The organism is Spiroplasma endosymbiont of Lasioglossum malachurum (assembly GCF_964020065.1).
GTDB lineage: Bacteria > Bacillota_I > Bacilli_A > Mycoplasmatales > VBWQ01 > Spiroplasma_E.
Genome location: NZ_OZ026534.1, coordinates 1,038,087 through 1,268,772 on the forward strand (window position 1 = coordinate 1,038,087; position 230,686 = coordinate 1,268,772).

A 230,686-nucleotide genomic window follows, 5' to 3' on the forward strand; every position below is an offset into this window, starting at 1 on the left:
ACAACCAAATCATGATGTAAAATGAGATGGTATATATATTCATGGGGTAATGTTTAGTAATCTGTGTAACTTACAAAAATAACTATGTTTAATTAATTCTAGTAAATATAATTAAATGACTAGAAAGAGTGAGTTACAGATGGCTAAAAAAGATAACTTTAATAATAATGATCCAATATCAAAAGCAGTAGATTTATTATTAGAAAATACTGAAGATTTAACAACAGTTTTTAAAGAAGGGGGTTTATATAAAGAATTAACAAAACGTTTAGTTGAAAAAATGTTGAATTCTGAGATGCAAAATTATTTAGGATATGAAAAAAATCAACATAGTAATAGTGACAATGCTCGTAATGGTATAAGTTCAAAAAAATTAATAACTCAACAAGGTAAAATTGAGATTGATGTACCACGAGATCGTAATAGTAATTTTACTCCTGTAATAGTGCCAAAAAGACAGAGAAGATTTGATGGTTTTGATCAACAAGTTCTTTCCTTATATGCAAAAGCTATGACATTATCAAATATTAGAATGCAGTTACAAGAGTTATATCATGGTGCTGATATTAGTGAAAGTGTTATTAGTCAAATTACTGATGATGTGATTGATGATGTCAAAGCATGACAAAATAGACCATTAGAAGACATTTATCCCATTGTTTATTATTGTATAGTAGTTAAAGTACGACAAGATAAACGCATTATTAACAAATCAGTTTATATAGCTTTAGATGTTGATTTAGAAGGTAAAAAAGATGTTTTAGGTTTATGAATTAGTGAAAATGAAGGCACTAAATTTTGATTAGCAAATTTCACAGAAATGAAAAATCGTGGCTTAAATGATATTCTTATTGCTTGTAGTGACAACTTAACAGACATGTCAGAAGCAATACAATCAGTTTATCCTAAAACTGAACATCAATTATGTATAGTTCATCAAATCAGAAATAGTTTAAAATATGTTTCATATAAACATCGAAAATCACTAGTTACAGATTTAAAGCCAATTTATAATGCATGTAGTGAAGAACAAGCAATGCAAGCTTTAGAATCATTTGAAAGTAAATGAAATAAACACTATCCTCAAATTGCTAAATCTTGATATGCTGAATTATACTTGTAAGTGCAAGTAAATAAAATTGCAAAAAATTCTCATATAAAAATTTCATAATGCTAAATTTAGTTTAGAAAAAAGTAAGGAGTTTTTATATGAGTTATAAACATCTTGGCATAGATGAAAGGATTTATATTGAGAATCAATTGAAATTTAAATTTAAAATTAGTGAAATAGCTAAAAATCTTAATCGAAGTATTAGTACTATTATTCGAGAAATTAATAGAAATAAAGATAATAATCATTATTTTTCATTAATTGCACAAAATAAAGCTGAAAATTGAAAACAATCACATATTAGTTTTCATAAGTTTAAAAATAAGAATTTAGTAAAATATGTACAACAAAAATTACTATTAGGTTGATCACCTGAACAAATTTATGGCAGAATTAAAAATTTTCATAAAGAGTGAGTTATTAGTTTTAAAACAATTTATACTTGAATTTATTTTGGAATGCTTGATAAAGTTACTAGTAAAAATTTAAGAAGAAAAGGTAAAAAACGAAAATCTAAAGAAAATCGTGGCAAGTTTAATGGTAAATCAATTAAAGAACGAGATATAAATGTTAATGATCGTATAACACTTGGTCATTGAGAAGGAGATACTATAGTATCATCAAGAGGCAAAAGCAAATCATGTTTAATAACTTTAGTTGAAAGAGTATCACGATTTACTTTAGCAATATTAGTTAAAAACAGAACTACTAAAGTTATTAATAAAAATGTCAGTTATTATTTATCAATTCTTCCTAAAAACATTGTTAAAACTATTACTTTTGATCGTGGCAAAGAATTTTCAAATTGACAACAACTTGAAAAAAATTTAAATGTAAAAATTTATTTTGCCAATCCATATTCACCTTGACAAAGAGGTACTAATGAAAATACTAATGGTTTAATTAGAGAAAAATTTCCTAAAAAATTTATTTTTTCAAAAACTAATAAAAATGAAGTTCATAAATTTATATTGTCTTTAAATCAAAGACCGAGAAAAATATTAAATTATCTTTCACCAATCGAATATTTGGATAGAAAAATAATTTAGTTGCACTTACCTTTACAATTTAGCAATGGCACATTGGCAAAATAAATGCCGCAATTTATAATATTCTGCATTTAATAAACCTCATTTTCTAAAGTTTTAATAATACTTTTACTATAAACAAACTTAATTACCATAAAAGAGTAAATTTGACCTTAAACTTAATACTTTTAAATTATAATGATATAAATTTTAAAATGTTTTTAATTATTAGTCTGTATAAATTTTGGTTTAAGGGTAAGTGGGAATATTAATTTATGAAATTGGAATAGATATTAAATTGAGTTTTTAAACTAAATTAAAGACTCATATCAATAAATTAAAATACAAAACCCTTACATGAAAATTACTCATATAAGGGCATAAAGCCAAATTTACAATTTTAAATTAATTAAACTGATGTTTTGTCCTAAAGTTTTAGGACAAATATAATAATAACAAATTTAAACCAAATTACAATAGAATCTCATACTGTATATAATATATTTTGATTAATCATTATTATAAATTATTATTAATGCTTTAATTAATTTTATAATATAAATATTATTTATTTTATTATAATTATTTTATTTTAAAAAACAAAAAAATAAATAAAAGTAGTACTTAAGTACTACTTTTATAATATAATTTCTCTAATTAAGTTAAAAAAATAATATTTTAAACTATAAATTAAAATTCATGCAAATTTAACTTTAAACTAGTAGTAAAATAACCTCTCACAAACTGAGTATCTTTTTCATTATTTGCTGTAACCGTTTCAACAGTAACAAATTTAAAAATAAATGCTTTTTGATTTCAATCATAATCGTAACTAACTGTTTGCTGAACTTTATTCATATTTCCTTCATGTGAAATACTATTATCAATAAACTTTGTATCACTAGATACAATAACTGAATTCTTACTTTGATCATTATAATAATAATCTTTTCCATTTATATGAAAATCGACATGACTTTTTATATCAGTTAATTCTATATATTTTAATTTTGAAGGATCACTAAAAAGAACAATAACATTTTTTTCAAAAGTTTTAACTGTAGTTTCTCCATTATCAGCAAAAATAGGGTATTCAACAATATCAATTGGTTGTATTACATCATGTAAATTATCAACATTTATTAAATTGGAATTTTTTACATATGAATTTAATATCGAAGAAGTTGAAAATATTGATGCTGCTGATAATGCTATTGTTGTTAACATTGATAAATATTTTTTCATAAATAACACCTCTTTTTTAATAACTTCTTAAAATCTTAAGAAGTTGGATACATCATAAACCTTTCTTTTAAAGAAAACAATAAAAAAACATTTATAATAAATAAATGTTTTTTAATAATTTTTACGATTAAAATAAAAAATGAAATTCATTATTAGCGATTTTTTTGATAATTATATACTAACTTAAGTACTATTTTTAAAGGTAATATTCTAATAATAGTTCTTGTAATTTTATTAGAAATTCCTGTAATAATAACACTTTTTCTTTTTGTTTTTAAGGCTGTTTGTAAAGACTTTTTAGCATAAGTTTCAGTATCTAAAACTGGTAATAATGAACTATAATGTTCTTTATTTCCTTTACCATTACTACTACGATTTCAAAATTCAGTTTTTAATGGACCTGGACAAATTGTAATTACTCTTACTTTACTTTTTGCTCTTTTTAATTCATAATTAACTGCAACACCTAAACTTCAAACATATGATTTAGAAGCATAATAACTAGCAAAAACAGGACCTGGACTAAAAGCTGCCATACTTCCAATATTAATAACACGACCATAATTATTTTTACTAAAACGTTGAACAAATAACTTTGTTAAAATATGTAAACAAGAAATATTTAAATTAATCATATTTAATTCTTGTTCTAACATACTATCTGCAAATGTTCCTCAAACACCATAACCAGCATTATTAATAACTACTGTTACATTTAATTCTTTTGATAACTCAAATAATTTATAAATATTTTTTAAATCAGATAAATCTAAATCATAATTTTTAACTTGTAAGTGTGGATACTTATCTGCTAATTCTAATATTTTTTTACTATCACGTGATACCCCTAATACGTGATAACCTTGTGCTAATAATGCTCGACAGTAATAATATCCCAATCCTTTAGACGCTCCTGTAACTACTGCTCACTGATTCAAAACAATTACTTTATTTATCATTTATATTAATACTCCTTTTATTTTTAGATATTAAACAATTTTTTACTATTTGAACTAATATAATTATAAGCACTAAAAATACTTAATACTGTAGCAACGTACATTGGTATCATTACTAATTGATTAATTAAACCATATTGATCATTATTACTATGACCATTAACACTACCATTTAAAAATCGTCAATTAATAAAAAATAAAATTGTAATTCCTAACATTTGTAATGCTGCCTTTATTCTACCATATTTATCAGCAGCCATTACTGTACCTTTAGTAGCCAAAATTTGACGAACTACATCAATAATAAAATCACGTAATACCAAAATAATTACCATTCAAACCGGAATTATAGTAGCACATGCCATTACAATTAAAACACCATTAGTTAAAAGTTTATCTGCAATTGAATCAAAAAATTTACCAAAAGTTGTTACCTGATTAAATTTTCTTGCTCAACATCCATCAATAAAATCACTAATGGCAGCAATAATAAATAAAATTGCTGCTATTAACCAACTAATCGGTAAACTATAACTATTAATATTAATACTTGTTATTCAAAGATGATAAAAATTATCATTATCTATTGGACCAATAATCATTAAACTAACAATAATTGGGACTAATATTAATCTTATTAAAGAAATAATATTGGGAACATTCATATTTAAAATCCTTTCATATAAGTTTATTTATAATATTTAACATTATTATGTACTTACCTTTTTTAGCATAATTTATAAAAAGTAAAACTTATATTTTTGATCTATTCATGAAATAAGTATATCGTTATTTTCTATATCTATCAATAATATACATTTATATATTAAAATAAATATTCTTTTATATACAATTTCTTAACTATTGTTTGTTTTTTATTTTTCTGATTTTTCTCTTTCGGCAGCAGCTTGTGGATTTTTTCTTTTCTCAATATAATAGAATAAACCAATATAACTTAAATAATAATCTTTATTAAAATCAATTAAACGTGAAGCATTTGTAACAGTTGCTTGTCCTGCCGGTTTACTTCCTCATTCATAAAACGGAATTAAACGTGTTTTTGCTGGATTATGTTTTGCTAAAAAAATAACAGCAGTATCAAAATCTAATTTCATTAACTCACTACCTATAATTAATTTTTTACCTTGTAATGATGAATTAATATTATCAGCTTTTTTATCTTTATTACCAGAATGGCTATAATTAATAATTGTTTTTTCACCGAACATATCTGAATATTTATTAGCGGTTTGTAAATCCATAGTTTGCAAAAAAGTATGCAAAATACAGTTATTAAAAATAGTTTCTGCTGTTTCTTTACCATATTTTTGTGTTAATTGTTGTAAATCTTGCATAATCATCATGAAAAAAATATTACGACTTCGTGCAACAGTAATCATTTGTGCCATACTAGCAATCGTTGGTATATTACCAAACTCATCAAATAAAAAGTATAAAGGACGTGGTAATTTAATATCAGGTAAAGTACTTGCATAACGAATTGTATTTTTATATAACTGTGCAATAAACATTGATACAAAAGCATTACGTTCATTACTTTCATCAGGAACAACTAAGAAAACAGCACTTGGTTTTTTTACAATTTCATCTAAATTTATATCATTACTACAACTAATATTTCGCGTCACTGGATCAGTAAATAAACGTAATCCATTAGCAACCATTTGACTAATTGATCCCGCAGTTTCTTCAGCACCTTCTAATGCACCTAAACCAATTTGACGAGCTAAACTATGAGTTGGCATTTTTTTTAGAATTTCAACATATCGTTGACGATTAGTAGCAACAATAGCAGCATTTGACATACTAAAGTATTTTAAAGGAACATCAGGTTGATCTTCAAGTTGTTCTAGCATAAATAACATAATTGATTTAACAACTTGCATCGCTGATTGATTTCAAAATTTTTGTTTTGGATCTGATTCAGGAAATAAAGCTTCAACAATATCATTAATTCATGATAATGCCATTGATTCATAAGTAATTGATTCATTTAAAGGATTATTTTCTTTTTTTAAACGCATTGATTCTACATAAAAATCATATACTTTAACAAAAGGATTTCATGAATTAGATACTGATGTATCACGTAAATTAATAACATAAACATCGTAACCATTATCTTTTAATATTTTAGAATGATTTTGAAATAATTCTCCTTTTGGGTCAGTAATAACCATTGATGGTTTAATTTTCGATTGGGCATTTAAATATATAGTTGGAATAACTAATTTTTGAGTTTTACCACTTCCTGTTCCCCCAATTACAATATTATGAGCATCAGACTTAATATTAAATTGGACACCACCAATTTTAGTCTTTGTTGTTTGAACAACAATACCGTAATCATTTTCAACAGTTTTTGATAAAGGAAAGGTATTAGCAATTTCAGTGGGTGTTAATCAAGCAGCAGTTCCATACACTTTATTTTTTGAATCACGTAAAAAGCGACTTTTATTATGAGTTTCACAATAAATTTTATATTTATGAATCATAAAGTAAGATAATAAAACTGAAAATTCAATAAGAAATAGAATTAAAAATATTAATCAATAATTAATAACATCCTGTATTAAAAATTTAAGTGTAAATGGTTGTTGATTATCTCCACTATGAGAAAACATGTTACGAACAAAGACTAAAGCATAAACTAATAAAGTATTTATTAATACTAAAAAGGGTATAACAATTATAATTACTGCTGGTAGTACTCATTTTTTTTGACGAATAAATTTCATTTTTATGTTCCTTTATTTTTTATATATTTTATAATAATTTATATTTTACCCATATTGGGAAATAACACCAGCAATACCTGATATTATTAATAATAAAATACCAATAGTTACATTACGTCTTCAATGATAACTTTTTTTCTTTTTAAATTCATTTTTTGTTTTTTTAAATTTCATGATTATTTCTCCAAGATTTTAATATTTTACTTTTTTATTCATCAGGATCTCCTCTTCTTGCATTCTTTCTAGTGTTATTTAAATTTACAAAAGGTTCAACAAAAGCACCCTTAGCCATATTATTTAATCCAACAAAAGGGCTTTTTAAATTATTTTTTGTATCTTGTCATTTAGTACCTTGATCATGAGAATTTTGAAATTTACCAATTCCTTTAGCAATTCCTTTAGTACCTTTACCTAAATAACCTGTTATACCATTTTTTAATAGTCCATTTGCTTTCTTTTGACTACCATCAGGATTTCTTCCATCTTTAGCACCACCAAATGCAATTTGTTTCCCAAGTTTTAATGCACCAGCACCACCTGCTGCAAGGCTAGCAAAAGTCCGAGCTTTACCCATAATATTTCCAGCAATAGCTGCTCCATTAGAATCAATAGCACTTTGTACACCTAAGTTTTGTGTTACTAAGTGATTAATAATTTTTTGAGTTCTTAAACAACTAATAGCACCAGCTGTACAAAATAACGTATATAAAACTTGTTTTTCAAGTCAACTAAAATTAGTATTATTAGTAATATCTAATATTGCCTTTGGTAATATTTGAAGAAAGATATAAATAGGTAACATCGTTCCTGGACCAATAATAAACTTACCTATTACCATTTCTTTTCAAACACCCAATCTTTTTCCTTGATCAACAGGCATCATAGAAGCAACAATTGGTGATATTGAAAATAAAAGTAATAAATCAATAATTCTTTCAACCAATGTCATTGATGCAACAAATAATACATATAAAGTAAATCACACCGCAATAATTTCAAGAATAAAGTTTCAATGTTTTAATTGAGAAATAGGTGGCATTGAATAAACACCAGGATCATGCTGAGCAGCATTAGCATCCGGAGCACCAATACCTCATAATAAATCAGCTAAACTAGCATTTTTTCCTAAAGCTGTAATTTGTAAAACTGCCAATAATCCTGTTATTAAATAATTTATAGTACTCATAAAAAATGGAATGAAAACAATTACTAAAAAAGCTAAAAATGTATTTTTTATAGCTTTACCTAATTTTTCTCTAATTGTATGTGTTTCAGTAAATTGAATAATAATTAATTGCATAATAAACATAATAAGTATTACGCCAATTGAAACAATTGCTAATGCTGAAAAAAATAATGGTAAATTTTTACTATTAAGTGGAACTTTAGTAAAATCTCCAAAAACTAAATTAGTTATCGCATCAGTTGTTAAATAATCAAATATGCCGCCATGACCATGATTAGGTGATCTCAATAAAATATCAATTAAATATAATGGTCCTTGAATGAAAATAAGTCAAGGTATAAATAATAAAGCTCCTAGTATAATATCTGTTAGTCAATCCATATTTTCATCTCTTTTCTCTTCATAACTTAATATTAAGTTAATATATAACTTTCTTTAGTTAGCTAGGAAGAATATTTGGATTACCACCAAAAGCTTGCACAAGAGCAATTATTATTGCTGATGCAGTAATGCCAATAATTGGTGCAATTAATGTATACATAAACGCTTTTTTAATCTCACTTCTACGTTGTGGATCATCACCAGCGGCCGCTAAATCTTTTGCCAATATAATTATTTTAAAAACACTAAATGCAATTAAAGCAGCAATTAGCAATCCTGCAACTGCCGAAACATAAGGTTTTGCTACATCAATGATTTTATTTATATCAGGTCCATCTGATAGATAATTAAAAATCATAAGTTTTTCCTCCTTAAATAATAAAAAATAAAATTATTTACTAATCAAAATTGTTTATAAAGCATGAATTTATCTAATAATATAATAAGCCCTATTTTACTCCTTAAAGAGATAAATTAGGACTTACAGTCAAATTCATATGTTATAAATAATGTTGATACACTTTAATTATAGTTAGTTTTAAAATAAAGTAAATAAAAATTTTCAATTTTATCAACTTATTTTTTATTGTTTTATAAAATTTTTTATTTAAATAAAATCATATTAATAAAACTTATAAGTTTTATTAATATGAAAGCATCTTTATACTTAATTTAAAATAAATTAACAATTATTGATGAAATCGATAATGTATAAAAAAATATACTAATTTTCAATTTCTTTATTTTTTATATTTTTAATTGCTTGTGTTTCAGCATCACTAACATTAATATTTAAACACATACGATATAAACTAGAAATAGCAAAAAGACATTCACCAACTTTAGCACGAGCAATAAAATCAGTTTCATTAGCAGAAATGCCACCATATGAAGAATACAATTCATTTAATGCCGCTAAATCATGAGGTTGTAAGTTTAATACTTTTAAATATTGACTTGAGTTAATAATAGCAGTAGTATATTTTTTAATTTCTTCAGAACCAAGAAAATCGTTAATATTTTGTGTAATAATATTTATCATACCTGTATACTTACGAATTCTCTTAACAATTTGATACATAAATAATAATGCTGCTGGAAATTCTTTATCAATAAGTAAATGGGCTTCATCAATAGTAATTGAAATTCATTGTTGTTTATTATTAATTTCATTATCATTTTTATTTTTTCGTACTTCATTTTCAATATATTTCAAAATTAAAAACATTTGAGCGTTAACTAAACGTTTATTCCCTGATTGCGTTAAAGTATATAAATCATAAACTTGTAATAAACTACTGCTATTAATATTAGTATGAGCATTTCATAAATTAGCATCAGTACCACCAGTTGCAAATCTTGATAATATAATTAGTAAATTTTTTAATTCATTTTTACTTCTAATCTCTTCTTCTTTAACCATATCAGATTCAATAATATCATATAAATCTTGAAAAATTGGAAATTGATTTGGTTTTAATAAATGAATTTTTGTTCGAGAAGTAATACCAAATTTTTCATACATTAAATTTACATAAATCATTAATAAACTTGATTCATTTCTCGTTAATCCACCAGTAGCAACGTTTAAAAATTGTTCTAAGAATTGCATATGTGGTGCTAAAATATCACGAGTATTATTATCATTAGTATTATCATCACTCAGTGCCAATGTAATTTGAAATGGATTAATATTGCCAGAAGAACCGTCACCAACATCAATTCAACTTCCATCATGATAATTACATAAATCGCGATATTCACGTTCAGGATCAATAACAATTACTTTATGACCAAGCATAATTTGATAATTTACTTCTTTTTTAGAAGTATAAGATTTTCCTGAACCACTAGTACCAATAATTAATTGATTATGATTTTTACGAGTACTACTTTTAGTTCTTTGATCAAAAAATACTTTATTACCACTTTCATTAAATCCAAGAAACAGTCCTTGTTTATCATTTAATTCTTGATTTAAAAAAGGAAAACTAGCACCTATTGTTAAACATGGCATTTCGTGACCTGTTTCTTTAAATCAATCAGCACTATCTGGCATTACTGATAAAAAAGCTTCTAATTGACGATAATATAATTTATCAAACTTCATATTATTGTTTTTTATTTCGTATTCGGCAGTACTAATATTTTGCTTAAGTTGCTTACGATCAGCACCATTAATTAATAAATACATATTAGTATTAAATATTTTTTCACCACCACCAGCAATTTGATCTAATAATTCATTTAATGATTGATAATGATAATCATAATCTCTTCGTTCTGATAATGATTTTGTCATAAAATTTAAAGTTGCTAAATTTTGCATAGCTTTATTCAATTGTTTTTTAGCACTTTCTTCACTGATACTATTAAAAGTAAAGATTAAACTAGTATTCGGAATATTTACTAAATTTGCTAATCAGACTGCTGAAACTTCAAATGGATAATCATATATGTTATAAACAGTTTGAAAACAATTAGCAAATTCTAAATTATTCTTATGAACTAATAATTCTTTAATCGCTAAATCATTAGTTAAATCTTTACTTTTAACAGTTTCTTCTTTTTTTGTAGTAAACATTTCTTCTAACAAAGCATTTTCATTAGAATTTATTAATTTACTATAAACAACCATCATTTCAAAACAATTAATATCACTAGCTTTAACACCACTACGACTGATATAATTTTTAAAAGCATTTACTTCTTCTTTTAATTTTTCTTGATTTGATGAATAAAAAAATAAGTAAAAAAATGGTTGCGTCATTTCATTTTGATTTTGAATTTCATTATTAGCATTAATTGCTGATATCATTTGAAATTTTCTTGCTAATTTTGCTTTTTCACTAATATTTTCTAAATCAATTTTTTCGAGTTGTTCTTTATAAAAATTAGTTTGTGCAGTTATATCTAAAGGCATATCAATCTTTATTAAAGACATAGAAATATTAATAATTTTAAAAGCTGCAGCTAAATCTTTAATTTTATTTGAGGCTTCTTCATTAGATAATAATGTAATATTAAAACCCTCCAATAATAAAGCTCTAGTATAATTTGTATTTTTCACATTTAATTGCATCACATTCTTACTAATAATTTTTTTAAATGGTACTAATATTTGTGAATTTTTTTCAGATTTATAATAACGATTTTTACTATGAAATTTAAATCATAATAAAATAATTTCTCATCCTTTTTTTCTTGGCTGTCAATAAAAAGTAAGCGGAATAGTAGCACAACCAACTAAAATAACAGCTAATATTTTAAAAATAATATCAATTTGCAATAATAAAATAATAATTGAAGCAAATCCAACTACCATTAAAATAATTAATAAATCAATTAAACCAACACTTCTCCAAATTTGTAATTTTACAAATTTAATAGTTTTAGGAATTAAAAATTTCATTTATCTTTTCTTTTGAAATTTCATTAGAATTTAGCGCTGAATTTGGTTTACTGTTTATTTTCTCTATCTTTATACTATTAACACGCTTCTTAAAGCCACAACGACTGCAATTAACTTGAATATTTATTCCTTCTAAGTAATCAGCTATCAAAATTACTCTACCACATCGATAGCAAGCAAAAGAATTTTGTGGCTTTTGAGCTAATCGAACAGATGTATACGTATCTTTCATAATCATTGTCTCCTAACTGAATTTAATTTGTTTACTAAACACAATTCAAAGTTATCTTGTTCCCTAAATATTATTAAGCAACTGAAAAATAAATTTTTGCTATATTTTTAATTTAAAATAACCCACTATTTAAACACTATTTTCTTTTTAAAATCTAGTTTTACTTTAAAAAATAAATTAAATTTTTAAAAACAAAGAAGAAAATTTAAAAAAATTTTAATAAAATAATATCTATAAAAACTCAAGAAATCAAAGTTTTATACATTTCTTAAGTTAAATAAATTTTAACAAATTAACAAAAAATAACAAATTTTTTTTATTTTTCTAACTTTTTATTAACTTATCTAATCCTGGAATATTTGGCATTTCTCCTTTTTTAATCTGACCAGCAATTTGATCCATAACTTTTTTAGTTTTTTCAAATTGGTTTAGCACTTTATTTAATTCTTTTTCTGAACGACCTGAGCCTTTTAATACTCTTGCTTTTCTAGTTGGATAACGTAAAATTTGTGGCTTTTCACGTTCTTGAGCAGTTGTTGAAGCAATAATATATTCTGCTATTTTTAAATCAGTTTCAGCATCACTAATTTTAGCATCACTAATTTTAGCAGACATACCAGGAATCATTTTTACAAGTGAGCCCAATTTACCCATTTTTTGAATTTGCTTCATTTGATTAACAAGGTCATTCAAATCAAATTGACCTAACATCATTCTATTCATAGTTTCTTCAACATCACGAGTTGAAACTATACTTTCGGCCTTCTCCATTAATGTAGTAAGATCACCCATTCCTAAAATACGTTCTGCCATTCTTTCTGGATAAAAAACCTCTAAATCAGTTACCTTTTCACCCATTCCTAAGAACTTAACAGGAATCTTTGTTAAATAAGAAATTGAAAGAGCTGAACCACCCTTAGCAGTACCATCTAATTTAGTGATTATACTTCCAGTAATAGGAATAGTATTATTAAACTCAATAGCAACATTAATTATATCTTGTCCTGCCATACCATCATAAACAAGTAAAACTTCTTTTGGTGAAGTAATTTTTCTTATTTCTGCTAGTTCTTGCATTAATTTTTCATCAATGTGTAATCTTCCAGCTGTATCAATTAATATTACATCAAACTTATTTTTATTAGCATATATTTGAGCATTTTTAACAATATTAGTAGGAGTTTCATTTTTTTGGGAAAAAACTTCAATATTCAATTGTTTTCCTAAAACTTTTAATTGTTCAACAGCAGCTGGACGATAAATATCTCCTGCAACTAGTAAACATTTTTTTTGATATTTATCTGTTAACAACTTTGCTAGTTTAGATATTGTTGTTGTTTTACCAGAACCTTGTAAACCAACTATCATAATAACAGTAGGATTAGTAGATAAATCTAATTCAACATTCTTAGTACCCATAATCTTTGTTAATTCATCATGAATAATTTTAATTAACATTTCTTTTTGATCTAAGCCTTCTTTAATAAATTCACCTTTTGCTTTATTAATAATTTCATTAGTTAAAGTTTTAACCACTCTAAAATTAACGTCAGCCTCTAACAAAATTAATCTAAATTCTTTAATTGTTGCTTCCATATTTTCCATGGTTAAAGTTTTTTTACTTAAATTTTTTTCTAATGTTTTTTGTACTTTTTTTGACATAATGTCAGCAAAACTCATATTTATATTCTCCTCTATTTTTAAGACTATATTATTTTAACACTAAAATAATAATGAAAAAATAAATTAAACATAAAAAAATAAATATTTGAATTAACAAATTATATATTTTTATAGGGCGGTTGTCAAAGTTACGAAATAATTTATTATCATATTAGTAACTTATTTCCAAAAATGAATTATTTGAAAAATAATGAAAATTAAACAAAATTACTCTCTTTTCTTAAAACATTAAATTTATATTTTATATTCGACGTATTTAAAAAAAATAAAATATACATTTTGTAAGTTAAATTAAAATTATCAACAAGGAAAAAGACAAGAAATAATCTTGTCTTTTTTTGTAATTGTAAAATTTTAAAATTTTTAATAACCGTCTTTAGCACTATTATCAACACGTGTTAGGGAACTAAAAAAGTGAACTACAACACAGTTGTTAAAAATAGTAGCTAGAACATGTGGACTTGCATGGATAAATAAAAAGTGGAGTGATACCTAATAAAATATACTAACCAGAAATGGTAATTCTTGGGGTGGGAGCGAATTGGAAACTAGTATATATAGACCTGTTGTAGGGACCCATTGTATTAATTCTATTCTTTATTTAACCAACCTTGCCACTCCCCAGTGAGCAAGTGTTGGTTTTATTTTTTATTTTTTTTGAAAAATTTTTTTGGGCGAGAAAATAAATTTCAAACTTGTAAAAAAAATTGAGCGGGGCCGGTTCAATTAAAATATTAATTTGTTTAAAACAAATTAAATAAATATTGAATCAAATGCCTCGATTTCTTTTTAAAATTTCACAATTTATTTTTGAGCCCAGTTTTCATGGAATTAATAAAACGAATAGTAGTATTATTAATAATCTAAAAATCAAAATATATGTTCTTTATGCTAAAAGCAACAGAACATATTAGGAAAGGATTATTATGCAAATAGAATTTAAAAAAGAACAAATTGTTAAAGATAAACCACAATCTATTCTTATTGATTATGGTGAATATAAATTACAATGTCCAAAATGAATGGTTAAAAATGCTGAATGCTAAATTAATTATATATTATGTTGGATTTTAATGTAGTAATAGGAGTTTTAAATAACATTATAAGTTTAATTTAAAAAGATATTATTAAAATATTATTATTTTAGAATAATAAGTTATTTGGTGTACGAGGAAAAGGAATAACATCTCTAATATTATTAATACCAGTAATAAACATTAAAAATCTTTCTAGACCTAAACCAAAACCAGCACTTGGTGCATATCCATATTTTCTTAAATCAAAATATCATTGTAGATCATTACCCTCAATTTTGAATTGGGTTTTATTTTTTAGTAATTGTTCATAATTATCTTCACGAACAGAACCACCAATTAATTCACCAATCCCTGGCACTAATAAATCCATAGCTGCCACTGTTTTTTGTTATGGATAATTACTATCAATTGGATTAAGTTTCATGTAAAAAGCTTTGATGGTTTGTGGATAGTTAATAACAAAAGTTGATTGTTTAGTTATTTCTTCACATAAATATCTTTCATGTTCTGATTGTAAATCAATTCCTCATTTAATTTCATTAAATTCAAATTTTTTTCCTTTTTTTTGCGCATTTAAAAGTAATTCAATGACTTCTGTATAAGTAATAACTTTAAAATCAGATTTAAAATCGGCAATTTTTTCTAATTTTTCAATTAGTGATTGTTCATTTTTAGTTTCTTGTTTTTGTTCTAAAAATTTTAATTCAGAATTACAATTATTTAGAACATCTCTAATAACAGTTTTTATTAGTTTTTGGGCTAGTATAATATTATCTTGTAGATTACTAAAGGTAAATTCTGGTTCTACCATTCAAAATTCTGCTGCGTGACGTGTAGTATTAGATTTTTCAGCACGAAATGTTGGTCCAAATGTATAAACTTTTTGTAAAGATTGAGCGTAGGCTTCAGCATTTAACTGACCACTAACAGTTAATGAGGCTTTTTTCCCAAAAAAATCCTTTTCATATTTATCATTAGTTATAGTAGTAACAATAAAATTTTCACCAGCACCTTCAGTATCATTAGCTGTAATAAGAGGACTATGTAGGTAAATAAATTGATTATTATGAAAAAAATTATGAATAGATCATGATACTTGATCACGAATTCTAAATAATGACAAGAAAGTATTAGTACGAACACGTAAGTGTGCATGTTCACGAAGAAATTCATTTGTATGTTCTTTTTTTTGGATTGGATAATCATTAGCGCATATGTTGTAGACAGTAGCAGTAATTACTTTTAGTTCAAATGGTTGTTTCGCATTTGGTGTTAAAATTAAATTACCAGTAATAGTAACAGCACTACCAGTAGTAACATTAGTTAAATTGTTAGTATTTTCTAAATTTGGATCATATACTACTTGTAAGTTATTAATTGATTGTAAGTTATTAATTGAAGAACCATCGTTTAAATCTAAAAACCCAACTTTTTTACTATTTCGATTAGAACGAACCCAACCGTTAACAGTTACTTGTGTTGGTATTTTTTTAGTTTTATCGTTACTATTAATAAATAAATTATTAATTGTGTAAATCATTATTGTTCCTCCTATTTATTTTTATATAATAAATAAATTATATATTGCTGAATTATACTTGTAAGTGCAAGTAAATAAAATTGCAAAAAATTCTCATATAAAAATTTCATAATGCTAAATTTAGTTTAGAAAAAAGTAAGGAGTTTTTATATGAGTTATAAACATCTTGGCATAGATGAAAGGATTTATATTGAGAATCAATTGAAATTTAAATTTAAAATTATTGAAATAGCTAAAAATCTTAATCGAAGTATTAGTACTATTATTCGAGAAATTAATAGAAATAAAGATAATAATCATTATTTTTCATTAATTGCACAAAATAAAGCTGAAAATCGAAAACAATCACATATTAGTTTTCATAAGTTTAAAAATAAGAATTTAGTAAAATATGTACAACAAAAATTACTATTAGGTTGATCACCTGAACAAATTTATGGCAGAATTAAAAATTTTCATAAAGAGTGAGTTATTAGTTTTAAAACAATTTATACTTGAATTTATTTTGGAATGCTTGATAAAGTTACTAGTAAAAATTTAAGAAGAAAAGGTAAAAAACGAAAATCTAAAGAAAATCGTGGCAAGTTTAATGGTAAATCAATTAAAGAACGAGATATAAATGTTAATGATCGTATAACACTTGGTCATTGAGAAGGAGATACTATAGTATCATCAAGAGGCAAAAGCAAATCATGTTTAATAACTTTAGTTGAAAGAGTATCACGATTTACTTTAGCAATATTAGTTAAAAACAGAACTACTAAAGTTATTAATAAAAATGTCAGTTATTATTTATCAATTCTTCCTAAAAACATTGTTAAAACTATTACTTTTGATCGTGGCAAAGAATTTTCAAATTGACAACAACTTGAAAAAAATTTAGATGTAAAAATTTATTTTGCCAATCCATATTCACCTTGACAAAGAGGTACTAATGAAAATACTAATGGTTTAATTAGAGAAAAATTTCCTAAAAAATTTATTTTTTCAAAAACTAATAAAAATGAAGTTCATAAATTTATATTGTCTTTAAATCAAAGACCGAGAAAAATATTAAATTATCTTTCACCAATCGAATATTTGGATAGAAAAATAATTTAGTTGCACTTACCTTTACAATTTAGCAAAAAATAAATTTTTTAGGAAATTTTTCTCTAATTAAACCATTAGTATTTTCATTAGTACCTCTTTGTCAAGGTGAATATGGATTGGCAAAATAAATTTTTACATCTAAATTTTTTTCAAGTTGTTGTCAATTTGAAAATTCTTTGCCACGATCAAAAGTAATAGTTTTAACAATGTTTTTAGGAAGAATTGATAAATAATAACTGACATTTTTATTAATAACTTTAGTAGTTCTGTTTTTAACTAATATTGCTAAAGTAAATCGTGATACTCTTTCAACTAAAGTTATTAAACATGATTTGCTTTTGCCTCTTGATGATACTATAGTATCTCCTTCTCAATGACCAAGTGTTATACGATCATTAACATTTATATCTCGTTCTTTAATTGATTTACCATTAAACTTGCCACGATTTTCTTTAGATTTTCGTTTTTTACCTTTTCTTCTTAAATTTTTACTAGTAACTTTATCAAGCATTCCAAAATAAATTCAAGTATAAATTGTTTTAAAACTAATAACTCACTCTTTATGAAAATTTTTAATTCTGCCATAAATTTGTTCAGGTGATCAACCTAATAGTAATTTTTGTTGTACATATTTTACTAAATTCTTATTTTTAAACTTATGAAAACTAATATGTGATTGTTTTCGATTTTCAGCTTTATTTTGTGCAATTAATGAAAAATAATGATTATTATCTTTATTTCTATTAATTTCTCGAATAATAGTACTAATACTTCGATTAAGATTTTTAGCTATTTCACTAATTTTAAATTTAAATTTCAATTGATTCTCAATATAAATCCTTTCATCTATGCCAAGATGTTTATAACTCATATAAAAACTCCTTACTTTTTTCTAAACTAAATTTAGCATTATGAAATTTTTATATGAGAATTTTTTGCAATTTTATTTACTTGCACTTACAAGTATAATTCAGCTTTTCAAAAACTAATAAAAATGAAGTTCATAAATTTATATTGTCTTTAAATCAAAGACCGAGAAAAATATTAAATTATCTTTCACCAATCGAATATTTGGATAGAAAAATAATTTAGTTGCACTTACCTTTACAATTTAGCAAAGGAAGAAAATATGTTTAAAGATATAAAATTTAGATTTATAAAAAGAAAGAAAAATATAAAAGAATTTTTATTATCAATACCCAAAGATCTTAATAAAATTCCATTTTCTGCTAAAGTAGCTATTATTTGTTTAGGGATTTTTATGTTATGAAATACATTTTTTGATTTGAATCATTTTATTAATTCTAATTTATATCCTTCGGTTTGAACTATTGTAAATCGTCAAGTTTATCATCCTTGACAGCAAGTATTATTATTCTTAAATGGTATTGCTGCTTTTACTAATGTTATTTGTATAATTTTAATTTCATTTGGTAAAATTTCTAATTTTTTTTGAGGCTTTTTTTCTGTTACTATTTATGGTTGTATTGCTTTAGTTTGAGATTATGTTGGTGATATGCAGTTGAATTTATTTTTCTTTTTGTCTTTTCAATTTATTGGCTATAGTTTATGGAAATTTCATTTAGATTCACAACAAGAAATAATTTCTAAACGTTTAAATTTAAAAACAAGTATTGTTACTATTTACTTTGCAATTGTTTTATCAGTATTTTTTTATTTTGAAATTCCTGAATTTTCACGTGTAATTTTAGGGAAATATGATTTTGATGGTAATACTTTTCAACAAGTTTTACCACATATTCTAGATTCATTAACTAATTCTTTAAGTATTGTTGCGCAAATACTAATGTTATTACGTTTTCGTGAACAATGAATTTTTTGAATAATTGTTAATATTTTTCAAATAGCTATGTATTCGGGAGTTGCTCATAATCGTTTGGATGTAAATCTTTTATTAATGTGAATTGTTGCTCTTGGTAATTCTGGTTTTGGTTTTTATCAATGATTTTTTGTAAGAAGTAAAGAAAAAGTAGTAGTTAAAAAGAAACATATGAGCAGTAATAACTTTTAAATAAGAAAAATAATAATTTAGAAAATAAGTTATTATTTTGTATAATAGTTTGTAAAGTATAAAATAATTATCAAAGAAGGTTATTATGAAAAAAAATGTATATATATTAAAAAATTTAGATGACACTAATACTCTTGCCAAAATAATTGCTAAAATTGCTAAATCAAATTTAATTTTATTATTAAATGGTCCGCTTGGTAGTGGTAAAACGCAAATTACTAAATTAATTGGTAATTTACTTGGAGTTAAAAATATTATTAATTCACCAACTTTTATTATTTGAAATAAGTATCAAACTAAATATGAATGAAATTTAATTCATATGGATGCTTATCGTTTAATTAATCCTCATTTAGAAGAATATTATGAAATAATGATGAATAATTTTATGATAATTGAATGATCGGAAAGATTAAAAATTAATTTTAATAATTATTCATATATTGCTATAGATTTTAAAATTATTGATATTAATAGTAGACAGATAGTTATTAATACTAATCTTCTTAAAAAAGAGGAAGAAAAGTATTTATTTGATGCATTAAAAAAAATATAGAATTTTATTTATAAAAAAAAGTAGGAAAAATCCTACTTTTTTTTATACTTGTATGTGAAAGTAATTAAGCATAATACTATTAATAGTACTTTGACTAATTAGACCAAGTTTTTGATATTGTTTTAATACTTCTAAAGTATAATTATTATCATCAACAGGATAATAATTATTTAAACCTCAAAGTAAACCAGCAAATAATACTAATGAACCAATAGCAATTGGACTAAAAGCATAATACACAGTTATTTTACGATTATGATATCCGATTAAAGAAGCAAATAATCATCCTGTGACAAAAGCAATCATTCAATATAATAATGTCACTACTTGTTGATCAGTTATAAATCAAAATATTAACATTAATAAAATAGTTGTAAAGAAACGACTCATAATTGGAGTTTTAAATAATTTATAATTTCAAATGAAAGGTAACATTGCTCCTAATGAAATTACAGGAAAAACTCAAAATCCTGACATGATATTAATATTATCAACAACACTTTGTAAAATACCGGTTAGAATCATTGCACCAATTCAAATGAAAATTGCTTTTCATCATCCATAAAATCCTTCAACAAATCTACCAACACGATAAAACATTCAAAGTGAAAATATTAAATTAATAGGAGCTGAAGGATTTATATCATTACCAGCAAATGGATAAATTAATCACCTTCAATATTGATAAGCACCAAATATTAAGTTATGATAATTGGCACCAAAAAGCAAATGTTGTTGTTTATAATCTAATGCTAATCAATCATCTTGACTAAGGTTTATAATTACTAGAAAAACAACAAGTGTAATAATAGGAATTATAAAAAGAAATCAGGTAACTGCCAAATTAGCATTAGTACATTTTTTTAATGTTTCGCTTAAGTAACGACGGTTTTGAAAATTAACTTTTTTTCAATTATCACTTAAAGTTCCAGTACTATTATCTTCATTAGTCTCTTCATTATTTTCGGTTTCAGTTTCAAGTTGGGGTAAGTCTACCTTAATAAATTTAGTAATACTAGGATAAAATTTATATAATTCTTGAACAATTTTGTCACTAGTAGCAATAATAACATCAACCGCTGGTGACATTCGATTTTCGTTTTGGTTATCATCATTTAAAATAACCATTAAATAACGAATATCTTTAACACCTTCATCTGCTAATTGTTTATGTAAAATTTCATAAACTTCATCTTTATTTTTTAAATGGTGAGGATTAAAATTATTTTCTTTAATAATTTTAATGATATGATAAGTATTACTATCTTTATTAGTTAGATATACTTCACCTTTAACATGTAGTTTTAATTCTTTAGGAACATTAAATGGTCGATAATCTTGATGACTAATAAAATAATCAACTAATTGTAAACCTAAAATATCTAGAATATTATCATCCATTATTTAACACTTTCCTTTCATAATAATTGTAATTTATTTTCAAAAAAATCAGGTAAATTACATTCAAAAGTCATAACTTTTTTAGTTGTGGGGTGAGTAAAAGTAATGACTTTAGCATGTAAGTATTGTCCAATATTAGCATTTTCCAATTTAAACTTGCTGTATAAAGGATCATTTACAATTGGATGTTTAATTCACTCAAAATGAACACGAATTTGGTGTGTTCGACCAGTTTCTAATTGACATTGAACTAAAGTATAGTCTTTAAATCGCTCAATAACTGTAAAATGAGTAGTTGCTTTTTTACTATTTTGTTCATTGACCATCATTTTTAGACGATTATTATTGCTTCTAGCAATAGGCGCTTTAATGGTTCCTGATCTACCTTTAATTGTACCATGAACTAATGCAATATAAATTCGTTTAATTTCATGTTTTTGTAATTGTTCTGCTAAAATATGATGACTAATTTTATTTTTAGCTACTAATAATAACCCTGTTGTTTGTTTGTCAATACGATGAACAATGCCTGGACGTAAATTATTTTCATCAATATTTTCAATTTTAGATTGGAATAATAATCCGTTAACTAAAGTATTATCTCAATTACCTGCTCCTGGGTGGACAACCAAATTATTAGGTTTGTTAATAACAAGAATTTCATTATCCTCATAAATTATTTCAAAATCAATTGCAGTTGCTTTTAAAGTGTTCTCTTTTTCATTTTTAATAATAATATTTATTTCATCATTATTTTTTAATAATAAGTTAGATGATGAAATAGTTTTATTATTAACTATTACTTGCCCATTAGTGATTAAATTTTGGATAAAATTTCGTGAATAATGATGTTCTGTTAATACCATTGCTAAATATTTGTCGATGCGGATATTTTTGTTTTCATGATATGTTAGTTTTATCATCTTTTGATTTTCTATCATTGATGATTGTTGTGAATGTTCCGTTGTTGACTTCATTATTGTGTTCTCCAAACTTTTCTTGATAGGCATTAATTATGGTTCCAATAATTATTTGTAGAATAATAATTGTGATACCAATGGTAATAAATATATCCGCAGTATTAAAAATAGTATATGGTGGGAATAGTTGTCATAATAAAAAGTCAATAACACCACCATTATGTAAAAATCTATCGGTTAAATTACCGATTGTTCCTGCAATAACAAAACTGAGACCTAGTGCTCTGTTAATAGATTTAGTAAATAATAGTCAGGTGCTACTAGCAATTGCTACTAGAAAAGCAAAAGTTATTAGAAAGATTTTTTGATTTTGAAAAAAACTAAAAGCAGAACCATAATTAATAATAAATTTTAAATTAATAAATCCGGGTATGAATTTATATTCTTCACCAACTTTTATTCCATTTTGTACTGCTAATTTTATCATTTGATCAGTGACAATTAGAATAATAATTGCACAAAAACAAATTATTTTAGTTAATCATTTTCAATCACGTGTTTTTAAATGATTTTTAATTGCTAATCAAGAAAATTCCATAATTACTTCTTTCTAAACTAATATTAGTTATTTACATTATTAATGATAACACTTCAAAACAACGATTACAAACATCTTCTTTTGTTTCATTAACAATTAATCAACAGCGAGGACATTTAGTACCCTCTTTTGTTTTAACATTAATAGTTCAGTCATTAACGTTGATATTATTATAATTAATATTAACTTCACTAACAATTAATAATTGTGCTAATTCTTTTTCATCAATTGTTGATAAGATATTATGATTATCTTTAAAAATAATAGTCACTATTGTTTCTAAGGCTGTTTTAACAATTTTGTCTTTTTTAGCTTGTTCAATAACTTTATTAACTTCATTTTTAAAGTTAATAAAATATTCTCATTTTTCCATTAGTTTTGTTGGTTTGTTTAAATTTCATGGTTGTGGAAATTTTTTTAAATGAATAGAATCACTGCTTATGTTTAAATCTTTTTTAGTTAAACTTTGGAATGCTTCTTCAGTAGTGTGTGGTAAAATAGGGGCTAATAAACCAATTAAAGTTTTTACTATTAAAAACATTGTCATTTGTACTTGTTTTCTTCTAATATCATTTTTGCTATTAACATATAAAATATCTTTAGTAAAATCACAATAAAAAGCAGACAAATCATTAGTAACAAAATTTAAAATTAAATGATAGATAGTATTAAATTGATAAGTTTGATAATTTTCATTAATTTTAGTCACTAATCCGTTTAATTTATTTAAAATATATTGATCAACTTCTGATAAACTATTAATAATTTCTTCTTCTGTTTTATTTTCAATAGTTTTGATATCTAAATCAAATAAATTACCTAGTAAGAAACGAAAAATATTTCTGATTTTACGATAGTTTTCACTAACTTGTTTTAAAATTTCAGTACCAATTCTTGTATCATCAGTAAAATCAACACTGGCTACTCATAATCGTAAAATATCAGCACCATTAGTATCACAAATTGATTTAACACTAATAACATTACCAATTGATTTTGACATTTTATTGCCTTTAGCGTCAGTTACAAAACCATGTGCCAGCAAGTTTTTATAGGGACTACTATTATTAGTAATAGTTCCTGTTGTTAAACTTGAATTAAATCAACCACGAAATTGATCATTACCCTCCAAATATAAATCTGCTGGTCAAGGTAAATTATTATTTTTAATAACTGCTAAGTGGGAAACGCCACTATCATATCAAACATCCATGATGTCTTGTTCTTTATAAAAAATACCATTTGGACTATCTTTATGTTGATATTTAGGTGGTAATAAATCTTTTGCTTCTTTTTCGAATCAAATATTTGAACCATGTTTAGCAAATAAATCAGCAACATGATTAATAAGGTTTATATCCATGATTGGTTCTTTTTTTTCGGTGTAAAAAATTGGAATTGGTAATCCTCAAGCACGTTGACGAGAAATGCATCAATCATAGCGATTATTTGTCATTAATAACATTCTTTTTTTTGCTCATTCAGGAACAAAATTTACTTTATTAATATTTTTAGTAAGTAATGGTTTGATTTTTTCAATAGCGATAAATCATTGTAAAGTGGCACGATAAATAACGGGTTTTTTAGTTCGTCAATCATATGGATATTGATGTTTAAATCATTTCATACCAATTAATGTACCATTATTTTTTAAGCGCTCAACAATAATTTTATTAGTATCATCATAAAATTTATTGACTAATTGTTCATCATTGATTTCTGCTGTAAATTGACCTTGATCATTAATTGGACAAAGAATTTTGATATTATGTTTTAATCCTAAATCAAAATCTTCTTCACCAAACGCTGGAGCAGTGTGAACAATTCCAGTTCCATCATTTATAGTAACATGAGAACCATGAACGATTGGAGTTTTTCTTTGATATAATGGATGTAATGCTGTTAATCCAATTAAATCTTTACCAGAAATTGTTTTAACAATTATAAAATCGGTGATGTTGTTTGCTTTAGTAAAAGAATCAATCAATGGTTGTGCAATAATATATTGTTGTTCATTAGTTTTAATAATACTATATGTAAATTCTTCATTTACTGCTAACATTTGATTGCTAGGAATGGTTCATGGTGTTGTTGTTCAAATTATTAGTGAGGTAGGTAAGTTAAATATTTTTTTTTCATCATTTAGTAAAAAGGCAACATAAATAGCAGCACTAGTTTTTGTTAAATATTCAACTTCAGCTTCAGCTAAGGCACTTTCGCTTGATGGTGATCAATATACAGGATATAAATTACGATATACTAGTTTTTTTTCTACCATTTTAGCAAAAACTTTAATTTGTTCAAATTCATATTTTTTATCATAAGTAACATAATGTTCTTCAAAATCTGTTAATAATCCTAATGTTTTAAATTGATTAATTTGATTAGCAACTTGCAGTTCTGCATATTTTTGACATTGTTTTCTAAAATCTGATACTGCTATTGTTTTACGATTAATTCCCGAGTTAGTAACTGCTGTTTCAATAGGTAAACCATGCGTATCTCAACCTGCAATATAGGGTGCATAATAATTGCTACTATTATAATAGCGAACAATAATATCTTTTAAAATTTTATTTAATGCATGTCCTAAATGTAGATCACCATTAGCATATGGAGGTCCATCATGAAGAATAAAAGTTTTCGTAGATTTTTTATTTTTGTTAATTAGTTGTTGATATATTTTTTGGTCTTGTCAATATTTTTGTAGTTGTGGTTCTTTTATAGTTAAATTAGCACGCATTTCAAAGTTAGTTTGAGGCATTAATAATGTATCTTTATAGTTTTTATTCATGTATATTATTCTCCTTTAAAATAACAAGTTTTATTTGTACTAATTATTCTTTTTTATTCTTAAATCATTATACTAGTAATTACTTGAAATTTGTATAATATTTACTTTATTTTAATAATAAGATTTTATAAAACTTAAAAGTTAAAAATATTACTTTTAGTGAGTATTATTTTATAATAAAGTATAAACTTATTAAAGTTTATAAAAAATATTTTTAAAATTTTAAAAAAGAGGTTAATGAATAATGTTAAAAATTTTTATTTCATATCATCATTTAAGAGAACAAAAAGCAAAGGATGAATTATCAGAATTAATTTCGCAATGTTATGGAGAATATTTTGAAGTGAAAGACATATCTGTAAAACTAGGTGATATTGATCCGCAATTGCCTCCTAAAAAGATATTTAAAACTATTAGAGAAGAGTATTTAAAAGATTCAGATACTACTGTAGTTATTTTAGGAAAACATACAAAATGTAGAAAACATATTGATTGAGAAATTGCATCTTCATTATCAATATATGGTAGTCTTCATCGAAGGGGAAAAAATGGTTTATTAATACTTTTAACTGATGATTTTATTAAAAAAGCAAAAAAAAATTGTGATTTTAATGATAATGATTACAAAACTTTAATTAATGAACAAAATTCTACTCCAAGAATTTATGAAAATGTAATAAATAACTATGCAATCGTTGAAAGTTTTTCAAATGTAGTTTCAAATCCTTTAAAGTTTAAAAAATTACTTGATAAATGTCAAGATAAAGTTAAAACTGAAAAATTGAAAAAAAACTTTGATCTTTTCAAAGAAATAAATTTGTTTGAAGAAAATATAGAAGATTGTCCAAAAAAATCTAAAAATAAACTAAATTGTTATTTTTCAAAAAACATAAATCAAAAAAATTATTTTTTGAAAAAGTTAAAACTGAAGTTAATAATAATGAAAAACTTTTAAAAGATTTTCATTATTATTATTAATGTTAAAAATTAAAAAATATACTTTTTTATCAATTATTTAAGAAAATTTTATGTAATCAGAATGTTGTTTTAAATAATATTTTTAATTAGAAAAAAATAAATAATTAAATACCAATAAGAATACAGATGTATATTAGTAGTTAATTATAAATATCAAAAATATATAAAATTAAAAAGGTTTTATTTTTTTTAGTAAATAAAACTAAAAAAACTTTATTTTAGTAGTATAATAAAAATACTTACTTAGTTAAGGGTAAGTAAATATTCATTGCGGTTGGCACCTAACAGTGAATAGGAGTTACCATTATTGGTAACTCTTTTATTTTAAATAATTATTATATACCTCAAAATTTAATAATATTTAAATTATTTATATAATATGCTAAATTGTAAAGGTAAGTGCAACTAAATTATTTTTCTATCCAAATATTCGATTGGTGAAAGATAATTTAATATTTTTCTCGGTCTTTGATTTAAAGACAATATAAATTTATGAACTTCATTTTTATTAGTTTTTGAAAAAATAAATTTTTTAGGAAATTTTTCTCTAATTAAACCATTAGTATTTTCATTAGTACCTCTTTGTCAAGGTGAATATGGATTGGCAAAATAAATTTTTACATCTAAATTTTTTTCAAGTTGTTGTCAATTTGAAAATTCTTTGCCACGATCAAAAGTAATAGTTTTAACAATGTTTTTAGGAAGAATTGATAAATAATAACTGACATTTTTATTAATAACTTTAGTAGTTCTGTTTTTAACTAATATTGCTAAAGTAAATCGTGATACTCTTTCAACTAAAGTTATTAAACATGATTTGCTTTTGCCTCTTGAAGATACTATAGTATCTTCTTCTCAATGACCAAGTGTTATACGATCATTAACATTTATATCTCGTTCTTTAAATGATTTACCATTAAACTTGCCACGATTTTCTTTAGATTTTCGTTTTTTACCTTTTCTTCTTAAATTTTTACTAGTAACTTTATCAAGCATTCCAAAATAAATTCAAGTATAAATTGTTTTAAAACTAATAACTCACTCTTTATGAAAATTTTTAATTCTGCCATAAATTTGTTCAGGTGATCAACCTAATAGTAATTTTTGTTGTACATATTTTACTAAATTCTTATTTTTAAACTTATGAAAACTAATATATGATTGTTTTCGATTTTCAGCTTTATTTTGTGCAATTAATGAAAAATAATGATTATTATCTTTATTTCTATTAATTTCTCGAATAATAGTACTAATACTTCGATTAAGATTTTTAGCTATTTCACTAATTTTAAATTTAAATTTCAATTGATTCTCAATATAAATCCTTTCATCTATGCCAAGATGTTTATAACTCATATAAAAACTCCTTACTTTTTTCTAAACTAAATTTAGCATTATGAAATTTTTATATGAGAATTTTTTGCAATTTTATTTACTTGCACTTACAAGTATAATTCAGCATATTTAATAAAAAATATATAATTTTATTGAGTATTTAAAGGTAGAAAAAATATTCAAAAAGTGAAAGGAATAATAAATTATGCCATGAAAATCTATTGAGAATAATAAATTAATAATAAGAAGCACATGCTAAAAATGCTGATAAAATAAATAAAGCTTGAGGAGAAAAAAATGAATCTGAAAGAAGAGAAAGAGTTTGTAAAAATCTTGAGTTAGATAAATCAAAAATAAATAATGAATCTTCTTCAAGTGAAAGCAAAAACTCTAGTAGTAAAAACAGTAACCAGTTATAAAAAAAACAATTTTTTTAATTAAAATAAACTTCAATATGAATTTTATTTTTAATTTATTTTTTTAATCTTAATTAAGATATTGATGAAATTAGCATTTATGTTATTAAAAATAGTGTTTATAACTTAAAAGATATATAATAAAAAATTATTTATTTAATCTTTTGTAAATTTTTCTTGATTTTAATATATATATATCATATAATATACAAGCTAGAATAAGCCAAAGACAGCAACGGACTTTTGTCTTAATTATGTTGCTCAGGTAATTTCCATCATTATATATGCATGTGATTTACTCGGTTTTGCTCCGAGTTTTATTTACTACTTATTGCTAGTTATTTCAGAATAATAAGGAGGTGTACTTATGCGCCCAGCAATGGTTGAAAAACAAAAAACTATTGATTTAATTGCTAAGCAAATTAATGATTCAAAAACAACAATTGTTGTACAATATCAAGGTATGAATGTTGAAGAAATTAGTTCTTTACGTAAGGAATTAAGAGCTAAAGGTGCAACATTCACTATTTATAAGAATAATTTAGTTGCTCGTGCTTTAAAAAAAGAATATTCATCGCTTGAAAGTAGTTTAGTTGGCCCAAATGGTTTTATCTTTGGATTTGAAAACGACTTAGAAACAGCTAAAATAGTTTCTAATTATGCTAAAATTAATAAATTATTAGTATTAAGAGGTGGCATTTTTGAAGGGAAAGTTATTGACCAAAGTGAGTTACAAAAAATAGCTTCATTACCATCAAAATTAGAATTAATTTCAATGTTAGCTTCTTGTTTACAAGCACCAGTTCGCAATTTGGCTTTAGCAATTAAAGCAGTAGCCCAACAAAAAGAAAACGCATAATTAACACTTATTAAATAAAAAAAATATGGAGGAAAAAATAATGGAAAATATTACAAATAAACAAATTATTGAACATGTTAAAACAATGACAGCAGTTCAATTAAAAGAATTAGTTGAATTAATTGAAACAACTTTTGGAGTAACTGCAGCAGTTGCTTCTGCACCAGCAGCAGCTAAAGAAGAAGCAACAAAACCATCAACAGTTTCTGTAATCTTAAAAGAAGTAGGAGACAAAAAAGTTGATGTTATTAAAGCAGTTAAGGCAATTGTTGGTGGTACAATGTCTTTAATGGATGCTAAAAAAATGGTTGATGCAGTAGCAACAGGACCACAAAAGATTTTAGAAAATATTGATACAGCAAAAGCAACAGAACACGAAGCAACGTTAAAAGCCGTTGGTGCTATTGTTGAAGTTAAGTAGTTCAAATATTAAAAATTTATATGAAAACCAGTTTTAATTAATACTGGTTTTCTGTTTGTTATTTAACTAAAAATTATCAACTTAAAACTTAATATTTTATCAAACTAATTAGTAATTTAATACTAATTAACTGAAATCAAATTATTTGATTTTAATAAATTTTTAAAATTGGAGATGAACCAATGTCATATACTACAAAACAATTTGGTCATTATGCAAAAAGACGTGACTATACTAAAGTATCAGGAAATTTAGATCTTCCTGATTTAATTTCAATTCAACGTGATACTTATAAATGATTTATTGATACAGGAATACAAGAAGTATTTAATGAAATATTTCCGGTAACTGATAATGATAATCGTATTATTTTATCATTGATTGATTGAGAATTTCGTAAATCAAGAAGAACATTAAAAGAAGCAAAAGATGAGTCAAAAACTTATGAAGCACCAATCTATACAAAATTATCTTTATCAATTCATGAAAATAATCGTCATTTAACTATTGCTGCTAAAGATAATATTTTAGATTATTTAATGCGTTGAATTAAAGACCAATTTGGTATTAAAAACATTAATGAACCAAAAGTTAGCGATAATATATATTATTTTGAAGAAAAAAATGTTCATGCTAATAGTGAATTTTCAACTATTGAAGTTACTATTAAAAGTAGAGAAGAAGATGTTTTAATTGTTGATTATACATTAACTCGTGAAGGAGATGTATTTTTAGGTGATTTTCCATTAATGACACAAAAAGGAACCTTTATTATTAATGGAAGTGAAAAGGTTGTTGTTTCACAATTAGTTCGTTCACCAGGTGCATATTTTAAAATTGAAATTGATCCAAAAACCGGATTATATAAATTTTTAGGTGATTTAATTCCATCACGTGGAACTTGACTAGAATTTGAAACTGATTCTAAACGTAATAAATTAGTTGGTAATAAAAATGCAATTAAAGATATTATTCAAGTTAAAATTGAAAAATCACGTAAAATTGCAGTAACCACTTTACTTACTGCCTTAGGATTAACTAAAGATGATGTTATTAATATAATTGGTAAAGATGATGTTTTATTGAATACTTATGAATATGATGAACATCAAAATTGACCAGCAGCAGTACAAGAAATTTATAAAAAAATTAAAGCTGGAGAAACTGCCAGTGTTGATGGTGCTGCAAAATTTTTAACTGGATTATTATTTGATTCAAAAAAATATGATTTAACAAAAGCAGGAAGATATAAGTTAATTCAAAAATTAGCTATTACAGATCGTGTTTTAAATTACACTCTAGCTGAAGATATTAAAGATATTAGAGGTAAAGTTGTTTTATCCAAAAAAACAGTAATTGGTAAATCACAATTAGAAATTCTAAAAATAGTATTAGAAGAAGGAGCATGTTTAGTACCTTTAAAAACATCAATTAGTGATAGTGAACCAAAACATTATGTGCAGTTAATTAAAGTTTATAATGATAAAGAAAGATTAAATGAAGTTATTAATGTTGTTGGAATTAATCCTAAATGTAAAGAAGTAATTATTACTATTGCTGATATTTTAGCAACTCTTTCTTATATTTTAAATTTTGTTCATGGTATTGGTAATGCTGATGATATTGATCACTTAGCAAATCGTCGTATTCGTACAATTGGTGAATTACTACAAAACCAATTTCGTATAGGAATGGGACGTATTGAAAAAAATGTTAAAGAAAAAATGTCAACTACTGATAGTGATAAAATGAAACCAGCAAATATTACAAATAATAAACCATTAACAGCTGTTATTGGTGAGTTTTTTAACTTATCACAATTATCACAATTTATGGATCAAACTAATCCATTAGCAGAATTGGCTAATAAAAGACGTTTAACTGCTTTAGGACCTGGTGGATTATCACGTGATCGTGCTAGTTTAGAAGTTCGTGATGTTCACTATTCTCACTATGGAAGAATTTGTCCAATTGAAACTCCTGAAGGACCTAATATTGGTTTAATCAATAATTTAGCCACTTATGCTCGTATTAATGAATACGGTTTTATTGAAACACCTTACCGTCAAGTAATTGCAGGTAAAATTACTAATGAAATTAAATATTTAACTGCCGGTGAAGAAAAGAATTATATCATTGCACAAGCTAATATTGAATTAGATACTAATAATGTTATTAAAAATAATAATGTTATTGCTCGTAGTAATGGTCAAAATATTATTGTTGGACCAAACGAAGTTGAATATATTGATGTTTCACCAAAACAAATTGTGTCAATAGCTACAAGTTGTATTCCCTTTTTAGAAAATGATGATGCTAACCGTGCTTTAATGGGTGCTAATATGCAACGTCAAGCAATTCCATTATTAAAACCACAAACACCAATTGTTGGTACGGGTGTTGAGTATGCTGTTGCTCGTGACTCAGGATTAGCTATTGTTGCTAATTTACCGGGAGTTGTACAATATGTTGATTCTCATGAAATTATTATTAAATCAGAAGATGAAATAACAACTTATGAGTTAAGTCGTTTTGAACGTAGTAATCAAGGAACAGCAGTAACTCATGTGCCATTAGTAAAAGTTGGTGATAAAGTTGAAGTTAATCAAATTTTAGCAGACGGACCTTCAATGAAAGATGGTGAACTTGCATTAGGACAAAATGTAATTATTGCTTTCATGACTTGACATGGTTATAACTATGAAGATGCTATTATTATTAGTGAACGTTTAGTAAAAGATGATGTTTATACTTCAATGCATATTGAAGAATATAATTTAGAATGTCGAAAAACAAAACAAGGTAAAGAAGAAATTACACGTGAAATCCCTAATACTTCTGAACAATCAAGACGTTATCTTGATGATGAAGGAATTGTTTTAATTGGAACTGAAGTTAAAGAAGGAGATATTCTTGTTGGTAAAGTTACACCAAAAGGTCAAACACAATCAACTGTTGAAGAAAAATTATTAGCAGCTATTTTTGGTGAAAAATCACGTAATGTTAAAGATAATTCATTACGAGTACCTAATGGTGGTGGTGGAATTGTTCAAGGTATTAAACGTTATAAACGTGAAGATGGTTTTGACTTACCTTCAGAAGTAGAAGAAGTAGTTAAAGTATTTATTGTACAAAAACGTAAAATCCGAGAAGGAGATAAAATGGCTGGAAGACACGGAAATAAAGGTGTTATTTCTAAAGTCTTACCAATTGAAGATATGCCTTTCCTAGAAGATGGAACACCGGTTGATATTATGTTAAATCCATTAGGAGTACCATCGCGGATGAATATTGGACAAATTCTTGAATTACACTTAGGAATGGCTGCTAAAACTTTAGGAATTAAAGTAGCAACCCCTGTTTTTGATGGTGCAAAAAATCAAGACTTGTTAGATATTATGAAAGAAGCAAAATATAATGACTTTGATAAATTAACATTATATGATGGTTTAACTGGTGAAAAGTTTGCCAAGAAAATTTCAGTTGGTGTTATGTATATGTTAAAACTATCACACATGGTAGATGATAAATTACATGCTCGTAATGTGGGTCCATATTCATTAATTACTCAACAACCATTAGGTGGTAAGGCACAAAATGGTGGACAAAGATTTGGAGAAATGGAAGTTTGAGCATTAGAAGCTTATGGTGCTGCTCATACTTTACAAGAAATCCTAACTATTAAATCTGATGATATTAAAGGTAGAATTAAAACTTATGAAGCAATTCTACGTAATAAACAAATTCCAATGCCAGGTATCCCTGAATCATTTAATGTTTTAACAAAAGAACTACAAGGTTTAGGAATAAATATTGTGTTAATTGACGAAAAAGGTCAAGAACAAAAAGTGGTAACTTACGATGAAGAAGTCGAAAGTTATCTTGAGGATTAGAAAAGGAGTAATAAATATATGCAAATGCAAAAAAATTCAAAACATTATACTGCCCTTAAAATTTCTCTTGCTTCTCCCGATCAAATTCGCTCATGATCACATGGAGAAATTACAAAGCCAGAAACAATTAATTATAAGTCATTAAAACCTGAAAAAGATGGATTATTTGATGCACGAATATTTGGACCAACTAAAAATTATGAATGTACTTGTGGTAAATATAAGAAAATAAAAAATAAAGGTAAAGTTTGTGAACGTTGTTTAGTAGAAATTACTGAAGCAATTGTTCGACGTGAACGTTTAGGACACATTGAGTTAGAAGAACCAGTAACTCATATTTGAATGTTAAAGGCTTCTCCTTCAAGAATTGCGTTAGCATTAGATATGAAAGCTAAAGACTTAGAAGAAGTAGCATATTTTGTTTCTTATATTGTTTTAGATCCAGGGACTGCTAAAGGTTTAAAACAAAAAATGATTATAGATTTAGGTAATGCTAAATCTTCAACTGATACTCGTAATCGTTTACGTAAAGTATTTGCACAAATTTTAGAACAATTAGAACCTTCTTCTTTTGCTTATACTCGTGCTCAAATGTTAACTGATACTTTAGCAGATACTTCACGTCCATTTTCAATGGATGAATGTGCTCAATTTATTACTAAACATACTGGAACAAAATTTGGAATTGGTGCTTCAGCTATTGAGTATTTATTAAAAAATATTAATTTAGAAAAAGAATTTCTTACCATTAAAAAACAATTGACAAACAAGAAATCACAAACTGATCGTAGAAAACTAGAACGTCGTTTAGATGTTATTGATTCATTTGCTAAATCAGGAAATAAACCAGAATGAATGGTATTACATGCTATTCCGGTGATTCCACCTGATATTCGTCCAATTATTCAGTTAGATGGTGGTCGTTTTACAACATCAGAAATTAATGATTTATATCGAAGAATTATTATTCGTAATGAACGCTTAAAAAAAGTAAAACAAATGGGAGCACCAATCTTAATTATTAATAATGAAAAAAGAATGTTGCAAGAATCAGTTGATGCTTTATTTGATAATGAACGTAAAGCACGTCCAGTAACAGGAAGAGATAAACGTCCATTAAAATCTTTAACTTCAACATTAAAAGGAAAACAAGGACGTTTCCGTCAAAACTTATTAGGTAAGCGTGTTGATTATTCAGGTCGAAGCGTTATTGCTGTTGGTCCGGAATTAAAAATGTATCAATGTGGTATTCCACGTGATATGGCAATTATTTTGTTCAAACCTTTTGTTGTGCAAAGATTAGTTCATCAAGAATTAGCTTTAAATATTAAAATTGCTGAAAAATTAATTGAAATTCAAGATGAACGAATTTGAGATGTTTTAGAAGAAGTAATTAGAGATCGTCCTGTCTTATTAAACCGTGCTCCAACTTTACACCGTTTAGGAATTCAAGCATTTGAACCAATTCTAGTTAAAGGGAAAGCTATTCGTTTACACCCACTAGTAACTCCTGCTTTTAATGCTGACTTTGATGGTGACCAAATGGCTGTTCACGTGCCAATTACTCAAGAAGCAGTAGCTGAAGCAAGAAGTTTAATGTTAGGTTCAAAAAATATTTTAAGCCCTAAAGATGGTAAACCAATTGTTACGCCAACTCAAGATATGGTTCTTGGTAATTATTATTTAACTATTGAAAAATTAGATGAATTAGGTCAAGGTTCAATTTTTAAAGATGTTAATGAAGCAATTAAAGCTTATGATACAAAACAGGTTTCATTACATGCTATTATTGGAATTCGTGTTGCTAGTTTAGGTGCAAGTAAATTTGCTGCTACCGATCAAAATAAATTTTTAATTACTACTATTGGTAAGATTATTTTTAATCAAATGTTTTCAGAAAGAATGCCATTTATTAATCGCCCAAATATTATTAATTTAACTGAAACTCATAATGAAGATTTAGTTGCCACTGATGTTGATTTTCGTGAATTTATTAAAAAAAGAGTTATTGTTGAACCATTTAAGAAAAAAGCTTTAGCAGATATTATTCATAAATATTTTAAAACTTTTGGAACTCAATTAACTGCACAAATGTTAGATAAAATGAAAAATCTTGGTTTTAAATTTTCAACAATTTCAGGAACAACAATTTCTGCAGGCGATGTTGTATCTTATTCAGGTAAAACAAGATTATTTAAAGAAGCAGATGAATATGTTAAAACAATTAACAAGTTTTATAAACAAGGTATGTTAACTAATCGTGAGCGTCATTACCATATTATTAATAAATGAAGTGGTATTAAAAACAATATTCAAGTTGAACTAGAAACAGTTTTAAGAAAAGATATTGAAAATCCAATCTTTATGATGTGAGATTCAGGTGCTAGAACTAATATTAGTAACTTTACTCAATTAGTAGGGATGCGTGGTTTAATGAATAATCCAAAAGGAGAAGTTATTGAATTACCAATTAAATCTTCATTCCGTGAAGGATTAAATGTTTCAGAGTTCTTTATTTCTACCCATGGTGCTCGTAAAGGAATGGCAGATATGGCGCTTAAAACTTCTGACTCAGGTTATTTAACAAGAAGACTAGTTGACGTTTCACAAGATATTATTGTTACTGAAGAAGATTGTAATACCGGTAATGGCTTTATAATTAGTGACGTTGTTGACCAAAAACGTAATAATATTATTGTGCCGTTACGTGACCGTTTATTTGGACGTTTTGTTCAAGGTGATGTTGTTGATAGTAAAAATAATGTAATTGTTGCAAATAATGAATTAATTACTGAAAAATTAGTAGAAACAATATTAGAGGCAAAAATTACAAAAATAAATATTCGTTCAGTTTTAACTTGTGAAGCAAGTTATGGTGTTTGTCAAAAATGTTATGGTATTAATTTAACAACAGGTTCTATTGTTGCTATTGGCGAAGCAGTTGGAATTATTGCAGCGCAATCAATTGGTGAACCAGGAACTCAACTAACGATGAGAACTTTCCATACTGGAGGAGTTGCTGATGGTAGTGATATTACCCAAGGATTACCAAGAATTAAAGAATTATTAGATATTACTAATCCCAAAGGTGCTGTTGCTATTATTAGTGAATTTGATGGTAAAGTAACAGATATTCGTGAAGAGCAAGGAATTTATACAATTACTGTAAAGTCAAAACTTGACTATAAAGAATACAAAACTCAATATAATGCGCAGGTAAGAATTAAAATTGGTGATAATGTTAAGATTGGCCAAAAACTAACTGAAGGTGCAATTAATATTACACAATTACTAGAAGTAGCAGGAATCATTGAAGTTCAACAATATATTTTAAAAGAAGTACAACGTGTTTATCGTTTACAAGGAATTGAAATTTCTGATAAGTATATTGAAATTATTGTAAAACAAATGTTGAATCGTATTTTTGTAGTTGAAGGTAATGATTCACCATTATTGCCTGGAGCGATTGTTGATATCAAAGAATTTAAGAATGTTAATGCCAAAATTATTGTTGCTGGTAAAAAACCTGCTTTTGGTCATCCAATTATTTTAGGGATTAAAAAAGCACCATTAGAATCAGAATCATTCTTGGCTGCTGCTTCTTTCCAAGATACAACAAGAGTATTAACTAATGCTGTTATTAAGTCAAAACAAGATAATTTACGTGGTTTAAAGGAAAATGTTATTTTAGGAAACTTAATACCGGCCGGTACTGGTTTAATGCCAACTGAGAAGTTAATAGGTATGGGTAATTCTTCACTTGAAGAAGAATACTAAATTAAATTAAAATAAAAAGTGAGAATAAAATTCTCACTTTTTAAATATTTATATTTTATTTTGAGGCTTTTTAGTAATCTGTGTTTCTTTGTTTTGCAAAGTACTAGTTCAGATTAATTCTATCTTCAAATTTTATCATAAAATGAGCAATTGCTGTATTTCAATTTTGAATGGGCATTGTTCATTTTTTTGTTATATTTTCAATTGCTAAATAAAATATTTTAAAAACTGCCATATCATTTGGAAAAACTTTTTTATTTCTGATGACTTTTCGTAATTGACTATTAACAGATTCAATAGAATTTGTAGTATAAATCACTCTTTTGATTTCTGGAGGATAACTAATAAAAATCATTAAATTATCTCAATTTTTATATCAAGATTTAGCAATTTGAGGATAGTGTTTATTTCATTTACTTTCAAATGATTCTAAAGCTTGCATTGCTTATTCTTCACTACATGCATTATAAATTGGCTTTAAATCTGTAACTAGTGATTTTCGATGTTTGTATGAAACATATTTTAAACTATTTCTGATTTGATGAACTATACATAATTGATGTTCAGTTTTAGGATAAACTGATTGTATTGCTTCTGACATGCCTGTTAAGTTGTCACTACAAGCAATAAGAATATCATTTAAGCCACGATTTTTCATTTCTGTGAAATTTGCTAATCAAAATTTAGCGCCTTCATTTTCACTAATTCATAAACCTAAAACATCTTTTTTACCTTCTAAATCAACACCTAAAGCTATATAAACTGATTTGTTAATAATGCGTTTATCTTGTCGTACTTTAACTACTATACAATCAAAATAAACAATGGGATAAATGCCTTCTAATGGTCTATTTTGTCATGCTTTGACATCATCAATCAAATCATCAGTAATTTGACTAATAACACTTTCACTAATATCAGCACCATGATATAACTCTTGTAACTGCATTCTAATATCTGATAATGTCATACCTTTTGCATATAAGGAAAGAACTTGTTGATCAAAACTATCAAATCTTCTCTGTCTTTTTGGCACTATTACAGGAATAAAATTACTATTACGATCTCGTGGTACATCAATCTCAATTTTACCTTGTTGAGTTATTAATTTTTTTGAACTTATACCATTACGAGCATTGTCACTATTACTATGTTGATTTTTTTCATATCCTAAATAATTTTGCATCTCAGAATTCAACATTTTTTCAACTAAACGTTTTGTTAATTCTTTATATAAACCCCCTTCTTTAAAAACTGTTGTTAAATCTTCAGTATTTTCTAATAATAAATCTACTGCTTTTGATATTGGATCATTATTATTAAAGTTATCTTTTTTAGCCATCTCTAACTCACTCTTTCTAATTATTTAATTATATTTACTAGAATTAATTAAACATAGTTATTTTTGTAAGTTACACAGATTACTAAACATTACCTTTATTTTACTAGTTGTATGTTTTAAAGATAGGATAAATATATTTCTGGACATTCTTGTGTATAATTAATTTTACCAGAATTTATAAATTTTTTTGTTTTTTTATTAAACACTTGCATTGTTTTTTCAGATTTTTCTTTTGCTTCACATTCTTCTAAATTATCTTTTTTATGGAGATGTATTCTTTTAAAATTTTCGTCTTTCAGTATACTTGTTTCTTGTAGTTCACTACCAATTCCATTATCTTTACTATTATGTTTTAAAGATAATTTTCTTAAAAGATTACTTTTATTATCATCTTTAGTAAAGTCCGTTGTAATTTCTTGTAGTAATTGATTGTTAATTTCACTATCTTGACTTAAAGTTAATATTACATTATTTATTTTTTCCTCTGATTTAGAAGGTACTACGATATTACTATCATCATCTTCGTTAAAATCATTATCTTTATTTGAAGTTAATTTTGCATTATCTATTTCTTCGTCTGATTTAGAAGGTACTACAATATTACTATCATCATCTTTGTTAAAATCATTATCTTTATTTGAAGTTAATTTTGCATTATCTATTTCTTCGTCTGATTCAGAAAGTATTTCAATATCACTATCTTCTTCTTTAAAACCATTATCTTTATTTGAAGATAATTTTGTATTATCTATTTCTTTTTTTTCATTAAAAACAGTATCTTTAGTATTATCTTTTAAAACAGTTGGTTTTAAAAAACTAGGGCTGATAACATTTTGATAAAACATTTCTTCTTTTTTATGATTAGATTGAACTTTATCAAGTAAATTTTTAAGAATTATTATATCTGAAAAGATTTCATCATAAGTAGCAATAATTGCATCTTTATTTATTACGATTTCATATATTCTTTGACCAGCATTTTCTTGGGTGATTAAAGAAGAATAATCACAAGTGTTATTAAAATTACAATTTGTTTTTGCTTTTTTAATAAAATCAGCAGTTAAAAGTATTATAAAACTATTTATCTTCTTTCTTCTATTTAAACTTCCATATTTATTTAATGAAGCTTCAATTTCTCAGTCAATATGTTGTCTACATTTTGTATGTATTCCTAGAATAAGAATAGTAATAGTTGTATCTTTTAAATGATTTTGTCTAATAGTTTTAGCGATTTCATTATTTGATCATGTGGTATCAATATCCCCTATTTCTACAGACATGTCTTTTATATTTAAATAATTAGCATACTTTTTAATTAACTCTGCTAATTGGTCTTTTTCTTCTTGTTCTCTTAGATGATGATATGAAATAAAAATTTTTCTCACTGTTTAACTCCTTTTTTTAACATTATTAAAAATTATGTTTTATATTTTTTTGATTATAAAACATAAGTCTTAATAGGTAATTTTAAAGATATTGTTTTAAAAATTTAAATTTGTTTTTTACTTATATTTTATTTAAACATTTAATATTTTAATCTGTGTAGTTTAATAATTTTTTGATTTGTTCATTAGTTGCAGTTGAAAGTGAAAGTATTGAAATAAAATATAAGTATTTGTTTTCTATTAAATCTTTTCTAACTTTATCAATTTGTTTTCAAAAATCTTCGATTTCTTTTTTGCTTAAATTTTCATCATTAATGATGAAATTACCATTAGTGTCTATTTTTGTTAGTGATCTACTAGCAATTAAGATTGGTCTGATTTTTAAATTCATAATTTTTAAAATTACATCTGTTACTAAGTTATTGTTATCGGAAGTTAATAATATTTGTTTACTTTCATCAAAAGTATTTTTAATACTTTTAATTGTTTCAGAAACTCTTCCTTCGGATTTATTTACTAATATTGAACTTGTCAAAATTATAAAAAAATTTCAGGCAATTTTTGCTGGTTTTTTATTAATTCCACTTTCTGATTTTAGAAATTTTTTAAATAAATTTATATCAACATCTCTAATAAATATTTCTTTAAAATATTTTCTTAGTTTTATTTTTAATTCTTTTTTCGTTCCTATGATTTGACTAAAATCATTTGAAGAAAGTATTCTTTTAACTTTGTTTTTTTGTTTATAATTTAATAAAAATTTTATTAGTAAAAACATTAAAAGTAATATGAAAAAAATAAGTAAAGCGATACTTGAAATATAAGCTATTCAATTAAATATTTTAGTTGTAGTCAATTTGCTTTTCCTTAGTTTTATCCATAAAATGTTAAACATAATAGTATAAAAAATACATAACTTTTATATTTATAATTTAGGGTATTAGTTTAAAAAAATAAAAAAATTTAGTATTATAATTTTTTAATTAAATAGTTACTTGTTTTCTGTTAGTTATTAATTTTATTTTAGATTCTTATTAATATTTGTTGAAAATTATTATGATATTAATAATAATATTCCATTTTAATTATATACATATATAATTTAAAAAATCTATTAAAAAGCAACATAATATAAGAATTTTTTAAGCTGAATTATACTTGTAAGTGCAAGTAAATAAAATTGCAAAAAATTCTCATATAAAAATTTCATAATGCTAAATTTAGTTTAGAAAAAAGTAAGGAGTTTTTATATGAGTTATAAACATCTTGGCATAGATGAAAGGATTTATATTGAGAATCAATTGAAATTTAAATTTAAAATTAGTGAAATAGCTAAAAATCTTAATCGAAGTATTAGTACTATTATTCGAGAAATTAATAGAAATAAAGATAATAATCATTATTTTTCATTAATTGCACAAAATAAAGCTGAAAATCGAAAACAATCACATATTAGTTTTCATAAGTTTAAAAATAAGAATTTAGTAAAATATGTACAACAAAAATTACTATTAGGTTGATCACCTGAACAAATTTATGGCAGAATTAAAAATTTTCATAAAGAGTGAGTTATTAGTTTTAAAACAATTTATACTTGAATTTATTTTGGAATGCTTGATAAAGTTACTAGTAAAAATTTAAGAAGAAAAGGTAAAAAACGAAAATCTAAAGAAAATCGTGCCAAGTTTAATGGTAAATCAATTAAAGAACGAGATATAAATGTTAATGATCGTATAACACTTGGTCATTGAGAAGGAGATACTATAGTATCATCAAGAGGCAAAAGCAAATCATGTTTAATAACTTTAGTTGAAAGAGTATCACGATTTACTTTAGCAATATTAGTTAAAAACAGAACTACTAAAGTTATTAATAAAAATGTCAGTTATTATTTATCAATTCTTCCTAAAAACATTGTTAAAACTATTACTTTTGATCGTGGCAAAGAATTTTCAAATTGACAACAACTTGAAAAAAATTTAGATGTAAAAATTTATTTTGCCAATCCATATTCACCTTGACAAAGAGGTACTAATGAAAATACTAATGGTTTAATTAGAGAAAAATTTCTTAAAAAATTTATTTTTTCAAAAACTAATAAAAATGAAGTTCATAAATTTATATTGTCTTTAAATCAAAGACCGAGAAAAATATTAAATTATCTTTCACCAATCGAATATTTGGATAGAAAAATAATTTAGTTGCACTTACCTTTACAATTTAGCATTATCATTATTTTTAAATGTTTCTTCTTTTTCATCTCAATACAATTTAGTATTTGCTTCTATTCACTTCTCAAAAGAATTTAACTTTAATTTATTCATTATCAAATTCACCATTTTTAATTCTTTTAATTAATTCATCAATACCTTTTATATTTGGGTCTTTATTTGAAGATAATAAAAATTGTTGTCCATTATAAGCATTTGCTCTATTATTAATTAAATATTTAATTAATTTTTCTTTATTCATTATTTATTCTCCTTATTTTCAGTTTGATTAGCAATTTCACTTAATATTTTTAATACTTTATATTCATTTTTTAATTCTTTAATAATAAATATTAAAAATATTATTAGTGTTATAATTGTTATTAATATTGGTACTATTAATAAAATTTTTCATAATATCATTTTTTACTCTTTTCATTTTTTAAATCATTTAACATTAATTGAACAAAATGCACGATTTTTAGGAATGTTTAAAGTATTAAAGATTTCACCAGTTACTATAATTTCATCATTTTTATTTAATAAAATACATCGTCTATAAAATTTTGGGTTGTTAAAAATTAAAGTAACATAGTTTAAACCATTTCACTGACCTCGAACACTATAATATAATTCTTTATTACCTTTTTCGTAATGTTTTGCTTCAATAGTATTACTAAGTTTTACTGTTAATTTGACATAATTTGCTTTATCTTTCATGTTTATAATTTCCTTAAATAATTATCAAAAATTAATATTTTTTTATGATTTTTTAAATAATATTGAATATGCTTATATGCATCTTGTTCATGTTTTGTAAATTTTATATTTCCTTTATAATCTTCTATTTTACTTTTATTTTTTGGGTGGTTTTCTAGATAATCTCAGTTGAAAACATCTTGTACTAATACCATTAATGCACCAATAATTTTAGGTGTTGCTAATGGATTAGTTAATAATTGTTTTGAACTTAAAAAGAAATTTTCTACAATAACTAATATTTTTTTATCAATAAATTTTTCTTTAATTAATTGAAATTTTTCTTTATACATATTTTTAGTTCATAAAACAGTTAATGTATTAAATGTTTCATTAAAAACAATATTATTAGTTTCATTTGAATATATAACAATTCCATTATTACCAATACCAGCAGGGTCAATTCCAATAATTAAGTCATATTGCATTAATTAAGTTAACCTCTAATAACTGTTTTAATAATTTCTAAATCACAATTACATCAACAATATTTACATTCTTCAATAAATTCTTTATGACCACAAACTAAATTATCTTTTTTTAAATCATCAATCAGTTTAATTAGTCCTATTTTAAATTCAATATCATCACTGTCTGGTATGCAAATCGTTCCTCTTTTAGTTAAATATTCTTTATCCATATTTATACCTCCTACTTAACCTAATATTTAAAATACAGTCATAACAAATTGCTTTACTATTTTTATCTCTTAAAAAATATTTTCTTGTTTTAATATCATTAGTATTAAAGAATAAATAATCTAATTTATTTTGTTTACATGTTCAACAAAAATACTTTTTCATTATGAGTTGAAATTTCTTTATAAGAAGTAACTATATAATTAATTGGTAAATCATCATGTTTATATGGATTATTTATTTTAAAACCTTTTCTGTTTTCTTCTCACGTAATGTTATATTTAAAACAAGGATTAGTAATTTTAGTTTTGTTATCTGTTATTTCACCAATAAATCAACTATTATGCTGTTCATAAAATGTTAATGGTTCAAGTTTTATATCATTAAGATAATATTCTTTTGGAGCGGTTAGTTTATTAACAGCTATTTTTTGGTCTTTAATATATGGTTCTAATAATTTTATTAATTCATTACCACTTAATTCTCTTTTAATATTTTCTAAATTAAAAACTCAATATTGTAACTATTATCAATAATAAAACAATTATTTTTAATCATTCATTTTGGAAGCGATAATTTATATTCAACATAATCAATAAGAATAGATTGTGGTTTATCTTTAACAATTTGTTCTTTTTTAAATTCTATTTGCATAATAATCCTTTCCTAATATGTTCTGTTGCTTCTAGCATAAAGAACATATATTTTGATTTTTAGATTATTAATAATACTACTATTCGTTTTATTCATTCCAGCAATTCTGGGCTCAAAAATAAATTGTGAAATTTTAAAAAGAAATCGAGGCATTCGATTCAATATTTATTTAATTTATGTTTAATAAATTAATATTTTAATTGAATCGGCACCGCTCAATTTTTTTTACAAGTTTGAAATTTATTTTCTCGCCCAAAAAATTTTTCAAAAAAAAATAAAAAATAAAACCAACGCTTGCTCACTGGGGAGTGGCAAGGTTGGTTAAATAAAGAATAGAATTAATACAATAGGTCCCTACAACAGGTCTATATATACTAGTTTCCAATTCGCTCCCACCCCAAGAATTACCATTAATGGTTAGTATATTTTATTAGGTATCACTCCACTTTTTATTTATCCATGCAAGTCCACATGTTTTAGCCACTATTTTTAACAACTGTGTTGTGGTTCACTGTTTTAATTCTCTAACACGTGTTGATGATAGTGTTAAAGAAGATTATTAATTATTAACTTTCTCCTACTTGGTCACTGCGTGTAGTAGATATTTAAAGGGTGTTAATAATAAAAATTTTAAAATTTTACAATTACAAAAAAAGACAAGATTATTTCTTGTCTTTTTCCTTTGATAATAATTTTTTAAATGTATATTTTTTAAAATACGTCGAATATAAATTTAAGGGTAAAAGAGAATTTAATTTGTCTATCATCATTTTAAAATGGTAATTTTGAAAAGAATTTATTTATCTAGTAATTCATCTTCCTACTTTTTTGGGAACCTCCCAATATAGTAACCAAAGTCATAATCATAAATGATAATATAATACTACAAATTGCAAAAAAACCAATAAGTAATTGAATACTTATTTCATTATTTTCCAATGCTGCTTTTTCATTACCAATTGGAACAATACCACTCAAAGAACTAATAAAACCACTAGAACTAATGTAGTCAGTATTCAAAATTTTAGTTAAATCAAGATTATAATTATTTTCAGTATTAATAAAAGTTAAGTAATGTCGTAACTCATTATCATTAAATTTACTCATTTTGGCATTATTAATTAATAATCCTGTATTTTCATTAATAGCACTATTTAAAAGTGATTGTGATACTAATAATGTTGACATTCCTAAATTCCTAAAGCCATCATAAATAATACCAATTAAATATTTTTTATTACCATTAAAATCAAAATATGGATATAAAATTGCTTTACCAATATTGTTACCATTACCAGTACTAGTATTGGATGCTGGGACATTAAATGCTGCAATTGGTAAAAAGGTAATATTTGGAGCATTAGTACTAGTAATATGTAATTGTTTTTTTTACATTGTTAACATTTTTAGTAAATTCTTTATCTAATCAAAAATCAGAAGTGTTCATTGTATCACTGTTCATATTAATAAATTTTTTAAATTTACTATTAATTAAATTAGGTTTAATAAAATTATTACTATTTGCATTAATACCATAGATAGTTTGTCTTATTGTAACTTCATTACTAAAGCATGAATCATTAAAAGTTTGAGTTACACTATCATAAGTATTACCAATAGCATTGTTATGACTAAAATCCAAATTATAAGAATCTTCAATATTCAATTTAATAAAAGGTAACTCATTTTGTTCTTGATAAGGAATAATACCAAAACTAATTAATAAATCATTATTATTACCACTTTCATTTGTTAAATAATTAATAATATTTATTTGTTTTGCTCACTGTTTTTTAAATGTTTGTGGTAATAAATTTCATGTTGTCGATTTTTTAAAATTTTTACGCATCTTTAATAAATCGCTACCCAAAATATATTTATTACGTAAATCGCGAATAACGGGGGCTGGATTATTAGGATTTATTAAATATGAATCAATAGCATCTTGTAAATCTTGTTTAAGTGATACTCCTGATTCTATTTGTGAAACTGGAGCAATGTTATAAAGCAACTGCTTGTTATTATTAATAAAATTATTTTCAATGTCTTCATAATGATAACTATTTAAATAATTAAAATTAATCCCTTCAAATTGTAATGATAACATATCATTAACTAAATCACTAGCTGCAATTGAAAATAGCATCAATGTGGCAGCAAAAATACTAACTATACTAATGATAACTAATTTACCAAAACTTCGCATGCTAATAGTTATTGCCAATTTATTATGATAACTAATATCGCCAATAACTTTAACACTAATAAAATTAAAAATTTTGCTAATATTTAAATGATGATATTTTTTAAAATTTTTACTACTAATTAAGTCAAGTGGTTTTTTTGTAAAAATAAATAAACTATAAAAAAACTAATAATTACTAATAACAATAAAGGAACAGTTACCACAATAATTGTCATATGCACATTTATATATCATCCATAGTTAATTAGCGCTAAATATAAGTTATGACTATTAATAAGAATATGACTAATAAATACTGATATTAAAACACCAATAATAGCAAAAATAAATAAAAGTCAAATAATAGCTAAAACTAAAGAAATTGTTAATTGTCAATTTTTATAACCCAATGCTTTTAAAATTCCAATTAATTTATGATTATGATGAATCATCTTTCATACTACCATTAAAATAATAACACTAGTAACAGTAAAAACTAATGTTAAAAATATTATACCAACATTTTGTTTTAAATTAATTCGCTCATTTAAGAAAAAAATAGCATTTTCATTATAAGGTCTTCATAAATAATCATCATTTGTTAAAATACTAGCAACATTAGCAAAATTTATACCATTAGTAAGATTTTGATAATGATGACCATATGCTAATTGATTATGTAATATATTACATAATCATGGATTTAAACTACATTCAGGATAAACGGGATTAAAACTATTTTTTTGTTTATTTTTATCAATAAAACCCTTAAAATCATTATTGATGTTAACCATTGTATTACTATTAACAAAAGCAACGGTTTTATTTTTTGGATCCATCAATCCACTAATATTATTAGCAATAAAAGCACTATTTCGACTAGTAACAAATCCTCTAACAGTAAAAGTACGATTAACAATATTGTACTTATCACCAATTTTTAAATTATTATTATTAGCAAATTGTTCATAAATTAAAATTTCATTATCTTGTAATGGTAACTCTTCCAAACTTTGTTTATAATTACCTACTAAAATTGGTGGATCAATAATATTTTTAAGAACTGTTTGTGTAAAGAGAAAAGATTTACCGGTCATTAATAAATCATTAACTAAAGTATATTGATTTCATTCAATATTTTGAAATAACATGCCATTAATAATTAAAAAATATAGTTGTGATTGCAAAGAAATATCAATTGTATTATATTCATGATTAGTGTATGATATTTTATGATAAATTTTATCTTGATAAATTTTTAATGCTTTATCATTTAAAATAAAATAGTTTACTTGATTAATATTTGTCTTTCCATCATAAACATAACTATTAATTAAATTACGCATTGCATTTTTATATTCTTCAGAAGAGTTATAACCTTGATGATAATCATTAGAAACTAATAGTTTAAAATCAACATAATCATGATGATATTTAGTAGATATATTATTTCCAATTTGTAAATAATTATTAGCATGAGAATCACTTAAATCACTACTACCATTAAAAATAAAACGATAAGTATCGCTATTAGCATTAACTAAAGCAATTTGAAAAGTTGCATGATTTAATTTAAAAGTATCAATACTATCATCTTGTTTATAATATGACATATTTTCCAATCATAATCCTAAATGTGTTTTATAATAATTATATTCTTTTTCAAAACTATTTTTTTCAATTGGTAATTCATTTAATTCTTGAAAATTAGTATTTTGACTAATATCATTTAAATATTGATTTTCTACATATTGATCAGAAAATTGAATGCTTAAAAAAGTTATAATCATAATCATAACTAAAAAGCCTAACCCTAAAACTTGAATAATATTTTTTCTTTGTTCACGCAAATAATTAAAAAATATTTTTACCATATTCCACTAACCTCAGTTGATACTTCAAATTAATTTTATCAATTTAAAAATATTTTTTAAAATTAAAACATTTTAATGTGTAATTTTTTATTTAATAGCAGCAAACCAGATTATATATTATTTAGTTAATGTCATTAATTGTTTATTATTAACGTTTAACTTTCAAGTAATAATGTATGAAACTAAATAAATTAAAATATTTATACTAATCATCAATGCAAAATATCATCAAGGAAAAACAATAGGAAATGCGATTTTTGCAAAAGTTGCTAATAAATTAGAAAGTACCATTACTAAAGAAGGAACAATAAAAACAGCAACCAAACTACTCATTACCAATGCCGGTATTATTACCAGAAAGAAATTATAAGAAACTTCTAATGCCGTATAGCCTAAACTTCGTAAAATATTAATTAATATTAAATTATCACGAACACTAATATTAGTAACAATAACAATAATCATTAATGATAATATAACACTAAAAATACCAAAAAATGAAATGATTATTTGTAAACTATATTGATTATTCTTCATAATACTACGTAAATTACTAATATCATACACTAATGATAATGAAGTACTAATACCTTTACTTTCCAAATATCCTGAGTGTGAAATTTGTGCTAAATCAATATTATAATCATTTTTATTACTAATAATTGGTAAGTAATGTTTAAACTCATTATCAGTAAATTTGCTTAATTTACTATTAGCAAAATTATTTTCTAATAAGTCACTTTTACTACCAAACAAAATCTCATTAAGTCAAAGTTTAGGCATTACTATTATTTTTGGATCTAATTTATTAATATAATCATAAGCAATACCAATTATATATTTTATTTGATTATCTAATCCTTTATACCTATAAATAACACTATTATTAAGTTGTTCTCCACCATTATAAACATTGGCAACCGAAGGTAAAGCAGAAGTAGCCATTGGAATAAATTGAACAGCACTACTATCTGGATTTTTAATTCCTAATTTTTGAATTAAATGATTACGAATATTAATAAATTGTTTATCTTGCCAATTATTAGAAACTTCCATATCAGCTAAATTTAATTTACTAAAAGTAGAGAAATCACTTATACTAAAATTTAGAGATAAAAAATCACTTAAACTATCATCAATACCATAAGCAGTTCTTGGTGCACTTCAATTTTTAAAAGATTCTTTTGATAAGGTTTGTGTATCATTATCAAAAACAGCACCAAGCTGATTAGGAAGTAACAGATTAGCCTTATCAAGTTCTAATTGTGTGTATGGTACTTCATACTGTTCATCATACGGAATTAAACCAAAACTTACCAATAAATCAGTATTGTTTTTATCGTTATTATTGGTTAAATAATTAAATAATATTTTATTTTTTTCTAAGAAATCCTTAACTATTGGTGGAATCTTTGATGGATTAGCAGCAATTCACTGTTTTATTTTTAATAATTCACTACCCATAATATAACAATTTTGAACATTAATCATAATTGATTTATTAGGATTAAGAGGATCAAATCGTTTAATTGCCGCTAATAATTCTGGATATAATGAAATTTTGCTTTTAATATTATCAACACTATTAAATTGATACATTAATTTATTTTCGTTATTAATAAAGTTAGTTTTAATATTATCATCAAATTGATAACCATTTTGATAATTAAAATTAGTTCCCGCAAATTGTGAACCTAACATATTATTAACTAAACCACTAGCAGCAAGCGCAAAGAATACTAATGTTGCAGCAAAAATAATAGTAAAACACATAATTAATGTTTTACCAAAACTACGTAGTGAAGTAGTAACGGCCAACTTATTACGATAACTAAATCTACCAATCACATATCTTGCAATAAAAGTAAAAGTTGAACTAATATTTATTTTATATTTTTGTTTTGAAATATTATTAGTAATTAAATCTAAGGGTTTACTTCTTAATAAGAATAATACCATTAAAAAACTAATGAAAGTTAAACTAATGATTGGAATAACAAGTAATAAAATAGCGATAATAATATTAAAGTACCAATCATAACTAATTAAGGCAACAGTACTAATATTAGTAATATAAATTAAATAATGCGCAACTGGAATCGAAATTAAAACACCAATAATAGCAAAAATAATTAAAGGAGCAATAATTGAAATTACTAATGATATACTTAACTGTCAATTTTTATATCCTGTTGCTTTTAAAATTCCAATTAATTTTTTATTACGATCAATCATTTTAAAAGTAATAATAAAAATAATAATAGTAGTCACAATAAAAATCAAAATTAAAAATAAACTAGAAATCTCTTCAATAACATTAATTCTATTATTAATGGAACTAAAAGATCATTCTTGCATACTAGTATAAAATCTAAGATTATTGATATTTAAGGGTGAAACTATTTTATTATAATCAATACCATTATTATAATATTTTGTACTTGCTATATCAGTAGGTGTTTTATAAGTTGCATGAAGATAATTATAAATTCATTCATTGTTTATTTGTGAATCAATATTTTTAGCCAAATCAGGATTAATACCTAAAAAAAAATCATCAATATTATTGCTAAATGCCTTTAAATCGAATTCAACTTTGCGCATCGTATTACCATTAGTAAAAGCGACAGTATTATTTTTTAAATCAAGTGAATTACCAAAATAACGACCAACAAATGCTGCTAATGAGCTTGTAGCATAACCACGAATAATAAACGTTTGTCCAGCAATTACATAATTTTGACCAATATGTAAATTATTTAGTTCAGCAAAATGTTTGTAAATTAAAATTTCATTATCTTGTAATGGTTTTTCTGTTAAACTTGGGCTACCATCTTTGACAATAATTGCTTTATTAACAATATATTCGGGCCCTGTTTCAATAAAAGCAAAATTTTTACTAGTAATTAATAAATCACGGACCATAACAGCATGTTGTCATTCAATATCTTTATATAACATTCCCATTGACATTATTTCATATAACTTAGATTCATTTTTAATATCTATTTCACTATAGTTTCGATTAGCATATGACAATTGTCCCTTAAAATTATCATTATAAAACTGTAAAGCAGCTTCACTAGTAATCATAAAATTTGTTGCATTTTCTGGATTTTTTTCTGGATGTAATGGATCATATAGATATTGATTTAGCATATTAGCATATTGTTCTATCGTTGCTTTATGAATATCATAAGATGGATAATTAATAGGAATATTAATTTTAAAATCAATATAATTATGGCTAGTATCATTAAAAAGACTATCACCAATAGCAAAATATTCTTTACTACTAGCGTCCCCACCATGAAAAGTAAAACGATATATATCAGGTCTAGTAGCATCTGGTATTGTTAACTGAAAAGTAGCTTTTGCCATCTTTTCTTTATCAATAGTATTATCTTTTTGATAATAATTAATATTATTTAAATAAGAACCAGCTTTATCTTTTTCATTATATTTTCCATCAAAATTAACATATTCTACTGGTGAAAAAAATGTATATTGATCAAATTCATTATGAGCAATATCGTTAACATATTGTTCAAATAAATAATTATTAGAAAAATTTAATGATAAAAAGGCAATAATCATAATCATTACTAAAAAACCTAAACCAAACATTTGTAATAAATTGTTTTTTTGTTCACGAATATAATTACGTAATAATTTAAACATGTTTATCCCTACTTATGATCACTTATTAATAAATTAGATTTTGACAGTTTTGCTAAAGCTGACTTTGCTGCTTCTTGCTCAGCTTTCTTTTTATTTGTTCCTACTCCTTTCCCCATTAGTATTTTATTATCTAAATACACATGAACAATAAAATAAGTAATATTATCTTTTTTAATTTGTTCCATAGTTTTATAATTAATAGGATCTCTTTTTTCTGCCTGTACTAATTCTTGTAATTTAGTTTTATAATCAATAATTGTTTCTAACTGATTAGTTTTAATCAATTCAAATAAGGTTAAGTCTAAGATTTTTTTCACTGCACTATTTCCTAAATCAAGATATACTGCAGCAAGAAATGATTCAAAAACATCTGATAAAATGCTTTCTCGTTGTTGCCCACCTGTATTTTTTTCACCATTTCCCAAAAATAAATAATCTTGTAATCCTAAAGCAATTGCCACTGCTGCCAATGTTTCTTGTCTAACTGCTTTACTACGTAAACTTGTTAATTGTCCCTCATCTTTATTTGGAAATAAGTGTCAAATGTAAGTTGAAATATTTTCCCCTAAAATCGAATCACCCAAAAATTCTAATCGCTCATATGAATAATCTAAATTATGTTCGTTTGAAAAAGAACGATGAGTAAACGCTTCACGATAATTACGATTAGATTTAATTTTTTCTAAAATACTCGATTTTAAAATATGTTCAATATTAATCATATTTTTCTCCTTAATACTTATTTATAAATTATAATTCTTGAATTTGTTTAGCTATTTTATTAGTAACATCTTGCTCAATAGCACGAATTAAAAGTTTTAAAGTACTATAATAAGATTTTTTATCACTAGATCCATGTGCTTTAAAAGCAATGCCATTAATACCTATTAATTGAGCACCACCTGTATTCTTATAATCAAAAGTCTTTTTAATATTTTTAAAAATACCAATTGACATTAAACCTAAAAATTTAGTTCATAAATTTTTTTTATAACCATTTTTAATTAATGTAAATAATAATGATGCCATGCCTTCAACTGATTTTAAAACAATATTACCTGAATAACCATCACAAATAATAATATCAACATCACCACTTAAAACATTTCGTGGTTCAATATTACCGTGAAAATTTAAAAAACTTAACTTTTCATTTTTTTGTGTTAATTGTTTTAGTTTAGCATATGTTGCTTTAGTTACTTCTGGACCTTTGCTTTCTTCAATACCAATATTTAGTAAACCAATTTTAGGACGTGAAATATTTTGAATAGTTTGACAATAAATATGACCCATTAATGCAAAATTAATTAATTCATCAACAGTATTTTCAATATTTGCTCCAACATCCAATAATACTACTTGTCGATCTTTTATTAAAGTAGGCATAATTGGCATGAATGCCGGACGTTTAATGCCTTTGATTTCGCCTAATAAAAAATGACAAGCACCAAGATAGGCAGCAGTTGAACCCGAAGTTAGAATCCCATCTGCTTTTTTATTTTTAACTAACTGAATAGCTTGATTCATAGAAGAATCAGTCATTCTAATACCAGCGAGTGGACCATCATTCATAGTTATTACTTGGGTTGTTGCTAGTATTGTTATTCTTGATGATAATGGCTTATTTTTTAATAAAATCTGCAAGTTTCCATTAATTTGTTTTTCATCACCAACTAAACAAATTTCAACGTTTTTGAATTCTTTAATAACTTCTAACGCTGCAGCAATAGCGGGCAAACTACCATGGTCTGAACCCATTACATCAAAAGCAATTTTCATAGTTCCTCCTAAAAACAAAAAATAATTTAAGAAACCTTAAATAATATTATATTATAATTATTGATAGTTTAATTATACGTTAATTTTTTTAATTCCTTAAGATTAACAATCCAACTAATACTGCATTTATTTATTTATTTTTAAATATGAATATTTCATTATTTGCTAGTAAAAAGTTAAAAAACAATTTATCTCTAATTATTTTGATATTGATTTTCTAAATAATTGTTTTTATTTACACCAGTTTTTTTTAAAGACCAAAACCCTTTTATTTATTTTATTAATAAAAAAACTTTAAAAGCAAAAAAACTAATATAAATATAAAAATATCTTATCATAATTTTACTAAAATCAAAAATAATCAAAGAATTAAAAAAAATATTAAAACATTTAATAGTGTTTATTTTAAAAATAAAAATAAACACTATTAATTTTATTATTATTCATAAAAATAAAAATAAAGTTAATTAAAAATAATTTTTATGTCAATATCGAGTGAAAATTTCCCAAAAATATTTATCAAAAAAAATAAAAAAGAAGTAAAATTTAACAAATAAAAGTTGCTTTGTTTTGAAAGTAAATATAAAAATATTTACTTTCAAAGGAGAACAAAATTATGAAATATTTTAGTCCAAGTTATTGATTTAAATTGTGAGTATTAACTGCTCCACTTTTAAATAATAAAATACAAGGTATTAATGGTAAGTCAATTGATAATTCAAATATTAAAAATTGAGTTAGAAAAAATACGACTAGTTTAGATTTAGTAAATCAACAATTAAATTTTGCAAGTAATAATCAAACAGATTTTATTATTAACAACCCAACAACAAATAGCAAAATAAATATGAATAAACATCGTCATGAAAAACACAGAAATCGATTAAAAAGAACATTAAATGGTAAAAACGAAATAAGGGGTAGTTGAGGTAAAGTAACTTGTTCATTTACACCAAAAACTTTTGAAGGAATAATAGCTGATTATCATTATTGAAAAGATAATCCTGCATGAGAACTTGGCGAAAAATTTAAAGAGGATATGATGCAACGATATAATTCTAATGATATTTCAATTACTTCAATTTTTCCATGAACATGAAAAGAAATACAACAAGTAGGTAAAACAATTTGAGATAATTTTTCAAAAATTGAAAAAGTATATACAGATAGTTCTAGAAAAGAACATATAGAAATTGTACTTTATGAAAAACCATTTAATTGATTTGATTTTGAATCAGTAAGAATAATAACAGAAGATGAGAAATATTATCCAAATAATCGTCTTGATAATTTAGAAAATGATTTTCCAGATTGAAATAAAGATATAAAAATTAATTTAGGAAAAATTAATCATAACGTTGATAACGAAATTAAAAGTGCCATAAAGAAAAAATATCATAATTTTAAATTATCAGAAGTTTATTTATTGGATAAATCTAATTACTCACACTTTATTGGCTATTTTGAAAAAAAATAATTGTTGGTACTTTTAGTCCCTATTCTTATGGTTTGACAAAACCAACTTTTACCTATGTAACACAAGATAAATTTAATGAAATTTCAAATATTATAGCAAATGATTCAAAAGTTAAACAATGATTTGCACATATAAATGAATGAAATTCTACTTTACCACAAGCAATCAATAATTCTAAAACATTTAATCCTCAAGCATTATATAATTGAAAAAGACAAGAAAAAGAAATAATAAAAGGTTATATAAGAGATTGAAGTTATATTTCAACTTTAATTGAACATGAATTAAAGTTAGATGAATTAAACAAAAATATTCAAGGAATCAAAGCAGATTTTGAAACTTTAAAAAAACAAGTTAATGAACTTGACAACAGACTTCTAAATCTAGAAAATAAATCAAATTTAAATTGTGAAAACACATTAACTATTGTTAATGGTGCTTTAAATACTATTCCCATAATTGGTAATGTTGTTGGTGTTATTACAACAATGGCTTCTGGTGCTTGTGCTATTGGTGGTGTATAATTTTATTTTTTTATATCTTTAAAATCAATTTTAAGACATCAAATTTGCTGCTCGACAAACAATTTAAAATTTTATATAGTTAAGTATTCACAAAAATAATCTTTTATAAAAAGAATTTTGGTAATGTTTAGTAATCTGTGTAACTTACAAAAATAACTATGTTTAATTAATTCTAGTAAATATAATTAAATGACTAGAAAGAGTGAGTTACAGATGGCTAAAAAAGATAACTTTAATAATAATGATCCAATATCAAAAGCAGTAGATTTATTATTAGAAAATACTGAAGATTTAACAACAGTTTTTAAAGAAGGGGGTTTATATAAAGAATTAACAAAACGTTTAGTTGAAAAAATCTTGAATTCTGAAATGCAAAATTATTTAGGATATGAAAAAAATCAACATAGTAATAGTGACAATGCTCGTAATGGTATAAGTTCAAAAAAATTAATAACTCAACAAGGTAAAATTGAGATTGATGTACCACGAGATCGTAATAGTAATTTTACTCCTGTAATAGTGCCAAAAAGACAGAGAAGATTTGATGGTTTTGATCAACAAGTTCTTTCCTTATATGCAAAAGGTATGACATTATCAGATATTAGAATGCAGTTACAAGAGTTATATCATGGTGCTGATATTAGTGAAAGTGTTATTAGTCAAATTACTGATGATGTGATTGATGATGTCAAAGCATGACAAAATAGACCATTAGAAGGCATTTATCCCATTATTTATTTTGATTGTATAGTAGTTAAAGTACGACAAGATAAACGCATTATTAACAAATCAGTTTATATAGCTTTAGGTGTTGATTTAGAAGGTAAAAAAGATGTTTTAAATTTATGAATTAGTGAAAATGAAGGCGCTAAATTTTGATTAGCAAATTTCACAGAAATGAAAAATCGTGGCTTAAATGATATTCTTATTGCTTGTAGTGACAACTTAACAGGCATGTCAGAAGCAATACAATCAGTTTATCCTAAAACTGAACATCAATTATGTATAGTTCATCAAATCAGAAATAGTTTAAAATATGTTTCATACAAACATCGAAAATCACTAGTTACAGATTTAAAGCCAATTTATAATGCATGTAGTGAAGAACAAGCAATGCAAGCTTTAGAATCATTTGAAAGTAAATGAAATAAACACTATCCTCAAATTGCTAAATCTTGATATAAAAATTGAGATAATTTAATGATTTTTATTAGTTATCCTCCAGAAATCAAAAGAGTGATTTATACTACAAATTCTATTGAATCTGTTAATAGTCAATTACGAAAAGTCATCAGAAATAGCTGAATTATACTTGTAAGTGCAAGTAAATAAAATTGCAAAAAATTCTCATATAAAAATTTCATAATGCTAAATTTAGTTTAGAAAAAAGTAAGTAGTTTTTATATGAGTTATAAACATCTTGGCATAGATGAAAGGATTTATATTGAGAATCAATTGAAATTTAAATTTAAAATTAGTGAAATAGCTAAAAATCTTAATCGAAGTATTAGTACTATTATTCGAGAAATTAATAGAAATAAAGATAATAATCATTATTTTTCATTAATTGCACAAAATAAAGCTGAAAATTGAAAACAATCACATATTAGTTTTCATAAGTTTAAAAATAAGAATTTAGTAAAATATGTACAACAAAAATTACTATTAGGTTGATCACCTGAACAAATTTATGGCAGAATTAAAAATTTTCATAAAGAGTGAGTTATTAGTTTTAAAACAATTTATACTTGAATTTATTTTGGAATGCTTGATAAAGTTACTAGTAAAAATTTAAGAAGAAAAGGTAAAAAACGAAAATCTAAAGAAAATCGTGGCAAGTTTAATGGTAAATCAATTAAAGAACGAGATATAAATGTTAATGATCGTATAACACTTGGTCATTGAGAAGGAGATACTATAGTATCATCAAGAGGCAAAAGCAAATCATGTTTAATAACTTTAGTTGAAAGAGTATCACGATTTACTTTAGCAATATTAGTTAAAAACAGAACTACTAAAGTTATTAATAAAAATGTCAGTTATTATTTATCAATTCTTCCTAAAAACATTGTTAAAACTATTACTTTTGATCGTGGCAAAGAATTTTCAAATTGACAACAACTTGAAAAAAATTTAGATGTAAAAATTTATTTTGCCAATCCATATTCACCTTGACAAAGAGGTACTAATGAAAATACTAATGGTTTAATTAGAGAAAAATTTCCTAAAAAATTTATTTTTTCAAAAACTAATAAAAATGAAGTTCATAAATTTATATTGTCTTTAAATCAAAGACCGAGAAAAATATTAAATTATCTTTCACCAATCGAATATTTGGATAGAAAAATAATTTAGTTGCACTTACCTTTACAATTTAGCTTTTATTATTTAATTCAAAGTTTATGTTTAGATTAACTACTAAAATTTATTTTCTTCTTATTTTATAGTATGATTTACCTATAAACTTATTTTTTTATTATAAAGGAGAAATAATAATGAATGTACTAAAAACATATGAGATTTGAAAAAAGCAAAACTTACCACAACACTTAAAAAAACAATTAACTACAATGTCTAAAAGTGAAATTGAAGATGCTTTTACTACAACTTTAGAATTTGGTACAGCTGGCATGCGTGGTATTACTGGAGTTGGTACCGGCAGAATTAATGAAATTATTATTATGAAGGCAACTGTCGCATTTATTCAATATTTAAAATCTGCCTTTTCTGAAAAAGACTTACTTCGTGGTGTTATTATTGCTCATGATAATCGTCACTTTTCAGCAGAATTTACAATGTTAACAGCAAAAACTTTAGCTAAACATAAAATTCCTGTTTTTTTATTTAAAAATAATGATTTAAGACCAACACCAGTACTTTCATATAGTATTAGAAAAGTTAATGCTCTTGCTGGAATTGTTATTACAGCCAGTCATAATCCTCCTGAATATAATGGTTATAAAATTTATGATCAATATGGCTGTCAATTTCTTCCTAATGTTACCAATATAATTAGCAATAAAATGGAACAATTGCCTGATGATTTTCAATTAACATTCGATTATGATACTAACCTAATTAAAGAAGTGCCTTCAACAGTAGAAGATAATTATCGTGACGATATTAAAAATTTACAGTTTTATCCACAAGTTAAAAATCGTAACTTTAAAATTGTATTTTCTAATCTACACGGTACTAGTCGTGAATGAGTTAAACCAATTTTAGAACAATGCGGTTATGAAATTATTTTAGTAACAGAGCAAGCTAACTATGATCCTGATTTTAAAGGTGTAGTGTCGCCCAATCCCGAAGTAAAACCAACATTTGATTTAGCAATTAAACATGCTAAAAAACATGATGCACCATTAATTATTTTAAATGATCCTGATGCTGATCGCATTGGTATTGCTGTAAAACATAATAATGATTATGTATTATTAACAGGTAATGAAACAGCACCAATTTTATTAGAATATTTATTAAGCCATTATCAACTTAATAAAACAATGCCAAAAAATCCTGTTATGTACAATACATTTGTTACTTCAAATTTATCTGATATGATTGCTAAATCATATGGATGTCAAGTTATTAAAACATTAACTGGTTTTAAATGAATTGGTGCAGAAATGCTAAAAGAAAAAGAACGTAACATTAACTTTGTTTTTGGTTTTGAAGAAGCATATGGTTATGTTATTAAAGATATTACTCGTGACAAAGATGGTATTCAATCAGCAATAGTAGCAGCAGAAGCGGCTTGATATTATCAAAAGTCACAAAAAACATTAGTTGATGTTTTAGAAAATATTTATCAAAAATTTGGATATTATTACTGTTATACTGTTAATCTTATTTTAAAAGGCAAAACAGGACAAAATACTATTAATAATATGTTAGAAACATTAAGAACTAGTAAAATACCAACACTTAATAATATTAAAACAATTAAAGTTGAAGATTATCAAACTGGTTTACATGGAATGCCATCGCAAAATTTACTAAAATTTTACTTCAGTGATGGTTCATGATTTGCTGTTAGACCTAGTGGAACTGAGCCAAAAAATAAATTCTATTTTGTTTGTGTTGATAAAACCATTAATGATGCACAATTAAAAATGAGAAAAATGTATGAAGAATTAGCTATCAAATATCTAAATATCAAAGATATAAAATGATAGAAAGGAACTAAAAAATGACTGTAATTAAAGATATTAAACCTAATAATGTTTTAAGTTTGGTAGTAATTATTAATCGAGTAATTCAAGGTGTTGCTTCTAACAATACTAATTATTTAAACTTACAATTACAAGATAAAACTGGGACAATTTCAGCAAGAATTTGAGACGTAAGCAAAGAAACTATTGAACAATTAACAATAGGACAAGTAATTAAAATTGAAGCAAATAGCATTAATTATAATAATGAAATACAACTAAAAATTAATAATTGAACTATTATTACTAATCCTAGTGAATATTATGATTTATTACTTACACAAGCACCAATTAATATTATTGAAGCATGAACTGAAATTAGTCAAACAATAAAGGAATTTAAAAATCCAATTTTAAAAAAAGTATTAATCCAATGTTTTAATAAAAAAAATATTGATGATTATAAAAAGTGACCAGCAGCAGTTAAAATGCATCATGCTGTTCAAAGCGGTTTATTATGACACTCAGTAACAATGTTAAGAATGGCAAAACAAGTAGTAGCACTTTATAATGATCGTAATATTAATAGTGAACTATTATATGCAGGAATCATTATGCATGATTATGGAAAAATGGTTGAATTAAATAATAATCCTATTAGTTCATATACACTATCAGGTAAAATAATTGGTCATATTTCATTAGGTGCAATGCAAGTTACACTTGCTTGTAAGGAATTAAATATTAACTTAGACGAAGAAATCGTAGTTTTATTACAGCATCTAATATTAGCTAGTCATGGTAAATATGAATATGGTTCACCTGTCTTACCAAAAACAATAGAAGCTGAAATTTTACATCATTTAGATAACTTAGATTCAAAGATCTATGCAATTGATGAAGCATTGGTTAATATTAATGTTGGTGAATCAACTGCTCGTATTGCAAGTATTGAAAATAGAATGTTCTATAAACATCAAAATTTAAAAGAAAAAAATAAAAAAGTTTAAATAATAAAAACTCTCGAGGCTTTTTAGTAATCTGTGTTTCTTTGTTTTGCAAAGTACTAGTTCAGATTAATTCTGTCTTCAAATTTTATCATAAAATGAGCAATTGCTGTATTTCAATTTTGAATGGGCATTGTTCATTTTTTTGTTATATTTTCAATTGCTAAGTAAAATATTTTGAAAACTGCCATATCATTTGGAAAAACTTTTTTATTTCTGATGACTTTTCGTAATTGACTATTAACAGATTCAATAGAATTTGTAGTATAAATCACTCTTTTGATTTCTGGAGGATAACTAATAAAAATCATTAAATTATCTCAATTTTTATATCAAGATTTAGCAATTTGAGGATAGTGTTTATTTCATTTATTTTCAAATGATTCTAAAGCTTGCATTGCTTGTTCTTCACTACATGCATTATAAATTGGCTTTAAATCTGTAACTAGTGATTTTCGATGTTTGTATGAAACATATTTTAAACTATTTCTGATTTGATGAACTATACATAATTGATGTTCAGTTTTAGGATAAACTGATTGTATTGCTTCTGACATGCCTGTTAAGTTGTCACTACAAGCAATAAGAATATCATTTAAGCCATGATTTTTCATTTCTGTGAAATTTGCTAATCAAAATTTAGCGCCTTCATTTTCACTAATTCATAAACCTAAAACATCTTTTTTACCTTCTAAATCAACACCTAAAGCTATATAAACTGATTTGTTAATAATGCGTTTATCTTGTCGTACTTTAACTACTATACAATCAAAATAAACAATGGGATAAATGCCTTCTAATGGTCTATTTTGTCATGCTTTGACATCATCAATCACATCATCAGTAATTTGACTAATAACACTTTCACTAATATCAGCACCATGATATAACTCTTGTAACTGCATTCTAATATTTACTAGAATTAATTAAACATAGTTATTTTTGTAAGTTACACAGATTACTAAACATTACCAAACTCTCTTTTAATTAAAAGAGAGTTTATTTTTTATCATAAATTTTAATAAATTAATTTATATTTATTTTTATAGGATAAAAATAACCAGTTTCTGTATTACCATAAAAAATCAATACATTTGCTTCTTTATCTGATTCTTTATCTTTAAATCAATCATTAGGTACTGGCTTTTCATTTTTATCATAAATTTCATTTTCATTTCTAAGCTTATTAAAATCAATTTTTTCTTTATACATACCTTTTAATAAAACTTTAACAGCTAATTCTGAATTTTTTTGTAATTTTTTTAATTTATTTATAACATCTGTTACTGCTTCTTGTTTATTCATTGTTTCTTTAGTTGAAGTTGCTGGTGCTCATGAAGCGAATGGCAAAGTTGTCTTTGCAAAATAATTTTGCATATCAATATCTGAAATAATTGTTTGTTTAGTTATATCAATCATTGTTGAACCTTGATAATTTGGATCATTTGAATTACTACTTATTTTGACAACTATTTTAGATACTTTTTCAAGTTCTTGTTTATTGTTTGTTATTTCTTCATTATTTTCGTTATAAAATTAAAGTTGATAACCAGCAGCTAATGGTGTTGACTTAAATTCATCAAAATTATTTATATTACTAATTAATTCTTTATAACTTTTACTTGGATTAGCAATAATGTCTAAACCAGTTAATTGAATAATAGTACTTAAATCAGTTTTATCAGATTGTTCTTTTATATTTATTTTAATTGATGCTGTTGAACCTTGATAATTCAAATCATTACTATTGCTAGTAATAACTATATATAAATCACCAACTTTTTGTAATTTAGCAGTTATATCATTTTTAGCTTCTTTATCACTAAAATATTTAATTACAGGGTTACCTAACTTTGGATTTAAGTTTTTAACTTCTATTGTATTATTTATTAATGTATCTAATTTTTTATTACTTTTATTAACATCTACAGTAATATTTGTTGTTAGTTTAGTAATTTTATCTTTTAATTCTGTTTTTTGTGTTGTGTTATTATCACAAGCAACAACTGATAATGGTATTGGTGTTGATATTGTTAAGATCGATAATAATTTTACTAAGTTTTTCATTTTTTACCTCGCTTAAAAATAATAAGTTAATTTAAAAACCAATAAAGATTTTGAATTAATAATATATGAAAACCAAATATTTTACAATATAACTTTAATATGCAAAAATACTTGTAAATTAAGTTATTTTTTAAAAAATTTCTTTTCTTTTTTATATGCTGAATTATACTTGTAAGTGCAAGTAAATAAAATTGCAAAAAATTCTCATATAAAAATTTCATAATGCTAAATTTAGTTTAGAAAAAAGTAAGGAGTTTTTATATGAGTTATAAACATCTTGGCATAGATGAAAGGATTTATATTGAGAATCAATTGAAATTTAAATTTAAAATTAGTGAAATAGCTAAAAATCTTAATCGAAGTATTAGTACTATTATTCGAGAAATTAATAGAAATAAAGATAATAATCATTATTTTTCATTAATTGCACAAAATAAAGCTGAAAATCGAAAACAATCACATATTAGTTTTCATAAGTTTAAAAATAAGAATTTAGTAAAATATGTACAACAAAAATTACTATTAGGTTGATCACCTGAACAAATTTATGGCAGAATTAAAAATTTTCATAAAAAGAGTGAGTTATTAGTTTTAAAACAATTTATACTTGAATTTATTTTGGAATGCTTGATAAAGTTACTAGTAAAAATTTAAGAAGAAAAGGTAAAAAACGAAAATCTAAAGAAAATTGTGGCAAGTTTAATGGTAAATCAATTAAAGAACGAGATATAAATGTTAATGATCGTATAACACTTGGTCATTGAGAAGGAGATACTATAGTATCATCAAGAGGCAAAAGCAAATCATGTTTAATAACTTTAGTTGAAAGAGTATCACGATTTACTTTAGCAATATTAGTTAAAAACAGAACTACTAAAGTTATTAATAAAAATGTCAGTTATTATTTATCAATTCTTCCTAAAAACATTGTTAAAACTATTACTTTTGATCGTGGCAAAGAATTTTCAAATTGACAACAACTTGAAAAAAATTTAAATGTAAAAATTTATTTTGCCAATCCATATTCACCTTGACAAAGAGGTACTAATGAAAATACTAATGGTTTAATTAGAGAAAAATTTCCTAAAAAATTTATTTTTTTAAAAACTAATAAAAATGAAGTTCATAAATTTATATTGTCTTTAAATCAAAGACCGAGAAAAATATTAAATTATCTTTCACCAATCGAATATTTGGATAGAAAAATAATTTAGTTGCACTTACCTTTACAATTTAGCATATAAAATAACTTGTCAGGATATCAAAAATAATGTTATTGAACATTTTGCTGATGGAAAAAGATATGTTGATATTTTACATACTATGAAGCAAACAAAATTTAGTACAACAAGTATTAGTAGATTATTTCAAGAATATCAAGTTAATAAATTAGATGTTCCTAAAATAAAATTAGAACCAAATCAATTTATTTATATTAGTATTGATGATGGACATCGAAAATTTTGAAAATTTAAACGCAATTCTGGTAAATATTCAATGCGTTTAGTATTATTTTGTACAGATAATGTTAATCATAAATTAGTTAATAAAAGAGCAGATGTAATAATAAGACCAACAAAAACAGCAATTGGTGTTAAAAAAACTGCTGAATTTATCAAAGAACAAGGAAATAGATTTTTTGAAAATTTTGACCAAGCAAAAATTATTATTTGTGGAGATAGTGCAGGATGAATTAAAGAAGTTGCTGATTATTTAGGTGCAAATTTTGTTTTAGATAAATTCCATTTAGTTAAAAAATTATATGTTGGAATAATCGCTGGAAATAAAGGAAAATATTGAAACGAATATAATACTTGTAGAAATTTTATTGAAAATGGTCAATATGATGAGTTAATAAAATATATGAATGAAATATTAAAAAACCATAAAAAATTAAAAAAACAATATTTTAAAAATAATAAACAAGGTATTGAAAATCAAGGTGCAAAGTGAAATATAGGTTGTTTTACAGAAGGTAATATTTGACATATTTTAAAAGAAATGCTTGGTAATAGAACTTATAACATAAATATTTATATTAAAATGGTTATTTTTAAATGTAATCAAATAAATTTAAAAACATAATTTAATTTATTTTTTTATTAAAATTTTAAAAACTTATTAAATTAAAAGTTAATAAGAATTTTTGTTGTGTATAAATATTAATTTTATTTTTCATTTTTTTAATATTTGTATTTTAATTGAAATTCATTTAATTTAGTAGTAAGATTTATTTACAATTGCATATAATTACAGTTATTTCTTGTCTATAATTTAAAAGAAATGTTTAAAAAGTAATTATATCCTCCGTTTTTGTTACCGTCCCCTCATATAAAAACTCCTTACTTTTTTCTAAACTAAATTTAGCATTATGAAATTTTTATATGAGAATTTTTTGCAATTTTATTTACTTGCACTTACAAGTATAATTCAGCAAATAACACAAAAGATACTGCTTTAACACTTTCTATTGAACAAGGTCATGAAAATATAGTTAAAATTTTAATAACAAACGGTGCTAATGTTAATTATATAAATAAAGATTATGATACGCCTTTATTATTAGCTACCAAAAAAGGTTACATAAAAATAGTTAATCTTTTAATAACAAATGGTACTAACATTAATTATATAAACAAAAATGATGATACAGCTTTATTATTAGCTGCTGAACAAGGTCACACAGAAATAGTTAATCTTTTAATAACAAACGGTGCTAATGTTAATCATAAAAATGAAATCAATGGTGATCATACTGCTTTAACACTAGCTGCTGAACAAGGTCACACAGAAATAGTTAATCTTTTAATAACAAACGGTGCTAATGTTAATCATAAAACAAAATTTGGCAATACTGCTTTAACAAAGGCCGCTAAAAATGGCCATTTAAATGTAGTTGATTTATTAATAGCCAATGGTGCTGATATTAATCAAATAAATTTACGTAGTGAAACTGCTTTAATAAGAGCACAAAAACAAAAATATACAAAAGTAGAAAAAATTTTAACAAAACAATGTTCTTTAGAATCTAATAAAAATGAAATCAATGCAACTAATTATAATAATAAACCATCAATAAAGGTTACTGTTCTTTTGTATTAAAAGAACAGTAACCTTGTTAAATGTTTAATCTTATCTATTATAAAACTTTTTATTATTTATGCCATATTTTTAATATTATTAATTAATTGATAATTAATAGGATTATTAAAATTATTATCTTCGTGCACACATTTTCCAACGTGAATATCATTAATACCATTTTTTAATAAAACATTAACATTTTCTAAATTAACTCCACCACCAGCAAGAATTTTTATTGGTAAATTTAATTTCTTTAATTCTTTAAATTTATTAATATTATTTACAATATTATCTTGACCACCAGAAGTTAAAACTGTAGTAACACCTAATTTTACTAACTGTTCTAAAGCTTGTTTTTTATTAAAAATTTCATCAAAAGCACGATGAAAAGTTATTTTTAAAGGCTTTGCTAATTTAATAATTTCACTCATTCTTTCAACATCAATATTATTATCTTTAGTTAAAATACCACAAACAATACCTGATGCATGAGTTGTTTTAATAAATTCAATATCTCTTTTAAAGATTTTAAAATCATTATCAGTAATATTAAAACCATTATTATTTCTAACCATAACCATTACTGGTTTCAATGAAATTTTACATGCTTCAGCAATCAATTCATAATTTGGAGTATAACCACCAAATTCCATAGCAGTACAAAGTTCAACTTGATTAGCTAAAGAATTATTAATTTTTTCTATATCTTTTAAAGATGTAGCTATTACTTCTAAAAACATAAAATATCTCTCCCCATCTTATTTTTTTGATAAATAAGTTTTCAATAAACTAACTTTATCTAATTTCTCTCAAGGTAATTGTAAATCATTTCTACCAAAATGACCATAAGTTGATAATTGTTGATAATTTTGTTTAAATAACTCTAATTTATCAATCATAGCACTAGCAGAACAATCAAAGACTTGATAAATTATTTCTGTTAATTTTGCCTCTGTTAAACCGGAAATAATAGTTTGATGAGTATTAACAAATATTGCAATTGGTTCAGGAGTTCCAATTGCATAAGCTAATTGTACTTCACAAATCTTTGCTAAGTTAGCAGCAACAATATTTTTAACAATATACCTAGCATAATAAGCACCCGTTCTATCAACTTTAGTGGGATCTTTTCCTGAAAAAGCTCCCCCGCCATGACAAGCAGCTCCACCATAAGTATCAACCATTAATTTTCTTCCTGTTAAACCAGTATCACCAGCAGGTCCACCAATTACAAATTTACCAGTTGGATTAATTAAATATTTAAAATCAAGATTTAAATGATATTTATTAGCAATATATTGCATAATTTCTTTATGAATAAATGTTTTAAATTGTTTTTCATCATAATTTGCTTGATGTTGAATGCTCATTAAAATAGTATGTATTTTTAAATTTTTAGGGTCTTCTTGATCAATAGTAACTTGCGCTTTCATATCAAGAAGTGCATACTTAAATTTTTTTTCCTTTCGTAATTTTGTAGCTCGTTTAATTAATTCATGTGCTAAAACAATTGCTAATGGCATATATTCTGATGTTTGCTGACATGCATAACCAAACATTATTCCTTGATCACCAGCACCAATTTGATGATTTTTTAATTCAACACCTTGTAAAATATCAGGTGATTGTTCATGAATTAACACTTTAATTTCACAAGTAAAACCATTAAATCCAATTTCATCATTTATATAACCAATTTCAGTAATAACTTTTCGCGCAATTGCTTGATAATCAACTTGAGCATGACTATGAACTTCACCACCAATTAAAACAAAATTTGTAGTAATAAAAACCTCACATGCTACTTTGGCATGTGGATCTTGTTTTAAAAAAGCATCTAAAATTGCATCAGCAATTTGATCACAAATCTTATCAGGATGACCAGGAGCAACAGACTCACTAGTAAAAAGAGGATGGGTAATATTAGGTATTAATTTCATATTTTTTAACCTTTCTCAAGTAAAATTTTTTTTGTAATTCATGGCATAATTTCATTATCAAATATATCTTTAATATTAGGTTCATTAATTAAAGCATGTTTACCATCAAAAATAAAAACATAACTATGATGTTTCTTCCAATATTTTTTATTAATTTTAAGTTGATGAAAATCACTAAATACATCATCAGCACTTTGCAAGATTAACGTTGGAAGTTTTGAATTACTAATTTCCATTATACTTTTTTTATTAATTTTTTTAAATTGTAGTAAAAAACGTAATGATCAATTTTGACGATTACTATATCTTTGATTTATATTAGTAATATGAGCATTATTACTAGAAATATCTTGATTTTCAACATAGATTGGCATTTGAATATTAGAATTAAAAATAAAAGCAAAACAAAAACAAATAATAAAACTTAATGAAAATTGATAAAGATTTTTTTTAGTTACTAAATTACTAATAATTAATGCTGATACTTGTGAATTATTTTTAACAGCATGACTAGCAATAGCTGCGCCTAATGATTCACCAAAAATAATAATTTTTTGATTAGGATATTTAGATTTTACTGCACTTATTATATCTTTTAAATCATTAATATCAGTACCTAATGATTTAAATTTTCAATCTTGTCCATTTTTACCATTACCTCTTCGATCATAAGTAATTAAAGATAGTTGTGATTTTTTACAAAAAGAACTTAATAATTTAAAATCATCTTTTTGACCTTGCAAGCCATGAGCACCAATAATAATGACTGTACTTTTATCAACCATTTGCTTAAATAATTTTACTTCATAACCATCACGTAAAATAATTACCTTTTCTCGTATTTCAGCAGCTTGTTGTACATGAACATTATCTTTAATTTTTGCCATTAATAAAATTCTTAAAATTATTAAAATAATTAATATACTAATCCCAATTAAAATCGAATATAAACCATTTTTATCAGTAAAAAAATTAGCATTGTTTCATATCATGTTAAAGTTAGTCCCTTCCTATATTTGTAATTATTTGTAAATTTTAAAATTAGGTGCTTGTGGATGAATAAAAATACGTTCAATTTTTTGTGCTTTATTTGTCTCATCATTAATAGTTAATAAAACAGCTGAAAATTGACCTTCACCATCAGCTGGACTAAATTTTGCCGGCATACTTTTTTTATCACGAATAATAACTTCTTCAGCTTTAGCACCAATAATAGAATAAAACGGACCTGTCATTCCAACATCACTAATAAAAGCAGTACCTTTTGGTAATAAACGATTATCTGCTGTTTGAACATGAGTATGAGTTCCTACCACACAAGTAACTTGACCATCAAAATTTCAAGCAAAAGATAACTTTTCCGCTGTTGCTTCAGCATGAAAATCAATAATATGAATGTCACTTTTTTCTTCACTATTTTGTTTATCAATCGTAATAAGTTGTTCAAGAGCAAAATAAGGATTATCAGATTTATCCATGAAAGTACGACCAATTAAGTTTGTTACACGTACTTTTTTATTACCAACTTTAACTAAAATTGTACCATTACCTGGATGATAAGGATTATAATTTAAAGGACGCAATAAATCGGGAGTTGTATTAATATACTTAGCAACATCAGGATGACCAAAAATATGATTACCGGTAGTAATAATATCAATACCAGCATTTTTTAATTCATCATAGTGTTTTTTACATAATGATTTACCATGAGTAGTATTTTCACCATTCGCAACTACTAAATCAATATTAAATTGATTTTCATATTCCTTTTTTATTTTAGGAATTCAATATTTAACCATTTGTCTACCAACAATACTGTAAATATCACCAATTATTAAAATCTTCATTAATTTCCACCTACTTTATTCTATTTTATCAATTTCTTGTAAAACTTTAATAAAATTATACTTTTCCGTATATTTTTCATATATTACTTGTCGTTGTTTATATTTTTCATAAAGATGCAACTTACTTTCATATTTATTTAATAAAATAATAACTTTTTGTAGACTATCATGAACAGCCGTTCGTGATACTTTTTGTAAATCAGCGATTTCTTGTAAAGATAAATTCTCAATAAAGTAATTTGTAAAATATTGTTTTTGTTTTGCTGTTAATAATGTATTATAAAAAGCAAATAAACTATAATATAAAACTTGTTTTTCTAAACTATTCATTTTCATACTCCACAAACAAATTACTTGTTAAACTAAAAATATACTTATCTAAATTAAACTCTTCCAAGTCATTAATACCTTCACCAAAACCCATTAATTTAACAGGAATATCTAATTCTTCCTTAATAGCAAGAATAATGCCACCTTTAGCAGTGCCATCCATTTTTGTTAAAATAATGCCAGTCAAAGAAACAATTTTCATAAATTCTTGCGCTTGATTAATACCATTTTGTCCAGTTGTACCATCAATTACTAACAATGTTTCATTAGCTTCATGTCCTAATTTCTGAGTAATAATTTTATTAATCTTTTTTAACTCCTGCATCAAATTAACTTTATTTTCTAATCTCCCTGCTGTATCAACAATAATAACATCACAACCTTCAGATTTAGCTGCTTCAATTCCAGCATAAACAACACTAGCTGGATCTTGCTTTGGTGTTCCTAAATAACAAGGAATACCAATTCTTTCTGCTCAAATTTGCAATTGTTCAACTGCACCAGCACGAAAAGTATCAGCAGCAACTAGAATTGGTTTTTTACCTTGTGTTTTTAATTTAGCTGCTAATTTAGCTGCTGATGTTGTCTTACCATTACCATTAACACCAACAACTAAAAATAACGAAATATTATTACTACTAAAATTTAATCTTGTAGAAACCAACTGACCATCAGTATAAATAACAAACATTTTATCAATAATAATATCATTAATATCTTTTGGTTTTGTTAATTTTTGGATTTTAGCTTCATGACGAATTTCATCAGTAATAGTTTCTGCCATTTTGTATCCAACATCTGCTAAAATTAATACTTCAGTTAATTCTTCAAAATATTGTTCATCAAGTTGATGATAACGCGCTGCTAATGCTTTAATTTTAGATGCAAATAATGTTCTTGACTTTTTAAGGCCCTGATCATATTTAGTTGTCTTTTGACCAAATAATTTTGTCTTTAAATTTTTAAAAAATGCCATATTTTCACCTACATTGTTTATTATACCAATAAATAACTAGTTATTTATGACATTAATACTTTAATTTTATTAAAATATTAATAGTACGATTTAAAAGTTTTATTTAATAAGTAATTTATTATATGCTGAATTATACTTGTAAGTGCAAGTAAATAAAATTGCAAAAAATTCTCATATAAAAATTTCATAATGCTAAATTTAGTTTAGAAAAAAGTAAGGAGTTTTTATATGAGTTATAAACATCTTGGCATAGATGAAAGGATTTATATTGAGAATCAATTGAAATTTAAATTTAAAATTAGTGAAATAGCTAAAAATCTTAATCGAAGTATTAGTACTATTATTCGAGAAATTAATAGAAATAAAGATAATAATCATTATTTTTCATTAATTGCACAAAATAAAGCTGAAAATCGAAAACAATCACATATTAGTTTTCATAAGTTTAAAAATAAGAATTTAGTAAAATATGTACAACAAAAATTACTATTAGGTTGATCACCTGAACAAATTTATGGCAGAATTAAAAATTTTCATAAAGAGTGAGTTATTAGTTTTAAAACAATTTATACTTGAATTTATTTTGGAATGCTTGATAAAGTTACTAGTAAAAATTTAAGAAGAAAAGGTAAAAAACGAAAATCTAAAGAAAATCGTGGCAAGTTTAATGGTAAATCAATTAAAGAACGAGATATAAATGTTAATGATCGTATAACACTTGGTCATTGAGAAGGAGATACTATAGTATCATCAAGAGGCAAAAGCAAATCATGTTTAATAACTTTAGTTGAAAGAGTATCACGATTTACTTTAGCAATATTAGTTAAAAACAGAACTACTAAAGTTATTAATAAAAATGTCAGTTATTATTTATCAATTCTTCCTAAAAACATTGTTAAAACTATTACTTTTGATCGTGGCAAAGAATTTTCAAATTGACAACAACTTGAAAAAAATTTAGATGTAAAAATTTATTTTGCCAATCCATATTCACCTTGACAAAGAGGTACTAATGAAAATACTAATGGTTTAATTAGAGAAAAATTTCCTAAAAAATTTATTTTTTCAAAAACTAATAAAAATGAAGTTCATAAATTTATATTGTCTTTAAATCAAAGACCGAGAAAAATATTAAATTATCTTTCACCAATCGAATATTTGGATAGAAAAATAATTTAGTTGCACTTACCTTTACAATTTAGCATATTTTAATTTAATAATAAATCCAAAAAATATCAATCATTTTTTCTTGATTTTAGCTAAAAATAAAAGATTGCTTTTGCAATCTTTTAACTTGTTTTATTAAATACATGATGAATTTGATGGGTTATATCCACTTGTTGAAGGTTGATTTTGTAAATCCATTGCATTTATTTTTTTAGTTTTATTAAAATTTAATAGGTTTATTTTTTCTTTAAATACATGTTTCTCATTATTAACAATTTCTTTTTCTAATAATAAATTTTTAAGTTGATCAGTCTTAATTAAAATATCCTTATTTATATCTTTGTTCTTATTAACACAACCAAAAGTAAAAATAATAATAATATAATTTAATAGTGAATTTATTTTTTTCTGTTCAAAATGTGCAATATCTCTTTCAATATTGGTAATTTCTCTTTCAATATTAGTAATTCTTTTAGTTATATTTAATAAGATTTGTTGATTTTGTTTTATTCTTAATTTTTTCATTTTTTTAAAAAAAAATTTAGAAACTTTCTTATCTTTTGAAAAATCTTTGGCAAAAGATAAACTATCATTACCCATTTTATCTTTCTCAATAAAATTAGCACCTTTATCAATTAATAAATTAATAAATTTTAAATCAGCATTACCCATTATAGCATAATGTAAAGGAGTATTATCTCTATTATTTTTGGCATTTATATTAACGCCATATTTAATTAATAGATCTGCAGCTTCTAAAAAATTATGAAAACATGCATAATGTAAAGGAGTATTACCAGAATTATCTTTTTCATTTATATTTAAATTATTTATTTTATTAGTAAGAAAATAAATAACTTCCTTATTATTACCATTTTGTAAAAAGTAAATAAAAAGTTTTTGATCAAAAACTTTTCTTAAGTTTTCATCCGTTAATATTCTTTTTGCTTCATTCAATTCTTGCATTTTAAGTTTTGATTGAGGATTATTATTTTTATCTGGGTGAGTTTTTAGAGCAGTCTGTTTGAATTTTTTTTTAATTTCTGCTACTGATGCTGTTGGTAATACATTTAATATATCATAATAATTAGAAATTAATGATTCATCTTTCAAAATTCTTTTTTTCTCCTTTCAAAATAAAAAACCCATTTACTTTAAAATAAAGTAATGAGTTAAAAACTATATTTAGTTTTCAAATAAAGTATACATATTTGACTATTAATTTGGTAAATTTAAATATTTAAATTTACCAAACATTCTTTAGTGAACTTTATTTTATTCATCAGATTTTAATAATTCAATTAAATTCATTTTATTTAATTCATGATTATTGATAATAAATGTTGATATATATATACCACCAATTATGGTAAAACTTACTGGTAATATTCATCATGTTATTGTAAATGGTAAAGCCACACCAACAAAACTAGTAAGAATAGAAATTAAACCATAAATTGCAAGGAAACCTAGGGTAAATCCTACAATATAACCAAGTAATGCTCAAGGTGTAAAAATACCTAAAGTAAAAGAATTAATTTCTCAATTAGTATATCCTTCTGCTTTCATATGAGCCATAAAACGACGAAATTGATCGGTAAATAAATCAGTAATCATAATAACAATTAATATTGAACAAATAATCGTTGTCACAATAAATAAAGCACTAGCACTGAAAGCAATATCTGACATTTTAGTAAGCATTGCTTGTTGTCTTAATAATAAATAATTTTTTTTGACCATTGGTATATTTTGATTACCACTTAAACTAGTGGTTGCATAAATAGTATAATCATCTAAATTTGATTTAAAACTCATTCTTCCAATTAAATCAAAAACATTAGCATTAGCACTTAACTTACCATTAAATCATTGAAATACATCCGTTCCTGAATAATAAGGATTATCATCAATATAACTATAACCCATAATTTCATTAGCTCATTTTTGATCAACATAGGCTTTAGGAGTATCATAAGAATCTTGAATTCCCACAACTTGATATGTATGAAGTGGATTATCATTACCCGTAATATTTTTTCATCATGTTGGCATGTTATTTTTAATATCTGCTTGTAAACTATCAGCATTAATATTATTTTCTTTAGTTAAAATATTATTATTAACCATTCCCATAAATCATTCTGCTGGACGGTTTAATAAAATACTTAATGGATCTTTAGGATCAAATCCATTATATGGCTTTACCAAATCATATGAAAAAGGTCTAATTCATTCACCTGTTGAATAGGAAATACGTGATAAATCAAAATCAATAGTTTTAGCATTATCAGCTGTTGGAATTTTACCCTTTATAGCATGATGATCAATATCAGAAGGCAATTTTAATCAAATATCATTAACATTATTTCAAGTACTAGGTTCATTATTTATAATTGGTTGTCCTTTTTCATCATACATACCATTATACCTAGTGCCGTGGATATCACTATATTCTTTACTATTATCAGATAATTTTATTTTTTGATCACCACGATAATTTCATTTTGTTCCACTTTTTGATCAAATGCCACCATTTGTAGTATAAGAATCTGTTGGTGGTGTTTCACCGTAATATCAATTTTCTTTTGGTAAAGGAATACTTTTACCATCAATATTTTTATAACATAGAGTATTAACTTGTGGTACACCACTAAATTGTGAACCAACATCTAATCCAAATTTAGATTGAAAAGCACGATTGATAACCATTGGAATAGCATTAGCATTAGCATTATATTTTAAAGCTTTAACTTCATCATTTTTTAATACCAACATCGCAGTATTGGGATTAATACCAATAACATCCATTAGTTCTTTTTTAGCAATTTTTGTACTTTCATCAACACCAACTTTAAACTGTGTTACTAATTCTTCATCTGGTCCATTAATATCACCATTATTAGTAGTTTTTGGATTAAAAGCAATAGTATTATGACCAATACTAAAATAATCATAAGGATCTTCTTTAATATTAGGTCTTGGCAAACTATCAATACTCTGACGAACAAAGCCTGGTAATACTTGCTTTAAAATTTCTTTAATTGCCTCTGGACCAGGTGGCACTCCAGGATTGGGAACTTGCAAAATATTAGGTAATTGGCCACTTGCAAAATTAACAATATTATATGAAAATATTTTTGATGGTGTATTATCTTCTTTACTTAAATCAGTTATTAACTGATTACTAAAATCTTTGCCACCTAATCAACTATATGATCAAACTAAATCATTAAGATCTAATGTCCCTGTTGATTGTTCTTGATAATAAGAGGACATTTTTTTTATAAACTCTGCTCTTTCAGATTCAGGAAAAGATAAATCAAAAATAAAAATATCAGCAAAATTATTAGTTAATTTTTCTTTTTTAAACAATAATGGATTATATCATCCAACACGTGCCTTTTTCTCATCATAAACAATTTTATCTTCAGGTCAAGGCATAGCACCATAAGTTGGATAATATTTCTCACCGCTTGGTCGATTAAAAAAATCTCATGAATATAATCCATATTTACTCATTGGCATATTCGGCATTGGTGTTTGATACTCATAATAATTTTTATATTTTTGAGTTTTGAAATAATTAACTTTTAAACTATTAATAGTGGCAGGAACTAGTGTTGTTGCTACAATTGAAAGTGAAGCTAAAGTAATAACTCCTGAAGTAACTAAAATTTTTTTTCAACTAGTTTTTGATAACGATAATAAAAAGCGAAGACGAAAATTATTTTGTAAAAACTTGCTAGTTCTATTTTTAGGAACACCTAAAGCTAAATCACTATCTTTTTTAATTAAAAATAAAGGATCACGTTTTAAAAGACGAAAGGCAGTTAATAAAGTAACAATTGAAATAAAACCAATAATTAAAACAATTGAAATAAATAATGGAACAACATCAAAGTTAAAAACATTATATGGTAAAACAAATAAAGTATTAAAAATCTCAGTTAAATATACCTGAATTACAAGACCAACAATTCAGCCAATTGGAATTGCAATTAATAGTGTTAATAATGGATATGCCAAATAAGAAATCGTAATTTGTCATGTTTTATAACCTATTGATTTTAAAATACCCATTGAAACTTGTCCATGTTGGATTGCTTTTTTAACAATTAAAGTAGTAATAAAAATAATAACCGTTAGTAAAAATAATACTCCTGCTATTGCTGCAAATAAAAATCCAATTATTGCTGAATTAAATATCTTTTCTTTACTATTATAAAGCGAAAACTGACTATTACTACTTGTAACTACAGGATTTGGATTAATAAGGTATGTAGAAGACGATTGTGGTATTGGAACTGTATTACCATATTTCTCAACTAAATACTTATTATAATCATATTGATTTAAATCACTAACACCATTATCACTAAATATTGTTTTTTGAAAAAAATCATTAAATAAATCAACATCAAATTCATGAATACTATTTTTAGGAATATTATTTCATTTTGTAAAATACATTAAAGTATTATCAGTTTTATCTGCTGTCTTATATCAATTTCCATCATTTCATTCTGAAGGTGTAACATAAGCAATAAATTCAGTTCTTGTATTGGGAATTGGATCTAAGTCACTAATCGTTGGATAAATATCATAAGCATCACCACCAATACCACTAACAATAAAGTCAGTACCATTAATATTAATATGATCGCCTGGTTTATACGCTTTATTACTTTTATTTTTTCTTGCATATTGTGGCGTAATAACTATTTCATTTTTACTTGTTGGTGCAACACCTTCAAATACTTTTAGATTAGTATGATTTAAAGCATTAGGTAAACCAATATCAATAATTTTAGTATTAATTTGAGTATTATTAATTACTCCAGCACTGGCAGTAAATTGATTACGAACATATAAATCACGCATTTGTAATGCTGCAACCGCACGAATTAAATATGAAGAAAAAGCGTCTCTTTCAGTGCCATCACTAATCATATTATAGTTAAAAGGTGAATGATAACCAATAGAAGTATTAGTAAAATTAGTATAAATGTTACTATCTGATTCTGTTGCAGAAAAATTACGATAAATTCTCATTCATTGACCATTCATACCATAATCATTATCTAATCTTGGATCAGGTTCAGTTTCCTTAACTACTTTAATAAAAAGTTCATTTCTTTCTGTTTGATCTTGTAAATTAACACTATCAGGAATAGTAGCATCATTAGAAGAAGATCTAAAATTTATTTTATTTTCTAAAATTCAAGTGGTAACTTTATCATTATCAGTCTCCTTTAATATCGGATCTGTTGAATGTTTTGTAATCCATTCCTTAATAAAAGTATTAATAGATTGAAGAATATTGGGTGCTGTTTTTTTTAAAAAAACATCACGATATAAATCATCTGCTGCTGTTTTAAAATGGTTTTTTAAATTCTCATTAGCAGCATTTTTTGACTTTAATAATAATTGACCATAGATGCTTGCTTTAACATTATTATTATTCAAATTAAAAATTAAAGGATTATCTGGGTTTGTTCATCTTATATTATTAAACCCAGTAATATTACCTATATTATCACGAGTATAATCAATAGTTAAGTTATCTTTAGTGATTGGTAGGATTTCTTGATCTGTCCCTATTTTTGTATCATCAAAATAAAGAGCTTTAATACTTTTACTATTAGTTCCATCTTGAACATAAAATCGACCTAACTTTAAACTAAAAGCTTGATTAGCAATTTGTTTAATACCTTGCGACACTGGTGAATAAGGTAAAACAGCATCAAACTTAAGATCATTTAATCCTAATTGATTGCTTCCTTCAATCATTCTAACGTACGAAATTCAACTTCCAGTAACCAACGAAGTTGCAAAAGCAGTAAGTAATAATAAAATAACTAATTGTAATTTACTTTTTCATGTAGCAACTAAAGTCTGCTTTAATAGTAACACATTCTTAAATAAACTTTTTTTTGTTTTTTTATTAGTAGACACCATTTTTTTATTATTCGCTTTTTCGCGTTTATTTAACCTTGCCATTACAGTTCTCCCTAATTCCTGAAATTAAAATTTTACATTTAATTTTAATTATTAAGTTCACATATGGATTAATAATATCACACTTATACAAAATTAATATATAGGATAATTTTAAAATAAATAATAGATAGTTTTTATAATGTTTAATTTTTCTCTGTTTGATATATTACCATATTTAAATTGTTTATTTAAATAAATTTTAAAATTAAAATAACTAATGATACAATTTGTAAGAAATGAATTTAATTATTTTCAGAGTTAAATGTATTAAATTTTAGTAAAATAAAATTGACAAAAATAACACTTTATTTAAGGAGAACTGCTATGAAAAAAGTATTTACCAAGTTAGGAATTATCTTAATAGCAAGTGCCACTATTTTACCTCTATCAGCTTGTACCTTTAATTTTTATGTTAACCGTGTAACTAATAGTATCGCTAAAAGTTTTGCTGACCAAACTTCTGCTTTAATTAAAAGTATGGTTATGTCAAAAGAGTTAAGTGCTGATACTAGTAGTACTAATGATGATATTATGGGAAAAATTAAAAATAATAGTATTAATAATTTAACTAAAAATACTAGTTTAGATAATTGAGGTGATTTACAAACAAGTTGAGGGGAAAATGGAAAAATTGATGTAAATAATTTTGATCCTGATAATTTTTTTAAAGCTTCTGGAACAGGTGAATTAACTAAAACCATCAATAGTAAAAAACAAGTTAATGATATTTTTTCATCACTTGATTATATTAGAACTATATCAATTATGGCTAACCCACAATTAGAAAATATAGTTGTAGGTGCTGGTATGGACCCCATTTCTAGTTTTTTAAAATCATTACAAGGTGACTTAAGCACTTTACCAGCTGGATTACAATTAGTTGCTAATTTAATTAATAACTATGGTCCTAATTTTTTAAATCCGCTAACTAGAATATTTGGTAATTTAGTCAATGGCAGTTGATCTGATCAACAAACTTCTACACCCACTGATGAAGAAATATTAATTAAATTTATGAATAATTGAAAAGATGATAGTGGTCAACCTTATAGCGCTTGAAATAATGGAGAAAGATGAAAAATAAGTCCAACTTTAGGTCAACTTCCTGGTCACAAAGTAAGTGATTGAAAGTCAAAACAAGATTATGATTTATATCATGGTGGCACTTTAATTAATTACTTGTTTTGAAAAATGAGTGAAGACAATAAAATTTTTGGTAAAGATGGTAAAAGTCCACGATATTTAGGTGGCGTTCTTTCAGAACATATAACACTTAATGGAAGTTGACTGGATACAGGTAACATAAAAGTTCATTTTGATGATAAAGGTTTTTTTGCTGATATAGAAAGATACCTTCCCTATCTTTTAACTAACCCACTTTATATCTTAACAATTATTGAAACAATTATTCCTGTTATTAAAAAATGAATATTAGATATGCCAGATATTACTGAAGGTGTTAAAAACTTAACAATTGGTAATGGTTATCCATCAAAGCCAAGTGCTGGTAGCTATAATTTACTTGATATTATTAATACTATAAAATCTTTAATTAGCCAACCAGAAAAATTAAAACAAATACTTCTAACCGTATTTGGTAAAACTACAGCAGAAACTCGTGGTTTTGATACATTTCTTTATGATCTTAAACTTAATTTAACAATACCAAAACCAACTTCTTTACCGGTAAATTTAACTTTAGGAGGACTGATTGGTGATGAAATGTATAAACCTGATGACTTAATTGATACCATTATTAAAGCAATTAATACAGATAGTGTTAAAAATACTATTGATAGCATTACTGATCTAATTACCAAAATTTCAGAACAATATCCAGGTAATGAAGGTATTAATATTGATTTACAAGATTTAGAGAATTTTTTATTTAATAATACTACTGGTCTCTTAATAATTTTTAAAAATGATACTATTGTTACTCTAAAAAACATAATTAATAAAAGTGATGTAACAGCAACCGATGTCGAAGAATTATATAAATCATTAGGTGGGCACATTAATAAAGATGATCCAGAATATCCAACTTTTACTCAAGGTTCAATACTGGATATTTTACAAAAAACTATGCTTGAACCACACAGTCAACTAAATAATATTTTAAATTTATTACTTGGTACTACTGATGAAAGTCATAAATTAGGAATTAAAAATATTATTACTGCTAATAATAATCAATGAATTAAAGATAACTATGAAGTTTATTTTGATGCTGATAACACAACCGGCATTAATAAAAAAATAGGTAATACTTCTAATATTACTATGACTAAAACTACCATCAATAATATTGAAACAATTAATTTAAAATATGATTTTACATATAAAATTAAAAACACTACATATCATTTTATTATCACTGCTATTGATATTGAAAATTTAATTGATTTTCAAGGTATACGTACTTTTAAATTTAAAAGTATTACTTTAGTAAAATAAAAAACTAATTTTAATAATATTATTTACTAGATATTTAATAAAAAATAATAGTTATCATAATAATAATTATTTTTAACTATAAAATATATGACTATATACTATACAATTTTAATTTTAATGCTATACTTAATTAAGTGCTTATTAATCTCATTATATCAGATATTATTATCAGATTTATCAATTAGGCGCCAGAAAGAAGAGGCATTGTTAATGGAAAACAATCAAACAATCGAAGCATTATTAGAAGAAATTAAAGTTTTAAAAGAAACAGTAATTACTATTAATGCAAGTTTAACAACACTTGTAAAAATCACAGAAGAACGTGAAAAACGTTTTGCTGAACGTGGAGCAAGAACACAAGGGGATAGAAATTCTTCTGATCGTGGAAACTTTAGACCACGTTCTGACCGTGGTGATTCTAGTTGAGGAAACAGTGGTGGATTTAGCAGACGAGACCGTGACGACCGTAATCGTAAAGGATAATTTAAACAAATAAAAAAACTTATAACTAAATCTTAGTTATAAGTTTTTTTATTTGTTTAAATGTATAAATTAAATATTAAAAATAACTATTTTAATTTCACTAATTTGTTAATTTTTCAAAATCTAAAACACCATCAACTCAACTATTATTAAAATTAGTATCATGAGTTGTCAATAATACAGTGCCTTCAAATTCTTGCAATGCTTTTAATAAAGACTCTTTAGCTAAAACATCAATATGATTAGTTGGTTCATCTAAAATTAATAAGTTGTAAGGTTTTAATGCCAATGCTGCTAATCTAACCTTAGTTTGTTCACCACCAGAAAGTAAGTTCATTGGTTTCATTACTAAATTACTACGCAAGCCAAAACTTGCTAAAATTCTTCTAATCTCAACATCATTTAATTTAATATCTAACTCTTTTAAATAATTAAATGGAGTAGTACTAGTCATTACTTCAGTCTGATGAAAATATGCTACTTGCATTCGATCATCTAAATTAATATTTCCAGCAAGTGCTGGAATATTACCAGCTAATGTTTGCAAGAAAGTAGTTTTACCAATTCCATTATACCCTTTAACAACTCACTTACTACCAGTCTTAATAACAAAAGTAAGTGGCTTAATTAATTGTTTATGATAACCTATTTCAAGGTTTTTAGCTTGCACAGCAATTGAACTCGTTGTTTTATAATACTTAAAATAAAACTTTGGAGGAGACTGGATTTGCTGTTTTTCTAAAACATTAATTTTTGATAATTGTTTTCTTCTTGATTCAGCACTTTTAGCAGTTGAAGCACGTGCTGCATTTTTACTAATATAAGTTTCTAATTTTTCAATTAATTTCTTTTGATTTGAATATGCTGATTCATATTGACGATGATGTAAACTTTTTTGTTCTAAAAAACTTTCAAAATTACCAACATAACGAGTAATCATATAATTATCAATATCGAAAATAATATTACATGTTGTATTAATAAAATTACGATCATGTGACACCAATAAAAATGCACTAGGATAATTTTGTAAAAACTTAGCTAATCAATTAATTTGTTCAATATCCAAAAAATTAGTTGGTTCATCAAGTAATAAAAAATCATCTTCATTTAATAATAATTTTGCTAATAACACTTTTGCTCTTTGACCACCACTTAAACTACCTAAAGTTTGTTCTAAAAGCTGTAAATTAATACCCAATCCATCAACTAAACGACCAATTTTTTTACTAATAGTATCAAATCCTTGGTGTGTCAATTCATCTTGAATTTTCATTGCTTTCGTTAATAACTCTTCACTATAATTATTAGCCATTTCTGCATATAAGTTTTCCATTTGTTGTTCACGTTCAAAAAGTTTTTGATAACTTTCACGCAAATATTGTAAAACTGTTAATTCTAAATTAACCTCTTGATGTTGATCCAAATACCCAATTTTAATTTTAGGATGAATATTTAAATTAATATGATCTGCAGATACTGTTCCATTAATAATATTTAATAATGTTGTTTTACCAACACCATTCATACCAATTAATGCCACATGTTCACCTTTATTAATTTGTAAAGTGGCGTTTTTATATAAAACTTTTCCACCATTAGCATGTGTTAAATTCTCAATTGTGACAATACTCATCTTATACCTCATTAATATTTTTTTAATTACTTAGTAATAATAACATGAATATTAGCCATAAAATAAGAGAAAAGAGAAAATAGTATTAATTTTATAGATTAAAATTTTATTATTATCAACAAAATTGTTAACTTATTAATTATGTTGAAATAAACATTTTACTTTATTTCAAGTATTAGCTGAAATTGGAATATTATTAATACTCTTTGCATCAAATTTTTCTTGAGTTTGATGAGACAATTTTCTATTTTTAATTATATTAATATTTTGTTCAAAACTTGGTCTAATTTCATCAAAAGGTATGTTTTTTGAGAACTTAAATAGTTTTTTAAAACTCTAGAATTGATATTATGAAAATCTATTTCTTTTAAGTCCTCCATTTCTAGTTTTTTTTGCTTTTTTTAATTCCACCAAGTTTCACATTTTTTTTAATAAAGGTTTAATTCCATATTCTTTTAGTATCTGAACACCTAATACTGCTACAATTGCTAAAACTACACATCAACCTATAGGCAAAGCAGTAAGTGTTGCTATTCCTAAAGTCGCAGGAGTTCATCAACAAAGCGCCATTGCAAAAGAAATTTTAAGTGCAAGAACAGAAATAATTCCTGAAACAACACCAAAAATAAAAGTTTCAAAGGCAAAAATAAAAAATTTTCCAACTCACCTACCTAATCGTTTACCTAAAGTATTTTTACTTTCTTTAATCTTTTCATCATTATTGGTAATGTTTAGTAATCTGTGTAACTTACAAAAATAACTATGTTTAATTAATTCTAGTAAATATAATTAAATGACTAGAAAGAGTGAGTTACAGATGGCTAAAAAAGATAACTTTAATAATAATGATCCAATATCAAAAGCAGTAGATTTATTATTAGAAAATACTGAAGATTTAACAACAGTTTTTAAAGAAGGGGGTTTATATAAAGAATTAACAAAACGTTTAGTTGAAAAAATCTTGAATTCTGAGATGCAAAATTATTTAGGATATGAAAAAAATCAACATAGTAATAGTGACAATGCTCGTAATGGTATAAGTTCAAAAAAATTAATAACTCAACAAGGTAAAATTGAGATTGATGTACCACGAGATCGTAATAGTAATTTTATTCCTGTAATAGTGCCAAAAAGACAGAGAAGATTTGATGGTTTTGATCAACAAGTTCTTTCCTTATATGCAAAAGGTATGACATTATCAGATATTAGAATGCAGTTACAAGAGTTATATCATGGTGCTGATATTAGTGAAAGTGTTATTAGTCAAATTACTGATGATGTGATTGATGATGTCAAAGCATGACAAAATAGACCATTAGAAGGCATTTATCCCATTGTTTATTTTGATTGTATAGTAGTTAAAGTACGACAAGATAAACGCATTATTAACAAATCAGTTTATATAGCTTTAGGTGTTGATTTAGAAGGTAAAAAAGATGTTTTAGGTTTATGAATTAGTGAAAATGAAGGCGCTAAATTTTGATTAGCAAATTTCACAGAAATGAAAAATCGTGGCTTAAATGATATTCTTATTGCTTGTAGTGACAACTTAACAGGCATGTCAGAAGCAATACAATCAGTTTATCCTAAAACTGAACATCAATTATGTATAGTTCATCAAATCAGAAATAGTTTAAAATATGTTTCATACAAACATCGAAAATCACTAGTTACAGATTTAAAGCCAATTTATAATGCATGTAGTGAAGAACAAGCAATGCAAGCTTTAGAATCATTTGAAAGTAAATGAAATAAACACTATCCTCAAATTGCTAAATCTTGATATAAAAATTGAGATAATTTAATGATTTTTATTAGTTATCCTCCAGAAATCAAAAGAGTGATTTATACTACAAATTCTATTGAATCTGTTAATAGTCAATTACGAAAAGTCATCAGAAATAAAAAAGTTTTTCCAAATGATATGGCAGTTTTCAAAATATTTTACTTAGCAATTGAAAATATAACAAAAAAATGAACAATGCCTATTCAAAATTGAAATACAGCAATTGCTCATTTTATGATAAAATTTGAAGACAGAATTAATCTGAACTAGTACTTTGCAAAAACAAAGAAACACAGATTACTAAAAAGCCTCTCATTATTATTGACACCATTAATATTTTCTTTATTTTTAAAATCTAAAATAGATTTTTTTCTAATAACTACTTGCTTATCATTTTCATTTTTTATGAATTGACTTTCTTCTAAAAGTTCTTTTTTACAAAAATAAACTCTATATTGTTCTATTATTTTTTGTTCAACATCAGTTTCTTTATTATTAATATATACTATCTTTTCTCATATCTCATCATTACTAAAATAAATTCTAGTCACAATGCAAGAACCATTATCTTTATCTTTTATTTTCTCAAAAAAATATTCATAAATTATAATATCCTTATTAATTTCTGTTTTATATACAAAATTATTTTCTGATTTTAGTTTATATGTTATTAATTCTCTCTGTATTTTCTCTTTATTTTGATGTAAAGGTTCATCTCTAGTAATTCATGCACCTTGTTTTACAATATTACTTAGGGCTTTTGATAATATCGGTTTCATTTTTTTCTCCTTATTTGATTAAAAAATAAAAAACCCATTTACTTTAAAATGCTAAATTGTAAAGGTAAGTGCAACTAAATTATTTTTCTATCCAAATATTCGATTGGTGAAAGATAATTTAATATTTTTCTCGGTCTTTGATTTAAAGACAATATAAATTTATGAACTTCATTTTTATTAGTTTTTGAAAAAATAAATTTTTTAAGAAATTTTTCTCTAATTAAACCATTAGTATTTTCATTAGTACCTCTTTGTCAAGGTGAATATGGATTGGCAAAATAAATTTTTACATCTAAATTTTTTTCAAGTTGTTGTCAATTTGAAAATTCTTTGCCACGATCAAAAGTAATAGTTTTAACAATGTTTTTAGGAAGAATTGATAAATAATAACTGACATTTTTATTAATAACTTTAGTAGTTCTGTTTTTAACTAATATTGCTAAAGTAAATCGTGATACTCTTTCAACTAAAGTTATTAAACATGATTTGCTTTTACCTCGTGATGATACTATAGTATCTCCTTCTCAATGACCAAGTGTTATACGATCATTAACATCTATATCTCATTCTTTAATTGATTTACCATTAAACTTGCCACGATTTTCTTTAGATTTTCGTTTTTTACCTTTTCTTCTTAAATTTTTACTAGTAACTTTATCAAACATTCCAAAATAAATTCAAGTATAAATTGTTTTAAAACTAATAACTCACTCTTTATGAAAATTTTTAATTCTGCCATAAATTTGTTCAGGTGATCAACCTAATAGTAATTTTTGTTGTACATATTTTACTAAATTCTTATTTTTAAACTTATGAAAACTAATATGTGATTGTTTTCGATTTTCAGCTTTATTTTGTGCAATTAATGAAAAATAATGATTATTATCTTTATTTCTATTAATTTCTCGAATAATAGTACTAATACTTCGATTAAGATTTTTAGCTATTTCACTAATTTTAAATTTAAATTTCAATTGATTCTCAATATAAATCCTTTCATCTATGCCAAGATGTTTATAACTCATATAAAAACTTCTTACTTTTTTCTAAACTAAATTTAGCATTATGAAATTTTTATATGAGAATTTTTTGCAATTTTATTTACTTGCACTTACAAGTATAATTCAGCAAATATTAAATATTCGATATCATTATATATCTTTTTTATTTTTTTTAAATAATTTTTTACAAAATTTTTATAACTAAAATTAAAACTATAAGACTATAAGTTTAACCACATATTTTTGTTTTATTACTTTTATTAGTGCTTAAAAATTTCATAATATGTAAAAATTTTTACTAACAATAAGCACTCCATTAATGCACTAATATTTTTTATAAAACTAAGATAAGTAGGGTAAAATTATTGCAATTTTTCCAAAAATATTTATCAAAAAAATAAAAAACTTATATAGAGTATGAATATATTTTTCAAAAAAAACTGAAAATATAAATTATTTCTAAAAATAATAACAAATTTCCTTGCAATTTAAATATTATTTGTTATTATTCTTATAAGGATTTAGATAGCCTAGGTCCTTTAAAATTAAGGTAATATGTCAAAACATTATTCAATTATAATATTTTTAAATATAAAAAATTTAAAATTAATCTAAAACCCCTAATTTAAACTCTATAACCCCAATAACCTTAAGTTTTATTTATAAATAACCCCCCTTTTTTTTATAAATGACATATTACCTTAGCAATAATTCTTGTGTAGACAAGAGCTGAAAAGCTCTTGTTTTTTATATATAAAAAAGAAAAAATGAATTTAAAAATTAAAAATTGAATGTTATAATAAAAGTTAAGGATCTATTTATAAATATCCTTAATATTTAAATACTTAAGTTACAGAACTCTAATCACTATAAATATAATAATTCTCTTAAAATTAACCCTAAAACCTTATATTTATAATGTTTTCTACACAATTAAATCTGTAACTTAATTATTGTTCGATAGCAAGAAAAAAATCTTGTTTTTTTTATATGCTAATTTTTTAATTTTATATGAAGTTATACTTACTTATTGTTATAATAGTTTTATGAAATTAGGTGAATAAATGAAAAAAGCATTAATTATTGATGGTAACAATTTATTATTTAAAGCATATTATGCTACTGCATACCAAGGAGTTAATCTACATTCGCTACAGGGTATTCCAACTAATGCCGTCTATGCTTTTATTAGAATGTTGACTAAGTACTTAAAATCTAACAACTATGCTAGTGTTTTTGTTGCATTTGATGCTGGTCGTAAAACATTTCGTCATGAAACTTTAGCAACATATAAAGGAAAAAGAAGTGAAACTCCGGTTGAGTTAATTGAACAATTTAATTTAGTAAAAATATTTTTAGACTTAGCACAAATTCCTTGGGGACAAATAAATAATTATGAAGCTGATGATATTATTGGCAGCATTGTTAAAAATAAAGTTGCTAGTAATTATCAAATTGATATTATGAGTAGTGATAAAGATTTATTACAACTATTAGATAACAATATTAAAATTCTTAATCCACAAAAAGGGATGAGTGATTTAAAGGTTATTACTATTTCTACATTTCAATCAGAATATGAATTATTACCTTATCAAGTTACCGATTTAAAGGGATTAATGGGTGATAGTTCTGATAATTTACCTGGCATTAAAGGAATTGGTCAAAAAACTGCTATTAGTTTATTAAAAGAATATGACACATTAGAAAACATTATTGAAAATGTAGAACAATTAAAACCAAATGTTAGTAAACTAATTAAACTTAACTTTAATAATGGTATTATTTGTAAACAACTAGCACAACTTAATTTAAATACACCAATTACTGGTAATTTAGAAACGTTTAATTATAATGTTGAAAATTTAAATAATGAAAAGTTACAAGACTTTTACAAACAATATAATATGAACTCTTTATTAACACAAGACACTAATCCTAAAACTAATAAAAATAGTACATCTCACGTTCAAATTATAAATAAGTGAAATCAAGAATGAAATTGTGATTCAAATTACTTATGATTAGAAATTTTTGGTGATAATTATAATCGTGATAATATTATTGGTTTTAGTATTAAAAATGAAAAAGGAACATTTTATATTAATAAAATTAATGCAATTAATTGTCCTAATTTTCAACATTTCTTACAAAATAAAAAACTACAAAAAATAACTTGAGATTTAAAAAAGGTTATTATCGCAGGACTACGTTTAAAATTGATAATAAATAATATTATTTTTGACCATATGTTAGCTGCTTACCTTCTTTATGCTAATGAAAAAATATTACCAGAAAACATTGCTGTTATGCTCAATGTCAATGTTAAAGATAATTTAAGCGCTGATGATTTCTATGGCAAAGGTATTAAAAAAAATATTCCCAATGATGAAAAAGAAATAGCTATTTTTTTAGAAAAAAAATTAAATTTTTTAACAGATTCTCATCTCATTCTTATAAAAAAATTAAAAGATACTAATAACTGAAATTTATATCAAGAGATTGAACTACCTGCTGCTTTTGTATTAGTAAATATGGAGTGTAATGGTGTTAACATTGATCAAAAAAAATTAAAACTACTAACTGATAAAACTTTACTAAAAATCCAAGATTTAGAATTACAAATTAAAAAAGAAAGTAATAGTAATTTAAATCCAAATTCACCAAAACAAATTAGTGAATACTTATTTAAAGAATTAAAATTACCTAATTATAAAAAAGGTAGTACTGCTTTTGAAGTTTTAATTAGTTTAAAAAATCAACATCCAATCATCGATATTCTTTTAGAATATCGTAAATTACAAAAATTATATTCCACTTACTTACTTGGTTTACAAAAATATATTTTTGATGATGGTAAAATTCATAGCATTTATAATCAAGTACAAACCAGTACTGGCAGGTTATCTTCAATAGATCCTAATATGCAAAATATTAGTATTCGCGATAAAGAACAAAGAGAAGTTCGCAAAATCTTTATTCCAAGCAAACCACATACTAAAATACTATCCTGTGATTATTCGCAAATTGAATTAAGAATATTAGCTCATATTAGTGAAGATGAAAATTTAATTAAAGCTTTTCAACAAAAGCATGATATTCATCGCGAAACTGCAAGTAAAATATTAAATATACCTTTAGCAGAAGTTACTAACGAACAAAGACAAAATGCAAAAGCTATTAATTTTGGCATTGTTTATGGCATTTCTAGTTTTGGTTTATCACAACAAATAGGAATTAAAGTTGAAGATGCTAAAATATTTATTAATAAATATTTTTCAGTTTTTCCAAAAATTAAAAGTTATATTAATAATATAATTGATTTTTGTGAAAAAAATGGATATGTTCAAACAATTTTTAATCGTAGAAGAGAAGTAATGGAAATTACAAATAAAAATAAGGTGATTCAAAATTTTGGTAAACGAATAGCAATGAACATGCCAATTCAAGGTAGTACTGCTGATATTTTAAAATTAGCAATGAATAAAATTTATGAAGAAATAAAAAAACAAAATATTGATGCAATATTAATTGCACAAATTCATGATGAATTAATTTTTGAAGTTGAAGATAATAAAGTTAATGATGTTATTACTAAAATTACTAAAATTATGTCTAATGTTACTAAATTAAAAGTTCCCTTATTAATTAATACTAGTATTGGTGATAACTGATTTGAATTAAAATAAATTTTTAAAAATTTATTAATATTTAAAACAAATTAGTTTATTATATTTTAACAAAACAAATTATTGGACAAACAATTAATGATGTTCAAAGAGTTGGTAAATTATTAATATGCTGAATTATACTTGTAAGTGCAAGTAAATAAAATTGCAAAAAATTCTCATATAAAAATTTCATAATGTTAAATTTAGTTTAGAAAAAAGTAAGGAGTTTTTATATGAGTTATAAACATCTTGGCATAGATGAAAGGATTTATATTGAGAATCAATTGAAATTTAAATTTAAAATTAGTGAAATAGCTAAAAATCTTAATCGAAGTATTAGTACTATTATTCGAGAAATTAATAGAAATAAAGATAATAATCATTATTTTTCATTAATTGCACAAAATAAAGCTGAAAATCGAAAACAATCACATATTAGTTTTCATAAGTTTAAAAATAAGAATTTAGTAAAATATGTACAACAAAAATTACTATTAGGTTGATCACCTGAACAAATTTATGGCAGAATTAAAAATTTTCATAAAGAGTGAGTTATTAGTTTTAAAACAATTTATACTTGAATTTATTTTGGAATGCTTGATAAAGTTACTAGTAAAAATTTAAGAAGAAAAGGTAAAAAACGAAAATCTAAAGAAAATCGTGGCAAGTTTAATGGTAAATCAATTAAAGAACGAGATATAAATGTTAATGATCGTATAACACTTGGTCATTGAGAAGGAGATACTATAGTATCATCAAGAGGCAAAAGCAAATCATGTTTAATAACTTTAGTTGAAAGAGTATCACGATTTACTTTAGCAATATTAGTTAAAAACAGAACTACTAAAGTTATTAATAAAAATGTCAGTTATTATTTATCAATTCTTCCTAAAAACATTGTTAAAACTATTACTTTTGATCGTGGCAAAGAATTTTCAAATTGACAACAACTTGAAAAAAATTTAGATGTAAAAATTTATTTTGCCAATCCATATTCACCTTGACAAAGAGGTACTAATGAAAATACTAATGGTTTAATTAGAGAAAAATTTCCTAAAAAATTTATTTTTTCAAAAACTAATAAAAATGAAGTTCATAAATTTATATTGTCTTTAAATCAAAGACCGAGAAAAATATTAAATTATCTTTCACCAATCGAATATTTGGATAGAAAAATAATTTAGTTGCACTTACCTTTACAATTTAGCATATTTATATTAGATGATTATGTATTATTAAGTCATTTACGAATGGAAGGAAAATATTATTTTCAACAAAATAATCAATCAATAAATTGAAAACATGTCTTATTAATATTAGAATTAGACAATAAATACGAATTAAGATATCATGACACAAGACAGTTTGGAACCTTTCATTTGCAAACTAAAAATGAATATCAAAACATAAAACCTTATATTAATATTGGTCCAGAACCTTTTAATAAAAATGTTACTGCTGAATATTTAAAAAATAAATGAAAAAATAAAAGTCAAAGTATTAAAGCAACATTATTAGAACAAAATGTTATGAGTGGTTTAGGAAATATTTATGCAGATGAAGTATTATTTTATGCTAGTATTCATCCGCAAAGTATTACTAAAAATTTAACACTTAAACAATTACAAGAAATCATTAATAAAGCAAGATTTGTGCTTGATAAATCAATAAAACTTGGTGGATCAACAATTAGTAGTTATACTTCAAGCCTTGGTGTAACAGGTTACTATCAACAAGAATTACAAGTTCATACTAGAGCAAAAATGCCTTGTTTTAAATGCCATACTATTATTAAAAAAATAAAAATAAACCTTCGTGGAACTTACTTTTGTAATCACTGTCAAATTAAATATTAACTGTGGAAAACTCAAAAGTATATATTAATAAAGAATATTTTTAATAAAAAAAGTGGAATAAATGTGGATAAGTATGTGTTTTAAACATTTCACTTTATTTATATTCTTTATGTGCATATAATTATCATACCATGAAAGAAATGGATAGTAAAAAGAAAGTTAGGGAATGAATATGAACAGAACAATAAATGATATTGATATTTTTAAGTTGAACCAATCAGAATATATTAGTAACGAAGATTACCAAATTTTATTTATGTTATATCAACCAATAATTGGTATTGAAGCAATAAATTTATATTTAACTTTAGTTCAAGAAAAGTTATTAACAAAACGTATTAATCTTGATTTCAATCATGGACGAATTAAATCTTTATTAAAAATAACTTCCACTCAATTACTTGTTGCTTTCCAACAACTTGAATCTGTTAACCTTATTAATACTTACTACTATTCTTTAAAATCTACTTACATTTATCAATTGTGTTCTCCCTTATCTGCTGATGATTTTTTTGCTAATACCCATTTAAACTCAGAACTACTTAAACAATTAGGAACTTTAAATTACGAAAGACAAAAATTTTATTTTTTGAAAAATGATATTGAAATTACAGAAAATTATGTTAATATTACTCAACAGGAAAATACTATCCCTCAATCTTTAAAATTAAAAACAGCACTTAATAATATTTATGCTAAACAAGAGCAAACATCAATTTCTAGACCAATTTATTCATTTCAAAATAAAAATCAAATTAATACTATGAAAGTTAATTTAAATTCTAATGGTAATACAATTATATCTAAAGATAATTCTGATGTTATTAATACCACATTAAATTTAATGCAACAAAAATTACCTGAAGAATATTTAAAAAATTTAACTGGTAAAATACCAACTGATAAATTAAAAACAACATTAGAAATATTAACTAATAACTTTCAATTAAATAATGCTGTAATTAACTGCTTAATTGAATATGTTTGATTTAAAAATAATAAACGTTTAGAACCAAACTATATTATTAAAATTGCTGAAACCTTTCAAGAAAATCAAATTAATAGTATTGATGATGCTTTATCTCATTTAAAACTTGCTTATGCTCGTAGCAAAAAAAATCCACAGCAACAATTTCAACAAGAATCATTATGATCTACTACAGAACAATCAATAACAAATAATTTCAATAAAAAATTAATTAAAAAATATAAGGTTGATAATATTAAAAAAGATATAAAATTAACTCAAGAAGAAATAAAGAATATTTTAAAGGAATTTGATGCCCATTAATTTAATTATTAAAAGACACTATTATTAAGTAAGGAAATGATTATCATGAAACTTAAAGCGACAACTATCTTAAAAGAAAACATTAACAATGCTGAACTTCATGACTTTATTAAAAAAAACAACTTAACTAATAGCAAACTAGAACCATATGTTGATTTATTAAAAACTTATATTGATAGCTACAATTTATGTAAAAAACGAGAGAATCTTAGCAAATGTCTACAAAATGTTAAAGGATATCGTTATAAACTAGTAATGTTACCTAATCAAAAAATAAGTTTAGTACTAACGGATTGTCTTCATTCTATTAATAGATCTGTCCAACAACAAGTACATAATAATTTTTTAATTAAATACTATGATGATAAACTTTTATCACTTTCATGAAGTAAAAATTTTAATGCCTCAACTAATGCAAGAAAAGAAATCATCCAGTATTTACATCAATCTTTAAAACACAAAAGTTATCAAGGTTTATACTTATATGGTGACACAGGTAGTGGCAAAACTTTTATTTTTATCTTATTTGCAAATAAATTAATTCAAAAAAATCAAACTGTTTGTTTTATTGTATGACCTGAATTTGTTATGGACATTAAAAAAAGTTTTAAAAATGATACTGATACTAATCAGCAAATTGAACAATTAAAATCATGTGACTTATTATTTATTGATGATTTAGGCGGTGAAACTGTTAGCGCTTGAGAGCGTGATGAATTATTATTTAGTATTCTTAATGCACGAATTTTACCATTAAAAACTACATTTATTAATTCTAACTATAGTATTAGTGAACTATATCAACATTATTATTTAAAAAATAGTAAATCAGAAGAAATTAAAGTTAAACGTTTATTAGAACGTATTCAAACTTTAACTATACCAATTGAATTAACTATTGAAGAATCACAAACTACCATTGAAAATAATAATAATATTGACAATATTAATAATGAAATAGAATATATACCAATATAAATTTCATAAAAAAATAAAATAATGAAAACTATAATTAAAATAAAGGAAATAATTTACTAATAAAATAAATGTTTTATAAATAAATCCATATTTTATGACAAATATTAACAATATTTGTTTATAATATACCTAGTCATTAATCAATATAAAAAACAAACACATAAAAGGAGTGACTTAATAATGGCAATTAAAATTGCAATTAATGGATTTGGGCGCATTGGCCGCCTTGCCTTTCGTCAATTATTTGACAAAAAAGAAATTGATATTGTTGCTATCAATGATTTAGGAAATGTAGAAGCTCTAGCATATCTATTACAATATGATTCAGCACATAGAACTTGAAAACATGGAAAAATCAAAGCAGACAAATCAAAAAATACTATTAATGTTGATGGTAAAATAATTAAAGTTTGTCAAGAAAAAGACCCAAAAGTATTACCATGAAAAGCCAATGATGTTGATATCGTAATTGAAGCAACTGGACGTTTTACAACAAAAGAATTAGCACAAGCACATATTGATGCTGGAGCTAAAAAAGTTGTGATTTCAGCACCCGCTAAAGGAGACTTAAAAACTATTGTTTATAATGTTAACCATGATATTCTAAAAAGTACTGATAATATTATTTCTGGTGCTTCATGTACTACTAATTGTCTTGCTCCTGTTGTTCATGCTCTAGAATCAGAATTTGGAATTATTAAGGGATGAATGACAACAGTTCATGCTGCAACTAATGACCAACGTTTACTAGACTTAGAACATTCAGATTTTAGAAGAGGACGTAGTGCTATGTCTAATATTGTTCCTGCAGCTACAGGTGCTGCTGCAGCTATTGGTTTAGTTATCCCTTCTGTTAAAGGAAAACTAGATGGTTCAGCAATGCGTGTTCCAATTATTACTGGTTCAATTGTTGATTTAACAATTGAATTAAAGAAAAATGTTACTGTTGAACAAGTTAATGCAGCAATGAAAAAACATAGTAGCGAATCATTTGCTTATAATGAAGATCCAATTGTTTCAACTGATATTATTGGTTCAAGTTTTGGTTCAAGTTTTGATGCAACATTAACAAAAGTTATTGAAGTTGAAGGCAAACAAATTGTTAAAGTTTTTGCTTGATATGATAATGAAATGTCATATGTATCGCAATTAGTAAGAACAGTAATACACTTAGCAAAGCTAAAATAATTTTTAAATAGTTTAATTAAAATATTAAACTACAAAAATGCATCTTACCAATTACAAGATGCATTTTTATTAATAGCTTTAAAAATATATTAAAATTATAATATGAAAAAAGGAGATGAAAATTATATGAATAAAAAAACATTAAAGGATCTTGATTTTAAAAATAAAAAAGTTATTGTTCGTTTTGACTTCAATGTACCATTAGAAAATGGTAAAATTACCGATGATACAAGAATAAAAGCAAGCATCGAAACTATTAAGTATTTACAAAATCAAGATGCAAAAATAATCATGTTATCACATCTTGGAAGAATTAAATCTGAAGCTGATAAAGAGAATAATACTTTAGCGCCCATTGCAAAAAAACTAAGTGAAATCTTAAAAGAAAATGTAATATTCATTAATGAAACTCGTGGTACAAATCTTGAAACAGCTATTAATAATCTTAAAAACAAAGAATTACTTTTAATAGAAAATACTCGTTTTGAAGATTTAAATGGTAATAAAGAATCTAATAATAATCCCGAATTAGGTAAATATTGAGCACATTTAGGTGATGTATTTGTTAATGATGCTTTTGGTACTGCACACCGTGCTCATGCATCTAACGTTGGTATTGCTACTAATATCAAAAATAGTTGTGTTGGTTTATTAATTGAAAAAGAATTAACAATGCTTAATAAAATCACCGTTAATCCAGAACATCCTTTTATAGCAGTACTTGGTGGTGCTAAAGTATCAGATAAAATTGATGTTATCAAACAATTATTAACAAAAGCTGATAAAGTTCTTGTTGGTGGCGGTATGGCTTATACTTTTATGAAAGCATTGAATTATAAAATTGGTGATTCATTATTAGAAAAAGATAAAATTGATATTGCTAAAGAAATTATTGAATTAGGAAAAGGAAAATTAATACTACCTATTGACTTTGTAATTGCTCCGGAATTTAAAGATATCAAAGGTAAAATTACTAATAATGAAAACATTGATGATGGATATGAAGGAATGGATATTGGTCCAAAAACAATTAAATTATTTGAAAATACTTTAATTAATGCTAAAACTGTTTTTTGAAATGGACCATTAGGAGTTTTTGAAATGAGTAACTTTGTTAATGGAACAAAAAATATTTGTAAAACTATTTCACAATTAAAAGGTGCATTTACACTAATTGGTGGTGGTGATAGTGCAGCAGCAGCAGTTAAATTTGGATATGAAAATAAATTTAGCCATATTTCAACTGGTGGAGGTGCTTCATTAGAATATCTAGAAGGTAAGGATTTACCTGGTATTAATGCTATAGAAAATAAATAGTGAAAATATATGATTACTCAAGATCAAACAACAAGTGTTTTTATTCTTATTAGTTTATTTTTAATTACGATGGTTTTAATATTTCAATTATTCCAATTTATTTTTTGATTAATTATTATTTTAAAAACTAAAAAAATGATACTAAATTAAAACCTAGCTATCAACAAGCATTATCCAATGAAAATATTAATTGTCAAATAGTTAAAAGTAAATTTACTTTTAAATATCTTAACTATAATTCAGCAAATAATGAAAATAATAGTTTAAAATTTTCAGCAAATACTATTAAAATAGGTTTTATTGATATTGATAAAGTATTAAAAACTACTGCTGTTGAAACATCTGATTTTACTATGCAATTAAATCAAAGAGCAAGTACTAATATTAATGATAATACTATTGAATATAGTATGACTGATATTAAAAACTTAATATTCCAAGAAATAAATTTATTAAATCAATTTAAATTATATGCTGTATCTATTAATGAACCTTTAACTGAAAATAATATTGATAATTTATATATCATTAATAATTATTCACAACCTTATCAAAATCCAAAAACAAGAAGTACTAAAAGTATTACTATTATTAAAATTAAAGATTTTAAAACAAGAGATGGTTATCCAATCATTATTAAATTACAAAAACCATTAGATAAAGACACAAAAGTAATTGGTTTAAAAAATAAATCACCCAGAAGCATGATTTTTGGCAATATAAAGGTACTTGGTGAAGTTGATAATATGGAAGTATACCCAAAGTTATTTGTCAAAGATAAGATAGCATTTCCGCTATTATCAATGCCTATTGAAACTCAACCAAAAGTTAGAATATTACAACAATGATTTAGTGAACAAATTTTACCTTGAAAATTAGCAAAACAATTTATAGGGCAAGAAAAATCAGTTTTAGATTTAATTGCTATTGGTGGTGGTAGAGAAACAAGAAAAGAAATTATTAATAATGCCAAAGTAACTAATGCTTGATTAGGTTATTTTATAAGTTCTCATGATTTTGGACAATGACCATTAAAAGAAAAACGAGAACTGAAAGATAAAGAAGTATGAAAAATTCATGATGCATTAGGTATAACATATACAAGTATTGCTACAAATGATGAATTTAAAGATGTTGAATTAGAAATAAAAGATAAACCACCAGTTGATAGTTTACAAAAAGTATTATTAGATATGCTAACTTATACATATAATTATAATAGAAACTTTGATGGTGCTATATATGAAAATGGAAATCCTAAAAATAAAATAGCAGAATTAAGACAAAAATTTGAAGGACAAAAACCCGATGATGTTATTACTAATTTATTCAAACAATGAAAATTAGATTATCCAAATTATATTAACTTAGAGCAAGTAAAAATATTTAAACAATTAATAATTATGTTATCACATAATATTTATTCAAATATGTCAATTAATAAAGGTTTAAATGATGATAATAAAATTTTATTACCATATTATTTCGAATTAAAATCAAATCCTATACATACAGATAGTGGTGAAGTTTGAAATTTTAAAGATGCAAAAGTAACATTAAAATCTGCATATTTTGATTTTATAGATATCAATAATATTAAATTAAAAAATATTGATATTAGTCAAAATGAATTATTTAAATTAGATGATAATCAATTAAATTGATTATCTATTACAAATGAATTAGAAACTAATAATATACCGTCACTAATCCCAGCAGATTGAACATTAGGTAATAGTGAATATGGAAAATATTTTACAAGAGTAGTTATTGATAAAAGTAAAATTGAAAATTCTTTAAATTTATATGGTTCAAATAAATTTCAGTTATTTTCAAAATTAGAATTTTATAAAGAAATTTCACAAATTGATAATAATAACGAATTTGAATTGCAAATTGAAAATCCGATTAATAACTTAAATCGAATTGAAATTAGTGGAATATTTGGTGCTGGTAATTATGATTTAATTTTAATTACTGATAAACAAGAAATAAACTTACAAAATATTAATTTATTTGATAAATATAATGAAAATATTTCTTATATAAATCTAGAAATTTAATTACTAAAATATCCAGTAGTATAATTTCCATCTCATTTTACGTCTTCTTTATTAGTAGGTTTTCATGCAAAATATAATTCTGTTTTATTGGGGCTTATTGCTTTATTTCATCATATAATACTTGTTCCATATATTGCTTTTCCATCTGGTGTTAAATAATATTTAAGTTTAGTATTTTCATGGGTAAGCACCCCCCATGATTAATCCTATTGTTCCGGTTGTAGCACCAGTTAGTGCTAATGCTAATGTTATTTTACTTAAATTTGTTTTTATTCATGTTTTCATATTAAATTACTCCTTTTTTCCTTGATTTTACTTATAAATTGTACTATTTTTGATTATTTTTACAAGTATGCTTTTAAAAGCAAAATAACGCCTAAATTAAAGGTTTTTATTTTTTGATACCTATACTATTAATTGAATTGTATTTGTTTATTATATAGCAAATGTGAAGATACTTTTTTTCACAGTAGCATTATTTTTACCCCTAATTACATTTTTATATGGATACAGTGAATAAAACAAAGCATCATATGGGTCTTGATACATATTTTTGTCAGGAATATTAGTTTTTGTTTCATCATAACGTAATTCTTCTAAACATTGAGTTGTTTTTGGTAAATCATCTTTATTTGCATAAAAATTTCCATAACTCATAATATTTCTCATTCAAACCACTCTATTAGTTAATCTTGCTTCTTGATTTAAATTTGAAGCATATTTAATAGCAGTTTGTGTTATTAGAATAGTATTATGTTCATCGATTAATTTTTGATTTAATCAATCAATGGCAGTTCGTGCTTTATCATCATAAAAATAAATTGCTTGTTCAAAATTTTCAAAATTATCCATTAATCCTAAAATTTTATTAACATAAGCATTAATTTTTTCATTTTCATTTATAAAGTCATTTGGTGTAACTACTAATTCACAAATAATATAAGCATCATAATAACCAGTATTATTATATTCTTTAAAACCAACTACCATAAATACAGTATGGTCTTTTGGTCCCGTAGCTCAATCAATACCAACACTATAAAAATCAAATTTATACATTTCTTTTTCTTGATTATAAAATTGTTTTAAATCATATGATTGTCAATATTTTACTGTTTTTTGAAATGGGAAAATTGTTGCATCGCTATCTAAAAATTCAAAACCATAATAAACAGTATTATATTCATCTGGATTACTTTTTTCCATTTCTAATAATGTTCTTTGTTGAATGTCAGGTAATTTATTTCAAAATGGTTGAATAGTAAATCTTAAAACAAATAAACCTAAACCACTAAACATATCTTTATTTTCATAATAAACTTTACCAACTTTTTTAAGATTTTTCATGACTTCATCATTTAATGGTAAAAATGGTGTACAGTATTTTAAATAAAATGGATGATATTTATCATAAGGATTACATGTAAAAGTAATGAAAAAACTTTTATAAAAATAACGAGTAATCTTTTGTCCAAAGGTAGAACTATATATATTTTTATCAATAAATGTTCAACTTCACTCTTTAATAGGTTTATTTGATACTTTAATACGATTACTTCTAAACATAGAGTTTTGTAAACGTTCATATCGATATGTTAATTGTTTTTCAGTTAATGTTTCTTTTTCTTCTGCCATAATAATTTCATCTGTTCTTGAACCTAAAAAACTTGACCCACCTGCTTCTTTTCCAAAAATCTTATTACCATTAGCATAACCAATAAAGTCAATTTGTTGATTACTTGGAAAGATAATACATCCCCCATCCTTAGTAATTTTTCATTTAATGCCATGTGGATTATTAGGTAATAAATTAATATTATATGTATCTAATAAAACTTGACAAACATTCATTAAAGCACCAATTGTAGTTTCACTATGAGTATTTTCATATCTTCTTACTTCTTGAACACTACTATCTCTAAAATTACAACATATAAATAAATCAAATGCTAAACAGTTTCAAGTTTTTCTTGTTCCACGTGCTGTTGGAACAAAACGATAAAAACAATTAGTAGTAAAATATTCTGCTCATTCATCACCAACAAATTCTTTAAAAATATCTCAACTAAAACCATAATTATTATCACTAAAATTAAGATTATATTTTTTATTTAATTGTTCATAACTACTAATAAAATCCATATTTACTCCTTATTTTTTTAAAAAAATTAAACTTAAATTATTAACAAACAAAAATTAGAAAGGAACATTAAAAATGTTTATATTACCATTCGCAAATCATTTTGATTGAGACAAACATGATTTTAATCAAGATGAATTAAGTTTAAAACAAACAGAAGAATTATTTGCAAAAATAGATGATTATTTATGAAGTATATGTGATAAATCTGAATATAAATCATATAGATTTAGACAACGAAAATTAAAAGCAAAAAAAGGTTTATTAACTTATAAACGACGTATTTGTACATATTATAACACAAAAACACAAAAAATGGAGTATGTATCATTATTAGATAATTATCTTGGTGTTAAAAAATATAGTAAACTTGCACCTAACGTTATTAAACAAATTTTAAAATATTTTGCTGATGGTAAAAAGTATCGTGATGTTTGTGATACTTTTATTGAAGATTTAATAAGTAATAGTACAGTTTGTAGAACATATCAAAAATTTGAATTACCAAAAGCAAATATTCCCAAAATACCATTACAACCAAATCAAAATTTATATGTAAATATTGATGATGGTCATCGAAAATTTAAGTTTAATGAAAAACACAATACTAAAAATTGTAAAAAATGTTCGATAAGATTAATAGTAATGTGTACTGGTAAAAAGAAAAATGGAAAATTAATTAATAAAAGAGCTGTATGTAAAATAAGAGTTTCAAAAACAGAAATTGGTGCTGAAAAAACCGCAAAATTAATAGAAAAATATGGTAATTTATTTTTTGAAAACTTTGACCAAGCAAATTTAATAGTTTGTGGAGATAGTGCAAAATGAATTAGAAAAACTGCTACAATTTTAAATGCTAAATTTATTTTAGATAAATTTCATGCTTTTCATGTTTTATTTCTTGGTATAATGGCAGGAAGAAGAAAAAATCAAATTGCTAAATTACACTATCAAAATGCAATAAATTTATTTACCAAAGGTCAATATTATGAATTAATTGATTTTTTACAATCATTAACTTTACAATATAAAAAATTAAAAGTTGGTTAGAGGCTTTTTAGTAATCTGTGTATCTTTGTTTTGCAAAGTACTAGTTCAGATTAATTCTGTCTTCAAATTTTATCATAAAATGAGCAATTGCTGTATTTCAATTTTGAATGGGCATTGTTCATTTTTTTGTTATATTTTCAATTGCTAAGTAAAATATTTTAAAAACTGCCATATCATTTGGAAAAACTTTTTTATTTCTGATGACTTTTCGTAATTGACTATTAACAGATTCAATAGAATTTGTAGTATAAATCACTCTTTTGATTTCTGGAGGATAACTAATAAAAATCATTAAATTATCTCAATTTTTATATCAAGATTTAGCAATTTGAGGATAGTGTTTATTTCATTTACTTTCAAATGATTCTAAAGCTTGCATTGCTTGTTCTTCACTACATGCATTATAAATTGGCTTTAAATCTGTAACTAGTGATTTTCGATGTTTGTATGAAACATATTTTAAACTATTTCTGATTTGATGAACTATACATAATTGATATTCAGTTTTAGGATAAACTGATTGTATTGCTTCTGACATGCCTGTTAAGTTGTCACTATAAGCAATAAGAATATCATTTAAGCCACGATTTTTCATTTCTGTGAAATTTGCTAATCAAAATTTAGCGCCTTCATTTTCACTAATTCATAAACCTAAAACATCTTTTTTACCTTCTAAATCAACACCTAAAGCTATATAAACTGATTTGTTAATAATGCGTTTATCTTGTCGTACTTTAACTACTATACAATCAAAATAAACAATGGGATAAATGCCTTCTAATGGTCTATTTTGTCATGCTTTGACATCATCAATCACATCATCAGTAATTTGACTAATAACACTTTCACTAATATCAGCACCATGATATAACTCTTGTAACTGCATTCTAATATCTGATAATGTCATACCTTTTGCATATAAGGAAAGAACTTGTTGATCAAAACCATCAAATCTTCTCTGTCTTTTTGGCACTATTACAGGAGTAAAATTACTATTACGATCTTGTGGTACATCAATCTCAATTTTACCTTGTTGAGTTATTAATTTTTTTGAACTTATACCATTACGAGCATTGTCACTATTACTATGTTGATTTTTTTCATATCCTAAATAATTTTGCATCTCAGAATTCAACATTTTTTCAACTAAACGTTTTGTTAATTCTTTATATAAACCCCCTTCTTTAAAAACTATTGTTAAATCTTCAGTATTTTCTAATAATAAATCTACTGCTTTTGATATTGGATCATTATTATTAAAGTTATCTTTTTTAGCCATCTGTAACTCACTCTTTCTAATCATTTAATTATATTTACTAGAATTAATTAAACATAGTTATTTTTGTAAGTTACACAGATTACTAAACATTACCAAATTAAAGATTCAAAAAAATAGCTGAATTATACTTGTAAGTGCAAGTAAATAAAATTGCAAAAAATTCTCATATAAAAATTTCATAATGCTAAATTTAGTTTAGAAAAAAGTAAGGAGTTTTTATATGAGTTATAAACATCTTGGCATAGATGAAAGGATTTATATTGAGAATCAATTGAAATTTAAATTTAAAATTAGTGAAATAGCTAAAAATCTTAATCGAAGTATTAGTACTATTATTCGAGAAATTAATAGAAATAAAGATAATAATCATTATTTTTCATTAATTGCACAAAATAAAGCTGAAAATCGAAAACAATCACATATTAGTTTTCATAAGTTTAAAAATAAGAATTTAGTAAAATATGTACAACAAAAATTACTATTAGGTTGATCACCTGAACAAATTTATGGCAGAATTAAAAATTTTCATAAAGAGTGAGTTATTAGTTTTAAAACAATTTATACTTGAATTTATTTTGGAATGCTTGATAAAGTTACTAGTAAAAATTTAAGAAGAAAAGGTAAAAAACGAAAATCTAAAGAAAATCGTGGCAAGTTTAATGGTAAATCAATTAAAGAACGAGATATAAATGTTAATGATCGTATAACACTTGGTCATTGAGAAGGAGATACTATAGTATCATCAAGAGGCAAAAGCAAATCATGTTTAATAACTTTAGTTGAAAGAGTATCACGATTTACTTTAGCAATATTAGTTAAAAACAGAACTACTAAAGTTATTAATAAAAATGTCAGTTATTATTTATCAATTCTTCCTAAAAACATTGTTAAAACTATTACTTTTGATCGTGGCAAAGAATTTTCAAATTGACAACAACTTGAAAAAAATTTAAATGTAAAAATTTATTTTGCCAATCCATATTCACCTTGACAAAGAGGTACTAATGAAAATACTAATGGTTTAATTAGAGAAAAATTTCCTAAAAAATTTATTTTTTCAAAAACTAATAAAAATGAAGTTCATAAATTTATATTGTCTTTAAATCAAAGACCGAGAAAAATATTAAATTATCTTTCACCAATCGAATATTTGGATAGAAAAATAATTTAGTTGCACTTACCTTTACAATTTAGCAATAAAATAAGTTTTCTGTTAATTAACAGAAAACTTATTTTCATATTCCAAACATAAAATAATTATTTTATTATTGAGGTAATTTTATATTTTCATAAATGGGAAATTTATTTAAAAGCATATCAACTTTTTTTCTTAATTCATTTAAATCATCATCATTAATACCCTTAGGTAATTTTCAAGCACTAATAATAATCTTTCCTAATTCAATAAACTGCTCTTCTTTAAAACCTCTCGTTGTCATTGCTGGACTACCAAAACGAACACCACTAGTAATAACAGCTGGTAAAGGATCAAAGGGAACACCATTCTTATTAGCAACAATATTAATCTTTTCTAAAATATCAACAGCTTCTTTACCATTTAAACCGTTAATATTAGTAACATTAACAGTTAATAAATGATTATCAGTTCCACCCGCCACTACATGAAATTTTGCATCAAGAAAAGTTTTCGCTAATGCTTGAGCATTTTTAATTACTTGCATTTGATAAGTTTTAAATTCTGGCGTTAATGCTTCATAAAAAGCTTGTGCTTTTGCTGCAATAATATGTTCCAATGGCCCACCTTGATTACCGGGAAATACCGCACTATCAATTTTCTTTTTTAATTCTTCGGTGCAAAGAATAGCACCACCACGTGGTCCTCTTAATGTTTTATGAGTTGTTGTTGTTGTAATATCAGCATAACAAATAGGATTTTGATGTAATCCAGCAGCAATTAATCCAGCAATATGCGCCATATCAACCATTAAATATGCTCCAACAGTATCGGCAATTTTACGAAACTTTGATCAATCAATAAGTCTTGAATAAGCACTAGCTCCTGCTACAATAATTTTTGGTTTACATTTTTTAGCAATTTTTAAAATTTCATCATAATCTAAATATTCATCCTTTTTACTTACACCATAATTAACACCGTGATAAATTTTACCAGAAAAATTAATTTTATAACCATGAGTTAAATGACCACCGGCATCAAGTTCCATACCAAGAATAGTATCACCTGGACGTAATATAGCAGCATATGCTTCAGCATTAGCTTGACTACCAGAATGAGGTTGTACATTAGCATGAAAATTACCTTTTTTACATTGACCTGGTTTATGATTACAATTAAATAATTGTTTAAAACGCTCTATTGCCAAATTTTCAATTTTATCAACATTTTCGCAACCATTATAATATCTTCTGCCCGGATAACCTTCTGCATACTTATTAGTTAATATTGTTCCAGCAAGTGTAAGTACAGCTGGTGATACATAGTTTTCTGAAGCTATTAATTCAATATGATTTTGTTGACGTTGTCATTCATCTTTCACAATTTTTTTTAATTCTGGGTCAAGACTCTTATTAAAAGATTTATCCATTTTTAAACATCCTCTCTTTAATAATTTAATAGTAAAATTATTTTAGTTTTGCAACTCTTAATTGATGTCTTTTTTCATCACTTGTTTTAGTATTTAAAAATAATTTCACAAGTTCTACTGCTTTATAATCAGAAATAATTCTAGCACCTAGTGCTAAAACATTAGCGTCATTATGAAGCCTTGCCAATCTTACTGTTTCTTCTTCATAGCAAAGGGCACAACGAACGCCATTAATACGATTGGTAGCAATGCTAATACCAATACCAGTACCACAAATTACAATACCAAAATCTGCTTTTTTACTAACAATAGCATTAGCAACATTAAAACCAAAATTAGGATAATCAACAGGCTCACTGCTATTTGTTCCTAAATCTAAAATTTGATAGCCTTCTGTATGTAAAAATTTAATAATTGGTTGTTTAAATTCATAAGCGGTATGATCATTACCAATAGCAATTACTAAACCATTAGTTTTCAACTTTATCACTTCCTTAGTTTAAATATTAGTTTTATTATACCTATTAATTTTAAAATTAATATATTTTCTTTTTAAAATTAAATTGTAAAGGTAAGTGCAACTAAATTATTTTTCTATCCAAATATTCGATTGGTGAAAGATAATTTAATATTTTTCTCGGTCTTTGATTTAAAGACAATATAAATTTATGAACTTCATTTTTATTAGTTTTTGAAAAAATAAATTTTTTAGGAAATTTTTCTCTAATTAAACCATTAGTATTTTCATTAGTACCTCTTTGTCAAGGTGAATATGGATTGGCAAAATAAATTTTTACATCTAAATTTTTTTCAAGTTGTTGTCAATTTGAAAATTCTTTGCCACGATCAAAAGTAATAGTTTTAACAATGTTTTTAGGAAGAATTGATAAATAATAACTGACATTTTTATTAATAACTTTAGTAGTTCTGTTTTTAACTAATATTGTTAAAGTAAATCGTGATACTCTTTCAACTAAAGTTATTAAACATGATTTGCTTTTACCTCGTGATGATACTATAGTATCTCCTTCTCAATGACCAAGTGTTATACGATCATTAACATTTATATCTCGTTCTTTAATTGATTTACCATTAAATTTACCACGATTTTCTTTAGATTTTCGTTTTTTACCTTTCCTTCTTAAATTTTTACTAGTAACTTTATCAAGCATTCAAAAATAAATTCAAGTATAAATTGTTTTAAAACTAATAACTCACTCTTTATGAAAATTTTTAATTCTGCCATAAATTTGTTCAGGTGATCAACCTAATAGTAATTTTTGTTGTACATATTTTACTAAATTCTTATTTTTAAACTTATGAAAACTAATATGTAATTGTTTTCGATTTTCAGCTTTATTTTGTGCAATTAATGAAAAATAATGATTATTATCTTTATTTCTATTAATTTCTCGAATAATAGTACTAATACTTCGATTAAGATTTTTAGCTATTTCACTAATTTTAAATTTAAATTTCAATTGATTCTCAATATAAATCCTTTCATCTATGCCAAGATGTTTATAACTCATATAAAAACTCCTTACTTTTTTCTAAACTAAATTTAGCATTATGAAATTTTTATATGAGAATTTTTTGCAATTTTATTTACTTGCACTTACAAGTATAATTCAGCAAAATAATTTTTATTACAAAAAGAAAAATATTTTTTCCTATAATAATCAAATTTAATCATTATTGCTATTAATAAATATGTTAAAATACTGCTAAAAGAAAGGTGAGATTCTTATTATGAAAATTAAAAAAATGATCGGAAATAAGTATGCATTAATTATTGAAAAAGATGAAATGATTATTAAAACTTTAGAGCAATTTGCTATTAAAGAAAATATAGGAATGGCACAATTCCAAATGATTGGTGCTATTACTAATGTCACTTTAGGCTATATTCCTAAAAAAAGTACTGATTATGTAAAAAAAACTTTTCTTGAACAATATGAATTGTTATCAACAATTGGAACAATCATTTGAGATGAAAAAGATAGAAATAAACCAATTATTCATTGCCATACTACTTTTGGTGATGATAATTTTAACGTAATTGGTGGTCATATGTTAGATGCGAAAGTTGCTATTAAGGCTGAAGTAATAATTGATATTTTAAGTAATGAAAAAATATCACAAGTTATTGATAATAAAAGTAATTTTCATATTTGAAATTTATCTTAATTTAAGGAAAATCTTAAAAAAATGGTCATATTATTATTAATATGACCATTTTTTTAAGATTTTCCTAATGAACCAAATTCTGTTAATAATTCTTTAGCTTTAAGTTTAATTGCTTCCATTCCTGGCTTAAAAATTTTTCTAGGATCAAACCCTTTATCTTCATTAAGTTTTCCTTCCGTAACATATTTTTCAATAACTGCGGCGAACACTTCTTGTAATTCAGTATTAACATTAATTTTACTAATTCCTAAATTAATAGCTTTTTTAACCTGATCTTTTGGAATTCCAGAACCACCATGTAATACCATTGGCTTATTTGAAGCTACTGATAAATTTTTTAACACATCAAAATTTAAACCATCTCAATTTTTAGGATACTTTCCATGAATATTATTTATTCCGGCTGCTAAAAAGTCAATTCCTAAAGCTGCTAATGATTTACAATCTTCCTCACTAGCAATCTCACCACTACCAATAACTCCATCTTCTTCACCACCAATAGTACCTGCTTCTGCTTCAACAGATGCATTTTTTTTCTTAGCATAAGCAACTACTTCTTTGGTACCTTTTATATTTTCATTAAAATCTAAATGAGAACCATCAAACATAACAGAACTAAAACCAGCATCTAATGCTTTCTTACAAGAATCTACTGATTGACCATGATCTAAATGTAATGCCACTGGAATAGTAATATTTAAATCATTCAATAGCGCTAAAGTCATACTAGCAACTGTGTTAAATCCACCCATGTATTTAATAGCACCTTCTGAAACACCTAAAATAACAGATGATTTAGTTTCTTGTGCAACTTCAAGAATAGATCTTGTTCATTCTAAATTATTAATATTAAAGTGAGCAACGGCATATTTACCTGCTTTTGCTTTATCAATCATATTTTTTGCACTAACAAATTTATTCATTTCTTTTCCTTCTTTCTTAAAATATTATAACCTTATATTATATATTTTCATAAAAAATCTAGTTGCATATATATTTTGAGAATATACAATTCATAAAAATTATAACAATTTTAAAATTAAATTTTCTTACTTTATCATTATTTTTTAATAATACTTTTAATTAATCCTAAAAATAAAGGATTTGGTTTATTAATTCTTGATGTGAACTCAGGATGAAACTGACTTGCAATAAAGAATGGATGTACTTCTTTTGACAACTCAATCACTTCTACCAAATCTTCTTTATTATATATACCACTAAAAATTAATCCATTTTTTGCAAGTAATGTTTTATAACTATTATTAAATTCATAACGATGACGATGACGTTCAATAATAATAGTTTGTTTATAAAGAGATTTTGCTAATGAATCATTAATTAAAGTGGTTGGATAATTACCCAATCTTAAAGTTCCCCCGATTTGATCATTTTTATTTTTGCCACGTAATAAATCAAAAATAGGATTTTTAGTTTTTTTATTAAATTCAGTAGAATTAGCATCTTGTAAATTACATACATTACGAGCATATTCAATACAAGCTAACTGCATACCTAAACATAATCCCAAGAAAGGAACTTTATTAACTCGAGTATAATTAATTGCATTGATTTTGCCTTCAACACCACGATTACCAAAGCCACCAGGAACAATTATTGCTTGGAAAGGAGAAAGCATAGAATTAATGTTTTTACTATCTAAACTTTCAGCGTTAATAATTTTATAATTAACTTTAGTATTAAGACTATAACCTGCAATTTTCAATGATTCAATTACTGATAAGTAAGCATCACTTAAATTCGAATATTTTGCCACAATACCAACAGTAACTTCTTGATTAATATTATCTAACTTTTTAACAATTGTATGTCATTCTGACATATCTGGTTTAGTTTTATTTAATTTTAATAATTCTGAAACTACTTCATCAATTTTTTGTTGTTCTAAAGATAATGGCACTTTATAAATATTATCACAATCAGGAATTGCTAAAACATGCCTGCGTTTAATATTACAAAATAAAGATAATTTATCAAAAATATGATCGGGTGGCATAGTTTCACTACGACAAACCAAAATATCAGGTTGAATACCTAATGATAATATTTCTTTTACTGAATGTTGACTGGGTTTCGTTTTAAATTCACCAACCGAATGTAAATAAGGAATTAATGTAGTATGAATAACAATAACATTTTCATGACCTTTTTCGTTTTTAACTTGTCTAATGGCTTCAATAAAAGCTAATGATTCAATATCACCAACTGTTCCACCAATTTCGGTAATAATAACATCAGCCTTACTATTAATTGCGGAATTAAAAATATGTTTTTTAATTTCATCAGTAACATGTGGTACAACTTGTACAGTTTTCCCTTCATAAAAACCATCGCGTTCCTTTTTTAAAACAGTTTGGTATACTTTTCCGGCAGTAATATTGGAGTCTCTAGTCAGATTTTCATCAATAAAACGTTCATAATGACCTAAATCTAAATCAGTTTCAGCACCATCACTAGTTACATATACTTCACCATGTTGATAAGGACTCATAGTACCTGGGTCAACATTAATATAAGGGTCAAATTTTTGCATAAAAATCTTAATATTTTTTTGCTTTAATATACGCCCAAGCGATGCTGCTGTAATTCCTTTACCTAAAGATGATACAACACCACCAGTAATAAATATATACTTTGAATTCATTAGTTTTCTCCTAAATATTAATTAATAATATCATTATTATTCATCATCATAATTATCTTCTAATGGTTGAATACTAATGGTATTTAAATCATCATCTTCATCTTCTACGTCTTCACTTAAATCTATAGTTTCATCATTATCTGTAACTGTTTCAGTACTATCAATTTCTTCTTTTGTATTACTTGGAATTTCTACTCTTGTCATATGTTCTTTAATTTCCTCTAATGAGACTTCATTACGTGGATATCAAAGTTTATCATTTTTTAAGAAAAAATTGGTATTTAAAATAATTCCAGTATAAAGTTCACCAGCAATTTTTTCTTCATCTTCTTTAGAAATATTACATTGTTTTTTAACATGTGTTCAAATTTCATTAAAACTGCTTTTTTTCTTTTTGCATAAAAAACTATATGCTACTTCTACTAATGTTTGTTTGTTTTGCATTTCTTAATCACCTTCTAAATTGTATATTATAAATAATAAAAAATATATTTTTTACATCTTTTTAGGCGCATCCACACCAATTAAATTTAAAGCATTTGCCATTATTTGTTTTATTGCTAAAACTAATGTTAATCGTTGAATTGTTAATTGTTGATCTTCACTAATAACTTTATATTTATTATAATAAGAATGAAATAACTTAGCTAATTTTTGAATATAATTTGTAAGCAAATGTGGTTGATGCTGTTTTTCAATTTTTTGCAAAATAATTATATATTCATCTAATGTAATCAATAATTCTTTTTCCTTTTGTTCTGTTAATAAATTAATACTATTTGCAATTTCAAATTTTGGATAATTCTCTATAATTTGATTTATACGCGCATGAACATATTGAGCATAATAAACAGGATTTTCGTTAGATTGTTGTTTAGCAAGTGCTAAATCAATATCAAGATGTGATTCAACTGATCTTGATACTAAAAAATAACGTAAAGCATCCTTTCCAATTAAATCTATCATATGTCTTAAAGTTATTGATGTTCCTGCTCTTTTTGACATTTTTTGTTCTTTACCATTATCAATAACCTTTACCATTTGCATACATAAAATATCAAGTTTAGTGGCATCATTATTAAGCATATATAATCCCGCTTTAATTCGTGGAATATAGCCATAATGATCTGCTCCTCAAATATTAATTAACATATCACTACGTTGAAATTTAATATGATGATAAGCTAAGTCAGGAAGCATATATGTATAAGTTTTGTCTTTCTTAACAATTACACGATCTTTATCATCTTCAAATAAAGTAGTTTTTAAAAAAATAGCACCATCAAGTTGATAAGTATTGCCTTGCATTTCAAATTGTTTGATTAAATTAGAAATAATATTTTCTTTATATAAAAATGATTCAGAAAATCAAATATTAATTTTAACTTTAAATTTTTTTAAATCTTTTTTAATTTCTGAAAGTATATAATTAATACCAAATTCTTTAAAAATTAAAGAAGAAGTTTCATCAAAAGGTTTATTTGCAAATTTATTACCATTTAATTTCAAAAATGATTGTGCAGCAGCTAAAATTTCAGAACCACGATAACTTTCTTTTGGTAATTCAACAGCATTGCCACAAAGATTTTGATAATTTATGAAAATTGAATTGGCCAAAACATTAATTTGATTACCAGCATCATTAATATAGTATTCTCTAACTATATTATATCCTCTATGTTCTAATATATTAGCTAAACTAGCACCAATAGCCGCATTTCTTGCATGTCCTAAATGTAAAAGTCCGGTTGGATTAGCACTAATAAATTCAATATTATAAGTAATATTTTTTTTATTAGATTGACCATATAATGATTTCTCATTAATAATTTTCATTAATAATAAACTAAATACTTCAACATTAATATTAATATTAATAAAACCAGGAGTAATATAATCAATTTTTTTAATTAATGGGTGTTTCTGATGAATATTTTTAACTATAATTTCAGTAATGTCTAATGGTTTTTGTTTATATTTTTTTGCTAATATCATTGCTATTGATGTAGAATAATCACCTAAGTCATTATTTTTATTAATTTCAATAACAACCTGATTCAATTCTATTTCATAATTTGCAAATGCTACTGCATCAAGAATAATAGTAGTGAGTTCATTAATAACATAACTGTCCACAGTTCAGACCCCTTTCAATATCTAAAATATTATACTCATACATTTAATTTATATCATATAAAAAAGTAAAAATAAATACTTTTTTATAAAAGTTGTTCAATTGTATCATTAACATACTGTATAAATCCAATTCTGATTAAAAATTCCAAAATAGCAACATCATTGTAATTTAAATCAATTAATTCTTGATAGTTACCAAAAATTTGATTATCAAGCACATTTCTTAATTTATCATTAATTTTTTTTGGATCATCTTCGATTTTAATTCCTGAAACTTTAACTAATTCTAAATCAATTTTTTTTTGCATTTTAACTTTAGTATTATCATCTTTATATAATTCTATTAATTTTAAATATAATTCTTGTAATAAACTTAAAGCCTTGACAAAATTACTTAGTAATTCTTGTTCATTAATTATATACGAATTTAAATTATGAAAATAATTATGATTTATCTCAGCTTCATATCTTGCTGCTTGACCGCCAGGATTAATTTGTTCAAAATAACGCAAACGTTCTCTTAAGTTTAATAATATTTTACTCATTTCCTCACTTTCAACTCTTGTAGTACTAATTAATTTAATCAATCGTATTAAATTATGAAAGTTAAATTTTTTCTTACTAGCTGAAGGTTCAACTTGAATATATTTTCTTAAACAATGCTTTAATTTTAATTCTAACGATTGATATACTGAAAAAAGAGTAATATGAAAATTATCATATCCAATCCCTTTTTTAATATTTAAAATAGCGTTAACTGCATACATATTAGCGCGATCATTATTATTACCCAAAACATTAGTTAAATGCAAAGTTCTTGGAAACTTATTAATCATTGTAAGTAATGTTTCTTTAAATTTAATTTTTAACGTATTATCTTTAAATTTAATTTGATTTATTTTAACTGATTTTAAATCATTATATTCATTACCTATTATAAGGTAGGCAAAAATAGAAAAATAAACAATTACTTTTTCTTTAAAATTTATTCAAGTAAAATTTAAAGTTTTAATAGCATTTTCTATTATTTCTTTATTAATTAATACACCCAATATCACTATTACTTCTTGCGTTGCTAAATGATACTCATGTGAATTTAAGTAAAAATCTCCTGGCGTTAAATCTAAAATATTTGGATACTCAAAAATTTTATTAATTGATTTTAAAATTTTCATAATTACCTCATTTTATAATACTTTTAAATTTCTATTTCTTTTTTAAAAAATAAATTGTATTTGGTGCTTTAATTGGATCTTGCAAAATTTGTGAGATTTTTTCTAAAGTAATATATTCTTCGTTTTTTGTTTTAATAATAATTGGATCTTTTTTAAAATAATAAAGTACATTTTTTAAATCTTGTTTAACGCCAATAACATTAGTGTTATAGTATAATTAATAATATCTTGCATTAACTTAATTAAAGTAGCATCTGTTCAATTTAAATATGTTTGTATTTCAACACTTTTTCCCTCAAAAATAGCAATAAAATCATGAATATTGACTTTAATAATTTTTGTAAATTAAGATCAAAAAGAATTCCGCTTTTATGATAATAAACTTGAGAATACATATGGAACCTTGTGATTAAATAATTTTCAATAGCAGAAATTGCCTTGTATGAAAAAACTAAACCCTCTTTAATATCAATTATCATATTCGTAATAATTCAATCAATATCAATACTTCCATAACCAACTCCTGTAAAATATCCATCACGCATTAAATAATCAATACGATCACAATCTAATTGCGATGATACCAATTGAATTTGATATTTAGGATAATTTTTATAATCCTTCTTAAGGATACCAATAATAGCATTAATATTAATATTAAATTGTTTTAAAATCATGTTAATTTCAGTACTATTATCATTAATAATAGCACAAGTATAATCTTCATAAGTAAAATTTTCTTTTTTATTAACATTAAGGTTTATGATTTTTTCAAAAGTGTGTGAAAAAGGACCGTGTCCTAAATCATGTAATAAACCAGCAATTTTAATGTTTGTTTTTTCCTCTTTAGTTAATAAAGAAGAACCTTCAACTTCACTAAGAACACGATTTAATATATGGTAAACACCGATACTATGAACATATCTAGTATGAGTTGAATTAGGAAAAGCAATTTGCACACCACCAAGTTGATTAATTCATCTTAATCTTTGAAATTCTTTACAAGATATTAACCCCTGAATAACGGGTTCGCTGATATTAATATTTTTGTGTATAGCATCACGAATAAAAGTTACTTTATAATTATTGCTTGACATAAATTTTAACCTCTCATTAATATCTTATAAATTTTAGGTATTATTAATTTTTTATTTTAATAGTAACATAATATAAAATTTTTCTTCTATTTTAGTAATTATTTTGAGTAAAAAGAACAATTTTATAATTTTTATTTATAACAAAAGCAAATATGCTAAATTGTAAAGGTAAGTGCAACTAAATTATTTTTCTATCCAAATATTCGATTGGTGAAAGATAATTTAATATTTTTCTCGGTCTTTGATTTAAAGACAATATAAATTTATGAACTTCATTTTTATTAGTTTTTGAAAAAATAAATTTTTTAGGAAATTTTTCTCTAATTAAACCATTAGTATTTTCATTAGTATCTCTTTGTCAAGGTGAATATGGATTGGCAAAATAAATTTTTACATCTAAATTTTTTTCAAGTTGTTGTCAATTTGAAAATTCTTTGCCATGATCAAAAGTAATAGTTTTAACAATGTTTTTAGGAAGAATTGATAAATAATAACTGACATTTTATTAATAACTTTAGTAGTTCTGTTTTTAACTAATATTGCTAAAGTAAATCGTGATACTCTTTCAACTAAAGTTATTAAACATGATTTGCTTTTGTCTCTTGATGATACTATAGTATCTCCTTCTCAATGACCAAGTGTTATACGATCATTAACATTTATATCTCGTTCTTTAATTGATTTACCATTAAACTTGCCACGATTTTCTTTAGATTTTCGTTTTTTACCTTTTCTTCTTAAATTTTTACTAGTAACTTTATCAAGCATTCCAAAATAAATTCAAGTATAAATTGTTTTAAAACTAATAACTCACTCTTTATGAAAATTTTTAATTCTGCCATAAATTTGTTCAGGTGATCAACCTAATAGTAATTTTTGTTGTACATATTTTACTAAATTCTTATTTTTAAACTTATGAAAACTAATATGTGATTGTTTTCGATTTTCAGCTTTATTTTATGCAATTAATGAAAAATAATGATTATTATCTTTATTTCTATTAATTTCTCGAATAATAGTACTAATACTTCGATTAAGATTTTTAGCTATTTCACTAATTTTAAATTTAAATTTCAATTGATTCTCAATATAAATCCTTTCATCTATGCCAAGATGTTTATAACTCATATAAAAACTCCTTACTTTTTTCTAAACTAAATTTAGCATTATGAAATTTTTATATGAGAATTTTTTGCAATTTTATTTACTTGCACTTACAAGTATAATTCAGCATTTAAAATTTAATTTAACATTATTAATAATGGTATCATAACCTAATAGTTTAATGGTGCTAACTAAATCAGGTCCATGCATTTGTCCTGTTGTAATAATTCTAATTGGCATAAATAATAATTTACCGTTAACATTAGTTTCTTTTTTAACTTCATTAATAATGTTTTTAATATTATCACTAGTTCAATTTTTACAATCAATAATCTTTTTAATAAATGCTGTACAAACTAAGTTACATTCATTATCATTCAAAAAAGTCTTTGCTTCTATATCTACCTTAAAATTATTTTTAAAAAATAAACTTACCAATTCATTAATTTGACTACCATATTCTAACTGTGATTGATAAATTAATAATACTTCTTTTCATCATTCAATAGTTTTGCTATTTCAATTATATTTTTCTTTAATAAAAGGTGTAACTAAAGCTAAGTATTGTTCAACATTTAATCTTTTAATATAATAATTATTCATTCACACTAATTTTTCTGGATCAAACATACTTGGTGCTTTACTTAAATATTTTGGGGTAAATAATTTAATTAATTGTTCTTTAGTATAAATTTCTTTTTCTTCATGCGAACTTCATCCTAATAAAGCAATAAAATTAAAAATTGCTTCTGGCAAATATCCTTCTTTACGATATTGATGAATAAATTGGATAATGCTACCATCACGTTTTGATAATTTTTTACGTTTATTATTAACAATTAATGTTAAGTGGGCAAAAATTGGCATTTTCCAATTAAAATATTCATAAATAACTAATTGTTTTGGTGTATTTGACAAATGTTCTTCACCACGAAAAACATGACTTATTTCCATTAAATGATCATCAATAACAACAGCAAAATTATAAGTAGCCACTCCATTTGATTTAATAATAATATAATCTCCTAAATCTACTGAATTAAATTCAACATTACCACGAACTAAATCTTTAATTTTATAACTTTTATTAGTGGGAATTTTAACTCTAATAGCATATGAAATTTTATTTTGTAAATTTTCTTCAATTACAGACTGCTCTAATTTTGAACATGTTCCATCATACTGGAAAGCTAAAATATTTTTATCTGCTTGTTTCTTACGCATTTCTTCTAGATATTGAGGTGTACAAAAACAATAATATGCTTTTTTTTCTTTTATTAGTATTAATGCATGTTGAATATATATATTTAAACGTTCAGTTTGTTTATAAGGACCATATTTACCTGGTAAATCAATAGTTTCATCAGGAATTATTCCCATTCAACGTAAATTATCTAATTGTGAACTAATTCCATCTTCAATATTACGTTCTAAATCAGTATCTTCAATTCTAACTATAAAATCTCCTATGTTATTTTTTGCAAATAAATAATTAAATAATGCTGTTCTAGCACCACCAATATGTAAATACCCAGTAGGACTAGGTGCATATCGTACACGAATTTTCATATTTTCACCATCTTTATTTAATTTAAGATTTTTTAATCTTATTAACTTTTTTTTCTACTTTATTAGTCTTTTTTTAGAATTTAATTTTTTATTATTATTTTTAGAGGATTTCATTATTTTTTTACGATTAGTTTTAGATTGTAATTTTTCATTTACTTCTTCATCAAGAAAAATTGTAATAGTCTGTGTATCATTTGGATCAAATTCATTAGAACTTGGTAATGGTTGTTTTAATTCTGGTTCAAAATCAATTGCTGCTTCAATACGTTGACGATAAAAGTGATATGTTTGAACATTAATTAAATTTAATTTAAGTAATAAAATAACTGCTGCAACAAGTAATGCAAAATAAAAACCAAAAATTGATCAAACAATAGTTGAAGAAACTCAATTTTTATAATAAAAGCTTGGTACTTCAATCGTTCCTCCTCTATTAGGTATTATTTGTGCACTATCATTACTTCATTCACAATAAAGCAATTGACCAGAAAAACTTATCAAAAATCCAACAACAAAAATTATAAAGTTTACAACTAAAAATACAAATTTAAAACGAGGAGATTTTTCAAGAAAAACTCTTGCCGTAAAAATACAACTAATCAAACCGAAACTGCTTACAACTAAACCTATTACTGGTAAATAATAAATTGCAGTATAACTTGAAGGATTAAAACTTGGTGAAGGTTCTGCAATTTCAAAACCATAATAATATAAATCTTTTAAAGCTGTATTTTTTGACAAAGCAATTAAAAAAAATAATTCATAAATAATAAATATGCTTAATAATAAATAAAAACTAATAAACCACCAATTACGAATTCTCATAAATCTGCCCCCCTTATTTAATATTCAAAGTTTTTTTACTAAATTCCTTTTCTTGTTTTTTAATTTTTTTTAATTCTTGTTTTCTAATTCGTCTTTGTTTTTTTTCCATACTTCTAGTAGTATAAATTTCATAATCTGAGTTCATAAATGTAAACTTTCTACGCATAATTCAAAAAAATAGTTGTGTAATCAAAATTAAAAAAAGACTAAAAATAATAAATATTCTTGCAATAATTGGATTAATTCAATGATAATTTTCATTATATAATATTCCAGATTGTGAAATATAAGTTAATTGTACTTCTGAACTTAACATTACACTAAGAATTAATAATCAAAAAGCAGTATAAAACATTCTACTGCTATACTTTGAAGAGACAATACTAACTCTAGGAGCAAATATTAATAAAATCATACTTACAGTAATTGCAATTAAACAAACAATTGGAGCATAAAATAAATTCAAAATAGGATAATTAAAATCAGTAAGTTTTACATTATATAATTTATATTTTGATACATTAATAGCAGCAAATAAAGAAAAAATAAAAACTGATAAAAAAAGAACTATTGATATTGCCAAATAAACAAAATATGCATTTTTAGTCTTTTGTTCATATGGAATAAAATATGTTTCTTTGTTTTTAATATTATCTAAATCTTTAATTTTCATTATTTTCACCTACTTTATTTTTCATTAGGCAATTCTTCAACTACTAAAATTAAAATAATCGCTGCTATTACTTCACATATTCATACAATTAATGATATTAATGAAAAAAATAGTAATACTGGTATTGATCAAAAAACTAGACTACCGCTTAACATTAATGTTGATAATATTAATGTTGAAATAGCAGTAATTCTAAATGAAGATTTCTTTTTAAGTTTCTTTGCTGGTATCATAAAACAAATAATACTAACTAAAATTGCAATTCCAACATATGATAATGATAAAGCTAATTGCAGTTTACTAAATTCAAACCCCATTTTTTGCCCAACAAATGCATTAACTATTAATAGTATTAAAAAAGCAATACTACCAATAATTTGCACAATTGGTGATCAAAAAAGTAAAGCCCTTGAAACTTTTATTTTATTAAGAACATCAAACTTTTTAGTTTTTTTATTTGGAACATAATTGTTTTCTTGAATGTCAGAATCAGGATTTTGTAAATTACTTTTTAACATAATATTTTTTTCCTTTCTTGCTAGTATATTTTCAAATTAATTATAACAAAACTATAACCTTTTTATAATTAATATTATCTTAAAACTAAACATTAAAAAGGAAATGACAAATATCACCATCTTCAACTATATAATTTTTACCTTCAACTCTCATTTTTCCCTTTTCCTGAACATTTTTTTCACTACCCAATAATTCTATATCTTGATAATTATAAACTTTAAGTCTAATAAAACCTTTCATGAAATCTGTATGAATGATACCAGCACACTCTGGTGCTTTCATTCCTTTAATAAAAGTTCAAGCATGAACTTCTTTGGATCCAACAGTAAAATAAGTACCTAAATTTAATAGTTTATAAGTTGCTAATACAATTTGATCAATTCCTGATTCAAAAATATTTAACTCTTTAAACATTTCTTTTTTTTCTTCTGCTTCTAATTCAGAAAGTTCACATTCTGTCTTAGCACAAACAACAATTACAGTAATATTTTTTTTGCTCATATATTGTTGTAATTGTTCAACATATTTATTGGTTTTAGTTATTAAATCTTTTTCATTAATATTAGCAATAACAATTATTGGTTTAGCAGTTAAAAAATTATAAGGTTTAATCATTAGTAATTCTTCTGAACTTAACTTTTGATTACGAATAGCAACACCATTGTTTAATTCATTATTAATTTTTTCTAATAAAGCTACCTCAGCAATACCTTGTTTATCTCTAGTTATTTGCGATTTTTTACGAACTTTTTCTTTTCGTTTACTTATTACTTCTTGATCAGCTAACATTAATTCCAATTCAATAATTTCAAAATCATTAATTGGATCAATTTTATTTTCAACATGACTAACATTAATATCATCAAAACAACGAATAACTTCGCATATTGCATCAACTGTTCTAATATTAGCAAGAAATTGATTACCTAATCCTTCACCTTTACTAGCACCTTTGACAAGTCCGGCAATATCATGTAATTCTAAAATTGTTGGTACAACTTTTTGTGGATTAAAGATTTTTATTAAATTTAAAATTTTTGAATCATTGACTGGAACGCTACCAATATTTGGTTTTATAGTAGCGAAAGGATAATTTTCAATTAATACTTGTGAATTGGTAATGGCTTTAAATAATGTTGATTTACCTACATTAGGTAAACCAACGATACCAGCAGTTAACATATAATATACACCTGTTTCTTTTACTTATATGATTACATCGTATCATATAAATTATAAAGAAAAATATAAAATTAATTATCAATTAAGAAAAATTTAATTTTGAAGTTGATTTAGATGGTAATGGTACAGTATTTACTAAATTATTAGATTCATTAATAGTATTACCAGCAAGTTCTTCATCATCGCTTTCATCATCAAAAGGATTTGTACTAACTGGTTTAGGAGTAATCTGACCAGAACAAATGCCACTATCACTAGATGCTGTTCTAGTAAGACAATGATTAAATTCTTGACGAGATGATTCAGTACTGCTTTCTAAATCACTATACTGTGGAAAACTATAACTATTAAGTTCTCTTAATATTTTATCGATATCAATAATAGAATAATCATTTTCTTCAAATTCAGAAGAAAGTGAACTTATCGCACTATCAGTACTATTTGAACGTGATAATTTAGGTTTTTTTTCAATTATTCATTCATCTCAAGGCTCAGATGTTGGTAATAGTTCTGGTATACTTTGTCTTTGATAAGGTACGCTTATTTCATCTATTGATGTTTTATTATCATTTAAATTTACAATTAAAGTTCCAAAATTTTTTGTATTATTTTCTTTAACTGTCTTAATAGCTATTTTTGTTTTTTTTCATGTTCAAGATATTTTATTTATTATTTTCTGTCATCAACTAAGTTTTTTAAATTTTGTTTTTGATAATTCTACTAAAGATTTTTTACAATTTTCAATGTCAATATCTTTAATATTATTAATTTTATTTAAAGACACTGTTTTATAATCATCAAAATTATTATAACCACTATATATTTTTAACTTATTTTTAATAATTTGATAGTTTTTATCTCAATACAAATATTTTTTCATATCTGAAGGTGTATCTTCGGTAACTCGATCATAATATCTAATAAAAGTTATATAATCATTATAAAACAATGAATTTTCTACTTTTTGGGCACTTAATTTAAAAATTTTATCTTTAATATTAACTAATTGTTCATTAAGTTGTTCAATATCTAATTTTAATTTTGCTATTACTCGTTGATTTTGAAATTGAACATTTAAATTTGTATGATTACTTAATGTTTCCCATTCTTGTTTTTTAGTTTGTAAAAGATTAAGAATACTATTGTGTAAGTCACGTAAATCATTAGCTACGGTTCTGATCTTACTATTAACTACTACTACTGAATTTCTTATCTTGCTAACCTCTTCTTTTATGGCTGCTAATCTTTTTTTTGCAATTGAACTATCTCTATTAATTTTAAAATTAATTGCAGATGTTTGTTTCTTATAATTACCTAAAAAATTTGAATGATAACTAATATCAAATATAACACTTGTTTTATTTACATTTTCTTTTAAACTTTTAATTTTTTCTTTACTATTTTCAGTAAAATCAAACGTTAAAATATTATTACAAATAACATATCTTAAATCTTCATTATTTCTTAAATGTTCTAAATGTATCAATTGACCTTCTTCTATTAACTGCTTATCATTCATTATTTCTTTATCAATAATCTCTAATAATTTTTCTTTAATTTTTTGCAAATTAATTTCTCATTCTCAATAATTAAAAGAATTTTGGTTATTAACTTTTACAAAACCTAAAATTGGATCATTAATTTTTTTAAGTTTTTCCAGTAATAATAATACATATTCTGGTATTGTTTTATCTTTTCAAGTTATATAATCATTTATTAATGTTTGTGAATCAATGATTTCTTCTTGACTTAGGAAGTTTAGATTTTCTTTAGAAAAAGTAAAATTAAATGATTTACAATTATTAATTGTAATATCTCTTATTTTATAGTCTCATGTTTTTTTGAATTTAAATATTGAATAATAACAGTAAAATTATCTCTATTTTTTTGTAAAACCTTAAAATAGACTAATTCATTTTCTTTAATAGCATCAATATTAACCAAACTTTTAACTGCAATAATATCATTAACTTCTCATTTACCTAAATTTATTTTTGCTCTTTCTTCTAAAATTTGAAATACATCAGATAATTCTTTTTGAAAACCTTCTGATAGTTTCTGATTTGTTTTTAATATATTATTAGCTTTCATAAGTTTTAATTTTGCTATATTATGACTATCATTGTCTTTAAGAATATTAGTTTGTAATATTTGTTCTTCTAATAAAAAGTGTTCTTCTAAACTAAATTTAGGTAAAATTTCTTGTTTTTCACTAGGAAAATAAACATTTACTAATTCATTAATTAATGTAGTAAAATCATACGATTTTCAAAATTTAACCCTTAAATCTTCTAATTCTTGTTTATATACTTTAAATTCTTTACTATTTTTTACAGACTTTGATAATTTTATTTCTAAATCATTGCTTAATCATACAAATTGTGAAAAAGATCCTTCATAATCTGAAAAGTTTAATAGAGAAAGATAAACTTTTGCCATATGTTCTTCATCAATAATAATTTCTTGTCCTAAAAGTTTATTCATTTCTATTTTTTTAAAGTTATCTAAAAGATTTAATAATTTAGAAACAATATAAACTGGTCTACTCTGAAATTCAATTGGTAATAACTTATATATTCCAACAAACTCAGAAAAATTATCATTTAGTAAATTATCAATTTCAGCAATTGAACCAATAGGAGGAGAAATGTTATCTGGATTTTTACTTTTTACATATCTCTCAATATTTTGCATTGAAAGAAGTGAAAATGAATTATGTACCTGATAAAAAACATCACTTGCTATTAAATATTCTTTACTTGCTGAATTATACTTGTAAGTGCAAGTAAATAAAATTGCAAAAAATTCTCATATAAAAATTTCATAATGCTAAATTTAGTTTAGAAAAAAGTAAGGAGTTTTTATATGAGTTATAAACATCTTGGCATAGATGAAAGGATTTATATTGAGAATCAATTGAAATTTAAATTTAAAATTAGTGAAATAGTTAAAAATCTTAATCGAAGTATTAGTACTATTATTCGAGAAATTAATAGAAATAAAGATAATAATCATTATTTTTCATTAATTGCACAAAATAAAGCTGAAAATCGAAAACAATCACATATTAGTTTTCATAAGTTTAAAAATAAGAATTTAGTAAAATATGTAAAACAAAAATTACTATTAGGTTGATCACCTGAACAAATTTATGGCAGAATTAAAAATTTTCATAAAGAGTGAGTTATTAGTTTTAAAACAATTTATACTTGAATTTATTTTGGAATGCTTGATAAAGTTACTAGTAAAAATTTAAGAAGAAAAGGTAAAAAACGAAAATCTAAAGAAAATCGTGGCAAGTTTAATGGTAAATCAATTAAAGAACGAGATATAAATGTTAATGATCGTATAACACTTGGTCATTGAGAAGGAGATACTATAGTATCATCAAGAGGCAAAAGCAAATCATGTTTAATAACTTTAGTTGAAAGAGTATCACGATTTACTTTAGCAATATTAGCTAAAAACAGAACTACTAAAGTTATTAATAAAAATGTCAGTTATTATTTATCAATTCTTCCTAAAAACATTGTTAAAACTATTACTTTTGATCGTGGCAAAGAATTTTCAAATTGACAACAACTTGAAAAAAATTTAGATGTAAAAATTTATTTTGTCAATCCATATTCACCTTGACAAAGAGGTACTAATGAAAATACTAATGGTTTAATTAGAGAAAAATTTCCTAAAAAATTTATTTTTTCAAAAACTAATAAAAATGAAGTTCATAAATTTATATTGTCTTTAAATCAAAGACCGAGAAAAATATTAAATTATCTTTCACCAATCGAATATTTGGATAGAAAAATAATTTAGTTGCACTTACCTTTACAATTTAGCAAAATTTAAAAATAATGGAAAAACAGTATCAATGAATGCAAAAATTTTTAGTGAAAGTAAAAGATGAAGTATTTAATGATGAAAGAAAAGAACTTGAATTTCTTTCTTTTAAGTTTGAAAAAGAAAATTTTTTTCCATGAGATAAAGAACTAGAGTTTGAATTACTTGAATTTACTTTAATGTGTGAGGAACAAAAACAGAAGGAAAAGGGTAAACTTATTGATAAAATTACAGCATTAAAAATAGAATTAAATTGTAAATTAAGTAGTAAAAAATGAGAATTAAAAGAAAAATTATATAAAATTAATAATCAACAAGAAATTATTTTAAATTTTCATAATAATAGTCTTAAAAAATTAGAAGTTTTTCAAAAATAGAAAACAAGTAAGATTTTTAAATTTAAAAGTAAATTAGTTAAGTTTTTCATTTTTGGTTATTATAATTTTGAAATAAGATTAGTTAATAGAATAGAATGTGAAAAAGTTGTTTTAAATAATCAAAAAGAGCAACTTTATAAAATTGGATTAAAAATTTGTAATATCAAAAAAAGTTTGAATAAAGTTGAAATAAAAATTAGAAAAAAAAGACAAAGACTTAATTTATTTAAAGAAAATATTGTCTCTCTTGTTAAGGAAATAAATTCAATTAATGTACAAAATACTGAAATTTCAACAAACAATAGATTAATAACACAACTATAGTTATTCTTTTTATTTGTAATCTAAAATTGGAGAAAATTATTTCCATTTATATGATAAAATCTTACTTATATATAGACATGAAAGGATTTGTCACTTTGGAAAAAAGAGTATATTTTTTAAAGTTTAATAAAAAAATTCTTAAAATGGATTTAATAAGTTTTGAAACTGGTTTAATAGGTATTTTTTTGGGAATTCTAAGTATTTTAGCATTACAACCTTTTTGAGATAATGATAAAGCATCACTTTGAATAACTGTTGTTGCAATTTTTTTTGATATTACTAGTTTTACTTTAGCTTTTCTACCTTTTTTCTTAATGTTCCGTTTAATTAGATTAAAGAAAACTTTGATAAAACAAAATATGAAATTATATCGAAAAGATCAATTTAGTATTTCGCTTGATTTTATTAGTTTTTGTTTAGGTATTATTGGAACAAGTTGCGAAATTATTAGTGTTATTGTGCTTTTACCTCAATTTAATGATAATAAAGTTTTTTCATATCAAATTACTATTGTTGCTGTTGTTTTAAATATTATTAGTTGTATTACTTGTTTAATGACAACATTAATTACTATTAATATTATTAAAGATTATAAACAAAGAGGAAATTCTATTATTTAAATATGATAATGTCCACTTTTAGCATAATTATTTTTTGTACTATGACAAGCTAAATCAATTATGTTAAGATATTTTCAGTTTAAGTTTATTGTTAGAAGGAGAAGTCATGAATGATAATGAAAAAATAAAAGGTAATTTTTATGTTCTAGGAGATAGTTTATCAGACACAGGAGCATTAGTAAGTGGTTTTACAGATCTTTTTAAGCATTTAAAAATACCTAAAATAGTTAAAATGTTACCACCATTTTATAAAAATTCTTTTTCTAATGGTCCTGTGGCAGCACAAATTATTGCCGATTATTTGCATATAAATTTAACTTCTGCTTGAAGATTTGACCTTTTTTTATTTGCTGATGAGCAAATTGGTAATAATTATGCAGTTAGTGGAGCTTTAGCTAGTAGAAAAAAAGAATTAACAGTAGAAAGTTTTGTTATTAATCATTTTGATATTATTCATCAAGTAGATGCTTTAATTAGTCAGCATCATATTAATAGCAATGATATAATTTTAGTAGAGTTTGGTGGTAATGATATTTTATATGCTTTTAAACAATCATTATTAAACGACCAAGAAGAAATTATTAATAAAGCAGTTGAGTTAATAAAAAATGCTTTAACTAAATTGATAAATAAGGGTGCTCAACGTATTTTATTATGTAATGTTCCTAATATGAGTATTATCCCTTTATTTAAAAATAAAGAAAAAGATAAGGAACGTATTTTAAATTTAACTACTAATTTTAATAAAATGTTAGATAGTGTTATTGAAGAATTAAATAAAAATAAAAAAAATATTATTAAATATGATATGTTTGCAGCGATAACAAATGCTATTAATAAGTTTAAAAGTTTGAATATTAATAACAATATTATTGATGCAGCAGTTACTACTGATTTTAGTGAAATAATTAATAATGGTATTATTGTTCCTCATTTCAATGAAGGTGTTAATGAAGAAAATATTAATAATTATTTCTTTTTTGATAGCATTCACCCTAATAAATGAGCACATAATATTATGGCTCAAGAATTAATTAAATTAATAAATGATAATAAGAATTAATTAGAAATATTTATTTATAAGAGTTATAATTTTGTTATAAAGGAAAAAAAATAAATATGAAAAAAGAATGAGTTAAATTAATTAAAGTAGACTTTATGCATGGTGTTGAAGAACCTTGATGTAATAACAAAGGTGTTGCAATATTACCATTTATAATTAAAGATGATGGTAGTCGTTATTTTATGCAAACATGTGAGAGTAATCCTTTATTTAATAAAAATAAGTTGGGTAAATATAGTTCAATTACTGGTGGAGTGGAAAATAATAATCCTTTGGAAACAGTTTATAATGAAATGAGAGAAGAAACTGGTATTTTTTAACAAAAGATACACCTATTTACTTTTTAGGTACTCATTATGCTTCAAAAATAAGCACTAAAGTATGATATTATTATGCAATTGATTTAACTGCACTTAATTTGGATATTAATGATAAATATTATGGTGTTGGTGATGGAACAATAGGAGAAAATAGTTTATATAGTAAATTTATTCCTGAAACAGAATTACGGTTTTCAAACGATTCTTTTTCTCTGACAATTTATGGTAAGTTATTCAATTCTATAAGTCACAATTGTTTTAAAAACATTAATTTTAAAACATTATTATTAAACAATTATTGCGATTCAAAAGCAGAAATATTTAATTCTGCAACTAATAATAATTTGAAGAGAAATATTTTTATTTCGGGTATAGCTAATAATTATGAAGAATTTGGTACTATAAAGAAAAGTAAAAAATTTGTATTTGATTTATCAAATTTCTTATGTAAAGAAAATAAGAAAATAATAAATGCATTTGGAATCGGCGTTGGTGATGAAATAGTAAGTGGTGCTGTTAAGTATGCTAAAGAAAATAGTATTGTTTTGGATAAAATTCTTGATGTATGACCATTTCCGCAACAACTTAAAAAAAGTTGACCAGAATATCGTAATCAGTTAATAGATAAAGCAGACATTGTACTATTTATTTTTGGTAATAAAATGGATGAAAATAATAATATTGTTTTATCAAAAGGTGTATTAAATGAATTTGAAATTGCTAGAAATAAAAATAAAATAATAATTCCTATAGTTTCAACTGGTTATGCTGCTAAAGAAATATTTATAAAAATAGAAAATGATATAGAAAATTTTAAATATTTAAAAGATTATTTACATGTTCTTAAGAATGAAAAAAATGCTGCAAAGATAGTTAAAACTATTATTCAAATTTTAGATAATATTAACTAGTAATATTTATTTATATTTTATTTCTTGGTGGTAATTGTGGAGGCGTACCACTTCCAATTGGACTTAGTTGTCCTAAATAATTAATAAAATGATAATCTCATTTTTCAGAAACTAAATCACCAGTATTTTTTTCATTTTTATTTTTATCAATAGTTTCATAAATATGATTTAAATTTTGATTGATAGATGATGAGATAATATTTTTTAATACTAATTCAAAAGGAATATAGTTGCTATTCATAAAAAGTTAACACCAATTTCTAATATTTTAATTTTTAACAATTTTTAAAAAATTATATCATAATAATTTTGTTTGCTAAATTGTAAAGGTAAGTGCAACTAAATTATTTTTCTATCCAAATATTCGATTGGTGAAAGATAATTTAATATTTTTCTCGGTCTTTGATTTAAAGACAATATAAATTTATGAACTTCATTTTTATTAGTTTTTGAAAAAATAAATTTTTTAGGAAATTTTTCTCTAATTAAACCATTAGTATTTTCATTAGTACCTCTTTGTCAAGGTGAATATGGATTGGCAAAATAAATTTTTACATCTAAATTTTTTTCAAGTTGTTGTCAATTTGAAAATTCTTTGCCACGATCAAAAGTAATAGTTTTAACAATGTTTTTAGGAAGAATTGATAAATAATAACTGACATTTTTATTAATAACTTTAGTAGTTCTGTTTTTAACTAATATTGCTAAAGTAAATCGTGATACTCTTTCAACTAAAGTTATTAAACATGATTTGCTTTTGCCTCTTGATGATACTATAGTATCTCCTTCTCAATGACCAAGTGTTATACGATCATTAACATTTATATCTCGTTCTTTAATTGATTTACCATTAAACTTGCCACGATTTTCTTTAGATTTTCGTTTTTTACCTTTTCTTCTTAAATTTTTACTAGTAACTTTATCAAGCATTCCAAAATAAATTCAAGTATAAATTGTTTTAAAACTAATAACTCACTCTTTATGAAAATTTTTAATTCTGCCATAAATTTGTTCAGGTGATCAACCTAATAGTAATTTTTGTTGTACATATTTTACTAAATTCTTATTTTTAAACTTATGAAAACTAATATGTGATTGTTTTCGATTTTCAGCTTTATTTTGTGCAATTAATGAAAAATAATGATTATTATCTTTATTTCTATTAATTTCTCGAATAATAGTACTAATACTTCGATTAAGATTTTTAGCTATTTTACTAATTTTAAATTTAAATTTCAATTGATTCTCAATATAAATCCTTTCATCTATGCCAAGATATTTATAACTAATATAAAAACTCCTTACTTTTTTCTAAACTAAATTTAGCATTATGAAATTTTTATATGAGAATTTTTTGCAATTTTATTTACTTGCACTTACAAGTATAATTCAGCATTTGATAATGAAATGTTTAATAATTTTTTATTATATTATTCAATAGTTTTTTTAATGTTTTTAGAAACTTATGTATATTTTTTGTTAATAATAAACTTTCTGTTGATATATTATATATAATTATATTATGTTTAAAATTAATCAAAAATTTTAATTATAAAAGGTAGGAAATTAAGTATGGAAAACCTTAGTGTTGGCGAAATAATAACAAAATTTAATTTAACAATTTTATATATTAATCCCAAAATTCCAATTGAAAAAAGAATTATTACTAATATTGGTACTAATCGTGGTGGTTTAGAGTTAACAGGATTTAAAACTAAACAAATCTCACGTAGTCGTCGTATAATTTTATTAAGCAGTAAAGAAAGCGAATATATTTCTTCTTTACCAAAAACAGAATTTAAGAACCATTTTAGTAATATTTTAGAAGATCATATTCCTGCTATTTTTGTAACACCTAATTTTAAATTTAAAAAAGAATTATGTGACTGTGCTAAAGCGATTAATTCAACAGTTCCAATTATTGAAGTATTATTTTTTACTTCTGAATTTGCAGCAACAGTTTCTACGTATATTGTTGAACGTTTATCTGAATCTAAACGTTTACATGGTACTCTAGTAAATATTTTTGGTTATGGTATCCTAATTACAGGTGAAAGTGGTATTGGTAAATCAGAAACAACATTAGATTTATTACGTAATGGGCACTTATTTGTTGGCGATGATAGTATTGATATTTTAAAAGTCAACAATAAAATTGTAGGAAAAGTTAATCCGATTATTAAAAATTTAATTGAAATTAGAGGAATAGGTATCCTAGATATTACCAAAATGTATGGATATCATGTTATAATGCATGAGAGTCAAGTAAATTTAATTATTAATTTAATTAGAATTGAAAATGATGGTTGAACTAAAGTTGATCGACTTGGTGAATATAATAACTTTGATGTTTTTTTTGAAATTAAAGTGCCTAAAATAATTATTCCTGTTAGTCCAGGAAGAAATTTAGCTGATTTAATTGAAGCAGCAGTTATTAGTTTAAAGTTAAAAGATGAAGGTCAAGACGCTACTGCTAGTTTTCAAAAACAAATAATTAGAAATTTAACAAAAAAGAAATAATTTAATTATTAAATTATCAAAAAGGAAAAAATATGATTAATGATGATGGATACAATAGTTTAATTACCGATATTCCGGGAACGGGAATTCATATTTATTCAGTATTAATGGCAATAGGTTTTTTAACTGCTGTCATTGCTTCATGAATAAAATTATATCGTCGTAATATTCCAACTAAAACTTTAGAATGAGGAACATTAGTTATTGCATTAGCAGGATTAATAGGAGCAAGAGCATGATATGTTCTTAATAATACTAGCACAATTGAAAATGCACTTGATGTAGTTGCCGTTTGAAGAGGTGGTATGGCAATTGAAGGAGGCGTTACAATTGGAATGATAGTAGGGTTCTTTATTTTTTATCGTACTTCAAAACAGTTACAAATTTCAATGTGAGTTTTTATTGATTGTATTGTTCCAAATATTTTATTAGGTCAAGCGATTGGTAGATGAGGTAATTTTTTTAATCAAGAATTACTAGGAACTGATGTTGGTCATCCTTTCAGTTGATTACCAACATGAATAAATAATCATTTACATTATGGTTTTAATAGCGATAATCGAGATCCTGTTGCTGTTTATCGTCAACCTTTATTTTTATATGAGTCATTATCTTTATTATTTGCTTGATTCTTTTTAACGTTTTTTGTACCAAAAACAGGACAAATATTTAGTAAAAAACCATGAAAATTAGATTCTTCGCAATTTATTTCGCCTTTAAAGACTAATCCAATTGTTGGAAAAGATTTTTTAAAACCTTGAACGGTTATTAAAAAAATTCATGGATATCGTAAATTTAAATATGAAAGTTGAAAACAAGCATATTTTGATTTTACACCCAATAAGAATAGTGTTAAAAGTGTTGAAAAAATACCTTGAAAAGATGTTAAAACACATTCAAAACTTAAATCAAAGATAAAAAAATGATATTTAAAGATTAAATATAATATGCAACCACATTCTAAATCTTTAAATACTATGTATAATCCTAATAATTATCGAGTAACGTATGCAGGAGTATCAGGTAGTTTATACTTTGTCTTTTATGGTATTATTAGAATAATTTTAGAACCACTTCGTGATAATAGAGACATTATGAAAATAGCCAATGTTTCAACTTCAATGATAGTTTCTGGAATGTGAATTATTTTAGGTGTTATTTTAGTAATATTTGCACAAATTATTGCACCATCAAGATTTCGTAAAGGAGAATGATTATATGAAAAATCATACTAATAAAGAAAATAAATATAATTATGATTTAGTAGTTATTGGTGGCGGTCCAACAGGAATGACAGCTGCTATTTATGCACAAAGAGCAAATCTTAAAACTGTGATTATTGAAAAATATATTGTTGGTGGAAAAATGATTAAAACTTCTGAAATTGAAAATTATCCAGGTTATGATTATATTTTAGGGCCTGAATTATCAGAAAAAATGCAAAAGCAAGTTGAGAAACTACAAGTTGAATTTGTTACTGATGAGGTTATTAAAATTACAGATAGTGAAAATCATAAAATTAAAACAGTCCTTTTAAGTAGTGGTGATGTTCTTATTGCTAAAGGAGTAATTATAGCTACTGGTTCATTAGAACGTAAAATTGGTGTTCCTGGTGAAGAAGAATATGCTAATCGTGGTGTTTCTTATTGTGCTGTTTGTGATGGTGCTTTATTTAAGAATAAAATTATTAGTGTAGTTGGCGGTGGTTATGCTGCTTGTGAAGAATCTTTATATTTAACAAGATTTACTAATAAAGTTAATCTTATTCATCGTCGTGATCAATTTCGTGCTGATGATAAAACCGTTAATAAAGTTAAAAATAATGAAAATATTAATTTAATAACTGATTATGTTGTATTAAAAGTATTAGGTACTGAGGATAAGAAAAAAGTAGGTAAATTAGAAATTCAAAATATTAAAACTAAGGAAATTAGTGAAATTACTACTGATGCCTTATTTCCTTATATTGGTTCTGATCCTGTTACAAAATTTGTTAAAGATTTAGATATTTGTGATAGCAATGGTTATATTATAGTTAATGATAAGTGTCAAACTAAAATCCCAGGATTATATGCAGCTGGTGATGTAATTGCTAAAAATTTAAGACAAATAGTAACTGCTGTTAACGATGGAGCGATTGCAGCACAATATTTAATAAATTTTATTGATAATTTTAATGAATAAAGTGTACAATTGAGGTGATAGTAATGATATCATTTACAACAAGTGTAAAAGATGAAATCTGTCAAAAAAGTTTTAAAAATTGTTGTCAGAAATCTTTGCTATCAGCATATTCGCTTATTAATGGTAAGATTACAAATTCAGATAAAATAAATAATGAGATTATTATTCATAGTTTTCATAACAAAACCACTAGGTTAATATATAAATTTTTAAAAAATCAATATAAAGATGTAAAATTGATAGTTATGGTGGATGTTTTAAATAAATTTGAGCGTCCAAAGGTGTATAATATTCGTATTAATAATAAAATTGATTTTATTATTAATGATTTAATGCTTCAAGATAAATATCTTTTTATTGAGAAAGAAGCTATGCACCACCATATAATAAAAGAGCATTGTATAAGAGCGTATATCGCAGGAATCTTCCTTGTAGTTGGCAGTATCAATTCTCCTTCAACACCTAACTACCATTTGGAATTACAATTTCATAATGATATGTTGGCTAAAAAAATTAAAAATATTTTATTACAAATTTTTAAATTAAACTTTAAAACAATAAAACGTCGTAATAAAATGGTGCTTTATCTAAAAAAATCTAATGTAATTTCTGACTTTTTAAAAATAATTGATTGTCCACAAGCAGTTTTCGCTTTTGAAGATAAACGCATTTCACGAGAATTATTTAATAATATTAATCGTTTTAATAATATTGATATTTCTAATCAACAAAAAATTTTAAATGCTGGAAATCAGCAAGTTATAATGATTTCTTTTTTAAAGGATAAAAAATTTTTCAAAGCGTTGTCATTAAAAGCTCAAATTATTTCAAATTTAAGATTAAAAAATCCTGAAGCATCACTTTCAGAATTGGGTGAACTTTACTATCAAGAAACTGGTTTTGTCATTACTAAGTCTGGGGTTAATCATTTAATTCGCGAAATTAAGAAAAAGTATCAAGAAACATTGTAAGTTAATAATAAAAAGTATATGAGGAGGCCATACAATGAAAAAGAAAGAAATTTTAAGCAAAGGTCGTCAAGATTTATTGAATGCTTTTGGAAAACGAATGAAAACTTTACGTAATCAAAAAGGTAGAAAATTTTCACAAGAGAAACTTGGAGAAGCAAGCGGCCTACATCGTAATTATATTTCTGATGCTGAAAGAGGAACAAGAAACGTATCTTTAGTTGCAATCTTAAAAATAATTAATGGGTTGGATTCATCTATTAGTGAGTTTTTTGCTGTAGGGTTTGATAATATTGATGCTTCAAATTTATATGACACATTTAGTGTTGAATAAAATCAATTTAATACACTTTTAGTAGTACTTTATAAATAAGTACTACTTTTTTATTATTTTATTTTTTATTAAAAATAAATTTGAGAAAAGTATTAGTACTTTTTATAAAATTAATTGATATTCACTAGTAATTTTTTTATCTTAATGAAGATTATGAAAATTATTCACTTTATATTAGGAATAATTAATCATTAAAATGTTATAATTTAATTATTGATTATCATTAAGGAGTTATTATGACAATAGAAAATACAGAAGTTAAAATTGAAAATGTTACTACTAATGTTGATAATGCTAAAAAAGAACCTTATCAGTTAAGTAGTATTATTTCACCTATATTTGGTCTTAATCATCAAAAAATAACTACGATTCCAATTAATATTAAAAAAGCTGATAGCAGTTCTAGCACTATTGAGCAATATGTTGATAAAAAAACTAAAGAAAATATTTTTCGTGAAAAAGAAGTAGCGTATAATAATTCTAGTAATCTTGATAATACTAGAATTGCACAAATTAAAAAAAATAGAGAACAACAACAAATATATGATAGTTTACCATCGCGCTATCTAGAATTTTGCGATAAAATATTTAAAGAAACTACATCTATTAATTACAATAATGCAAGTAATAATAACGATACAGTTATTACAACTATTGATTTGTTAGTTGATGATATTTTAGATGAAAATAAATAGGAGATGCTATGAATAATATAATAAAATCCAATATTATTGACGAATTAAAATTACGTAATATCTTAAAAGATATTAGTAGCATAGATAAAGTAATTAATGCAGGAAAATTAGGAAAAGGAATATATTGTGGTTTTGATCCAAGTAATGATTCATTACATTTGGGTAATTTACTACAAATTATTTTATTGCATCGTTTTGCTATATTTGGTTTTCAACCAATTGCTGTTATTGGTGGTACAACGGCAATGATTGGTGATCCAAGTGGTAAAAATAAAGAACGTAATTTATTAGATGAAAATGTGTTACAAACTAATGTTAGAAAAATAAAAGAGCAGTTAGTGACATTATTAAGTTATGAAAATATTGATAATTTAACATCATTAGAATTAATTAAAACATGTAATTTATTAAATGATAAAGAATATGAAACATTAGAGATGATTATTAAAAGTATTAATCCAAATAATCAATATCAACAGACTTTAAGTAGTATTTTAGAAACATTGCCCTTACCTTGAGAAGAATTAGGATTATCAGCATCATTACTAAAAACTTTATATGAAATTTGTAATTTTGATCAAAAGTGAATTACTATGAAAAGTGATTTAAATAATCTTTCCTTTAAACAATTGTTAAATTATTGTGATAGTTATGTAGAAACTTGAATTACATTTTTAAAATTACCATTGGGAACATTAAACAATAAAATTAAACCAATTAAAATTATTAATAATCAAACATGATTAGACCCACTAACAATTACAACTTTTTTGCGTGATATTGGTAAGCATTTTAATGTTAATCAAATGTTAGGCAAAGAAATGATTGCTAATCGTTTAAATTCTGGAATTTCTTATACTGAATTTTCTTATATGGTATTACAAGCGTATGATTTTTATCATTTATATGAAAAAGAGCAATGTTATATTCAATCTGGTGGTAGTGATCAATGAGGAAATATTACTTCCGGTTTAGATTTAATTAGAAAACAAAAAGGTGATGAACATCATGCTGCCGGTATTACTATTAATTTATTAACTAAATCTAATGGTGAAAAATTTGGTAAAAGCGAAAAAGGTGCTATATTTTTAAATAGTGAAAAAACTTCGCCTTATGAGTTATATCAATTTTTATTTAATCAAGAAGATAAAGATTTGCCTACTTTTTTTAATTCTTTAACTTTATTTAGTGAAGAACAAATAGCAAAAATTTTAGTAATTCATAACAGTGATGTTAAGCAACATTATGGACAAAAGATTTTAGCAGCTTTATTAACAGTATTTATTCATAAATTAAATGGATATTTTAGTGCTATTAATATTACTAATGCTTTTTTCCACGACCGGATTCATCAAATGAAATCATCTGAGATTTTACAGGTTTTAAAAGATGTACCACATTTTAATCTTAATCATAATGAACAAATAATTGATTTTTTAGTTAATAATCAAATTTGTAATTCAAAAAGAATAGCAAGAGAACTAATTATTCAAGGTTCAATTGTTGTTAATGGTGAAAAAATTACCAATATAAATTTTCTTATTAGTAAAAAAAACGCAATTAATAATCAAGTAACAGTTATTAAAAAAGGTAAGCGTCATTATTTTATAGTTGTTCATAAATAAGGAAGGGTATTTAAATATGATATTTATTAATGTTTCTCCATTATTATGGGATATTATTATTTTTGCTATTATTATTTTTGGTATTGTTACTGGCTTTTTTATTGGGGGAAGAGCATTAACATTTATTAGCGCTGGTAATTTACTTAGTATTGGTTTAATGTTGGCATTTAAACCAATGTTAATAGATTCTTTTAAAAATATGGTATCACCATGGTTTAGTGACCTTAGCGGTAGTTTTGCTTCATTTAAGAATTTATTAACTGATAATATTGGATTTTTGATATATGCTATTGTTTGAATTATTGGTATTAATATTTTATTTTGAATAATCTATATTATTTTATATTTTGTACTTTTTAATAAAAATAAAATTGAACACAAAGCAATAAATGCTACAGCGGGAATTTTAATTAATTTTATTAGAATGAGTATTTTAGGTAGTATCATAATAATTATGATGGGTACTAGTGTTTTCGGTAATAAATTATTAAGTTATGGTGTTATTAAAAATGAAATACCAACAACTTCTGTTACTCATAAAATATTTAGTAGTATTGATAATAATCTTCCTTTTTTAAATGTTAATGTAACAGAAATTAACACTGTTATTGATTTATATCAAAATAGTGAAACATTAAAGCAGAGTATAAATGAATTAAAAAATAATACAACTTATGAGGAATGTTACAGTACTGTTGAAAAGTTAAAAATGATAGGTATATTAAGAGTAGATGAAACCGATAAAATTGCTAATGCTCTAAAAGAAATGGAATCAACAGGTGATATCAATGCTAATAAAAAAATAATTATAGAACTCTTGCAACAACACGGAGTTGATAATTTTTTAGATATTAATTATATGGTATTAGTTTTTAATGCTTATGCTAATATACTTAATTTATATTCGGAAGTAGTACAAATATTTGATAATAATTTAAAAGATATGCCAAGAATAGATACTACACTTCCAAAAAATATGGGTCGTTATAATCTTTTAAAGCCTAAAATTTCTGCTTTTACTAATTCAATTAAAGATGTAATAGTAAGAGAACATATTATTCAAAATTTAAAAAATATTTATAATCCGTTTTAATAAAAATAAAAAAATAGTTGAGGAATTTAATTTTTACTTATAACTGGAGTAGTAATTTTTCTTTGTGTTTTAAAAAAAATATGATATTATTACCTAGTAATTTAATAAATGTTCTTTCCTAGTATAGATATTTTCTATATTAGGATTTTTATTAAGTTAATTTTAATAAGCAAAGGAAGATAAAGAATATGTTAGATGATTTATTAAGAAAAACATTAGAAAACACACCTAAAGAATATAAGAAAAATATGATTGACAGTTTCAGAATAAATATAGGTAAATTAATTAATAATATTAATGAATATATAGACGTTGAAGAGAAAATTTATAATGCAGAAAGTAAAGCAGGATATTCTGTTTCTTATAATCCTTTTTATATGTCACTTCAACATCGAATTAATATCCAACTATTAAAAGAAATAGTAAATGCTCTTAATAATGTTGATGAATTAGAAAAGTTTAAAAAATTAGAAGAAATATATAAAGAATTAGTTACTAGAAAAGAAGAAATTGAAACACCAAATTCAAGATGAAAGAATGCTAATAAATATAAAGAACCTAATAATCCTGACTTACAAACAAGAATTAATCAAATTTTAGAAAATGGTCCATTAACAAGACAACAAAATTTTATTGATGCAGCAAATCAAGAACATATTCCTAATAAGGTAATGTTTAGTAATCTGTGTAACTTACAAAAATAACTATGTTTAATTAATTCTAGTAAATATAATTAAATGACTAGAAAGAGTGAGTTACAGATGGCTAAAAAAGATAACTTTAATAATAATGATCCAATATCAAAAGCAGTAGATTTATTATTAGAAAATACTGAAGATTTAACAACAGTTTTTAAAGAAGAGGGTTTATATAAAGAATTAACAAAACGTTTAGTTGAAAAAATGTTGAATTCTGAGATGCAAAATTATTTAGGATATGAAAAAAATCAACATAGTAATAATGACAATGCTCGTAATGGTATAAGTTCAAAAAAATTAATAACTCAACAAGATAAAATTGAGATTGATGTACCACGAGATCGTAATAGTAATTTTACTCCTGTAATAGTGCCAAAAAGACAGAGAAGATTTGATGGTTTTGATCAACAAGTTCTTTCCTTATATGCAAAAGGTATGACATTATCAGATATTAGAATGCAGTTACAAGAGTTATATCATGGTGCTGATATTAGTGAAAGTGTTATTAGTCAAATTACTGATGATGTGATTGATGATGTCAAAGCATGACAAAATAGACCATTAGAAGGCATTTATCCCATTGTTTATTTTGATTGTATAGTAGTTAAAGTACGACAAGATAAACGCATTATTAACAAATCAGTTTATATAGCTTTAGGTGTTGATTTAGAAGGTAAAAAAGATGTTTTAGGTTTATGAATTAGTGAAAATGAAGGCGCTAAATTTTGATTAGCAAATTTCACAGAAATGAAAAATCGTGGCTTAAATGATATTCTTATTGCTTGTAGTGACAACTTAACAGGCATGTCAGAAGCAATACAATCAGTTTATCCTAAAACTGAACATCAATTATGTATAGTTCATCAAATCAGAAATAGTTTAAAATATGTTTCATACAAACATCGAAAATCACTAGTTACAGATTTAAAGCCAATTTATAATGCATGTAGTGAAGAACAAGCAATGCAAGCTTTAGAATCATTTGAAAGTAAATGAAATAAACACTATCCTCAAATTGCTAAATCTTGATATAAAAATTGAGATAATTTAATGATTTTTATTAGTTATCCTCCAAAAATCAAAAGAGTGATTTATACTACAAATTCTATTGAATCTGTTAATAGTCAATTACGAAAAGTTATCAGAAATAAAAAAGTTTTTCCAAATGATATGGCAGTTTTCAAAATATTTTACTTAGCAATTGAAAATATAACAAAAAAATGAATAATGCCCATTCAAAATTGAAATACAGCAATTGCTCATTTTATGATAAAATTTGAAGACAGAATTAATCTGAACTAGTACTTTGCAAAACAAAGATACACAGATTATTAAAAAACCTCCCTAATAATGGTAATGGTTCAAATAGTTTTCATAATGTTATATAATATGAACCTATATTAAGTTCATTATTTATAGAGAACATATAAAAGTTACCCTTTGGGGTAACTTTTACAATATTTTATTTTTTATTAAATCAATAGTATTTTCTACTTGTTTATTATTACTTTCTTTTTTGTCTTTTGTCTTAATAAATCGATAAGTACTAATGATTAAAAAACCTATATAAATTAAATAAGATATCGTTAATACTGATATTAGTAAAATATTATCATAATAATTTTTAGTAAAAAATGAAAATATGTTACTAAAAATTAAAGGAATTATAGCTATTCATAAAATTAAATATTTCTTTTTGTTTTTACTAATTCCTAATCAGCCAATAGCTGTTATGATAACAGCTATCACAAAAGTAATACTAACTATTTTTTCAGAAATTTCATTTTTAATCATTTTTATTCTTCCTTTACTCATCTATAATTAACATTATATCATTTAATTTAATTGACATAGTAGTTGTAGAAAATTAATTGTTACTTTTGTTTTAAGGAAATTGATTAATAGATAATTAATTTATATTTTATTTTTTCAAAAATAAAAAAAATAATAAATGCTTTTATTGATATTTACCATCTAAAAAATAAATCTGTTATCAATTGATAACAGATTTTAAATTAATTATTAATTTTAAGCACGTCCATATGATTCAACAACTAATGCTTCATTAATATCAGTATTTAGTTCGTCACGTAGTGGATGACGTACATATGTACCAATAAATGTTTTTTTATTGAATTCAATAAATGGTAATGTTGAAGCATTAGCGCTTAATGCTTCAATAATTTTTGCATTTTTTTGTGCTTTTTCAGTAATAGTAATTTTATCTCCTATTTTAACACGATATGAAGGAATATTAACTTTTTTACCATTAACTAAAACATGACCATGATTTACTAATTGACGAGCACCTTTTCTTGTTAAAGATAAACCTAAACGAAAAACAATATTATCTAATCTTGATTCTAAGAATACCAACAAGTTAGTACCAGTAACACCATGAGTTTTTTTTGATTCATCAAATAAATTTTTCATTTGACGAGCATTTAAACCATAAGTGAAACGAATTTTTTGTTTTTCTTGTAATTGTAATCCATAGTTAGAAAGTTTAATTCTTTTTTGACCGTGTTGTCCAGGAGCGAATGTTCGCTTTTTTCCTTTTGCAAATTCTTTACCAGATTCAAGAATTGAGAAGTTTAATCTTCTTGATTTTCTAAAAACCGGACCAGTATATCTTGACATAATAAAAACCTCCTTGGAATGTATACAAACACAAAGAGACTTTAATAAGTTCTCATTAAGATAGTTTACAATTCGCCAGAACAGCACTGGTTACTATTAAGATTAATAGAAAATTCTACTAATAAAAAGAATAATCTTTGAGGGTAAACTATTTGCAACTTAATAATACTTATTTGCTGCTTTCGTGAATGCTTGTTAATTATAGGATAAGTAATGTTATTTGTCAAATATTATTTTTCATTTTTGCAATTAAATATCATTAAATTTTAGTTATTATTTTTTTAAAAAATAATTTAAATTTATATAATAAAATTTAGTGCTAAATTGTAAAGGTAAGTGCAACTAAATTATTTTTCTATCCAAATATTCGATTGGTGAAAGATAATTTAATATTTTTCTCGGTCTTTGATTTAAAGACAATATAAATTTATGAACTTCATTTTTATTAGTTTTTGAAAAAATAAATTTTTTAGGAAATTTTTCTCTAATTAAACCATTAGTATTTTCATTAGTACCTCTTTGTCAAGGTGAATATGGATTGGCAAAATAAATTTTTACATCTAAATTTTTTTCAAGTTGTTATCAATTTGAAAATTCTTTGCCACGATCAAAAGTAATAGTTTTAACAATGTTTTTAGGAAGAATTGATAAATAATAACTGACATTTTTATTAATAACTTTAGTAGTTCTTTTTTTAACTAATATTGCTAAAGTAAATCGTGATACTCTTTCAACTAAAGTTATTAAACATGATTTGCTTTTGCCTCTTGATGATACTATAGTATCTCCTTCTCAATGACCAAGTGTTATACGATCATTAACATCTATATCTCATTCTTTAATTGATTTACCATTAAACTTGCCACGATTTTCTTTAGATTTTCGTTTTTTACCTTTTCTTCTTAAATTTTTACTAGTAACTTTATCAAGCATTCCAAAATAAATTCAAGTATAAATTATTTTAAAACTAATAACTCACTCTTTATGAAAATTTTTAATTCTGCCATAAATTTGTTCAGGTGATCAACCTAATAGTAATTTTTGTTGTACATATTTTACTAAATTCTTATTTTTAAACTTATGAAAACTAATATGTGATTGTTTTCGATTTTCAGCTTTATTTTGTGCAATTAATGAAAAATAATGATTATTATCTTTATTTCTATTAATTTCTCGAATAATAGTACTAATACTTCGATTAAGATTTTTAGCTATTTCACTAATTTTAAATTTAAATTTCAATTGATTCTCAATATAAATCCTTTCATCTATGCCAAGATGTTTATAACTCATATAAAAACTCCTTACTTTTTTCTAAACTAAATTTAGCATTATGAAATTTTTATATGAGAATTTTTTGCAATTTTATTTACTTGCACTTACAAGTATAATTCAGCATTCTCCTTTTAATTTATTTTTAGTTTTTAATTTATTGTTTAAATAATAATATATTTTGGTATATATTTTTTAATTTGTATTTTTGTAGAATTAAATTAAGACTTATTTAAAATACTTTTTAAATAAGTCTTAATTTAAGTTTATAATTGAAAAAAATAATATATAATAAAAAAATGTTTAATGTAATTATTTTTAGAAAATAATACTATATTTTTAAAAAATAAATATTTTTATAAGAGTTAGTTATAACTTTTAATTATTTATTTTGTAATCGATAATTTTGTGTAAAAATAATTATTAAATCTTTGATAATACTTGTTTTTTTAAATAAGTTTCTATATAATTATTAATGCTTTAAGCAATGTAGTCCCGGTAAAAATTACACTGTAAGGAGAAAAAAATGCGTCAAACAACAATGAATTTCAGTAACATTGAAAAAAAGTGATATGTTATTGATGCCAGTGGTTTAATTTTAGGACGTCTTGCAACTAAAGTTGCAATGATATTGCGTGGTAAAAATAAACCTTCATTTACACCACATTTAGATTGTGGAGATTATATCATTATTATTAATGCAAACAAAATTAAATTAACAGGTAATAAATTACAAGATAAGAAGTATTATAACCATTCACAATATCCTGGTGGATTACGTGTACGTAATGCACAAAGTATGATTGCTAAAGATGCTTCTGAATTAGTAGAGATAGCGATTAAAGGTATGCTACCAAATACTACCTTAGGTCGTAAGCAATTTACACATCTTCATGTTTATAACCATGATCAACATCAACATCAAGCCCAAAACCCCGAAGTTTTAATATTAGGCCAATAGGAGTAGACTTTTATGACAACATCTAATAAACCCGTAACTTATTCAAGTTCAGGCGGACGTAAAACATCAACTGCCCGTGTTCATTTAAAAAATACTGGTCAATCAAAAATATTAATTAATGGTTTTGAGCCTTTAAAATATTTAGAACAAGAAATCTTAGTTCAAGATATGTTATTACCTTTAAAAATAACTAATACGTTAGAAAACTTTGAAATTAATATCAAAGTTGAAGGTGGCGGAAGAATTGGTCAAGCTGGTGCAGCACGTTTAGCTTTATCTAATGTTTTAGTTAAGGTGTCAGAAGATTATCGAGTATTATTAAGACAATTTGGATTATTAACTCGTGATGCACGTAAAAAAGAACGTAAAAAATATGGTTTAAAAGCAGCCAGAAAAGCACCGCAGTTTTCAAAACGTTAATATAATAAAAAAAGAGTCTCAGACTCTTTTTTTATTACTATTATCTAATATTTTTTTATTATTATGCTAAATTGTAAAGGTAAGTGCAACTAAATTATTTTTCTATCCAAATATTCGATTGGTGAAAGATAATTTAATATTTTTCTCGGTCTTTGATTTAAAGACAATATAAATTTATGAACTTCATTTTTATTAATTTTTGAAAAAATAAATTTTTTAGGAAATTTTTCTCTAATTAAACCATTAGTATTTTCATTAGTACCTCTTTGTCAAGGTGAATATGGATTGGCAAAATAAATTTTTACATCTAAATTTTTTTCAAGTTGTTGTCAATTTGAAAATTCTTTGCCACGATCAAAAGTAATAGTTTTAACAATGTTTTTAGGAAGAATTGATAAATAATAACTGACATTTTTATTAATAACTTTAGTAGTTCTGTTTTTAACTAATATTGCTAAAGTAAATCGTGATACTCTTTCAACTAAAGTTATTAAACATGATTTGCTTTTACCTCTTGATGATACTATAGTATCTCCTTCTCAATGACCAAGTGTTATACGATCATTAACATTTATATCTCATTCTTTAATTGATTTACCATTAAACTTGCCACGATTTTCTTTAGATTTTCATTTTTTACCTTTTCTTCTTAAATTTTTACTAGTAACTTTATCAAGCATTCCAAAATAAATTCAAGTATAAATTGTTTTAAAACTAATAACTCACTCTTTATGAAAATTTTTAATTCTGCCATAAATTTGTTCAGGTGATCAACCTAATAGTAATTTTTGTTGTACATATTTTACTAAATTCTTATTTTTAAACTTATGAAAACTAATATGTGATTGTTTTCAATTTTCAGCTTTATTTTGTGCAATTAATGAAAAATAATGATTATTATCTTTATTTCTATTAATTTCTCGAATAATAGTACTAATACTTCGATTAAGATTTTTAGCTATTTCACTAATTTTAAATTTAAATTTCAATTGATTCTCAATATAAATCCTTTCATCTATGCCAAGATGTTTATAACTCATATAAAAACTCCTTACTTTTTTCTAAACTAAATTTAGCATTATGAAATTTTTATATGAGAATTTTTTGCAATTTTATTTACTTGCACTTACAAGTATAATTCAGCAATTAAAGAAATAAAAAAAAGTCTTGAATATGCCATTTTAATAATAAACAAAATGGATACAAATATTTATAAGCGAAATTTAAAAATAACACCAGAAGAAAATTTACAAAAAAAAGCACAAGATGCAGAAAATGAAAAATAGAGGTTTTTTAATAATCTGTGTATCTTTGTTTTGCAAAGTACTAGTTCAGATTAATTCTATCTTCAAATTTTATCATAAAATGAGCAATTACTGTATTTCAATTTTGAATGGGCATTATTCATTTTTTCGTTATATTTTCAATTGCTAAATAAAATATTTTGAAAACTGCCATATCATTTGGAAAAACTTTTTTATTTCTGATGACTTTTCGTAATTGACTATTAACAGATTCAATAGAATTTGTAGTATAAATCACTCTTTTGATTTCTGGAGGATAACTAATAAAAATCATTAAATTATCTCAATTTTTATATCAAGATTTAGCAATTTGAGGATAGTGTTTATTTCATTTACTTTCAAATGATTCTAAAGCTTGCATTGCTTGTTCTTCACTACATGCATTATAAATTGGCTTTAAATCTGTAACTAGTGATTTTCGATGTTTGTATGAAACATATTTTAAACTATTTCTGATTTGATGAACTATACATAATTGATGTTCAGTTTTAGGATAAACTGATTGTATTGCTTCTGACATGCCTGTTAAGTTGTCACTACAAGCAATAAGAATATCATTTAAGCCACGATTTTTCATTTCTGTGAAATTTGCTAATCAAAATTTAGCGCCTTCATTTTCACTAATTCATAAACCTAAAACATCTTTTTTACCTTCTAAATCAACACCTAAAGCTATATAAACTGATTTGTTAATAATGCGTTTATCTTGTCGTACTTTAACTACTATACAATCAAAATAAACAATGGGATAAATGCCTTCTAATGGTCTATTTTGTCATGCTTTGACATCATCAATCACATCATCAGTAATTTGACTAATAAGACTTACTAATATCAGCACCATGATATAACTCTTGTAACTGCATTCTAATATCTGATAATGTCATACCTTTTGCATATAAGGAAAGAACTTGTTGATCAAAACCATCAAATCTTCTCTGTCTTTTTGGCACTATTACAGGAGTAAAATTACTATTACGATCTCGTGGTACATCAATCTCAATTTTACCTTGTTGAGTTATTAATTTTTTTGAACTTATACCATTACGAGCATTGTCACTATTACTATGTTGATTTTTTTCATATCCTAAATAATTTTGCATCTCAGAATTCAACATTTTTTCAACTAAACGTTTTGTTAATTCTTTATATAAACCCCCTTCTTTAAAAACTGTTGTTAAATCTTCAGTATTTTCTAATAATAAATCTACTGCTTTTGATATTGGATCATTATTATTAAAGTTATCTTTTTTAGCCATCTGTAACTCACTCTTTCTAGTCATTTAATTATATTTACTAGAATTAATTAAACATAGTTATTTTTGTAAGTTACACAGATTACTAAACATTACCAAAAAATATGATGCATCATATTTACATAAAAAAACTAATGCTAATAATTGTATACTTTCATAAACGTTTTCTTTAATCTTTATTTTCTGTTACGTCAATAATAACTTCACTATTATCATCAAGAATTTCTTTAGTTATAAATTGACCAACGCTTTCAGCACCAGTTTTATCAGCAACCGTTTTTAAACGACTTAATTGTTTTTCCAACGGAACTAATGTTTTATTAATGCCAACATAAAGATCGTGATTTTCTACTAAACACTGTAAAAAATTATTATTTAATAACTGAATATGAACGGAAATATTATATGTATGATTACTATTTCTTTCAATACCAACTTTAGCAATTATATCTTTTTTAATATATTTAGAATACTTTTCTTGTAAATAATTAAAATTTTTATCAACAGCATTTTTAATTTCATAAGTAATATTAATATTTTTTCCATGGACAATAACTTGCATGATTAATTGCTCCTATCTTTTAATTATTATATACATTTTCCCATAAACAAATAAATTTTAAAAGATAATAGTGTAATTAAATTTAAATTATTAACAACTAAGCAAAATACCAATTATATTTATAATATGCTTAATATCATCTTCAGTTAAATTAATGATTAATACTCTATTTTTTATCTTTTCATGATTTTTGTTTTAAAAAATTTTGTTTTCCATTAAAAGTAATAGCTGTTTTTCAACGTGGATAATTATTACCTTTAGTAATAGCATTAGTATTATTCATTGGTTGTAAATTACTAATATCACAAGTGCCTCCATGAAATAAAGGTCGTTGATGTATAATAGTTCAATTATAACTTTTAGGATCATCATTAAGTTTAACATTACTAATAAAGTTATTTTTAAACATTAGCGCACCCGCATAGTCTTTTCGATATAACTTTGGATTATAATCATCAATAATTTCTCCTTTATTTCATACTTCTTCAATTTGTTGTGGTGTTCAAGTTACTTCACTATTAACAACATTACTACTGTTATTACTACTGTTATTACTACTGTTATTACTACTGTTATTAGTTTGAACAGGATTTGGATTACTAGTTACTTGATAATCAAGTAATTTTGATTGTGGAAGTGCACCTCCACCAGTATTATTAATAACTATATTTATACCTTGTGTTGATTTATCATGTTCATTAAAAAATCGATCTGTAAATGATGGTCCAATAGTTTGTTCACCAAAAAGAGAATTTTGTTCAACACTTGCGGGTATTTCTGTTGCTGATAAAGCATTATTATTTGTCAATGATAATGCTTTTTTTGATTTATTTCTTAAATTAGCCATTATTAATCATAAAGAAAAAAGTACTAAAAAGAAACTACAAATTAATGCAAAGCCTCAAGGTAAAATAAAAAATAAAACATTAATAATTTTTTTGTCCATAACATAACTATAAATTTTTTTATAACCATAACTTATTAATAATCCTGAACCAATAAGTAAGACAAGCGAAATTACTACTACTATTAATGCTCATACTAAAATTATTATTCCATATTTATTTAAAAAAATAAATGGAATTGTAATAAACACTAGAGTAATAACCGAAAAAATAAAAGTAAAAATTGTTAAAATCTGAAAAGTAAGAGTAAATGTAATGCCTTTACTATTAATTACTTCAGTTAAAATTGCTAAAATCTCATTAACATTAGTACGATAAAGTATAAGTCATAATACTCAACTTATAATCAAAGTTATTGCCATTAATCCCGAACTAACAATAATTCCTCAACGATTATGAGAATTAATGTTTCTATAATTCTCTGCTGACACTTCCATACTAAAACCTCACAACTCTAAAATCTCATATATTAAATTCTATCATAAATGATGATTAACATGTTTAACGACAATTATGAAATATAAATGAAAATATAACCTTTATAAAAATACTTCTTGAAAATTAAAATTTAGATTTAACTTAATAAAAATGTATCATAATATTTTTAATAAACTTTAAATTTGCAACTTTCTTGCGAATAATTTTTTGTTAAAGATTGTTGATTTTGTGATTCTGATTGCTGAATTATACTTGTAAGTGCAAGTAAATAAAATTGCAAAAAATTCTCATATAAAAATTTCATAATGCTAAATTTAGTTTAGAAAAAAGTAAGGAGTTTTTATATGAGTTATAAACATCTTGGCATAGATGAAAGGATTTATATTGAGAATCAATTGAAATTTAAATTTAAAATTAGTGAAATAGCTAAAAATCTTAATCGAAGTATTAGTACTATTATTCGAGAAATTAATAGAAATAAAGATAATAATCATTATTTTTCATTAATTGCACAAAATAAAGCTGAAAATCGAAAATAATCACATATTAGTTTTCATAAGTTTAAAAATAAGAATTTAGTAAAATATGTACAACAAAAATTACTATTAGGTTGATCACCTGAACAAATTTATGGCAGAATTAAAAATTTTCATAAAGAGTGAGTTATTAGTTTTAAAACAATTTATACTTGAATTTATTTTGGAATGCTTGATAAAGTTACTAGTAAAAATTTAAGAAGAAAAGGTAAAAAACGAAAATCTAAAGAAAATCGTGGCAAGTTTAATGGTAAATCAATTAAAGAACGAGATATAAATGTTAATGATCGTATAACACTTGGTCATTGAGAAGGAGATACTATAGTATCATCACGAGGTAAAAGCAAATCATGTTTAATAACTTTAGTTGAAAGAGTATCACGATTTACTTTAGCAATATTAGTTAAAAACAGAACTACTAAAGTTATTAATAAAAATGTCAGTTATTATTTATCAATTCTTCCTAAAAACATTGTTAAAACTATTACTTTTGATCGTGGCAAAGAATTTTCAAATTGACAACAACTTGAAAAAAATTTAAATGTAAAAATTTATTTTGCCAATCCATATTCACCTTGACAAAGAGGTACTAATGAAAATACTAATGGTTTAATTAGAGAAAAATTTCCTAAAAAATTTATTTTTTCAAAAACTAATAAAAATGAAGTTCATAAATTTATATTGTCTTTAAATCAAAGACCGAGAAAAATATTAAATTATCTTTCACCAATCGAATATTTGGATAGAAAAATAATTTAGTTGCACTTACCTTTACAATTTAGCTCTTAATAAATCAATTGATTTACATCTTTATTATAATTTTTAATTTGATTTAAATAAAAAAAAATAAACAAAACTGTTTATTTCATAATTTCACATATAATGGTGGGACTAAATGGACTTGAACCATCGACCTCACGCTTATCAAGCGTGCGCTCTAACCAGCTGAGCTATAGTCCCAAAAAGAGCAACAGAGATATTATATATTTGTTCAAGCACGATTGCAATATATAATAACAATATTTTATTTAATTGCTGAATTATACTTGTAAGTGCAAGTAAATAAAATTGCAAAAAATTCTCATATAAAAATTTCATAATGCTAAATTTAGTTTAGAAAAAAGTAAGGAGTTTTTATATGAGTTATAAACATCTTGGCATAGATGAAAGGATTTATATTGAGAATCAATTGAAATTTAAATTTAAAATTAGTGAAATAGCTAAAAATCTTAATCGAAGTATTAGTACTATTATTCGAGAAATTAATAGAAATAAAGATAATAATCATTATTTTTCATTAATTGCACAAAATAAATCTGAAAATCGAAAACAATCACATATTAGTTTTCATAAGTTTAAAAATAAGAATTTAGTAAAATATGTACAACAAAAATTACTATTAGGTTGATCACCTGAACAAATTTATGGCAGAATTAAAAATTTTCATAAAGAGTGAGTTATTAGTTTTAAAACAATTTATACTTGAATTTATTTTGGAATGCTTGATAAAGTTACTAGTAAAAATTTAAGAAGAAAAGGTAAAAAACGAAAATCTAAAGAAAATCGTGGCAAGTTTAATGGTAAATCAATTAAAGAACGAGATATAAATGTTAATGATCGTATAACACTTGGTTATTGAGAAGGAGATACTATAGTATCATCAAGAGGCAAAAGCAAATCATGTTTAATAACTTTAGTTGAAAGAGTATCACGATTTACTTTAGCAATATTAGTTAAAAACAGAACTACTAAAGTTATTAATAAAAATGTCAGTTATTATTTATCAATTCTTCCTAAAAACATTGTTAAAACTATTACTTTTGATCGTGGCAAAGAATTTTCAAATTGACAACAACTTGAAAAAAATTTAAATGTAAAAATTTATTTTGCCAATCCATATTCACCTTGACAAAGAGGTACTAATGAAAATACTAATGGTTTAATTAGAGAAAAATTTCCTAAAAAATTTATTTTTTCAAAAACTAATAAAAATGAAGTTCATAAATTTATATTGTCTTTAAATCAAAGACCGAGAAAAATATTAAATTATCTTTCACCAATCGAATATTTGGATAGAAAAATAATTTAGTTGCACTTACCTTTACAATTTAGCGTTTTTTAAAATCATTCAAAAATTAGAATTTCAAATAAATGATCTAGCAAAAGATATAAATAAGAACGTAAATGCGACTAAAAATAAAATTAAAATTCCTCATCATTACATTTTAGGAATAACAAAAGAAAATAACTTTGAAAATAATAACAAACCAAATATTACTATTAATAAAATTAATTGTCATAAATCCTTTTTATCTATATTCTTTATTATTTTTTTAATAAACCGTTTAATTAATTTGCAATAAATTGATTGTTTGATATTAAACTAAGATTTCTTGTATAATTATAAATAAGTATTATTAGTAGGTGGTTTTTATGTTTCGACGTTTTCTATTATTCACTATAATTTTGCCAACAATAACTACTATTAGTAGTAGTATTTATGCTTGTACTTGGAATTTACAACCAACAGTTTTATTAATAACAAGTTATCAACAAGCACAAAATCAAAACATTTATGACCGACTTGTTTATCAAAAGTTACAAACTTTTTATGGTAAAGATCATGTAGTAACATTGTTTAGTTCTCAAGATAATAATTATTATGCATTAATGTTGAGGAACTTTTTATCTACATATAATATCAAAAAAGTTTATATTTTAAATCCTAGTTTTCAAAAGTATATTCCACATCATAGTGAAACTAGTAGTTATTCTACTAAAAACTTAATTAGAGTATTACAACAATTTCAGAATGTTAAATTTTATTTTTTTAATAATATTATTGCTGATACGGTTAAAGTCACTAATAATATTTATGATATTAGATATAATACTGATAACGTAACTAGTAGCCATTTAAATTATGGCAGTAAAATTGCTGAACATTTTCAACAAAATGTTCAGGATGGAATAATAAATAAAAAATATAACTTTGATGTTGATGACAACGGTAAATTGATAGTTAGAATTGGTATTATTAATAATATTGGTATTGATTATGATCAAACTATTTTGAATCAATTTGCTGAGATAATTAATGGTATTGATAATCCAAAAATTACATATAAAATTATTTATGCTAATCCTCATGATAGTTTTGTAACAAGTAATATTTATAGTGCTGATAGTGTTGCCGGTGTTGGTCAGATTGCCCAATCATTATATGAAACACATGGTGTTAATTTTATTATTAATACTAATTATTGATATAACAGTATTATTGCTTATACTGCTAGGTTAATATCTTCCCGTCCAACTTATAGTAAAACTATTAGTTTTATTGGATCTAATATCATTAATATTAATGATTATGTTTATGATGATATTAATTATTTAGCTTTTGGTTTTATGCCTGGTTTGGAAATTTTTGATGAGACATTTAATGAAGAAATTAATCCTAATTTTAAAATTATACCTAGTGCTTCAGAAAGTAAAATCCAAACTTATGGTGTTAATAACATTGATTTTACTAATCAGTATGGAGATATATAATTATGGAAAAAACAATATTGAAATTACAAAAAATTAGTAAATATTATGATACTCGTGTTATATTTGAAAATGTTAATTTAGAAATAACACAAGAAATTCATGCCATTGTTGGTAATAATAGCGTTGGTAAATCAACGTTAATTAGAATGCTTGCTGGTTTTGAACAACCTTCTAAAGGAAAAATTGTTATTAATAGTTTAAGAAAAGGATGTTATTTTCCTCATGATCCTAGTGAAATGCTTTATTTTAGAATGGCTTATGCTGGTCAAGAAGATTTTTTCTTAGACAATCTTACTGTTAAACAAAATATTATACTTGGTAATGAACCAACTATTGCCAAAATTTTTCCTAATTGAAAAGAAGCTGAATTTAAAATTAATAATTTAATGGAAAAATATAAAATTAAGCTTAATTTAAATAAGAGAGTATCAACACTTGCGATTGAAGAATTAAAAAAATTATCTTTGCTTCGTGCTTTATTCAAAGAACCTAAAATATTATTGTTAGATGAACCAACTGTTGGTTTATCTGATAGTCAAAAAGTAGAGTTTTGAATGATTTTTAAAACATTTCGTAATGAAGAAATAACGGTCCTTTTCACAACTAGAGATGAAGAATTTGCTAAAATGGTTGCTAACCGAGTATCTTGAATTGAAAACTTAAATATTGGTAAAGCAAAAGTAATGAAATTAGAAGAAAATACTAAATTATTTACAACTAATTATTGAGGTAAGATTTTTAATTATAAAAAGCCAAAATCGATAAATTCAGTACCAATGCTTTATATTGATAATCTTTCTTTGAATAAACCTAATATTTCAAATTTTCATAAAATTGAATTTGCAATTCGCCCTGGTGAAATATATGGTATTTATGATTATGAAAACCTTTATAGCGAGGTTTTACTTGAAAGTATAGTACGTATGATTAAAACGCAAACAGGACGCATTTTTTTTCAAGAACAAGAAGTAACTTATTTTAAACCGCAAGAAATTAGTAATTTAGGAATTGATTGAATATCTGGACATTATAGTAATACTGCTATAATTCCTGATGCCACTTTATTTGAAAATTTTACCTTTTGAAATTATAATAAAGAAAAATATGTAACTAAATTCGGAGTTGTCAAAACAGCCGTTGTTAATAAAAAGGTACGAGAAATTATTAAAAAATATCAAATATTTAACGATAATAATATTTTTATTAAAATTAATAAATTATCAAAAGGAGAAATGCAGAAATTTGTATTAGCAAGAAGTATTGAAGAGCAACCACAATTATTAATTTTATCTAATCCATTTTCTGATTTAGATGAAAATTCTTCATTATTAATTATTAAAAAGATAATAGAGTTACGTGAAAGTGGCTCAAGCATTTTAATTATTGATACTGATCCGTACTTATTACAATTATTGTGTCAACGAGTAGCAGTTATTTATCACAAACAATTTGTTTGTAAATTGGAAAATAAAGATGTTAAAGTTGAAATAATGAACAATCCAGCACTATGACATGATTATCCTATTACAAATGAAATAATTGTTAAAACTGATAAAATGTATCAATTACCACAAACAAAGTGAAGTTTGAAAAAGAAAAAAATAATTAGAACAATTAATTATTTGAAAAGACCATTTGTCAAAATTACTAGTTGAATTAATAAAAAAATGGAAAATATTAGGTCAAGGTTGGGTTAAAAGATGTTGGAAAATATTAAAAAATGAAATTTTTGATTAGTGGGTACATTATTATTACTAATAACTCTATTTTTTGTTAGTTTATTAATGCTATGTTTACAAGTTAATCCATTATCATTTTGGAAAACTATTTTTATTAATCCTTTAACTAATTTAGTAAGTTTTAGTAATTTAATTGAAACATATAGTATATTAATATTAACAGGATTAGCAGTAGCTATTACTTTTAAGTATCGTATTTATAACTTTGGAGTTAGTGGTCAAATGTTATTTAGTGCTATGGTAACATATGTATTGGCAGTAGCTATTTATAAGAGTGGTGGTCATAGTCAATGAATTACTCCTTTTCTTTTATTAATTGCAGTTTTAATTGGTGGTTTAGCCGGTTTAATTATTGCAATTTTAAAAACTTATTTTAAAATTCATGAAATTATTAGCACTATTTTATTTAATTTTATTGCTTGAGAAGGATATAAAGGTTTAATAGCCAGTAATGTTTATCATAACTTAAACATTCCAACGCAAATTACTGATATTAGATTTTCATTAATTAGTGGACCTTTTAGCATTAGTAATTTATTTTCTGCTGGTATTATTATTGCTATTATTGTCTTATTAATCGCAATTATTATTTTTAATAATCGCACTCTTGGTTTTAAATTAAACGCAATTGCTAAAAATCCCGTTGCTGCAAAATATGCCAGATTAAATCCTCAATATCAGGGTTTAATAATTTTACCAATTTCAGGAGCGATAGCAGGAATTGCTGGTTATCTTTATTTTTTAGGAGTTAATAATAATTTACCTTCGCTTTCTGCTCCAATTCAAGAAGGATTTTATGGGATAGTAGTAGCTGCTTTAGCGGGATATACACCAGGAGTTATTTTATTTTCATCATTTTTTATGAGTTTATTTATTAGTCCTATTGAAAATAATGCTTTTATGTATTTGAAAAATCCAGAAATTGCAATAATAGTATTATCAATAACCATTTACATTATTGGTATTTATCCTTTTATTTGGCATTACTTAACTCATTCTATTGCTATTAAAGAATATTTAATAAGACTAAAAAAGAAGCTAATATGAAAAAAAGAATTAATTAAGGATGAACAACAAAATGTTAAAATTGTTAATGTTGAATCAAAATCTTCAAAAATTTTTAAAAAAAAGAAAATATTTAAAAGGAAAAGGAGAAAAAAATAATTATGTTACTCTCATTTTCAACAATTTTAGTTAATACATTATTATTTGCTTGTCCATTATTATTGTTATGTACAGGTGGAATTTTAAATACTAGAGCAGGAATTGTTAATTTTGGTTTTGATGGTATTATGTGTACTGGTGCTGCTACATATTGTATAATTGTTTCACAATTAAAAAATAATTTTGGTGGTGGAATTGCAATTTTGGCATTTTTTATAACTATTATCATCGGAATTGTATTTGGTTTAATTCATAGTTTAGCAACCTTATTGTTTAGAACAAATCAATTTTTAGTATCAATGGTTATTAATTACTTTGGTTATGGATTAGCAGTAATTTTTCCATTAACATTTACTGGAGAAATAAATTATTCATTAGCAAGTATTTATATTTATCAATTTTCTTGAATTGCAATTTTGGTAACCTTTTTAGCAATTTATATTTTTGCAGCTATTTTGTTTTTAACTAAGCTTGGATTATGCATTAGAGGAATTGGTGAGAATCCAATTGCAGTGGCTTTAAATTATATTCATGTTCGTCGTTCTCGATTTTATATTTCGCTATTTTCTAGTTCTTTAGCTTGTTTTTCGGGTGCTTTATTTGTTTATGTACTTCCAAGTACTTTTATTTATAGTAATAATTTTGCTGGTATTGGATTTTTAGCAATTGTTTTATGAATGATGGCACATAGTAGATTTTTTTTAACTTCTATTATTTGTTTTATTTTTTCTTTTTTATATCAGTATATTAATGCTTCACAAACATTTATAGTTATTAGTAATAATATTCCAAGTTGATTATGAGGAATGTTTCCATATTTAATAGCATTAGTATCATTAATGATTTTTCGTCCTAATACAGAATTGGTAAAAAGTTGAGCGCAACCTTATATTAAAGCAGGTAGAAAATGACAATAAAATTATATGCTAGCAATATTTTAAAACCTTTATCAGGTTTAATAAATATAATGTTTTAAATGTTTTTTAATAAATTCAGTTTTTATTTTTATTCTGTATAATAAATTTATTAAGCAATGAAAAAGGGGAATTTTAAATTATGGTAAAAAACTTAAATGACAGTTTTGAGAAATTGATTGAACAGAACAATGACAGTTTAGAAAAAATATTAAAAAAAAGAAAAACATTTAAAAATAATGAGAAAAAAATAATTAATAAAATTTCTAATATTAACTATCAAAAAATTAATGATGATGAAGTAATAAGTTTTAAATCTAAAAAAAATAAATATATAGTAATGTAAATTAGATTAAAGCATTTATTTTTTAAGAAAATATTTTTTATAATTTGTATAATAATTTTTTAAAAAAAGATTGTTGAGGTTTTTTAATAATCTGTGTATCTTTGTTTTGCAAAGTACTAGTTCAGATTAATTCTTTCTTCAAATTTTATCATAAAATGAGCAATTGCTGTATTTCAATTTTGAATGGGCATTGTTCATTTTTTTGTTATATTTTCAATTGCTAAGTAAAATATTTTGAAAACTGCCATATCATTTGTAAAAACTTTTTTATTTCTGATGACTTTTCGTAATTGACTATTAACAGATTCAATAGAATTTGTAGTATAAATCACTCTTTTGATTTCTGGAGGATAACTAATAAAAATCATTAAATTATCTCAATTTTTATATCAAGATTTAGCAATTTGAGGATAGTGTTTATTTCATTTACTTTCAAATGATTCTAAAGCTTGCATTGCTTGTTCTTCACTACATGCATTATAAATTGGCTTTAAATCTGTAACTAGTGATTTTCGATGTTTGTATGAAACATATTTTAAACTATTTCTGATTTGATGAACTATACATAATTGATGTTCAGTTTTAGGATAAACTGATTGTATTGCTTCTGACATGCCTGTTAAGTTGTCACTACAAGCAATAAGAATATCATTTAAGCCACGATTTTTCATTTCTGTGAAATTTGCTAATCAAAATTTAGCGCCTTCATTTTCACTAATTCATAAACCTAAAACATCTTTTTTACCTTCTAAATCAACACCTAAAGCTATATAAACTGATTTGTTAATAATGCGTTTATCTTGTCGTACTTTAACTACTATACAATCAAAATAAACAATGGGATAAATGCCTTCTAATGGTCTATTTTGTCATGCTTTGACATCATCAATCACATCATCAGTAATTTGACTAATAACACTTTCACTAATATCAGCACCATGATATAACTCTTGTAACTGCATTCTAATATCTGATAATGTCATACCTTTTGCATATAAGGAAAGAACTTGTTGATCAAAACCATCAAATCTTCTCTGTCTTTTTGGCACTATTACAGGAGTAAAATTACTATTACGATCTCGTGGTACATCAATCTCAATTTTACCTTGTTGAGTTATTAATTTTTTTGAACTTATACCATTACGAGCATTGTCACTATTACTATGTTGATTTTTTTCATATCCTAAATAATTTTGCATCTCAGAATTCAACATTTTTTCAACTAAACGTTTTGTTAATTCTTTATATAAACCCCCTTCTTTAAAAACTGTTGTTAAATCTTCAGTATTTTCTAATAATAAATCTACTGCTTTTGATATTGGATCATTATTATTAAAGTTATCTTTTTTAGCCATCTGTAACTCACTCTTTCTAGTCATTTAATTATATTTACTAGAATTAATTAAACATAGTTATTTTTGTAAGTTACACAGATTACTAAACATTACCAGATTGTTAATTACTAGTATTTATTAATAAATTTATTAGTTGTTATATTAGGAACTTGGGTTTCATATTTTGTTATTTCTTCATGCAAAGATTTTGATCATTTAAGGTGTGAATTTAATGGTTTCACATTTTGTAATAATATAGATTCTTTATATTCTTGATTTCCACCACTAAGACTTTGTTTTTTTGTGCTTCTTGTTGGTAAATTTTTTTTGTTAAATCTTTTTTAGATTTGGTTTTTTGTTCTTGATTTTGATATTTATTAATTAATAATTTTAATATTTTTCTTTTTTCTGGACTTAATGCTTCCATTTTTCTTGGACTTAATGCGGGTATTTGTTCTTTTGTGAGTGCTTCTATTTGTTGATTTGTAAGTCAACTAATTTGTTCTCTTGTCAATCCTTCTATTTGTTCTGATGTTAGTGCTTGTATTTGTTCAATTGTAAGTGCATATATTTTTTTTGAAATAATTAGTGCTGAGATTTGTTTTGTTGTGAAATATGGTATTTGTTCAATTGTAAATGCTGGTATTTGTTCTTTGGTAAAGGATTGAATTTGTTTTTCTGTAAAAACTTGTATTTGTTTTTTGGTAAATGATTGTATTTGTTCAATTATGAATCATTGTATTTGTTTTGAAATTATTCCATTTATGTATTTAATTGGAAACTCTTGTATTTGTTCTGGTGCAAATGATTGTATTTGTTCTTTTGTGAAGTGTGGTATTTGTGCTTCTGTGAATTCTTGTGTTTGATCTTCTCTCAATGCTTTAATTTGTTGTTGTATAAATGCTTGTATTTGTTCTTTGGTGAATGCCGGTATTCCTAAATTAAGAAAAGCTGCTATTTGCTCAGTTGTAAATCAGGGTATTTGTTTTTTGGTAAATGATTGTATTTGTTCTTATGTTAGTGCTTGTATTTGTTCAATTATGAACACAGATATTTGTTTTGTTGTAAAACTTGGTATTTGTTCTTTTGTGAAGTGTGGTATTTGTTGAATTGTTAGTGCTTCTATTTGTTCAATGGTGAATCAAGTAATTTGTCAGTTTGTGAATGCTTGTATTTGTTTGATTGTGAATGCGGGTATTTGATCAATCGTAAATCAAGTAATTTGTAAATTTATAAATTCTGGTATTTGTTTAATTGTGAATGATTGAATCTGTTCATTTGTAAATTCTGGCATTTTTCAATATGTAAATTGTGGTATTTGTTTTTTGGTTAATGCTTTTATTTGTTCTTTTGTGAAATATGGTATTTGTTCGATTGTGAATGCTTGTATTTGTTCTTTGGTGAATACCGGTATTCCTAAATTAAGAAAAGCTGCTATTTGCTCAGTTGTAAATCAGGGTATTTGTTTTGTTGTAAATAAACTAATTTGTCATTCAGTCAGTGCTTTAATTTGTTGTGGTATAAATTCTGGTATTTGTTCGATTGTGAGTGCTTGTATTTGTTCTTTTGTGAAGTGTGGTATTTGTTCGCTTGTGAATGCTTGTATTTGTTTTTTAATAAATCAAGAAATCTTATCTTTTGTGAATACTGCTATATGCGTTTCTGTAAATTGTGGTATTTGTTTTTAGTAAATCAAGTGATTTGTCAAACAGTAAGTGGTGCTGCTTGTTCGCTTGTGAGTGCTGGTATTTGTTTTTTGGTTAATGCTTTTATTTGTATTTCTGTAAATGATGCTATTTGTTTTTTTCTAAGTCAAGTAATTTGTAAGTTTGTGAATCATGATATTTGTTTTTTGGTGAATCAAGTAATTTGTCATTCTGTAAATGCTTGTATTTGTTTTTTTGTCAATGATTGAATTTGTAATTTTGTCAATATTTGGATTTGTTCAATGGTGAATCAAGTAATTTGTCATTCTGTAAATGCTTGTATTTGTCTTGGTATTAAAATTACTATTTCTTCAGTTGTCAATCTCTGTAATTCTTTTTTTGTGAGTATTTCAATTTCATGTGTAGTTAATTTATTTATATTTTGTAGATTTATATCTTTTTTTTCTTCATTTATTTTAATAAATAGTACTTCTCTTTTCATTTTATTTATGAAATGTGGTTTATATGTATTTATTGATTTATTAAATAAAACCTTTGATAATTCTTGTGATTTTAGAAAATTTTGATATATTTCTTCAAGTTTGTTTTTATGTTCTTGGATAGGATTTGTTCAATTATTAATTTGTATACTGATTAGGTTTAATGCTGAATTATACTTGTAAGTGCAAGTAAATAAAATTGCAAAAAATTCTCATATAAAAATTTCATAATGCTAAATTTAGTTTAGAAAAAAGTAAGGAGTTTTTATATGAGTTATAAACATCTTGGCATAGATGAAAGGATTTATATTGAGAATCAATTGAAATTTAAATTTAAAATTAGTGAAATAGCTAAAAATCTTAATCGAAGTATTAGTACTATTATTCGAGAAATTAATAGAAATAAAGATAATAATCATTATTTTTCATTAATTGCACAAAATAAAGCTGAAAATCGAAAACAATCACATATTAATTTTCATAAGTTTAAAAATAAGAATTTAGTAAAATATGTACAACAAAAATTACTATTAGGATGATCACCTGAACAAATTTATGGCAGAATTAAAAATTTTCATAAAGACTGAGTTATTAGTTTTAAAACAATTTATACTTGAATTTATTTTGGAATGCTTGATAAAGTTACTAGTAAAAATTTAAGAAGAAAAGGTAAAAAACGAAAATCTAAAGAAAATCGTGGCAAGTTTAATGGTAAATCAATTAAAGAACGAGATATAAATGTTAATGATCGTATAACACTTGGTCATTGAGAAGGAGATACTATAGTATCATCAAGAGGCAAAAGCAAATCATGTTTAATAACTTTAGTTGAAAGAGTATCACGATTTACTTTAGCAATATTAGTTAAAAACAGAACTACTAAAGTTATTAATAAAAATGTCAGTTATTATTTATCAATTCTTCCTAAAAACATTGTTAAAACTATTACTTTTGATCATGGCAAAGAATTTTCAAATTGACAACAACTTGAAAAAAATTTAGATGTAAAAATTTATTTTGCCAATCCATATTCACCTTGACAAAGAGGTACTAATGAAAATACTAATGGTTTAATTAGAGAAAAATTTCCTAAAAAATTTATTTTTTCAAAAACTAATAAAAATGAAGTTCATAAATTTATATTGTCTTTAAATCAAAGACCGAGAAAAATATTAAATTATCTTTCACCAATCAAATATTTGGATAGAAAAATAATTTAGTTGCACTTACCTTTACAATTTAGCCAACGAAAATGATATTTTAAAGGTTTTAAATTATTTTTAGTAATATTTAATTTTGAAGGATAGTAGTTATGTGATAAAATTTTAAAGATATACTAAAAAAACATTATAATTAAATATAAAAATATAATTAAATATAATTTAATTATTTAAAGCATTATATTTATAGTCTACTTTAAATAAAGTATTTTATTAAATGATTGATTTAGGAGTAAGCAATGAATAAAAATTGAGCTATAGGTTTAACTAATTTAACTTTAACCCCAATATTGGAACAACAATTAAGTCAGTATTATAAAATTTTAATTGCTGAAAATAAAAAATATAACTTAACAACGATCATTGAAGAAATGGAAGTTTATTATAAACATTTCTATGATTCTCTTTTAATTAGTAATAATATCATTTTGGAGGATCAAAATATTTGTGATGTTGGTAGTGGTGCTGGTATACCAGGAATAATTTTAAAAATTTGTTTTCCCAAATTACAATTAACTATTATTGAATCAAATACAAAGAAATGTCAATTTCTAAAAACAGTAATTACTGAACTAAACTTAGAAAACGTTTATATAATTAATCAAAGAGCAGAAACATTTGCTCATCAATATCGTGAAACATTTGATATTGTAACAGCAAGAGCATTAGCACCGCTAAATATTTTAAGTGAATTATGTTTAGGATTAGTTAAAGTTGAAGGATTATTTATTGCTTATAAGGGTCTTAAAGTTGAAGAAGAACTTGCATTGGCACAAAATAGTATTAACACAATGGGTGCAAAGTTAATTAATCAATTTACTGTTCAATTACCAAACAACTATGGTCAAAGAACAATCCTTCATTTTCAAAAATATAAATTATGTGCTTTAAAATATCCAAGACCTTATCAACAAATTAAAAGTAAACCTTTGTAAATAATATTAATTAAAATTAGTGTTAAACTTAATTAGTAGGATAAAATATTAGTCTATTAATTTAGAAAGGTAATTATTATGGGCAAAATTATTGCAATTGCTAATCAAAAAGGTGGAGTTGGAAAAACAACTACTGCTACTAATCTTGCTGCAGGTTTAGGTATAAAAAATAAAAAAGTGTTACTTATTGATTTGGATCCACAAGGTAGTGCTACTATTTCAATGGGTTTTGCTGCTGATAAAGTTGAACAAGATATATATGATGTTTTAGTACATGATGTTCCATTGGAAAAAATAATTAAAACTGAAGTTTGTCAAGGAGTAGATTTATTACCATCAACCATTTCTTTGGCGGGAGCCGAAATATTTTTATTAGAGCAATCTCGTAATAAAAGAAATATTTTATTAGAAAAATTAGAACCCGTAAAGGAAGTATATGATTTTATTATTATTGACTGTCCACCTAGTTTAGGATTAGTTAATCGTAATGCTTTAGCTTCAGCTAATTCAGTTATTATTCCATTGCAAGCTGAGTTTTATGCATTAGGTGGTTTGGTACAATTATTATCTACTATTCGTTTAGTACAACAATTATTTAATCCCAATTTAGAAATTGAAGGGATTTTATTAACTATGGTTAATATTAGAACAACTTCTTCTGTTGAAGTTATCAAAGAAATTCAAAAAAATTTTAGAGAAAAAGTTTATAAAAATTATATTCCAAGAAATGTAACTCTAAGTGAAGCACCAAGTCATGGTAAAAATATTTTTAGTTATCGGCCACGTTGCAGTGGTGCTATTGCTTATCAAAGTTTAGTGAATGAGGTGTTAAATAATGTCTAATGATAAAAAAAATCGTATTTCTGCTAAAGGCTTAGCATCAATTTTTGGTGAAGGTTTAAATGATTTGATAACTAACATTGAAAGTTCACCAGAAATTGCTAAAACTTTTTCACAAACTATTTCTCTTGCAAAAATTATTCCTAATCCATATCAACCGCGTGTAGTATTTAATGAACAAGAAATTAAAGAACTAAGTGATTCAATTAAAATTCACGGTTTAATTCAACCAATTATTGTTAAAAAAACGATAACAGATGGTGTTTTTCAATTAGTTGCTGGTGAGCGTAGAACTAAAGCTGCAAAATTAGCAGGTCTAACAGAGATCTCTGCAGTAACTATTGAAGTAACAGATCAACAATTAATGGAATTTGCTTTGATTGAAAATATTCAACGTGTTGATTTGAATGCTTTTGAAGAAGCACAGGCATATCAAACTTTAATTAGTAAAATGAAATGAACTCAAGAACAACTCTCACAAAAAGTTAATAAATCACGTAGTCACATTGCTAATACTTTACGAATTTTGCAATTGCCAGTAGAGATTTTACAAATGCTTCAACGCAATGAATTAACAATGGGTCATGTTAAACCGTTATTAAGTTTAGGCACTAATCTTAATTTAATGGTAACTATTGCTAAAAGGGCATATAGTGAACAATGGAGTGTTCGTAAGGTTGAAGATGTTATTAAGATGCAACAATTAAGTTTAAATCAAAAACAAAATGTTAATAAAAAGTCAGATCTTCATTTAGTAGCATTAGAAAATACTTTATCAAAAACTTTAGATACTAAAGTAAAAATCAATAAAAAACAACTAATCATCAATTATAGTAATCATAAAGAATTAAATCGAATTTTAGAATTTTTAAAATTAATATAAATTTAAAATGAGTATAAATGTTTTAAAACATTTATACTCATTTTTTATCTTGTAAATTTATTTTATGATATTTCTCAAAAAGGAAATATTAATCCTGGGTAATGTTTAGTAATCTGTGTAACTTACAAAAATAACTATGTTTAATTAATTCTAGTAAATATAATTAAATGATTAGAAAGAGTGAGTTACAGATGGCTAAAAAAGATAACTTTAATAATAATGATCCAATATCAAAAGCAGTAGATTTATTATTAGAAAATACTGAAGATTTAACAACAGTTTTTAAAAAAGGGGGTTTATATAAAGAATTAACAAAACGTTTAGTTGAAAAAATGTTGAATTCTGAGATGCAAAATTATTTAGGATATGAAAAAAATCAACATAGTAATAGTGACAATGCTCGTAATGGTATAAGTTCAAAAAAATTAATAACTCAACAAGGTAAAATTGAGATTGATGTACCACGAGATCGTAATAGTAATTTTACTCCTGTAATAGTGCCAAAAAGACAGAGAAGATTTGATGGTTTTGATCAACAAGTTCTTTCCTTATATGCAAAAAGGTATGACATTATCAGATATTAGAATGCAGTTACAAGAGTTATATCATGGTGCTGATATTAGTGAAAGTGTTATTAGTCAAATTACTGATGATGTGATTGATGATGTCAAAGCATGACAAAATAGACCATTAGAAGGCATTTATCCCATTGTTTATTTTGATTGTATAGTAGTTAAAGTACGACAAGATAAACGCATTATTAACAAATCAGTTTATATAGCTTTAGGTGTTGATTTAGAAGATAAAAAAGATGTTTTAGGTTTATGAATTAGTGAAAATGAAGGTGCTAAATTTTGATTAGCAAATTTCACAGAAATGAAAAATCGTGGCTTAAATGATATTCTTATTGCTTGTAGTGACAACTTAACAGGCATGTCAGAAGCAATACAATCAGTTTATCCTAAAACTGAACATCAATTATGTATAGTTCATCAAATCAGAAATAGTTTAAAATATGTTTCATACAAACATCGAAAATCACTAGTTACAGATTTAAAGCCAATTTATAATGCATGTAGTGAAGAACAAGCAATGCAAGCTTTAGAATCATTTGAAAGTAAATGAAATAAACACTATCCTCAAATTGCTAAATCTTGATATAAAAATTGAGATAATTTAATGATTTTTATTAGTTATCCTCCAGAAATCAAAAGAGTGATTTATACTACAAATGCCATTGAATCTGTTAATAGTCAATTACGAAAAGTCATCAGAAATAAAAAAGTTTTTCCAAATGATATGGCAGTTTTCAAAATATTTTACTTAGCAATTGAAAATATAACAAAAAAATGAACAATGCCCATTCAAAATTGAAATACAGCAATTGCTCATTTTATGATAAAATTTGAAGACAGAATTAATCTGAATTAGTACTTTGCAAAACAAAGATACACAGATTACTAAAAAGCCTCGAAAATATATCAAAAAAATGAACAATGCCCATTCAAAATTGAAATACAGCAATTGCTCATTTTATGATAAAATTTGAAGACAGAATTAATCTGAACTAGTACTTTGCAAAACAAAGAAACACAGATTACTAAAAAGCCTCTCTGTTTTTAACTAATATTGCTAAAGTAAATCGTGATACTCTTTCAACTAAAGTTATTAAACATGATTTGCTTTTGCCTCTTGATGATACTATAGTATCTCCTTCTCAATGACCAAGTGTTATACGATCATTAACATTTATATCTCGTTCTTTAATTGATTTACCATTAAACTTGCCACGATTTTCTTTAGATTTTCGTTTTTTACCTTTTCTTCTTAAATTTTTACTAGTAACTTTATCAAGCATTCCAAAATAAATTCAAGTATAAATTATTTTAAAACTAATAACTCACTCTTTATGAAAATTTTTAATTCTGCCATAAATTTGTTCAGGTGATCAACCTAATAGTAATTTTTGTTGTACATATTTTACTAAATTCTTATTTTTAAACTTATGAAAACTAATATGTGATTGTTTTCGATTTTCAGCTTTATTTTGTGCAATTAATGAAAAATAATGATTATTATCTTTATTTCTATTAATTTCTCGAATAATAGTACTAATACTTCGATTAAGATTTTTAGCTATTTCACTAATTTTAAATTTAAATTTCAATTGATTCTCAATATAAATCCTTTCATCTATGCCAAGATGTTTATAACTCATATAAAAACTCCTTACTTTTTTCTAAACTAAATTTAGCATTATGAAATTTTTATATGAGAATTTTTTGCAATTTTATTTACTTGCACTTACAAGTATAATTCAGCATTTATTAATTTCTGAATATATATTAATAGCAGACTTACTTTGCATTCAGTATTCTCTTTAACTTAAAATATTCTTTTTTTTCTCTCATAGTTAACATTTAAAACCTTTTTTATATTTTTGCAATAAATATACAAAAAATTACTAATGAATATGTATATATTAAATTAATAAGTGTATTTTATTGTATATTTAAAATTTAAAACTATCAAAATAAAATTTTAAATATACAATAATAAATGAAAATGAAAAATATTAGTTTAGTAATTAAATGTAAAATTAAAAAAACAAAACTTTAAAACTTACTAAAATAGAATATTTTATAAAAGTTTTGAAAATAATGTTTTATCAATAAAACTTAATATAATTTTAAATTTAAAATTTGTACCTATAATTTAGGTACAAATTTTTATTATTTCTCATTTTGCTTTGTGTACATCACACGTAAAATAAGTTGTAATATTTCATAAATCATACGAATCAAGTAATAAATAAACTTAATTTGGAAAATTCAACTAATAGCACGTATTTCTTTTTCATTTAAAATACCAACAAGATTTTGACAAATTTCTTTTCTTGATTTAGCATAAAAAATCATTTGCATTGAAGAAAAAAGAATTAATAAAATACTACCTAAAATTGATAAAATAATTGAAAGTATATTTGCGCTCGCTGCTGATAAAGTAATTCAAGAATTAGCAGGTGAAAGAGCAAATAGAATAGCAAGTGCAAAAGGAATTAAAACAAAAAATAATGTTATTTTACGAGAAAAATCTCATCAAAAAGTATTAAAACGACTACTATTTGAACTACTTATTGCCCAAGTACTTTCCATTGCCATTGCTAAAGTATAAATAGAACGACGGTGATAAGTTCATGGTAATAGTCTTAAAGTAAAATTACCATTATTAAATAAATATGGCCTTAAATAAAAAAACCTAGGTTCAACAGTAATACTATTAATATTACCAAATCCCTTAAATTTTATTCTTTTTGCATTAATACCGTATGTTTTTAAATATTTTTGAGATAACTCGCCACCAGTTAAATTAGCACTATTTTCACGATGGAATCAAGAATACTTAATTCAAGTGAAAAATCAAATCATAGTAACAACAAACAAAATTACACCAACAATAGCTAATAAGCTTGCTAAAACAATTAAACTAGTTGATCAAGTCTTTGGATCATTTGGATTAACTGAGGATAATAATAAATTAGTCATAATCTTCTCCTTTCTAACTATTTGAATAGAGTCTACAATATTATAACATAGTATTATTCCACCACGAAAAGAAAGTTATAAACTTCTTGATCACCATCAACAATTTCATATTCAATATCATAATCTTCATCTAAAATTTTTTTCATAAAATTAATTTGATCTTTTGAATAACCTTTACCTTTAAAAATAGTAATTATTTCTGCACCATCTCAAATTAATTTAGTAAACAATACTTTAATTACATTAAATAAATTTTCATTTGAAGCAATAATTTTTTCTTTACAATCTTTATTACGAAAACTAACAGCAGAAAAAAAGTGTTTTTTTCCAATTTTAATACCATCTATTTCAACATCACGATCAGCAACTGTTACATAACCAAAAGCAGCATATTTAATTTCACTTCACATATTTTTATTATTTTCTTTTGCACTTAATTCAGGATTGAAATTTAAAGCGGCACGCATACCTTGAGCAATATTTTTAGCAGGTAATACAAAAACTTTTGATTTTTTTTCTAATTTTCTTGCTTGTTCTGCTGCTAAAAATAAATTACTATCATTTGGCAAAATAAAGACATTTTTTGCATCGACAATTTCAATTGCCTTTAAAAAGTCATCTGTTGATGGATTAATTCTTTTTGAATACATAATAATATTGTTAACCTTTAATTCATCTCTAAAAAAGGTTTCAATTCCTCTACCAGGAACAGCAGCAATTAAAGCAAATTTATTATTTAATTTACGAATTGGTTTAATAGTTTGTGTATGTGCTTTTGCCTGTTCGGTCATATTTTCAATTTTTACTTTTAAAATTTCACCAAATTTCTGAAAATAATTTAAAATTTGACCTGGTTTTAAAGTATGAACATGAACTTTGATTAAATCTTCATCATCTACTAAAACTATTGATTGACCATCCATTGTTTCTAAATCAGTTCGTGTTTTGCTTAAATTAAAATCTAACTTACTAACTTTATTTAGTTTTACAATAACTTCTGAACAATAACCAAAGTTTTCTTGATTTAAAACCATTTCTAATTTTGCTGTATCTTGTTGTTCTAATTTTTTCTTTGGTGAAATAGCTTTACCATGCTTTAAACCATACACCATACCTTCAACAATATAAACTAAACCAGCACCACCCGAATCAACAACTCCTACTTTTTTTAAAATTGGCAATAAATCAGGTGTTCTTTTTAATGATTCATTCATTCCTTCTAGTAATTTTTCAAAAATATAAAGCGAATCTTTGCCTGTTATTTCTAATTCGTTAATATAATTAGCACCATCTTTAATAATAGTAAGAATAGTACCTTCTACTGGTTTCATAACTGCACGATATGCATAATCTTGCGCACTTTTTCAAAATTTTAATAAATCCTCATTACTAATGAAATCATTTTTTAAATCTTTTGTTTTTATAGTTTGAAAAAAACCACGAAAAATTTGAGATAAAATAACTCCAGAATTACCACGCGCACCCATCATTAAACCACGAGAAAAAGTAGTAGCAAATGTTTTTAAACTATCATATTCTTTGCCATTTAATTCTTTTATACCATTCATCATTGTTAAATTCATATTTGTTCCAGTATCACCATCAGGTACTGGGAAAACATTTAATTTATCAACTTCAAAATGATGATTATAAAGATTATTAGCACCGCTAATAAGCATAACTTTTAAGGTTTTAATATCAATTTTTTTCATTTAATTTCACCTTATATTTTCTTTTATTCTTCAATTAAATCATGAACAAAAATGTTAAGTACTATATAGTCTTGATGTTTAATAATCTTTTCAACAATATATTTTAAATTTTTCTGAGTTTGATTCATAATATTTCAAATATTATTATTAAAAAAACAAACTATATTAATATCAATAATTCAACCTAAATCAGACTTGTTAACTTTAATTCCATAATTATTATCTTTTTCATAAATATTGGCAACACCTGGTACAGATAAAATACTTTCTGATAATGCTTTTTTAATAATGTTCATAATATCTTTATCTTTCTCCACATAATCACCCCTATTATATTAATAATAAATTAAATTTATATAAAATAAAATCTCTTATAATTTTTATAGTCTTTTATATTATACCTAATATAATATATCAAGACAATAATAATCTTAAAGATAAAGATATTATATATTGATAATGGTTTTTTCTATATAAAAACATAATTAAGAAAAACTAAACTACCTAATTATTAAATATAAAATACTATCTATAATTTTAAAAATTAATATTAATATTACTTTTAGTAAAGTAATACAATAATAATTAAATAATTACTTATTCTTAACTGTCTTATTTTTATACTTAAACATTATATAATAGAAAATAATAAAATTTAAAATATATAAAATACTAACTAACCAAAAGTATAATTAATAATTAAACTATACTTCAAAAATTTACTATATAAATTTTAGGAATTTTTGTGTTTTTAATCGTAATCTTATTTTTTGCAGAAATTTCAATTACAATTTTCATAATAACAATTACATATTTCAATAAATTACCTCCTATTTTATATAAAAAGATTATCACTTTTTAAAATAAAAATTAATTTAATGATAACAAAAATATATTAACTTCTTAATAACTAAATTTAATGTTCAACCACTTATTAACAATTGTAATTTTATATAATATAAAATAATATTTAATTGTTAACATTCAAAAGTGTTAACTATAATAAGTATTGAAATTTTATATACATAAAATTTAATGATTTTGAAAGGAACAATAATATGTTAAAAATATCTATTGCTAATTAAACCATTAGTATTTTCATTAGTACCTCTTTGTCAAGGTGAATATGGATTGGCAAAATAAATTTTTACATCTAAATTTTTTTCAAGTTGTTGTCAATTTGAAAATTCTTTGCCACGATCAAAAGTAATAGTTTTAACAATGTTTTTAGGAAGAATTGATAAATAATAACTGACATTTTTATTAATAACTTTAGTAGTTCTGTTTTTAACTAATATTGCTAAAGTAAATCGTGATACTCTTTCAACTAAAGTTATTAAACATGATTTGCTTTTACCTCGTGATGATACTATAGTATCTCCTTCTCAATGACCAAGTGTTATACGATCATTAACATTTATATCTCGTTCTTTAATTGATTTACCATTATACTTGCCACGATTTTCTTTAGATTTTCGTTTTTTACCTTTTCTTCTTAAATTTTTACTAGTAACTTTATCAAGCATTCCAAAATAAATTCAAGTATAAATTGTTTTAAAACTAATAACTCACTCTTTATGAAAATTTTTAATTCTACCATAAATTTGTTCAGGTGATCAACCTAATAGTAATTTTTGTTGTACATATTTTACTAAATTCTTATTTTTAAACTTATGAAAACTAATATGTGATTATTTTCGATTTTCAGCTTTATTTTGTGCAATTAATGAAAAATAATGATTATTATCTTTATTTCTATTAATTTCTCGAATAATAGTACTAATACTTCGATTAAGATTTTTAGCTATTTCACTAATTTTAAATTTAAATTTCAATTGATTCTCAATATAAACCTTTCATCTATGCCAAGATGTTTATAACTCATATAAAAACTCCTTACTTTTTTCTAAACTAAATTTAGCATTATGAAATTTTTATATGAGAATTTTTTGCAATTTTATTTACTTGCACTTACAAGTATAATTCAGCAATTATTAAAAAAAATAAAAAACATTATAATAAAAATATTATAATATTTAGAAAATATTTAGTTTTTAAATTATTAATAAGATAAAGTATATTAATAAAAATTAATGAACATAGTAATTATTAATAATTTCACAATTTTCGATTGCATCTCAAAAATTATTATTTTTTTCTTTTATTTTAAAAATAAAAATAATTACTATGAATAGAAATACTGTATATAATAAAATTGGAACGATAATTATACAAAAGATAACTCCAATCTGTAATTGAATTCAAGGATAGTAATTATCAGGAAAATGATTTAAGTTACAGAAAGAACTTGCCGAAGTGCTAATAGTATAATTTAAACCAAAATGTTTTAATATTGTATATCCATCTTTAAAATTTGAATGACATTGTTCCTTATTATGGAATTTAAAATAAAAGTTACTAAATCAAATTAAGTATAAACCAGTAATTGTAATTAAAACCGTGATTGCAAATAATATTATAGTTGTTAACTGTAATATTTTAACTTTTTTCATTTTGATACCTCTTTAAATATAAAAAAAACATTTTTAGATAATAAAAATAATAAGTTAAGAACTATATTATTTTATGTAAAAATGATAACAAATTTATATTGTTTTTACAATTATTGATTGTATAAGCAAAGTTTTAATTAATTATATAAATGAATAATATTAAGAAAATATTCAAATATTTTCTTAATATTATTTTGATTTATTAATTTGATTCAATATTCTACTTGCATCTAAATTAAATGGTATTACAATAATTTCATAGTGAATAATTTCGCGATTAGGATATCCAAATTTTGTCACTATTTCTTTAAAACTTAGATGAAATAGTGTTGCTAATTCTAATGTTTCAAATGCTTTATATTTTATGTCATCACTTTGATTTGTTTTATATTTTAATAAATAAATTTCTTTGAGTTTTATTTTCATTTCATTTTTATTGCCATTCATTTTTTTACCTCTCAAACTTATATAATTTAACAAGTAAATTATATATAAATTATATCATTTTACTTAATTCATATTTAGTATTTTTTATTAAAAAATTTTAATAAATATACAATAAAAATATGATTATGAAAACGTAGGTGATTTTGCAATAATATCATCATTAATTTTCTCTATATTCTCATTCTCATTTATATCTTTTATATCATCATCATTTAGTGTTGCTTCTTTTCCTAAATTTTGATTTCATTTTTCAATTTTTAAGATATGTATTTTAATCTTTGTCATTCTGAATCCCCTCTTAATAAAAAACCTTGTATGAATAAATTATACAAAAAATTTTTTTTACTTTTAAAAATATAAATTTTTATTATAAGAATATTAAATAAAAATTGCTAAATTGTAAAGGTAAGTGTAACTAAATTATTTTTCTATCCAAATATTCGATTGGTGAAAGATAATTTAATATTTTTCTCGGTCTTTGATTTAAAGACAATATAAATTTATGAACTTCATTTTTATTAGTTTTTGAAAAAATAAATTTTTTAGGAAATTTTTCTCTAATTAAACCATTAGTATTTTCATTAGTACCTCTTTGTCAAGGTGAATATGGATTGGCAAAATAAATTTTTACATCTAAATTTTTTTCAAGTTGTTGTCAATTTGAAAATTCTTTGCCACGATCAAAAGTAATAGTTTTAACAATGTTTTTAGGAAGAATTGATAAATAATAACTGACATTTTTATTAATAACTTTAGTAGTTCTGTTTTTAACTAATATTGCTAAAGTAAATCGTGATACTCTTTCAACTAAAGTTATTAAACATGATTTGCTTTTGCCTCTTGATGATACTATAGTATCTCCTTCTCAATGACCAAGTGTTATACGATCATTAACATTTATATCTCATTCTTTAATTGATTTACCATTAAACTTGCCACGATTTTCTTTAGATTTTCGTTTTTTACCTTTTCTTCTTAAATTTTTACTAGTAACTTTATCAAGCATTCTAAAATAAATTCAAGTATAAATTGTTTTAAAACTAATAACTCACTCTTTATGAAAATTTTTAATTCTGCCATAAATTTGTTCAGGTGATCAACCTAATAGTAATTTTTGTTGTACATATTTTACTAAATTCTTATTTTTAAACTTATGAAAACTAATATGTGATTATTTTCGATTTTCAGCTTTATTTTGTGCAATTAATGAAAAATAATGATTATTATCTTTATTTCTATTAATTTCTCGAATAATAGTACTAATACTTCGATTAAGATTTTTAGCTATTTCACTAATTTTAAATTTAAATTTCAATTGATTCTCAATATAAATCCTTTCATCTATGCCAAGATGTTTATAACTCATATAAAAACTCCTTACTTTTTTCTAAACTAAATTTAGCATTATGAAATTTTTATATGAGAATTTTTTGCAATTTTATTTACTTGCACTTACAAGTATAATTCAGCGATTAATATTTTTTTGGTTAGTTCATCATAAATTAATTGACTAAATTCTTTATCAACAACGTCTGCCATTAATCGATCTTTCATTTCAACGATTGTGACATCTTTTTTTTGTTTTAAGCACGCTTTTGCCATTTCCATGCCAATAAATCCACCACCAATAATAACTATTTTTTTAGCATTTTTCATTGCTTTTTTTAGATTTATGGCATCTTCTTTAGTAAAAACATTATAAACATTATGTGGTAAAATACCATGACTAAAAGGTGGCGGAATTTTTGGTTTGGCTCCTGTTGCAATAACTAAGGCATGATAAGATACAACTTTTGCTTTAGTTTTATCGTCTATTGTTTTTTTGACATGAATTTCTTGTTTTGCTGTATCGACTTTAATAACATTTTGATTTAAATGAATTTTAATTTTATTTTTATTATTAGTTTTTTCTGAAAAATCTTTTTTTGTACGGTCATTTAAAAGTTTTTTATCTTTAAATTCATTAGCAATATAATAAGGAATACCACAAGCACCAAGTGAAATATAGTTTTTTTCTTGATAAACATGGATATCAAAGTTTTTATAACTATTTTTTTCACTACGTAATAATTTATTCGCAACTCCCATCCCAGTCGCACCAGCACCAATAATAATAACTTTAATTTTCATTTTTATCATCGCTCCACTTTCATTAATTATAATATATATTTAATAAAAAAATCAATTAATAGTGTTTATCTTAAGTATTGATTCATTTTTGAACAAATTCTAAAGTAGTGTCACTAATACCCTTATCAGTTACTAAATTATATTCATTAACAACTGTGTGGTCTAAATCACCAATTAAAAAACTTTGACCGTGGTTAGCATCAAGGATAGTGTATAATGAACTTTTTTTTGGTATTTCATAGCGAATTTTTTCTTGAAATAATTCGTTAGCATTAGTGTAGTTAATAAAGTGATCATTTTGACCATGAAGAAATAACATTGGCATATCAGGTATTAGTTTTAAATATTTAATTGGTTGTATTTCTTGTAAACCATCAACACCAAATGCTTTTTGTGCTTTTTTACGACTTAATTTCAGCATTAAATTAGTAGGTAAGAAAGCATAGTTGTATAGTTTTTCACTATAGGTACGATCTAAGCGACTAAATATACAATCAGAAATAATGAATTTTACTTTTTGATTAATTTTATGTTTTGCATATAAATTGCTTCACATTACTACTGTTGCGCCACCTAATGAAAAACCATATAATCCTAAAGCAGTAGTTTCTTGTTTATATGTTTTACAACAGTATTCAATAATGTCTTGTAAATCTTGTGATTCTTTTAAACCAAAAGTTGTTGGTGATGCATCACTTTCACCATGGTTACGAGCATTATATCAAATAACATTGTAGCCAGCACGTAAAAAAATGAAAGCTTGTTTAAATATTCAAAATCTTGTATTAGTTATTCCGTGTAATAGAATTATTGTTTTATTATTATTTTCATTTTTAAGGGGACTTTTTAAAAGATTACCGTATAATGTTAAATTGTCAATTGATGTTTTAATTGAAAAAGGAATTATATTTTCATGTTTTTCTAGGTATTCTCAATATTCAAAATACATTGGCCATTTTGCTAATTCAATTTTAACTTTCGGTTGAAATTGTGAATTATATTGCAAGCATGCTTTAAACATTTCAATTGAATTTATATTAACTTTTTGTCTTAATTTTATTCTATTAATACTACTTTGTTTCATTGGTTTTCCTCACATTTTAGGTCATACATTTTAATAGTCGACATTATTTAGTATTGTTAGTTTTGGTTTACAACGAATATATTTTTTATATTTTTTATAAGGTATAAATTTAATATATTTGTATTTGCTAACTACGTGTTGTCCATTATTTTTACTATTTCGTCGTAAACAGGGTTTTACTTTTTTGATTTTAAAAGTACCAAAATTAGGAATAGTAATTACTTTACCTAGTTGGTTAATATTTTTAATTTCTTCAATTACACAATTAAAAACTATTTCAATATCTTGAATGTTAAATTTAGTTTTATCTGATACTCTTGCAATTAATTCTTTTGCGTTCATAAAAATCAACCCTATCTGTTGCCCATATCCTTCTAATATTATTTTATATTATTTTATTTATAAAATGTAATCTATAAATTTTTCGTACTTTGCTTGTTAATAATTTTATATATAAAAGGCATTTTACATATTTAATTTGAATAATTTTAACATTGCTGAATTATACTTGTAAGTGCAAGTAAATAAAATTGCAAAAAATTCTCATATAAAAATTTCATAATGCTAAATTTAGTTTAGAAAAAAGTAAGGAGTTTTTATATGAGTTATAAACATCTTGGCATAGATGAAAGGATTTATATTTAGAATCAATTGAAATTTAAATTTAAAATTAGTGAAATAGCTAAAAATCTTAATCGAAGTATTAGTACTATTATTCGAGAAATTAATAGAAATAAAGATAATAATCATTATTTTTCATTAATTGCACAAAATAAAGCTGAAAATCGAAAACAATCACATATTAGTTTTCATAAGTTTAAAAATAAGAATTTAGTAAAATATGTACAACAAAAATTACTATTAGGTTGATCACCTGAACAAATTTATGGCAGAATTAAAAATTTTCATAAAGAGTGAGTTATTAGTTTTAAAACAATTTATACTTGAATTTATTTTGGAATGCTTGATAAAGTTACTAGTAAAAATTTAAGAAGAAAAGGTAAAAAACGAAAATCTAAAGAAAATCGTGGCAAGTTTAATGGTAAATCAATTAAAGAACGAGATATAAATGTTAATGATCGTATAACACTTGGTCATTGAGAAGGAGATACTATAGTATCATCAAGAGGCAAAAGCAAATCATGTTTAATAACTTTAGTTGAAAGAGTATCACGATTTACTTTAGCAATATTAGTTAAAAACAGAACTACTAAAGTTATTAATAAAAATGTCAGTTATTATTTATCAATTCTTCCTAAAAACATTGTTAAAACTATTACTTTTGATCGTGGCAAAGAATTTTCAAATTGACAACAACTTGAAAAAAATTTAGATGTAAAAATTTATTTTGCCAATCCATATTCACCTTGACAAAGAGGTACTAATGAAAATACTAATGGTTTAATTAGAGAAAAATTTCCTAAAAAATTTATTTTTTCAAAAACTAATAAAAATGAAGTTCATAAATTTATATTGTCTTTAAATCAAAGACCGAGAAAAATATTAAATTATCTTTCACCAATCGAATATTTGGATAGAAAAATAATTTAGTTGCACTTACCTTTACAATTTAGCATTAGAAAGAGAGAAATAAAAATGCCCGATTTTAAAAGATTGAATTCAAATGTGTCTTCATCATCTGAATTAGAAATTAATGATAATGAAAAAGCAAAGAAGTCTAGTGGAATACCATCACCAAAGAAAATTAAAAATAATGTTAAAAAACAACTTAAAAAAAATATGCCTATTATAGGATCTGTTGCAGTTGGTGGAGGATTATTATTAGCAGGTACTCCTGTAGTAGGAGCATTAGCAGCAACAGCATCAGCTGCTATTGTCACTTCTATTGTTGATAGAAAACTAGAAACTAATAAAGCAAAAAAAGAAAGTAAACAAAAAAAATGAAATATTTAAAGAAGAACAAATGGAATGTTTCAAATCAAAATTAGCAAGTCAAAAAGCACAATATGATTATGAAAGAAAAACATTTGAAGTGGGACTGCTTGAAAAAGAAGTAGAAAACAAAAAATTAAAAATTGAATTAAAAATATTAGATGATCATTTAGAAAAACTAAATAATAAATCTAATAGAGAACCATTGTCTGAATTAAATCCCAATATTAATCAGTTTAATAATAGTATAGTATTAGGTGCTAATAGTTTAGAAACAAATATAAATAATAGTGATAAAACAACATTAAGACCAAGTTTAGGTTAAAAGAAAGGTAGAAAAATTATGTTTGGATGATTAGATGATATTGCCAAAGGAATAGAAAATATTGGAAATGATATTGGTAAAGGTGTAGAAGGTGTTATATCAGATATTGGCTCGGGTATAGATGATATTGGTTCAGATATTGGTAAAGGACTGGAAGATATTATATCAGACATTGGTTCAGGTATAGAAGATATTGGAAATGATATTGGTAAAGAATTAGAAGAAATTGGTAAAGGTGTAGATGATATTGGTTCAGATATTAGTGGCATTTGAGAAGATATTTCAAAAGGATTTGAGGATTTTACAAAAGACGTAGGAAATTTTTTTGAAAAAGGTTGACAAGGGATAGAATCAATTTTTTAGTGATTTATTTGAAGGATTAGACTTTTTACTTTATGCTGTACCAATAGTTATTGGAGGAGCAATTGCTGCTGCAATAAGTGTCAAGATTTATAAGGTAATAACTAAACTGCAAAAAGATAAACTAGTACGAATGAATCTTAAAGATTCGCAACGTCAAAGAAAACTTAATAAAAAAAATAGTCCATTATTAGGAACACATAGTGATAAAATTGTAAAAAGTAAAGATAAAATTAAAAAAAGAGAAGATAAACTGCAAGAAGCAGAAAATAAGCTAAAAAATTTAAAAGCAAAAAATCAAAGATTAGAAGAAAAAGAACTTAATAAACAAGTTAAAATAGCTAAAAAGTTAAAAAAAATTAATAATTTTCAAAATGAAGTAAATGATAGTGAACCGTTAATTACTAGAAATAATTCTTCAACTTCATTTTCATTATAATATTTTTCTTATTTAAAAAAAGATTGCAGTTGCAATCTTTTTTATTGTCAACAATATAATATTTTATTCATAATATTATTTTTAAAAATTATATTAAGTTAGTTGTTAAAGAATGATAATTAATAAATGAATTTTGTAAAAAATGAAGTTTTATAAGTAAAAATATAGTTACTCTAACTTATCAATGTTATAATTTATCAAAGGAATAACTAATATTAATTTATGAAAATTTAGATAGAAAGGTGCTATTGCCATTAATATGTTTTTTAAAAGTGTAAAATTCAAGAAGACAAATGATGATTTTGAAACAGATGATAACTCTGAATCAGAAGTTAATATAGAAGGAAAACAAGAAATAATTACACCTTTTAAACAGTATAAAAGTAAAGATAGTAAAAATCTTTTTGCTAAAAAAATGTTATTAAAAAGAAAGCAATTAAAATTAATAGTAAGAAAAAATTTAGTGTTCATGATTGAGGGATTGATAATACTAATTATGTTTTTATTGATTTTGAAATTGCAAATTCGAATAAAACAAGTGCTTGTCAATTAATTATGATAAAAGTAACACAAGGTAAAATTGTCAAAACTTATAGTTCGGAGGCTTTTTAGTAATCTGTGTTTCTTTGTTTTGCAAAGTACTAGTTCAGATTAATTCTGTCTTCAAATTTTATCATAAAATGAGCAATTGCTGTATTTCAATTTTGAATGGGCATTGTTCATTTTTTTGTTATATTTTCAATTGCTAAATAAAATATTTTGAAAACTGCCATATCATTTGGAAAAACTTTTTTATTTCTGATGACTTTTTGTAATTGACTATTAACAGATTCAATAGAATTTGTAGTATAAATCACTCTTTTGATTTCTGGAGGATAACTAATAAAAATCATTAAATTATCTCAATTTTTATATCAAGATTTAGCAATTTGAGGATAGTGTTTATTTCATTTACTTTCAAATGATTCTAAAGCTTGCATTGCTTGTTCTTCACTACATGCATTATAAATTGGCTTTAAATCTGTAACTAGTGATTTTCGATGTTTGTATGAAACATATTTTAAACTATTTCTGATTTGATGAACTATACATAATTGATGTTCAGTTTTAGGATAAACTGATTGTATTGCTTCTGACATGCCTGTTAAGTTGTCACTACAAGCAATAAGAATATCATTTAAGCCACGATTTTTCATTTCTGTGAAATTTGCTAATCAAAATTTAGCGCCTTCATTTTCACTAATTCATAAACCTAAAACATCTTTTTTACCTTCTAAATCAACACCTAAAGCTATATAAACTGATTTGTTAATAATGCGTTTATCTTGTCGTACTTTAACTACTATACAATCAAAATAAACAATGGGATAAATGCCTTCTAATGGTCTATTTTGTCATGCTTTGACATCATCAATCACATCATCAGTAATTTGTGACTAATAACACTTTCACTAATATCAGCACCATGATATAACTCTTGTAACTGCATTCTAATATCTGATAATGTCATACCTTTTGCATATTAAGGAAAGAACTTGTTGATCAAAACCATCAAATCTTCTCTGTCTTTTTGGCACTATTACAGGAGTAAAATTACTATTACGATCTCGTGGTACATCAATCTCAATTTTACCTTGTTGAGTTATTAATTTTTTTGAACTTATACCATTACGAGCATTGTCACTATTACTATGTTGATTTTTTTCATATCCTAAATAATTTTGCATCTCAGAATTCAACATTTTTTCAACTAAACGTTTTGTTAATTCTTTATATAAACCCCCTTCTTTAAAAACTGTTGTTAAATCTTCAGTATTTTCTAATAATAAATCTACTGCTTTTGATATTGGATCATTATTATTAAAGTTATCTTTTTTAGCCATCTGTAACTCACTCTTTCTAGTCATTTAATTATATTTACTAGAATTAATTAAACATAGTTATTTTTGTAAGTTACACAGATTACTAAACATTACCATAGTTCGTTAATTAAACCACATCCTGAAGAATTTACTTTTTCTCATGTTCATGGAATTACAAATGAAAGCGTATCTTTAATGTCAAATTTTAAAGAATTATGAGTAGACATTGTTACTTTTTTTACTGAAAATACTGTTGTTATTGCTCATCATACTAACTTTAACATTAATATCTTAAGATCATTAATAAATCATTATGTTTTAGAGTGCTCTAATTTTTTTTACATTTGTTCAGTTAAGTTATTTAGAAGAACATATGATTATCCTAATAACCGTTTAAGTGCTCTTGCTCATAGTAATCAAATTAAATTTGATCATCATGATCCATTGGCAGATGTTACCACTTTACATAAATTAATTAATATACATTTCAGTGAACATTACCATTTAAAAACTTTATGTAATAATCTTAATATTAAAATGGGGAGATTATTTGGTGATTCTTTATCTTAATTAATATAAGATGTATTTTTATATATAAAAATACTTTTTAAGTTTAAAGGTATAGTAAATAAAAATTTGCAAATTTAAAAATTAACATTATAATTATACTTATATAGGGATATTAAGATAAATTATTTAAGTCAAATTGTATACAAAAGAGGTTACAGTTATGGAAAAAGAAATAGATGTTGCATATGTTTTATCACCATTGGATACAGTCACTAATGTTAATGACAAAAGTGTCTTTTCAATAAAAACACATCTTGTGATAATAAATAAAATACTTAAAAAGTAAGTAATTACTGGTTTTAAATTAGTATTAATGATTACTAGTTAAAACAGTTGCTATTTTTAAGTGCAGCACTAATTCTTTAAATAATATTTATATCTTGTATAAAATATAATGAATTATAATCGAGAAGATTATTAACTAAAATTCAATTTTTATTTAATAAAAGTCTAAAAAGTACATGAATATTTTGCTTGTTTATGATAACATTACTAAAGAAATTAAAAATAAAATTTCTTATTTTTGATGTTATTAATTTTGATATGTAATATTTTATGAAATGGAGGTGAAATCAATGAAATATGACTATGAAATTATTGTAATTGGTGCGGGTCATGCTGGTGTTGAAGCGGCATTATCTTCTGCACGAGCAGGTCATAAAACTGCTATTATTACTCTTGATAAAACTAAAATTGCATTAATGCCATGTAATCCTTCTATTGGTGGACCCGCCAAAGGAGTTGTGGTTCGTGAAATTGATGCACTTGGTGGCGAAATGGCTAAAGCAGCAGATGCTACTGCTTTGCAAATGAAACTATTAAATCATTCACGTGGTCCAGCAGTTTGAGCTATTCGTGCTCAATCTGATAAAATTGCTTATTCACAATATATGCAAAATGCAATAAATAAACAAGAAAATTTAACAATTTTAGAAGTTATGGTACAATCATTAATAATTGAAGAAAACACTGCTAAGGGTGTTATTTTAGAGAATGGCGAAAAAATTACAAGTGAAATTGTGATTTTAACTACTGGTACTTATATGACAGCTTTAACTTTACAAGGTCATAATAAGAAATCAGAAGGACCAGATGGTCAAAGAACAAGTAATGGTATTTCTGAACAATTAAAAATTGTAGGCTTTAATATGATACGTTTAAAAACAGGAACACCACCTCGTATTAAAAAAAATAGTATTGATTTTGACAAAACTAATATTGAACTAGGTAGTAATTTACCTTTAGCATTTTCACATGAAACTAAAAATTTTTTACCATTAGCAAAACAATTACCTTGTTATTTACTTTATACAAATGATAAAACTCATACCATTATTAATAATAATTTAGATAAATCACCAATGTATAATGGTGAAGCACAAGGTACTGGACCACGTTATTGTCCAAGTATTGAGGATAAGGTAGTACGTTTTGCTGATAAGCCTCGTCATCAAATTTTCTTAGAACCAGAATCACTTGCTTTGGATTCAATTTATGTCCAAGGTTTTTCAACATCATTGCCAATTGATGTGCAAGATAAAATGTTGAGAACGTTACCTGGTTTAGAAAATTGTGAAGTATTAAAATGAGCATATGCTATTGAATATGATGCTTTTGAACCAACACAATTATGACCAACATTGGAAACTAAATTAATTAAAAACTTATTTAGTGCTGGTCAAATTAATGGTACTAGTGGTTATGAAGAAGCAGCGTGTCAAGGTTTAATAGCCGGAATTAATGCCCATTTAAAAATAAAAAAAGAAAGACCATTAATTTTAAAGCGTGATGAAGCATATATCGGAGTTTTAATTGATGATTTAGTAACAAAAGGAACAGTTGAACCTTATCGTTTATTAACTTCTTTAGCTGAACATCGTTTATTATTACGAAATGATAATGCTCAAACAAGATTAATTAAGTATGGTTATCAAGTTGGCTTAGTTAGTGAACAACGTTGATCACAATTTAATATTCAACAAACATTAATGTCCAATATTGTTGAAAAATTAAAAACCATTAAAGTTAGTCCCAATTCAGAAGTTGCTAAGTATATTATTAATAATAATTTAGGTCCAATTCCCGATAATCATATTATTGCTTATGAATTATTAAAACGCCCAGGTGTCAAATTATCAATGTTTACTTCACAGTTACCTTTAATAAATGATTTACAATATCATGAATTAATGGAATTAGAAATTACAATTAAATATTCAGGGTATATTAATCAGCAACTAAAAATGGCGCAACAAACTAATAGTTTAGAAAAAAAACAAATTCCTAGTGATATTGATTATGATTTAGTAGAAAGTATTACTGGTGAAGCTAGAGAAAAATTAAAGCGCGTTAGACCATTAACAATTGGTCATGCTACAAGAATTTCTGGTGTTAGTCCTGCTGATATTCAAGTTTTATTATTTTTTTTAAAACGCAAATATCCAAATTTAAATATTTAATAAATTAGCGATCTTTTAATTAAGATCGCTAATTTTATATGCTAAATTGTAAAGGTAAGTGTAACTAAATTATTTTTCTATCCAAATATTCGATTGGTGAAAGATAATTTAGTATTTTTCTCGGTCTTTGATTTAAAGACAATATAAATTTATGAACTTCATTTTTATTAGTTTTGAGGCTTTTTAGTAATCTGTGTTTCTTTGTTTTTGCAAAGTACTAGTTCAGATTAATTCTGTCTTCAAATTTTATCATAAAATGAGCAATTGCTGTATTTCAATTTTGAATGGGCATTGTTCATTTTTTTGTTATATTTTCAATTGCTAAGTAAAATATTTTGAAAACTGCCATATCATTTGGAAAAACTTTTTTATTTCTGATGACTTTTCGTAATTGACTATTAACAGATTCAATAGAATTTGTAGTATAAATCACTCTTTTGATTTCTGGAGGATAACTAATAAAAATCATTAAATTATCTCAATTTTTATATCAAGATTTAGCAATTTGAGGATAGTGTTTATTTCATTTACTTTCAAATGATTCTAAAGCTTGCATTGCTTGTTCTTCACTACATGCATTATAAATTGGCTTTAAATCTGTAACTAGTGATTTTCGATGTTTGTATGAAACATATTTTAAACTATTTCTGATTTGATGAACTATACATAATTGATGTTCAGTTTTAGGATAAACTGATTGTATTGCTTCTGACATGCCTGTTAAGTTGTCACTACAAGCAATAAGAATATCATTTAAGCCACGATTTTTCATTTCTGTGAAATTTGCTAATCAAAATTTAGCGCCTTCATTTTCACTAATTCATAAACCTAAAACATCTTTTTTACCTTCTAAATCAACACCTAAAGCTATATAAACTGATTTGTTAATAATGCGTTTATCTTGTCGTACTTTAACTACTATACAATCAAAATAAACAATGGGATAAATGCCTTCTAATGGTCTATTTTGTCATGCTTTGACATCATCAATCAAATCATCAGTAATTTGACTAATAACACTTTCACTAATATCAGCACCATGATATAACTCTTGTAACTGCATTCTAATATCTGATAATGTCATACCTTTTGCATATAAGGAAAGAACTTGTTGATCAAAACCATCAAATCTTCTCTGTCTTTTTGGCACTATTAAAGGAATAAAATTACTATTACGATCTCGTGGTACATCAATCTCAATTTTACCTTGTTGAGTTATTAATTTTTTTGAACTTATACCATTACGAGCATTGTCACTATTACTATGTTGATTTTTTTCATATCCTAAATAATTTTGCATCTCAGAATTCAAGATTTTTTCAACTAAACGTTTTGTTAATTCTTTATATAAACCCCCTTCTTTAAAAACTGTTGTTAAATCTTCAGTATTTTCTAATAATAAATCTACTGCTTTTGATATTGGATCATTATTATTAAAGTTATCTTTTTTAGCCATCTGTAACTCACTCTTTCTAGTCATTTAATTATATTTACTAGAATTAATTAAACATAGTTATTTTTGTAAGTTACACAGATTACTAAACATTACCTTAGTTTTTGAAAAAATAAATTTTTTAGGAAATTTTTCTCTAATTAAACCATTAGTATTTTCATTAGTACCTCTTTGTCAAGGTGAATATGGATTGGCAAAATAAATTTTTACATCTAAATTTTTTTCAAGTTGTTGTCAATTTGAAAATTCTTTGCCACGATCAAAAGTAATAGTTTTAACAATGTTTTTAGGAAGAATTGATAAATAATAACTGACATTTTTATTAATAACTTTAGTAGTTCTGTTTTTAACTAATATTGCTAAAGTAAATCGTGATACTCTTTCAACTAAAGTTATTAAACATGATTTGCTTTTGCCTCTTGATGATACTATAGTATCTCCTTCTCAATGACCAAGTGTTATACGATCATTAACATTTATATCTCGTTCTTTAATTGATTTACCATTAAACTTGCCACGATTTTCTTTAGATTTTCGTTTTTTACCTTTTCTTCTTAAATTTTTACTAGTAACTTTATCAAACATTCCAAAATAAATTCAAGTATAAATTGTTTTAAAACTAATAACTCACTCTTTATGAAAATTTTTAATTCTGCCATAAATTTGTTCAGGTGATCAACCTAATAGTAATTTTTGTTGTACATATTTTACTAAATTCTTATTTTTAAACTTATGAAAACTAATATGTGATTGTTTTCGATTTTCAGCTTTATTTTGTGCAATTAATGAAAAATAATGATTATTATCTTTATTTCTATTAATTTCTCGAATAATAGTACTAATACTTCGATTAAGATTTTTAGCTATTTCACTAATTTTAAATTTAAATTTCAATTGATTCTCAATATAAATCCTTTCATCTATGCCAAGATGTTTATAACTCATATAAAAACTCCTTACTTTTTTCTAAACTAAATTTAGCATTATGAAATTTTTATATGAGAATTTTTTGCAATTTTATTTACTTGCAGTTACAAGTATAATTCAGCAAAATAGTTCTGGAAAAACACAAATTATTTTTACAATTTTAAAAGGATTACCAATTACTTTTGTTTTATTTATTGCTATGATTTATGGCAATACAGATATCTTTAATAGTGAAATAGTTCAAAAAGATTTATCAAAAATTTTTCTTGCAACTTATGTTTTATTACCAGCAACAACAATGACACTATTTGCCTATTCAGGAATTGAAACAATAACTTATGTTACTGAAGAAGTAGAAAATCCAAGAAAAAATGTACTTTGAGCTTTAATTGTTGCAGCAGGACTAATTATCTTTTTATATTTAATACTATTAATTGCTTTGTTAACTATTAATGAACCACTTTCATGATTAGATAAAAATGATGGATTTAGTAACGTTTGATATTATGCTATTATCAATAATCCTAATATTCCTCATGTTTTAGCTTATATTTTTTCAGGACTAGCAATTTTATTATTTGTTGGTTCACTAAATGCATTTCTACTTTATCAATCACGTTTAATTTTTAAAATGAGTGAAGAAAAAGATTTGTTTAAATTTTTTCAAAAAACAACTAAAAGAACTAATATGCCATGAGCTGCTATGTTACTATTAATATTTGCTGCTTTAATTTATATTTTATGAAATCAATTGTATGAAGTAACTAATTACTTTATTATTGCTATTAGTTTTTTAAAATTAATTGTTAATTCAGTCATTATCTTTTTAAGGCGCAAACATCCAGACTACCAAAAGATTTTTAATAATTTTTGATTTTACTTTTTCATTATTATTGGTTATTTAGGAGCAATAATTGCTATTGTTGGATCATTTTTGGCAATGTATTATTATGGTACACAAAATAATAATATGTGAGCATTATGAAATTCACTAATTTTAATTGCTGTTATGTTAGCAGGATATCCTGTTTACTATATTAAAAATTATGTAGTTAAAATTGTTAACAATTTTAAAAATCAAAAAAAGATAATCAATCATAAAAAAATAATCTTATACCTTATTTACTTTCTTGTGCTAATAAAAAATTTTTAATATGAGCACCATAAAGATAATTAACAATATTCTTATTTTTATTAACAACACGATGACAAGGAACAATAATTGCTAATGGATTTTTACTTAAAGCTGAACCCACTGCCCTACTTGCTTTTGGATAACCTATCTTTTGCGCTAATTCTTGATAAGTTAAAGTTGTCCCAAATTGAATAGTACAAGTTTTACTCCATACTAATTCTTGAAAAGGAGTTCCTTTTAAAGCTATTGGTAAGTTAAAATCACTTAATTTTTTATCAAAATACATTGCTAGTTGTTTTAAGCAATTAACTACCACTATATTACTACTATCCTTAGCAACTTGACGAGTATTAACGAAGCTAACTTTTACTACTTGTTCTGCAACTACTATGATTTCAATTAAACCTATTTTAGTAGTTAAATAACCATATTTTTTCATATTTTTTATTACCCCTTTATTTTATTTAAACTATTACTTTCTTTTACAAGTTCTTATAATATTTTATTATAAAAATTTTGTTTTAACAAATCCGAATTTTCAACAATCTTTTCAATAGATCAATCTCATCATTTTATATTTTGTAATTTTTGAACTATTTTTTTAGAAAAACGATATTTTATAATTTTAGCAGGATTACCACCAACAATAGCATAAGGAGGTACATTTTTTGTAACTACACTTTTAACTGCAATTACTGCCCCATTACCAATAGTTACCCCTCTTAAGATTGTCACATCATGACCAATTCAAACATCATTTTCTATCACTGTTGGTGATTTAATCGGAAATTTATCTAATTTATCTTTTTCTGTAACTTCTGATAAATTTAATGATTTATAAAATAATGGTAAAGGAAATGTTGAAACTGCAGAATAATTATGATTGCCACCATTCATTATAAATAAAACACCTTGTGCAATTGAACAAAATTTACCAATAATTAATTCATCATCTATCATATTTGGAAAATGATAAATTATATTTTTATTTTCAAAATCAATAGCTGCTTGTTCGCCATTAAAATCATGATAATAAGTATAATCACCAATAAAAATTTTAGGTTTAGTAATATAATTTTTTATTAAAAATATTGTTGGTATATGAGGATTAATTTTAGTATTTGGACTTATCAAAATACCTTTTTGTGCTTTATCGATTAACTTATTTTACTCCTTTATTTTTCACTTTCAATACTCAAAATTAAATCACGAAGTGAAGCTGCCTTTTCAAAATTTAAATCTTTAGCTGCTTGTAACATTTCAACTCTTAAATCAGCAATTATCTTTGTTTTAGCAGCCATTTTTGTTTTACCTTTACTTGAATTTAAAATTTTTAAATCAACATCTAATTCTCTAGTACTCACGATTTCACTCAATGGTTTTTTAACAGTAATTGGTACTATATTATGTTTTTTATTATAAGCAAGTTGAATTTCTCTTCTTCTTTGCGTTTCTTCAATTGCTTGTGTCATTGCCTCTGTCTTAATATCTCCATATAGTATAACATGACCATTAACATTTCGTGCTGCGCGACCAATAGTTTGGATTAATGATTTAGTATTACGTAAAAAACCAGATTTATCAGCATCCAAAATACAGATTAATGACACTTCTGGTACGTCTAATCCTTCACGTAATAAATTAATACCAACAATAACATCAAAAACACCTTTTCTTAAATCTAACAAAACTTTAGTATGTTCTAATGTTTTTAATTCATTATGAATATAAGCAACTTTAATTTTTTGTTCTTGTAAAAAATTTGATAATTCTTCTGCCATTCTAATTGTTAAAGTAGTAATAAATACTCTTTCATTATTTTTTGTTCGTAATTTTATTTGATTAATAATATCTTCCATTTGATTTTTAGTTGGTTTAATTTCAATTGTTGGATCTAATAAACCCGTGGGACGAATAATTTGTTGAACTGGTACATTAAAGGGTTCAACTTCATTTTTAATTAAAGATAATTCATAATCAGCAGGAGTTGCTGAAGTATAAATAACTTGCTTTAACTTATTAGAAAATTCATTAAAATTTAAAGGACGATTATCCAAAGCACTAGGTAAACGAAAGCCATATTTTACTAATGTTTCTTTTCTGCTACGATCAGTATTATACATTCCTCTAATTTGCGGTAATGTCATATGAGATTCATCAATAATTGTTAAAAAATCATCTGGAAAAAAATCAATTAAAGTATATGGTGCTGAACCCACTTCTCTATTTTCTAAATGACGAGAATAGTTTTCAATACCACTACAAATACCAAATTCTTTTAAGGATTCTAGATCGTGTTCTGTTCTTTGTTCTAATCTTTGCGCTTCTACTAACATATTATTTTTTCTTAGTTGTGCTAATGTTATTTTTAACTCTTCAGTAATTTTAATAACTGCCTGATCAACACGACTTTTACTTGTAATATAATTTTGCGCAGGAAAAATTGTAATAAAGGGAAAACGTTCTAAAACATTAGCGCCTAATGTATCAATACGTGCTATTTCTTCAATTTCATCACCAAATAAACTAATTCTTAAATAAAATTGATCATTTCAAGATGGAGCTAACTTTATTAAATCACCTTTTGCACTAAAACTACCCGGTTCTAATGTAATATCATTACGTACATATCCATTTTTAATTAGTCTTAATAATAAATCTTTTCTATTAATTTTTTGTCCTTTTCTCAATTCAAAAAAGTTGTCTTTATATGCTGTTGGTTCTTGTTCACCATAAATTGCTGCTACTGATGCTACAACAATAACATCTTTACTAATAGATAAACCATTTAAAGCACTTAATCTTAACATTTCAATTTCTTGATTTTGTTTAGAATTTTTATCAATATAAGTATCGGTTTTTGGTAAATATGCCTCGGGTTGATAAAAATCAAAATATGAAACAAAATATTCAACGCGATTTTCAGGAAAAAAAGTTTTCAATTCTCCATATAATTGCATAGCTAATGTTTTATTATGTACTAAAATTAAAGTTGGTTTTTGCACTTGCACAATAACATTGGTCATTGTAAAAGTTTTACCCGTACCAGTGGCTCCTAATAATACTTGGTATTTAATATTATTTTTAATAGCTACTACTAATTTTCTAATTGCTTCAGGTTGATCACCTGTTGGTTTATAAGGCGCTTTTAATTTAAACATAACTTTATATTCCTTTAAAACATTCTATATACAATACCATATTATTTTAAATAAAATAATAATAAAACTTTTATATAATTAAAATTATTATAAAACAATATAAATACTATACTTATTTTTTGATTTTTATAAGTATAAAAAATTATAATAAATTTCTTAAAAAATTTAAAGTTTAGTTATCAAATAAATCCAATGTTTAAAATTGACTTATTATCGTTTATATTTTATTTTACTTAGAATATAGTAAAATTTTAAACAGATAATTAAAATAATTTTTATATAAAGTAAAAAAACTAAAAAGGGGGAATGATTATGAAAACACTATTAACAGCAGTAAGTTTTTTAACGGTTTCATCATCAATTGGAAACTTAAATTCTATTTTAAACACCGAAATTAAAACTACAAATATTTTAAAAAATGAACCAATAAAATATGATGGAAAAGATGAAATTTGTACTGTCTGAAAAGAAAATTCAAAAAGTCCTGCAACATTAATTTATATAAAAAGTAGTACTTTAGATAGTTGATTTAAACTTTTTTCTTTAAATGACCTTGAAAAATTAAGAGAAAAAATATACTACGATACCATAAAATTTCCTTATCAAGGAAATAATTGAGCAAAACCTAACATATATAAATTATCAGAGGTATTAATGAATATTCTTAAATCTTTAACTAGTATACATGGATACAATACATACGGAGTTGAACTATGTTACTATTTTGGAACTTTGTTTAGTAAAAAGCCACAATTTTCACCAAATACTCACGATAAAAATATAATAGAAAAATATTATAAATTTTTATGACATGATACTTTAAAAATTGCATTAAGTCGATATGAATGACAAAAAATTTTAAATACTAATAAAAATAAAACTGAAATTTTTAATATTATTTCTAGATTTCCCGAATGAGATGCAAGTGGTTGAAAAGGTTATATCTCAAACAAAGATTTATATACTTTATCTGAAAAAATTATTGAGAATTTTAATCAATTAAAAACTAAATTCGAAAATAGTAATACAGGATGAAAAGTAGTAACTAACACTACTGGCTCATGAACAGAACTTGAACAAGAATAAAATATACTTACAAAAAAATAATGAAAAGAAAGAGAAAAAAAATATAATGTTTAAAAAATTTAAAGAAATTTTCAAAAAGAAAAAATGACATTGTGATTATTGTAAAGAAAATTATCCTCTACTTTGTCCAATCAAAGGATTAGAAAAAGATGGAGAAGATTTTGAAAAAAAACCAAAAGATTAATTTTATACTTTAAATAAAAATAGGCATTTGCCTATTTTTAGGTAATGTTTAGTAATCTGTGTAACTTACAAAAATAACTATGTTTAATTAATTCTAGTAAATATAATTAAATGATTAGAAAGAGTGAGTTACAGATGGCTAAAAAAGATAACTTTAATAATAATGATCCAATATCAAAAGCAGTAGATTTATTATTAGAAAATACTGAAGATTTAACAACAGTTTTTAAAGAAGGGGGTTTATATAAAGAATTAACAAAACGTTTAGTTGAAAAAATGTTGAATTCTGAGATGCAAAATTATTTAGGATATGAAAAAAATCAACATAGTAATAGTGACAATGCTCGTAATGGTATAAGTTCAAAAAAATTAATAACTCAACAAGGTAAAATTGAGATTGATGTACCACGAGATCATAATAGTAATTTTACTCCTCTGTAATAGTGCCAAAAAGACAGAGAAGATTTGATGGTTTTGATCAACAAGTTCTTTCCTTATATGCAAAAGGTATGACATTATCAGATATTAGAATGCAGTTACAAGAGTTATATCATGGTGCTGATATTAGTGAAAGTGTTATTAGTCAAATTACTGATGATGTGATTGATGATGTCAAAGCATGACAAAATAGATCATTAGAAGGCATTTATCCCATTGTTTATTTTGATTGTATAGTAGTTAAAGTACGACAAGATAAACGCATTATTAACAAATCAGTTTATATAGCTTTAGGTCTTGATTTAGAAGGTAAAAAAGATGTTTTAGGTTTATGAATTAGTGAAAATGAAGGCGCTAAATTTTGATTAGCAAATTTCACAGAAATGAAAAATCGTGGCTTAAATGATATTCTTATTACTTGTAGTGACAACTTAACAGGCATGTCAGAAGCAATACAATCAGTTTATCCTAAAACTGAACATCAATTATGTATAGTTCATCAAATCAGAAATAGTTTAAAATATGTTTCATAAAAACATCGAAAATCACTAGTTACAGATTTAAAGCCAATTTATAATGCATGTAGTGAAGAACAAGCAATGCAAGCTTTAGAATCATTTGAAAGTAAATGAAATAAACACTATCCTCAAATTGCTAAATCTTGATATAAAAATTGAGATAATTTAATGATTTTTATTAGTGCTGAATTATACTTGTAAGTGCAAGTAAATAAAATTGCAAAAAATTCTCATATAAAAATTTCATAATGCTAAATTTAGTTTAGAAAAAAGTAAGGAGTTTTTATATGAGTTATAAACATCTTGGCATAGATGAAAGGATTTATATTGAGAATCAATTGAAATTTAAATTTAAAATTAGTGAAATAGCTAAAAATCTTAATCGAAGTATTAGTACTATTATTCGAGAAATTAATAGAAATAAAGATAATAATCATTATTTTTCATTAATTGCACAAAATAAAGCTGAAAATCGAAAACAATCACATATTAGTTTTCATAAGTTTAAAAATAAGAATTTAGTAAAATATGTACAACAAAAATTACTATTAGGTTGATCACCTGAACAAATTTATGGCAGAATTAAAAATTTTCATAAAGAGTGAGTTATTAGTTTTAAAACAATTTATACTTGAATTTATTTTGGAATGCTTGATAAAGTTACTAGTAAAAATTTAAGAAGAAAAGGTAAAAAACGAAAATCTAAAGAAAATCGTGGCAAGTTTAATGGTAAATCAATTAAAGAACGAGATATAAATGTTAATGATCGTATAACACTTGGTCATTGAGAAGGAGATACTATAGTATCATCAAGAGGCAAAAGCAAATCATGTTTAATAACTTTAGTTGAAAGAGTATCACGATTTACTTTAGCAATATTAGTTAAAAACAGAACTACTAAAGTTATTAATAAAAATGTCAGTTATTATTTATCAATTCTTCCTAAAAACATTGTTAAAACTATTACTTTTGATCGTGGCAAAGAATTTTCAAATTGACAACAACTTGAAAAAAATTTAGATGTAAAAATTTATTTTGCCAATCCATATTCACCTTGACAAAGAGGTACTAATGAAAATACTAATGGTTTAATTAGAGAAAAATTTCCTAAAAAATTTATTTTTTCAAAAACTAATAAAAATGAAGTTCATAAATTTATATTGTCTTTAAATCAAAGACCGAGAAAAATACTAAATTATCTTTCACCAATCGAATATTTGGATAGAAAAATAATTTAGTTGCACTTACCTTTACAATTTAGCTAGTTATCCTCCAGAAATCAAAAGAGTGATTTATACTACAAATTCTATTGAATCTGTTAATAGTCAATTACGAAAAGTCATCAGAAATAAAAAAGTTTTTCCAAATGATATGGCAGTTTTCAAAATATTTTACTTAGCAATTGAAAATATAACAAAAAAATGAACAATGCCCATTCAAAATTGAAATACAGCAATTGCTCATTTTATGATAAAATTTGAAGATAGAATTAATCTGAACTAGTACTTTGCAAAACAAAGATACACAGATTACTAAAAAGCCTCATTAAATGAGAAAAATAACTAATTTTTTGAGATGGACTAATAAAGATTAATTGATGTGCTAATATATTTCTACCTTCAATAATACCTTTTATTAAAGGACTTTTATCAAATCCTAATGTATAATCATTATCCTTTGATTAAAATCATTTTTTTCTTTATACATATCTTCTAATTGACTTAGTAAGATATTCATTTTTTTGAATTTTCTTTAAACTATCTGTAACATTTGCAATTGCCTGCTGTTTATTTGATGTTACTGGTTTAGTTTTCTCTGCAAAATAATTTTGCATATAAATATCTGAAATATTTGTTTGTTTAGTTATATCAATAATTATTGAACCTTAATAACTTTTATCATTAAAACTACTAATTATTTTTACATTTTATTTTAGAAATTTTTTGTCATTCTTATTTATTGCCGTGAATAATATTATATAATGGTATTTAATTAAGTAACGTTTTTCTTTTATTGTTTGTTTTTATATTTTTTTATGTTAAGATTTGTTTGTTATTAAAATATATAAAATTGGTTTTTTAAAACCTAGAATTGCGAAATTTTATATGGATATTCAACAGGATTTTTATATTAAAAAAGTTTTTTATGCTTGTTATGTAAAAAATATAGTATTACCTATTTCATTTTTGACTAATATTGGAAATAAAAAAGGTAAATGTTATGTTGGTAATAAGCAAAAATTAAGAAATAGTACTGTTCGTACTAAAACTAATTTAATTCAAAAAGCATTACATAATTTTTATAATACTAAAATGTTAAGTTTTGTTACTTTAACTTATAAAGATAATATGCAAGATGTTAAAAAAGCAAAAAAATATATTGGTTTATTTTTTATTAAATTACAAAAGTGATGAAATGACCCTAAACGTTTTTCGCATTTAGGAGAATTAAAATATTTCTATGTTTATGAGTATCAGTCTCGTGGTGCTATTCATTTTCATATAATTTTCAATAGAAAGATACATAAAAGTATGTTAGCAGAATGATGAACTCATGGTTTTAATGATTTAAGGCTAGTTAAAAAAGGTACTAATGAATTTGTTATTAAATATTTAGGAAAGTATGTTACAAAAGCAATAGATGATGTTAAGTCTTTAAATCAAACAGATGTAGGTGTAAAGGCTTATGCTTTTAGTCGTAATTGTAAAAATCCTATTGTGGTTCGTGGTATTAAGAAATTAACAATTGGAGATATAATTAAAGCAAGTTTTAATGCTACAAATGTATTTTATTTTAAAACTCAAAGAGATAGTAATGGTAATACTGTTATGATTGGTGGTATTATTGAAAGTATTGTTATAAATGATTATTTTAAAGAGTATGAAGATTACGAACGCTATGTATATTTAAGTGCTTTATCGCATAAGCATTATTTACGGACTAGTGAAATTGGTTATTTAATTCAAAGAGATAAAGATGTTTTGACTTGGGTAGATAAAATTTTTGGTAATAAAGTTGAAAAAATAGATTTTAAGAAAAAAGTTTTACATTAGAAGAAAAATTTAATTTTTTCTATAATTTTACTTGTATATATATATATATATATATATAATGGTTAATGAACATTAGTAATTATCGCAATTCTTATTAATGTTCATTTTTATTATAGTTTTTAACCCATTACTTTATTTTAAAAGTAAATGGGTTTTTATTTTGAAAGGATAGTTTGTATGAAAGATAAAAAGAAAAATATAATTTGAAAAAGAATTATTAATAAAAAATTTAATAAATTAATTGATTCTATTGAAAAAGAACAAGCAAAATTAAATTCTTTTGAAAAAGTTAAAGAATGATTAAATAAACAAGAAAATTTAGAAAATTTAGAACTATTAGCAGATATTGCATGTCAACAGAAAAAAATAAAAATTGAAAAATGAAAAGAAATTCATTGAAAAAAAGAAATTATTAACATAAATAAAAATTTACAAAGTAATGATATAGATTATATTGACTTGTTAAATCAATCATCAACAAATGCATATATTAATGAATTAAAATTACCAAAAATTTAGAAATTAATATTAAAGTACCATTATCACTAAATAATGATACAAAGTTTTTATTTTTTTATGATATATTATTATTAAGCGTAGGTTACCCTACTATGCTTAACTTATTAAATTAAATTTTAATGAATTGCGAAGGTTAAGTTTTTTTATGTTTAAAGTACAGTTAGTTAATATTGAAAAAAGGCGTATTATTCCCGATAAAAATAATAAAGGTCAAACATTAAAGTTTGATGTTTTGAAGTTTGTAGAAATAAATAAACAAACAAGCGTGCCAACTGGTCAAACACGTGATAAATGATATAATCCGGAATTTGCTAGTGATTTTAATAATTGTTTATCTACTGTTGATTTAAAAGTTGGTAATTTTTATTCACTTGAACTTGATTTAAGCGGTAATATTAAAAAACTTTCTAATTGAAAATAGTTATTTATTAAAAGGGTAATTTTAAATAATTATTTTATGTTAGGAGAAAATTAAATTATGGCTAAAAATGATAATTGTTCATGTGAACAAGCATTTCATTTAGCAATTTATATATGTAAACTTTGTGACCAAGTTATTTGTCCTAAAAGAGTTTTGCAAAACTTATATACTAGAAAATATTATTGTCCAAATTGTATATTAGATATTGCTTTAAATAAGGCAATGAGACAGAAAAAAAGTAAGTTAAATTATGAGACATAAGTGTAGTGATTGAACTTATGAAAGAGTATATGGTTGTGAAATGTGTTACAGAGTTGCTAATGAAATGGAACGAATAAGAAAAGAGAATAAAAGAAATAAATAAAAATTAAATAAGGGGCTTATATATGGATTATATATTTTTCATTAAGCCCCAATGGATTAGATTATAATTCATAAATAAGCTCCTTATTAGTATATAAAGTAAGGAGTTTTATTTATACCTAATGAGTTAGAACAAACTAGTAATTATACTTTAACTAAAATTTTAAGAACTGGATTAAGTCCATTAAGTGCTATGGTAGGAGTTAGTGCTTATTATGGTCAATATTTAAAAGACCCAATTTTAGGTTCTATTAATTCTTTGTTATTTAGTAAAAAGTTAGGAATTGATATATGAAATATTAATCAAAGACCAACTACTAAAAATAAAGTTATTAATAGGCTGAATTATACTTGTAAGTGCAAGTAAATAAAATTGCAAAAAATTCTCATATAAAAATTTCATAATGCTAAATTTAGTTTAGAAAAAAGTAAGGAGTTTTTATATGAGTTATAAACATCTTGGCATAGATGAAAGGATTTATATTGAGAATCAATTGAAATTTAAATTTAAAATTAGTGAAATAGCTAAAAATCTTAATCGAAGTATTAGTACTATTATTCGAGAAATTAATAGAAATAAAGATAATAATCATTATTTTTCATTAATTGCACAAAATAAAGCTGAAAATCGAAAACAATCACATATTAGTTTTCATAAGTTTAAAAATAAGAATTTAGTAAAATATGTACAACAAAAATTACTATTAGGTTGATCACCTGAACAAATTTATGGCAGAATTAAAAATTTTCATAAAGAGTGAGTTATTAGTTTTAAAACAATTTATACTTGAATTTATTTTGGAATGCTTGATAAAGTTACTAGTAAAAATTTAAGAAGAAAAGGTAAAAAACGAAAATCTAAAGAAAATCGTGGCAAGTTTAATGGTAAATCAATTAAAGAACGAGATATAAATGTTAATGATCGTATAACACTTGGTCATTGAGAAGGAGATACTATAGTATCATCAAGAGGCAAAAGCAAATCATGTTTAATAACTTTAGTTGAAAGAGTATCACGATTTACTTTAGCAATATTAGTTAAAAACAGAACTACTAAAGTTATTAATAAAAATGTCAGTTATTATTTATCAATTCTTCCTAAAAACATTGTTAAAACTATTACTTTTGATCGTGGCAAAGAATTTTCAAATTGACAACAACTTGAAAAAAATTTAGATGTAAAAATTTATTTTGCCAATCCATATTTACCTTGACAAAGAGGTACTAATGAAAATACTAATGGTTTAATTAGAGAAAAATTTCCTAAAAAATTTATTTTTTCAAAAACTAATAAAAATGAAGTTCATAAATTTATATTGTCTTTAAATCAAAGACCGAGAAAAATATTAAATTATCTTTCACCAATCGAATATTTGGATAGAAAAATAATTTAGTTGCACTTACCTTTACAATTTAGCATAGTTATAAAAAGATATTTTTAGGTTTAGGAACAATTGGTTTAATAAATTATGCTAAGTTTGTTCAGTATGTAGATAAGTCGGTTTCTTTATTAAAAGATGAACCATGTTTTTGACCTCCATGCCCTACTGAACCTCCAAGACCAACATATCCGCCGTTTACAACTGTTAAATCTATAATTGATGTTATTTTTGTAGACTGAGATACGTATATATCTTTAAATAGTTTTGGTATAGCAAATGTTATTAGTGGTTTAACTGAATTAATACTTAATAAATTTGAAACTATATGTAAAATAGCAAATATGGCAACTGGTGGTTGTTTGATTAGTACTGGTGTTGCTATGGGTATAAATAATGATTTTAATAATTATTTTGCTATTCCTACGATTATTGCCGGTGCAAGTGAGATTATAAATACTTTATTGTTGCCATTAGGAAATACACATAATAATACAGAATTACAAGAAGTATTTACAGATGAAAGAGCAAGATTAATTAATGTCAGTGTTAATGATTATCAAAGTACAGATGACGGTATGGTTGATGTTGATTTAAATGATGATAGTATGTTAGAGATTAATTTAGATAGAGCAAGTTTAAACTGGGATTATTCTTATGCTTATACACTAGGTGGTGTTTAAAGTGAAAATATATATGTGATGAATTTTAAAATTTATGGCATTAACTGGATGTATTACATTTAGTATATTTTTAGGATTAATTCCTAGCATTATAGTTTTAGGAATTGTTGCAATTAAACCAGTATCTATCTTAATTGGTATTGTTGTGGGTTATATTGGTATTCCATGAAATAATATTAAAAATAAAATAACAAATTGAGTTTTTAAGAGAAAAGAAAATAAATTTATTAAAAAGAATGATTTAAAAGTTGAAAGAAAAAGATATGAAAAACAAAAATTAGAAAGAAAATTTCAAAATTTAAATAATCAAGTAAAAGAATTAAAACAAACATTAGAATTTCAAAGTAAATTATTAGAAATTAATAATGAAAATTTAAGAAATAATGAACAAAATAAAACTATAAGAACATTTATTTTATAAGGAGTGAATTAATTTTATGAAAAAAGATAAATGAAAAAATATGCCAAGACAAAAGTTGCATAAGAAAAAAGCAAAAAGAAATTTTGACCAAAGATTAAGTGAAAATATGAGTTTTGATAGTTTTTTAGAAGGTAGAAAATAATGGTTAAATGAATAGTTGTGATAATTGCTGTTCTTGGTACTTCTTGGGCTTTTAAAGGTACTATTAAAAAGTTAGTTTGAAAATTTAAACATAGAAAACACAATGTAGTTGACCCAGATTGTTGATATTGTAAAGAACAAAAGCGTAAAGAAAGAGCAAGAAAAGAGTTAGAGGAGGGAGGTGATTAGTATGCCAAAAGGATTAAGTGCTTTAATAGAAATGATTGGAGGTATTGGCCAAAAATTATTAGAATCTTTTAGTTATGTTTTTAACTGAGTATTTGCGGGTGATTCTATAATGACAAATTGACCGGTATTAATTCCAATATTTATGATGGTTTTAGTATTTATTAAAGAATTTATTGGACATATTATTCGTGGATTTAGATAGAAAAAATTAAAGTTGTTTTTAGGAGGTAATAGTTATGATTAAATTATTTTTTGCAATAATTTTTGTTTTTCCTTTATTAGGTAAACTTTTACCTTCTTTAAATAATATTGTGCAAAATATTTTGCAAAGTTATATTACTGATTTTTCTGGTTTACATAATTTGTCTTTGGTTATTAAAAGTTTTATTTTTGGTGATAGTTCACAACAAATAGTTTCAATGCCAGCACCATTGTTAGCAATTATTTTAGTACTTTTTACTTTTTCATTAATTTTAAAATTATTAAAAATAATATAGGAGTAGTTTATTATGGGTGTTGCTTTTATTTCAAAAGTTTTAGAACTATTTGGACAAATTTTTATGAAATTTTGAAATTTGCCAATGGCAGATTTAGGTTTTAATTTGGGAACTTTTGTTGTTTTTATTCTTTTAATAAAGTTTGCTATATCAGTTTTTTTAAATATTGATATTCAGCCAGTTTCTACATCGGGGACTGTAAAGCAAAGTTATAGAAATATTAAAGGTAGTTCAAAATTTGTTGGTAAAAAAATTGCTAAGGTTCATAGTAAACGTATTGATAAATTAAAAGAAAAAAATAAAAAACAAGGTAAGTTTAAAGGTGGTGCTGGTGGTAATAAATTTACTGGAACATCTAGTGGTTGAGGAGTTGGTAATTAATTATGAGTGATTTTGTGAATAGTATATTGCATTTAATTTTTATATTTTCTAGTAATGATATTGGTATATTTTTAAATCAAACTAATATTACTGATGAAGTTTATATTTTGTTTAATTTGACTTTTTGGTTGGTATTAGGTGTATTTTTTAATTTTATTTATCGTAGTATTAAATTTATTTTTAGGTCATTGTTTGGGTAGGTGTTAAGTATGAGTGTTTTAGATATTTACAATAAAATACATCAATGTATAGTTGATTATTGAACTATGTTTATAGGAAGTCCAGTTGACCAATTTACTACTATTTTATGAAATTTAGTAGTTTATGGAACGCAGTTTTTTATTGGATTTATTATATTTTATGGTTTATGATGAGTTTTAAGATGTTTGTTTGGTAAATAATTATGTGATTTAAATTTGCTAAATTGTTTTTTTGTTGTAAATACTTCTGTTCAAGCACCAACTAGTTTAATTGCTTCAAATGACCCTAATGTCGTTAATTATGATATTACAAAAGAAATGGTAAAACATGTTAAGTATCATAATTTTGATGATTGAGCAACAATACCATGAAATTCTGCTTATTTTGATGTTGACCAACCGGATTTAAAATTAGTAAGTGGTGAATTTATAGATAATAATGAAGGTTTATATACGTGTTATTATTATAGTGATACAGTTGGTGTTCCGTCACAAATGATAGATATGGGAACTGGCGTTTATACTTTTAATAGAAAACAATTAGATGAATTTTCACGTATTATGTTTAATCATAATTATGTTGCAAAGAATAATATTAATAATTTAAATTTTGTTAATACTGGTAAAAGTATTATAAATTTTCAAACACAGTTAAATTTTGAAATTGATAAACCTTTGAGTTTTTATATTCAAGGTTTTATGTTTTATTTTGAATATGAATATTTTAAAACTTTTACTGCTAATTTTACTTTTAGTTTTTTAGATTATGTTGGTGATACAAAATATGTTTTTAAAGGTAAAGTGGATAATAATATTTATCAACAAGATTTATATAATTTTGTTACTATGCCTATTCGTGTTCTAAATTTAAGACATTTAACAGTATTTTTTGATGTTCATGGTGAATCAACTAGACCAACTTTTTCACCACAGTTGAATTTTGGTCAAATCAATATTTTTTCAAGTGAAAATATAACACCAGTGCCACCAAATAGTCCTTTTAATCCCGAATATGAAAGACCAAATTGATATGATGTCTTTGGACATTTACGTAATGCTTTTAGATGAGTACTTTATGGTGTTGTTGGTAAAGTTTTACCAGTTGAACCATTAAGACAATTTCTTTTTACAACAGATAGTTTATTACGACATATTTTTTCAGATACGATTAGTACTGCTTTAAATGTTGATATTGTTAGTGGAATAGAAAATATTATACCTTTATGATTATTTGTTAGAGCAATTAGTTTAATTATAGGTTAGGAGTTTATTATGCCTTGATATGGTTATGTGTTATTAGTTATAGGTTTGATTATAATTATTTATCCAATTCTTATAACTATTCGTAATGTTAAAATTTTAAAACGAATTGGTAGTTATATTATTTCAGCACCTCCAAGAACTGGCAAATCTGCCCTTGCTTGTTGTTTAGCACAAACTCATAAGAAACGAGTAGTTAGTCCTTTCCCTATTAAGTTAAAGACTGGTTATTCTTATTTGGTTAATTATAATGATGTTTTTACTTTTAATCAGTTAGCAAGTAATTATGCTTTTGAGGAACAAGATTTAATAATTTTAGATGAATTAGCATTAAAAATAAATTCTAATGATTTAGGAGTACAGTTTAAAAATCAACAAGAAAGTTTAGGACAATTTTGTAAGTTAATAGGTCACATGTTTAATGGTACAATGTATTTGATTGAACAACACCCTAATAGAATACCAGTACAAGCAAGAGAAAAAGTAGAATATATAGTTCAAGTTAAAAGAATGCGTGTTTTATTATTTTTTGTTGTATTTAATATTAATTTATATACTAATATTGAGGATTATAATAAAGTAGTATTTTCACGTCGTAGAACAAAGAAAATGATTAAAAAAGGTATTATGCCTCCAAGTTATAGTGGTGAAGCAATGGCTATGACTTTATTTTTTCCTAGACACTGGTTAAAAAGGTATAATTCACGTGCTTTACATTATGTGCATGAACTTAAAAGTGAATTGTCACCTAAGAAATACCTTAAAGAAGCAAGTAGTATTGATATGACTTATAGTGATATTAAGTCTGCTGGTTTGGATAAATTGGATAATATTTTAAAGAAAAAAGATAAACCTAAAAATAAAAATAAATAAAAATGATTATAGTCCCAGTGAACCTACTGGGACTATAATTTGGGTGAGCCACGTAGTGGCGAGGGACGAAGTCCCTATATACTTGAGTTCTATTTTATATAATTTATATGAAAGTAAATGAATTTAAAGGAGAAAAATAAAATGAAAAATTTATTAAAATTATTATCAATTTTAGCAATATCAACACCAATACCATTAACTGTAGTTGATTGTGATACACCAGACTCAAAAAAAGATACAAAAATTGATATTTCAACAAAAATTCCTAATAATATAGATTTAGGGATATTAAAATTTAAAAAAAATATAAAATCTGAATTTTTAAATAAATTACAAGAAAAATTAGTAACAATGTTAGGTTTAAAAACTATTACAAGTAATGACTATGATGTTTATATAAAAATTTTTGAAAAATATTTTTACTTTAAAGATTTATACTTTATTGATATTTTCAAACAAAATGATTTTTTAACTTTAAATTTAAATATTAAAATTGTTGCTAAAAATGGAACCAAATTTAAAGGAGAAAAAAATAATATTACAATTAGTTACTGCTTATTACAATCATGAACTGATTTAAACCAAATTACTAATATTGATAGTCCAAGTCAAATTGAGGCCATTGACCCGAATGCTGTTACAAAAGAAGAATTAGAAAATGCATTAGATTCAATCATCAATAATTCTGTACAAAAAATATGTTATGACGATATTGTCATCAAAGAACTTGATTATGTATATGATATAATAGATGAAGATTGCATTAATAGAATTACTACTATTGATTTATCAACTACTAGTAAAATAGTCAAAGTTAAAATTACTGCTCAATGAAATTCAATTGATTTTGTTGGAACGACTAATTTAATATCTGTCACTTTGCCAAAAGCTATTAAAATTATTAACTAATGTAAATTTTAAATCAAATATGAAAGAAGTCTATTGAAAATAAACAAAATTTGATAACATATAGTTGCTATCCAATATATAATTTTAACCCACTACTTTTATGCTAAAGTAAGTGGGTTAATTGTTTAAAAAGGGTAATTAAAATAGAAGTAATTGAACAACATATTTAGTTTAATTTCAAAAATAAGAAATGCAATAAAAAAAAAATAAAAAATCAAATGATAAAACAACTAATTTAATAAGTAATATTTTTGAAATAATGAGATTTTAAATGCTAAATTGTAAAGGTAAGTGCAACTAAATTATTTTTCTATCCAAATATTCGATTGGTGAAAGATAATTTAATATTTTTCTCGGTCTTTGATTTAAAGACAATATAAATTTATGAACTTCATTTTTATTAGTTTTTGAAAAAATAAATTTTTTAGGAAATTTTTCTCTAATTAAACCATTAGTATTTTCATTAGTACCTCTTTGTCAAGGTGAATATGGATTGGCAAAATAAATTTTTACATCTAAATTTTTTTCAAGTTGTTGTCAATTTGAAAATTCTTTGCCACGATCAAAAATAATAGTTTTAACAATGTTTTTAGGAAGAATTGATAAATAATAACTGACATTTTTATTAATAACTTTAGTAGTTCTGTTTTTAACTAATATTGCTAAAGTAAATCGTGATACTCTTTCAACTAAAGTTATTAAACATGATTTGCTTTTACCTCTTGATGATACTATAGTATCTCCTTCCCAATGACCAAGTGTTATACGATCATTAACATTTATATCTCATTCTTTAATTGATTTACCATTAAACTTGCCACGATTTTCTTTAGATTTTCGTTTTTTACCTTTTCTTCTTAAATTTTTACTAGTAACTTTATCAAGCATTCCAAAATAAATTCAAGTATAAATTGTTTTAAAACTAATAACTCACTCTTTATGAAAATTTTTAATTCTGCCATAAATTTGTTCAGGTGATCAACCTAATAGTAATTTTTGTTGTACATATTTTACTAAATTCTTATTTTTAAACTTATGAAAACTAATATGTGATTGTTTTCGATTTTCAGCTTTATTTTGTGCAATTAATGAAAAATAATGATTATTATCTTTATTTCTATTAATTTCTTGAATAATAGTACTAATACTTCGATTAAGATTTTTAGCTATTTCACTAATTTTAAATTTAAATTTCAATTGATTCTCAATATAAATCCTTTCATCTATGCCAAGATGTTTATAACTCATATAAAAACTCCTTACTTTTTTCTAAACTAAATTTAGCATTATGAAATTTTTATATGAGAATTTTTTGCAATTTTATTTACTTGCACTTACAAGTATAATTCAGCAAAATATTATTATTTTAGAATAATAAGTTATTTGGTGTACGAGGAAAAGGAATAACATCTCTAATATTATTAATACCAGTAATAAACATTAAAAATCTTTCTAGACCTAAACCAAAACCAGCACTTGGTGCATATCCATATTTTCTTAAATCAAAATATCATTGTAGATCATTACCCTCAATTTTGAATTGGGTTTTATTTTTTAGTAATTGTTCATAATTATCTTCACGAACAGAACCACCAATTAATTCACCAATCCCTGGCACTAATAAATCCATAGCTGCCACTGTTTTTTGTTGTGGATAATTACTATCAATTGGATTAAGTTTCATGTAAAAAGCTTTGATGGTTTGTGGATAGTTAATAACAAAAGTTGGTTGTTTAGTTATTTCTTCACATAAATATCTTTCATGTTCTGATTGTAAATCAATTCCTCATTTAATTTCATTAAATTCAAATTTTTTTCCTTTTTTTTGCGCATTTAAAAGTAATTCAATGACTTCTGTATAAGTAATAACTTTAAAATCAGATTTAAAATCGGCAATTTTTTCTAATTTTTCAATTAGTGATTGTTCATTTTTAGTTTCTTGTTTTTGTTCTAAAAATTTTAATTCAGAATTACAATTATTTAGAACATCTCTAATAACAGTTTTTATTAGTTTTTGGGCTAGTATAATATTATCTTGTAGATTACTAAAGGTAAATTCTGGTTCTACCATTCAAAATTCTGCTGCGTGACGTGTAGTATTAGATTTTTCAGCACGAAATGTTGGTCCAAATGTATAAACTTTTTGTAAAGATTGAGCGTAGGCTTCAGCATTTAACTGACCACTAACAGTTAATGAGGCTTTTTTCCCAAAAAAATCCTTTTCATATTTATCATTAGTTATAGTAGTAACAATAAAATTTTCACCAGCACCTTCAGCATCATTAGCTGTAATAAGAGGACTATGTAGGTAAATAAATTGATTATTATGAAAAAAATTATGAATAGATCATGATACTTGATCACGAATTCTAAATAATGACAAGAAAGTATTAGTACGAACACGTAAGTGTGCATGTTCACGAAGAAATTCATTTGTATGTTCTTTTTTTTGGATTGGATAATCATTAGCGCATATGTTGTAGACAGTAGCAGTAATTACTTTTAGTTCAAATGGTTGTTTCGCATTTGGTGTTAAAATTAAATTACCAGTAATAGTAACAGCACTACCAGTAGTAACATTAGTTAAATTGTTAGTATTTTCTAAATTTGGATCATATACTACTTGTAAGTTATTAATTGAAGAACCATCGTTTAAATCTAAAAACCCAACTTTTTTACTATTTCGATTAGAACGAACCCAACCGTTAACAGTTACTTGTGTTGGTATTTTTTTAGTTTTATCGTTACTATTAATAAATAAATTATTAATTGTGTAAATCATTATTGTTCCTCCTATTTATTTTTATATAATAAATAAATTATATATTAACTATTATCTTAGTAGGGAATTATTTATGATTTTTTTCATTAATATTTGGGATAAATTTTATTTTTAGTTAGTATAAAATTTCAAATTGAATTTTAAGTTAATGTTATAATATTACTTATAGTAAAGGGGGTTTATTATGGGCAAATTTTTAAAGTTAATTACTAATGGCTTTATAACAGGTGTTAGTGAACCATGATGTAATAATGAAGGAGTTGCAGTTTTACCTTTTGTATATAAATACAATCAATATTGATTTTTATTAATGAAAGAAAAGAATCCTTTATTTGAAAATAAAAAGATATCATTTTTTAGTACTCTAACAGGTGGTTGTAAATTAGGTAAATCATCACTAGAAACTGTTAAGAATGAAATTTTAGAAGAGACAGGAATTAATATTAGAAGCTTAAAACTTGATTGTATTTATAGACTTGGTAGTTACTATGTTAATAAAACTTCAATAAAAATATGACATTTTTATGCTGTTGATTTATCTAGTTTGAATTTAGATTTAAAGTTAAGTTATTTTGGTAAAGGTGATGGTAGTATTGGTGAAAATGGTATTAATGGTATTTTTATTAATGAGAGTGAACTAGATAAAGTTAATGATGCACTTACCTTTACAATTTAGCATTTCACTAATTTTAAATTTAAATTTCAATTGATTCTCAATATAAATCCTTTCATCTATGCCAAGATGTTTATAACTCATATAAAAACTCCTTACTTTTTTCTAAATTAAATTTAGCATTATGAAATTTTTATATGAGAATTTTTTGCAATTTTATTTACTTGCACTTACAAGTATAATTCAGCACTCATCATATTGACCATTTTCAATAAAATTTCTACAAGTATTATATTCGTTTCAATATTTTCCTTTATTTCCAGCGATTATTCCAACATATAATTTTTTAACTAAATGGAATTTATTTAAAACAAAATTTGCACCTAAATAATCAGCAACTTCTTTAATTCATCCTGCACTATTTCCACAAATAATAATTTTTGCTTGGTCAAAATTTTCAAAAAATCTATTTCCTTGTTCTTTGATAAATTCAGCAGTTTTTTTAACACCAATTGCTGTTTTTGTTGGTCTTATTATTACATCTGCTCTTTTATTAACTAATTTATGATTAACATTATCTGTACAAAATAATACTAAACGCATTGAATATTTACCAGAATTGCGTTTAAATTTTCAAAATTTTCGATGTCCATCATCAATACTAATATAAATAAATTGATTTGGTTCTAATTTTATTTTAGGAACATCTAATTTATTAACTTGATATTTTTGAAATAATCTACTAATACTTGTTGTACTAAATTTTGTTTGCTTCATAGTATGTAAAATATCAACATATCTTTTTCCATCAGCAAAATGTTCAATAACATTATTTTTGATATTCTGACAAGTTATTTTATATTTAGGTAATTCTAATTCTTCATCTAATAAACAAACTCTTACTCATTTTTTTAATTGTTCATCATAATATTTATAATCACGACATTTATAAATAACAAGACCATTGATAGTATTTCTAGTTCTTTCTTTAATTTTAACTGGAATATATTTTCTATCTCTTTCTTTTAATATTCTTCAATCTGTTTTTTCTCATTGATTTTTTATATCATCTCTAAATGATTGATACATTCTTTCAGTTGCTTCTTTTAAAGTTCATAAATAATTAAAACTCATATTTTTTCTCCTAACTATTTTAAAAAAATCTAAATTTATTGTAAATATATTTAAAAAATTAATTTACTGAATTATTATATACATATATAAGTGTAATTTAAAATTAAATAAAAAAACAATTTCATATTTAAAATATAATAAACAATTTCAATATAATTAATAGTATAGGTATCATAAAATAAACGCCTTTAATTTAGGCGTTATTTTACGTTTAAAAGTATAATTGTAAAAATATCAAAAAATAAGTATAATTTAACAATAAAATGTTAAGAGATAAGGAGAAATTAAAATGGAAATAGGAAAAATAGAAATTTTAAAAAATAAAATTCAAGAAATTCAAGAAATGATTAATTATATAAATATTATAATAATTAAAGAGAAAGAAAAAAATAAACCCAATGAATATGATTTAAGAATTTATTCAAGGGAAATTGTTAGTTTTGAAAAAGAACTAGAAATTTCTAAAAGAAAGTTATCAAACGAACTAAGTAAAATTACAGAATTAACAGAACTAACACCATTGTTACAATTAAATGATATCAATATTATTAATTCATATAAATCTATTAATAATCAAGAAAAAAGTAGTAAAGTTTTTATTAAAAATAATAATTGTGTAATATCTTAAATTTCATTTAAAAATAGGAGTAAATTATCATGAACAAAGAAAAGTTATTAAAAGTTGTAAGTAACTTAAAATCTTTCAAAAAGATTTTGAAAAATGAATGTTATCTGTCAAAATAAAAATTGTAGTAACAAATGAAGTAATATTGTTTTATTAGAATTAAAATCAACAACATTTAGTTTTTTTCTTTGTGAAAATCATGCAATTAATTTAGAACATGAATTATTACCAAAATGATTAAAAACTTGTGAAGAGTTAAGAAAAAAATAATAAAATAAAAAAGGAGCAATTTAATATGAAAACATGAATAAAAACAAATTTAAGTAAAATAACATTAGCATTAGCACTAACTGGTGCAACAACTGGAACAATTGGTTTAATCATGGGGGGTGCTTACCCATAATGTAGGTACTAATGTTAAGCATTATTTAACACGAAATGGAGAAATGGTATATGGAACAACTACTATTTGAGTTAATACATATACAAGTGAAAATATTTTTCAATTATATTTTTCTAAAAAACCGAAACATGAAGATGATATAAAATGAAATGGTAATTAGGTAATGTTTAGTAATCTGTGTAACTTACAAAAATAACTATGTTTAATTAATTCTAGTAAATATAATTAAATGACTAGAAAGAGTGAGTTACAGATGGCTAAAAAAGATAACTTTAATAATAATGATCCAATATCAAAAGCAGTAGATTTATTATTAGAAAATACTGAAGATTTAACAACAGTTTTTAAAGAAGGGGGTTTATATAAAGAATTAACAAAACGTTTAGTTGAAAAAATGTTGAATTCTGAGATGCAAAATTATTTAGGATATGAAAAAAATCAACATAGTAATAGTGACAATGCTCGTAATGGTATAAGTTCAAAAAAATTAATAACTCAACAAGGTAAAATTGAGATTGATGTACCACGAGATCGTAATAGTAATTTTACTCCTGTAATAGTGCCAAAAAGACAGAGAAGATTTGATGGTTTTGATCAACAAGTTCTTTCCTTATATGCAAAAGGTATGACATTATCAGATATTAGAATGCAGTTACAAGAGTTATATCATGGTGCTGATATTAGTGAAAGTGTTATTAGTCAAATTACTGATGATGTAGATTGATGATGTCAAAGCATGACAAAATAGACCATTAGAAGACATTTATCCCATTGTTTATTTTGATTGTATAGTAGTTAAAGTACGACAAGATAAACGCATTATTAACAAATCAGTTTATATAGCTTTAGGTGTTGATTTAGAAGGTAAAAAAGATGTTTTAGGTTTATGAATTAGTGAAAATGAAGGCACTAAATTTTGATTAGCAAATTTCACAGAAATGAAAAATCGTGGCTTAAATGATATTCTTATTGCTTGTAGTGACAACTTAACAGGCATGTCAGAAGCAATACAATCAGTTTATCCTAAAACTGAACATCAATTATGTATAGTTCATCAAATCAGAAATAGTTTAAAATATGTTTCATACAAACATCGAAAATCACTAGTTACAGATTTAAAGCCAATTTATAATGCATGTAGTGAAGAACAAGCAATGCAAGCTTTAGAATCATTTAAAAATAAATGAAATAAACACTATCCTCAAATTGCTAAATCTTGATATAAAAATTGAGATAATTTAATGATTTTTATTAGTTATCCTCCAGAAATCAAAAGAGTGATTTATACTACAAATTCTATTGAATCTGTTAATAGTCAATTACGAAAAGTCATCAGAAATAAAAAAGTTTTTCCAAATGATATGGCAGTTTTCAAAATATTTTATTTAGCAATTGAAAATATAACAAAAAAATGAACAATGCCCATTTAAAATTGAAATACAGCAATTGCTCATTTTATGATAAAATTTGAAGACAGAATTAATCTGAACTAGTACTTTGCAAAACAAAGATACACAGATTACTAAAAAGTCTCCTAAAGTAAATCGTGATACTCTTTCAACTAAAGTTATTAAACATGATTTGCTTTTGCCTCTTGATGATACTATAGTATCTCCTTCTCAATGACCAAGTGTTATACGATCATTAACATTTATATCTCGTTCTTTAATTGATTTACCATTAAACTTGCCACGATTTTCTTTAGATTTTCGTTTTTTACCTTTTCTTCTTAAATTTTTACTAGTAACTTTATCAAGCATTCCAAAATAAATTCAAGTATAAATTGTTTTAAAACTAATAACTCACTCTTTATGAAAATTTTTAATTCTGCCATAAATTTGTTCAGGTGATCAACCTAATAGTAATTTTTGTTGTACATATTTTACTAAATTCTTATTTTTAAACTTATGAAAACTAATATGTGATTGTTTTCGATTTTCAGCTTTATTTTGTGCAATTAATGAAAAATAATGATTATTATCTTTATTTCTATTAATTTCTCGAATAATAGTACTAATACTTCGATTAAGATTTTTAGCTATTTCACTAATTTTAAATTTAAATTTCAATTGATTCTCAATATAAATCCTTTCATCTATGCCAAGATGTTTATAACTCATATAAAAACTCCTTACTTTTTTCTAAACTAAATTTAGCATTATGAAATTTTTATATGAGAATTTTTTACAATTTTATTTACTTGCACTTACAAGTATAATTCAGCTCTTTATATCACAAAGAAAGTTATTCATAAAAATATTTATTTATTTTATCTTTGTTTTTAATTGTCATCATCATAATTTCATATCAATTTAAATTACATTTATATGGCTGAAAACCTTTTAAATCTCATTGTATGCAACATTCAATAATTAAAAAATCAGGAGTTGCAACAAATTCAAAATCATTGTATTTAGTATAACATTTAAATAATGAATTAACATAATGATTTCGTTTTTGCATTTCTAATTCTCATTTACATAAAAGTAAATTAAAGTAGTTGCGTTCCAAATCTAAAAATGGTTGCATTGCCATATTTGTAATTTTTTTATTTAAACAATGATCATACATTAGTAATTCCTTACGCAATGCAGTTAAACTCATATCTGGTGTATAACTAAATAATTCATACGGAATAATTCTCATTATTAATTTTCCATTCTATATTATTTAACTTTTACTTTATTTTATTCTTTTTTAATTAATTTATTAACTAAAAGTCTAATTCCTTTATACACTTCTAATAATCACATTGGTATTGTTGATAAAGCAATACAAAGTAATCAATCAACTGCACGAAAACCAGCACCAATACCAAAAGCATTGCTAATAACAGGTGTAAAAATAATAAAAGTATTAATAGCAAAAGCACTAATCACCGCAACTCAAATATATTTATTTTTTCAAGTAATCTTATTAAAAATACTTGTATTAGCACCTGAAACAAAAGAAAATGCATAAAAAAAAGGAGCATTAGTCATTATAACAAAAACAAAAACAAAACCTTCGCTATTATTTTCATGTAAAATTTGAGGTAAAAAATGAAAAGCTAATAGTAACAAGGTACTTAATATTATACTAACAATACCAATAAATCCTCAACTACCAGTAAGAATTCTATCATTCCGTTTTGTTGGTTTTCTAAGCATTAAATCAGGATTATTAGGTCCCATTGACATTGGAATTGCAATAACAGATTCAACAATTAAATTAATTCATAAAATTTGAATTGGTTGCAATAATTCATTTCATCCAAAAATAGCACCAATAACAATTGAAAATACTTGGGCCATATTAGTAATTAAAATAAAAATAACAATTCTTTTAATTTTACTGTAAATATTACGCCCTTCTTCAATAGCATCAACAATAGTAGCAAAATTATCATCAGTTAATACTATTTGTGAAGATTCTTTAGCAACATCGGTTCCCGTAATACCCATCGCTACTCCAATATCTGCTGCTTTTAAACTAGGAGCATCATTAACACCATCACCAGTCATCGAAACAACCTTATTATGACTCTGTAATGCTTTAACAATCTTAACTTTATGTTCAGGAGAAACACGAGCAAAAACTCGATATTGATTAATATTAGCATTAAATGATTCTTCTGGAATATCATCAATTGTATTACCACTAAGTGCTTGTGTTTTATTTTCAATCAAACCTAATTCTTGACCAATAGCAACAGCAGTATTTAAATGATCACCAGTAATCATAATTGTATCAATACCTGCTTTTTTAGTTTTAACTAAAGAATCTTTAACTTCGTTTCTTGGCGGATCAATCATTCCAACTAATCCTAAAAAAGTTAAATTACTTTCAATTTCATTAATATTACTATAATCTTTCGTATTATTAACAGTTTTATAACTTGCTCCTAAAACACGTAATGCTGAATTTGACATTTCTTCCATACTTGCAATTATTTCTTTTTTAATTTGTGCAGTTAATACTACTCTTTCGTTATTAATAAGCGTATGAGTACAAATATTAATCATATTATCAATCGCGCCTTTAACAAAAACATAAGTTTCTTTATCATATTCATTAATTGTTGACATTAATTTACGATTGGAATCAAAAGGTATTTCATGAACTCGAGTATGTTTATCACTAAGTGCCTTTGTTGGAAACTTTAATGTTTCTGATCAATTAATAAGTGCTGCTTCTGTTGGATCACCAATAGTTTTATTTTTACTAACTTCACTATTATTACATAATACTAAACAATCTAAAAATAATTGTTCTTGTTTAGTTTTCTTTTTAAAGTCATTACTATCATTAACTGATTTTGTTAAATAATATTTTTTAACAGTCATTTTATTTTGTGTTAAAGTTCCGGTTTTATCAGAACAAATAATATCAACTTGACCTAATGTTTCAACAGCAGGTAAATGTTTAACAATAGCATGTTTTTTTGCCATTCTTGAACTTCCCAGTGATAATGAAACGGTGACAATAACTTGCAAACCTTCAGGTATTACTGCTATTGTTAAAGCAATTCCAAAAATTAAAGCATTAATAGCAGGTACTTTAATTAAGAAAAATTGTAGTAAAAACATAGCTAAACCTAATAATAAAGCAAAAACTGAAATTATTCTAATTAAAAAAGACATTTGTCGCGTTAATGGTGATTTAGGTTCTTTTTCTTCTTGTAATAACTTAGTTATTTTTCCAATTTCAGAAGTTTTTGCTGTTGCATAAACTAAACCAAGACCACTACCTGTCGCAATAGAAGTAGACATAAAAGCAAGATTAGTTCTTTCACCAATTGATAATTTTTCTTCAGTTAATGCTTCAGTAGTTTTACTAATTAAGGTTGATTCACCAGTTAAAAGTGATTCATTAGTACGTAAATTATAAGACTGAATAATACGCAGATCAGCAGGTACAAACATTCCCGCATCTAAATAAACCAAATCACCTACCACTAAATCTTTAGCATCAATATCGTATTTATTACCATTACGAATTACTACTGCTTGTGAAGAAACTAATTTCTTTAAAGAGTCCAAAGAAGCTGCAGCTTTTACTTCTTGATAAGTAGCCAAAGTAGCATCAACAATTACAATTAAAAAAACAACTAATGCTTCTTGTCATTGACCAATAACAGTAGCAATAATTGCTAATGCAATTAATACTAAAACAAATGGTTCAATAAAATGTGCTAAAACTATTTTTCAAATTGGCTTTTTTTTCGTAACTGGTAATTGATTAGGTCCTGTTTCTATTAATAATTGAGCTGCGGCTTCTTCAGTTAAACCTGTAACAAAATTAGTATTTAGTTTTTTTGCTAATTCCTTAGTTGTATCATTTCAAATCACAATTATTTAACCCCCTTTTTAAATTTAATCCATCATAATTCCTTTTCAAAATTTTTTATCATTAGATTGTGGGCCTAAAGCAGTTTGTGGTAATTTTTGAATTTTTAACATTTCTTCTTCTGTTAGTTCAAAACCCCCAATATCGGGATTACTAATAATTCGCTCTGGATTAGTTGATTTAGGAATAACTACTTGACCCAATTGTCAAGCTCATCTTAAAGCAATGTGACTAGTAGTAACCTTGTATTTATTTGCTAATTCTTGTAATAATGGTATTTCATCTGCTCTACCACCTAGCATTGTTCTTCATGAAGTAACAGCAATATTATTCTCGTAACAAAAATCTATTGTGTTTTTTTGATTAAAACCAGGATGTGTTTCAATTTGATTAATTGCTGGTTTTATTTTTTTTAAAAAAATCTTTTAATTGTGAACTATTAAAATTTGAAACACCAATTGCCCTAACTTTACCATATTCATAAAATTCTTCTAAGACTCTTCAACATTCAAAACTTTGTTTAGTTGGTCAATGAATTAAATATAAATCTAAATAATCTAGTTTTAAACGAGTCAGGATACCACGCAAAGCATCTTTAGTAAGTTCATATTCATGATTATCATTTCAAATTTTAGAAGTAATAAATAAATCTTTCCTTTTAACTTCTGGATTTTCTGCTAAAAAATCTTTAATTGCATTACCAATTATCTCCTCGTTTTTATAATATTCTGCAGTATCAATATGACGATAACCATTTTGCAAAGCACAAATTACTGAATTATAAATAGATTTACTATCAACCATTAAATATGTACCTAATCCAAATTGAGGAATTTTGACACCATTATTTAGAGTTATCGTTTTTTGTAAAATTTGTTCTTTTGTAAGTTTTACCATTTGTCTAATATCCTTTCAAACAAAATATTAATTATAACTCGCTGTAAAACGTTTTTTAATAAATTTTTGTTCTTTAATCTCATTAATAATAGCAATTGCAGCATCACCATAACTAATCTCACTTTTTCCTTCTTTATTAACAATTAAATGATTGTTACCAATTTTAAATTTACCTAAAGTTGGTAATTCTGGGTCATAGTATAAAGAAGGGCTAAAATATGTTCAATTAATGTCACTGCTACGATAAGTAGCTAATGCTTGAACTTGTTGTTGTGCATGTTCTTTTCATGCTTCAGGAAATGCACTTGTTTCTACTAATATTTCATTCTTATCATCTAACAAACTACCAGCACCACCAACAATTAATAACCTTTTAATATTTTGACATTCATGCATGATAGTAATTAAGTTTTTAGCAACTTGCTGATGAATATTTTGGGGATTATCAATAGTAGGGCCGTAAGCACTAATTAAAATATCAACATCATTAACAACCGCTTTAATACTACTTTTATTAGTAAGATCAGCTTTTTTAATGGTCAATCGATTATCATTATTAAGAATTGGCATTTTAATAGGATTTCTAGTAATGGCAACAACTTGATATCCCTGTTTTAAAGCTTCTTTAGTTAAAGTAAGTCCTGATTTTCCTGATGCTCCAATAATTCCAATTTTCATAGTTAATACTCCTTTTCAAACTTAATTTTAACGAAGAGTCAACAATATACTATAGTAATTATAGCATAAGTACACCTTATATTAGGTATTAGTTTGGGTGTTAGTAAATCATAAAATTATGATTTTAATTTATAATATTGCTACTTTTACTCATAAATTTACAATTATATATAATAATTTAATTACAAAAATATGCTGAATTATACTTGTAAGTGCAAGTAAATAAAATTGCAAAAAATTCTCATATAAAAATTTCATAATGCTAAATTTAGTTTAGAAAAAAGTAAGGAGTTTTTATATGAGTTATAAACATCTTGGCATAGATGAAAGGATTTATATTGAGAATCAATTGAAATTTAAATTTAAAATTAGTGAAATAGCTAAAAATCTTAATCGAAGTATTAGTACTATTATTCGAGAAATTAATAGAAATAAAGATAATAATCATTATTTTTCATTAATTGCACAAAATAAAGCTGAAAATCGAAAACAATCACATATTAGTTTTCATAAGTTTAAAAATAAGAATTTAGTAAAATATGTACAACAAAAATTACTATTAGGTTGATCACCTGAACAAATTTATGGCAGAATTAAAAATTTTCATAAAGAGTGAGTTATTAGTTTTAAAACAATTTATATTTGAATTTATTTTGGAATGCTTGATAAAGTTACTAGTAAAAATTTAAGAAGAAAAGGTAAAAAACGAAAATCTAAAGAAAATCGTGGCAAGTTTAATGGTAAATCAATTAAAGAACGAGATATAAATGTTAATGATCGTATAACACTTGGTCATTGGGAAGGAGATACTATAGTATCATCAAGAGGCAAAAGCAAATCATGTTTAATAACTTTAGTTGAAAGAGTATCACGATTTACTTTAGCAATATTAGTTAAAAACAGAACTACTAAAGTTATTAATAAAAATGTCAGTTATTATTTATCAATTCTTCCTAAAAACATTGTTAAAACTATTATTTTTGATCGTGGCAAAGAATTTTCAAATTGACAACAACTTGAAAAAAATTTAGATGTAAAAATTTATTTTGCCAATCCATATTCACCTTGACAAAGAGGTACTAATGAAAATACTAATGGTTTAATTAGAGAAAAATTTCCTAAAAAATTTATTTTTTCAAAAACTAATAAAAATGAAGTTCATAAATTTATATTGTCTTTAAACCAAAGACCAAGAAAAATACTAAATTATCTTTCACCAATCGAATATTTGGATAGAAAAATAATTTAGTTGCACTTACCTTTACAATTTAGCTTAAATAATTAATATTTTTTATTTTCTTAATATTTATCACAAAAAGTATAAAGTAATGATAAGATTGCAGCGCCAATTAGAACATCATTTTGATTATGATTTGCTACTTGCGTAGTAAAACTAGGTAATAAACAAATATTATTAAAAAAATATTGATCAATAATTCTTCCAATATTATTATTTGTTAATGAAAATTGTTCTTTTAATATTTTACAATAATCATTATTATTTTTAATTAGTATTGAAGTTTTTTTAGTAGCACCAACATCAAGATGTAAACCTTTTTTATATAAAGGTAAATTTAAAACTTGATCATTATTTCAAATGTCATATAAATCAAAAATTTTATGTTTTTGAAAAAAATAACTAACTTTATTTTTGAATTTACTTTCATCATTATGATAACTCAAATAGTTTTTTAGCATTAATATCTCAGTTCTAGCACCAAGTAAAATCAAAGATTTAATGTTATGTTTCAATAACTTATTAGTTAAAAATTTAAAAAACTGTTGCTGATGTTTAACAAGCTTTAAATCTTCATTTAAAATATTTGATTGTGGAATAACAGTTTTAACGAACAATTGTAACTTTTTATTTTGTAAATTACTAACACTTAAATCTTCTTTTTTATTAATAATTAATAATGCAATTGAAAAAATTTTTTCAAAATCATGAGCATACGAATTGTTCTTTTTTTTATGTAATAAATTACGAAAAGTCTCAAAATCAAAAATAAGAATTGGATATTCAATCTTATCTAAAAATTTACCAATAACATTAATATTTAATTCAATATCTAAGTTATTTATTTTTAATTTTTCCATTGCAATACCTTTTCTAATACATTTATTTGATAAGCGTACTGATTTCACTAACTTCGTTTTTAATAATTTTAGTTTTTGATGGATAACCATAACCAGCAGACACTAAAATTGTAACATGATACTTATTAGGTTCAATAATCTTATTTGATTCTAAGTAAGTTAATAATTGTTGTTCATTAAAACCACCTAATACAACATTATCAATTTCATGAGCAGTTAATAATAATAAAAGATTTTGTAATAAAATAAAAGTTTGACATTGTGCCCAATGATTTATTTGTGTTTTTTTGTCATGATCAAAGAAATTATTAAATGTTGATTTATAAATTTCGTATTGTGGTTTTGTTAAATTACGTCTTTTCATAACAGTATCAACAAATCATTGATTACTAGTATTGAAATTTTCACCACTATAACTTAATAAAATAAATAAATGTGAACAAGTACTAACTTGTTGTTGATTATTTATGATTGGTTGCAATTGTGCTTTAATTTTAGAATTACTAATAACTAAAATTTTTCATGGTTCTAAACCATATGAAGATGGGGTATGACGCACATAGTTAAGAATATCGTTAATTTTACTATCACTAATAATTTTACTAGGAACATAATTACGAATTGATTTACGATTTAAAATTAGACTTTCCAGCTCTTTAACATAAGGCATTGATTTGTCATCTCTTTTCTATAAATTAATTTTACTACTAAAATATTTTTAATTAAAAATCTTTATTCTCAAAAGAGAATAAAGATTTTTGATTTAATGTGATTATTTAATAACTTCAGTAACTTGTCCAGCACCAACAGTTCTTCCACCTTCACGGATTGAGAATTGAGTACCTTTCTCAAGGGCAACTGGGTGAATTAATTCAACAGTAATAGTAACATTATCACCTGGCATAATTAATTCCGATTTTTCACCTTTATTAATAAAGTCTCCCATACTTCCTGTAACATCAGTTGTACGGAAATAAAATTGTGGTCGATATCCTGGATTAAATGAAGTATGACGTCCACCTTCTTCTTTAGTTAGAATATAAACTTCACCTTTAAATTTAGTATGTGGAGTAACTGATCCTGGTTTAGCAATAACTTGTCCACGTTGAATATCTTCACGTTTAACTCCACGTAATAATACTCCAACGTTATCACCAGCTTGTGCTTCATCTAATAATTTTCTGAACATTTCAATACCAGTAACAACAACTTTTTTAAGACCTTTGTTAATACCAATAATATCAATTTCATCATTAACTTTTAAAGTTCCACGTTCAATTCTTCCAGTAGCTACTGTTCCACGTCCAGTAATAGTGAAAACATCTTCAACAGCTAATAATACTGGTTTATCAACTTCTCTTTTTGGTGTTGGAATTCATTCATCCATTGCTGTTAATAATTCTTTAATTTTTTCTTCTCATTCTTTTTTACCTTCTAATGCTCCTCTTGCAGAACCACGAATAATTGGTGTATCATCACCTTCAAATTCATACTTAGTTAGTAATTCACGAATTTCCATTTCAACAAGTTCTAATACGTCATCGTCTACACTTTCCATATCACACTTATTTAAGAATACAACAATTTTTTTAACTCCAACTTGACGTGCCAATAGAATGTGTTCACGTGTTTGTGGCATTGGACCATCAGTTGCAGAAACAACTAACACTGAACCATCCATTTGAGCTGCACCTGTAATCATATTTTTAATGTAGTCAGCGTGACCTGGACAGTCAACGTGTGCATAGTGACGAGTTGGTGTTTCATATTCAACGTGAGCTGTATTAATAGTAATACCACGTGCTTTTTCTTCTGGAGCAGCATCAATAGAAGCATAGTCCTTAAACATACCTTTATATCCATCTGCTTCATGTTTTGAACAATAACTAGTAATTGCAGCAGTTAATGTTGTTTTTCCATGGTCAACGTGACCAATTGTTCCAACATTAACGTGCGGTTTTGTACGTTCAAATTTTTGTTTTGGGCCTGTTGATACAGGCTTTGATTTTTTTACTTCTTTTTCTGCCATTTTTGTTTCCTCCTTGGAAATAATTAATACTTATTTTTATTTAATTAAATTAAACACTAAGATAATTTTAAAGTAAAGTTATTATACTTTCAATTAAATTATTTTATTTTTTAGTAATTCTTCCTTTTTGATATTTACCAGCAACTGCTTCAGCAACTGATTTTGGTGCTTCTTCATAGTGTGAAAAAGACATTGTATATGTTCCACGTCCTTGGGTCATTGAACGTAATTCAGTAGCATAACCAAACATTTCAGATAAAGGCACTTTAGCTTTAACAACTTTACTGTTACCACGCATTTCATCTGCTTCAATAGTACCTCTTTTACCAGAAATTTTACCAACAATAGAACCATAATATTCATCTGGAATAATAACTTCAACATTCATAATTGGTTCTAATAATACTGGTTTTAATAAATCTTTATTATCTTGTAAAGATTTAGAAGCTGCAATATTAAAGGCACGTTCTGAAGAGTCAACAGGGTGGAATGAACCATCATATAATGTTGCTTTAACGTCAATAACTGGATATCCAGCAATTAAACCATTAGCTAATGATTCAATTAATCCTTCTTGTACTGGTTTAATGTATTCACGTGGCACTTTACCACCAACAATTTTATCAACAAACTCAAATCCTTTATCTGGATTTAGTTCAAATTTAATAATAACATGTCCATATTGGCCGCGACCACCTGATTGATGAATATATTTACCCTCAGCGCGCTCACAAACTGCTTTAATTGTTTCACGATAAGCAACTTGTGGATTTCCAATGTTAGTTGCTACTTTAAATTCACGTTTTAAACGATCAGTTAAGATGTCTAAATGCAGTTCTCCCATTCCTGAAATAATTGTCTGTCCTGTTTCTTTGTCTGATGAAACACGGAATGTTGGATCTTCTTCTGCAAGTTTTTGTAAACCTAAACTCATTTTTTCTTGATCAGCTTTTGTTTTTGGTTCAAGCGCTAATGAAATAACTGGTTCTGGAAATACCATTTTTTCTAAAATAACTTCATGTTTTTCATCACATAATGTATCACCAGTAGTTGTATCTTTTAAACCAACAATAGCAGCAATGTCACCAGCATAAACCTTTTTAATTTCGGCACGACTATTGGCATGCATTTGTAAAATTCGACCAACACGCTCTTTTTTTTCTTTAGTTGAGTTTAATACATAACTACCAGATTCTAATGTTCCCGAATATACTCTAAAAAAAGTTAATCTTCCAACAAAAGGGTCAGTCATGATTTTAAATGCCAACGCTGAGAAAGGTTCTTCATCACTAGAATGACGTTCTACTTCTTTTGATAAAACAGGTAATATTCCTTTAATTGCAGGTACATCTAATGGTGAAGGCAAGTAATCAATAACTGCATCTAACATTAATTTAACACCTTTATTTTTAAAGGCACTACCACATAATACTGGGAAAAACTCAGCAGCAATTGTTGCTTTACGAATTACTGTCTTAATTTCAGCAACCGTTACTTCTCTTTCAGCATATTTCATAAAGAAATCATCATCAAAGTGAGAAAGTGCTTCTAATAATTCCTCACGTCTACTTGCAATAACATCTTTAAGTTCTTCAGGAATTGCAATTTCTTTATAATCCTCATTTGGTTTACCATCAAAATGGTATGCTTTCATCTCAATTATATCAATAATTCCATCAAAAGCATCTTCTGCACCAATTGGTCATTGAATTGCATGAGCATTAGCACCAAGACGATCTTTTAATGTTTGAATTGAATGAGCAAAGTCAGCCCCAATTTTATCCATTTTATTTGCAAAAACAATTCTTGGTACATTATACCTAGTTGCTTGATTTCAAACAGTTTCAGTTTGTGGTTCAACTCCAGTTTGCGCGTCTAATACAGCAACTGCTCCGTCTAAAACTCTTAATGAGCGTTCAACTTCAACAGTAAAATCAACGTGACCCGGAGTATCAATAATATTTATTCGATTATTTCTTCAAACAGCAGTTGTTGCAGCTGAAGTAATAGTAATACCACGTTCTTGTTCTTGTTCCATTCAGTCCATAGTTGCGGCACCTTCATGTACCTCACCAATTTTATGAATTTTACCAGTATGGTATAAAACTCTTTCTGTTGTTGTAGTTTTACCAGCATCAATATGAGCCATAATTCCAATATTTCTAGTATTTGTTAGTGAATATTCTCGACCTGATTTTTCTGCCATTTTCTCTCTCCTTTATTATCATTTATAGTGAGCAAAGGCTTTATTAGCTTCAGCCATACGATGAATTTCATCACGTTTTTTAATTGATGAACCATTACCAGTAGCAGCATCCATAATCTCAGCTGCAAGTTTATCTTGCATACTATTACCATATCTTGCTTGTGAATAAGAAACTAATCAACGAATTGCTAAAGTTATCTTACGAGTAGCACTAACTTCAATAGGAACTTGATAGTTTGCGCCACCAATTCTTCGAGTTTTAATTTCTAATTGTGGTGTAATATTAGCAATTGCCTTTTCAAATACTTCTAATGGTACTTGTTGGGTTTTTTCTCCAACAATTTTAAAAGAATTATAAACAATTTTTTGAGCTACACTTTTTTTACCATCAATCATAATGGCGTTAATTAATTGAGTAACAATTTTTGAATCATAAATTGGATCAGCAACTAATTCTCTTTTAATAGCTTGATTTTTACGCATTTAGTTTTACCTCCTTATTTCTTATCTTTTGGTTTTTTAGTTCCATATTTAGAACGACCTTGATTACGATTTACTACTCCGGCAGTATCAGAATACCCACGAATAACATGGTATCTAACTCCAGGTAAGTCTTTAACTCTCCCACCACGGATTCCAACAATAGCATGTTCTTGCAAATTATGACCTTCTCCAGAAATATAAGCAGTAACTTCCATACCATTAGTTAAACGAGCACGAACAATTTTTCTTAAAGCTGAGTTAGGTTTTTTTGGTGTTCTTGTAGTAACTACAAGCGCTACACCTTTTTTTTGCGGACTGCTAATTGAAGAAGTTGTTTTTGTTAATGAATTATATGAAACATTTAACGCTGGTGATTTAGATTTGTATTTTTTATCTGTACGTCCTTTACGTAATAGTTGGTTCATTGTTGGCATTAATCGTTAGCCTCCTTTATGATTTTAAAGAATTAATTATATACACAATTCCTAGTGTATCAAAATTTAGTCCAATAAGTATAATACCAGTTTTTAATAGTAATAGTCAAATAAATTTTGAAAAATAATTAGAAAAAAATGACACAATTTAAATTATGTCATTTTAAATTAATATATATTAATTATTTATTCAATAGTATCTGTAAATGTTCCTGAAATTTTATCACCTTGTGCTGTAACTGTAAATTTAACTTCACCAGCAACTTGTTTATCTTCTTTTTTCTTATCATTAGTTAAAGTAAAATCAGTACCTACACTAACATCTAATTTAGTTGTTTTTTTAATCGCTGCTGCAACTGCATCAGTAATTTCTTTATTAGTATTTATTTTTTCACTATCTACTGCTGTTTTAAGATCATCAACTTTAACATCTTTAATATCTTGCTTATCAGTTTGATCACCACAAGCTACAACTGAAGTAGTAGCTACTGTTGTTAGGGCTAATGCACCCATAAGTCTTAATAAATTTTTCATTTGCATATCTTAGTACCTCCGAAATAGTTATTTACTTATTTTTTGAATTTTAACATACAAGAAAATTAATGTAAAGATTTTTTGCTTTGCACATGTTAATGCTAAATTGTAAAGGTAAGTGCAACTAAATTATTTTTCTATCCAAATATTCGATTGGTGAAAGATAATTTAATATTTTTCTCGGTCTTTGATTTAAAGACAATATAAATTTATGAACTTCATTTTTATTAGTTTTTGAAAAAATAAATTTTTTAGGAAATTTTTCTCTAATTAAACCATTAGTATTTTCATTAGTACCTCTTTGTCAAGGTGAATATGGATTGGCAAAATAAATTTTTACATCTAAATTTTTTTCAAGTTGTTGTCAATTTGAAAATTCTTTGCCACGATCAAAAGTAATAGTTTTAACAATGTTTTTAGGAAGAATTGATAAATAATAACTGACATTTTTATTAATAACTTTAGTAGTTCTGTTTTTAACTAATATTGCTAAAGTAAATCGTGATACTCTTTCAACTAAAGTTATTAAACATGATTTGCTTTTGCCTCTTGATGATACTATAGTATCTCCTTCTCAATGACCAAGTGTTATACGATCATTAACATTTATATCTCGTTCTTTAATTGATTTACCATTAAACTTGCCACGATTTTCTTTAGATTTTCGTTTTTTACCTTTTCTTCTTAAATTTTTACTAGTAACTTTATCAAGCATTCCAAAATAAATTCAAGTATAAATTGTTTTAAAACTAATAACTCACTCTTTATGAAAATTTTTAATTCTGCCATAAATTTGTTCAGGTGATCAACCTAATAGTAATTTTTGTTGTACATATTTTACTAAATTCTTATTTTTAAACTTATGAAAACTAATATGTGATTGTTTTCGATTTTCAGCTTTATTTTGTGCAATTAATGAAAAATAATGATTATTATCTTTATTTCTATTAATTTCTCGAATAATAGTACTAATACTTCGATTAAGATTTTTAGCTATTTCACTAATTTTAAATTTAAATTTCAATTGATTCTCAATATAAATCCTTTCATCTATGCCAAGATGTTTATAACTCATATAAAAACTCCTTACTTTTTTCTAAACTAAATTTAGCATTATGAAATTTTTATATGAGAATTTTTTGCAATTTTATTTACTTGCACTTACAAGTATAATTCAGCAAATTTATATATTCAAATCTTATTTTTTTACTAGTCTTTGATTTTCATTAAATAAGGTTTTTTTTAAAAAATATTATATAATAATAAGTATCATTTAAGGCATGTTTTTATAGCATACTTATGGTAATTGGTGAAGAAAGGGTTGAAAATTTTATGCAAAAAAGTCAGATAGCACGAGCTGTACAAAAAAAATTAGAATTATCAGAAAAAGAATACAAAGAAGTGTTAGAATTTATCTTAGATAAAATTGCTACTGCTTTAATTAAAGGAGAAAAAGTAACACTACGTAACTTTGGAACTTTTACTATTAAATACCGCAAAGCTCGACCGGGAGTAAATCCACAAAATTCAGAACCGATGGCTATTCCTAGAAAGCGAGTAGTTAAATTTAATTCTTGTAAAGCATTAAAAAAGAGAGTTAATGAAGGTAAATAAATATTTTATTTTAGGAATGACTTCAATCAAATATAGATTGTATATTCATTCCTTTTAATTTGTAAAATTAGCAACCTTTTTTAATCTTAAATAATTAAAAAAATACTCTGTTTTAAATGAGTATTTTTTATTTTCTTCATATATTAATATTAAGATATATTTTTATAAATTACTTAATCTATTATATTTTTATTAAGTACTTTTTTTCTGATAAATTAGATATTTGCATTTTTTTATCTTTAGTTGTATGAATAAATGGTTTAGATTTTAAAAATGTATAAATTAATAATGGTAATAATATAAAAGCAGCAAATAAATCAATAAAGCCAAGAAATAAATAAAAATAAAAACCATTATGAGAAACATGTGCAACATAATATCCTAAACTTAAACAAACAATTGGCATTATAATTGTTCGTTGTAAACTAGCAAATAATGACAATTTACCACGATTAATTGATTGATAGAAAATAACAGCAACATAATGTAGTGTAGCTAATGGATAAAAAGCAAACTGCATAATGATATAAACTTTAAAGAATCTTGCCATTTCTAAATCTACGCCAAAGAAATGCATCATATATTGTCCTACTATTACTACTAATAATACTAAACCAATTAGCAACAATAAAAGTAATAAAGTTAAACGTCACATCAATTGTCAAACACGACTAAAGTCCTTTGAACCATAAACATAACCAATTAATGCTCTTGCTCCCTGCGTAATTCCAATAATAGGTGCATTAATTAAAATTAACCAAGGCATAATACCACCATATAATTGAATAAAAACCGGAATACCAGTACTTCCTCCACCATGATAGTCTGGAGGTGGCAATGTATTTAAAATTTTAGTAGTAACCATTGCCAAAATACTTTGGGCAATATTTTGTAATAAAGAAGTTGCACCAATTAATAAAATGCCCGTTACTATTACTCATTTAAGTTTTAAGTGTGCTACTTTAAATCTTAAATTATCGGCACTATATCAAATAATACCTATTGAAAATAAATTAATGCTTGCTCAAGCAATAATAGTTGCATATGCAGTACCTTCCATTCCTAATTTACCAGGAATAACAAAAATAAAATCTAAAGATATATTTACTAAACAAGCTACAACATTAATTAAAATTGTTCATAACATCATTCCTTCACTACGTAACAATGAAACTAAAAAATAAGCAAAAAAAAGTAATGGTGTAGCAAGAATTAAAATTTGTGAAAATCTAACTGCTTCTTTAATTATTATTTCCCTAATTACTGGATTACTTCCAGCATCACTTCCAGCTTGAAATTCAATAATACTCTGACAACTAAAATACATAATGATCATAAGAACAATAGAAACTAAAAAAGATAATAGAAACCCATTTCCTAAATATTCTGACATTTGTTCTCGTTTATTTTGACCATATGCAATTGAAAACTTAATACCTGTTCCAGTAGCAACCATTAAAGCAAAGGAAACCATCATTGAAGAAGGAACAGCAGCATAAGTAGTAGCAATATTAATAATTTTTAATGCTTGTTCAGCAGTTATCATTATTCCTGAATTTTGATAATTATTATAACGTTCAATAATACTTTGTCCACCTCATTGTGTAGCAATTCATTTATCAAAAATTTGATAAGTAGAAAAAATAATTACAGCAATTAAAGGTGGTGTGACCATAATAAAGATTGCTTTTCATGGATTTGCCGTGCTAAAAATAGCTTGTCTTTTCAACTTGTTTATTGAATTTCTTTCTGTTCTTTTATTGAAAGTAACTTTAGCAAGATTTTCTTTTTCCATAATATTATCCTTTCTAACAAAATTAATCTAATTAATATTATATTTTATAAAAGCTCATAACTAAAATATCTATTGCTGTCACAAATAAAAAACATGTTTAGTATTTTAAAAAATGTTAGAAGAAAAAAATTAAAATATAAATTTTTATAAAAAATATAATTACATTATAACCTAATAATAAATAAATATTTAAAAATAATCTCTTTAATTTATTTTTATTTGCTAAATTGTAAAGGTAAGTGCAACTAAATTATTTTTCTATCCAAATATTCGATTGGTGAAAGATAATTTAATATTTTTCTCGGTCTTTGATTTAAAGACAATATAAATTTATGAACTTCATTTTTATTAGTTTTTGAAAAAATAAATTTTTTAGGAAATTTTTCTCTAATTAAACCATTAGTATTTTCATTAGTACCTCTTTGTCAAGGTGAATATGGATTGGCAAAATAAATTTTTACATCTAAATTTTTTTCAAGTTGTTGTCAATTTGAAAATTCTTTGCCACGATCAAAAATAATAGTTTTAACAATGTTTTTAGGAAGAATTGATAAATAATAACTGACATTTTTATTAATAACTTTAGTAGTTCTGTTTTTAACTAATATTGCTAAAGTAAATCGTGATACTCTTTCAACTAAAGTTATTAAACATGATTTGCTTTTGCCTCTTGATGATACTATAGTATCTCCTTCTCAATAACCAAGTGTTATACGATCATTAACATTTATATCTCATTCTTTAATTGATTTACCATTAAACTTGCCACGATTTTCTTTAGATTTTCGTTTTTTACCTTTTCTTCTTAAATTTTTACTAGTAACTTTATCAAACATTCCAAAATAAATTCAAGTATAAATTGTTTTAAAACTAATAACTCACTCTTTATGAAAATTTTTAATTCTGCCATAAATTTGTTCAGGTGATCAACCTAATAGTAATTTTTGTTGTACATATTTTACTAAATTCTTATTTTTAAACTTATGAAAACTAATATGTGATTGTTTTCGATTTTCAGATTTATTTTGTGCAATTAATGAAAAATAATGATTATTATCTTTATTTCTATTAATTTCTCGAATAATAGTACTAATACTTCGATTAAGATTTTTAGCTATTTCACTAATTTTAAATTTAAATTTCAATTGATTCTCAATATAAATCCTTTCATCTATGCCAAGATGTTTATAACTCATATAAAAACTCCTTACTTTTTTCTAAACTAAATTTAGCATTATGAAATTTTTATATGAGAATTTTTTGCAATTTTATTTACTTGCACTTACAAGTATAATTCAGCATAAAATACTAGTAATAACTAAAGTTATTATTTTAACAATATTTCAACTTTTATTACTTAAGGAAAAATGGTTAGTAACAACTTTTACTAATGCACTACCACCAATAATAATTCATATCATTCATTTACCATAATCAAAAAATAATAATTTAAATCATAATCCTATCATATAACCTGTTGTTACATATCCTTCTTTAAAAGCAAAAAAATCTAAATACATAAAACTTGTAACTAAAGATAAAATCATAATAGCTAGTATTAATTTACTATACTCTTTTCAACTAAAATTATTATTGGCACTTAAAAAACCAAATGTTATCAATATAACAAATAACATTGGTGAACAAAAATAAGCATTAAAAGCATGTAAACTACCACCAATATTTAAAGTAACATTTTGTACATTATTTCAAACAATAAAAATAGTAGCAAGCACAATAAGTAATCTAATGCCATTATTTCGAAAATTAATTTGTTTAAAATTGATAATATCCATTACTTAAACTCCTCACTATGATCATACATATTTGTCATATCAAAAAAAGGTGTTAAAATTGGCTGACCATCTCAAATTATTGATGGTGAATTAATATCTAATAATCAAACAATAGTAGCTGGAATATCATAAATTTTAATTTTATCTGGAATAATTCCGTGTTTTGGAATACAATTTCCTGCAAAAAGCAAAGGAATTTTTTGTTCAGCATCAGAAGAACGACCATGATATTGTGAAACACCTCCATGATCAGAACTAATAATTAATAAGGTATCTTCTCACATTTCTAAATCTTTTAAATTTTCAATAATACCTCCAATATATTTATCAGTCTGACTAATTGCTTGATAATATTCTTCACTATTTCATTCACGTGAATGGCCTGCTAAATCAGGATTAACATAATAAAAAAATGAAAATAAAGGTTTATTACTTAATACGTTTTTGGTATTTTCAAAAGTTTGTTTATCATTTTCTGTTGTACAATAATTACCATTACTACTAATTAAAGTTTTTATATTTTCTTGGCCTTTGGGTTGAAAATTAGCAATCATTTCACCTTCACTAGCATAACCAAATAATTTTTTTGAAGGACCATACTTATCAATAATAGAACTAAAAATACTTACTTGATCAGCTTTTACTTCAGCATGAACAGTATGATGAACATTCCACAAATCTTGATCAACAACACCATGCTTAATAGGATCTGTAGCAAACATAACACTTGCTCAATTTGCAGCAGAAGAAGTTGGTAAAACATCACGTGCTTCCAGTGTATACGCACCATGATGCATTAAATAGTTCATATTTGGACTATAACCACTTTTTAATGCATAACTGGCCATACCATCAACACCCACCATAACTACATGTTTAGGTTTTTTTGCTTTGGGAACCAATTGATTAGTTGGTTCATTTGTTAAATAATCGTTACTATGTGGTACATAATTTAAAATTGGATCATGATAACTATCGTAACTAATAGTTATCATAATCCAAACTACTACTCACACAATATTTATTAATAAAAAAACAATTATTTTTTTAGAATTAAACATCATAATACATCCTTTTTAAGGAAATAATGATTATTAAATTTTACTATAAATAAATTTATGAAGTAACTATATATTAAATTCTTGACTTTCATCATCCTCTAACTAATAAACTAACTCCAAAAACAAAACATATTGGTACAATAATAATTAAAAAAATAATTGCAAAATAAACTTGTTCAAAAGGATGAGAAACATAAGTATTTTTAGCCGCTTCTATATCTAGTTGATCTCAATTATAAAACAAATTAATAATACCATAGTGTTTTAAACTTCAAAAACCGTTACCAAGAAAATTATTATA

At 24.3% G+C, this 230,686-nt stretch carries 219 protein-coding genes, 1 tRNA gene, 11 pseudogenes and 1 other annotated feature (2 of these 232 only partly in view); of the genes and pseudogenes, 107 read left to right on the top strand and 124 right to left on the bottom strand.

Going from position 1 to position 230,686, the window contains the following annotated elements; genetic code table 4:
* The 3 genes and pseudogenes from AACK95_RS05740 to AACK95_RS05750 form a co-directional block, all read left to right on the top strand.
* Window positions 1-82, top strand: partial view of a hypothetical protein gene (locus AACK95_RS05740; RefSeq protein ID WP_338979901.1) — the final stretch only. Its footprint begins 143 nt before the window's first position; the window shows 82 of its 225 coding nt (coding positions 144-225); the start codon falls outside the window, past its left edge; its stop codon occupies window positions 80-82.
* A gap of 57 nt (window positions 83-139) precedes the next feature.
* Window positions 140-1,105, top strand: a pseudogene (locus tag AACK95_RS05745) (IS256 family transposase); the annotation flags it as partial.
* 104 nt (window positions 1,106-1,209) lie between these two features.
* Window positions 1,210-2,160 carry an IS30 family transposase gene (locus tag AACK95_RS05750; RefSeq protein WP_338979905.1) on the top strand — a complete coding sequence of 317 codons (951 nt, stop codon included), beginning with the start codon at window positions 1,210-1,212 and terminating at the stop codon, window positions 2,158-2,160.
* Between the two features lie 669 nt (window positions 2,161-2,829).
* Here AACK95_RS05750 and AACK95_RS05755 read toward each other — a convergent pair.
* From AACK95_RS05755 to asnS (AACK95_RS05805), 11 genes and pseudogenes are all read right to left on the bottom strand, one after another.
* Window positions 2,830-3,384 carry a hypothetical protein gene (locus AACK95_RS05755; protein WP_338979906.1) on the bottom strand — a complete coding sequence of 185 codons (555 nt, stop codon included), beginning with the start codon at window positions 3,382-3,384 and terminating at the stop codon, window positions 2,830-2,832.
* A gap of 152 nt (window positions 3,385-3,536) precedes the next feature.
* Window positions 3,537-4,343: an SDR family NAD(P)-dependent oxidoreductase gene (locus AACK95_RS05760; RefSeq protein WP_338979907.1), complete on the bottom strand. Its 807-nt coding sequence runs from the start codon at window positions 4,341-4,343 to the stop codon at window positions 3,537-3,539.
* Window positions 4,344-4,366: 23 nt separating this feature from the next.
* Entirely contained in the window at window positions 4,367-5,008 is a 642-nt protein-coding gene (gene pgsA / locus AACK95_RS05765) for a CDP-diacylglycerol--glycerol-3-phosphate 3-phosphatidyltransferase (RefSeq protein ID WP_338979909.1), read from the bottom strand.
* 210 nt (window positions 5,009-5,218) lie between these two features.
* The gene (locus AACK95_RS05770; RefSeq protein ID WP_338979910.1) at window positions 5,219-7,102 is read right to left on the bottom strand and encodes a VirD4-like conjugal transfer protein, CD1115 family; all 1,884 of its coding nucleotides are present in this window, start codon (window positions 7,100-7,102) and stop codon (window positions 5,219-5,221) included.
* Window positions 7,103-7,147: 45 nt separating this feature from the next.
* The gene (locus AACK95_RS05775) at window positions 7,148-7,276 is read right to left on the bottom strand and encodes a hypothetical protein (protein WP_338959541.1); all 129 of its coding nucleotides are present in this window, start codon (window positions 7,274-7,276) and stop codon (window positions 7,148-7,150) included.
* Window positions 7,277-7,310: 34 nt separating this feature from the next.
* On the bottom strand, window positions 7,311-8,669 hold the full coding sequence (locus tag AACK95_RS05780; protein WP_338979912.1) for an Mbov_0396 family ICE element transmembrane protein: 1,359 nt from the start codon (window positions 8,667-8,669) through the stop codon (window positions 7,311-7,313).
* A gap of 58 nt (window positions 8,670-8,727) precedes the next feature.
* Window positions 8,728-9,027 (bottom strand): hypothetical protein, encoded by a 300-nt coding sequence (locus AACK95_RS05785; RefSeq protein ID WP_174480067.1) that lies wholly within the window; start codon window positions 9,025-9,027, stop codon window positions 8,728-8,730.
* 366 nt (window positions 9,028-9,393) lie between these two features.
* The gene (locus tag AACK95_RS05790; RefSeq protein WP_338979913.1) at window positions 9,394-12,081 is read right to left on the bottom strand and encodes an Mbov_0397 family ICE element conjugal transfer ATPase; all 2,688 of its coding nucleotides are present in this window, start codon (window positions 12,079-12,081) and stop codon (window positions 9,394-9,396) included.
* Window positions 12,062-12,313 carry a hypothetical protein gene (locus tag AACK95_RS05795; RefSeq protein WP_174480064.1) on the bottom strand — a complete coding sequence of 84 codons (252 nt, stop codon included), beginning with the start codon at window positions 12,311-12,313 and terminating at the stop codon, window positions 12,062-12,064. Before AACK95_RS05795 ends, AACK95_RS05790 begins: the two co-directional genes overlap by 20 nt.
* Before the next feature lie 324 nt (window positions 12,314-12,637).
* A complete protein-coding gene (gene ffh, locus AACK95_RS05800; protein WP_338979915.1) occupies window positions 12,638-13,993 on the bottom strand; it encodes a signal recognition particle protein in 1,356 nt (451 codons plus the stop codon).
* Between the two features lie 1,146 nt (window positions 13,994-15,139).
* Window positions 15,140-16,573 (bottom strand): annotated as a pseudogene (gene asnS, locus AACK95_RS05805) (asparagine--tRNA ligase).
* Between the two features lie 150 nt (window positions 16,574-16,723).
* On the opposite strand from asnS (AACK95_RS05805), the gene AACK95_RS05810 reads away from it, so the two are divergent.
* Complete coding sequence (locus tag AACK95_RS05810; protein WP_338979587.1) at window positions 16,724-17,674, top strand: IS30 family transposase; 951 nt, start codon at window positions 16,724-16,726, stop codon at window positions 17,672-17,674.
* A 19-nt stretch (window positions 17,675-17,693) separates the two neighbouring features.
* Here the strand turns inward: AACK95_RS05810 and AACK95_RS05815 are convergent, their stop codons facing one another.
* Window positions 17,694-18,536, bottom strand: a complete 843-nt coding sequence (locus AACK95_RS05815; protein WP_338979917.1) for an IS30 family transposase — start codon at window positions 18,534-18,536, stop codon at window positions 17,694-17,696.
* A gap of 258 nt (window positions 18,537-18,794) precedes the next feature.
* On the opposite strand from AACK95_RS05815, the gene pnuC reads away from it, so the two are divergent.
* Window positions 18,795-19,697, top strand: a complete 903-nt coding sequence (gene pnuC / locus AACK95_RS05820) for a nicotinamide riboside transporter PnuC (RefSeq protein ID WP_338979919.1) — start codon at window positions 18,795-18,797, stop codon at window positions 19,695-19,697.
* 85 nt (window positions 19,698-19,782) lie between these two features.
* Window positions 19,783-20,253 carry a tRNA (adenosine(37)-N6)-threonylcarbamoyltransferase complex ATPase subunit type 1 TsaE gene (gene tsaE / locus AACK95_RS05825; protein WP_338979921.1) on the top strand — a complete coding sequence of 157 codons (471 nt, stop codon included), beginning with the start codon at window positions 19,783-19,785 and terminating at the stop codon, window positions 20,251-20,253.
* Between the two features lie 42 nt (window positions 20,254-20,295).
* Here tsaE and AACK95_RS05830 read toward each other — a convergent pair whose 3' ends face one another.
* From AACK95_RS05830 to ileS, 4 genes are read right to left on the bottom strand one after another with little or no spacing between them, the layout of a single operon-like run.
* Window positions 20,296-21,654, bottom strand: coding sequence for a hypothetical protein (locus AACK95_RS05830; protein ID WP_338979923.1), 1,359 nt, complete (start codon window positions 21,652-21,654; stop codon window positions 20,296-20,298).
* Entirely contained in the window at window positions 21,654-22,520 is an 867-nt protein-coding gene (locus AACK95_RS05835; RefSeq protein WP_338979924.1) for an RluA family pseudouridine synthase, read from the bottom strand. Before AACK95_RS05835 ends, AACK95_RS05830 begins: the two co-directional genes overlap by 1 nt.
* On the bottom strand, window positions 22,465-23,172 hold the full coding sequence (gene lspA / locus AACK95_RS05840) for a signal peptidase II (protein ID WP_338959421.1): 708 nt from the start codon (window positions 23,170-23,172) through the stop codon (window positions 22,465-22,467). The genes AACK95_RS05835 and lspA overlap by 56 nt, the downstream gene beginning before the upstream one ends.
* A 31-nt stretch (window positions 23,173-23,203) precedes the next feature.
* Window positions 23,204-25,966 carry an isoleucine--tRNA ligase gene (gene ileS, locus AACK95_RS05845; protein ID WP_338979926.1) on the bottom strand — a complete coding sequence of 921 codons (2,763 nt, stop codon included), beginning with the start codon at window positions 25,964-25,966 and terminating at the stop codon, window positions 23,204-23,206.
* Window positions 25,967-26,210: 244 nt separating this feature from the next.
* Here ileS and AACK95_RS05850 point away from each other — a divergent pair, with 244 nt between their 5' ends.
* The gene (locus tag AACK95_RS05850) at window positions 26,211-26,921 is read left to right on the top strand and encodes a TIR domain-containing protein (RefSeq protein WP_338979928.1); all 711 of its coding nucleotides are present in this window, start codon (window positions 26,211-26,213) and stop codon (window positions 26,919-26,921) included.
* A 428-nt stretch (window positions 26,922-27,349) separates the two neighbouring features.
* Here AACK95_RS05850 and AACK95_RS05855 read toward each other — a convergent pair whose 3' ends face one another.
* The gene (locus AACK95_RS05855) at window positions 27,350-28,300 is read right to left on the bottom strand and encodes an IS30 family transposase (protein WP_338979930.1); all 951 of its coding nucleotides are present in this window, start codon (window positions 28,298-28,300) and stop codon (window positions 27,350-27,352) included.
* Between the two features lie 600 nt (window positions 28,301-28,900).
* Window positions 28,901-29,026 (top strand) — a sequence feature (ribosomal protein L10 leader region).
* A 36-nt stretch (window positions 29,027-29,062) separates the two neighbouring features.
* On the opposite strand from AACK95_RS05855, the gene rplJ reads away from it, so the two are divergent.
* From rplJ to rpoC, 4 genes are all read left to right on the top strand, one after another.
* Window positions 29,063-29,554 carry a 50S ribosomal protein L10 gene (gene rplJ / locus AACK95_RS05860; RefSeq protein WP_252320296.1) on the top strand — a complete coding sequence of 164 codons (492 nt, stop codon included), beginning with the start codon at window positions 29,063-29,065 and terminating at the stop codon, window positions 29,552-29,554.
* Window positions 29,555-29,594: 40 nt separating this feature from the next.
* The gene (gene rplL / locus AACK95_RS05865; protein WP_252320298.1) at window positions 29,595-29,975 is read left to right on the top strand and encodes a 50S ribosomal protein L7/L12; all 381 of its coding nucleotides are present in this window, start codon (window positions 29,595-29,597) and stop codon (window positions 29,973-29,975) included.
* 182 nt (window positions 29,976-30,157) lie between these two features.
* Entirely contained in the window at window positions 30,158-33,868 is a 3,711-nt protein-coding gene (locus AACK95_RS05870; protein ID WP_338979932.1) for a DNA-directed RNA polymerase subunit beta, read from the top strand.
* A gap of 24 nt (window positions 33,869-33,892) precedes the next feature.
* Window positions 33,893-37,645, top strand: a complete 3,753-nt coding sequence (rpoC, locus tag AACK95_RS05875) for a DNA-directed RNA polymerase subunit beta' (protein WP_338981062.1) — start codon at window positions 33,893-33,895, stop codon at window positions 37,643-37,645.
* A 103-nt stretch (window positions 37,646-37,748) separates the two neighbouring features.
* Here rpoC and AACK95_RS05880 read toward each other — a convergent pair.
* The 3 genes and pseudogenes from AACK95_RS05880 to AACK95_RS05890 all read right to left on the bottom strand — a co-directional run bounded on the left by AACK95_RS05880 (window position 37,749) and on the right by AACK95_RS05890 (window position 41,150).
* Window positions 37,749-38,987, bottom strand: a pseudogene (locus AACK95_RS05880) (IS256 family transposase).
* A 116-nt stretch (window positions 38,988-39,103) separates the two neighbouring features.
* Window positions 39,104-40,372, bottom strand: coding sequence for a TIR domain-containing protein (locus AACK95_RS05885; protein ID WP_338979933.1), 1,269 nt, complete (start codon window positions 40,370-40,372; stop codon window positions 39,104-39,106).
* Window positions 40,373-40,520: 148 nt separating this feature from the next.
* A complete protein-coding gene (locus AACK95_RS05890; RefSeq protein ID WP_338979934.1) occupies window positions 40,521-41,150 on the bottom strand; it encodes a hypothetical protein in 630 nt (209 codons plus the stop codon).
* 472 nt (window positions 41,151-41,622) lie between these two features.
* On the opposite strand from AACK95_RS05890, the gene AACK95_RS05895 reads away from it, so the two are divergent.
* Window positions 41,623-42,573, top strand: a complete 951-nt coding sequence (locus AACK95_RS05895; protein ID WP_338979936.1) for an IS30 family transposase — start codon at window positions 41,623-41,625, stop codon at window positions 42,571-42,573.
* A 115-nt stretch (window positions 42,574-42,688) separates the two neighbouring features.
* On the opposite strand, the gene AACK95_RS05900 is transcribed toward AACK95_RS05895, so the two are convergent.
* The 12 genes from AACK95_RS05900 to plsX form a co-directional block, all read right to left on the bottom strand.
* Window positions 42,689-42,844, bottom strand: coding sequence for a hypothetical protein (locus AACK95_RS05900; protein WP_338979937.1), 156 nt, complete (start codon window positions 42,842-42,844; stop codon window positions 42,689-42,691).
* Window positions 42,844-43,005, bottom strand: coding sequence for a hypothetical protein (locus tag AACK95_RS05905; protein WP_338979453.1), 162 nt, complete (start codon window positions 43,003-43,005; stop codon window positions 42,844-42,846). Before AACK95_RS05905 ends, AACK95_RS05900 begins: the two co-directional genes overlap by 1 nt.
* A gap of 3 nt (window positions 43,006-43,008) precedes the next feature.
* Window positions 43,009-43,302: a hypothetical protein gene (locus tag AACK95_RS05910; RefSeq protein WP_338979454.1), complete on the bottom strand. Its 294-nt coding sequence runs from the start codon at window positions 43,300-43,302 to the stop codon at window positions 43,009-43,011.
* Window positions 43,303-43,304: 2 nt separating this feature from the next.
* Window positions 43,305-43,769 carry a hypothetical protein gene (locus tag AACK95_RS05915; protein WP_338979456.1) on the bottom strand — a complete coding sequence of 155 codons (465 nt, stop codon included), beginning with the start codon at window positions 43,767-43,769 and terminating at the stop codon, window positions 43,305-43,307.
* A gap of 8 nt (window positions 43,770-43,777) precedes the next feature.
* Window positions 43,778-43,981, bottom strand: a complete 204-nt coding sequence (locus AACK95_RS05920; RefSeq protein WP_281748672.1) for a hypothetical protein — start codon at window positions 43,979-43,981, stop codon at window positions 43,778-43,780.
* A gap of 496 nt (window positions 43,982-44,477) precedes the next feature.
* On the bottom strand, window positions 44,478-44,633 hold the full coding sequence (locus AACK95_RS05925) for a hypothetical protein (protein WP_338979457.1): 156 nt from the start codon (window positions 44,631-44,633) through the stop codon (window positions 44,478-44,480).
* A gap of 804 nt (window positions 44,634-45,437) precedes the next feature.
* Window positions 45,438-45,821 carry a hypothetical protein gene (locus tag AACK95_RS05930; protein WP_338979939.1) on the bottom strand — a complete coding sequence of 128 codons (384 nt, stop codon included), beginning with the start codon at window positions 45,819-45,821 and terminating at the stop codon, window positions 45,438-45,440.
* A 178-nt stretch (window positions 45,822-45,999) separates the two neighbouring features.
* Window positions 46,000-46,779, bottom strand: a complete 780-nt coding sequence (locus AACK95_RS05935; RefSeq protein WP_338979942.1) for a hypothetical protein — start codon at window positions 46,777-46,779, stop codon at window positions 46,000-46,002.
* A gap of 179 nt (window positions 46,780-46,958) precedes the next feature.
* On the bottom strand, window positions 46,959-48,692 hold the full coding sequence (locus AACK95_RS05940; protein ID WP_338979943.1) for an ABC transporter permease: 1,734 nt from the start codon (window positions 48,690-48,692) through the stop codon (window positions 46,959-46,961).
* A gap of 117 nt (window positions 48,693-48,809) precedes the next feature.
* Window positions 48,810-52,373, bottom strand: coding sequence for an FtsX-like permease family protein (locus tag AACK95_RS05945; RefSeq protein ID WP_338979944.1), 3,564 nt, complete (start codon window positions 52,371-52,373; stop codon window positions 48,810-48,812).
* An 8-nt stretch (window positions 52,374-52,381) separates the two neighbouring features.
* Window positions 52,382-53,095 (bottom strand): ribonuclease III, encoded by a 714-nt coding sequence (gene rnc / locus AACK95_RS05950; protein ID WP_338979945.1) that lies wholly within the window; start codon window positions 53,093-53,095, stop codon window positions 52,382-52,384.
* A 28-nt stretch (window positions 53,096-53,123) separates the two neighbouring features.
* Window positions 53,124-54,152: a phosphate acyltransferase PlsX gene (plsX, locus tag AACK95_RS05955; protein WP_174481261.1), complete on the bottom strand. Its 1,029-nt coding sequence runs from the start codon at window positions 54,150-54,152 to the stop codon at window positions 53,124-53,126.
* A 616-nt stretch (window positions 54,153-54,768) separates the two neighbouring features.
* Between plsX and AACK95_RS05960 the strand changes: the two genes are divergently transcribed.
* The 6 genes and pseudogenes from AACK95_RS05960 (at window position 54,769) to AACK95_RS05985 (ending at window position 61,317) form a co-directional block, all read left to right on the top strand.
* A complete protein-coding gene (locus AACK95_RS05960) occupies window positions 54,769-55,629 on the top strand; it encodes a hypothetical protein (protein ID WP_338979946.1) in 861 nt (286 codons plus the stop codon).
* A 32-nt stretch (window positions 55,630-55,661) separates the two neighbouring features.
* The gene (locus AACK95_RS05965) at window positions 55,662-56,153 is read left to right on the top strand and encodes a hypothetical protein (protein WP_338979947.1); all 492 of its coding nucleotides are present in this window, start codon (window positions 55,662-55,664) and stop codon (window positions 56,151-56,153) included.
* A 213-nt stretch (window positions 56,154-56,366) separates the two neighbouring features.
* Window positions 56,367-57,452, top strand: a pseudogene (locus AACK95_RS05970) (IS256 family transposase); the annotation flags it as partial.
* A 105-nt stretch (window positions 57,453-57,557) separates the two neighbouring features.
* On the top strand, window positions 57,558-58,508 hold the full coding sequence (locus AACK95_RS05975; protein ID WP_338979951.1) for an IS30 family transposase: 951 nt from the start codon (window positions 57,558-57,560) through the stop codon (window positions 58,506-58,508).
* A 140-nt stretch (window positions 58,509-58,648) separates the two neighbouring features.
* Entirely contained in the window at window positions 58,649-60,331 is a 1,683-nt protein-coding gene (locus AACK95_RS05980; RefSeq protein ID WP_338979952.1) for a phospho-sugar mutase, read from the top strand.
* A 14-nt stretch (window positions 60,332-60,345) separates the two neighbouring features.
* Window positions 60,346-61,317, top strand: coding sequence for a 3'-5' exoribonuclease YhaM family protein (locus tag AACK95_RS05985; protein WP_338979953.1), 972 nt, complete (start codon window positions 60,346-60,348; stop codon window positions 61,315-61,317).
* A gap of 56 nt (window positions 61,318-61,373) precedes the next feature.
* Here the strand turns inward: AACK95_RS05985 and AACK95_RS05990 are convergent.
* From AACK95_RS05990 to AACK95_RS06000, 3 genes and pseudogenes are all read right to left on the bottom strand, one after another.
* Window positions 61,374-62,228: pseudogene (locus tag AACK95_RS05990) on the bottom strand (IS256 family transposase); the annotation flags it as partial.
* A 112-nt stretch (window positions 62,229-62,340) separates the two neighbouring features.
* Window positions 62,341-62,733, bottom strand: coding sequence for a hypothetical protein (locus AACK95_RS05995; RefSeq protein WP_338979957.1), 393 nt, complete (start codon window positions 62,731-62,733; stop codon window positions 62,341-62,343).
* Window positions 62,734-62,850: 117 nt separating this feature from the next.
* A complete protein-coding gene (locus AACK95_RS06000; protein WP_338979959.1) occupies window positions 62,851-63,381 on the bottom strand; it encodes a hypothetical protein in 531 nt (176 codons plus the stop codon).
* 261 nt (window positions 63,382-63,642) lie between these two features.
* Here AACK95_RS06000 and AACK95_RS06005 point away from each other — a divergent pair, with 261 nt between their 5' ends.
* From AACK95_RS06005 to AACK95_RS07180, 4 genes are all read left to right on the top strand, one after another.
* The gene (locus AACK95_RS06005) at window positions 63,643-64,035 is read left to right on the top strand and encodes a helix-turn-helix domain-containing protein (RefSeq protein WP_338979960.1); all 393 of its coding nucleotides are present in this window, start codon (window positions 63,643-63,645) and stop codon (window positions 64,033-64,035) included.
* Window positions 64,005-64,595 carry an IS30 family transposase gene (locus AACK95_RS06010; protein WP_338979961.1) on the top strand — a complete coding sequence of 197 codons (591 nt, stop codon included), beginning with the start codon at window positions 64,005-64,007 and terminating at the stop codon, window positions 64,593-64,595. Before AACK95_RS06005 ends, AACK95_RS06010 begins: the two co-directional genes overlap by 31 nt.
* Before the next feature lie 19 nt (window positions 64,596-64,614).
* The gene (locus AACK95_RS06015; RefSeq protein WP_422397172.1) at window positions 64,615-65,466 is read left to right on the top strand and encodes an Mbov_0401 family ICE element transposase-like protein; all 852 of its coding nucleotides are present in this window, start codon (window positions 64,615-64,617) and stop codon (window positions 65,464-65,466) included.
* A 372-nt stretch (window positions 65,467-65,838) separates the two neighbouring features.
* A complete protein-coding gene (locus AACK95_RS07180) occupies window positions 65,839-66,483 on the top strand; it encodes an ankyrin repeat domain-containing protein (protein WP_422397173.1) in 645 nt (214 codons plus the stop codon).
* A 56-nt stretch (window positions 66,484-66,539) separates the two neighbouring features.
* Here AACK95_RS07180 and AACK95_RS06025 read toward each other — a convergent pair whose 3' ends face one another.
* From AACK95_RS06025 to ftsY, 6 genes are read right to left on the bottom strand one after another with little or no spacing between them, the layout of a single operon-like run.
* On the bottom strand, window positions 66,540-67,205 hold the full coding sequence (locus AACK95_RS06025; RefSeq protein WP_338979964.1) for a copper homeostasis protein CutC: 666 nt from the start codon (window positions 67,203-67,205) through the stop codon (window positions 66,540-66,542).
* An 18-nt stretch (window positions 67,206-67,223) separates the two neighbouring features.
* Window positions 67,224-68,399, bottom strand: a complete 1,176-nt coding sequence (gene metK / locus AACK95_RS06030) for a methionine adenosyltransferase (RefSeq protein WP_422397174.1) — start codon at window positions 68,397-68,399, stop codon at window positions 67,224-67,226.
* Window positions 68,400-68,410: 11 nt separating this feature from the next.
* Entirely contained in the window at window positions 68,411-69,397 is a 987-nt protein-coding gene (locus AACK95_RS06035) for an alpha/beta fold hydrolase (RefSeq protein ID WP_338979967.1), read from the bottom strand.
* Between the two features lie 30 nt (window positions 69,398-69,427).
* Window positions 69,428-70,255, bottom strand: a complete 828-nt coding sequence (locus tag AACK95_RS06040; RefSeq protein WP_338979969.1) for a TIGR00282 family metallophosphoesterase — start codon at window positions 70,253-70,255, stop codon at window positions 69,428-69,430.
* A gap of 15 nt (window positions 70,256-70,270) precedes the next feature.
* Window positions 70,271-70,585, bottom strand: coding sequence for a YlxM family DNA-binding protein (gene ylxM / locus AACK95_RS06045; protein ID WP_174481096.1), 315 nt, complete (start codon window positions 70,583-70,585; stop codon window positions 70,271-70,273).
* Window positions 70,578-71,561 (bottom strand): signal recognition particle-docking protein FtsY, encoded by a 984-nt coding sequence (gene ftsY / locus AACK95_RS06050; protein ID WP_338979971.1) that lies wholly within the window; start codon window positions 71,559-71,561, stop codon window positions 70,578-70,580. The genes ylxM and ftsY overlap by 8 nt, the downstream gene beginning before the upstream one ends.
* Before the next feature lie 228 nt (window positions 71,562-71,789).
* Between ftsY and AACK95_RS06055 the strand changes: the two genes are divergently transcribed.
* Window positions 71,790-72,740, top strand: coding sequence for an IS30 family transposase (locus AACK95_RS06055; protein WP_338979395.1), 951 nt, complete (start codon window positions 71,790-71,792; stop codon window positions 72,738-72,740).
* A 123-nt stretch (window positions 72,741-72,863) separates the two neighbouring features.
* On the opposite strand, the gene AACK95_RS06060 is transcribed toward AACK95_RS06055, so the two are convergent.
* Together AACK95_RS06060 and AACK95_RS06065 are read right to left on the bottom strand one after the other, a co-directional pair.
* Window positions 72,864-73,841 carry an ankyrin repeat domain-containing protein gene (locus tag AACK95_RS06060; RefSeq protein WP_338979973.1) on the bottom strand — a complete coding sequence of 326 codons (978 nt, stop codon included), beginning with the start codon at window positions 73,839-73,841 and terminating at the stop codon, window positions 72,864-72,866.
* Between the two features lie 162 nt (window positions 73,842-74,003).
* Window positions 74,004-78,731, bottom strand: a complete 4,728-nt coding sequence (locus AACK95_RS06065) for an ABC transporter permease (RefSeq protein WP_338979975.1) — start codon at window positions 78,729-78,731, stop codon at window positions 74,004-74,006.
* A 324-nt stretch (window positions 78,732-79,055) separates the two neighbouring features.
* On the opposite strand from AACK95_RS06065, the gene AACK95_RS06070 reads away from it, so the two are divergent.
* Window positions 79,056-81,188, top strand: a complete 2,133-nt coding sequence (locus AACK95_RS06070; protein WP_338979977.1) for a hypothetical protein — start codon at window positions 79,056-79,058, stop codon at window positions 81,186-81,188.
* Window positions 81,189-81,398: 210 nt separating this feature from the next.
* A complete protein-coding gene (locus tag AACK95_RS06075) occupies window positions 81,399-81,671 on the top strand; it encodes a hypothetical protein (protein WP_174480642.1) in 273 nt (90 codons plus the stop codon).
* Window positions 81,672-81,771: 100 nt separating this feature from the next.
* Here AACK95_RS06075 and AACK95_RS06080 read toward each other — a convergent pair whose 3' ends face one another.
* Together AACK95_RS06080 and AACK95_RS06085 are read right to left on the bottom strand one after the other, a co-directional pair.
* A complete protein-coding gene (locus AACK95_RS06080) occupies window positions 81,772-83,307 on the bottom strand; it encodes an ABC-F family ATP-binding cassette domain-containing protein (protein WP_338979979.1) in 1,536 nt (511 codons plus the stop codon).
* A gap of 348 nt (window positions 83,308-83,655) precedes the next feature.
* Window positions 83,656-83,877, bottom strand: coding sequence for a hypothetical protein (locus tag AACK95_RS06085; protein ID WP_338979980.1), 222 nt, complete (start codon window positions 83,875-83,877; stop codon window positions 83,656-83,658).
* A gap of 247 nt (window positions 83,878-84,124) precedes the next feature.
* Here AACK95_RS06085 and AACK95_RS06090 point away from each other — a divergent pair, with 247 nt between their 5' ends.
* Window positions 84,125-85,363, top strand: coding sequence for an IS256 family transposase (locus tag AACK95_RS06090; protein WP_338981064.1), 1,239 nt, complete (start codon window positions 84,125-84,127; stop codon window positions 85,361-85,363).
* Here AACK95_RS06090 and AACK95_RS06095 read toward each other — a convergent pair.
* Window positions 85,360-85,872 (bottom strand): hypothetical protein, encoded by a 513-nt coding sequence (locus AACK95_RS06095; protein WP_338979982.1) that lies wholly within the window; start codon window positions 85,870-85,872, stop codon window positions 85,360-85,362. The two genes, AACK95_RS06090 and AACK95_RS06095, sit on opposite strands and share 4 nt — an antisense overlap.
* A gap of 74 nt (window positions 85,873-85,946) precedes the next feature.
* Entirely contained in the window at window positions 85,947-86,897 is a 951-nt protein-coding gene (locus AACK95_RS06100) for an IS30 family transposase (RefSeq protein ID WP_338979984.1), read from the bottom strand.
* 1,040 nt (window positions 86,898-87,937) lie between these two features.
* Here AACK95_RS06100 and polA point away from each other — a divergent pair.
* The 8 genes from polA (at window position 87,938) to AACK95_RS06140 (ending at window position 99,237) form a co-directional block, all read left to right on the top strand.
* Window positions 87,938-90,562 carry a DNA polymerase I gene (polA, locus tag AACK95_RS06105; RefSeq protein ID WP_338979986.1) on the top strand — a complete coding sequence of 875 codons (2,625 nt, stop codon included), beginning with the start codon at window positions 87,938-87,940 and terminating at the stop codon, window positions 90,560-90,562.
* Window positions 90,563-90,777: 215 nt separating this feature from the next.
* A complete protein-coding gene (locus AACK95_RS06110; RefSeq protein ID WP_338979395.1) occupies window positions 90,778-91,728 on the top strand; it encodes an IS30 family transposase in 951 nt (316 codons plus the stop codon).
* The gene (gene mutM / locus AACK95_RS06115; RefSeq protein WP_338979988.1) at window positions 91,729-92,400 is read left to right on the top strand and encodes a DNA-formamidopyrimidine glycosylase; all 672 of its coding nucleotides are present in this window, start codon (window positions 91,729-91,731) and stop codon (window positions 92,398-92,400) included. It begins immediately after the preceding gene.
* Window positions 92,401-92,572: 172 nt separating this feature from the next.
* Window positions 92,573-93,691 (top strand): DnaD domain protein, encoded by a 1,119-nt coding sequence (locus tag AACK95_RS06120; RefSeq protein ID WP_338979990.1) that lies wholly within the window; start codon window positions 92,573-92,575, stop codon window positions 93,689-93,691.
* Window positions 93,692-93,736: 45 nt separating this feature from the next.
* Window positions 93,737-94,669 (top strand): ATP-binding protein, encoded by a 933-nt coding sequence (locus tag AACK95_RS06125; protein WP_338957786.1) that lies wholly within the window; start codon window positions 93,737-93,739, stop codon window positions 94,667-94,669.
* Between the two features lie 180 nt (window positions 94,670-94,849).
* Window positions 94,850-95,857: a type I glyceraldehyde-3-phosphate dehydrogenase gene (gene gap / locus AACK95_RS06130; protein ID WP_338979991.1), complete on the top strand. Its 1,008-nt coding sequence runs from the start codon at window positions 94,850-94,852 to the stop codon at window positions 95,855-95,857.
* A gap of 126 nt (window positions 95,858-95,983) precedes the next feature.
* Window positions 95,984-97,174: a phosphoglycerate kinase gene (locus tag AACK95_RS06135; protein WP_338979993.1), complete on the top strand. Its 1,191-nt coding sequence runs from the start codon at window positions 95,984-95,986 to the stop codon at window positions 97,172-97,174.
* A 353-nt stretch (window positions 97,175-97,527) separates the two neighbouring features.
* Window positions 97,528-99,237, top strand: a complete 1,710-nt coding sequence (locus AACK95_RS06140) for a hypothetical protein (RefSeq protein WP_338979995.1) — start codon at window positions 97,528-97,530, stop codon at window positions 99,235-99,237.
* Here AACK95_RS06140 and AACK95_RS06145 read toward each other — a convergent pair.
* Window positions 99,234-99,428 carry a hypothetical protein gene (locus tag AACK95_RS06145; RefSeq protein WP_338957845.1) on the bottom strand — a complete coding sequence of 65 codons (195 nt, stop codon included), beginning with the start codon at window positions 99,426-99,428 and terminating at the stop codon, window positions 99,234-99,236. The two genes, AACK95_RS06140 and AACK95_RS06145, sit on opposite strands and share 4 nt — an antisense overlap.
* Window positions 99,429-99,672: 244 nt before the next feature.
* Window positions 99,673-101,379, bottom strand: coding sequence for a hypothetical protein (locus tag AACK95_RS06150; RefSeq protein WP_338979997.1), 1,707 nt, complete (start codon window positions 101,377-101,379; stop codon window positions 99,673-99,675).
* Between the two features lie 73 nt (window positions 101,380-101,452).
* Here AACK95_RS06150 and AACK95_RS06155 point away from each other — a divergent pair, with 73 nt between their 5' ends.
* Window positions 101,453-102,427, top strand: coding sequence for an Mbov_0401 family ICE element transposase-like protein (locus AACK95_RS06155; protein WP_338979998.1), 975 nt, complete (start codon window positions 101,453-101,455; stop codon window positions 102,425-102,427).
* Window positions 102,428-102,467: 40 nt separating this feature from the next.
* On the opposite strand, the gene AACK95_RS06160 is transcribed toward AACK95_RS06155, so the two are convergent.
* Entirely contained in the window at window positions 102,468-103,706 is a 1,239-nt protein-coding gene (locus tag AACK95_RS06160) for an IS256 family transposase (protein WP_338981066.1), read from the bottom strand.
* A 220-nt stretch (window positions 103,707-103,926) separates the two neighbouring features.
* Here AACK95_RS06160 and AACK95_RS06165 point away from each other — a divergent pair, with 220 nt between their 5' ends.
* Entirely contained in the window at window positions 103,927-104,877 is a 951-nt protein-coding gene (locus tag AACK95_RS06165) for an IS30 family transposase (RefSeq protein WP_338979845.1), read from the top strand.
* A 94-nt stretch (window positions 104,878-104,971) separates the two neighbouring features.
* On the opposite strand, the gene glyA is transcribed toward AACK95_RS06165, so the two are convergent.
* The 3 genes from glyA to AACK95_RS06180 all read right to left on the bottom strand — a co-directional run bounded on the left by glyA (window position 104,972) and on the right by AACK95_RS06180 (window position 107,805).
* On the bottom strand, window positions 104,972-106,273 hold the full coding sequence (glyA, locus tag AACK95_RS06170; RefSeq protein WP_338979999.1) for a serine hydroxymethyltransferase: 1,302 nt from the start codon (window positions 106,271-106,273) through the stop codon (window positions 104,972-104,974).
* Between the two features lie 37 nt (window positions 106,274-106,310).
* Window positions 106,311-106,739 (bottom strand): ribose 5-phosphate isomerase B, encoded by a 429-nt coding sequence (rpiB, locus tag AACK95_RS06175; RefSeq protein WP_174480264.1) that lies wholly within the window; start codon window positions 106,737-106,739, stop codon window positions 106,311-106,313.
* 115 nt (window positions 106,740-106,854) lie between these two features.
* Window positions 106,855-107,805 (bottom strand): IS30 family transposase, encoded by a 951-nt coding sequence (locus AACK95_RS06180; protein ID WP_338980000.1) that lies wholly within the window; start codon window positions 107,803-107,805, stop codon window positions 106,855-106,857.
* A gap of 220 nt (window positions 107,806-108,025) precedes the next feature.
* Between AACK95_RS06180 and AACK95_RS06185 the strand changes: the two genes are divergently transcribed.
* Window positions 108,026-108,463, top strand: a complete 438-nt coding sequence (locus AACK95_RS06185; RefSeq protein WP_338977998.1) for a PPC domain-containing DNA-binding protein — start codon at window positions 108,026-108,028, stop codon at window positions 108,461-108,463.
* Between the two features lie 53 nt (window positions 108,464-108,516).
* On the opposite strand, the gene fba is transcribed toward AACK95_RS06185, so the two are convergent.
* The 15 genes from fba to AACK95_RS06260 form a co-directional block, all read right to left on the bottom strand.
* Window positions 108,517-109,386, bottom strand: coding sequence for a class II fructose-1,6-bisphosphate aldolase (gene fba, locus AACK95_RS06190; protein WP_338958782.1), 870 nt, complete (start codon window positions 109,384-109,386; stop codon window positions 108,517-108,519).
* A gap of 137 nt (window positions 109,387-109,523) precedes the next feature.
* Window positions 109,524-111,128 carry a CTP synthase gene (locus AACK95_RS06195; protein ID WP_338980001.1) on the bottom strand — a complete coding sequence of 535 codons (1,605 nt, stop codon included), beginning with the start codon at window positions 111,126-111,128 and terminating at the stop codon, window positions 109,524-109,526.
* A 36-nt stretch (window positions 111,129-111,164) separates the two neighbouring features.
* Window positions 111,165-111,572, bottom strand: coding sequence for a DNA-directed RNA polymerase subunit delta (gene rpoE, locus AACK95_RS06200; protein WP_338980002.1), 408 nt, complete (start codon window positions 111,570-111,572; stop codon window positions 111,165-111,167).
* Between the two features lie 51 nt (window positions 111,573-111,623).
* Entirely contained in the window at window positions 111,624-113,264 is a 1,641-nt protein-coding gene (argS, locus tag AACK95_RS06205; protein WP_338980003.1) for an arginine--tRNA ligase, read from the bottom strand.
* A gap of 83 nt (window positions 113,265-113,347) precedes the next feature.
* On the bottom strand, window positions 113,348-114,439 hold the full coding sequence (locus AACK95_RS06210) for a hypothetical protein (protein ID WP_338980004.1): 1,092 nt from the start codon (window positions 114,437-114,439) through the stop codon (window positions 113,348-113,350).
* 263 nt (window positions 114,440-114,702) lie between these two features.
* The gene (locus AACK95_RS06215; RefSeq protein WP_338980005.1) at window positions 114,703-115,536 is read right to left on the bottom strand and encodes an HD domain-containing protein; all 834 of its coding nucleotides are present in this window, start codon (window positions 115,534-115,536) and stop codon (window positions 114,703-114,705) included.
* A 396-nt stretch (window positions 115,537-115,932) separates the two neighbouring features.
* Complete coding sequence (locus tag AACK95_RS06220; protein WP_338980006.1) at window positions 115,933-116,304, bottom strand: hypothetical protein; 372 nt, start codon at window positions 116,302-116,304, stop codon at window positions 115,933-115,935.
* Between the two features lie 189 nt (window positions 116,305-116,493).
* The gene (locus AACK95_RS06225) at window positions 116,494-116,664 is read right to left on the bottom strand and encodes a helix-turn-helix domain-containing protein (protein ID WP_338980008.1); all 171 of its coding nucleotides are present in this window, start codon (window positions 116,662-116,664) and stop codon (window positions 116,494-116,496) included.
* 72 nt (window positions 116,665-116,736) lie between these two features.
* Window positions 116,737-118,209: a glutamate--tRNA ligase gene (gltX, locus tag AACK95_RS06230; protein WP_338980010.1), complete on the bottom strand. Its 1,473-nt coding sequence runs from the start codon at window positions 118,207-118,209 to the stop codon at window positions 116,737-116,739.
* A 54-nt stretch (window positions 118,210-118,263) separates the two neighbouring features.
* A complete protein-coding gene (locus AACK95_RS06235) occupies window positions 118,264-118,950 on the bottom strand; it encodes a hypothetical protein (protein ID WP_338980011.1) in 687 nt (228 codons plus the stop codon).
* Window positions 118,951-119,047: 97 nt separating this feature from the next.
* A complete protein-coding gene (locus AACK95_RS06240; RefSeq protein WP_338980013.1) occupies window positions 119,048-119,707 on the bottom strand; it encodes a hypothetical protein in 660 nt (219 codons plus the stop codon).
* 14 nt (window positions 119,708-119,721) lie between these two features.
* On the bottom strand, window positions 119,722-120,225 hold the full coding sequence (locus tag AACK95_RS06245; protein ID WP_252319777.1) for a hypothetical protein: 504 nt from the start codon (window positions 120,223-120,225) through the stop codon (window positions 119,722-119,724).
* Between the two features lie 85 nt (window positions 120,226-120,310).
* Window positions 120,311-121,408, bottom strand: coding sequence for a redox-regulated ATPase YchF (ychF, locus tag AACK95_RS06250; protein ID WP_338980015.1), 1,098 nt, complete (start codon window positions 121,406-121,408; stop codon window positions 120,311-120,313).
* An 82-nt stretch (window positions 121,409-121,490) separates the two neighbouring features.
* The gene (locus AACK95_RS06255) at window positions 121,491-122,975 is read right to left on the bottom strand and encodes a hypothetical protein (RefSeq protein WP_338980017.1); all 1,485 of its coding nucleotides are present in this window, start codon (window positions 122,973-122,975) and stop codon (window positions 121,491-121,493) included.
* Between the two features lie 251 nt (window positions 122,976-123,226).
* Complete coding sequence (locus tag AACK95_RS06260; RefSeq protein ID WP_338980018.1) at window positions 123,227-124,102, bottom strand: hypothetical protein; 876 nt, start codon at window positions 124,100-124,102, stop codon at window positions 123,227-123,229.
* 171 nt (window positions 124,103-124,273) lie between these two features.
* Between AACK95_RS06260 and AACK95_RS06265 the strand changes: the two genes are divergently transcribed.
* From AACK95_RS06265 to AACK95_RS06290, 6 genes are all read left to right on the top strand, one after another.
* A complete protein-coding gene (locus AACK95_RS06265) occupies window positions 124,274-125,224 on the top strand; it encodes an IS30 family transposase (protein ID WP_338980019.1) in 951 nt (316 codons plus the stop codon).
* A gap of 74 nt (window positions 125,225-125,298) precedes the next feature.
* Window positions 125,299-125,625: a hypothetical protein gene (locus AACK95_RS06270; protein ID WP_338980020.1), complete on the top strand. Its 327-nt coding sequence runs from the start codon at window positions 125,299-125,301 to the stop codon at window positions 125,623-125,625.
* 401 nt (window positions 125,626-126,026) lie between these two features.
* Window positions 126,027-126,569, top strand: a complete 543-nt coding sequence (locus AACK95_RS06275; RefSeq protein WP_338980021.1) for a hypothetical protein — start codon at window positions 126,027-126,029, stop codon at window positions 126,567-126,569.
* Between the two features lie 106 nt (window positions 126,570-126,675).
* Window positions 126,676-127,632, top strand: a complete 957-nt coding sequence (locus tag AACK95_RS06280; protein WP_338980022.1) for an SGNH/GDSL hydrolase family protein — start codon at window positions 126,676-126,678, stop codon at window positions 127,630-127,632.
* 56 nt (window positions 127,633-127,688) lie between these two features.
* A complete protein-coding gene (locus AACK95_RS06285; RefSeq protein ID WP_338980024.1) occupies window positions 127,689-127,952 on the top strand; it encodes a hypothetical protein in 264 nt (87 codons plus the stop codon).
* Between the two features lie 98 nt (window positions 127,953-128,050).
* Window positions 128,051-128,863: a hypothetical protein gene (locus AACK95_RS06290; protein ID WP_338980026.1), complete on the top strand. Its 813-nt coding sequence runs from the start codon at window positions 128,051-128,053 to the stop codon at window positions 128,861-128,863.
* 10 nt (window positions 128,864-128,873) lie between these two features.
* Here AACK95_RS06290 and AACK95_RS06295 read toward each other — a convergent pair whose 3' ends face one another.
* Window positions 128,874-129,104: a hypothetical protein gene (locus AACK95_RS06295; protein WP_338980027.1), complete on the bottom strand. Its 231-nt coding sequence runs from the start codon at window positions 129,102-129,104 to the stop codon at window positions 128,874-128,876.
* A gap of 98 nt (window positions 129,105-129,202) precedes the next feature.
* Window positions 129,203-130,153 (bottom strand): IS30 family transposase, encoded by a 951-nt coding sequence (locus AACK95_RS06300; RefSeq protein ID WP_338981068.1) that lies wholly within the window; start codon window positions 130,151-130,153, stop codon window positions 129,203-129,205.
* A 282-nt stretch (window positions 130,154-130,435) separates the two neighbouring features.
* Here AACK95_RS06300 and hprK point away from each other — a divergent pair, with 282 nt between their 5' ends.
* From hprK to AACK95_RS06350, 10 genes are all read left to right on the top strand, one after another.
* Complete coding sequence (hprK, locus tag AACK95_RS06305) at window positions 130,436-131,383, top strand: HPr(Ser) kinase/phosphatase (RefSeq protein WP_338980028.1); 948 nt, start codon at window positions 130,436-130,438, stop codon at window positions 131,381-131,383.
* A 32-nt stretch (window positions 131,384-131,415) separates the two neighbouring features.
* Complete coding sequence (locus AACK95_RS06310) at window positions 131,416-132,618, top strand: prolipoprotein diacylglyceryl transferase (protein WP_338980030.1); 1,203 nt, start codon at window positions 131,416-131,418, stop codon at window positions 132,616-132,618.
* Window positions 132,602-133,567: a thioredoxin-disulfide reductase gene (gene trxB / locus AACK95_RS06315; protein ID WP_338980032.1), complete on the top strand. Its 966-nt coding sequence runs from the start codon at window positions 132,602-132,604 to the stop codon at window positions 133,565-133,567. The genes AACK95_RS06310 and trxB overlap by 17 nt, the downstream gene beginning before the upstream one ends.
* 23 nt (window positions 133,568-133,590) lie before the next feature.
* A complete protein-coding gene (gene whiA, locus AACK95_RS06320) occupies window positions 133,591-134,538 on the top strand; it encodes a DNA-binding protein WhiA (protein ID WP_338980034.1) in 948 nt (315 codons plus the stop codon).
* Window positions 134,539-134,572: 34 nt separating this feature from the next.
* A complete protein-coding gene (locus AACK95_RS06325) occupies window positions 134,573-134,869 on the top strand; it encodes a helix-turn-helix transcriptional regulator (RefSeq protein ID WP_338980035.1) in 297 nt (98 codons plus the stop codon).
* Between the two features lie 236 nt (window positions 134,870-135,105).
* Window positions 135,106-135,564 carry a hypothetical protein gene (locus tag AACK95_RS06330; RefSeq protein ID WP_338980037.1) on the top strand — a complete coding sequence of 153 codons (459 nt, stop codon included), beginning with the start codon at window positions 135,106-135,108 and terminating at the stop codon, window positions 135,562-135,564.
* Between the two features lie 8 nt (window positions 135,565-135,572).
* Entirely contained in the window at window positions 135,573-137,189 is a 1,617-nt protein-coding gene (tyrS, locus tag AACK95_RS06335) for a tyrosine--tRNA ligase (RefSeq protein WP_338980039.1), read from the top strand.
* Window positions 137,190-137,205: 16 nt separating this feature from the next.
* The gene (locus AACK95_RS06340) at window positions 137,206-138,282 is read left to right on the top strand and encodes a hypothetical protein (protein WP_338980040.1); all 1,077 of its coding nucleotides are present in this window, start codon (window positions 137,206-137,208) and stop codon (window positions 138,280-138,282) included.
* A 188-nt stretch (window positions 138,283-138,470) separates the two neighbouring features.
* Complete coding sequence (locus AACK95_RS06345; RefSeq protein ID WP_338980042.1) at window positions 138,471-138,986, top strand: hypothetical protein; 516 nt, start codon at window positions 138,471-138,473, stop codon at window positions 138,984-138,986.
* Window positions 138,987-139,043: 57 nt separating this feature from the next.
* Entirely contained in the window at window positions 139,044-140,282 is a 1,239-nt protein-coding gene (locus AACK95_RS06350) for an IS256 family transposase (RefSeq protein WP_338981070.1), read from the top strand.
* A 150-nt stretch (window positions 140,283-140,432) separates the two neighbouring features.
* Here the strand turns inward: AACK95_RS06350 and AACK95_RS06355 are convergent, their stop codons facing one another.
* From AACK95_RS06355 to AACK95_RS06365, 3 genes are all read right to left on the bottom strand, one after another.
* Entirely contained in the window at window positions 140,433-140,774 is a 342-nt protein-coding gene (locus AACK95_RS06355) for a hypothetical protein (RefSeq protein ID WP_338980043.1), read from the bottom strand.
* A 234-nt stretch (window positions 140,775-141,008) separates the two neighbouring features.
* A complete protein-coding gene (gene rpsD / locus AACK95_RS06360) occupies window positions 141,009-141,620 on the bottom strand; it encodes a 30S ribosomal protein S4 (protein ID WP_174480874.1) in 612 nt (203 codons plus the stop codon).
* Between the two features lie 579 nt (window positions 141,621-142,199).
* Window positions 142,200-142,913 carry an IS30 family transposase gene (locus AACK95_RS06365; protein WP_338980044.1) on the bottom strand — a complete coding sequence of 238 codons (714 nt, stop codon included), beginning with the start codon at window positions 142,911-142,913 and terminating at the stop codon, window positions 142,200-142,202.
* Between the two features lie 505 nt (window positions 142,914-143,418).
* On the opposite strand from AACK95_RS06365, the gene rplM reads away from it, so the two are divergent.
* Both rplM and rpsI read left to right on the top strand, forming a co-directional pair.
* Window positions 143,419-143,853 carry a 50S ribosomal protein L13 gene (gene rplM, locus AACK95_RS06370; RefSeq protein WP_338980046.1) on the top strand — a complete coding sequence of 145 codons (435 nt, stop codon included), beginning with the start codon at window positions 143,419-143,421 and terminating at the stop codon, window positions 143,851-143,853.
* 12 nt (window positions 143,854-143,865) lie between these two features.
* A complete protein-coding gene (rpsI, locus tag AACK95_RS06375) occupies window positions 143,866-144,273 on the top strand; it encodes a 30S ribosomal protein S9 (RefSeq protein WP_338980048.1) in 408 nt (135 codons plus the stop codon).
* An 89-nt stretch (window positions 144,274-144,362) separates the two neighbouring features.
* Here the strand turns inward: rpsI and AACK95_RS06380 are convergent, their stop codons facing one another.
* The 4 genes and pseudogenes from AACK95_RS06380 to AACK95_RS06395 all read right to left on the bottom strand — a co-directional run bounded on the left by AACK95_RS06380 (window position 144,363) and on the right by AACK95_RS06395 (window position 148,737).
* Complete coding sequence (locus AACK95_RS06380) at window positions 144,363-145,313, bottom strand: IS30 family transposase (RefSeq protein WP_338980050.1); 951 nt, start codon at window positions 145,311-145,313, stop codon at window positions 144,363-144,365.
* A 286-nt stretch (window positions 145,314-145,599) separates the two neighbouring features.
* Window positions 145,600-146,836, bottom strand: a pseudogene (locus AACK95_RS06385) (IS256 family transposase).
* Between the two features lie 166 nt (window positions 146,837-147,002).
* Window positions 147,003-147,395 carry a ribosome hibernation-promoting factor, HPF/YfiA family gene (gene hpf, locus AACK95_RS06390; RefSeq protein WP_338980052.1) on the bottom strand — a complete coding sequence of 131 codons (393 nt, stop codon included), beginning with the start codon at window positions 147,393-147,395 and terminating at the stop codon, window positions 147,003-147,005.
* A 166-nt stretch (window positions 147,396-147,561) separates the two neighbouring features.
* On the bottom strand, window positions 147,562-148,737 hold the full coding sequence (locus AACK95_RS06395; protein WP_338980054.1) for a hypothetical protein: 1,176 nt from the start codon (window positions 148,735-148,737) through the stop codon (window positions 147,562-147,564).
* A 345-nt stretch (window positions 148,738-149,082) separates the two neighbouring features.
* Here AACK95_RS06395 and AACK95_RS06400 point away from each other — a divergent pair, with 345 nt between their 5' ends.
* Complete coding sequence (locus AACK95_RS06400) at window positions 149,083-149,277, top strand: helix-turn-helix domain-containing protein (RefSeq protein WP_338979555.1); 195 nt, start codon at window positions 149,083-149,085, stop codon at window positions 149,275-149,277.
* A gap of 87 nt (window positions 149,278-149,364) precedes the next feature.
* Window positions 149,365-150,033, top strand: coding sequence for an IS30 family transposase (locus tag AACK95_RS06405; RefSeq protein WP_338981072.1), 669 nt, complete (start codon window positions 149,365-149,367; stop codon window positions 150,031-150,033).
* Window positions 150,034-150,157: 124 nt separating this feature from the next.
* Here AACK95_RS06405 and AACK95_RS06410 read toward each other — a convergent pair.
* A tRNA-Ile gene (locus tag AACK95_RS06410) sits at window positions 150,158-150,234 on the bottom strand.
* Between the two features lie 178 nt (window positions 150,235-150,412).
* Between AACK95_RS06410 and AACK95_RS06415 the strand changes: the two genes are divergently transcribed.
* The 6 genes from AACK95_RS06415 to AACK95_RS06440 all read left to right on the top strand — a co-directional run bounded on the left by AACK95_RS06415 (window position 150,413) and on the right by AACK95_RS06440 (window position 156,989).
* On the top strand, window positions 150,413-151,363 hold the full coding sequence (locus tag AACK95_RS06415; protein WP_338980055.1) for an IS30 family transposase: 951 nt from the start codon (window positions 150,413-150,415) through the stop codon (window positions 151,361-151,363).
* A 344-nt stretch (window positions 151,364-151,707) separates the two neighbouring features.
* Window positions 151,708-152,826, top strand: coding sequence for a hypothetical protein (locus AACK95_RS06420; protein WP_338980057.1), 1,119 nt, complete (start codon window positions 151,708-151,710; stop codon window positions 152,824-152,826).
* 2 nt (window positions 152,827-152,828) lie between these two features.
* A complete protein-coding gene (locus AACK95_RS06425) occupies window positions 152,829-154,523 on the top strand; it encodes an ATP-binding cassette domain-containing protein (RefSeq protein WP_338980059.1) in 1,695 nt (564 codons plus the stop codon).
* Window positions 154,524-154,526: 3 nt separating this feature from the next.
* Window positions 154,527-155,729, top strand: coding sequence for an ABC transporter permease subunit (locus AACK95_RS06430; protein ID WP_338980060.1), 1,203 nt, complete (start codon window positions 154,527-154,529; stop codon window positions 155,727-155,729).
* A gap of 2 nt (window positions 155,730-155,731) precedes the next feature.
* Window positions 155,732-156,646: an ABC transporter permease subunit gene (locus AACK95_RS06435; protein ID WP_338980061.1), complete on the top strand. Its 915-nt coding sequence runs from the start codon at window positions 155,732-155,734 to the stop codon at window positions 156,644-156,646.
* A 139-nt stretch (window positions 156,647-156,785) separates the two neighbouring features.
* Window positions 156,786-156,989: a hypothetical protein gene (locus tag AACK95_RS06440; protein WP_338980063.1), complete on the top strand. Its 204-nt coding sequence runs from the start codon at window positions 156,786-156,788 to the stop codon at window positions 156,987-156,989.
* A 116-nt stretch (window positions 156,990-157,105) separates the two neighbouring features.
* Here AACK95_RS06440 and AACK95_RS06445 read toward each other — a convergent pair whose 3' ends face one another.
* From AACK95_RS06445 to AACK95_RS06460, 4 genes are all read right to left on the bottom strand, one after another.
* Window positions 157,106-158,344, bottom strand: a complete 1,239-nt coding sequence (locus AACK95_RS06445; RefSeq protein WP_338981074.1) for an IS256 family transposase — start codon at window positions 158,342-158,344, stop codon at window positions 157,106-157,108.
* A 208-nt stretch (window positions 158,345-158,552) separates the two neighbouring features.
* On the bottom strand, window positions 158,553-159,200 hold the full coding sequence (locus AACK95_RS06450; RefSeq protein ID WP_338980064.1) for a hypothetical protein: 648 nt from the start codon (window positions 159,198-159,200) through the stop codon (window positions 158,553-158,555).
* 135 nt (window positions 159,201-159,335) lie between these two features.
* Complete coding sequence (locus AACK95_RS06455; protein ID WP_338980065.1) at window positions 159,336-159,617, bottom strand: hypothetical protein; 282 nt, start codon at window positions 159,615-159,617, stop codon at window positions 159,336-159,338.
* Window positions 159,618-159,973: 356 nt separating this feature from the next.
* Window positions 159,974-160,471, bottom strand: coding sequence for a hypothetical protein (locus tag AACK95_RS06460; RefSeq protein ID WP_338980066.1), 498 nt, complete (start codon window positions 160,469-160,471; stop codon window positions 159,974-159,976).
* Window positions 160,472-160,738: 267 nt separating this feature from the next.
* Here AACK95_RS06460 and AACK95_RS06465 point away from each other — a divergent pair, with 267 nt between their 5' ends.
* From AACK95_RS06465 to AACK95_RS06485, 5 genes and pseudogenes are all read left to right on the top strand, one after another.
* Entirely contained in the window at window positions 160,739-161,689 is a 951-nt protein-coding gene (locus AACK95_RS06465) for an IS30 family transposase (protein ID WP_338980067.1), read from the top strand.
* Between the two features lie 239 nt (window positions 161,690-161,928).
* Window positions 161,929-162,624 carry a 16S rRNA (guanine(527)-N(7))-methyltransferase RsmG gene (gene rsmG / locus AACK95_RS06470; RefSeq protein ID WP_338980068.1) on the top strand — a complete coding sequence of 232 codons (696 nt, stop codon included), beginning with the start codon at window positions 161,929-161,931 and terminating at the stop codon, window positions 162,622-162,624.
* Window positions 162,625-162,702: 78 nt separating this feature from the next.
* Window positions 162,703-163,467, top strand: coding sequence for an AAA family ATPase (locus AACK95_RS06475; protein WP_338980069.1), 765 nt, complete (start codon window positions 162,703-162,705; stop codon window positions 163,465-163,467).
* Window positions 163,460-164,347 (top strand): ParB/RepB/Spo0J family partition protein, encoded by an 888-nt coding sequence (locus AACK95_RS06480; protein ID WP_338980070.1) that lies wholly within the window; start codon window positions 163,460-163,462, stop codon window positions 164,345-164,347. Before AACK95_RS06475 ends, AACK95_RS06480 begins: the two co-directional genes overlap by 8 nt.
* Window positions 164,348-164,538: 191 nt before the next feature.
* Window positions 164,539-165,778: pseudogene (locus tag AACK95_RS06485) on the top strand (IS256 family transposase).
* A 169-nt stretch (window positions 165,779-165,947) separates the two neighbouring features.
* Here the strand turns inward: AACK95_RS06485 and AACK95_RS06490 are convergent.
* From AACK95_RS06490 to AACK95_RS06555, 14 genes are all read right to left on the bottom strand, one after another.
* On the bottom strand, window positions 165,948-166,565 hold the full coding sequence (locus AACK95_RS06490; protein WP_338980071.1) for an IS30 family transposase: 618 nt from the start codon (window positions 166,563-166,565) through the stop codon (window positions 165,948-165,950).
* Between the two features lie 514 nt (window positions 166,566-167,079).
* Window positions 167,080-167,892 carry a hypothetical protein gene (locus AACK95_RS06495; RefSeq protein WP_338980073.1) on the bottom strand — a complete coding sequence of 271 codons (813 nt, stop codon included), beginning with the start codon at window positions 167,890-167,892 and terminating at the stop codon, window positions 167,080-167,082.
* Window positions 167,893-167,945: 53 nt separating this feature from the next.
* Window positions 167,946-169,604: a DAK2 domain-containing protein gene (locus AACK95_RS06500; protein WP_338980075.1), complete on the bottom strand. Its 1,659-nt coding sequence runs from the start codon at window positions 169,602-169,604 to the stop codon at window positions 167,946-167,948.
* Between the two features lie 23 nt (window positions 169,605-169,627).
* Window positions 169,628-169,921, bottom strand: a complete 294-nt coding sequence (locus AACK95_RS06505) for a hypothetical protein (RefSeq protein ID WP_174481144.1) — start codon at window positions 169,919-169,921, stop codon at window positions 169,628-169,630.
* Between the two features lie 744 nt (window positions 169,922-170,665).
* Entirely contained in the window at window positions 170,666-171,289 is a 624-nt protein-coding gene (locus AACK95_RS06510; protein WP_338981076.1) for an IS30 family transposase, read from the bottom strand.
* Between the two features lie 6 nt (window positions 171,290-171,295).
* Window positions 171,296-171,439, bottom strand: coding sequence for a hypothetical protein (locus tag AACK95_RS06515; RefSeq protein ID WP_338980076.1), 144 nt, complete (start codon window positions 171,437-171,439; stop codon window positions 171,296-171,298).
* Window positions 171,440-171,694: 255 nt separating this feature from the next.
* A complete protein-coding gene (locus AACK95_RS06520) occupies window positions 171,695-172,117 on the bottom strand; it encodes a hypothetical protein (protein WP_338980078.1) in 423 nt (140 codons plus the stop codon).
* Window positions 172,118-172,306: 189 nt separating this feature from the next.
* Window positions 172,307-172,564: a hypothetical protein gene (locus tag AACK95_RS06525; RefSeq protein ID WP_281748997.1), complete on the bottom strand. Its 258-nt coding sequence runs from the start codon at window positions 172,562-172,564 to the stop codon at window positions 172,307-172,309.
* Window positions 172,565-172,687: 123 nt separating this feature from the next.
* A complete protein-coding gene (locus AACK95_RS06530) occupies window positions 172,688-172,849 on the bottom strand; it encodes a hypothetical protein (protein WP_252319474.1) in 162 nt (53 codons plus the stop codon).
* A gap of 130 nt (window positions 172,850-172,979) precedes the next feature.
* Window positions 172,980-173,729 (bottom strand): IS30 family transposase, encoded by a 750-nt coding sequence (locus tag AACK95_RS06535; protein ID WP_338981078.1) that lies wholly within the window; start codon window positions 173,727-173,729, stop codon window positions 172,980-172,982.
* 6 nt (window positions 173,730-173,735) lie between these two features.
* Complete coding sequence (locus AACK95_RS06540) at window positions 173,736-173,930, bottom strand: helix-turn-helix domain-containing protein (RefSeq protein ID WP_338979555.1); 195 nt, start codon at window positions 173,928-173,930, stop codon at window positions 173,736-173,738.
* Between the two features lie 86 nt (window positions 173,931-174,016).
* Window positions 174,017-174,694 (bottom strand): FAD-dependent oxidoreductase, encoded by a 678-nt coding sequence (locus AACK95_RS06545; RefSeq protein ID WP_338980081.1) that lies wholly within the window; start codon window positions 174,692-174,694, stop codon window positions 174,017-174,019.
* A gap of 70 nt (window positions 174,695-174,764) precedes the next feature.
* Window positions 174,765-175,778, bottom strand: a complete 1,014-nt coding sequence (locus tag AACK95_RS06550; protein WP_338980082.1) for an alpha/beta hydrolase — start codon at window positions 175,776-175,778, stop codon at window positions 174,765-174,767.
* A 30-nt stretch (window positions 175,779-175,808) separates the two neighbouring features.
* Entirely contained in the window at window positions 175,809-176,120 is a 312-nt protein-coding gene (locus AACK95_RS06555; RefSeq protein WP_338980083.1) for an HU family DNA-binding protein, read from the bottom strand.
* Window positions 176,121-176,429: 309 nt separating this feature from the next.
* On the opposite strand from AACK95_RS06555, the gene AACK95_RS06560 reads away from it, so the two are divergent.
* The 6 genes from AACK95_RS06560 (at window position 176,430) to AACK95_RS06585 (ending at window position 179,348) form a co-directional block, all read left to right on the top strand.
* A complete protein-coding gene (locus AACK95_RS06560) occupies window positions 176,430-177,329 on the top strand; it encodes an IS30 family transposase (protein ID WP_338980085.1) in 900 nt (299 codons plus the stop codon).
* A gap of 45 nt (window positions 177,330-177,374) precedes the next feature.
* Window positions 177,375-177,692: a hypothetical protein gene (locus tag AACK95_RS06565; RefSeq protein WP_338980087.1), complete on the top strand. Its 318-nt coding sequence runs from the start codon at window positions 177,375-177,377 to the stop codon at window positions 177,690-177,692.
* Window positions 177,693-177,702: 10 nt separating this feature from the next.
* On the top strand, window positions 177,703-177,996 hold the full coding sequence (locus tag AACK95_RS06570) for a hypothetical protein (RefSeq protein ID WP_338980089.1): 294 nt from the start codon (window positions 177,703-177,705) through the stop codon (window positions 177,994-177,996).
* A gap of 18 nt (window positions 177,997-178,014) precedes the next feature.
* Complete coding sequence (locus AACK95_RS06575; RefSeq protein ID WP_338980090.1) at window positions 178,015-178,359, top strand: hypothetical protein; 345 nt, start codon at window positions 178,015-178,017, stop codon at window positions 178,357-178,359.
* 130 nt (window positions 178,360-178,489) lie between these two features.
* Window positions 178,490-178,795 (top strand): hypothetical protein, encoded by a 306-nt coding sequence (locus AACK95_RS06580; protein ID WP_338980092.1) that lies wholly within the window; start codon window positions 178,490-178,492, stop codon window positions 178,793-178,795.
* 259 nt (window positions 178,796-179,054) lie between these two features.
* Complete coding sequence (locus AACK95_RS06585) at window positions 179,055-179,348, top strand: hypothetical protein (RefSeq protein WP_338980093.1); 294 nt, start codon at window positions 179,055-179,057, stop codon at window positions 179,346-179,348.
* A gap of 88 nt (window positions 179,349-179,436) precedes the next feature.
* Here the strand turns inward: AACK95_RS06585 and AACK95_RS06590 are convergent.
* A pseudogene (locus tag AACK95_RS06590) lies at window positions 179,437-180,702 on the bottom strand (IS256 family transposase).
* 150 nt (window positions 180,703-180,852) lie between these two features.
* Here AACK95_RS06590 and AACK95_RS06595 point away from each other — a divergent pair.
* From AACK95_RS06595 to mnmG, 3 genes are all read left to right on the top strand, one after another.
* Window positions 180,853-181,227 (top strand): hypothetical protein, encoded by a 375-nt coding sequence (locus AACK95_RS06595; RefSeq protein WP_338980094.1) that lies wholly within the window; start codon window positions 180,853-180,855, stop codon window positions 181,225-181,227.
* 160 nt (window positions 181,228-181,387) lie between these two features.
* Window positions 181,388-181,513: a hypothetical protein gene (locus AACK95_RS06600; RefSeq protein ID WP_338980095.1), complete on the top strand. Its 126-nt coding sequence runs from the start codon at window positions 181,388-181,390 to the stop codon at window positions 181,511-181,513.
* A 289-nt stretch (window positions 181,514-181,802) separates the two neighbouring features.
* Window positions 181,803-183,686, top strand: a complete 1,884-nt coding sequence (gene mnmG, locus AACK95_RS06605; protein ID WP_338980096.1) for a tRNA uridine-5-carboxymethylaminomethyl(34) synthesis enzyme MnmG — start codon at window positions 181,803-181,805, stop codon at window positions 183,684-183,686.
* 217 nt (window positions 183,687-183,903) lie between these two features.
* Here mnmG and AACK95_RS06610 read toward each other — a convergent pair whose 3' ends face one another.
* Both AACK95_RS06610 and AACK95_RS06615 read right to left on the bottom strand, forming a co-directional pair.
* Complete coding sequence (locus AACK95_RS06610) at window positions 183,904-185,142, bottom strand: IS256 family transposase (protein WP_338981080.1); 1,239 nt, start codon at window positions 185,140-185,142, stop codon at window positions 183,904-183,906.
* 57 nt (window positions 185,143-185,199) lie between these two features.
* Window positions 185,200-186,084 carry an IS30 family transposase gene (locus tag AACK95_RS06615; protein WP_338980097.1) on the bottom strand — a complete coding sequence of 295 codons (885 nt, stop codon included), beginning with the start codon at window positions 186,082-186,084 and terminating at the stop codon, window positions 185,200-185,202.
* Window positions 186,085-186,124: 40 nt separating this feature from the next.
* Between AACK95_RS06615 and AACK95_RS06620 the strand changes: the two genes are divergently transcribed.
* Window positions 186,125-187,219 carry an APC family permease gene (locus AACK95_RS06620; RefSeq protein ID WP_338980099.1) on the top strand — a complete coding sequence of 365 codons (1,095 nt, stop codon included), beginning with the start codon at window positions 186,125-186,127 and terminating at the stop codon, window positions 187,217-187,219.
* Here the strand turns inward: AACK95_RS06620 and AACK95_RS06625 are convergent.
* The 3 genes from AACK95_RS06625 to uvrB are packed head-to-tail and all read right to left on the bottom strand — an operon-like array spanning window position 187,185 to window position 190,362.
* On the bottom strand, window positions 187,185-187,640 hold the full coding sequence (locus tag AACK95_RS06625; RefSeq protein ID WP_174481403.1) for a methylated-DNA--[protein]-cysteine S-methyltransferase: 456 nt from the start codon (window positions 187,638-187,640) through the stop codon (window positions 187,185-187,187). The genes AACK95_RS06620 and AACK95_RS06625 overlap by 35 nt on opposite strands.
* Window positions 187,641-187,693: 53 nt before the next feature.
* Window positions 187,694-188,359 (bottom strand): CatB-related O-acetyltransferase, encoded by a 666-nt coding sequence (locus AACK95_RS06630; protein WP_422397175.1) that lies wholly within the window; start codon window positions 188,357-188,359, stop codon window positions 187,694-187,696.
* A gap of 17 nt (window positions 188,360-188,376) precedes the next feature.
* Window positions 188,377-190,362 carry an excinuclease ABC subunit UvrB gene (gene uvrB / locus AACK95_RS06635; RefSeq protein WP_338980103.1) on the bottom strand — a complete coding sequence of 662 codons (1,986 nt, stop codon included), beginning with the start codon at window positions 190,360-190,362 and terminating at the stop codon, window positions 188,377-188,379.
* A gap of 312 nt (window positions 190,363-190,674) precedes the next feature.
* Between uvrB and AACK95_RS06640 the strand changes: the two genes are divergently transcribed.
* The 22 genes and pseudogenes from AACK95_RS06640 to AACK95_RS06750 all read left to right on the top strand — a co-directional run bounded on the left by AACK95_RS06640 (window position 190,675) and on the right by AACK95_RS06750 (window position 203,876).
* Window positions 190,675-191,448, top strand: coding sequence for a hypothetical protein (locus tag AACK95_RS06640; protein ID WP_338980105.1), 774 nt, complete (start codon window positions 190,675-190,677; stop codon window positions 191,446-191,448).
* A 46-nt stretch (window positions 191,449-191,494) separates the two neighbouring features.
* On the top strand, window positions 191,495-191,632 hold the full coding sequence (locus AACK95_RS06645) for a hypothetical protein (protein ID WP_252320481.1): 138 nt from the start codon (window positions 191,495-191,497) through the stop codon (window positions 191,630-191,632).
* 134 nt (window positions 191,633-191,766) lie between these two features.
* Window positions 191,767-192,767 (top strand): annotated as a pseudogene (locus AACK95_RS07185) (IS256 family transposase); the annotation flags it as partial.
* A 107-nt stretch (window positions 192,768-192,874) separates the two neighbouring features.
* Entirely contained in the window at window positions 192,875-193,825 is a 951-nt protein-coding gene (locus tag AACK95_RS06660) for an IS30 family transposase (protein WP_338979395.1), read from the top strand.
* A 28-nt stretch (window positions 193,826-193,853) separates the two neighbouring features.
* Window positions 193,854-194,090: pseudogene (locus tag AACK95_RS06665) on the top strand (transposase); the annotation flags it as partial.
* Between the two features lie 602 nt (window positions 194,091-194,692).
* Window positions 194,693-195,640 (top strand): rolling circle replication-associated protein, encoded by a 948-nt coding sequence (locus AACK95_RS06670; protein WP_338980111.1) that lies wholly within the window; start codon window positions 194,693-194,695, stop codon window positions 195,638-195,640.
* Between the two features lie 177 nt (window positions 195,641-195,817).
* The gene (locus AACK95_RS06675) at window positions 195,818-196,159 is read left to right on the top strand and encodes a hypothetical protein (protein ID WP_338980113.1); all 342 of its coding nucleotides are present in this window, start codon (window positions 195,818-195,820) and stop codon (window positions 196,157-196,159) included.
* 145 nt (window positions 196,160-196,304) lie between these two features.
* Complete coding sequence (locus tag AACK95_RS06680; protein ID WP_338980115.1) at window positions 196,305-196,580, top strand: hypothetical protein; 276 nt, start codon at window positions 196,305-196,307, stop codon at window positions 196,578-196,580.
* A 57-nt stretch (window positions 196,581-196,637) separates the two neighbouring features.
* Window positions 196,638-196,841 (top strand): hypothetical protein, encoded by a 204-nt coding sequence (locus AACK95_RS06685; protein ID WP_338980117.1) that lies wholly within the window; start codon window positions 196,638-196,640, stop codon window positions 196,839-196,841.
* A gap of 295 nt (window positions 196,842-197,136) precedes the next feature.
* Window positions 197,137-197,310, top strand: a complete 174-nt coding sequence (locus AACK95_RS06690) for a hypothetical protein (RefSeq protein ID WP_338980119.1) — start codon at window positions 197,137-197,139, stop codon at window positions 197,308-197,310.
* 76 nt (window positions 197,311-197,386) lie between these two features.
* On the top strand, window positions 197,387-198,337 hold the full coding sequence (locus AACK95_RS06695; RefSeq protein ID WP_338980120.1) for an IS30 family transposase: 951 nt from the start codon (window positions 197,387-197,389) through the stop codon (window positions 198,335-198,337).
* Window positions 198,338-198,666: 329 nt separating this feature from the next.
* The gene (locus tag AACK95_RS06700) at window positions 198,667-199,005 is read left to right on the top strand and encodes a hypothetical protein (RefSeq protein WP_338980121.1); all 339 of its coding nucleotides are present in this window, start codon (window positions 198,667-198,669) and stop codon (window positions 199,003-199,005) included.
* Window position 199,006: 1 nt separating this feature from the next.
* Window positions 199,007-199,426 (top strand): hypothetical protein, encoded by a 420-nt coding sequence (locus AACK95_RS06705; RefSeq protein ID WP_174480868.1) that lies wholly within the window; start codon window positions 199,007-199,009, stop codon window positions 199,424-199,426.
* A gap of 16 nt (window positions 199,427-199,442) precedes the next feature.
* Window positions 199,443-199,568 (top strand): hypothetical protein, encoded by a 126-nt coding sequence (locus tag AACK95_RS06710; protein ID WP_338980122.1) that lies wholly within the window; start codon window positions 199,443-199,445, stop codon window positions 199,566-199,568.
* On the top strand, window positions 199,568-199,756 hold the full coding sequence (locus tag AACK95_RS06715; protein WP_338960158.1) for a hypothetical protein: 189 nt from the start codon (window positions 199,568-199,570) through the stop codon (window positions 199,754-199,756). Before AACK95_RS06710 ends, AACK95_RS06715 begins: the two co-directional genes overlap by 1 nt.
* Before the next feature lies 1 nt (window position 199,757).
* Complete coding sequence (locus AACK95_RS06720) at window positions 199,758-199,958, top strand: hypothetical protein (protein WP_338956925.1); 201 nt, start codon at window positions 199,758-199,760, stop codon at window positions 199,956-199,958.
* Between the two features lie 34 nt (window positions 199,959-199,992).
* Window positions 199,993-200,253: a hypothetical protein gene (locus AACK95_RS06725; RefSeq protein WP_338956747.1), complete on the top strand. Its 261-nt coding sequence runs from the start codon at window positions 199,993-199,995 to the stop codon at window positions 200,251-200,253.
* A 12-nt stretch (window positions 200,254-200,265) separates the two neighbouring features.
* Window positions 200,266-200,634 (top strand): hypothetical protein, encoded by a 369-nt coding sequence (locus AACK95_RS06730; RefSeq protein ID WP_338980123.1) that lies wholly within the window; start codon window positions 200,266-200,268, stop codon window positions 200,632-200,634.
* A 209-nt stretch (window positions 200,635-200,843) separates the two neighbouring features.
* Window positions 200,844-201,035, top strand: a complete 192-nt coding sequence (locus tag AACK95_RS06735; RefSeq protein WP_338980124.1) for a hypothetical protein — start codon at window positions 200,844-200,846, stop codon at window positions 201,033-201,035.
* Window positions 201,036-201,050: 15 nt separating this feature from the next.
* Window positions 201,051-202,097: a hypothetical protein gene (locus AACK95_RS06740; protein WP_338980125.1), complete on the top strand. Its 1,047-nt coding sequence runs from the start codon at window positions 201,051-201,053 to the stop codon at window positions 202,095-202,097.
* Between the two features lie 9 nt (window positions 202,098-202,106).
* Entirely contained in the window at window positions 202,107-202,967 is an 861-nt protein-coding gene (locus tag AACK95_RS06745; RefSeq protein ID WP_338980127.1) for a hypothetical protein, read from the top strand.
* 141 nt (window positions 202,968-203,108) lie between these two features.
* Window positions 203,109-203,876 (top strand): hypothetical protein, encoded by a 768-nt coding sequence (locus tag AACK95_RS06750; protein WP_338980129.1) that lies wholly within the window; start codon window positions 203,109-203,111, stop codon window positions 203,874-203,876.
* 297 nt (window positions 203,877-204,173) lie between these two features.
* On the opposite strand, the gene AACK95_RS06755 is transcribed toward AACK95_RS06750, so the two are convergent.
* Together AACK95_RS06755 and asnS (AACK95_RS06760) are read right to left on the bottom strand one after the other, a co-directional pair.
* Entirely contained in the window at window positions 204,174-205,124 is a 951-nt protein-coding gene (locus AACK95_RS06755; protein WP_338980130.1) for an IS30 family transposase, read from the bottom strand.
* A gap of 118 nt (window positions 205,125-205,242) precedes the next feature.
* Window positions 205,243-206,661: an asparagine--tRNA ligase gene (gene asnS, locus AACK95_RS06760; protein ID WP_422397100.1), complete on the bottom strand. Its 1,419-nt coding sequence runs from the start codon at window positions 206,659-206,661 to the stop codon at window positions 205,243-205,245.
* Window positions 206,662-206,842: 181 nt separating this feature from the next.
* On the opposite strand from asnS (AACK95_RS06760), the gene AACK95_RS06765 reads away from it, so the two are divergent.
* The gene (locus tag AACK95_RS06765; protein WP_338980131.1) at window positions 206,843-207,334 is read left to right on the top strand and encodes a hypothetical protein; all 492 of its coding nucleotides are present in this window, start codon (window positions 206,843-206,845) and stop codon (window positions 207,332-207,334) included.
* 153 nt (window positions 207,335-207,487) lie between these two features.
* Here AACK95_RS06765 and AACK95_RS06770 read toward each other — a convergent pair whose 3' ends face one another.
* Complete coding sequence (locus AACK95_RS06770) at window positions 207,488-208,405, bottom strand: Mbov_0401 family ICE element transposase-like protein (RefSeq protein ID WP_338980132.1); 918 nt, start codon at window positions 208,403-208,405, stop codon at window positions 207,488-207,490.
* Between the two features lie 289 nt (window positions 208,406-208,694).
* Between AACK95_RS06770 and AACK95_RS06775 the strand changes: the two genes are divergently transcribed.
* The 4 genes and pseudogenes from AACK95_RS06775 to AACK95_RS06790 all read left to right on the top strand — a co-directional run.
* Complete coding sequence (locus AACK95_RS06775) at window positions 208,695-209,033, top strand: hypothetical protein (protein ID WP_338978532.1); 339 nt, start codon at window positions 208,695-208,697, stop codon at window positions 209,031-209,033.
* Window positions 209,034-209,126: 93 nt separating this feature from the next.
* The gene (locus AACK95_RS06780; protein ID WP_338980134.1) at window positions 209,127-209,300 is read left to right on the top strand and encodes a hypothetical protein; all 174 of its coding nucleotides are present in this window, start codon (window positions 209,127-209,129) and stop codon (window positions 209,298-209,300) included.
* Window positions 209,301-209,419: 119 nt separating this feature from the next.
* Window positions 209,420-209,593 (top strand): hypothetical protein, encoded by a 174-nt coding sequence (locus AACK95_RS06785; protein ID WP_338980136.1) that lies wholly within the window; start codon window positions 209,420-209,422, stop codon window positions 209,591-209,593.
* Window positions 209,594-209,686: 93 nt separating this feature from the next.
* A pseudogene (locus tag AACK95_RS06790) lies at window positions 209,687-210,860 on the top strand (IS256 family transposase); the annotation flags it as partial.
* On the opposite strand, the gene AACK95_RS06795 reads toward AACK95_RS06790, so the two are convergent.
* The 6 genes from AACK95_RS06795 to AACK95_RS06820 all read right to left on the bottom strand — a co-directional run bounded on the left by AACK95_RS06795 (window position 210,819) and on the right by AACK95_RS06820 (window position 216,336).
* A complete protein-coding gene (locus AACK95_RS06795; RefSeq protein ID WP_338980138.1) occupies window positions 210,819-211,553 on the bottom strand; it encodes an IS30 family transposase in 735 nt (244 codons plus the stop codon). The pseudogene AACK95_RS06790 and the gene AACK95_RS06795 overlap by 42 nt on opposite strands.
* Before the next feature lie 124 nt (window positions 211,554-211,677).
* A complete protein-coding gene (locus AACK95_RS06800) occupies window positions 211,678-212,079 on the bottom strand; it encodes a hypothetical protein (RefSeq protein ID WP_338980140.1) in 402 nt (133 codons plus the stop codon).
* A gap of 41 nt (window positions 212,080-212,120) precedes the next feature.
* Window positions 212,121-214,763: a cation-translocating P-type ATPase gene (locus AACK95_RS06805; RefSeq protein WP_338980142.1), complete on the bottom strand. Its 2,643-nt coding sequence runs from the start codon at window positions 214,761-214,763 to the stop codon at window positions 212,121-212,123.
* 24 nt (window positions 214,764-214,787) lie between these two features.
* A complete protein-coding gene (locus AACK95_RS06810) occupies window positions 214,788-215,063 on the bottom strand; it encodes an aldo/keto reductase (RefSeq protein WP_338980144.1) in 276 nt (91 codons plus the stop codon).
* A gap of 88 nt (window positions 215,064-215,151) precedes the next feature.
* The gene (locus AACK95_RS06815; protein ID WP_338980146.1) at window positions 215,152-215,658 is read right to left on the bottom strand and encodes an aldo/keto reductase; all 507 of its coding nucleotides are present in this window, start codon (window positions 215,656-215,658) and stop codon (window positions 215,152-215,154) included.
* A gap of 27 nt (window positions 215,659-215,685) precedes the next feature.
* A complete protein-coding gene (locus AACK95_RS06820; RefSeq protein ID WP_338980148.1) occupies window positions 215,686-216,336 on the bottom strand; it encodes an NAD(P)-dependent oxidoreductase in 651 nt (216 codons plus the stop codon).
* Between the two features lie 298 nt (window positions 216,337-216,634).
* On the opposite strand from AACK95_RS06820, the gene AACK95_RS06825 reads away from it, so the two are divergent.
* Window positions 216,635-217,585 carry an IS30 family transposase gene (locus tag AACK95_RS06825; RefSeq protein WP_338980150.1) on the top strand — a complete coding sequence of 317 codons (951 nt, stop codon included), beginning with the start codon at window positions 216,635-216,637 and terminating at the stop codon, window positions 217,583-217,585.
* Window positions 217,586-217,635: 50 nt separating this feature from the next.
* On the opposite strand, the gene AACK95_RS06830 is transcribed toward AACK95_RS06825, so the two are convergent.
* The 8 genes from AACK95_RS06830 to AACK95_RS06865 form a co-directional block, all read right to left on the bottom strand.
* Window positions 217,636-218,433, bottom strand: coding sequence for a hypothetical protein (locus AACK95_RS06830; protein WP_338980152.1), 798 nt, complete (start codon window positions 218,431-218,433; stop codon window positions 217,636-217,638).
* 22 nt (window positions 218,434-218,455) lie between these two features.
* Window positions 218,456-219,103, bottom strand: a complete 648-nt coding sequence (locus AACK95_RS06835) for a nitroreductase family protein (RefSeq protein ID WP_338980154.1) — start codon at window positions 219,101-219,103, stop codon at window positions 218,456-218,458.
* A 102-nt stretch (window positions 219,104-219,205) separates the two neighbouring features.
* A complete protein-coding gene (gene tuf / locus AACK95_RS06840) occupies window positions 219,206-220,462 on the bottom strand; it encodes an elongation factor Tu (RefSeq protein ID WP_338980156.1) in 1,257 nt (418 codons plus the stop codon).
* A gap of 103 nt (window positions 220,463-220,565) precedes the next feature.
* The gene (fusA, locus tag AACK95_RS06845) at window positions 220,566-222,668 is read right to left on the bottom strand and encodes an elongation factor G (protein WP_338980158.1); all 2,103 of its coding nucleotides are present in this window, start codon (window positions 222,666-222,668) and stop codon (window positions 220,566-220,568) included.
* 15 nt (window positions 222,669-222,683) lie between these two features.
* Window positions 222,684-223,151: a 30S ribosomal protein S7 gene (gene rpsG, locus AACK95_RS06850; protein WP_174481359.1), complete on the bottom strand. Its 468-nt coding sequence runs from the start codon at window positions 223,149-223,151 to the stop codon at window positions 222,684-222,686.
* Between the two features lie 14 nt (window positions 223,152-223,165).
* Window positions 223,166-223,585: a 30S ribosomal protein S12 gene (rpsL, locus tag AACK95_RS06855; protein ID WP_252320120.1), complete on the bottom strand. Its 420-nt coding sequence runs from the start codon at window positions 223,583-223,585 to the stop codon at window positions 223,166-223,168.
* A 186-nt stretch (window positions 223,586-223,771) separates the two neighbouring features.
* Window positions 223,772-224,125 carry a spiralin repeat-containing protein gene (locus tag AACK95_RS06860; RefSeq protein WP_338980160.1) on the bottom strand — a complete coding sequence of 118 codons (354 nt, stop codon included), beginning with the start codon at window positions 224,123-224,125 and terminating at the stop codon, window positions 223,772-223,774.
* Between the two features lie 118 nt (window positions 224,126-224,243).
* The gene (locus AACK95_RS06865) at window positions 224,244-225,194 is read right to left on the bottom strand and encodes an IS30 family transposase (protein WP_338979395.1); all 951 of its coding nucleotides are present in this window, start codon (window positions 225,192-225,194) and stop codon (window positions 224,244-224,246) included.
* A 224-nt stretch (window positions 225,195-225,418) separates the two neighbouring features.
* Here AACK95_RS06865 and AACK95_RS06870 point away from each other — a divergent pair, with 224 nt between their 5' ends.
* On the top strand, window positions 225,419-225,733 hold the full coding sequence (locus tag AACK95_RS06870) for an HU family DNA-binding protein (RefSeq protein ID WP_286641782.1): 315 nt from the start codon (window positions 225,419-225,421) through the stop codon (window positions 225,731-225,733).
* A gap of 181 nt (window positions 225,734-225,914) precedes the next feature.
* On the opposite strand, the gene AACK95_RS06875 is transcribed toward AACK95_RS06870, so the two are convergent.
* The 5 genes from AACK95_RS06875 to AACK95_RS06895 all read right to left on the bottom strand — a co-directional run.
* Complete coding sequence (locus AACK95_RS06875) at window positions 225,915-227,528, bottom strand: MATE family efflux transporter (protein ID WP_338980163.1); 1,614 nt, start codon at window positions 227,526-227,528, stop codon at window positions 225,915-225,917.
* A 245-nt stretch (window positions 227,529-227,773) separates the two neighbouring features.
* The gene (locus tag AACK95_RS06880) at window positions 227,774-228,724 is read right to left on the bottom strand and encodes an IS30 family transposase (protein WP_338980165.1); all 951 of its coding nucleotides are present in this window, start codon (window positions 228,722-228,724) and stop codon (window positions 227,774-227,776) included.
* 72 nt (window positions 228,725-228,796) lie between these two features.
* The gene (locus AACK95_RS06885) at window positions 228,797-229,324 is read right to left on the bottom strand and encodes a hypothetical protein (RefSeq protein WP_338980167.1); all 528 of its coding nucleotides are present in this window, start codon (window positions 229,322-229,324) and stop codon (window positions 228,797-228,799) included.
* The gene (locus AACK95_RS06890; protein WP_338980169.1) at window positions 229,324-230,319 is read right to left on the bottom strand and encodes an alkaline phosphatase; all 996 of its coding nucleotides are present in this window, start codon (window positions 230,317-230,319) and stop codon (window positions 229,324-229,326) included. Before AACK95_RS06890 ends, AACK95_RS06885 begins: the two co-directional genes overlap by 1 nt.
* Window positions 230,320-230,458: 139 nt before the next feature.
* A protein-coding gene (locus AACK95_RS06895; RefSeq protein ID WP_338980171.1) for a hypothetical protein crosses the window boundary here: on the bottom strand, window positions 230,459-230,686 show its 3' portion. The gene runs 138 nt beyond the window's last position; 228 of the gene's 366 nt are visible here — the last part of the coding sequence; its start codon lies off the right edge, out of view — the gene reads right to left on this strand; the stop codon is at window positions 230,459-230,461.